199 protein-coding genes, 1 tRNA gene and 10 pseudogenes (2 of these 210 cut by a window edge) are annotated in these 226,402 nt (G+C 61.7%); 112 read left to right on the forward strand and 98 right to left on the reverse strand.

Annotated elements, in window-relative coordinates; genetic code table 11:
* A pseudogene (locus ACQ5BM_RS06005) lies at positions 1 to 12 on the reverse strand (hypothetical protein); it reaches 461 nt to the left of the window's first position.
* 150 nt (positions 13 to 162) lie between these two features.
* Here ACQ5BM_RS06005 and ACQ5BM_RS06010 point away from each other — a divergent pair.
* Positions 163 to 585, forward strand: coding sequence for a winged helix-turn-helix transcriptional regulator (locus ACQ5BM_RS06010; RefSeq protein ID WP_429809114.1), 423 nt, complete (start codon positions 163 to 165; stop codon positions 583 to 585).
* A gap of 304 nt (positions 586 to 889) precedes the next feature.
* On the opposite strand, the gene ACQ5BM_RS06015 is transcribed toward ACQ5BM_RS06010, so the two are convergent.
* Together ACQ5BM_RS06015 and ACQ5BM_RS06020 are read right to left on the reverse strand one after the other, a co-directional pair.
* Positions 890 to 1,903, reverse strand: coding sequence for a methyltransferase (locus tag ACQ5BM_RS06015; RefSeq protein WP_429809116.1), 1,014 nt, complete (start codon positions 1,901 to 1,903; stop codon positions 890 to 892).
* A 163-nt stretch (positions 1,904 to 2,066) separates the two neighbouring features.
* Positions 2,067 to 2,825, reverse strand: a complete 759-nt coding sequence (locus ACQ5BM_RS06020) for a sulfite exporter TauE/SafE family protein (protein WP_429809119.1) — start codon at positions 2,823 to 2,825, stop codon at positions 2,067 to 2,069.
* 129 nt (positions 2,826 to 2,954) lie between these two features.
* On the opposite strand from ACQ5BM_RS06020, the gene ACQ5BM_RS06025 reads away from it, so the two are divergent.
* A complete protein-coding gene (locus ACQ5BM_RS06025; protein WP_429809122.1) occupies positions 2,955 to 4,298 on the forward strand; it encodes a PLP-dependent aminotransferase family protein in 1,344 nt (447 codons plus the stop codon).
* Positions 4,299 to 4,754: 456 nt separating this feature from the next.
* Here the strand turns inward: ACQ5BM_RS06025 and ACQ5BM_RS06030 are convergent, their stop codons facing one another.
* The 5 genes and pseudogenes from ACQ5BM_RS06030 to ACQ5BM_RS06050 form a co-directional block, all read right to left on the reverse strand.
* A complete protein-coding gene (locus ACQ5BM_RS06030) occupies positions 4,755 to 6,794 on the reverse strand; it encodes an adenylate/guanylate cyclase domain-containing protein (protein ID WP_429809125.1) in 2,040 nt (679 codons plus the stop codon).
* Positions 6,795 to 7,557: 763 nt separating this feature from the next.
* Positions 7,558 to 7,920, reverse strand: a pseudogene (locus ACQ5BM_RS06035) (2Fe-2S iron-sulfur cluster-binding protein); the annotation flags it as partial.
* A 104-nt stretch (positions 7,921 to 8,024) separates the two neighbouring features.
* The gene (locus tag ACQ5BM_RS06040) at positions 8,025 to 8,594 is read right to left on the reverse strand and encodes a DUF4865 family protein (RefSeq protein WP_429809128.1); all 570 of its coding nucleotides are present in this window, start codon (positions 8,592 to 8,594) and stop codon (positions 8,025 to 8,027) included.
* Positions 8,591 to 9,025 carry a cupin domain-containing protein gene (locus tag ACQ5BM_RS06045; RefSeq protein WP_429809131.1) on the reverse strand — a complete coding sequence of 145 codons (435 nt, stop codon included), beginning with the start codon at positions 9,023 to 9,025 and terminating at the stop codon, positions 8,591 to 8,593. Before ACQ5BM_RS06045 ends, ACQ5BM_RS06040 begins: the two co-directional genes overlap by 4 nt.
* Positions 9,022 to 9,423: a tautomerase family protein gene (locus ACQ5BM_RS06050; RefSeq protein ID WP_429809134.1), complete on the reverse strand. Its 402-nt coding sequence runs from the start codon at positions 9,421 to 9,423 to the stop codon at positions 9,022 to 9,024. The genes ACQ5BM_RS06045 and ACQ5BM_RS06050 overlap by 4 nt, the downstream gene beginning before the upstream one ends.
* 103 nt (positions 9,424 to 9,526) lie before the next feature.
* Here ACQ5BM_RS06050 and ACQ5BM_RS06055 point away from each other — a divergent pair, with 103 nt between their 5' ends.
* The 3 genes from ACQ5BM_RS06055 (at position 9,527) to ACQ5BM_RS06065 (ending at position 12,607) form a co-directional block, all read left to right on the forward strand.
* A complete protein-coding gene (locus ACQ5BM_RS06055; protein WP_429809823.1) occupies positions 9,527 to 10,468 on the forward strand; it encodes a LysR substrate-binding domain-containing protein in 942 nt (313 codons plus the stop codon).
* 965 nt (positions 10,469 to 11,433) lie between these two features.
* Positions 11,434 to 11,967, forward strand: a complete 534-nt coding sequence (locus ACQ5BM_RS06060; protein ID WP_429809825.1) for a DNA-binding protein — start codon at positions 11,434 to 11,436, stop codon at positions 11,965 to 11,967.
* Complete coding sequence (locus ACQ5BM_RS06065) at positions 11,945 to 12,607, forward strand: RES family NAD+ phosphorylase (RefSeq protein WP_429809136.1); 663 nt, start codon at positions 11,945 to 11,947, stop codon at positions 12,605 to 12,607. The genes ACQ5BM_RS06060 and ACQ5BM_RS06065 overlap by 23 nt, the downstream gene beginning before the upstream one ends.
* A 64-nt stretch (positions 12,608 to 12,671) precedes the next feature.
* Here the strand turns inward: ACQ5BM_RS06065 and ACQ5BM_RS06070 are convergent, their stop codons facing one another.
* Complete coding sequence (locus ACQ5BM_RS06070; protein ID WP_429809827.1) at positions 12,672 to 12,938, reverse strand: EamA family transporter; 267 nt, start codon at positions 12,936 to 12,938, stop codon at positions 12,672 to 12,674.
* Between the two features lie 9 nt (positions 12,939 to 12,947).
* Positions 12,948 to 13,097, reverse strand: a complete 150-nt coding sequence (locus ACQ5BM_RS06075) for a hypothetical protein (protein ID WP_429809139.1) — start codon at positions 13,095 to 13,097, stop codon at positions 12,948 to 12,950.
* Between the two features lie 513 nt (positions 13,098 to 13,610).
* Here ACQ5BM_RS06075 and ACQ5BM_RS06080 point away from each other — a divergent pair.
* On the forward strand, positions 13,611 to 14,585 hold the full coding sequence (locus ACQ5BM_RS06080; protein WP_429809142.1) for a 3'-5' exonuclease: 975 nt from the start codon (positions 13,611 to 13,613) through the stop codon (positions 14,583 to 14,585).
* A 35-nt stretch (positions 14,586 to 14,620) separates the two neighbouring features.
* Here ACQ5BM_RS06080 and ACQ5BM_RS06085 read toward each other — a convergent pair whose 3' ends face one another.
* The 3 genes from ACQ5BM_RS06085 to ACQ5BM_RS06095 are packed head-to-tail and all read right to left on the reverse strand — an operon-like array spanning position 14,621 to position 16,641.
* A complete protein-coding gene (locus tag ACQ5BM_RS06085; RefSeq protein WP_429809145.1) occupies positions 14,621 to 15,172 on the reverse strand; it encodes a ProQ/FINO family protein in 552 nt (183 codons plus the stop codon).
* 54 nt (positions 15,173 to 15,226) lie between these two features.
* The gene (gene dinB, locus ACQ5BM_RS06090) at positions 15,227 to 16,309 is read right to left on the reverse strand and encodes a DNA polymerase IV (RefSeq protein WP_429809147.1); all 1,083 of its coding nucleotides are present in this window, start codon (positions 16,307 to 16,309) and stop codon (positions 15,227 to 15,229) included.
* Between the two features lie 5 nt (positions 16,310 to 16,314).
* Positions 16,315 to 16,641, reverse strand: a complete 327-nt coding sequence (locus tag ACQ5BM_RS06095) for a hypothetical protein (RefSeq protein ID WP_429809150.1) — start codon at positions 16,639 to 16,641, stop codon at positions 16,315 to 16,317.
* 351 nt (positions 16,642 to 16,992) lie between these two features.
* On the opposite strand from ACQ5BM_RS06095, the pseudogene ACQ5BM_RS06100 reads away from it, so the two are divergent.
* The 4 genes and pseudogenes from ACQ5BM_RS06100 to ACQ5BM_RS06115 form a co-directional block, all read left to right on the forward strand.
* Positions 16,993 to 17,655: pseudogene (locus ACQ5BM_RS06100) on the forward strand (OB-fold nucleic acid binding domain-containing protein); the annotation flags it as partial.
* A 185-nt stretch (positions 17,656 to 17,840) separates the two neighbouring features.
* Positions 17,841 to 18,275 carry a SyrB-like regulator gene (locus ACQ5BM_RS06105; protein WP_429809152.1) on the forward strand — a complete coding sequence of 145 codons (435 nt, stop codon included), beginning with the start codon at positions 17,841 to 17,843 and terminating at the stop codon, positions 18,273 to 18,275.
* A gap of 141 nt (positions 18,276 to 18,416) precedes the next feature.
* On the forward strand, positions 18,417 to 18,944 hold the full coding sequence (locus ACQ5BM_RS06110; RefSeq protein WP_429809155.1) for a hypothetical protein: 528 nt from the start codon (positions 18,417 to 18,419) through the stop codon (positions 18,942 to 18,944).
* A gap of 34 nt (positions 18,945 to 18,978) precedes the next feature.
* The gene (locus ACQ5BM_RS06115) at positions 18,979 to 19,518 is read left to right on the forward strand and encodes a hypothetical protein (RefSeq protein ID WP_429809158.1); all 540 of its coding nucleotides are present in this window, start codon (positions 18,979 to 18,981) and stop codon (positions 19,516 to 19,518) included.
* Positions 19,519 to 20,241: 723 nt separating this feature from the next.
* On the opposite strand, the gene ACQ5BM_RS06120 is transcribed toward ACQ5BM_RS06115, so the two are convergent.
* Complete coding sequence (locus ACQ5BM_RS06120; protein ID WP_429809161.1) at positions 20,242 to 21,171, reverse strand: TauD/TfdA dioxygenase family protein; 930 nt, start codon at positions 21,169 to 21,171, stop codon at positions 20,242 to 20,244.
* A gap of 539 nt (positions 21,172 to 21,710) precedes the next feature.
* Between ACQ5BM_RS06120 and ACQ5BM_RS06125 the strand changes: the two genes are divergently transcribed.
* Genes ACQ5BM_RS06125 through ACQ5BM_RS06140 form a run of 4 tightly spaced genes read left to right on the forward strand, consistent with a single transcriptional unit; the run spans position 21,711 to position 26,594 of the window.
* The gene (locus ACQ5BM_RS06125; RefSeq protein ID WP_429809164.1) at positions 21,711 to 22,880 is read left to right on the forward strand and encodes an HlyD family secretion protein; all 1,170 of its coding nucleotides are present in this window, start codon (positions 21,711 to 21,713) and stop codon (positions 22,878 to 22,880) included.
* The gene (locus ACQ5BM_RS06130; RefSeq protein WP_429809167.1) at positions 22,877 to 25,219 is read left to right on the forward strand and encodes an ABC transporter permease; all 2,343 of its coding nucleotides are present in this window, start codon (positions 22,877 to 22,879) and stop codon (positions 25,217 to 25,219) included. The genes ACQ5BM_RS06125 and ACQ5BM_RS06130 overlap by 4 nt, the downstream gene beginning before the upstream one ends.
* On the forward strand, positions 25,209 to 26,180 hold the full coding sequence (locus ACQ5BM_RS06135; RefSeq protein ID WP_429809170.1) for an HlyD family secretion protein: 972 nt from the start codon (positions 25,209 to 25,211) through the stop codon (positions 26,178 to 26,180). The genes ACQ5BM_RS06130 and ACQ5BM_RS06135 overlap by 11 nt, the downstream gene beginning before the upstream one ends.
* Positions 26,181 to 26,198: 18 nt before the next feature.
* Positions 26,199 to 26,594 (forward strand): GSU2403 family nucleotidyltransferase fold protein, encoded by a 396-nt coding sequence (locus ACQ5BM_RS06140; RefSeq protein ID WP_429809172.1) that lies wholly within the window; start codon positions 26,199 to 26,201, stop codon positions 26,592 to 26,594.
* A gap of 391 nt (positions 26,595 to 26,985) precedes the next feature.
* Here the strand turns inward: ACQ5BM_RS06140 and ACQ5BM_RS06145 are convergent, their stop codons facing one another.
* The gene (locus tag ACQ5BM_RS06145; RefSeq protein ID WP_429809175.1) at positions 26,986 to 27,225 is read right to left on the reverse strand and encodes a hypothetical protein; all 240 of its coding nucleotides are present in this window, start codon (positions 27,223 to 27,225) and stop codon (positions 26,986 to 26,988) included.
* A 214-nt stretch (positions 27,226 to 27,439) separates the two neighbouring features.
* On the opposite strand from ACQ5BM_RS06145, the gene ACQ5BM_RS06150 reads away from it, so the two are divergent.
* From ACQ5BM_RS06150 to ACQ5BM_RS06175, 6 genes are all read left to right on the forward strand, one after another.
* The gene (locus ACQ5BM_RS06150; RefSeq protein WP_429809177.1) at positions 27,440 to 28,393 is read left to right on the forward strand and encodes an SDR family oxidoreductase; all 954 of its coding nucleotides are present in this window, start codon (positions 27,440 to 27,442) and stop codon (positions 28,391 to 28,393) included.
* Positions 28,394 to 28,536: 143 nt separating this feature from the next.
* Positions 28,537 to 28,791 (forward strand): FitA-like ribbon-helix-helix domain-containing protein, encoded by a 255-nt coding sequence (locus ACQ5BM_RS06155; protein WP_429809180.1) that lies wholly within the window; start codon positions 28,537 to 28,539, stop codon positions 28,789 to 28,791.
* Positions 28,788 to 29,213 carry a type II toxin-antitoxin system VapC family toxin gene (locus tag ACQ5BM_RS06160; protein ID WP_429809182.1) on the forward strand — a complete coding sequence of 142 codons (426 nt, stop codon included), beginning with the start codon at positions 28,788 to 28,790 and terminating at the stop codon, positions 29,211 to 29,213. The genes ACQ5BM_RS06155 and ACQ5BM_RS06160 overlap by 4 nt, the downstream gene beginning before the upstream one ends.
* A 940-nt stretch (positions 29,214 to 30,153) precedes the next feature.
* The gene (locus tag ACQ5BM_RS06165; protein WP_429809184.1) at positions 30,154 to 31,131 is read left to right on the forward strand and encodes a sugar-binding transcriptional regulator; all 978 of its coding nucleotides are present in this window, start codon (positions 30,154 to 30,156) and stop codon (positions 31,129 to 31,131) included.
* A gap of 56 nt (positions 31,132 to 31,187) precedes the next feature.
* Positions 31,188 to 33,242, forward strand: coding sequence for a bifunctional aldolase/short-chain dehydrogenase (locus tag ACQ5BM_RS06170; RefSeq protein WP_429809186.1), 2,055 nt, complete (start codon positions 31,188 to 31,190; stop codon positions 33,240 to 33,242).
* Positions 33,243 to 33,274: 32 nt separating this feature from the next.
* Positions 33,275 to 33,637, forward strand: coding sequence for a hypothetical protein (locus tag ACQ5BM_RS06175; protein WP_429809188.1), 363 nt, complete (start codon positions 33,275 to 33,277; stop codon positions 33,635 to 33,637).
* 241 nt (positions 33,638 to 33,878) lie between these two features.
* On the opposite strand, the gene ACQ5BM_RS06180 is transcribed toward ACQ5BM_RS06175, so the two are convergent.
* From ACQ5BM_RS06180 to ACQ5BM_RS06190, 3 genes are read right to left on the reverse strand one after another with little or no spacing between them, the layout of a single operon-like run.
* Positions 33,879 to 34,922, reverse strand: coding sequence for a substrate-binding domain-containing protein (locus tag ACQ5BM_RS06180; RefSeq protein ID WP_429809190.1), 1,044 nt, complete (start codon positions 34,920 to 34,922; stop codon positions 33,879 to 33,881).
* 50 nt (positions 34,923 to 34,972) lie between these two features.
* Positions 34,973 to 36,022, reverse strand: a complete 1,050-nt coding sequence (locus ACQ5BM_RS06185; RefSeq protein ID WP_429809192.1) for an ABC transporter permease — start codon at positions 36,020 to 36,022, stop codon at positions 34,973 to 34,975.
* Complete coding sequence (locus ACQ5BM_RS06190) at positions 36,019 to 37,536, reverse strand: sugar ABC transporter ATP-binding protein (RefSeq protein ID WP_429809194.1); 1,518 nt, start codon at positions 37,534 to 37,536, stop codon at positions 36,019 to 36,021. Before ACQ5BM_RS06190 ends, ACQ5BM_RS06185 begins: the two co-directional genes overlap by 4 nt.
* Before the next feature lie 146 nt (positions 37,537 to 37,682).
* On the opposite strand from ACQ5BM_RS06190, the gene mtnK reads away from it, so the two are divergent.
* From mtnK to ACQ5BM_RS06235, 9 genes and pseudogenes are all read left to right on the forward strand, one after another.
* The gene (gene mtnK / locus ACQ5BM_RS06195) at positions 37,683 to 38,954 is read left to right on the forward strand and encodes an S-methyl-5-thioribose kinase (RefSeq protein WP_429809196.1); all 1,272 of its coding nucleotides are present in this window, start codon (positions 37,683 to 37,685) and stop codon (positions 38,952 to 38,954) included.
* Entirely contained in the window at positions 38,951 to 40,054 is a 1,104-nt protein-coding gene (mtnA, locus tag ACQ5BM_RS06200; RefSeq protein WP_429809197.1) for an S-methyl-5-thioribose-1-phosphate isomerase, read from the forward strand. Before mtnK ends, mtnA begins: the two co-directional genes overlap by 4 nt.
* Positions 40,051 to 40,986, forward strand: coding sequence for a transketolase (locus tag ACQ5BM_RS06205; protein WP_429809199.1), 936 nt, complete (start codon positions 40,051 to 40,053; stop codon positions 40,984 to 40,986). The genes mtnA and ACQ5BM_RS06205 overlap by 4 nt, the downstream gene beginning before the upstream one ends.
* Before the next feature lie 2 nt (positions 40,987 to 40,988).
* Complete coding sequence (locus ACQ5BM_RS06210) at positions 40,989 to 41,990, forward strand: transketolase family protein (protein WP_429809200.1); 1,002 nt, start codon at positions 40,989 to 40,991, stop codon at positions 41,988 to 41,990.
* A complete protein-coding gene (locus ACQ5BM_RS06215) occupies positions 41,990 to 43,117 on the forward strand; it encodes a RuBisCO large subunit C-terminal-like domain-containing protein (RefSeq protein ID WP_429809202.1) in 1,128 nt (375 codons plus the stop codon). Before ACQ5BM_RS06210 ends, ACQ5BM_RS06215 begins: the two co-directional genes overlap by 1 nt.
* Before the next feature lie 244 nt (positions 43,118 to 43,361).
* Positions 43,362 to 43,772, forward strand: a pseudogene (locus ACQ5BM_RS06220) (ISKra4 family transposase); the annotation flags it as partial.
* Positions 43,773 to 43,832: 60 nt separating this feature from the next.
* A pseudogene (locus tag ACQ5BM_RS06225) lies at positions 43,833 to 44,159 on the forward strand (MarR family winged helix-turn-helix transcriptional regulator); the annotation flags it as partial.
* A gap of 363 nt (positions 44,160 to 44,522) precedes the next feature.
* Complete coding sequence (locus ACQ5BM_RS06230; RefSeq protein WP_429809204.1) at positions 44,523 to 45,896, forward strand: FAD/NAD(P)-binding protein; 1,374 nt, start codon at positions 44,523 to 44,525, stop codon at positions 45,894 to 45,896.
* Between the two features lie 282 nt (positions 45,897 to 46,178).
* On the forward strand, positions 46,179 to 46,502 hold the full coding sequence (locus ACQ5BM_RS06235) for a hypothetical protein (protein ID WP_429809206.1): 324 nt from the start codon (positions 46,179 to 46,181) through the stop codon (positions 46,500 to 46,502).
* A gap of 60 nt (positions 46,503 to 46,562) precedes the next feature.
* On the opposite strand, the gene ACQ5BM_RS06240 is transcribed toward ACQ5BM_RS06235, so the two are convergent.
* Both ACQ5BM_RS06240 and ACQ5BM_RS06245 read right to left on the reverse strand, forming a co-directional pair.
* Positions 46,563 to 47,183, reverse strand: a complete 621-nt coding sequence (locus ACQ5BM_RS06240; protein ID WP_429809208.1) for a helix-turn-helix domain-containing protein — start codon at positions 47,181 to 47,183, stop codon at positions 46,563 to 46,565.
* A complete protein-coding gene (locus tag ACQ5BM_RS06245; protein WP_429809211.1) occupies positions 47,173 to 47,358 on the reverse strand; it encodes a hypothetical protein in 186 nt (61 codons plus the stop codon). The genes ACQ5BM_RS06240 and ACQ5BM_RS06245 overlap by 11 nt, the downstream gene beginning before the upstream one ends.
* A 282-nt stretch (positions 47,359 to 47,640) precedes the next feature.
* Here ACQ5BM_RS06245 and ACQ5BM_RS06250 point away from each other — a divergent pair, with 282 nt between their 5' ends.
* The 4 genes from ACQ5BM_RS06250 to ACQ5BM_RS06265 all read left to right on the forward strand — a co-directional run bounded on the left by ACQ5BM_RS06250 (position 47,641) and on the right by ACQ5BM_RS06265 (position 51,227).
* Entirely contained in the window at positions 47,641 to 48,468 is an 828-nt protein-coding gene (locus ACQ5BM_RS06250) for a transporter substrate-binding domain-containing protein (protein ID WP_429809214.1), read from the forward strand.
* 34 nt (positions 48,469 to 48,502) lie between these two features.
* On the forward strand, positions 48,503 to 49,315 hold the full coding sequence (locus ACQ5BM_RS06255) for an amino acid ABC transporter permease (protein ID WP_429809217.1): 813 nt from the start codon (positions 48,503 to 48,505) through the stop codon (positions 49,313 to 49,315).
* On the forward strand, positions 49,315 to 50,250 hold the full coding sequence (locus ACQ5BM_RS06260) for a homocysteine S-methyltransferase family protein (RefSeq protein ID WP_429809220.1): 936 nt from the start codon (positions 49,315 to 49,317) through the stop codon (positions 50,248 to 50,250). The genes ACQ5BM_RS06255 and ACQ5BM_RS06260 overlap by 1 nt, the downstream gene beginning before the upstream one ends.
* A 455-nt stretch (positions 50,251 to 50,705) precedes the next feature.
* Positions 50,706 to 51,227 carry an alpha/beta hydrolase gene (locus tag ACQ5BM_RS06265; RefSeq protein ID WP_429809223.1) on the forward strand — a complete coding sequence of 174 codons (522 nt, stop codon included), beginning with the start codon at positions 50,706 to 50,708 and terminating at the stop codon, positions 51,225 to 51,227.
* 165 nt (positions 51,228 to 51,392) lie between these two features.
* Here the strand turns inward: ACQ5BM_RS06265 and ACQ5BM_RS06270 are convergent, their stop codons facing one another.
* On the reverse strand, positions 51,393 to 52,559 hold the full coding sequence (locus ACQ5BM_RS06270) for an NAD(P)/FAD-dependent oxidoreductase (RefSeq protein WP_429809226.1): 1,167 nt from the start codon (positions 52,557 to 52,559) through the stop codon (positions 51,393 to 51,395).
* Between the two features lie 211 nt (positions 52,560 to 52,770).
* Here ACQ5BM_RS06270 and ACQ5BM_RS06275 point away from each other — a divergent pair.
* Both ACQ5BM_RS06275 and ACQ5BM_RS06280 read left to right on the forward strand, forming a co-directional pair.
* Positions 52,771 to 54,474 (forward strand): annotated as a pseudogene (locus ACQ5BM_RS06275) (hydantoinase/oxoprolinase family protein); the annotation flags it as partial.
* Between the two features lie 218 nt (positions 54,475 to 54,692).
* Positions 54,693 to 55,238, forward strand: a complete 546-nt coding sequence (locus tag ACQ5BM_RS06280) for a tautomerase family protein (protein ID WP_429809228.1) — start codon at positions 54,693 to 54,695, stop codon at positions 55,236 to 55,238.
* Positions 55,239 to 55,364: 126 nt separating this feature from the next.
* Here ACQ5BM_RS06280 and ACQ5BM_RS06285 read toward each other — a convergent pair whose 3' ends face one another.
* Positions 55,365 to 56,018 carry a TetR/AcrR family transcriptional regulator gene (locus ACQ5BM_RS06285; protein WP_429809231.1) on the reverse strand — a complete coding sequence of 218 codons (654 nt, stop codon included), beginning with the start codon at positions 56,016 to 56,018 and terminating at the stop codon, positions 55,365 to 55,367.
* A gap of 259 nt (positions 56,019 to 56,277) precedes the next feature.
* Between ACQ5BM_RS06285 and ACQ5BM_RS06290 the strand changes: the two are divergent.
* From ACQ5BM_RS06290 to ACQ5BM_RS06310, 5 genes and pseudogenes are all read left to right on the forward strand, one after another.
* A pseudogene (locus ACQ5BM_RS06290) lies at positions 56,278 to 56,382 on the forward strand (shikimate dehydrogenase); the annotation flags it as partial.
* 27 nt (positions 56,383 to 56,409) lie between these two features.
* On the forward strand, positions 56,410 to 58,299 hold the full coding sequence (locus ACQ5BM_RS06295) for a bifunctional sugar phosphate isomerase/epimerase/4-hydroxyphenylpyruvate dioxygenase family protein (protein ID WP_429809234.1): 1,890 nt from the start codon (positions 56,410 to 56,412) through the stop codon (positions 58,297 to 58,299).
* A gap of 391 nt (positions 58,300 to 58,690) precedes the next feature.
* Entirely contained in the window at positions 58,691 to 58,957 is a 267-nt protein-coding gene (locus ACQ5BM_RS06300; protein ID WP_429809236.1) for a hypothetical protein, read from the forward strand.
* Positions 58,958 to 59,010: 53 nt separating this feature from the next.
* A complete protein-coding gene (locus ACQ5BM_RS06305) occupies positions 59,011 to 59,172 on the forward strand; it encodes a hypothetical protein (RefSeq protein WP_429809239.1) in 162 nt (53 codons plus the stop codon).
* A gap of 106 nt (positions 59,173 to 59,278) precedes the next feature.
* A complete protein-coding gene (locus ACQ5BM_RS06310) occupies positions 59,279 to 59,572 on the forward strand; it encodes a hypothetical protein (protein WP_429809242.1) in 294 nt (97 codons plus the stop codon).
* 170 nt (positions 59,573 to 59,742) lie between these two features.
* Here the strand turns inward: ACQ5BM_RS06310 and ACQ5BM_RS06315 are convergent, their stop codons facing one another.
* Positions 59,743 to 60,240 carry a hypothetical protein gene (locus ACQ5BM_RS06315; protein ID WP_429809245.1) on the reverse strand — a complete coding sequence of 166 codons (498 nt, stop codon included), beginning with the start codon at positions 60,238 to 60,240 and terminating at the stop codon, positions 59,743 to 59,745.
* A 741-nt stretch (positions 60,241 to 60,981) separates the two neighbouring features.
* Here ACQ5BM_RS06315 and ACQ5BM_RS06320 point away from each other — a divergent pair.
* From ACQ5BM_RS06320 to ACQ5BM_RS06330, 3 genes are read left to right on the forward strand one after another with little or no spacing between them, the layout of a single operon-like run.
* Positions 60,982 to 62,196 (forward strand): diguanylate cyclase domain-containing protein, encoded by a 1,215-nt coding sequence (locus tag ACQ5BM_RS06320; protein ID WP_429809248.1) that lies wholly within the window; start codon positions 60,982 to 60,984, stop codon positions 62,194 to 62,196.
* 17 nt (positions 62,197 to 62,213) lie between these two features.
* Positions 62,214 to 62,384, forward strand: coding sequence for a hypothetical protein (locus ACQ5BM_RS06325; protein ID WP_429809251.1), 171 nt, complete (start codon positions 62,214 to 62,216; stop codon positions 62,382 to 62,384).
* A gap of 55 nt (positions 62,385 to 62,439) precedes the next feature.
* The gene (locus tag ACQ5BM_RS06330) at positions 62,440 to 62,679 is read left to right on the forward strand and encodes a tautomerase family protein (RefSeq protein ID WP_429809254.1); all 240 of its coding nucleotides are present in this window, start codon (positions 62,440 to 62,442) and stop codon (positions 62,677 to 62,679) included.
* Positions 62,680 to 63,097: 418 nt separating this feature from the next.
* Here ACQ5BM_RS06330 and ACQ5BM_RS06335 read toward each other — a convergent pair whose 3' ends face one another.
* The 8 genes from ACQ5BM_RS06335 to ACQ5BM_RS06370 form a co-directional block, all read right to left on the reverse strand.
* On the reverse strand, positions 63,098 to 63,844 hold the full coding sequence (locus ACQ5BM_RS06335; protein WP_429809257.1) for an SDR family NAD(P)-dependent oxidoreductase: 747 nt from the start codon (positions 63,842 to 63,844) through the stop codon (positions 63,098 to 63,100).
* A gap of 30 nt (positions 63,845 to 63,874) precedes the next feature.
* Complete coding sequence (locus tag ACQ5BM_RS06340; RefSeq protein ID WP_429809260.1) at positions 63,875 to 64,963, reverse strand: glycerol dehydrogenase; 1,089 nt, start codon at positions 64,961 to 64,963, stop codon at positions 63,875 to 63,877.
* Positions 64,954 to 65,727: an SDR family NAD(P)-dependent oxidoreductase gene (locus ACQ5BM_RS06345; protein ID WP_429809263.1), complete on the reverse strand. Its 774-nt coding sequence runs from the start codon at positions 65,725 to 65,727 to the stop codon at positions 64,954 to 64,956. Before ACQ5BM_RS06345 ends, ACQ5BM_RS06340 begins: the two co-directional genes overlap by 10 nt.
* 19 nt (positions 65,728 to 65,746) lie before the next feature.
* Positions 65,747 to 66,415 (reverse strand): HAD family hydrolase, encoded by a 669-nt coding sequence (locus ACQ5BM_RS06350; protein WP_429809265.1) that lies wholly within the window; start codon positions 66,413 to 66,415, stop codon positions 65,747 to 65,749.
* Positions 66,412 to 67,914 carry a xylulokinase gene (locus ACQ5BM_RS06355; protein ID WP_429809268.1) on the reverse strand — a complete coding sequence of 501 codons (1,503 nt, stop codon included), beginning with the start codon at positions 67,912 to 67,914 and terminating at the stop codon, positions 66,412 to 66,414. Before ACQ5BM_RS06355 ends, ACQ5BM_RS06350 begins: the two co-directional genes overlap by 4 nt.
* A gap of 60 nt (positions 67,915 to 67,974) precedes the next feature.
* Positions 67,975 to 68,958, reverse strand: a complete 984-nt coding sequence (locus tag ACQ5BM_RS06360; RefSeq protein WP_429809271.1) for an ABC transporter permease — start codon at positions 68,956 to 68,958, stop codon at positions 67,975 to 67,977.
* Positions 68,959 to 70,470 (reverse strand): sugar ABC transporter ATP-binding protein, encoded by a 1,512-nt coding sequence (locus ACQ5BM_RS06365; RefSeq protein WP_429809274.1) that lies wholly within the window; start codon positions 70,468 to 70,470, stop codon positions 68,959 to 68,961. It lies immediately after the preceding gene.
* Between the two features lie 112 nt (positions 70,471 to 70,582).
* Positions 70,583 to 71,539 carry a substrate-binding domain-containing protein gene (locus ACQ5BM_RS06370; protein WP_429809829.1) on the reverse strand — a complete coding sequence of 319 codons (957 nt, stop codon included), beginning with the start codon at positions 71,537 to 71,539 and terminating at the stop codon, positions 70,583 to 70,585.
* Positions 71,540 to 71,778: 239 nt separating this feature from the next.
* Here ACQ5BM_RS06370 and ACQ5BM_RS06375 point away from each other — a divergent pair, with 239 nt between their 5' ends.
* From ACQ5BM_RS06375 to ACQ5BM_RS06410, 8 genes and pseudogenes are all read left to right on the forward strand, one after another.
* Complete coding sequence (locus ACQ5BM_RS06375; protein WP_429809277.1) at positions 71,779 to 72,384, forward strand: glucose-6-phosphate isomerase; 606 nt, start codon at positions 71,779 to 71,781, stop codon at positions 72,382 to 72,384.
* A gap of 28 nt (positions 72,385 to 72,412) precedes the next feature.
* Positions 72,413 to 73,066 (forward strand): bifunctional 4-hydroxy-2-oxoglutarate aldolase/2-dehydro-3-deoxy-phosphogluconate aldolase, encoded by a 654-nt coding sequence (eda, locus tag ACQ5BM_RS06380; protein WP_429809280.1) that lies wholly within the window; start codon positions 72,413 to 72,415, stop codon positions 73,064 to 73,066.
* Positions 73,063 to 74,016: a shikimate dehydrogenase family protein gene (locus ACQ5BM_RS06385; protein WP_429809283.1), complete on the forward strand. Its 954-nt coding sequence runs from the start codon at positions 73,063 to 73,065 to the stop codon at positions 74,014 to 74,016. Before eda ends, ACQ5BM_RS06385 begins: the two co-directional genes overlap by 4 nt.
* Before the next feature lie 2 nt (positions 74,017 to 74,018).
* Positions 74,019 to 74,948, forward strand: coding sequence for a phosphoglycerate dehydrogenase (locus tag ACQ5BM_RS06390; RefSeq protein WP_429809286.1), 930 nt, complete (start codon positions 74,019 to 74,021; stop codon positions 74,946 to 74,948).
* Between the two features lie 29 nt (positions 74,949 to 74,977).
* A complete protein-coding gene (locus ACQ5BM_RS06395; protein WP_429809289.1) occupies positions 74,978 to 75,832 on the forward strand; it encodes an MBL fold metallo-hydrolase in 855 nt (284 codons plus the stop codon).
* A 142-nt stretch (positions 75,833 to 75,974) separates the two neighbouring features.
* Positions 75,975 to 76,178 (forward strand): annotated as a pseudogene (locus ACQ5BM_RS06400) (MurR/RpiR family transcriptional regulator); the annotation flags it as partial.
* Positions 76,179 to 76,265: 87 nt separating this feature from the next.
* A complete protein-coding gene (locus tag ACQ5BM_RS06405) occupies positions 76,266 to 76,862 on the forward strand; it encodes an SIS domain-containing protein (RefSeq protein WP_429809830.1) in 597 nt (198 codons plus the stop codon).
* 189 nt (positions 76,863 to 77,051) lie between these two features.
* Positions 77,052 to 77,351 carry a hypothetical protein gene (locus ACQ5BM_RS06410; protein ID WP_429809291.1) on the forward strand — a complete coding sequence of 100 codons (300 nt, stop codon included), beginning with the start codon at positions 77,052 to 77,054 and terminating at the stop codon, positions 77,349 to 77,351.
* Between the two features lie 726 nt (positions 77,352 to 78,077).
* Here ACQ5BM_RS06410 and ACQ5BM_RS06415 read toward each other — a convergent pair.
* The gene (locus ACQ5BM_RS06415; RefSeq protein ID WP_429809294.1) at positions 78,078 to 79,094 is read right to left on the reverse strand and encodes a LacI family DNA-binding transcriptional regulator; all 1,017 of its coding nucleotides are present in this window, start codon (positions 79,092 to 79,094) and stop codon (positions 78,078 to 78,080) included.
* A 137-nt stretch (positions 79,095 to 79,231) separates the two neighbouring features.
* Between ACQ5BM_RS06415 and ACQ5BM_RS06420 the strand changes: the two genes are divergently transcribed.
* From ACQ5BM_RS06420 to ACQ5BM_RS06455, 8 genes are all read left to right on the forward strand, one after another.
* Positions 79,232 to 80,266, forward strand: coding sequence for a Gfo/Idh/MocA family protein (locus ACQ5BM_RS06420; protein ID WP_429809297.1), 1,035 nt, complete (start codon positions 79,232 to 79,234; stop codon positions 80,264 to 80,266).
* A 10-nt stretch (positions 80,267 to 80,276) separates the two neighbouring features.
* Positions 80,277 to 81,179, forward strand: a complete 903-nt coding sequence (locus ACQ5BM_RS06425) for a sugar phosphate isomerase/epimerase family protein (protein ID WP_429809300.1) — start codon at positions 80,277 to 80,279, stop codon at positions 81,177 to 81,179.
* 59 nt (positions 81,180 to 81,238) lie between these two features.
* Positions 81,239 to 82,471, forward strand: coding sequence for an ABC transporter substrate-binding protein (locus ACQ5BM_RS06430; protein ID WP_429809303.1), 1,233 nt, complete (start codon positions 81,239 to 81,241; stop codon positions 82,469 to 82,471).
* Between the two features lie 198 nt (positions 82,472 to 82,669).
* Entirely contained in the window at positions 82,670 to 83,572 is a 903-nt protein-coding gene (locus tag ACQ5BM_RS06435; protein WP_429809306.1) for a carbohydrate ABC transporter permease, read from the forward strand.
* The gene (locus ACQ5BM_RS06440) at positions 83,569 to 84,396 is read left to right on the forward strand and encodes a carbohydrate ABC transporter permease (protein ID WP_429809309.1); all 828 of its coding nucleotides are present in this window, start codon (positions 83,569 to 83,571) and stop codon (positions 84,394 to 84,396) included. Before ACQ5BM_RS06435 ends, ACQ5BM_RS06440 begins: the two co-directional genes overlap by 4 nt.
* Positions 84,393 to 85,466 (forward strand): ABC transporter ATP-binding protein, encoded by a 1,074-nt coding sequence (locus ACQ5BM_RS06445; RefSeq protein WP_429809312.1) that lies wholly within the window; start codon positions 84,393 to 84,395, stop codon positions 85,464 to 85,466. The genes ACQ5BM_RS06440 and ACQ5BM_RS06445 overlap by 4 nt, the downstream gene beginning before the upstream one ends.
* Before the next feature lie 317 nt (positions 85,467 to 85,783).
* The gene (locus tag ACQ5BM_RS06450) at positions 85,784 to 85,921 is read left to right on the forward strand and encodes a hypothetical protein (RefSeq protein WP_173519127.1); all 138 of its coding nucleotides are present in this window, start codon (positions 85,784 to 85,786) and stop codon (positions 85,919 to 85,921) included.
* A 459-nt stretch (positions 85,922 to 86,380) separates the two neighbouring features.
* Positions 86,381 to 86,734 (forward strand): DUF6894 family protein, encoded by a 354-nt coding sequence (locus ACQ5BM_RS06455; RefSeq protein WP_429809315.1) that lies wholly within the window; start codon positions 86,381 to 86,383, stop codon positions 86,732 to 86,734.
* Positions 86,735 to 86,738: 4 nt separating this feature from the next.
* On the opposite strand, the gene ACQ5BM_RS06460 is transcribed toward ACQ5BM_RS06455, so the two are convergent.
* The 4 genes from ACQ5BM_RS06460 to selD all read right to left on the reverse strand — a co-directional run bounded on the left by ACQ5BM_RS06460 (position 86,739) and on the right by selD (position 93,089).
* Positions 86,739 to 87,998, reverse strand: a complete 1,260-nt coding sequence (locus ACQ5BM_RS06460) for an adenylate/guanylate cyclase domain-containing protein (protein WP_429809318.1) — start codon at positions 87,996 to 87,998, stop codon at positions 86,739 to 86,741.
* On the reverse strand, positions 87,995 to 88,384 hold the full coding sequence (locus ACQ5BM_RS06465) for a response regulator (RefSeq protein WP_429809320.1): 390 nt from the start codon (positions 88,382 to 88,384) through the stop codon (positions 87,995 to 87,997). The genes ACQ5BM_RS06460 and ACQ5BM_RS06465 overlap by 4 nt, the downstream gene beginning before the upstream one ends.
* Positions 88,381 to 91,431 (reverse strand): GAF domain-containing protein, encoded by a 3,051-nt coding sequence (locus tag ACQ5BM_RS06470; RefSeq protein ID WP_429809323.1) that lies wholly within the window; start codon positions 91,429 to 91,431, stop codon positions 88,381 to 88,383. The genes ACQ5BM_RS06465 and ACQ5BM_RS06470 overlap by 4 nt, the downstream gene beginning before the upstream one ends.
* A 599-nt stretch (positions 91,432 to 92,030) precedes the next feature.
* On the reverse strand, positions 92,031 to 93,089 hold the full coding sequence (gene selD / locus ACQ5BM_RS06475) for a selenide, water dikinase SelD (RefSeq protein WP_429809326.1): 1,059 nt from the start codon (positions 93,087 to 93,089) through the stop codon (positions 92,031 to 92,033).
* Between the two features lie 609 nt (positions 93,090 to 93,698).
* Here selD and fdnG point away from each other — a divergent pair.
* From fdnG to ACQ5BM_RS06525, 10 genes are all read left to right on the forward strand, one after another.
* On the forward strand, positions 93,699 to 96,785 hold the full coding sequence (fdnG, locus tag ACQ5BM_RS06480) for a formate dehydrogenase-N subunit alpha (protein WP_429809329.1): 3,087 nt from the start codon (positions 93,699 to 93,701) through the stop codon (positions 96,783 to 96,785).
* Positions 96,786 to 96,797: 12 nt separating this feature from the next.
* The gene (gene fdxH, locus ACQ5BM_RS06485; RefSeq protein ID WP_429809332.1) at positions 96,798 to 97,739 is read left to right on the forward strand and encodes a formate dehydrogenase subunit beta; all 942 of its coding nucleotides are present in this window, start codon (positions 96,798 to 96,800) and stop codon (positions 97,737 to 97,739) included.
* On the forward strand, positions 97,736 to 98,455 hold the full coding sequence (locus tag ACQ5BM_RS06490; RefSeq protein WP_429809335.1) for a formate dehydrogenase subunit gamma: 720 nt from the start codon (positions 97,736 to 97,738) through the stop codon (positions 98,453 to 98,455). The genes fdxH and ACQ5BM_RS06490 overlap by 4 nt, the downstream gene beginning before the upstream one ends.
* Positions 98,456 to 98,504: 49 nt before the next feature.
* Entirely contained in the window at positions 98,505 to 99,422 is a 918-nt protein-coding gene (gene fdhE / locus ACQ5BM_RS06495; RefSeq protein WP_429809337.1) for a formate dehydrogenase accessory protein FdhE, read from the forward strand.
* Between the two features lie 86 nt (positions 99,423 to 99,508).
* Positions 99,509 to 100,924, forward strand: a complete 1,416-nt coding sequence (gene selA / locus ACQ5BM_RS06500) for an L-seryl-tRNA(Sec) selenium transferase (protein WP_429809340.1) — start codon at positions 99,509 to 99,511, stop codon at positions 100,922 to 100,924.
* Positions 100,925 to 100,983: 59 nt separating this feature from the next.
* Positions 100,984 to 101,748, forward strand: coding sequence for a tetratricopeptide repeat protein (locus ACQ5BM_RS06505; RefSeq protein WP_429809832.1), 765 nt, complete (start codon positions 100,984 to 100,986; stop codon positions 101,746 to 101,748).
* Positions 101,745 to 103,784, forward strand: coding sequence for a selenocysteine-specific translation elongation factor (gene selB / locus ACQ5BM_RS06510; protein WP_429809343.1), 2,040 nt, complete (start codon positions 101,745 to 101,747; stop codon positions 103,782 to 103,784). The genes ACQ5BM_RS06505 and selB overlap by 4 nt, the downstream gene beginning before the upstream one ends.
* Before the next feature lie 395 nt (positions 103,785 to 104,179).
* The gene (locus ACQ5BM_RS06515) at positions 104,180 to 104,368 is read left to right on the forward strand and encodes a type II toxin-antitoxin system HicA family toxin (protein ID WP_429809834.1); all 189 of its coding nucleotides are present in this window, start codon (positions 104,180 to 104,182) and stop codon (positions 104,366 to 104,368) included.
* Positions 104,369 to 104,372: 4 nt separating this feature from the next.
* Positions 104,373 to 104,777 (forward strand): type II toxin-antitoxin system HicB family antitoxin, encoded by a 405-nt coding sequence (locus ACQ5BM_RS06520; RefSeq protein ID WP_429809346.1) that lies wholly within the window; start codon positions 104,373 to 104,375, stop codon positions 104,775 to 104,777.
* A 94-nt stretch (positions 104,778 to 104,871) separates the two neighbouring features.
* Positions 104,872 to 104,967: transfer RNA gene (locus ACQ5BM_RS06525), tRNA-Sec, on the forward strand.
* Positions 104,968 to 105,235: 268 nt separating this feature from the next.
* Here ACQ5BM_RS06525 and ACQ5BM_RS06530 read toward each other — a convergent pair.
* The 9 genes from ACQ5BM_RS06530 to ACQ5BM_RS06570 are packed head-to-tail and all read right to left on the reverse strand — an operon-like array spanning position 105,236 to position 114,558.
* The gene (locus ACQ5BM_RS06530; protein ID WP_429809349.1) at positions 105,236 to 106,129 is read right to left on the reverse strand and encodes an intradiol ring-cleavage dioxygenase; all 894 of its coding nucleotides are present in this window, start codon (positions 106,127 to 106,129) and stop codon (positions 105,236 to 105,238) included.
* A gap of 3 nt (positions 106,130 to 106,132) precedes the next feature.
* Complete coding sequence (locus ACQ5BM_RS06535; protein ID WP_429809352.1) at positions 106,133 to 107,887, reverse strand: FAD-dependent oxidoreductase; 1,755 nt, start codon at positions 107,885 to 107,887, stop codon at positions 106,133 to 106,135.
* Complete coding sequence (locus ACQ5BM_RS06540; protein ID WP_429809355.1) at positions 107,880 to 108,965, reverse strand: branched-chain amino acid ABC transporter permease; 1,086 nt, start codon at positions 108,963 to 108,965, stop codon at positions 107,880 to 107,882. Before ACQ5BM_RS06540 ends, ACQ5BM_RS06535 begins: the two co-directional genes overlap by 8 nt.
* A gap of 10 nt (positions 108,966 to 108,975) precedes the next feature.
* On the reverse strand, positions 108,976 to 109,839 hold the full coding sequence (locus ACQ5BM_RS06545) for a branched-chain amino acid ABC transporter permease (protein WP_429809357.1): 864 nt from the start codon (positions 109,837 to 109,839) through the stop codon (positions 108,976 to 108,978).
* On the reverse strand, positions 109,826 to 110,548 hold the full coding sequence (locus tag ACQ5BM_RS06550; protein ID WP_429809360.1) for an ABC transporter ATP-binding protein: 723 nt from the start codon (positions 110,546 to 110,548) through the stop codon (positions 109,826 to 109,828). Before ACQ5BM_RS06550 ends, ACQ5BM_RS06545 begins: the two co-directional genes overlap by 14 nt.
* Entirely contained in the window at positions 110,545 to 111,264 is a 720-nt protein-coding gene (locus ACQ5BM_RS06555; RefSeq protein ID WP_429809363.1) for an ABC transporter ATP-binding protein, read from the reverse strand. Before ACQ5BM_RS06555 ends, ACQ5BM_RS06550 begins: the two co-directional genes overlap by 4 nt.
* Positions 111,265 to 111,304: 40 nt before the next feature.
* Positions 111,305 to 112,585, reverse strand: a complete 1,281-nt coding sequence (locus tag ACQ5BM_RS06560; protein WP_429809366.1) for an ABC transporter substrate-binding protein — start codon at positions 112,583 to 112,585, stop codon at positions 111,305 to 111,307.
* Between the two features lie 39 nt (positions 112,586 to 112,624).
* Entirely contained in the window at positions 112,625 to 113,686 is a 1,062-nt protein-coding gene (locus ACQ5BM_RS06565) for a maleylacetate reductase (protein WP_429809369.1), read from the reverse strand.
* Complete coding sequence (locus tag ACQ5BM_RS06570; protein WP_429809372.1) at positions 113,683 to 114,558, reverse strand: dioxygenase; 876 nt, start codon at positions 114,556 to 114,558, stop codon at positions 113,683 to 113,685. Before ACQ5BM_RS06570 ends, ACQ5BM_RS06565 begins: the two co-directional genes overlap by 4 nt.
* A gap of 89 nt (positions 114,559 to 114,647) precedes the next feature.
* Here ACQ5BM_RS06570 and ACQ5BM_RS06575 point away from each other — a divergent pair, with 89 nt between their 5' ends.
* Positions 114,648 to 115,598, forward strand: coding sequence for a LysR family transcriptional regulator (locus tag ACQ5BM_RS06575; protein WP_429809375.1), 951 nt, complete (start codon positions 114,648 to 114,650; stop codon positions 115,596 to 115,598).
* A 162-nt stretch (positions 115,599 to 115,760) separates the two neighbouring features.
* Here the strand turns inward: ACQ5BM_RS06575 and ACQ5BM_RS06580 are convergent, their stop codons facing one another.
* The gene (locus ACQ5BM_RS06580; RefSeq protein WP_429809378.1) at positions 115,761 to 116,870 is read right to left on the reverse strand and encodes a LacI family DNA-binding transcriptional regulator; all 1,110 of its coding nucleotides are present in this window, start codon (positions 116,868 to 116,870) and stop codon (positions 115,761 to 115,763) included.
* 293 nt (positions 116,871 to 117,163) lie between these two features.
* Between ACQ5BM_RS06580 and ACQ5BM_RS06585 the strand changes: the two genes are divergently transcribed.
* From ACQ5BM_RS06585 to ACQ5BM_RS06635, 11 genes are all read left to right on the forward strand, one after another.
* On the forward strand, positions 117,164 to 118,441 hold the full coding sequence (locus tag ACQ5BM_RS06585) for an amino acid ABC transporter substrate-binding protein (RefSeq protein WP_429809381.1): 1,278 nt from the start codon (positions 117,164 to 117,166) through the stop codon (positions 118,439 to 118,441).
* Positions 118,442 to 118,518: 77 nt separating this feature from the next.
* Positions 118,519 to 119,265 carry an ABC transporter ATP-binding protein gene (locus tag ACQ5BM_RS06590; RefSeq protein ID WP_429809384.1) on the forward strand — a complete coding sequence of 249 codons (747 nt, stop codon included), beginning with the start codon at positions 118,519 to 118,521 and terminating at the stop codon, positions 119,263 to 119,265.
* Positions 119,265 to 119,993, forward strand: coding sequence for an ABC transporter ATP-binding protein (locus ACQ5BM_RS06595; protein ID WP_429809387.1), 729 nt, complete (start codon positions 119,265 to 119,267; stop codon positions 119,991 to 119,993). The genes ACQ5BM_RS06590 and ACQ5BM_RS06595 overlap by 1 nt, the downstream gene beginning before the upstream one ends.
* A 10-nt stretch (positions 119,994 to 120,003) precedes the next feature.
* Positions 120,004 to 120,882 carry a branched-chain amino acid ABC transporter permease gene (locus ACQ5BM_RS06600; RefSeq protein WP_429809390.1) on the forward strand — a complete coding sequence of 293 codons (879 nt, stop codon included), beginning with the start codon at positions 120,004 to 120,006 and terminating at the stop codon, positions 120,880 to 120,882.
* Complete coding sequence (locus ACQ5BM_RS06605; RefSeq protein WP_429809393.1) at positions 120,882 to 121,925, forward strand: branched-chain amino acid ABC transporter permease; 1,044 nt, start codon at positions 120,882 to 120,884, stop codon at positions 121,923 to 121,925. Before ACQ5BM_RS06600 ends, ACQ5BM_RS06605 begins: the two co-directional genes overlap by 1 nt.
* Positions 121,926 to 121,988: 63 nt before the next feature.
* Entirely contained in the window at positions 121,989 to 122,762 is a 774-nt protein-coding gene (locus ACQ5BM_RS06610; RefSeq protein ID WP_429809396.1) for a glutathione S-transferase family protein, read from the forward strand.
* 29 nt (positions 122,763 to 122,791) lie between these two features.
* A complete protein-coding gene (locus ACQ5BM_RS06615; RefSeq protein WP_429809398.1) occupies positions 122,792 to 123,718 on the forward strand; it encodes a dioxygenase in 927 nt (308 codons plus the stop codon).
* On the forward strand, positions 123,715 to 124,479 hold the full coding sequence (locus ACQ5BM_RS06620) for an SDR family NAD(P)-dependent oxidoreductase (protein WP_429809401.1): 765 nt from the start codon (positions 123,715 to 123,717) through the stop codon (positions 124,477 to 124,479). The genes ACQ5BM_RS06615 and ACQ5BM_RS06620 overlap by 4 nt, the downstream gene beginning before the upstream one ends.
* The gene (locus ACQ5BM_RS06625; RefSeq protein ID WP_429809404.1) at positions 124,479 to 125,357 is read left to right on the forward strand and encodes a 3-keto-5-aminohexanoate cleavage protein; all 879 of its coding nucleotides are present in this window, start codon (positions 124,479 to 124,481) and stop codon (positions 125,355 to 125,357) included. The genes ACQ5BM_RS06620 and ACQ5BM_RS06625 overlap by 1 nt, the downstream gene beginning before the upstream one ends.
* A 30-nt stretch (positions 125,358 to 125,387) precedes the next feature.
* A complete protein-coding gene (locus ACQ5BM_RS06630; RefSeq protein ID WP_429809407.1) occupies positions 125,388 to 126,392 on the forward strand; it encodes a quinone oxidoreductase family protein in 1,005 nt (334 codons plus the stop codon).
* Between the two features lie 10 nt (positions 126,393 to 126,402).
* Positions 126,403 to 126,735 (forward strand): cupin domain-containing protein, encoded by a 333-nt coding sequence (locus tag ACQ5BM_RS06635; RefSeq protein WP_429809409.1) that lies wholly within the window; start codon positions 126,403 to 126,405, stop codon positions 126,733 to 126,735.
* Between the two features lie 77 nt (positions 126,736 to 126,812).
* Here the strand turns inward: ACQ5BM_RS06635 and ACQ5BM_RS06640 are convergent, their stop codons facing one another.
* The 3 genes from ACQ5BM_RS06640 to ACQ5BM_RS06650 form a co-directional block, all read right to left on the reverse strand.
* Positions 126,813 to 127,745, reverse strand: a complete 933-nt coding sequence (locus ACQ5BM_RS06640) for a DUF6328 family protein (protein WP_429809411.1) — start codon at positions 127,743 to 127,745, stop codon at positions 126,813 to 126,815.
* A 100-nt stretch (positions 127,746 to 127,845) separates the two neighbouring features.
* A complete protein-coding gene (locus ACQ5BM_RS06645) occupies positions 127,846 to 128,202 on the reverse strand; it encodes a low affinity iron permease family protein (protein WP_429809413.1) in 357 nt (118 codons plus the stop codon).
* 70 nt (positions 128,203 to 128,272) lie between these two features.
* Positions 128,273 to 128,467 carry a hypothetical protein gene (locus ACQ5BM_RS06650; RefSeq protein WP_429809415.1) on the reverse strand — a complete coding sequence of 65 codons (195 nt, stop codon included), beginning with the start codon at positions 128,465 to 128,467 and terminating at the stop codon, positions 128,273 to 128,275.
* A gap of 297 nt (positions 128,468 to 128,764) precedes the next feature.
* On the opposite strand from ACQ5BM_RS06650, the pseudogene ACQ5BM_RS06655 reads away from it, so the two are divergent.
* Together ACQ5BM_RS06655 and dtd are read left to right on the forward strand one after the other, a co-directional pair.
* Positions 128,765 to 129,064, forward strand: a pseudogene (locus tag ACQ5BM_RS06655) (SDR family oxidoreductase); the annotation flags it as partial.
* Between the two features lie 216 nt (positions 129,065 to 129,280).
* Complete coding sequence (gene dtd / locus ACQ5BM_RS06660; protein WP_429809417.1) at positions 129,281 to 129,724, forward strand: D-aminoacyl-tRNA deacylase; 444 nt, start codon at positions 129,281 to 129,283, stop codon at positions 129,722 to 129,724.
* Positions 129,725 to 130,027: 303 nt separating this feature from the next.
* Here the strand turns inward: dtd and ACQ5BM_RS06665 are convergent, their stop codons facing one another.
* Both ACQ5BM_RS06665 and ACQ5BM_RS06670 read right to left on the reverse strand, forming a co-directional pair.
* The gene (locus tag ACQ5BM_RS06665; RefSeq protein WP_429809419.1) at positions 130,028 to 130,942 is read right to left on the reverse strand and encodes a PGN_0703 family putative restriction endonuclease; all 915 of its coding nucleotides are present in this window, start codon (positions 130,940 to 130,942) and stop codon (positions 130,028 to 130,030) included.
* A 90-nt stretch (positions 130,943 to 131,032) separates the two neighbouring features.
* Positions 131,033 to 131,758 (reverse strand): DUF2726 domain-containing protein, encoded by a 726-nt coding sequence (locus ACQ5BM_RS06670; RefSeq protein ID WP_429809421.1) that lies wholly within the window; start codon positions 131,756 to 131,758, stop codon positions 131,033 to 131,035.
* A gap of 396 nt (positions 131,759 to 132,154) precedes the next feature.
* Between ACQ5BM_RS06670 and ACQ5BM_RS06675 the strand changes: the two genes are divergently transcribed.
* The 6 genes and pseudogenes from ACQ5BM_RS06675 to ACQ5BM_RS06700 all read left to right on the forward strand — a co-directional run bounded on the left by ACQ5BM_RS06675 (position 132,155) and on the right by ACQ5BM_RS06700 (position 141,998).
* Positions 132,155 to 135,130 (forward strand): NAD(P)-dependent oxidoreductase, encoded by a 2,976-nt coding sequence (locus tag ACQ5BM_RS06675; protein WP_429809423.1) that lies wholly within the window; start codon positions 132,155 to 132,157, stop codon positions 135,128 to 135,130.
* A gap of 48 nt (positions 135,131 to 135,178) precedes the next feature.
* Positions 135,179 to 135,543 (forward strand): annotated as a pseudogene (locus ACQ5BM_RS06680) (DUF4147 domain-containing protein); the annotation flags it as partial.
* A gap of 424 nt (positions 135,544 to 135,967) precedes the next feature.
* Positions 135,968 to 137,386, forward strand: a complete 1,419-nt coding sequence (aspA, locus tag ACQ5BM_RS06685) for an aspartate ammonia-lyase (RefSeq protein ID WP_429809424.1) — start codon at positions 135,968 to 135,970, stop codon at positions 137,384 to 137,386.
* Between the two features lie 65 nt (positions 137,387 to 137,451).
* Entirely contained in the window at positions 137,452 to 138,732 is a 1,281-nt protein-coding gene (locus tag ACQ5BM_RS06690) for a dicarboxylate/amino acid:cation symporter (protein ID WP_429809426.1), read from the forward strand.
* A 141-nt stretch (positions 138,733 to 138,873) separates the two neighbouring features.
* Positions 138,874 to 140,673 (forward strand): sensor histidine kinase, encoded by a 1,800-nt coding sequence (locus tag ACQ5BM_RS06695; protein ID WP_429809428.1) that lies wholly within the window; start codon positions 138,874 to 138,876, stop codon positions 140,671 to 140,673.
* Entirely contained in the window at positions 140,670 to 141,998 is a 1,329-nt protein-coding gene (locus ACQ5BM_RS06700; RefSeq protein ID WP_429809430.1) for a sigma-54-dependent transcriptional regulator, read from the forward strand. The genes ACQ5BM_RS06695 and ACQ5BM_RS06700 overlap by 4 nt, the downstream gene beginning before the upstream one ends.
* Before the next feature lie 520 nt (positions 141,999 to 142,518).
* On the opposite strand, the gene ACQ5BM_RS06705 is transcribed toward ACQ5BM_RS06700, so the two are convergent.
* From ACQ5BM_RS06705 to ACQ5BM_RS06715, 3 genes are all read right to left on the reverse strand, one after another.
* Positions 142,519 to 143,004, reverse strand: coding sequence for an adenosine-specific kinase (locus ACQ5BM_RS06705; protein ID WP_429809432.1), 486 nt, complete (start codon positions 143,002 to 143,004; stop codon positions 142,519 to 142,521).
* A 325-nt stretch (positions 143,005 to 143,329) separates the two neighbouring features.
* Positions 143,330 to 144,976, reverse strand: coding sequence for a caspase family protein (locus ACQ5BM_RS06710; RefSeq protein WP_429809434.1), 1,647 nt, complete (start codon positions 144,974 to 144,976; stop codon positions 143,330 to 143,332).
* A 314-nt stretch (positions 144,977 to 145,290) separates the two neighbouring features.
* A complete protein-coding gene (locus tag ACQ5BM_RS06715; RefSeq protein WP_429809435.1) occupies positions 145,291 to 145,599 on the reverse strand; it encodes a DUF982 domain-containing protein in 309 nt (102 codons plus the stop codon).
* Positions 145,600 to 146,477: 878 nt separating this feature from the next.
* On the opposite strand from ACQ5BM_RS06715, the gene ACQ5BM_RS06720 reads away from it, so the two are divergent.
* The 3 genes from ACQ5BM_RS06720 to ACQ5BM_RS06730 are packed head-to-tail and all read left to right on the forward strand — an operon-like array spanning position 146,478 to position 152,598.
* Positions 146,478 to 149,507 carry a cadherin-like domain-containing protein gene (locus ACQ5BM_RS06720; protein WP_429809437.1) on the forward strand — a complete coding sequence of 1,010 codons (3,030 nt, stop codon included), beginning with the start codon at positions 146,478 to 146,480 and terminating at the stop codon, positions 149,505 to 149,507.
* Between the two features lie 8 nt (positions 149,508 to 149,515).
* Positions 149,516 to 151,249: a type I secretion system permease/ATPase gene (locus ACQ5BM_RS06725; RefSeq protein WP_429809439.1), complete on the forward strand. Its 1,734-nt coding sequence runs from the start codon at positions 149,516 to 149,518 to the stop codon at positions 151,247 to 151,249.
* Entirely contained in the window at positions 151,246 to 152,598 is a 1,353-nt protein-coding gene (locus tag ACQ5BM_RS06730) for an HlyD family type I secretion periplasmic adaptor subunit (RefSeq protein ID WP_429809441.1), read from the forward strand. Before ACQ5BM_RS06725 ends, ACQ5BM_RS06730 begins: the two co-directional genes overlap by 4 nt.
* 210 nt (positions 152,599 to 152,808) lie before the next feature.
* Here ACQ5BM_RS06730 and ACQ5BM_RS06735 read toward each other — a convergent pair whose 3' ends face one another.
* Positions 152,809 to 153,702 carry a LysR family transcriptional regulator gene (locus ACQ5BM_RS06735; protein WP_429809443.1) on the reverse strand — a complete coding sequence of 298 codons (894 nt, stop codon included), beginning with the start codon at positions 153,700 to 153,702 and terminating at the stop codon, positions 152,809 to 152,811.
* Between the two features lie 100 nt (positions 153,703 to 153,802).
* On the opposite strand from ACQ5BM_RS06735, the gene ACQ5BM_RS06740 reads away from it, so the two are divergent.
* Entirely contained in the window at positions 153,803 to 154,264 is a 462-nt protein-coding gene (locus ACQ5BM_RS06740; RefSeq protein WP_429809445.1) for a cupin domain-containing protein, read from the forward strand.
* 71 nt (positions 154,265 to 154,335) lie between these two features.
* Positions 154,336 to 155,184: an arylamine N-acetyltransferase family protein gene (locus ACQ5BM_RS06745; RefSeq protein WP_429809446.1), complete on the forward strand. Its 849-nt coding sequence runs from the start codon at positions 154,336 to 154,338 to the stop codon at positions 155,182 to 155,184.
* A gap of 232 nt (positions 155,185 to 155,416) precedes the next feature.
* Here the strand turns inward: ACQ5BM_RS06745 and ACQ5BM_RS06750 are convergent, their stop codons facing one another.
* The 5 genes from ACQ5BM_RS06750 to ACQ5BM_RS06770 form a co-directional block, all read right to left on the reverse strand.
* Complete coding sequence (locus ACQ5BM_RS06750; RefSeq protein WP_429809448.1) at positions 155,417 to 155,800, reverse strand: type II toxin-antitoxin system VapC family toxin; 384 nt, start codon at positions 155,798 to 155,800, stop codon at positions 155,417 to 155,419.
* Positions 155,797 to 155,997, reverse strand: coding sequence for a type II toxin-antitoxin system VapB family antitoxin (locus ACQ5BM_RS06755; protein ID WP_429809450.1), 201 nt, complete (start codon positions 155,995 to 155,997; stop codon positions 155,797 to 155,799). Before ACQ5BM_RS06755 ends, ACQ5BM_RS06750 begins: the two co-directional genes overlap by 4 nt.
* Before the next feature lie 289 nt (positions 155,998 to 156,286).
* Entirely contained in the window at positions 156,287 to 157,072 is a 786-nt protein-coding gene (locus tag ACQ5BM_RS06760) for a pseudouridine synthase (protein WP_429809452.1), read from the reverse strand.
* Between the two features lie 81 nt (positions 157,073 to 157,153).
* Entirely contained in the window at positions 157,154 to 158,716 is a 1,563-nt protein-coding gene (locus ACQ5BM_RS06765) for a D-aminopeptidase (RefSeq protein ID WP_429809836.1), read from the reverse strand.
* A gap of 98 nt (positions 158,717 to 158,814) precedes the next feature.
* A complete protein-coding gene (locus ACQ5BM_RS06770; protein ID WP_429809454.1) occupies positions 158,815 to 160,533 on the reverse strand; it encodes an ABC transporter ATP-binding protein in 1,719 nt (572 codons plus the stop codon).
* Between the two features lie 335 nt (positions 160,534 to 160,868).
* On the opposite strand from ACQ5BM_RS06770, the gene ACQ5BM_RS06775 reads away from it, so the two are divergent.
* A complete protein-coding gene (locus tag ACQ5BM_RS06775) occupies positions 160,869 to 161,168 on the forward strand; it encodes a DUF6074 family protein (RefSeq protein WP_429809456.1) in 300 nt (99 codons plus the stop codon).
* Positions 161,169 to 161,180: 12 nt separating this feature from the next.
* Here ACQ5BM_RS06775 and ACQ5BM_RS06780 read toward each other — a convergent pair whose 3' ends face one another.
* The 3 genes from ACQ5BM_RS06780 to ACQ5BM_RS06790 are packed head-to-tail and all read right to left on the reverse strand — an operon-like array spanning position 161,181 to position 165,189.
* Complete coding sequence (locus ACQ5BM_RS06780; protein WP_429809458.1) at positions 161,181 to 162,401, reverse strand: adenylate/guanylate cyclase domain-containing protein; 1,221 nt, start codon at positions 162,399 to 162,401, stop codon at positions 161,181 to 161,183.
* Between the two features lie 51 nt (positions 162,402 to 162,452).
* Positions 162,453 to 164,519 (reverse strand): pyridoxamine 5'-phosphate oxidase family protein, encoded by a 2,067-nt coding sequence (locus ACQ5BM_RS06785; RefSeq protein WP_429809460.1) that lies wholly within the window; start codon positions 164,517 to 164,519, stop codon positions 162,453 to 162,455.
* A gap of 58 nt (positions 164,520 to 164,577) precedes the next feature.
* Complete coding sequence (locus ACQ5BM_RS06790; protein ID WP_429809461.1) at positions 164,578 to 165,189, reverse strand: glutathione S-transferase family protein; 612 nt, start codon at positions 165,187 to 165,189, stop codon at positions 164,578 to 164,580.
* A gap of 146 nt (positions 165,190 to 165,335) precedes the next feature.
* On the opposite strand from ACQ5BM_RS06790, the gene ACQ5BM_RS06795 reads away from it, so the two are divergent.
* Positions 165,336 to 166,229, forward strand: a complete 894-nt coding sequence (locus ACQ5BM_RS06795; RefSeq protein WP_429809463.1) for a LysR family transcriptional regulator — start codon at positions 165,336 to 165,338, stop codon at positions 166,227 to 166,229.
* Positions 166,230 to 166,304: 75 nt separating this feature from the next.
* On the opposite strand, the gene ACQ5BM_RS06800 is transcribed toward ACQ5BM_RS06795, so the two are convergent.
* Both ACQ5BM_RS06800 and ACQ5BM_RS06805 read right to left on the reverse strand, forming a co-directional pair.
* On the reverse strand, positions 166,305 to 167,108 hold the full coding sequence (locus ACQ5BM_RS06800) for a LytR/AlgR family response regulator transcription factor (protein ID WP_429809465.1): 804 nt from the start codon (positions 167,106 to 167,108) through the stop codon (positions 166,305 to 166,307).
* Entirely contained in the window at positions 167,105 to 168,199 is a 1,095-nt protein-coding gene (locus ACQ5BM_RS06805) for a sensor histidine kinase (RefSeq protein ID WP_429809467.1), read from the reverse strand. Before ACQ5BM_RS06805 ends, ACQ5BM_RS06800 begins: the two co-directional genes overlap by 4 nt.
* Positions 168,200 to 168,426: 227 nt before the next feature.
* Between ACQ5BM_RS06805 and ACQ5BM_RS06810 the strand changes: the two genes are divergently transcribed.
* Both ACQ5BM_RS06810 and ACQ5BM_RS06815 read left to right on the forward strand, forming a co-directional pair.
* Positions 168,427 to 171,540, forward strand: coding sequence for an autotransporter domain-containing protein (locus tag ACQ5BM_RS06810; protein ID WP_429809469.1), 3,114 nt, complete (start codon positions 168,427 to 168,429; stop codon positions 171,538 to 171,540).
* Complete coding sequence (locus tag ACQ5BM_RS06815) at positions 171,540 to 172,079, forward strand: invasion associated locus B family protein (protein ID WP_429809471.1); 540 nt, start codon at positions 171,540 to 171,542, stop codon at positions 172,077 to 172,079. Before ACQ5BM_RS06810 ends, ACQ5BM_RS06815 begins: the two co-directional genes overlap by 1 nt.
* Before the next feature lie 78 nt (positions 172,080 to 172,157).
* Here ACQ5BM_RS06815 and ACQ5BM_RS06820 read toward each other — a convergent pair whose 3' ends face one another.
* The 3 genes from ACQ5BM_RS06820 to ACQ5BM_RS06830 form a co-directional block, all read right to left on the reverse strand.
* Complete coding sequence (locus ACQ5BM_RS06820) at positions 172,158 to 173,762, reverse strand: MDR family MFS transporter (protein ID WP_429809472.1); 1,605 nt, start codon at positions 173,760 to 173,762, stop codon at positions 172,158 to 172,160.
* A gap of 153 nt (positions 173,763 to 173,915) precedes the next feature.
* Positions 173,916 to 175,118, reverse strand: coding sequence for an HlyD family secretion protein (locus ACQ5BM_RS06825; RefSeq protein ID WP_429809474.1), 1,203 nt, complete (start codon positions 175,116 to 175,118; stop codon positions 173,916 to 173,918).
* A gap of 323 nt (positions 175,119 to 175,441) precedes the next feature.
* On the reverse strand, positions 175,442 to 176,131 hold the full coding sequence (locus ACQ5BM_RS06830; protein ID WP_429809476.1) for a hydrolase: 690 nt from the start codon (positions 176,129 to 176,131) through the stop codon (positions 175,442 to 175,444).
* A gap of 273 nt (positions 176,132 to 176,404) precedes the next feature.
* Between ACQ5BM_RS06830 and ACQ5BM_RS06835 the strand changes: the two genes are divergently transcribed.
* On the forward strand, positions 176,405 to 176,935 hold the full coding sequence (locus ACQ5BM_RS06835) for a BA14K family protein (protein ID WP_429809478.1): 531 nt from the start codon (positions 176,405 to 176,407) through the stop codon (positions 176,933 to 176,935).
* 56 nt (positions 176,936 to 176,991) lie between these two features.
* On the opposite strand, the gene ACQ5BM_RS06840 is transcribed toward ACQ5BM_RS06835, so the two are convergent.
* The 6 genes from ACQ5BM_RS06840 to ACQ5BM_RS06865 are packed head-to-tail and all read right to left on the reverse strand — an operon-like array spanning position 176,992 to position 184,183.
* A complete protein-coding gene (locus ACQ5BM_RS06840) occupies positions 176,992 to 178,677 on the reverse strand; it encodes a Na/Pi cotransporter family protein (protein ID WP_429809480.1) in 1,686 nt (561 codons plus the stop codon).
* Between the two features lie 21 nt (positions 178,678 to 178,698).
* Positions 178,699 to 179,304, reverse strand: a complete 606-nt coding sequence (locus ACQ5BM_RS06845) for a histidine phosphatase family protein (protein ID WP_429809482.1) — start codon at positions 179,302 to 179,304, stop codon at positions 178,699 to 178,701.
* Positions 179,301 to 180,401 (reverse strand): ABC transporter ATP-binding protein, encoded by a 1,101-nt coding sequence (locus ACQ5BM_RS06850; protein WP_429809484.1) that lies wholly within the window; start codon positions 180,399 to 180,401, stop codon positions 179,301 to 179,303. The genes ACQ5BM_RS06845 and ACQ5BM_RS06850 overlap by 4 nt, the downstream gene beginning before the upstream one ends.
* A complete protein-coding gene (locus ACQ5BM_RS06855; RefSeq protein WP_429809485.1) occupies positions 180,398 to 182,143 on the reverse strand; it encodes an ABC transporter permease in 1,746 nt (581 codons plus the stop codon). Before ACQ5BM_RS06855 ends, ACQ5BM_RS06850 begins: the two co-directional genes overlap by 4 nt.
* A 54-nt stretch (positions 182,144 to 182,197) precedes the next feature.
* Positions 182,198 to 183,316: an ABC transporter substrate-binding protein gene (locus ACQ5BM_RS06860; protein WP_429809837.1), complete on the reverse strand. Its 1,119-nt coding sequence runs from the start codon at positions 183,314 to 183,316 to the stop codon at positions 182,198 to 182,200.
* 30 nt (positions 183,317 to 183,346) lie between these two features.
* Complete coding sequence (locus ACQ5BM_RS06865; protein ID WP_429809487.1) at positions 183,347 to 184,183, reverse strand: MurR/RpiR family transcriptional regulator; 837 nt, start codon at positions 184,181 to 184,183, stop codon at positions 183,347 to 183,349.
* A 347-nt stretch (positions 184,184 to 184,530) separates the two neighbouring features.
* On the opposite strand from ACQ5BM_RS06865, the gene ACQ5BM_RS06870 reads away from it, so the two are divergent.
* Positions 184,531 to 185,844, forward strand: coding sequence for an MFS transporter (locus tag ACQ5BM_RS06870; RefSeq protein ID WP_429809489.1), 1,314 nt, complete (start codon positions 184,531 to 184,533; stop codon positions 185,842 to 185,844).
* 704 nt (positions 185,845 to 186,548) lie between these two features.
* Complete coding sequence (locus tag ACQ5BM_RS06875; RefSeq protein WP_429809491.1) at positions 186,549 to 188,132, forward strand: Na+/H+ antiporter; 1,584 nt, start codon at positions 186,549 to 186,551, stop codon at positions 188,130 to 188,132.
* Positions 188,133 to 188,144: 12 nt separating this feature from the next.
* Here the strand turns inward: ACQ5BM_RS06875 and ACQ5BM_RS06880 are convergent, their stop codons facing one another.
* The 6 genes from ACQ5BM_RS06880 to ACQ5BM_RS06905 form a co-directional block, all read right to left on the reverse strand.
* Positions 188,145 to 188,411 (reverse strand): DUF2277 domain-containing protein, encoded by a 267-nt coding sequence (locus ACQ5BM_RS06880; RefSeq protein ID WP_429809493.1) that lies wholly within the window; start codon positions 188,409 to 188,411, stop codon positions 188,145 to 188,147.
* A 114-nt stretch (positions 188,412 to 188,525) separates the two neighbouring features.
* Positions 188,526 to 189,692, reverse strand: a complete 1,167-nt coding sequence (locus ACQ5BM_RS06885; RefSeq protein ID WP_429809495.1) for a tlde1 domain-containing protein — start codon at positions 189,690 to 189,692, stop codon at positions 188,526 to 188,528.
* Positions 189,693 to 189,988: 296 nt separating this feature from the next.
* Positions 189,989 to 190,162, reverse strand: a complete 174-nt coding sequence (locus ACQ5BM_RS06890; RefSeq protein ID WP_429809497.1) for a hypothetical protein — start codon at positions 190,160 to 190,162, stop codon at positions 189,989 to 189,991.
* A 91-nt stretch (positions 190,163 to 190,253) separates the two neighbouring features.
* A complete protein-coding gene (locus ACQ5BM_RS06895; protein WP_429809498.1) occupies positions 190,254 to 192,086 on the reverse strand; it encodes an adenylate/guanylate cyclase domain-containing protein in 1,833 nt (610 codons plus the stop codon).
* Between the two features lie 200 nt (positions 192,087 to 192,286).
* Entirely contained in the window at positions 192,287 to 193,471 is a 1,185-nt protein-coding gene (locus ACQ5BM_RS06900) for a glycoside hydrolase family 5 protein (protein WP_429809500.1), read from the reverse strand.
* 119 nt (positions 193,472 to 193,590) lie between these two features.
* Positions 193,591 to 194,481 carry a LysR family transcriptional regulator gene (locus ACQ5BM_RS06905; RefSeq protein ID WP_429809502.1) on the reverse strand — a complete coding sequence of 297 codons (891 nt, stop codon included), beginning with the start codon at positions 194,479 to 194,481 and terminating at the stop codon, positions 193,591 to 193,593.
* Between the two features lie 107 nt (positions 194,482 to 194,588).
* Here ACQ5BM_RS06905 and ACQ5BM_RS06910 point away from each other — a divergent pair, with 107 nt between their 5' ends.
* The 3 genes from ACQ5BM_RS06910 to ACQ5BM_RS06920 all read left to right on the forward strand — a co-directional run bounded on the left by ACQ5BM_RS06910 (position 194,589) and on the right by ACQ5BM_RS06920 (position 197,137).
* Positions 194,589 to 195,203 carry a nitroreductase family protein gene (locus ACQ5BM_RS06910; RefSeq protein WP_429809503.1) on the forward strand — a complete coding sequence of 205 codons (615 nt, stop codon included), beginning with the start codon at positions 194,589 to 194,591 and terminating at the stop codon, positions 195,201 to 195,203.
* Entirely contained in the window at positions 195,200 to 196,054 is an 855-nt protein-coding gene (locus ACQ5BM_RS06915) for an EamA family transporter (RefSeq protein WP_429809505.1), read from the forward strand. The genes ACQ5BM_RS06910 and ACQ5BM_RS06915 overlap by 4 nt, the downstream gene beginning before the upstream one ends.
* Before the next feature lie 63 nt (positions 196,055 to 196,117).
* Positions 196,118 to 197,137, forward strand: a complete 1,020-nt coding sequence (locus ACQ5BM_RS06920) for a 2-dehydropantoate 2-reductase (RefSeq protein ID WP_429809507.1) — start codon at positions 196,118 to 196,120, stop codon at positions 197,135 to 197,137.
* A gap of 134 nt (positions 197,138 to 197,271) precedes the next feature.
* On the opposite strand, the gene ACQ5BM_RS06925 is transcribed toward ACQ5BM_RS06920, so the two are convergent.
* The 4 genes from ACQ5BM_RS06925 to ACQ5BM_RS06940 all read right to left on the reverse strand — a co-directional run bounded on the left by ACQ5BM_RS06925 (position 197,272) and on the right by ACQ5BM_RS06940 (position 201,800).
* The gene (locus ACQ5BM_RS06925) at positions 197,272 to 198,156 is read right to left on the reverse strand and encodes an aldose 1-epimerase (protein ID WP_429809508.1); all 885 of its coding nucleotides are present in this window, start codon (positions 198,154 to 198,156) and stop codon (positions 197,272 to 197,274) included.
* 3 nt (positions 198,157 to 198,159) lie between these two features.
* Positions 198,160 to 199,110: an L-arabinose ABC transporter permease AraH gene (araH, locus tag ACQ5BM_RS06930; protein ID WP_429809509.1), complete on the reverse strand. Its 951-nt coding sequence runs from the start codon at positions 199,108 to 199,110 to the stop codon at positions 198,160 to 198,162.
* Positions 199,107 to 200,639 carry an L-arabinose ABC transporter ATP-binding protein AraG gene (araG, locus tag ACQ5BM_RS06935; protein ID WP_429809510.1) on the reverse strand — a complete coding sequence of 511 codons (1,533 nt, stop codon included), beginning with the start codon at positions 200,637 to 200,639 and terminating at the stop codon, positions 199,107 to 199,109. The genes araH and araG overlap by 4 nt, the downstream gene beginning before the upstream one ends.
* Positions 200,640 to 200,816: 177 nt before the next feature.
* Positions 200,817 to 201,800, reverse strand: a complete 984-nt coding sequence (locus ACQ5BM_RS06940) for an arabinose ABC transporter substrate-binding protein (RefSeq protein WP_429809512.1) — start codon at positions 201,798 to 201,800, stop codon at positions 200,817 to 200,819.
* 192 nt (positions 201,801 to 201,992) lie between these two features.
* On the opposite strand from ACQ5BM_RS06940, the gene ACQ5BM_RS06945 reads away from it, so the two are divergent.
* From ACQ5BM_RS06945 to ACQ5BM_RS06955, 3 genes are read left to right on the forward strand one after another with little or no spacing between them, the layout of a single operon-like run.
* Positions 201,993 to 202,754 (forward strand): FadR/GntR family transcriptional regulator, encoded by a 762-nt coding sequence (locus ACQ5BM_RS06945; RefSeq protein ID WP_429809513.1) that lies wholly within the window; start codon positions 201,993 to 201,995, stop codon positions 202,752 to 202,754.
* Between the two features lie 53 nt (positions 202,755 to 202,807).
* Complete coding sequence (dgoD, locus tag ACQ5BM_RS06950) at positions 202,808 to 203,956, forward strand: galactonate dehydratase (protein ID WP_429809515.1); 1,149 nt, start codon at positions 202,808 to 202,810, stop codon at positions 203,954 to 203,956.
* A gap of 11 nt (positions 203,957 to 203,967) precedes the next feature.
* Positions 203,968 to 204,744 carry an SDR family oxidoreductase gene (locus tag ACQ5BM_RS06955; protein ID WP_429809517.1) on the forward strand — a complete coding sequence of 259 codons (777 nt, stop codon included), beginning with the start codon at positions 203,968 to 203,970 and terminating at the stop codon, positions 204,742 to 204,744.
* A 60-nt stretch (positions 204,745 to 204,804) separates the two neighbouring features.
* Here the strand turns inward: ACQ5BM_RS06955 and ACQ5BM_RS06960 are convergent, their stop codons facing one another.
* From ACQ5BM_RS06960 to ACQ5BM_RS07025, 14 genes are all read right to left on the reverse strand, one after another.
* Complete coding sequence (locus tag ACQ5BM_RS06960) at positions 204,805 to 206,874, reverse strand: ATP-dependent helicase (protein WP_429809518.1); 2,070 nt, start codon at positions 206,872 to 206,874, stop codon at positions 204,805 to 204,807.
* Positions 206,875 to 207,184: 310 nt separating this feature from the next.
* Entirely contained in the window at positions 207,185 to 207,310 is a 126-nt protein-coding gene (locus ACQ5BM_RS06965; protein ID WP_334197706.1) for a hypothetical protein, read from the reverse strand.
* Between the two features lie 176 nt (positions 207,311 to 207,486).
* On the reverse strand, positions 207,487 to 208,926 hold the full coding sequence (locus ACQ5BM_RS06970; protein WP_429809520.1) for an NAD-dependent succinate-semialdehyde dehydrogenase: 1,440 nt from the start codon (positions 208,924 to 208,926) through the stop codon (positions 207,487 to 207,489).
* Positions 208,927 to 209,163: 237 nt separating this feature from the next.
* Complete coding sequence (pcaF, locus tag ACQ5BM_RS06975) at positions 209,164 to 210,366, reverse strand: 3-oxoadipyl-CoA thiolase (protein WP_429809521.1); 1,203 nt, start codon at positions 210,364 to 210,366, stop codon at positions 209,164 to 209,166.
* A complete protein-coding gene (locus tag ACQ5BM_RS06980) occupies positions 210,359 to 212,341 on the reverse strand; it encodes a 3-hydroxyacyl-CoA dehydrogenase NAD-binding domain-containing protein (protein ID WP_429809522.1) in 1,983 nt (660 codons plus the stop codon). Before ACQ5BM_RS06980 ends, pcaF begins: the two co-directional genes overlap by 8 nt.
* An 11-nt stretch (positions 212,342 to 212,352) precedes the next feature.
* On the reverse strand, positions 212,353 to 212,748 hold the full coding sequence (locus tag ACQ5BM_RS06985) for a RidA family protein (protein WP_429809524.1): 396 nt from the start codon (positions 212,746 to 212,748) through the stop codon (positions 212,353 to 212,355).
* A complete protein-coding gene (locus ACQ5BM_RS06990) occupies positions 212,726 to 213,154 on the reverse strand; it encodes an acyl-CoA thioesterase (RefSeq protein ID WP_429809525.1) in 429 nt (142 codons plus the stop codon). The genes ACQ5BM_RS06985 and ACQ5BM_RS06990 overlap by 23 nt, the downstream gene beginning before the upstream one ends.
* A gap of 10 nt (positions 213,155 to 213,164) precedes the next feature.
* Positions 213,165 to 214,352: an acyl-CoA dehydrogenase gene (locus ACQ5BM_RS06995; RefSeq protein ID WP_429809527.1), complete on the reverse strand. Its 1,188-nt coding sequence runs from the start codon at positions 214,350 to 214,352 to the stop codon at positions 213,165 to 213,167.
* Between the two features lie 14 nt (positions 214,353 to 214,366).
* Positions 214,367 to 215,566 (reverse strand): acyl-CoA dehydrogenase family protein, encoded by a 1,200-nt coding sequence (locus ACQ5BM_RS07000; RefSeq protein ID WP_429809528.1) that lies wholly within the window; start codon positions 215,564 to 215,566, stop codon positions 214,367 to 214,369.
* Positions 215,567 to 215,568: 2 nt separating this feature from the next.
* Positions 215,569 to 216,411 carry an enoyl-CoA hydratase family protein gene (locus tag ACQ5BM_RS07005; protein ID WP_429809530.1) on the reverse strand — a complete coding sequence of 281 codons (843 nt, stop codon included), beginning with the start codon at positions 216,409 to 216,411 and terminating at the stop codon, positions 215,569 to 215,571.
* Between the two features lie 2 nt (positions 216,412 to 216,413).
* Positions 216,414 to 217,190: an SDR family NAD(P)-dependent oxidoreductase gene (locus ACQ5BM_RS07010; RefSeq protein ID WP_429809532.1), complete on the reverse strand. Its 777-nt coding sequence runs from the start codon at positions 217,188 to 217,190 to the stop codon at positions 216,414 to 216,416.
* Complete coding sequence (locus tag ACQ5BM_RS07015; RefSeq protein ID WP_429809534.1) at positions 217,187 to 219,508, reverse strand: bifunctional salicylyl-CoA 5-hydroxylase/oxidoreductase; 2,322 nt, start codon at positions 219,506 to 219,508, stop codon at positions 217,187 to 217,189. Before ACQ5BM_RS07015 ends, ACQ5BM_RS07010 begins: the two co-directional genes overlap by 4 nt.
* A 214-nt stretch (positions 219,509 to 219,722) precedes the next feature.
* Positions 219,723 to 220,247, reverse strand: coding sequence for a MarR family winged helix-turn-helix transcriptional regulator (locus ACQ5BM_RS07020; protein ID WP_246304504.1), 525 nt, complete (start codon positions 220,245 to 220,247; stop codon positions 219,723 to 219,725).
* A 98-nt stretch (positions 220,248 to 220,345) separates the two neighbouring features.
* Positions 220,346 to 221,119 carry a GntR family transcriptional regulator gene (locus ACQ5BM_RS07025; protein WP_429809536.1) on the reverse strand — a complete coding sequence of 258 codons (774 nt, stop codon included), beginning with the start codon at positions 221,117 to 221,119 and terminating at the stop codon, positions 220,346 to 220,348.
* 161 nt (positions 221,120 to 221,280) lie between these two features.
* On the opposite strand from ACQ5BM_RS07025, the gene ACQ5BM_RS07030 reads away from it, so the two are divergent.
* The 5 genes from ACQ5BM_RS07030 to ACQ5BM_RS07050 all read left to right on the forward strand — a co-directional run.
* A complete protein-coding gene (locus ACQ5BM_RS07030) occupies positions 221,281 to 222,264 on the forward strand; it encodes an ABC transporter substrate-binding protein (protein ID WP_429809538.1) in 984 nt (327 codons plus the stop codon).
* A gap of 64 nt (positions 222,265 to 222,328) precedes the next feature.
* Complete coding sequence (locus ACQ5BM_RS07035; RefSeq protein WP_429809540.1) at positions 222,329 to 223,108, forward strand: ABC transporter ATP-binding protein; 780 nt, start codon at positions 222,329 to 222,331, stop codon at positions 223,106 to 223,108.
* 5 nt (positions 223,109 to 223,113) lie between these two features.
* Complete coding sequence (locus ACQ5BM_RS07040) at positions 223,114 to 224,037, forward strand: ABC transporter permease (RefSeq protein ID WP_429809542.1); 924 nt, start codon at positions 223,114 to 223,116, stop codon at positions 224,035 to 224,037.
* A gap of 15 nt (positions 224,038 to 224,052) precedes the next feature.
* Positions 224,053 to 225,300: a kynureninase gene (gene kynU, locus ACQ5BM_RS07045; RefSeq protein ID WP_429809544.1), complete on the forward strand. Its 1,248-nt coding sequence runs from the start codon at positions 224,053 to 224,055 to the stop codon at positions 225,298 to 225,300.
* A gap of 135 nt (positions 225,301 to 225,435) precedes the next feature.
* A protein-coding gene (locus ACQ5BM_RS07050; protein WP_429809546.1) for a threonine ammonia-lyase crosses the window boundary here: on the forward strand, positions 225,436 to 226,402 show its 5' portion. It continues 2 nt past the right edge of the window; the window shows 967 of its 969 coding nt (coding positions 1-967); the start codon lies at positions 225,436 to 225,438; its stop codon straddles the right edge of the window (only 1 of its three bases is visible, at position 226,402).

Below are 226,402 nucleotides of genomic sequence, written 5' to 3' on the forward strand. Positions count from 1 at the left end.
ATGACCGCTCATGGCGAGCTCCTTGGATTTGCTAGGGTAGTTTGATTGGGTTGCCGTGGCCGCCCGGCGGGGAATTGCGCTGTGTCGTCGCAACCTGCTCAGGGCAAGGGCTTGCCGATCCGTTCGTTTACGATGTACTCGGTCGTCGGCGACCGTTAGACCGTGCTGGTCTTGCGCGAACTGACGATGAACAATCACCGTTTCGAGGAAATCCAAGCCCAGACCGGCGCAACGCCACAGATGATTGCGGCGCGTTTGAAGAAGCTCGAATCCGACGGGCTGGTCACGCGGCGTGTCTACAGCCAGCGCCTGCTACGGCATGAGTGTTGCCTGACAGAGAAGGGTGAGGCCTTCTATGCTGTTCTGCTGGCGCTGCGAGCCTGGGGCGAGACATGGTGCAAATCGCCTGAAGAAGGTCGCGCCATCAACTACACCCACCTAGCTTGTGGCGGGTCCGCGGGGCCTGGTCCCGTCTGCGAATCTTGCGGCAAGCCCTTGCGTCGCGAGGACCTCATTGCAGACCAAAATCCTGCATACCGGGCCGAACGTGAAGCGCGATATGAGGCGTTTAAAGCGAGCAGGTGAAGGTAACCTCGAGTGTAGGTACGCACGCAGTCTGAGGCACAAGTACGGCATGTCGATCTGGTGCCCTCGGCAGCGGATCGCGGCCGGTCCGCAGGTTTGCCTAATCGAAAGGAGTCTTCCGCAGCGTGCTCCGAGCCGCCCTCGTTGAGAACCTTGCCCAACTCACCCACGGGCCATGTGACACGCGAGCGCCTCAACTCAGCCGGAGCGTGCTCCAGCTGTTTTTGACCGTGGTGCTCCTCGATATCGGCCGAGGTGGCAAGGCCGGCGCGGAGCAAATGGCCGGTTTGGTTGCGGTTTCCGTTCAGTCCGGTTTGAAGCCGATCACCATCGAGTCCGGCCCCAGCAACGGCTCGACGCGCGTGGATACGAAACCGGCCTCGCGCATCCAGGCCTGGCAGTCGGCGCCGGTGTAGTCGAACCCTCCGCGGGTCTCTATCAGCATGTTCAGGCTCATCAGCAGGCCGAATGCGTTCAAGCGACGCTCGTCGTCGATGACGGCGTCGTAGACGATCACGGCCCCGCCTTTCGGCAGCGCTGCAAAGGCCTTTTCCAACAGCATCCTTTTCTCGGCAAGATCCCAGTCGTGGAGGATGTGCCCCATCACGATCACATCCGCATTCGGCATCGGGTCGTCGAAGAAGTTGCCGCTTTGGAAGCGGATGCGGTCAGCGAGGCCCTGCCGGGCGACGAACTCGTCGAATATCGGCTGCACGGTGGGCAGGTCGAAGCCGATGGCCTTAAGATGCGGATGGGCGCGCGCGATCGCCACCGGCACCATGCCTTGTGCTGCGCCCACATCGGCGAAGGTCTTGTATTTCGACCAGTCGAACCTGGCGGCGATTGCCTGTGCCACACCGGCGCTGATCCCGCTCATCGCCTCGAGGAACCCGCGCAGCCGTGCCGGCTCCGCATAGATCGCGGCGAAGAAGTCCTCGCTGTGCTTGGCTTCGTTCTGCGGCTCTCCGGTGAGCAGGGCTTCAGTCAGCGAGCCCCAGAAGCCGTAGAGCCGGGCATTGGCCATCTCGAGGATGCCGCCGATATAGGACGGCTTCGCCTTGTCGAGGAAGAGGTCCGTATCAGGGGCGTTGCGATAGCGGCCGTCCTCGCGTTCGAGCAGCTTCAGGGCCACCAGGGTGTCGAGAAAGTCGCGGGCCGAGCGGGGATGCAGTTTTAGCCTGGTCTGCAGATCCGGCAGGTCGGCCGGGCCGGCTGCAAGCTCGGTGAAGACGCAGAGTTCAACCGCGCTGAGCAGGGCCTTGGAGGCCCAGAACCCCATGCCGAGCTGCATGATTTTGTCCGGCGTCGTTGCGCCCATCGCTCGTCTCCTCGTGGATCGTGTCGTTGAACGGCATCTGGGGGTGGTGCGGAAATCGAAGCGGTCCGACGGCGCAGCGAAGCCGAGGACCTCTCGTCTTGTCGAGGCACCCTACAAGGGAAAATAAGGCGTTCAGGGATGGGCTGCAATTAATCAAAAATCACTAGCTCATGTAGCCGGCAACGCCGTCCCACAACAATTTCAAAGCGGTCACGACCAGCAGTCCGTAGCATGCGCGGTAGACCTGGCGCTGATCCAGGACCCCGTGCAGCCGCCAGCCCGACCACACACCAATCGGAATTGTGAGGAGGCAAAGTGCCATCAGTTTCCACGTCGCGACCGACGGCTGTGCCAGGATTAGCCAGGGCAACAACTTGGTCGCGTTGCCGACTGTAAAGAACAGGCTCGTGGTTCCCGCGTAGATCTCCTTGCTGAGGCCAAGAGGCAGCAGGTACATCGCGAGCGGCGGGCCACCTGAATGGGCCACCATCGTGGTGATCCCCGAGGTGAAGCCGGCGGCGATCGCTTTTGGGCTCGAGCGTGGGTGAGGCGTCACCCCGGCGCCTCGGATCAGCCAGAGGCCGACGAAGGCGAGCGTGACGGCTGCCATCAGGATCGCGATGGCGCGATGGTCCAGGAGACGAAACACGAGGTAGCCGATGCCGATCCCGATCACGAGCCCGGGAACGAGCAGCACGAGATCCGGTTTCGACCAGGTCGAAGGCTTCCAGTAACGCAATGCATAGAGGTCCATTGCGATAAACAGTGGTGCGAGCAGGCCACCCGCCGCAACCGGATCCATCACGATCGACAAGAGCGGAATGCCGATGATGGCGAAGCCGCCGCCGAATGCGCCGCGCATGAAGCTGATCAGAAACACGCCAGCAAAGGCGACGAGGATTGTCGCAAGGGTCAATTCCATAGCAGAGCCTCCGCGTCGACGCGCCCGCGACGCCGAAGCGTCTAGGTTTTAAGAGCAAGTGGGTTGATAGGAGAAGAATGATCGCACATACTTCTCGGTGCAATATAAACATTGTACTCGGAGCAATAAATGTCGAACTCGGAATATATCAAGCTGGCCGACGCTATCGCCGCGGAGATCGCGAACGGCACGCTGAAGCCGGGTGACCGCCTGCCGCCGCAGCGCCGTTTTGCCTATGAGCACAAGATTGCCGTTTCGACGGCGAGCCGCGTCTTCTCGGAGTTGCTGCGTCGTGGTCTTGTCGTCGGCGAAGTGGGCCGGGGCACGTTCGTGTCGGGCGAGACCAGACGCGGCGCGGAGGCGCTCAGCGAACCGCGGGGCATCCGAATAGACCTGGAATTCAACTATCCAATTCTGCCCGAACAGACCGCCCTGATTGCAAGGAGCCTTGCAGGCCTGGAAACGCCCGCGGCCCTGGACGGTGCGTTGAGGCAGGTCACCAGCACCGGTACGGCCGTGGCGCGAAGCGTGGCGGCCGAATTTCTGTCACGAGGCGGATGGTCCCCAACGGCCGAGCAGCTCGTGTTTGCGGGCAATGGACGGCAGGCCATTGCCGCGGCACTCGCTGCGCTCGTTCCGACCGGCGGCCGATGCGGTGTCGAGGCGTTGACCTATCCCTTCATCAAGGGGATCGCCGTCCGCTTGGGCATCACGCTGGTGCCGCTTGCGATGGACGCGGATGGCGTGCGGCCGGATTCGGTATTGAAGGCCCATCAAGAGGCGCGGCTGTCGGCGATCTACATTCAGCCGACGGCGCAGAATCCGCTCGGCACGACGATGTCTCCGGCGCGGCGACGCGATCTGATCCGAGTCGTCGAAGCGCTCGACCTTCCGATCATCGAGGACCGTGTCTACAGTTTTCTCGAGGACGACCTGCCGCTCGCCGCGCTTGCATCGGAATCCTGCGTCGTCATTGACAGCCTGTCGAAGCGGGTCGCGCCGGGCCTGTCGCTTGGCCTTATCGTGCCGCCACTTCGCCTGCGTGAACGCGTGATGGCGTCGGTGCGCTCGGGTGGCTGGTCCGCGTCGGGCTTTGCCTTCGCCGCGGCGCTGCGGATGATGGCCGATGGCACCGTTGCCGAATTGGTGAACCTGAAGCGGCTCGACGCGCAATCCCGGCAGCAACTCGTGGCCGACCGTTTCGCCGGCTTCGAAGTGCAGGCGAACCGGAATTGTTTTCACCTGTGGCTCACACTGCCATCCCACTGGCGCTCGCAGAGTTTCGTCGTTGCTGCAGCCAGGCGCGATATCGCCCTGACGCCCTCCACGACCTTCGCGGTCGTGCCCGGCCATGCGCCGAACGCCGTCAGGCTAGCGCTGGCGACCCCAACGATGGATCAACTCGACCTCGGCCTGCGCACTTTGGCCGGATTGTTGAATGCGAGGGAAGAGGACCTCTATTCCACAGAATGAATGGTTCCGCTGCGATCGTACTCATTGCTCGGTGTCCAAGGCGGCGAGATCTTCGTACCGCGTTTTCCTGGCCGTCAGCGCCGCGCAAGAGCCGGGCCGGCCGCGGACCTCTAAAACGGCTTTCTTCGCAAACTATCATGGGGAACCTTCGATCTCCCATTTGCCCAAGCCCCGCCTTGCCTCGGGCCGCCGCGGAGGAAGCCAGGCCGCGACAGGATCGTTTGTGCCGGAGACCGTGAGACGAACAGCCCGATATGTACAGTTGGAGGCGAATTTCAGTGTATCGAGGAACTTCCTCCGTCAGTCGTCTTCCATCTACTTTTGCTAAGTGAAATAGCACTTTGCATTAATAAACGAAGCGGCATCTTTGTTAATTAGCTAATTGAGCCGCGAGTTACGTGCGCCGCTGCGGCTGGCGGCAAAAAAGAAAAGTTGAGATGTCGACAAGAATTCGAGCTAATGAACCGAGCTCGAGGCTGCTTGCGAAAGCCCTAGCCGACGAACTGTCTCATAATCAGCCTGTTCGGAAACGAGGATTCCCTGATCCCGTTGGAACCATGCCAAAGCCTTCCGGGTCTGTCTTCCGATGTCGCCATCAATCACGCCAAGGTAGTAGCCTCGGACGGCCAACTGGATCTGGAGACGCATCGCGCTCACGACCTCTTCCGACTTGCCATCCATCAGGTGCGGAGACAGGCGCAGGAACGTGTCCATTGCCTCTCGGGCCTCTGCCGGGCGCTTCGCGCGCGCGTAGGCCGTCGACAGCAGGGTCCATTGGTACGCCGGGGCCGCAGGGTTGATGGCGATCGCCCTTCGGAAGTTCACAATCGCGTCTTCCGCCTGGCCGAGATCCGACTGGGCGCGCCCGAGATATTGCAGCCATGTCCACATCTCGGGATCGCGCGGGCTGAGCAGCATGGCCTGTTGAAGAAGCTTGACGCTCCGCTCCGGATGGCCGTCCAGTCTGACCATTGCAGCTAGAAAGCCGTAGGCCGATGCATAGTTGTGGTCGAGCGCCAGGCTCGCCTCACAGGCATCGATCGCATCCTGAAGTTGCCCTCGACCGAAAAACACATGGGCTCTGATATAGAACGCGACGGCATTCTGCGGAGCAACAGCGAAAACTTGCGCCAGCGCGGCGTCGGCCCGCTCCAGGTCCGTGTCGCGATCTTCGCTCCAGGTCAGGAAGACCATGTCCGCGTGGGTCGTCGCCAGTCCCAGCAGACCCGGGACGAATTGGGGGTCCCTTTCCAAGGCACGCTCAAACAACTGGCGTGCGTCAAGCATCCGCTGTCTGTCGGCCGGCTGGCGTAGAAGCCACCAGCCGCGCATCGTCAGATCGACCGTGTCGGGATCGTTCGGATGGGCAAGCTGCGCCCTATGTGCCTCGGTGGCGACGAGTTCCAGGCTGAGCGCGTTGACGATCCGCCCGGTCACCTCGTCCTGGAAGGCCGCAATGTCGCGCATATCGTGCTCGAACCGTTCGCTCCACAGCTGTCCGCCGGTGCTGCCGTCAATCAGCCGGGCGTTGACTCGGACCTGGTCGCCCGTGCGCCGGACGGTGCCCTCGAGGAGGTAACGGACGCTCAGAGTATTGGCGACGGTCCGTTCATCGTTGGGTGTTCCCTTGAAGGTGAAGGCTGTGTTGCGTGAGATGACGAAGCTTCCGGCAATCCGCGACAGGTCCGTCGTGATGTCGTCGGTCAGCCCATCGGCAAAGTAATCCTGGTCATGTTCATTGCTGAGGTTGCGGAAGGGCAAAACGACGATCGACAGCGGCGCGGTTGCCTTCTCGACGTCGGCTTTCACGGACCGAGGGATCGGTGCTGCGACCGTGGTCGGAGCCTTGCCACGCTCAGCGACATCGATCGCTGTCGAGAGCCAGACGACGGCGCCGCCAAGGCCGATCAGCCCTACTGTGGCCAGGGCGATAATCAGCCACCGCTTTCCGACCTTGGCCTTGGACGGCCTTGGCGCGGCCCCATCGAAGCAGGCCCGGTAGCATTGGATAGGACGAGCGATGTTCCGAACACTGTGCTCTCCCATGTCTTCGAATTCCACCGACAGGCGGTCGCGAACCTGATCACGCACGGAGCGCGACACGCAGATTCCGCCGACGTCAGCGAGGACTTGCAGCCGCGCGGCGATGTTGACGCCGTCGCCCAGGACATCGCCGTCCTCGGCGATCACATCACCCAGGTTGATGCCAATCCGGAATCGAATGCCGCGGTCCTCAGGGATCGTGACCTCGCGTTCGGCTAGGCCAACCTGGACCTCAATGGCACACCGGACGGCCTCGACAGGACTGCCGAACTCGACCAGCAAGCCGTCACCCATCGTCTTGACGATCCGCCCTTGATGCTCAGCGATTTTCGGATTGATCAGAGCGCCCTGGTGCGCCCGCAGCCGCGCAATCGTGCCCTCCTCGTCGAGCCCGATCAGGCGCGAGTATCCTGCCACGTCGGCGCAAACGATGGTGACCAGCTTGCGCTCCATCGAGCGGCCCCTGACTGGCCCGATCGGCCACAGGAAGCTTACTCTCAAGCCCACGGCATGGAAAGAAGCTCGCTCAGGTCAGGACCGGGAATCTACTGCGGGTTTGGCCGAGATACTCGCTTCTGCGCCGACGGCGTCCATGTGCCCCAATCAAGAAACGGCGGCTATCGGCCGCGTTGGTGCGCAATGTCTGCACCTTCGTCCACGCCATCATGCGCGAACGGCCGCAACGGCTCCCGAGGACAGCGGCGTCAGGTGCCGCGCCGCTTGAATCCACCCGTGCCGTCCCTATATGAGCTGTTAGGCGACGTTCGAAGCGGTTCCCTTGGATGGAACAGGGCGAGTAAGCCCCAAGCTAAACGAAGAAGCGTCGCGATCGGAGCTGCAGGGACCGACACCCTCTGCAGCTCTATTGGTGTCTGCAGGACACCTGCCGATCGCCTGGGCAATCGATCGACCCGGGCGTCACAAACCTGGATCGGCTTGATCACTGCTTGCAGGCGATGCATCCGTATCGACATCTGAAATAACGGCGTCCGGAGTGCTTACCCAGCGAGCCAAAGGGAGGAGCGGACAAATCGAAGAGCCTGCGGCACCTCGTGTTCTTGATGACGTTTGTCGAGATATCGCTCAAGCTATCTATAGCTGGTACGTGCCCGATGGGACGATGTTTCGATCAGCTGCATTGGTCGTGCTGAGCCCATTTGCCTGTTCGAAGCTGTTCGGCATCCTGTCGTTGTCGCCATCGGTCGGCGGCGACCCCCTAGTTATCACGGGGAAGGAGGCCGATGTCGTATAAATCGGGCGCATCCACCATCGGCGGCGGGCCGGCGACATAAGCTCTCCATCCGTCGAGGTCAGGCAGATCCTCGGCGACAGCCTTTGTCACAAATCCGCGTCGGTATCGTGCCGAATCCGTCTCCGATAGGACGGCGTGGAAGAAAAGATTGGCGTGCAACTTGGCGAGCGCGCGGAAATGATCGACGAGGTAAAGGTCACGCTCGGTGCGGGCGCCGAAGTAGACGTGGATCGGTTGTTTCATGCCTTGCGCAAGGGCGGTCTCGACGATCGATTTGATCGGTGCGAGACCGGAGCCGCCGGCGATGCAAAGGATCGGACCGGCGTTCCCATCTGGTGTAGAAGCCACGCCGCTTCTCTCGCCACTGTTGCGGAGGAGAAGAAGCCCGTAGAGGAAGGCTCTATGCGCGCCTCATTAACCCCCTCCGAGTTTCAGGACGGCATCTTGGGCAGCGAGATATGCCCAACTGTATAAGTCTGCACCGTATCCCTCTCTGTTGTGGGGGGCGTTTCCCAAAGGCGGAACCGCACCATCGTCCAGCCCGTCGGGTCGAATGCCGCGACCGCTGCCAGCGCTCCGCCGCGAACAGCCGCTTCGGCAAAGGCGACCGCCTCATTCCGCCGTGACGCCAGATCGGAATAAGGCGCGATCGGCGTGATCTCCCGGCTCGCGAACCGTGCCTTGCAAAAGTCAGAGCCGAGTTCGGCGTGCCAGACCATCCAAGTCCGCACCGTCGGCCACCCATAATCTCGGGTCAGCGCGGCAAAGCCGGGACTGGCCAGGAAATCGCTGAGCCCTTTCGGATTCTCCCAGAGATAGAAAGGCGCATAGAGATTTTCGGCGCTGGCGAAGCTGTCATTCTGCTTGCGGGCAGAGAGATACGCTTTGAAGCGCAGGCGCGGGAAGCCGTCGAACATCGGCCCCTTGTCGCGGATGCGCCGGTCGATGATTTCCATGTCGTAGTCGACCGGCAGGGTAAAGCTGTATTGCATTGCGATCATGGGCGTTCCCCCAGCTCCTCGACCGGCTCCATCCAGTGGACGGCGGTTCCATCCTGCACCGGTTGGACACTGATGTAGCTGAAGGGGCTGACAGGATTTGCGCCATGCCAATGGCGCTCTCCGGGAGCGAACCAGACGCTGTCTCCGGCCCGGATCTCCGTGATATGGCCGCCATCGCGCTGGACGAGGCCAACGCCGTCGAGCACCAACAGAAGCTGCCCGCGTGGATGGGTGTGCCAATGCGTGACGACACCGGGCTCGAGGAAGGCTCGCATGGCCGTCATCTCGCCGTCCGTCCGGCTCGACAGCAGCATCTGAAAGAGGAAGGGGCCGGTTGCGACGCCTTCCGGTGCGCGTCTGATGTCACTGCCGGCACGCTGAACGGTCATGACCAGCGGGCAGGCGTTCTTCATGTCGAAGGGATTGGTCATTGGTCGCCTCCCCCCGCCGGCGCGGCCGCGGAAATGCCGGATGCGAAAGACCAGTCCTCGAAGGTCGAGTTGACGATCGTCACCATCACGTCCTGCGGCCGGACACCGGGCGCGTCGGCAAGGCATTCGGCCAGCCGGCGATAAAAGCGCGCCTTGGTCTCCGGCGAGCGCTCTCTTCCCGTCGTGATATGGAAGAAGATGTAGTCTCGCGAACGCGGGCCGCCGCGATAGGTGCGGTCGAAAATCAGTTCTCCGGGCTGATGCTGATGGATAGCGACGAAGCGGTCTTTTTCCGGCACCTCGAAACATTCGACGAGGGCACGATCAAGACTGTCCGAAACGGAGGCGAGATATTCGGGGGACTTTCCCGCCAGCAGCGATATTCGGGTGAATGGCATGGCTTTCTCCGGGTGCGATTGACACGTCTACTATGGAGCGGCACAATAATCCCGAAAATCAGATTATTCAGGATAGTTGATCCTGATATTTGGGATCATTGCCGTGCGCTTCACCAACCTCGACATGGATGCCCTGCGCAGTTTCGTGATCGGCATGGAGGCGGGATCGTTCGCGCGAGCGGCCGACCGGCTGGGCCGCTCGACCTCCGCAGTGAGCGCCCAGCTCAAGAAGCTGGAGGAGCAGGCCGGCGTCGCGCTGGTGCGCAAGTCGGGGCGCGGACTGACGCTGACCGATGGCGGAGAAGCGCTCCTGTCCTATGCCCGTCGCTTGCTCGACCTGAACGACGAGGCGGTAAGCGCTGTGCGGGGCGTGGAACTGGAGGGCTGGATACGGCTTGGCCTTCAGGAGGATTTCGGGGAGACGGTATTGCCGCAGGTGCTCGGCCGCTTTGCCCGCGCCCATCCCAAGGTCAGGATCGAGGGGCGGATCGCGCGTAACGGTGAGTTGGTCGACAGGATCGCCTCAGGCCATCTCGATCTGGCCCTGGCGTGGGACGACGGCACGGCCGCCGTAACCGCAGAGCGGATCGCTGCCTTGCCGCTTTGCTGGCTCGATGCGGCGGAGGGAGGACCCGGATGGCGCGCTGATAGCGGCGAGCCGCTGCCGCTTGCCGTACTGGAGGCGCCGTGCCTGCTGCGCACCATCGCCTGTGAGCATCTTGATCGGCAGGGCCTTGCCTGGCGTGTTGCCTTTGTCAGTCCAAGCCTTGGCGGGCTCTGGGCGGCAACCGCTGCCGGACTCGGCATCGCGCTGCGCACACCCATCGGCCGGCCGCGATCGGTCCGGTTGCTCGAACCGGACTCCCACGGCTTGCCGGAACTGCCATCGCTCGGCCTCGTGCTGCACCGAGCCGACAAGGACATCGGTCCGACTGGCGCGCATCTGGCCGGGATCATCATGCAGGCGCTGCGCGAAACCTTGCCGAGCGAATGGCTGTCACGACCGGTTCCGGACGGTCTCGGCCATGCCTTTGCCTTGGCATAGAAAACACTAACTGATGTGCACCCGCAGGTGTCCGGGTTCATCCTCAATTTCTGATATTCCGATATCCCGTTCGGGAGGGGCGTCATCCCGTCGTGGTTTACGTTGCGGTTTCAGCGAGGTACGGGGGAGGGGCCATCAAAGCCCGGGTCCAACTGCACCGGAAGCGGCGGCCGATCCCGTGGTTTGGGCCGTGCTGGCACGCCCGGGTTCCAGAGTGAACGCTCCTCGACGATCGATGGTCGCAAACTGCCTAAGTTGCCGTCGATTTTAGCGCGAGTGATGGCCCCAATATGGGAGCCATCGACATTCAAATCTATAATGTCTTCCTGCATCTGGCGCTGGAGATTACCTTCGGCAACGTCGGGAGAGGAGCATCAAATTGCAAGATGACGACACCGGTCCTAGCCTTGCTCGTGGTCTTTTCAGACTCGGCGTTTTCTTTGGATGTGTCACTTTCATCCTGTTCTTCTTTTGGGAAACCTACAGTTCGAGCGCCGCCCTCAGTCGGCTATCAACGGCGGCAAGCAACTTCTCCTATACAGAAAGGTGTGATGCCAATGGGAACCCGACGACTACGGGCGAACCAAATTGCATCGACCTTGGTCGCTACCTTTTTGTTTATGGCCCGGTGATGAAGGCCTTTCGAAGAGCGTGCTCAGGGAGTGACGATGGCCCTGGCGTCATAATCCTGGAGAAAGACCAAGCGCCAAGGATTGAAATCCACCGCGTGGAAAAGGCCTTCAGGTTTCGATCTCGCAATGGCGCGAGTGTCCCTTGCCTGCCACCCAATCCGATGCCGTAAGAAAAAGTCGTCTTTTGTCTTGGTGGGAGGCTGGGCCAGGCGCATTGTTGCGGCCGGGCTATCCGATTTGAGGCAGAAAATTCCACAGTAAAAGCTCATCAATTCGACTTTGCTTGTGGCCATTGACGATGGCGGCGTCCAGGCCGCATTTCTGCGCCGTGCCATGTCGGCACTCGAACGGATTGCCGCGACAACACCGTCGAAGGCGCTGACGGCGGCTCTCGGTGCGCCGACGGGCGCAGGAACACTCGCGCAAATCCTCAGCCATCCCGAGTTTGTCGGGGAGGCGGTGAGCAATCTCGACCCGATGGTCCCGGCGCTCGCGCGCAATGTCGAGCATCGGAACCAGCTGCTCCAGCGTGCCGGCGGCCTCCTTTCCGCCGAAGAAGCTGGCAAGATTGTGGGCATAACCCGCCAGGCGATTGACAAACGGCGACGCGGCAACGCGATCCTCGGTGTCCGGGAGGGAAGCGACTGGAAATATCCAGCCTGCCAGTTCCGGGACGGAGAGGTTTTGCCAGGGATAGCCGAGGTCGTTCGCGGTCTCACAGACCAAGGCGCCTGGGCGACGCTCGATTTCCTGCTCGCGCAGGACGGCGCGCTCGGCGGCCGATCGCCGTTGGAGGCTTTGCGCCAGGGTGATCTCGGCGCGGTCGAGCGGCTAGTCCGCGCCAATGCCGGCGACGGCTTCGCCTGATGGCCCCGGCGGTGCGAGGACCGTCCGGGGCGGCGCCGCAGCCGCCGATTGGCTGAAGAACTCGAACTTGCCGATCACGACCGTTCCGGCCGGGCAGGTGCTGCACCGGATTCAGCACCGGATTCACCGATCGAACCTTGATCCGGTGTTTTACGGACCGGGAGCCGGCAACGATCCGGTCTATCGGTTCGACAGCGCGAGCGGACGCTTCGGCGTGCTCTATGTCGGCCACGCCTTCGCCGGCGTGTTCGCCGAGACGATCCTGCGCAATCCGCAACGACTGATGGTTGCAGAACGCGAAATTGTCACCCGGTCGGTAACGGAGCTCAGCAGCCGGGCGGCTCTGCGCGTGGTGACGATGCACGGCGCCGGGCTGCAGATCCTCGGCACGGATAACTCAATCTCGACTGGCCCCTACGAGCCGTGCGGTCCATGGGCAGATGCACTCTGGGACCATCCGGAGGAGCCTGACGGCATTGCCTATCTGTCTCGACACGATCCCGGCGACGTCTGCTACGCTGTCTTCGAGCGCAAGCCGATCGCCTTCGATGTGAAGGCGACGCATCCCCTGACTGCCATGCAAAGCGACGTCGCGCAACTGCTCCACCGCTATGGCAAGTCCCTTTCTGCTGACGTGTAAGCCTACACCAACAGCGGGAAGTACCAGCGGTGCGCCGAAACAGCAACGGACACAGCCCCGATTATCAGGTCGCGACGGTTTCCTTGTGCATTCCCAAACTCCATCCGAGTTGCACGCCGAGCGTGCCGACCATGATGAGGCCCATTCCAGCTGCCTGAAGCGGACCTAGTCTTAGTCTAGCGACTGCTGGTAAAACAAGCCAGTCCACGATGATGGCTACCAGAGGGAAGACGAAGGCTAGAACGCCGATGGTCGGGGTCGAGAGCTTCGGCAGCGCCCAGAACATCAGGGTGTAGGCAATGCCGGTATGGATGACGCCGAGGCAGATCAGCCACTTCCACTATGCCGCCGGTACGGACTTCGTAACCTCCGGCACGGCGAGAAGCAGCACGGCAGCGATGAGGGCCTGTATCAGCGTCGTGACCTCCGGACGCTGGTCGCCGAGCGTCTTTCCAAGGATCGTACCGATCGCATGGAGCAGTGCCGCCAACAATGGGAATGGACGTGTCTAATGATGGCCAGTTGCCAGGAAGAAGGTTGTCGTTTGCGGCGTGCAAGAGCCGAGGCGACCGAGGACCTCTTCTTGAGCAAATCCGCGGAAGTGTCTTGCTGATTGATTTAGACATCTGACGTATCCATGACTGATTTGAACGACACCAATCTTAGGTAGTCCGTTAGAACTGGCCGTTCCCAGGGGGAACTATAGTGAGGAACGATCGACGTCCCACTTGCCCAAGCCTCACCTTGTTCTTGCCAGGCCTGAAGTCCACCTTTTGCTTCCGGAGCTATAGCCATTTCAGGGGGATTGGGGCGAGTATTTGCCTTTGCTCCGTGAATTCGAGATCCAGGGAACGTTACGGTTATCATTGTGCAAAATCGCTGCGTTCGCTGCTTTCCATCGCTTCCGCAATTTCCGGGGAGTTCGTTCAGGCGTATGGCTTAGATCCGAGCTTCCGGGCATTGGATTCGGGGAACAGATTCGGGAACGATTTCGAGGAAACGAATGACGCAACAGTTCGACCTATTTGCTCCCGATAAGCCGGTCCCCTCCAAAGCTGCTCGTCCAATAAGTATGAAGCGACAGGTTTCAACCGGTCTCAGCGATGAGGAGATGGTCCGACACCTTCGCGCTACAGGTAGATTTCGGATACTCACAAAGCTTGAGCCGCGCCCCATAGGAACTGCATTGCGCGCCGAATTTCCCTTGAAAGGCGTCATCCTCGATACGGAAACGACCGGCCTCAACCATCGCAAGGACGAGATCATCGAGATTGGCGCCATCGCGTTTACGTTCGACGAGGCCGGCAACGTGGGCGATGTAAGCGGCGTTTATGCAGGGCTGCAGCAACCAAGCGTTTCGATTCCGCCTGAGGTCACGCGCCTGACCGGAATTACGGACGAGATGGTTGTTGACCGGATGATCGACATTCAGGCATTGCGCGCGATCATCGAGCCTGCGGATCTCATCGTTGCACACAACGCCGGTTTCGATCGCCCCTTCTGCGAAGGCTTTTCTCCTCTCTTCGCGGGCAAGGCCTGGGCTTGCTCTGTCTCCGAAATTGATTGGGTGTCTCGCGGCTTTGAAGGCACCAAGCTTGGTTACCTGATCGGGCAGGCGGGTTACTTCCACGATGGACATCGAGCCGTCGATGATTGCTTCGCGCTCCTGGAGGTCTTGGCAAAGGGCGAGGACGGCGCGAGCCGTACGCCGTTTGCCGAACTTTATGAGGCAAGCCAGCGATCTCGGGTTCGTGTGTTTGCGGAGAACAGTCCATTCGACATGAAAGACCATTTGAAGGCACGCGGCTATCGCTGGTCGGACGGAAGTGACGGGCGCCCGAAATCATGGTGGATCGAAGTTGGCGAGGATGCTCTCGAGGACGAGCTTCGATACCTGCGCTCGGATATCTATCGCTGGGATGAGGCTGATCCGCCTGTCAAGCACCTGACGGCTTTCGACCGCTTCAAGGCGGCGTGAAGCTGTCTTTGAACCGCGCCAATACTGGCATGGGCTTACCCGGTCTTAGGAGGCCGGCGTCTATCAAGAAGGGCCGTGCGGATCAATTCTGTCTTGGAAGGCGGTGCAGGAAGAGCGAGAGGGGGACATACGCTTGGCTTGCGTTTCCCGTCGCGTATCCTGAAGCTTTCGTACTTCTGGTGAGCATCCAATCGATCGGCGTCGGATACGAAATCGATCGGCACGCCGTTAATGTCGTGTCGGGACGAATCCTGCCGCGCAACCGCGATCTGATAGCTTCTCGAACGGATATAGGCCCCCGTCGCCTTGCGTAGCGTTGACACGCTGATCTCCGGCTTCAGAAGGCATCGAATCTCATTCCATAGGCCCAAGGCAAACGGCCGGATTGGATCGCCAACTTTTATCGGCAAGATTGCGATCGGCCGTGTGAGGAGAGCATTGATCTCTTCGGCCTTGGTTATTTCCCTCTTGCGTGCCGGAACCGGCCCGCTGCTTTCTCGCGACGATTTCGATATGGAAGGCTTCTGGCGTGTCAAAGTTCGTGCCTGCAGCAGTCTGGCAAAGTCCTCCGTGAGGATATGCCGCACAACATGTCAAAAGAGCGACATTAGGCCGGGGCGGACGGTTCCGGCCGGACAAGCTTAAAGCGCGAACGCGAGTTGATGTTTGTCTTCGATGCTTGCGCTGTCGAGCGATGATAGCGACATGCCCAAAAGCCGAATACCTTTCGCGACCGGGAAAAGCGGCGAGAGCAGGAGCATCGCGACGTCGGCGAGTTCGCCGGCGCTTGCGATCGGGGCGGTAACGGTCTTGCTCCGGGTGATCTGCGTGAAATCACCCCATTTCACCTTCAGCGTGACCGTCTTGGCCTGAATGCGGTTTACCTCGCAATAACGCCAGACCTTCTCGATCAACGGCTGCAGCCCCGAGCGTGCCGTTTCGAAATCGTGGATATCGGCCGAGAACGTGTCTTCCGCTCCGATCGACTTGCGCACACGATCGGGTTTCACCCGTCGCTCGTCGACGCCGCGGGCGATCCAGTAGAAGTACGGTCCCGATTTACCGAAGTGCTGCTGCAGGAAGGCAAGATCGCAAGCCTTGAGATCACCACCGGTTTCTATACCGAGCCTGTGCATGCGCTCGGCTGTTGCCGGTCCTACGCCATGGAACTTCTTGACGGGTAACGCCTCGACGAAGGCCGGACCATTCTTCGGCGTGATGACGAAGAGGCCGTCGGGTTTCCTCTGGTCGGATGCCATCTTGGCGAGGAACTTATTGTAGGAAACGCCGGCGGACGCAGTCAGCCCGGTCCGTGCCTTGATCTTTCCACGGATTTCCTCGGCAATTTCGGTTGCAACTCCTATTCCCTTCAGGTTCTCCGTCACGTCGAGATAGGCCTCGTCGAGCGACAACGGCTCGATCAGAGGCGTGTATTCCGCAAAGATCGCGTGGATCTGCTGAGACACCGCTTGATAGGCACCGAAGCGCGGTCTCACGAATATCAACTCGGGGCATTTGCGTTTGGCAGTCACCGATGGCATCGCCGAATGGACGCCGAACTTCCGCGCCTCATAGCTTGCCGCCGCGACGACGCCGCGCGCTTCGCCATGGCCGACGGCGATCGGGAGCCCGCGCAGCTCGGGATTGTCCCGTTGCTCGACGGACGCATAGAAGGCGTCCATGTCCACATGGATGATCTTGCGTGGTCGGCCTGGCGTTTCCATAGCCGTCACCTCGGCGAGGCCGCCATGACCTGACGGCCGGTCACCTTGCTTGCGGGATCGGGCTCCGCAAGGGAGGTGAACGGCACGACGCAGCGGCTGGTAGGAGCGAGCCAGCGTCTCCAATGCGGCGAATTGAGATTGCGGATCTTGGTGACGCCGGGGTCGTAGTTCTTTACGACTTCGGGCGGGAAGGGCATGCCCCACGTAGTGCGTGCGATCTCGCGCTGGCCGTCCGTGCCAACGCGCACGACGGGTGCTCGGTCGCCCGGATAGATGTCCAGAGACGGCTCATTCCAGCCGGCCTCGTCGCGGAAAGCTCTCGTGAATTGCATCACGGCGTCACGCGTGGTCGTGATGTTGTAGAGGGTTGCACATTTTCAGTCCTCCCCGCTTCCAATCCGCTGCAGTTCACCAACGAACACTGGCGGCCTTCGTCCGACGTCATACTCGTCTTCCCTTGGGTTGCATTCTTGAGAGCTTCTTGCCCTTGAGGTCGTTGACTCGCAATTCGAGTAGGAACATATAGAGAACATACCAATTGGAAGCACTAATGCATAGCCCCAAGGAGCTGTTCCTTGCAAAATGGCCCGTCCAGTCGACAACACAGTCGTCTCTGAACTTCGTGAGCGCATCAGCGTCTTGAAGGCAAAAGCGGCCGCGGGCGACAGGTCCTGCCATTTGGCGAAGCCGATGCCTTCAGGCCTTCGCTGAACCTTGCTCGGCGCGAGGCGCTCTGGGCGATCAAGGCGCTTCGCGACGAACCTCTGCCGCTGTTTGCCGCCGCGTCGGAGCGCGAGGGTCGGAGTGTGGCCGAGTCCAACGAACCATCGATCGCGCTGAGGCCCATGACATCAGGGGGCGAGGTCGTCGAGGACTACGGACATGTCGGCTTGACGCTGCGCAGTCATCCGCTCTCGTTCCCGCGTGCCGATCTGACGAAGCGCCGAATCGTCACCTGCCGCGATGCGATGCAGGCGCGCGACGGAAGATGGCTGGAGGCCGTCGGCCTCGTGCTCGTTCGCCAGCGGCCAGGCTCGGCCAAGGGCGTCATGTTCATCACCATCGAGGACGACACCGGGATCGCCAATCTCGTCGTCTGGGCAAAGACCGTCGAGAAGTACCGCCGCGTCGTGCTGGGCGCCGGTATGCTCGGAATCTATGGCCGGATCCGGAGGGAGGGAGAGGTGGTCCACCTGGTAGCCCCTCGGCTGACTGATCTATCCGCAGAGCTTGCGAGCGTCGGCGATCGCGACGCCAGATTCCCGCTGCCGCACGGGCGTGGCGACGAGTTTCACCATGGACCGCTGGCGCCCGATTCACGGGGGCTGCCAAAGGGCCCGCGGCCGCGCCCGACAAGCCATGCGCGATTCCGATGCCGGAGACGAGCCAAGAACTCGGGGTCGTTCATGAGACAGCCTCACGCAACACCGGCCTGGATCGCCGATGTCTCGATGTGGGTGCTACGCACGAATATTGACTCTGTTCTCCGCCCATTGGAAAAAGGCCAACAATTGGAGAGGAAAAACAACTTATGGCAGACGAGAACAATACGCAGGACAATACAGACGCTTTGGAAGCGACTCCGCCCACAGAGATAGCGCCGCCCAAGAAGCGCCGGGGGCCGCGGCCGAAGAATATAGTCTCGGAAGCATCGGCTGAAACACCGGAGGCAGCTGCTGCTCAGCCCGTGGGGGGACGCAGGAAGCGCGCAGACAAGCCGGCAGATGCGACGGTCTCAGCAAAGACGCAGGCCGGTTCGAGGGGCAAGGCAAAAAATGTCGCCAAGGGCACCCGAAAAACCCGTGTGGCAAAACAGACCATAGAAACCCCGGCTCCAGCTCCGATCCTCGACGACATCGCGGATCTTCTTCAGCTTGAAGAAGAGAATGCGCGGCTTCGCAAGGCTCTGGCTGAAAAGCTGCGGGCAGAGAACGCTGATCTGCGCAAGCGGCTTGGTCTTGCTTGATCATTTGGTGAAGGGCTGATCGGCTTGTGCGATCGGCCCTCATCATCGCATTCTTGCTCGATGTGCCTACGGACTGTGGTAATGGATGCTGGTGCGGGCTCGGGGTGACGGCGCACTATGAAATCGCCATGGAAATATTTGATGCAACTGGCGTTTCTCGGCCGAACGAAGGAGCCCGACAGCTCGCGGAAAGCCGAGGCCGCGAAACCGGACGCGCCGCCAGGTCTCACTGCAGCACTGTCCGTTCCCACCAGCAACGGTGCAGAGCCCACAATGGGTGCTTCGAACGATGCGGTTAGCAATCTCGATGCCACAACCACGCAGACCGCTATCGGCGAAGTTTCCGGCAGTGAAAGCGCCGCCGTTGCGACGGTCGATCGGTCAACTACCGACGATCACGCGGTGCTTCCGGAACGCGCACATCCAGCCCAACCATTGCCGGCGAAAAGGCGTAGGCGCAGCGGGAAAACGAATGTCAAGAATGTTGCGGTGACCTACGCCGTCGAATATGGAGTCGAAAGCTCCATCGTTGCGCAGCCGCCGATGACATTCTTCGATGAGGTTGCTGGACTGGATGCGCAAATCAGGCAATTGAGACGCCAACTGGCAGAAAAATTGCTTTTGCAGAACGCGCAACTCAAGCAAATTCTGGAGCGGTACGACGCATAGTGAGCAGTTTCGCGCTCCTGACTATTGGATACCTATGAAACCACAGCAGCGAAAATTCATCGTCGAAGTTAAATCGGCTCGCCGGCGCTCGACGATCAGGCCAGCCTCCATCTGGGGCGATACGGATCTTAAGGCACTCGTGCGTAAGGCTGAGACCGAGGCTCCACATCTGTTCGAACCGGCTGAGGGGCCGAACGAGCTTTCTCCGGCGCAAAGTGTAGAGATAGAGATCCGCGCAAATGACAGTACCAGCGCGGGCGACACCACACAATTTGCAGAATCCGCTGACCTGACAGAAACGGTCGCCGGGGTCGAAGAAGCTTCCATCTCGCCGCTGGAAACGGACAGCCCGAAGATGGCGTTGGCGACAGCGCCGAAGCGCCGTCGCAGCACCCGCAACATTCTTCGAAAAGGTCGAGTGGCGACCAAGGCTGCTACCGAAGCCGAAGCCTCTCCCGACGACCTTGTCGCGCTCGAGGAGGAGAACCGCCGGCTGAAGGGATTGCTGGCACATCGGCTTCGGCAAGAGAACATCCTGCTTCGAAAGATGCTTGAGCGGCTTGACGTAAGATAGGGCGGGGTCGCTCATGGCGTTGCCCCGCGCGGGATACCGCACGCACCGGATCGGTTCGGGGCCAGTCGACACACCTGGGACGGCATCAATCTGTTCGAGTGCTTTACCCGCAACCAATATCGATCCGGATTACGAGTTTTGGCCGAAGCAGGATTACCTCCATGATATCAGGCTGATGAAGCATCACCTCAAGTGCCACAATAAAACGATGAAGGAGCTGGCCCACTGGCGTTGATCGGAATGTAGGCGTTCTCTGTTCGTTTCGAGAGTTGACCTTTTTCCCAGCTTCGGGCCGACTGGCCTGGTTGAATGGTCGATGATTTAGGTTACCCGGTCGCCCGCATCGTTGGCATGGCAGGTGAGGAAGAGGACGTGCCATCGGGCGAATTATCGTGAACTGCGACCGCAGAAAACCGCGCTCTGCGCGACGATCAAACGCCGATGCTTTTTCGCCGAAACCGCAGCGAACGACCTGCTCTAACCAAGTCGGATTGATGTTCAAAAGGGACGTTCGAGGAAGATCGAGCTTTCGTTTGAACGCCACCCGCCGGATGACATTCCGGAATGTTGTACTGCGGATTCCGCCGCCGCCTCATCCGAGTCAACGTCTTGGAACGAGAGAGACTGCTTTGGCGCAGCAGCGCCTTGTCCGGCAGGCTGTCGAACAGCGTGAGGACGGCAAGCGCTGCGACGATATCATAATCTTTTCCTTGTCCGATGCGCTCAGGCTGCTTTCGCCGCCGGTTTCGCGGCCTTGACGTGCGTTACGCTGCGGCGGCCGTCGACACCGACGGGGACATCGCCGTCAACGGTGGCGCGGCGCACGACCCGGTGCTGGTCGCCGTAGTCGTTGACGGCATAATGCTGGGTCGCGCGGTTGTCCCAGATCGCGACATCACCGGCTTTCCAGCGCCAGCGCACGGTATTTTCCGGGGCGGTGACGTAGGATTGGAACACCTCGTAGAGTTTGGCGGAGTCGCTCTTCGACAAGCCGACCAGGCGCTGGACGAAATTACCGAGCAGCAGCGATCTTTCGCCGGTCTCGGGATGGACTCGTACGACTGGATGCTCGGTCTCATAGACGGTCGACGTGAAAACTTCCTCGAAATGCTTCTTCTCTTCAGCGGTGGCGCGAGGGCGCACGGCTGCGTAGTCATAGGCATTGCTGTGAATGGCCCACAAGCTGTCAGCCAACAACTTGAGAGGCGCCGGTAGGCTTTCGTAGGCGGCATGGGTGTTGGACCAGATCGTATCGCCGCCTGCTGCCGGGATGACGACGCCGCGAAGGACCGAGAATTTAGGATAGGCATCCACGAAGGTGACGTCGGTATGCCATTGATCCGCCCTGCCGCCGCCGCGGCTGGAATCGAGACTGAGGATGGAAGCCGTGCCTGCCACCGGCCCCTGAGTTGGATGAGGCACCAGGTCTCCCAGGCGGCGTGCGAACGATTCCTGTTCGGAGTCGTCAAGATGTCCCTGATCGCGGAAGAAGATCACCTTGTGTTTCAGGAGAAGCTGATTGATGGCTGCCACGGTTGCGTCCGAGAGGTCCCCATCGAGGCGGATACCCTTGATCTCGGCTCCCACACGGCCGGTCAGCAGCTCGACATCGGAGTCTGGAATGATCTGATTGACGAGAACTCGATTGCTCATGGAAATCTCCTGGTTAATCTGGATAAATGTCAGCAGTTCGCATTCGCCCTCGGCGCGCGCGCCGCGGGCGCTGGGAGGTTCATCGTTAGATCGGCAGGTCTATGGAACCGAATAATCTATAAATTACATAGATAAAATATTCTAAATATTCGCTGTTTTGCGAACACGTCGTCTCCGCTTTCCAGCTTCAGCACCTATCCATCGAAGAACAGGCCGTGGTTTGGGGTGTTTAGCTGGATATGCGCCCATGCGAGCCCGCAACCGCCTTCCTGATCGGTGACGGGATGGCCTTGAGTTCAGGAAAGCGATTCCGGTGAGTCCGACGCGGCGAAAACCATCGCTCTCCATTTCTGCCGTGCAAGCATATCATCGGCGCTTGACCGGTTTTTCCTGTTGACGTCTCCGACATCACGCGGGCACCATTTGCTCCTCGGGCGAAGGTCCCGGCGGCCAGTTTGTTCAAGACGCGGGCCCAGAGCGGACGAAGCAGGGCGGTGCCGTGCTTGGAGCTGCGGGTAAGCCGAATTGGAGACGGTGCAGTGGTAGATACGTCACGCAGCGCAGGCAACGGTATTTCAGAAACTGACCGCAGTTCCGATGGCGCGACGAGCGCGACGGAAAAGACGACGGAACGAAACAAGGGGGTGGACCCGAACGTCCAGCTTGGTGGGCCCGACAATCCAGAAAATGTTCCTTCCGACGCGGCCGAGTCCGGCCTGCGCGGGAAGCCGCCGATCGCCGCCGCGCTCATCGTCACGGTGTCCACGCTGGCGATCGTCGGATTGTCGCTCTGGTACCTCGTCCAGCCGCAGCCGCTCTTGGTGCAGGGAGAGGCGGACGCCACCCGCATCGATATCGCCGCCCGTGTGGACGGGCGCATCGGTGAGCGACCGGTGTCACGCGGCGAAGATGTCAAGGCTGGACAGACGCTTACCTCGATCAGCAATCCCGAGCTGCTGATGAAGCTCCAGGAGGCCGAGGCCGCTCGCGCCGTCTCGGTGGAGGACCTCAATCGGATCGAAGTCGGTACAAGGGCAGAGGTGGTGGCGGAACGCAAGGCAGCGGTCGCGGCCAGCGAGGCGAACCTGACGCTGGCGCAGCAGACCTATGATCGCACTCTGCAGTTGACGAAGGGCGAACACGCGTCGGTCCAGAACCTCGACCAGGCAACGGCAAATCTCGATGTCGCCAAACGGTCGAACGAGCAGGCGAAACTCGCCTACGACGAGGCCGTGGCCGGTTACACCCCAGAGGAGCGCGGTGTCGCGAAGGCGGCCGTGGCGAAGGCGGAGGCCGCAGTCGCGACCTTGAAAGCACAGATCGCGGAATTGACAGTGACCGCGCCTATCGCCGGGCAGGTTTACCAGATTGCCACCGAACCGGGGGAGTATGTCTCGCCTGGCGTGCCTTTGCTATCGCTCGTCGATCTTTCCGATATCTGGCTGCGCTTCGACCTGCGAGAGGACCTCGTGAAAGGCCTGAAGGTGGGTGACCATTTCCAGGTAAAAATTCCAGCGCTCGGTGACAGCCCCGTGGAAGTCGAGGTCCGCACGATTGCGACGCGCGGTGAATATGCGGGCTGGCGGGCAACTCGGGCGACCGGTGATTTCGACCTCAGAACCTTTGAAGTTCGGGCCTATCCGGTCGAAAAGATTGCCACATTGAGGCCAGGCATGAGCGCCTATGCCGACTGGGCGGACGCACGGTGACGACGGCCGCTCAGCCCCGCGGGCTCGTCGCGGTTGCCGCCCGGGAAGTCCGGTGGATCTGGCGGGACAAGGTCGCTCTGCTTCTGGTGGTGGGCATTCCGCTTCTGGCTTTCTCTCTGCTTGCCGCAACTTTTGGGAATGCGGTCATCCGCAATCTTCACGTCGACGTCGTCGATCAGGATCGGTCGAGAACCTCGATGACCGTTGTGCAGGCAGTCAGCGCCGCCCCCGGGGTCAACGTCGACAGGCGGTCCTTTGATCTTAGCGGCGCCATGCACGCGGTGCGATCGGGTGAGGCGATTGCTGCCGTCTATATTCCCAAGGATCTCGAGCGTGACATCCTGGCCGGGCGGCGGCCGCAGATCGTGTTGTTCTATAACAAGCAGTATTTCACACCCGGGAACGTGGCCGCGACCTCCCTGCAGTCGGCGGTTTCGGCGGCGATCGCTGACCTGCCACGCGGCCCGGCAAGTCCGGCCTTCAGGCCGGGCCCGCTCGTCGTCGAGCAATATGTCCTGACCAATCCGGCCCTGAACTACGCGCAGTTTCTGCTTCGCGCCATATTGCCGACAGTGCTTCATGTCGTGGTCGCGATCGCGGGCGGATATGCAGTCGGATCGGAATTCGGATCGCGCAGCATGAACGAATGGCTTGCCGCGGCCGGAGGCAGCAGCCTCACCGCTCTCGTCGGCAAGCTGCTGCCTTATCTGGCGATATTTCTGCTGATGATGGCCGTGGTGCTCGGCATCATTCACGGCCTCTACGAAATCCCGTTCCGCGGCAATCCGATCCTGGTCGCGGCGGCCGCATGCCTTCTCATCATTGCCTATCTCTCGGTCGGCGCCCTCTTTCAACTGCTCGTCAGAAACCTCGCCGCCGGCCTCAGCCTGACCGGCATCTTCTGCTCTCCCGCCTTCGGTTATGCCGGAGTCGGCTTCCCGGTCCTGGCGATGAGTACCTTCGCCCAAAGCTGGGGGATGTTGCTGCCGCTGCGCTGGTACATTCAGGTCCTGTTCGACCAGGCGGCCCGCGGCATACCTGAGCAGGATTCGATTATGCCGTTCATGGCACTTGGCGCTCTCGCAGCGCTCTATTTCCTGTTCGCATGGCTTCGGTTGCGCGCGATCGCGAATAAACCTGTCCCCACCGTGGAAGAGGCGGCCGAACCACGGCGATCAGGTAGGATCAGCGTCGCTCGCTCGCTCGCGGACGAATATGGCCGCGTCCTGCGCGACCGCGGAGCTTTCGGCCTCATCGTTCTCGGTCCGATCATCTACGGTGTGTTCTATCCCCAGCCCTATGTCGGGCAACTCATCCGGAACATTCCGATCGCTGTCGTCGACGACGACCACTCGGACGTCAGCCTCACGATCGTCCAGGCCCTGGATGGACACGAAGCGCTCGAAGTTGCAGCCCGCCCAACGACCCTTGCCGAAGCGCAGATGGCACTCGCCCGACGGCAGGTGTTCGGTATCCTGAATATTCCTGCCGGCACCGAGCGCGAGGTGATGAAGGGGGCCGCGGCGCGGTTGCCGGCCTTTGTCGATTCCACATATTTCCTGCTTTACAGCCGGACGCTTCAGGGCATTCAGGAATCTGTCGGTTCGGTTCGCTCCGACCTCGCCACGCAAAGCGCGCGCGCCGAAGGAAGCCGTTATCGGGCAGCATTGTCCGTCAGTTCGCCGGTCGAGATTCTCAACCAGCCGCTGTTCAATCCGACGGGCGGCTATGGCAGCTACATCGTGCCGGCTGCCTTCGTCTTGATCCTGCAGCAGACCTTGCTAATGGGGACGGCGACGATTGGCGGGGTTGCGTTCGAACGCGGCGGGCATGAGGCACGGCGAAGCCGCAGTGCAATAAAGTCAGTTCTCGGCCAGGCGCTTGCGCATCTTCTGCTGGCGTTGCCTGCCTACGCGTTCTTCCTCGTCGTCCTGCCGAGAGTCTATGGATTTTCCGCCACTGATCGGGTGCTGGAGCTCTTCGTGCTCGCTGTTCCCTTTATTCTCTCGGTCAGCTTCCTGGGTCAGTTTGCGGGTAGCTGGTTCAAGCGCCGAGAGACCGCCGTCTTGCTGTTCATAGCGATCAGCCTGCCGCTGTTCTTCCTTGTGGGCGTCGCCTGGCCACCGGAGGCGATCCCGCCGGCACTGCGGGCCGCGAGCTACGCCCTTCCAAGCACGTCCGGGATCGATGCGCTGGTTCGGGCAAACCAGATGGGGGCCTCCTTCGGCGATGTTTTCAAGGACTGGGCGCGGCTCTGGATGCTGGCGTTCATCTATGCCACCCTGGCCATGATTTCTGCACGGTTTGTCACTTCACGGAGGGGCGTCAATGAACGCTAGATCCATGTGCCTACCGATCGTTGCCGTGACCGCATTGACCCTCTCGGCATTTGCCGCGTCGTTTGCCGCGGGGGCGGGCAGGGAGGTTATCGCCGGGATGGTCAGACGAACGGAAATTCGCATCGCTCCCGAGACATCCGGCCGCCTCGCCAGCGTTGCTGTAAAACCCGGACAGAAGGTGCGCAAAGGCGACATAATTGCGGTGTTGGACAATCCAGATCTGTCGGCGATTGTCGGAGAGGCGAGGGCGGCGGCCGCGAGCGCGAAGGCAGAGCGCGACCGGATCTATTCCGGCGTCAGGCGCGAACAGGTTGATATTGCAGTGGAGGCCGTGCGCACGGCCGAGGCAAACCTTGTCCTTGCACGACAGGAGAACGATCGGGCAACGGCGCTTGCGGCAAGCAACTTCGCAAGTCGACAAAAGGCCGACGAAGCCGCTGCCTCACTCGCCAAGGGTGAGGCAGATTTAGAGCTAAAGCGCGCTCAGGCGGAAGCGGCGAATGCGGGCCCTACTGTTGAAGAGCGGGCGCTCGCGGATGCCAGGGTTGCACTTGCCGAGGCGACGGTGGCGAGTATTCAAGCGAAGCTCGACAAGACGCGGCTCGTTGCGCCAGCCGATGGCACGATCAACATCCGCGTCGCCGAAATTGGAGAGATCATCGGGCCGGGCAAACCTGTCGTAACGATGGATGTCGATGACCGGTCGTGGTTCGCGTTCACGGTGCGCGAGGACGATCTCCAAGGCATGACGGTCGGCACCTCCGTAACGCTTTCGACGCCGAACGGGCTGTCTATTCCCGCACATGTGACGGAACTTCGGCCGTTGGGCGAATTCGCGACATGGCGAGCGGCGCGTGCCGTCGCAGATCACGACCTCAACAGTTTCCGCGTTCGCTTGGAGGCGGATATGCCCACGAACGACCTTGAGCCCGGCATGACCGTGCTGCTCGCTCGTCCTTAACGTTGGACGATTTCGTGGATGTCGTTGGAGTGGAAAGGCTCCGTAGAACCCACGCAGAGAAGGCTTCATACGTCACCTGCCGCCGATCGGCGACCTGTTGCGATCGGTCTATCTGATTTCCGGCCGATCGGGAGCTGTGGCTTCGTGCGCCTTGTCAGCAGCTCCGGCTATCGGGTGGAGTTTCTTACTTCGAACAGAGGCAGTGACGACTTTATTGACCAGCACGCAAGGATGCCTGCCCTGGGCGGTGCAGGTGCGGATCGGCTGCGCATCCCCGATTTCCTGATCAGTTACCCCAGTCGAACGATCCTGCTCCGCAAGTCCGGTGTTCCTGTGACAGTCCCAGCCCTGGAGCGCTACGTCATCCATAAGATTATCGTCGCGTCGCCACACCGATGGCCAGAGCACAGCTGAGCGTGCCAAAGACATTCGGTAGGTCGTGCTCTTGTTCGAAGCACTCCAGCAGACACGCCGAGCTCCGACTTGGCTTGACTACAATGAGGCATAGGAACGCGGCGCGAGTTGGCAGGAAGGCTCCGCGCCGGGGCACGCATGCTCATCGACAACGAGAGGGCCTGCTTCAGAGCTGTCTCCAGAGCCACGGAGATCGGGGAAGCGTCCAATAGGCCTCGGCGGGATCCGGGCCGCGACGGCAGGTGCGATCATCAACTATGTAGCGCTACCGAGCCGGATTTCGCGTCGTTACGACTCTCGCCGACTCGGCGGTAAATCCTTTGTTGGCAAGTGGATGGTCAAGAGACAGCAGAAATGAGCGCGAAGGTATCCATCGGCTCTTCACCGGCCCTCAGCTGCTCCGCCTTGACTCATTGGCGGCGAGCTTCGCCTTGAATTCGTCTACCGCCTTGGCGGGATCATCGAAGATCGGTGGGTCCTCGTCGGCAGCGTAGGTATCAAGGTCTGCGGCCATTTCATCCGTCGGCGCCTGTTCCGCGGACGCCTGTGTCTGGGCGAAGGTAACGTCGACTGGCATGGCCGCCAACGCCAGCACCGATGCCAGGCGAAGCGGATGAAAGAGTTTTGCCACGGTCGTTCTTCTGTGATCCGGTTAAACGTCTGTCGCCGTCGCGGCCCCCGCCAAGGCTCTTGAGAGTTTTCCCGCATGCCCTGACGTCCGAAATGCGGACACAACGCTGCCGTTCGCAAACTTAAGCGAGGACGTCGAGCATGCGATCGAGCAAACCTCGTCCAAACCTTTTTGCCCGCCCAACGTTTTACCTGTTCCATCAAAGGAGGTTCCAATGAAGTCCGAAACCGGTCACAAGCAGCGCGAAATCCAGAAGCAGGTGGAAGAGGCCGACAAGAAGCAAAAGCCGAAGACCTCCGGAGCCATGCAGGCGGGTGCTCGCCGTTATCCGGAGCCGCCGTTTCCAAAGGTGCATCAGGACAAGCCAGGCTCAGAGGCCGATCTTCCTGTCGCGCCCATGTATGATGCCCCGTTTTACAAGGGCTCAGGCAAGCTGAAAGACAAGGTGGCACTGATCACGGGGGGCGACTCCGGCATTGGTCGCTCGGTAGCGGTCCTTTTTGCTCGTGAAGGGGCGGATGTCGCAATCGTGCATCTCGAGGAACGCCAGGACGCAGAGGACACCAAGGCTGCTGTCGAGAAGGAGGGACGCAAGTGCCTTGTGATCAGAGGCGACGTTAAGGATGCAAGCTTCTGCCGCAAGGCAGTGGAAAAGACCGTGATGCAGCTCGGCCGCCTCGATATCCTCGTAAACAACGCCGCGTTTCAGGTTCACACGCACGGCATCGAGGACCTTACCGACGATCACTTTGACGAAACGCTGAAAACGAACCTCTACGGCTACTTCTACATGGCAAAAGCCGCGATTCCACATTTGAAGAACGGCTCGGCAATCATCAACACAGGATCGGTCACGGGTCTCACCGGGTCGAAGGAGCTTCTCGACTACTCCATGACAAAGGGCGGCATTCATGCATTCACCCGTGCTCTTTCGGGACAGCTCGTGTCCAAAGGTATTCGCGTGAACGCCGTCGCGCCCGGCCCGGTCTGGACGCCTCTCAATCCATCGGACAAGGAGGCGGAAGATGTGGAGAAGTTCGGTTCGGATACGCCGATGAAGCGTGCCGCGCAGCCAGAGGAAATTGCTCCGGCCTACGTCTTTCTCGCCTCTTCACAGATGTCGAGCTACATCACCGGCGAGATCCTGCCGATCGTTGGCGGTTACTGATCTCTCTTTGTGCAATTCGGGGTATCTGGTTCAAGTCTACTCAAGGCGTTAGTTCGTCTTCGTCGGACTTCAACTCCCTTGAAATCTTCCATCATCATGCGTACTTTGATATCAAAGTCATCATTTTGGCATAGGTGATATCAATGCCAGCGGTCACCATTCGCAATCTTTCTGACGAAACACATCGTGCTCTGCGGGTGCGAGCCGCCCATCATGGCCGTAGCACCGAAGCTGAGATCCGTCACATCATCGAAGCCGCTGTTCGCCCATCTGAACGCTTGAAGCTGGGCTCATTACTAGTGGCTATTGGCCGCGACGCTGAGCTTTCCAATGTCGACGTCGAAGCGCTGCAGAAAAATCGTGATCAGACCCCGGCTGAACCGATCACCTTCGAATGATCTTGCTTGACACCAACGTAATTTCCGAGCCGTGGAAACCGGCTCCCGATGAGCAAGTGGTCGCCTGGCTAGATGCCCAAGCCATCGAGACGCTGTTCCTTTCCGCAATCACAGTTGCTGAACTTCGCTTCGGGATTGCCGCTATGCCTTTGGGGAAGCGACAAACAATCCTTCGCAGTCGTCTTGAGGGTGAAGTGCTGCCGCTTTTTTCCGGGCGCATCCTGTCCTTCAATCTAGCAAGTTCGCAGTTGTACTCGGAACTGATGGTGCGCGCTCGACTGCCTGGAAGGGCGATCGGCACGTCCGATGGCTACATAGCAGCAACAGCAGCAGGGAACGACTTGGCGGTCGCAACCCGCGACACAAGCCCGTTTGAGGCTGTCGGGTTGAGGGTGATTAATCCCTGGGCCCAGCGACGATAGTGTCAATCTACGTGTCGCCGGTTCGTATCCGTATCCGTCAAGGCGAAGGATAGGAAAAGTCCGGACTGAGCGGCATGTTGCCGGCTTCCAGTGGTCTCAAGCGGATGGAGAGTCCGCGTTGCTGCCTTTGATCTGAACGGAATTTCAGCGTCGGACCTAGTAATGAGTCGGAAGGCCCACGCAGCGTAGGTTACAATCGTGGCCGTTGTGTCGCCATACCAAGCGTAGCGCGAGTCCCAAAGCCACCAGAAACTTGCCTTCCTAGAAAAGCCGGCCCCAGAGTGAAATCCCCTGCGGTACCCGGAATTTCAGCTGCATCTCAACCTCGAGTTTGACCTTTGGGACCGAACGCGATGGTCGTGTGGCAAGCTCCCGGAATCCTGCGCGCAGCTGGACATAAATCGGGTTATTGCATTTGCCAAGTCAGCCTCAGGCCAATGGATCGCGACGATCAACTAGCCTGATAAGGCTCACGCGGGCTCATACGCGCGCTTGAGACTTCTTTGACGGCTTTTCTCTGGTCCCATACCGTTACGCGCCGCGTACAACAACGATGGAGGCGCCCGAGTTGAGCTCGGGGTGCTCCACGCCTGTCAGGGCGAGGCTTGGGAAGGTCTTGCGGATTGTCGCCCGCTGCGCAGTCTTCTTCGAAGATGGCGTGCATGCGTGGAAGACGGGCTTGTTTGAAGGCGTTTCGGTTTTTCTGCCAGAAGACGTTGATCCGCAGCCACGGTCGTTTTCAAGATGGAGATACCGGCCGTGCGAAGGCAACCGTTCCGGAATCTGACCCGGCGAATGTTCTCGAAGCCGAAATGCTAATTGTCATCGATCCTGACGGGAAGAGGTGATCTGGCACTGGCTCTGGGGCCTAAAGCACTATCATGTTGACTTTTGTCATCATTGATGAATTATGTCAAAATAACCTTGTGAGAGACCACTCATGCCACCCCGTGCCACCGATCAGCTCATCCACAGGGCCGCATGGCTCTATTATGCGCATGGACTGCGCCAGGACGAAGTGGCCGATAGGCTCGATATTTCCCGCGCATCCGTCACGCTCTATCTGCGCAAGGCCCGTGAGATGGGTATGGTTACGATCGCGACCTCGACGGAACTCTTTTCTCACGATGTTCTTGCACGCGAGGTCGAGGATGCAATAGGCCTCACGAGCGCCTGGCTCGTGCCTGAGGACAAGGTCATCGATCCGGCCGCCGAGATGCCGGTTGTCGCGGCTTCAATCTTCCTCGAACTCATCAACAAGGGCGACCGTGTTGGCGTTGCCTGGGGCCGTACCGTCTACAACATCGCCGACGTCATGCCCTTTGCCGATTTGCGCGGCGTCACGGTGGTACAGCTCTGCGGCAACCTCGGCGCACCCTATTCCTACCGTCCCGACCAATGCACCACTGAAATTGCCCGCCGCCTCAACGCGGAAGGCATAAACTTCTATGCGCCGCTCGTTCTTTCGTCAGAGCGGCTTGCGCAGGAGCTTCGCGGCGAACCTGTCATCAAGGAGCAGCTTGGCACTATCTCCGACTGTGGGCTCGCACTCTATTCCGTCGGTGGCATTGAGGATGACAGCCATCTCGTCAAGTGCGGTGCGCTTTCTTCAGCAGACATGCATGCGATGGGCGAAAAGGGTGCGGCCGGCGTGATCGCCGGGCAGCTCATCGATCGCGACGGTCAATGGATGGACTGCGAGCATAATCGCCGCTGCATCTCGGCCGACCTCGATTCCATTCGCGCAATCAAGAAGCGCATGCTGGTGGTGCAGGAGGACAGCAAGTTTGAACCGTTGATGGCGGCTCTGAAGGGCGGATTTGCTTCGCACCTCGTCGTCACGGAGTCGATGGCGCGGCGTGTCCTGGATCGCTGGAGCCGCGAAGGGCTTGGCAAGAGCGGCTCAGGCAAGGCCTGAGCTTCGTGTTTGGGTCCGCCGATACCGGCTGGCCGGTTTATCGGGAGGCTGAATATATGGAAAATCTCTGGCGTGACGACGAGGCGGAAAAGGTCGTTGCGGGCTACCTGGCGAAGGGTATCAACCGCGATCTGGCGCTGCGTACCTATACGACGCGCCTGCTTGGCGGCGAGCCACGCCTCGTTCTGCACGGCGGCGGCAACACTTCGGTTAAGACCGAAATTATCGACCTCGTCGGCGACACGCACACTGTTCTCTGCGTCAAGGGCAGCGGCTGGGACATGGGCACGATCGAGCCGGCAGGATTGCCTGCCGTCAAGATCCCCCCCTTGCTCAAGAGCCGCAAGCTCGAAAAGCTCTCTGACGAAGACATGGTAACGCTGTTGCGCGCCAATCTCATCGATCCCGCCTCTCCAAATCCGTCGGTGGAAGCGCTGCTGCATGCCTTCCTGCCGCACAAGTTTGTCGACCACACGCATTCGACCGCCATCCTCGCCATCGCTGACCAGGCGAAAAGCCGCGAGATGTGCGGCGAGCTCTTCGGCAAGAAGATGGGCTTCGTGCCCTACATCATGCCGGGCTTTGCGCTCGCCAAGGCGGCGGCCGAAATGTTCGATCGGGACCCGACGGTCGAAGGTCTGATCCTCGACAAGCACGGCATCTTCACCTTCGGCGAGACGGCCAAGGAAGCCTATGACCGCATGATCCACTATGTCAGCGTCGCCGAGGATCATGTTAAGGCGAACGGGCGCAACCCGTTCACGCCGGCTGCCCTACCCGCCAACCTTCCGAGTGCAATAGACATCGCGCCGATGCTGCGCGGCGCCGTTGCCGTCGACAAGGGCGAGGGCCGCTATGAGCGGATGGTGAGCGTCTTCCGTTCCTCGCCTGAAATCCTCGACTTCGTCAACGCGGCGCAGGTTCAGGAGATGGCCGCCAGGGGCGTTTCAACGCCCGACCTTTCCATCCGTATCAAGACGGGTCCGATGGTGCTTCCGGCGACGGCCAAGGACGATCTCTCCAGCTACCGAGCCGTGATCGACGAGCGCGTCGCCGCCTTTGCCGCTGACTACACCGAGTATTTCCGCAGCAACGACGCCCGCGACGGCGTCAAGCGCATCATGCTCGATCCGATGCCGCGGCTGACGCTGGTGCCGGGGCTCGGCATGTTCGGCCATGGCCGGACCTACAAGGATGCGACGATTGCGGTCGATGTCGGCGAGATGTGGATCGAGGCGGCGCGCGACGCCGAGAGCGTCGGACGGTTCGAACCGGTGAGCCGTCCGGATCTTTTTGACCTCGAATACTGGTCGCTGGAACAAGCGAAGCTCGCCGGCGCCAAGCCGAAGCCGTTTACCGGCCAGGTCGCGCTCGTCACCGGCGGTGCCGGTGCCATTGGCGCGGCAATCGTCAAGGCCTTCGTTGCGGAAGGCGCCCATGCAGTCGTGCTCGATCTCGATGGAGAGAAAGCGGCCGCGGTCGCGAAATCCGCCGGCAACAATTCGATCGGCATCGCCTGCGACATCACCGATCCTGCATCCGTTCGCGGCGCTTTCGACAAGGTGGTTGCGACCTTTGGCGGCGTCGACATCGTCGCCTCCAACGCTGGTGCTGCCTGGGAAAGCCCGATTGCCACGATGGATGATGCCCTGCTGCGCCGCAGCTTCGAATTGAACTTCTTCGCCCACCAATCGGTAGCGCAGAATGCCGTGCGTATCATGAAGGCCCAAAAGACCGGCGGCGTGCTGCTCTTCAACGCTTCCAAGCAGGCGGTCAATCCGGGCGCAAAGTTCGGCGCCTACGGATTGCCGAAGGCGGCCACGCTGTTCCTGTCGCGGCAATATGCGCTCGAACACGGCGCCGACCATATTCGCGTCAATGCAGTCAATGCCGATCGCATCCGCTCGGGCCTGCTCAACGACGAAATGATCGCCAACCGAGCAGCGGCTCGCGGCCTCTCCGTCAAGGATTACATGGGCGGCAACCTGCTCGGCCTCGAAGTAACGGCGGAGGATGTGGCTCGCGCCTTCGTACACCACGCCCTCGCGGAGCGCACCACTGCGGACGTGACGACCGTGGACGGTGGCAATATCGCGGCAGCGATGCGCTGAGCGCCTTGGTCTTGGGATCGGAGTGCATGTAAATGTGCTCCGACCCCTCGCCGACCGGCAAGGGCAACCCGAACGGGCGGAAAATGAAGATCAGACAGACCATCGCAGGGGATGCTTCCCAGCCGAAAACTCGCCTTGGCCGATCCGACCCCACCGTGATGGCAACGGCCTATGAAAAGGTCGGTTTGATCGTGGCGTTGCTTCTGACGACAAAGGCGAAACTCGACCTGCTGACCTCGAAAGCACTCTACTTGGTGGAACAGGCGGGCGACGTGCGCGGCTGCGGTGGCTGGACGTTTGGTGAGCCGGACTCCGGGCGGATAAGCGAGGGGCTGGCGCATCTAAGCCATTTCGCCATCGACCCCGGTGCGCGCGGCAGGGTGTCGGCCGCCTGATCTTCAAGAAGTGCTGTCGCGCGGCGTCGGCGCAGGGCATATCGCGTTTCCAGGCTTTGCCAGCTTCAACGTCGAATCCTTCCACGCCGGTATGGGGCTGAAGCGGCTAGCAATCGTGATGATCCCGATACCGGAGAATGTGCCCTTTCCCGTTGTGCTGATGGAGGGCCCCGTCGAAGGTGTTCCATAACAAAAAGGGCGGCACACTCGCCGCCCCTTCCTCATTCCGCCGTTCGCAAAATCAGGGCTTCGGCATCCACGCCGGCATGGCAACCTCTGCATGGGCGAACTGGGGCAGCTTCACGCCGAGTTCCTCCATGTTCTTGATGTCCTGATCATTCAGGTCCTTCTGGGTGATCAGCGTCGGCGGCACGATGACCTGGCGGCCAGGATCTTCGCCGGCGAGAAGCATGGCGAGCGAACGAACCGATACCTGACCGACGACGGCCGGATTCGTGGCAGCAGTCGCGGTCCAGGCCGAACCAGATTCACGCATGGCTGCGATATCGGACGTCGAGATGTCGGCCGAGTAGATCTTCACGCTCGAGGAAAGCCCGGCCTCGTCGACCGCAATCTTCACACCCTTGGCGAATTCGTCGTAAGGCGCGAACATCACGGTGATGTCGGGCTTCGCCGAGATGACCGCGCGGGCCTGATTGGCGACCGAATTGGCAATCGGATTGTCCATCGTTCCGAACTGGGCGGCTTCCTCGATGCCGGAGTACTTCGCCTTGAATTCCTTCCACGTCTCATCGCGGCGATCGAGCGGCGCGATGCCGGCAACATAGACGTAACCGGCCTTGAAGCTCTCGCCGTTGTCCTTGACGGCCTGCTCGAGCGCAAGACGGGCGAGGTCTCGGTCGGACTGTTCGACCTGCGGGATCTTCTCGTTCTCGACGTTGACGTCAAAGGCGACAACCTTGATGCCGGCGTCAACGGCGCGCTGCGCGGCTTCCTTCATGGATTCCGTAAGCCCATGCTGGATGATGATGCCCTGCACGCCAAGCGCGATCGCCTGGTCGACCATGTCGGCCTGCAATGCGGCATCCTGGCGGCTGTCGAAGACCTGGAGCTGCACCCCGAGCGCCTTGGCCTGGGCCTCGACACCGGCAAGGTAGGACTGGAAGAAGTCGCCGGTCGAAAGGTAGCGGACGAGCGCGATTTTCACGTCGCCCGGCTTGTCGAACGGCTTCGGCATGTCGGCGGCAAAGGACGGCACGCCGAATGCGGCCGTACCCAATAACCCGAGCGTCAACCCGCCCAGGTTTCTGCGAGTTATGTTCATGTCAGTCTCCTCCACTGGTGAACTTTTATTATCCGCCGAAGGACACTCCCTCAGCGTTTGCCTCTTTTAGAGAGCGCAAAGGTGAAGATCAGGGCGATGACGAGCACCGCGCCCTTGACGAAATCCTGCGTATAGTAGGGCGCATTCATCATCGTCAGACCCTGCAGAAGGATGCCGACGAAAAGCGCGCCGATGGCCGTACCGAAGGCGTTCGGCTTGGCGGCACCGAGGACCGCGAAGCCGATCAGCGCGGCGGCAACGGCATCGAGCAGCAGATTGTTGCCGGAGGCGATGTCGCCGCGGCCAAGACGGGCGGCAAGCAGGATACCGCCGATCGAGGCGAAGACGCCGGAGATGATGTAAGCCGAGATCTTGTAGGCATTGACCGGGGCGCCGGCGAGACCGGCAGCGCGCTCGTTGGAACCGACGGCATACATCATCCGGCCGAAACGCGTGTATTCGAGGAAGAACCAGATCAGGATCGCCAGCACGATCAGGACCACGACCGAGACCGGCACGAGATTGGGCAGGATGAAATCGAAGCGATGGCGGCCGAGTGCAAGGAAGGCCGGGCTGAAGGTGCCGTCAGCGACGGATCCGTCCGGCATCGTCATGCCGGTGGCGATCGAACGGCCTTCCGTCGGAATTCGTTGAAGACCGAGCAGCAGGAACATCATGCCAAGCGTCGCCAGGAGATCCGGCACGCGCATGTAGACGATGATGATGCCGTTGACGAGACCGACCAGTACGCCAATCGCGAGGCAGACGAGCGTTGCCGTTACCGCATCCCCGTCCATGACCACCATCACATAGGATGAGGCCATCATCGCCGTCGTCGCAACGGAGCCGATCGAAAGGTCGAAACCGCCGACCACAAGCGTCGCGGTCACGCCCAGTGCCAGAATGCCAGTGATCGACACGGACTGTAGGATGAAGACAGCGCTTTGAGGCGAAGCGAACCCGCCGGTCACGAGCGAAAAATAGAGGACCAGCCCGGCCAGGAGCACCAGGAAGCCGTATTTGATCGCCGCCTCCCGGAAGCCCGACGCATTCGAAAGGACCGCAACCGGAGCTGCGGATTTGCTCTGTTCACTGCTCATGACGCATGCACCTGTTGATAGAATTGACCGGCGATCTCCGACAGCAGCCGCTCGACGTCGATGTCGGAGTTGCGATGTTCGCCAACGATCGTCTGTTCCGACATGACGAGGATGCGGTCGGCGACCTCGAAGGCTTCATCGAGTTCCGTCAGGAACAGGATTGTGGCCCGCCCGGCAGCGGACGCGCGCAGCTTCTCACCGATGTCGCGGCGGGCGGCGATGTCCACACCCTGGAAGGGTTCGTCGAGGATAAGAAGGCGCGAAGGCTCGGAAAGCCAGCGTGCGACCATCACCTTCTGCTGGTTTCCGCCCGAAAGCGTCTGCAATTCATCACGTTCGTTGCGGCAGACCACACCAAGAGATGCGATCTGCTGGCGCGCCTTGGTTTTTTCTGCCTGCCGGCTCGAAACGCCGAACCGGGAGAGCCGGCGCAGGAACGGCAGGCTGATGTTCTCATAGATGTTGAAGTCAGGCACGATGCCGCTATCGCTCCGGTCCTTAGCAACGAGGAAGACGCCGCGGGCAATAGCCTGGCCGGTGCTCCTCGGTGCGTAGCCGGCACCGTCGAGAGCCATATCGCCGGCAAACGGTGCGCGCGCTCCAAACAAGGTTTCGGCGAGCGCCGTCTTGCCGACTCCCACGAGGCCGGTGACCGCAACAATTTCCCCATCGCCGAGGTCGAAATCAAACGGACGCGACTGTTCCGATAGCTTGAGACCGCGCACCTTGAAGATCGGCATACCGGCCTTGCGCAGGGCAACGGCGCCTGCCGAAACCTTGCGGCCGAGCATCGCGTTGACGGCGCCTTCGTAGTCAAGTTCCGGTCCCTCGAAACGGCCGCTAATGCGGCCGTCGCGGAGCGCGACGATGCTGTCAGCAAGTCGGCGGATGTCCGACATGCGGTGCGAAATATAGAGAATGGCGACGCCGCGGGCCTTCAACCGATCGACGAGATCGAAAAGGCGGTCGGCCTCGGCGCTCGACAGCGATGAGGTCGGCTCGTCGAGGATCAGCACCTTCGGCTCATGCGCCATGGCGCGGGCGATCGCCACCATCTGGCGGTCTGCGAGCGTCAGGTCGTTGATGTTGGCGCCAAGATCGATGGCAAGGCCCATTCGGGAAGCAACCGCGGCCGCTTCCCGCCGCACGCGGCGGGGGTTGAAGAAGAGCCGTGCGCCACGTCCATTTAATCGATCGAGCGTGAGATTGGTCGCGACGTCGAGGTCGGCCACGACGCCGTCATTGATGTTCTGGTGCACCGTCACGACACCGGCGCGGATCGCCTCGGCGGGCGTCGCGGGCTCGAAGGACGCACCGGCCAGCACGATCGTGCCGGCATCCCGCGTGTAGACGCCACTCAAGATGCGCACGAGCGTGGACTTTCCAGCACCATTCGCGCCCATGAGGACGGTAACCGCTCCAGCCTTGAGGTCGAGATCCACACCTCTAAGCACAGGTACTGGCCCAAAGGATTTGCGCACGCCCTCAACGCGAAACACTGCCTGTTCGCTCATTCTCTCCTCCCGATGAAGGCAGGTTAAGACGGACTTCAGTCAAATGTCAAGGCCATTGACATTTGACTGAATGCCGCATTAGTTGTGCCTATACACGGCATGGCTGCGCGCAGTGGAGGCGGCGCCATGCGTTGGAGGAGGACGACATGGACAAGCAAGTCTTCGAGGCGCTGAGCGCCGAGACGTTGCCGTTGAAGCTCGGCGGCAATGCTGTGTTTCGGGAAAAGATCGGCGCGGATTCCACGTGCTGGGAGGTCAAGGAAGTCGGCGACGGCAACCTCAATCTCGTCTTCATCGTGACAGGCGACAACGGCGCGGCAATCATCAAGCAGGCGCTTCCCTATGTGCGCCTCGTCGGTGAAAGCTGGCCTCTGCCGCTGAAACGTTCGTTCTTCGAATACCATGCGCTGGTGCGCCAAGCAGCGCGCGATCCGGGTCTCGTGCCGGAGATCTTCTTCTTCGATGAGGCGCAAGCCCTCATCGCGATGGAATACCTGACGCCGCACGTCATCCTCAGGCGTGCGCTGATCGACGGCCGGCAGCTGCCGAAGATTGGCCGCGATCTGGGCCTCTTTACCGCACGTACGCTGTTTCGCGGCTCGGATCTTTCCATGGCGACACGCGAGAAGAAGGCCGACCTCGCACTTTTTGCCGACAACGCTGAACTGTGCGACATCACGGAAAACCTCGTTTTTTCCGATCCCTATTTCGAGGCCAAGCTCAATCGGCACACGACACCGCAGCTCGATCCGATCGTTGCGGCGCTTCGCGCCGACCGTGATCTCAAGGTCGAGGCACAGAGGTTGAAGCACCTCTTCTCGGCCAAGGCCGAGACACTTTGCCATGGAGACCTCCACACCGGCTCGGTGATGGTCACCGACGACGAGACCCGCGTCATCGATCCGGAATTCGCTTTCTACGGACCGATCAGCTTTGACGTCGGCATGCTGCTCGCCAATTTCTGGATGAGCTATTTCTCGCAAGGCGGGCACGAGAACGCAGCCAGCGCCCGGGACGGCATGCGTACCTATCTGCTCGATACGATCGAAGTGATCTGGGAGACGTTCCGTGCCGAATTCGCAAATCTGTGGCGGACGGAGCGCAAGGGCATTCTCTACCAGGCAAGCCTCTTTGAGGACCGTAACGATCCCTTCGGCGCAGAACAGGCGCTTGAGATCGTCATGGACGAGATCTGGCGAGAGATGCTCGGCTTTGCCGGCGTCGAGATGCACCGCCGCATCCTGGGCCTCGCTCACAACGCCGATTTCGAAACCATCGCCGACCCCGACCGTCGTGCCGCCTGCGAAACCAAGGCGCTGAAGCTCGGGCGTCACCTCGCCGTCAACCGGCATCATATCCATGGCCTCAAGGACATCCGCGCAGTCGCGGAACGCCTTCAGAAGGAGACACTCGCGTGAAAGTCGGAGAACGCCACTACCATACGATCTGGCTCAACGAGGACGGCCGGTCCGTCGACATCATCGATCAGCGCTGGCTGCCGCACGAATTTCGCGTCGTGACCTTGGAAACCGTCGCGGATGTGGCCGTTGCCATTCACGACATGTGGGTGCGCGGCGCACCGCTGATCGGCGTCACTGCCGCCTATGGCATTGCGATCGCCATGGCGAACGATCCCTCGGACGCCCATCTCGACGCGGTCTGGGAAGAGCTCAATGAAACCCGCCCGACCGCGATCAACCTGCGCTGGGCCTTGAACGCCATGCGCGATCACCTCCGTCCACTGCCGGAAAACGAGCGCGCCAAGGCGGCCTATGAACGCGCCGCGGAGATCGCTGCGGAAGACATCGAACTCAACCGCGCCATCGGTGCAAACGGCTTGAAGATCATCCGCGAGATCGCGGCCAAAAAGGGCCCCGGCGAACCCGTCCGTATCCTCACCCATTGCAATGCCGGCTGGCTCGCGACCGTCGACTATGGCACTGCGACGGCGCCGATCTACATGGCGGTCGAAGAAGGCATTCCGGTGCATGTCTATGTCGACGAGACTCGACCGCGCAATCAGGGCGCCTACCTCACCGCCTGGGAAATGAACGGTCACGGTGTGCCACATACGCTCATCGTCGACAATGCCGGCGGGCACCTGATGCAGCACGGCGACGTCGATATGGTGATCGTCGGCACTGACCGGACAACCGCCAGTGGCGATGTTTGCAACAAGATCGGCACCTATCTGAAAGCCCTTGCCGCGCGTGACAATGACGTACCCTTCTACGTTGCCCTTCCCTCTCCCACGATCGACTGGACGGTTCATGACGGGGTCAAGGAAATCCCGATCGAGGAGCGGACCGCCGACGAGGTGAGCTTCGTCCAGGGGCGCGCCGCTGACGGAACGATTGCCAGCGTGCGCATCGCGCCGGAAGGCAGCCCCGCGGCAAACCCGGCCTTCGATGTCACGCCCGCCCGCCTCATCACCGGCCTCATCACCGAGCGCGGCATCGCGACGCCGTCGCCTGAGGGCCTGAGGGCGCTTTTCCCGGAACGGAGCGAGAGACGATGACCCTTTCGAACCGGAATTCCACCGAGGATATCGCGCTCGGCATTCGCCGGCGCGTCTTCTTCCACACCATGAAGAACAATGGCGGCTATCTCAGCCAGGCTTGTTCGGCCGCGGAGAGTCTGGCGCTGCTCTATAACGAGCTCTTGACATTGGGCGCGCCAACGCTGCCGAAGGTGCCGCTGCCTTTCCGTGGTGTGCCGTCAGCCCACAATCCCAATGCTTTCACCGGCGCCGGCTATCATGGATCGGTCGGTCCGCAATTCGACCGCTTCTTCATCTCGCCCGCCCACTATGCGCTCGTCATCTATTCGGCGCTGATCGAAATGGGGCGCATGGACGAACACGCGCTCGATCACTTCAACAAGGACGGCAGCTCGGTTGAAATGATCGGCGCCGAACACAGCCCCGGAATGGAAGTGACGACCGGCTCGCTGGCGCAGGGTCTTTCCATGGCGTCCGGTGTCGCCTTTGCGCGATTGCAAAAAAATGAGCCGGGCAAGGTCTGGGTCTACATGTCGGACGGGGAATTCCAGGAGGGGCAGACCTGGGAATGCCTTGCCGCGATGGCCCATCACCGCATCGACAACATCCGCGTCATCGTCGATGTGAACCGCCAGCAATGCGACGGCGCGATGTCTTCCGTGTTGGACCTTGGTGATCTCGCAGCTCGCATCAGCGCCTTCGGCGTCACCTGCCGATCAGTGGATGGCCACGACCTCGACGCGCTTAGAATGGCGGCCGCGAGTGCCGAACCTGGCAAGCCATTGGTCATTCTCGCCAATACGTCGCCCTATCGGGGCATGGTTTTCCTCAAGAAACGCTTCCCGCGCCTTCACTACGTCCGCTTCAAAAGTGCTGAGGAGCGGCTCGAAATGCAGGCGGCGCTGGCAGCCGAACTCGGCGTCGACATCGAAACAATGGAAGAGGCCTGAACATGGTCGAGATCGTCAATCGTCCCTACGCCAGGGCATTCGAGACCTTTGCCACCGCTCGGCCCGAGGTCATCTGCCTATCGGCCGATCTGACCTCCTCCTGCGAAGTCGACGGCTTCCGCGACCGGCATCCGATGCAGTTCCTCTCGCTTGGCATGGCCGAGCAGAACATGCTGTCCTTCGCCGGCGGGCTTGCGATGGAGGGCTACCGGCCGTTCATCCACACCTTCTCGGTCTTCCTTTACCGCCGTCCCTACGACCAGCTCATCAACTCCATCGCCTATTCCAATCGCAAGGTACGGCTAATGGGGTTCCTGCCGGGTATCACCACCCCCGGCGGCATCACCCACCAGGCGATCGAGGACGTTGCGGTTCTACGGGCCGTGCCCAACATGACGATCCTCGAGACCGGCGACGCGACCGAGGTGGAAACGGTGCTCGAAGTGGCCGACAGCATCGAGGGGCCGGTCTATGTCCGCGTGCTTCGCGGCGAGGTGCCCCGTCTCTTCTCGACACCTTTCGAGTTCAACAAGCTGCGCGTCCTGTCCGAAGGCGACGACATTCTCGTCGTATCCTCAGGGGTCTGCACGGAAGAAGCGTTGCGCGCCATCCAGCCTCTCGAAGCGCATGGGATCGGCATCTCCCACCTCCACGCTTCGACCCTGAAACCCTTCGACCGCGAGGGCCTGCTGAAAGCTGCGCGCGGCAAGAAGGGGATCGTCACGCTGGAAAATCACACCATCGTCGGTGGCCTTGGCTCGCTGGTTGCGGAAATCCTTGCTGAAGAGGGCCTGGGTGTCCGCCTGAAGCGCCTGGGCCTCCATGATACCTTCGCGCATGGCGCCTCCAAGCCTTACCTCATGAAGAAATATGGGCTCGACGCAGGGGCACTCGTCGCCGCGATCAGCGACCTCATAGGCAAGCCGCTTGTGATCACCGAGGATGAACTGGTGGAGGTCCGGATCGACCATGTTCATTCGGCGCAAAAAGCGGAGGCGCTCTAGTGGCTCCGCGTTTCACCGTCACCTATTTCATCCGCGCCCAGGACGCCGCTGAGGCCAAGGCGCGCGCGCTCGACATCGCGCTTGAGCAGACCGTCGAGATCCCGCGCAATGCGGTTCCGAAAGGCTACGTTGAAGACGAGATCCTCGGCCGGCTAGAGGCGCTTGAAAAGGATCTAAACGGCCGCGAAGGCTACCTCGCCTCCATCTCTTATTCAGAGGATGATGTCGGGGGCGACTTCCTTCAGTTTTTGAACATCGTCTTCGGCAACAGCTCCATCAAGCCCGGTCTCAGGGTCGAAGATATTCTTCCCTCACCCGGAATCCTCGAGCTCTGCAAGGGCCCTCGCCACGGCCTCGCAGGGCTGCGCGCCCGGGCAGGCATTGGCGAAAGCCCGCTGCTCATGTCGGCGATCAAGCCGGTCGGGCTTTCGACGTCGGCGCTCGCCCGCCTTGCCGGTGATTTTGCGCTCGGCGGCATGCACTTCATCAAGGACGATCACGGCCTTGTCGACCAGAAGACGGCGCCCTTTGCCGAACGGTTGAAAGCCTGCGTCGAAGTTGTCGGGGAAGCGAACTCCAGGAGCGGGGGCAAGGCGAGCTTTGTGCCGAATGTCACGGGGCCGGCGAATGCCGTGCTTGACCGGGCGAAAGAAGCCGAGGCGGCTGGCGCCGGCGCGGTGATGGTGGCGCCGGCGCTGGCCGGCTACGACGTCGTTCGCACGCTTGCAGCCGATCCGGAATTCGCGCTCCCCATCGTCACGCACCCGGCTTTCTCCGGTGCAAACGTGGTCTCACCCGATGGCGGGTTCTCTCACCGGGCCTACTTCGGCACTCTGCATCGCCTCATGGGTGCGGACGCGGTGATCTACCCGAATTTCGGCGGGCGCTTCGGCTTCACGCGCAAGGAGTGCCTATCGATTGCTAAGGCGTGTGCCGCTGACATGGGTGGGCCGAAGGCAATCGTAGCCGCGCCCGGCGGCGGCATGACGTTTGAGCGCGTACCGGAGATGCGCGAAGCCTACGGACGGGACGTGATGTATCTTGTCGGAGGTGCGCTGCTTCAGGAGTCCAACCTGGTTGACGCGTGTCGCCGTTTGGTCGCCGCGGTCGACCCTAAAGGGGACTGATTGAACGCGAGCCAGGTTGAGAATAGAACATCGCGAAGCAGGAGCTGACGCGGACGCTGGAGCGCGCCGTCCTGAAATTGGCGCCTGAACAAAGGCTTTTGTCCTACCGAGGACGTGGCCCGAGCAGGCCTGGAGTCGTATCCGGCGAGCATTGCTGTTATCTCTGGAGCTGCTCCTGGCGGCTTGGGGCGAAGATGTCTGTGCTTGTTGCCCTGCACAACTGACCTCGCGAAATCTCTGCGCTTCTATCGTGACGCTCTTTGGATCTTGCCAAGTGCGTGTGCCGTGGTGGTGCAGCTGTGCATGCGGGTCGACCGCGAGGTTGGGCACGGGAAGCGTCGAGACCCTGTTGAATGGCCGAGCTACGCCGGAGTTGGAGTGCATCCAAGCCGAACTGGGCTCCCGGTTGTCATTTCGAGAAGCAGCCCGTGTACTTGATATTTTTGTGCCGGCCACGCGGCCTCATAATCATCGAACCGTGAGCAACTGGCTGGGCAAATTTGCCGATCAGATCGAAAAGCGGGACGTCGCGGGCCCCTATCGTATCATTCGCGCCGGCAAGTCTCGCGTTTCCGTTTTCATTGATGGCGCCTATATTCGCGCGGTTCTCGGCTATCAAAGCCGGCATTTCGAGATCGCGATGGGACGCGTTGTGGGGAACCAAGTTCGGATTTCCGCGACACTTTTCGTTCGGCGGCATACTATATGCCGCCGCATGACGATGTTGGAACAAAAGCATCTAGCCCTGCTCGATGAAGCACAGCGCCGTGGACAGCCGGACATGGACAACATGCGGCTTTGTTTCGAGGTTCTGGCGCTGGCGTCTGCCATCGACCGAGCTTGCGCTGCGCGCCTCGCGCCGTATCGCCTGTCGGAAGGGAAATTCGTGCTGCTGTTCCTTCTGCGCGATCTGCCGGAAGGGCTTGCCCCGCACGAGCTGGCCGAACGCGCCGGCGTCACGCGCGCCACGATTACCGGCCTTCTCGACGGATTGGAGCGCGACGGCTTTCTTGCCCGGCATGATGACAAGGAAGACCGGCGCAGCTGGCGGCGCTGTAGGCTTCGCAAAGATCCTGCATTTTTCTACGGGATCTCTAAGTCTGAAATCATAAAAAATTCCGGTCTCTTCCGCAGGGATTACGAAGGCACTACGCTCAGAGAGCGTATGGGACTTGCCAAGCCGAAGAACCAGTTCTTTGATTAGTCGTCGTGGTGGCTCTCCAGCGTTGCCTCTCCTTTGGGTTCGGCTGGAACCGTCTTCGGATCGCTTTCGTTGCGGGGCAAACGGGTATTGATTTCCACGGGAATATTCTATTGATTTACTAGAGAATGATGTGTCGCCGCTCTCCTCGAATGAAGAGAGCCCATGGAGTCCAGCCGGCATAGAGCAGGAAGGAGCCAACCGATGACGCTTTCGCCCGCCCACTCCCCGCAGCCGCAGGGGGGCGCCGCTCTTGCCAGAATCGCGATCGTCGGACGCGGCTTTACCGGCCTCATGACCGCCATTGCCTTGCTGAGAGCGTTCAAGCGACCCTTTCATCTCGTGATGTATGATCCGTTTCCAAAGATCGACGGTGCGCAGAGTATCGGGCGGCCGTCATCGACCCTCTTGAACAGCCGAGTTCGGGACCTGTCGGTTGACCCGTCATTGCGCGACGACTTCAAACAATGGCTCGAGACAAACGATCGTTTGCCCGCCCAGTCCGAGGAGGGGGATGTCGATCACGCATTTGTGCCAGGCGAGGTTTTCAGCGCCTATGTCTATCAGCGGTTCTCCGAAGCGCTGCGAGAACGTGTCGACGTCATGGTCCAGGTCCGCGCCGACAGTGTGGCAGCGATTGGCCGTCATGCGCAGCGCGGGTTGTCGCTTCTCTCAAGTGAGGGAGAGCAGGCTCGCTTCGACGCGGTGTTCTTGGCGACCGGTTACGGTCTGCGCAATTGCGTCGGCGTCGACGATAGCCAAACTGCAGTTCGCGACGCTCTGGTGATTGGCGGCGGGATCCATGCCGTTGATCGCGCATTGCGGTTGCTCGCGGCTGGCGAGGCGTCTCACGTCACATTGATCTCGGCGTCCGGGTTTCTGCCGCAGCCCCATACGCCTTCGGCAGTAGGAATAACGTCGTCCAGCCAGCCATTCCCGAATACGCTTCGCGGCGCCTTCCGCTATTTGCGGGAGGCGGCAAGCAAGGCGGCTGCGGAAGGTTCTGGCTGGCAAGGCATCATGAATGATTTTCGCCTGCGCGCGCATGACCTTTGGCAAGCGTTGACTCCGGAGGAGCGTCGCCGGTTCAAGCGGCATGTGAAGCCGATCTACGACAGCCATCGCAACCGACTGCCAATTGGGCATTATGAACGTTTGCGTCAGGCGATCGAAAGTGGGGCAATAACCGTGCGCAAGGGCAGGGTGGAGCGCATCGCCACCAATGGTGTGCTTCTGTCCACCTCGGCGGGTTTGCAGGTTCTGCCTGCAGAGCGAACGATCGATTGTCGTATCCGTCTGATCGATGCGGATTCTCTTCTTTTGCGTTCGCTTGTCTCGGCCAATCTTGCGAAGCGAGACGAACTCGATATTGGCATCTTCGTTGACCGAAGCGGTCGGGCGCTGGCCGACCCCGAAACTTTCGAGGGCGTTTTTGCGATGGGACCGCTCGGATTGGGCAGCCTTCCCGACATTGACCTCGTTCCGGAAATCGTCAATCAGGCGCATGTAGCAACCGACGTGCTTGGAGCATGGATTGATGGCCGCCAGGAAGCGCCTGGAACGGCTACCCGGCCGTAGATTCCAAGGAACCTTGGCCGCATCGGCACCGCGCCATTTGAGTTGTCGCACGACGGCCGCTTACTCGCCCGGTCTTTGCTGATCTCTTCCTTCGCTGTGCCTCTGAGATAACGGAGGCTCGTCTGCAATATAATGCAGAATTCGGGCTCGAGCGTGCAGGATGTTCATTCTATTGGAGGAAAGAATATTGGAAGATTTTATCTCCTTGAGCTCGTTTGGAGCATTCAATACCCAACGGATCATTGAAGCGCGAAACACGGGCCGCGAGCCGAGGAGACTTTCATGAACACTGCCATGAACATGATGCCGATGATGAACATGATGGGTGGTATGGGCCAGCCGATGATGTCGCCGATGATGAATGGCATGATGCCGATGATGAACGGCATGCCCATGATGATGCCGATGCCCATGCCGATGATGATGGGCATGATGACATGCAAGATGACCGACGGCGGCATGATGTGCGAAATGAAGCCGATGGAAGGCATGGATCCGGCGATGTTCATGGAATGCTGCAAGCGCATGATGGCCATGATGAACGGCGGCATGCCGATGATGATGATGTGCGGCGGCATGATGATGTGCTGCGCCATGGCCGCCTGAGGCATCGGCCGAGCAAGTTTTAAGGCCTCCCCTTCGGTTGTAGCCAAAGGGGAGGCCTTTTCATATGTGGATCGCTTCCCGGTAGGTGGAGACGAGATAGATAATTGCAGGGCCGCCGGTCATGTTTCGGTAGACATGCGGCACGTCCGCCTCGAAGATCAGCGCGTCGCCTTCGCCGAGAATATAGGGCTGTTTGCCCACCACGACCTCGATCGTGCCCTCGGCGACGACAAGGTTCTCCACGGTTCCATGACGGTGCGCCTCGGCGCGTTCGGCGTGATGGGGCGCGATACGCAGCTCGTAGAACTCGACTGTCCTGTCGCCGTCGTAGGGAAAGAGGGCACGCGTCTCGAACCTGCCATCGCTTGAAGACAGCGTCTTGGAGGCCGAACGGTTCAGGAGAAGTGTCGTCGGTTCTTCGTCCTCGATGATCAGCGAACCACAGGAAACTTCCAACGCGGCGGCGATCTTGGCAAGCACGTTGAGCGTGGGGCTGCTTTTGCCCGTCTCGATCTGGCCCAGCATGGCGCGGCTGACCCCTGAAACCTTCGCAAGCCGATCAAGCGAGTACCCGCGGCGTGTTCTCAGCCGCCTGAGGTTGTGACCGGTCCGGATGCAGATGTTTTCCGACGGGTCGGAAATGGTCTCATGGTCCAGGCTGGCAAGGCCATCACTGCGCATGGATCCACGGGCTCGCCATGACCGGGACGAAGGCCCATACTGGAACCCACATCATCACCGGCTGAATACCGTTGAAGGGGATCGGCACCGGCGATGGCGGTGTAGGTTCTGCCATCTTGCGTCGTGTTTCGCGGTAGGCCTGCAAATCGACAATCTTCGCACTCTCGGCTGCCATGAACATCCCCTGCAATTGTCTATAATAATTATATGCTTTGTGCCTTTTTCAAAGACAGGGTCACTCAAAAGTGGCGCTTTGGTTGGAAAACTTTTCGCTTCGCAACGTCGTGCGAGAAACGCCGGCGAGGGTTTGGCTGCGGCCTTTCAGGAATGCTTTTGACGAGATGGTTGAAGATTTCGGATCGCGATGACAGAATCTATCAAAATTATAGAATTAATGCTCTATTTGCGTGGAACTCGGGAGGATAGGTTAAGCCATCGTCAAAGTTGGAGGCAACCTATGTCGAAACCGCTCAAATTTGTTCTTGCCGCGGCCCTCTCTCTGGCCGCCGTCGCGACCACCGCCTATGCAGGTGAGGTACTCGAACGCGTCAAACAGAAGGGTGAAGTCGTCAACGCTATTGTTAACGACTATCCGCCCTTCGCCTTCATCAATGACGAGAATGAACTGGACGGATTTGACGTCGATGTGGCCAGGGCTTTCGCCGACAAGCTTGGTGTGAAGCTGCGTCTCGAGACACCCGGTTGGGAAACGATCATCAGCGGTCGCTGGGCGGGGCGCTGGGACATCGCGATCACCTCCTCCACGCCGACGGAGGATCGGGCGAAAGTGGTGAGCTTCCCCGTGAATTACTACAGCGTCCCGGCGGTGCTTGTGGTGAACAAGGACGAGCAGGCAATCAAGTCGCCCGCTGATCTCACCGGCAAGCGCGTCGGGGTCGGGACGGGTTCGTCTTACGAGGCCTACATCAACCGCACGTTCTCCATTCCCGGTCAGCCGGCGATTTCCTTCCCCTTCAGCGAAGTCCAGGCGGTGCCGAACGACGAGACTGTCAACTTCCAGAACCTCGCGCTCGGGCCCGGCGTTCGTCTCGATGCGATCGTTGCTTCGCTCGGAACGGCGCAGGGTCAAATCAAAGCGACGGGGAAGCTGAAACTCGCCGGCGAGCCGCTGTTCGCCGAGCCGAACGCTGTTGTAACGGACAAGGGCGATCCGGAATGGGACGCTGAGGTCAAGCGTGTCATCACCGAACTCAAGGAAGACGGGACGCTCGCCAAGATCTCGGAAAAGTGGTTCAAGGTCGATATCACCAAATATGCATTCTGAGGTCGGCCTTTCAATCTCCAAGCGATCCACTGGCGTGCGCCCGCGGTTTACCATTGCCGGCGCCGGTGGATTTCGCCGTCGAGTCCAGGTCACCTGGCTTGTGCTTGCCACTCTGCTGTTCAGCCTCTTCTACAATCTAGGACTCGATTTCGGTCTGATTGGCGAGAAGCTTCCTTTCATGCTCGGCCTGCGCTTGTCGCCGGACGGGTTCATTCAGGGCGTCGCACTGACCATTCTGATCACCGTCGTGTCGATGGCGGTCTCTCTTGTCGTGGCGGTTCTTACCGCGCTCGGACGTTTGTCGACCAACGCACTCGCCTTCGGAGTGGCGACTTTCTACGCGTCCTTCTTTCGTGGGACGCCGCTGCTTGTGCAGGTGCTGATCATCTATCTCGCTCTGCCGCAGTTCGGTATCGTTCTGTCAGCGCTCACATCAGGCGTTCTTGCTCTGTCGTTGAACTATGGTGCCTATCTCGCAGAGACGATCCGGGCCGGTGTGTTGTCCGTGCCTCGGGGGCAGGGGGAGGCTGCGATGGCGCTTGGCCTTAGCCGCGGCGTCATCGCTTTCAGGATCATCGCGCCGCAGGCGATGCGTATCATCATACCGCCGGCCGGAAGCCACTTCATTTCGATGCTGAAAGATTCCTCCCTCGTATCGATCATGGGCTTGTGGGAACTGAATTTCCTGGCCCAATCCTACGGCCGGGCCACCTATCACTACATGGAGATGCTGCTCACCGCGGCTGCCATCTACTGGGTTCTGTCAATAGGCCTGGAGCTTGCCCAGAACCGTCTCGAGAAACGCTTTGGTCGCGGCTTTGCAGGTCGACAAGGAGGAGCAGAATAATGACACTCGAACAATCGTCCTTTGGCATTCTCGATGGCGGCATGGGGCGCCTTCTTGAAAGGCTCGGAGCGCCTTTCAAGTTGCCGGAATGGTCGGCCCTCTCGCTGATCGAAGCGCCTGATTATGTGACACAGGCCCACCAAGCCTATGTCGACAGCGGCGCGGATATCATTACCACGAATTCCTATGGTCTCGTGCCGCACATGCTCGGCGAGGAGCGCTTTGCCTCCGATGGCCTCACGCTCGCCGATCGCGCTGGCCGTCTCGCCCGGGAGGTTGCGGATCGAGCCACCAGGCTTGTGCTCGTTGCGGGTTCACTTCCACCACCCTTTGAAAGCTATCGGCCCGACCTCTTTGAAATCGGCGCCGCCCCGCCCATTATCGAAAACCTCGTTGCTGGGCTTCGACCGCACGTGGACCTTTGGCTGATCGAGACGCAGAGTTCGACGGTCGAGGCGCTGACCTCCCTTGCCGCTGTCATCGGTGATGGAAAACCGATCTATGTTTCCTATACATTGAAGGATGAGGATGGCCGGACGGGACCTGCAGAACTTCGCTCTGGCGAGCCTGTTGGCGAGGCGGTGCGCAAAACGCTAGGTGCCGGGGCCGAGGGGATTTTCTTCAATTGCAGTCAGCCAGAGGTGATGGGGGAGGCGATCCGCGCGGCCCGACGCGTTGCCAACGAAATGGGATCGTCCTTTTCGATCGGCGTCTACGCGAATGCATTTGCCCCCGAACCGCCGTCAGATGCGCCCTATGCCGGCATTTCGGACATCCGCGCCGATCTTGACCCGCAAAACTATCTGAAATGGATCGAGAGGTGGCTTGCGGACGGGGCGACGATTGTGGGCGGATGCTGTGGTATCGGGCCGGAACACATCGATGCTATCCGCAGCCTTCGCCAGAACCGCGAAGCCGCCCGAAGGCACAATTAGCTCAGTAAATCAGCGCGAGACTTCTCCATCCGACGCTATGAAGAGCAGAGAGCCTAAGGGAGTTAGGTCCGGGAAAACGACTGGTCGAGTGTGTTTTCAGGCGTCTAGTGCCGACACTCCTCGGCGCCTTTCGCAGAATCGCAAATCGTGGTGCGCGTGAGGCACTTCGGCGCTTTGGATGCACTCACTCGCATCGAAATGCACCGCCTGCTGGAGCGGACGATGAGAAGCCCGCAAAGGCGGCGCCTGGCAGATATGCAACTGAGCGGAGTTAGAAAATTCCGAACTCAGCGTTCATGGGTGTTGTCTAAGCGACTGTCGCACCGAAGGTTTCTCGCTAGCTCTCGTTCTGTGCTGCCAGGATCGCACAATGTATCGACTGGAATGGCCATCTTAGGTATCGCAAGTACTCTAGCGGTGCAAAGCTATCGCCCTGATGAGCCCAGGTTTGATCAATGTCCATGAAACGAGATTTGTTGGTGGTTGGAGACATTCGTGGTTGTCCAAAGGTGTTTGAACCGCTTGTTCGCTTCGAACACCGAAATCTGCACCTGGCTGACGTCAGTGGACGCCCGGATCTGAGCGGAGAGGAGCTTCACAACCATCTTTTTAAGGGCGATGGTTTAGAGCGGGCCGTCCAGAGCCTTCGTGAAGAGGGCCCTTCCTGCCTCGGGATAGGATTCAGCGCCGGTGGGACCGCTTTATGGCATGCCGTCAAGGCGGGTTTGAACTTGCAAGCTCTGATCTGCATTTCTTCGACGAGGCTGCGCTTCGAAGTATATCCGCTCCATATACCGACCTTGGTGATTTGGGGAGAATGCGATCCGAATAGGCCCGATGATACTTGGAACGACGCCGTGCCAAGCTGCTCGCAAACCTATGCTGCCAAGCCGCATGACTTTTACTGTGCTGACATCGCCAATCCTGGATCGGATCTGCGGAAAGATATTGCGGCCTTCATCGAACGCGCGATGTGATCAACCACTCCTGTTTGCCCTTGAATATGGCCTCGTCGCCGCTGTGGTATGCGAACGTGATTTCGATCGTGCATCGTCGAACAATTCGGCATGTCTGTCACCTGGGCGTCGGATACGGCCGAATTCGCATGTGCAGCCTTGGATGAATCCGGTTAAATGCGGCCCTTATAGACCCGCGGCATTCGTCAGATTGACGCCCTGAGGCCGGTCAGCGATCCCCGGAAAAGCCTCAAATCGATTGATCCTGAAATCGTCGAGAAAGATGTCGGTACCGCCGGTGGTCATCAACTCTGCCATTACGTCGCCGACGCCCGGGCCAAGCTGGAAACCATGGCCGCAGAAGCCGAAGGCATGGAATAGGCCCGGTGTCGTGGCGGAGGGCCCCATCACCGGAAGACCGTCGCCCACATAGCCCTCGCAACCAGACCAGGTCCGGATCACGGCGACATTGGCGAGGGCCGGCAGGATCGGCAGCAAGGCCCGCAGTTGTCCGGGCAGACGCGCCGGATCCGCCTTGGCATGTCCGCTGTCCAGCGAGACGTCGGTCCTCTCCGCCCCGCCGCCAAAGACGATGTTGCCGCGTTCGACCTGGCGCAGGTAGCCGCCGCCAAGGTCATGCGCCCACACTCCGACGACCGGCAGGATGCGATAGGGAAGCGGTTCCGTCACTCCCATCTGCGGACCCTTGGCGACGATCGGGACATTCTCGCCGAACTGGGCGGCAATGCGCGCGCCCCAGGCTCCCGCCGTGTTGAGCATCGTCTCCGCGCCGTACGCTCCCCTGGGGGTCTCGATCCTGAAGCCGGAGGCAGACCTCCTGATCGCCGTCACGGCCGCTTCCTCGACGATCTCCGCCCCCAGACGCCTCGCGGCGTCGGCGAAGGCCGGCGCGATCAGGCGGGGATTGCCGCTCCCGTCCTTTGGGGAAAAGGACGCCGCGATCGCTTCAGGGCCAAGGCCCGGAAAGCGGCTGCGGATCTCGGTCGGCCCTAGCTCCTCGAGATCGACGCCCCACGGCCTGGCTGCCTCGGCAAAGGCGCGCATCTCGGCAAGGCCGGCCTGGCTGAAGATCAGCCTCAGGTGGCCGGTGGCACGAAACTCCACGTCCCGGCCCAGCATCTTCGACGCCTCTCCCCACAGCGCCAGCGAACGGCCCGCGAGGCCGAGCTGGGGGATATGGCGGCCGCTGCGACGGATGTTTCCGAAGGATGCGACCGTCGCCCCGCTGCCGACACGGTTGCGTTCAAGTAGCGTCACCCGCACGCCGCGCCGGGCGAGAAAATATGCGGAAGCGGCCCCCATCAGGCCGCCGCCCAGAACGATCGCGTCCATCGGTTCCCCGCGTTGCTGAATTGATTTCCAGCCTGCGCGATCCGACGGGAAGAAGTCAAAGTCGAGGTTTTGCCTCGTCCATAAGTCAAGCCTATGGGATGGCCGGATCCGATCTGCATAAGTCGACCTTATGGCTGCTGCCCGTTTCGATCTTGGACCCTGCCGTGCCATTCGTGCCAGCTTTCCGGCATCACGGAGAAAGGGAACCGGAATGGTCAGTATGTCAGCGTCCGCCACGAGCGAACTCGGCCAACAGGGCTGGAAGATTGGCGTCGATATCGGCGGAACGTTCATCGATTTCTGCGCTTTGGAGACCCGTTCGGGTCGGATCGCCTCGTTGAAGGTTCTGACGACCCCGGATGATCCGGGCGCCGAACTGATGACGGGCCTCACCCTGCTCGGTGAGAGGGAGGGTCTCGACCCCACAACTGTCACCCGCTTCGTCCACGGCACCACCGTCGGCATCAACACTGTCATCCAGCGGCGCGGTGTAACGCTCGCACTGCTGACCAATGCGGGCTTTGAGGACGTGATCGAGTTGGCGCGCCTGAGAATGCCCGACGTCTACTCGCTTTTTTGCTCCCGGCCGGACCAGCTGGTCGCGCGCGACATGGTCTTCGGGATCCCAGCTCGCCTGCGGGCGGACGGCAGCGAGGTGGAGGCACCCAATCTGGAAGCGGTCGCAGCGGCCGTCGCAAAGGCGAAGGCCGGCGGCGCTGCCGGCATCGTTGTCTCGTTCCTGCACTCCTGGCGCAACGGTGCCCATGAGGCGGCGGTCAAGCGGGAAATCGCCCGGATCGCTCCCGAGCTCTTCGTCTTCACTTCCTGCGAGGTCTGGCCGGTAATCCGCGAATACGAGCGGACCACCACGGCTATTCTGAACGGTTACGTGCATCCGCGCGTTTCCGGCTATCTGGCGGCGCTCGAGGAAAAGTTGCTCTCGCGGGGCGTGACGGCGCCGGCGCTGCTCACAAAGTCGAACGGCGGCGTTATGAATGCCGACGAGGGCAAGCGGTCCTGCGTGCAGATGCTGCTCTCGGGCACTGCCTCGGGCGTGATCGGCGCGGCCTGGCTCGCCCGCCGGGCCGGCGAGAAGCATATCCTGACCCTCGACATTGGCGGCACCTCGGCCGACTTCGCGCTGATCATCGATGGCGAGCCACAGTTCGGCACCGGCGAACTGATCGGCGAATTCCCTCTGCACATTCCGTCCGTCTCCGTGAGTTCGATCGGCATCGGCGGGGGGTCGATCGCCAGCGTGGATGCGCAGGGCGTCATGAGGGTCGGACCGGAATCGGCGGGCTCAACACCGGGACCTGCCTGCTACGGGCGCGGTGGCATGGAAGCCACGGTCACCGACGCCATGGCCGTCTGCGGGTGGCTCGGCCACAGCCAGATGGCCTATGGACAGCTGCAGATCGATGTCGGCCTGGCCCGCGCGGCGGTCACGCGGCTGGCGGAAAAGATCGGCCGCACGGCAGAGGAGGCCGCCCAGGCCATCCTCGATATCGCGATCTCGGAAATGTTCGTGGAAGTCGAGAAGCTGGCCTCACGAGCCGGCGTCGATCTCAGGGAATTCACCCTGATGCCGTTCGGCGGAGGCGGACCGATGCTCGGGGGATTCCTTGCCCGCGAGTTCAAGATGGCCAGGGTGATCGGCCCGCCGCGGCCCGGCGTCGTCTCGGCGCTCGGCGGCCTCGTGGCCGACCTGCGCGGCGACTTCATCCGCACGGTGTTCACCCATCTCTCCGACGCCGCGGCACCGCAATTGCGCGAGGCGCTGGAGTCGCTTGCGGCGGAGGGGCGCGGCTGGCTCGCCAGGCAGGGCCATGCTGGCGCGGCGACGCTGAATGTCTCTGCCGACATGCGTTATGTCGGTCAGATGCGCCAGGTGAACATTCGGGGGGCTTGGCTTCGGCCCTTGGCTTCCTTTACGCCAAAATGATTGGCTGCTGTGAATACGTCGACCGGTCCGGAAACTCCGGAAGCCAAGATGCCATCATAAACCCAGATGCGTATCAACGTCGTTGGCGTGGCCGAATCTCCTCTAAGAATGGCAATCCTGCCACTTCCAGGAAAACCGTCAACCCGCAAAGATGCGGCTGATCAACAACCATTAACGAGGTGATAACGATGCCCATGATCGATGTTTTCATACCCGAAGGCGCACTTGCCGCCGGCGCCGAGGCGTCGCTGATGAACGAACTTACCGAGATTCTGATACGGCACGAAGGCCTCGATCCACAAAATGCGCGGGTACGCGATGTCAGTTGGATATTTGTGCACCGCCCGGCCGCGGTCTATCGCGCTGGCGCACCAGCCGCCGCACCGATCTATCGTGTTGTGCCTTCCGTTCCCGAAGGACAGTATACCGACGCAGCAAGGGCCAGCTTGGTGAAGGAAGTCGTCGCGGCGCTGGCGCGCGCGGAGGGAACGCCGGCAGAAGAGGTTGCAAAGCGCGCCTGGGTATTTCCTACGGAAATCGACGACGGCTGCTGGGGCGGACGAGGGGCGGTGCGCCGCCTGCCCGAAATCATGGAATCCTTTGGAGGAGAAACGTTCAGAACCCTTGGTGAGAAGCGTCTTGCGCACAAGCGGCGCAGGGATGCTGCAAAAATCCTGGAAGCAGCGGCTCAATCCATACTCGACGACCTGTCCGAACTTCCAAGCCGGCCGTGACGACGACATCCTTGCTCTCGTGGGTTAACCCCACCACAAGGCATGGCGCCCTTCTACGATATCCGGGCGCTTGAGCATCGACCATCGTCGGCTGAATATCGCACAAGTTACCGAGCACGACTGTTGTCAAATCGGTTCGTCTGTATTTTTCAGGTAACTGATAACGGCATCGGCGATCATGCTCCGATGCCTGCCGATCGTATCCGGCTCAGAGAGATCGCGGCCGAAGATCGTTCCGAATGTATAGCGGTTCGAAACCCGGAAGAAGCAGAAGGCGCTGATCAACATATGCACGTCGATGGGGTCGGCTTTTCGCTTGAACACGCCTTCGGCGATACCACGCTCCAGAATGCCAGCGATCGTCTCGATGACTGAGACATTCAAATCTCGGATGGCTTCCGAACACAGCATATGTACCGCGTGGTGGATGTTTTCGATGCTAACCAACCGCACGAAATCGGGATTGGCCTCGTCATGGTCGAAAGTACTGGAAATCAGCGTGCGCAACGCCTCTTCCGGCGCAAGGCTCGCAAGCTTCAGATCCTCTTCAAGCGTGCGGATCTTGCGATAGGCGCGCTCCAGCACGGAGAGGTAAAGTCCTTCCTTGCTCCCGAAATAGTAATAAATCATGCGCTTGGAGGTTCGGGTCCGTTCTGCGATCGCATCGACGCGTCCGCCCGCTAGCCCGTGCGTCGAGAACTCCTCCGTGGCGACGACAAGGATGTCTTCCTTCGTTCGTTCCGGATCGTTCTTCCGACTTGCCTCCGCCCGCCCTGCCATTCTCCCGTCGTCACTCCCGACACCAGCCGTTATCTTTCACCGGCCGAAATTTTCCAATGAAACCAGATTAAAATGGGCGGGCCACGGGCCTCCTCATTTCGTCTTCCTTGGAAGTCATATTGACGTTGTCGGGGTCTTTCAAGAGAGTCCACTTGACATACGTACTAGTTCGTACATTTTGTAGGCAGAGAAGACGACCGGAGGAGGCCGTGTTCGCGCCGTGCCCGGACGCCGCCCGATGAACCCATAAGATGCTTGCGGCGGAATGGCCGTATTCCAGGCGGTCGCTGCCGTTTGCCTGTTTACGGGGCTCGAGCTGGGCGCGGCGCGGATACTCAACCATTTCAAGGCGATGACCGGCTGACGCCGAGAACTCCAGCGAGGACGACCGATGAAAAACTCGATAGCAACGGTTTCGCTCAGCGGCGATCTCAAGGACAAGCTGCGTGCCATCGCCAAGGCGGGCTTTGCCGGTGTCGAAATCTTCGAGAACGATTTCCTCGCCTTCGACGAGAGTCCACGCGAAGTTGGGCGGATCGTGCGCGACTTCGGCCTCGAGATCAGTCTGTTCCAACCGTTCCGTGATTTCGAGGGCATGCCGGAGCCGCTTCGGACACGGACTTTCGATCGCGCCGAGCGCAAGTTCGATCTGATGCAGGAGCTTGGTACCGACCTCGTCCTCGTCTGCTCCAATGTGTCGCCGGCGGCACTGGGTGGACTTGACCGGGCGGCCGCTGACTTTCGCGAGCTCGGGGAACGCGCCGCGAAGCGGGACCTGCGCGTTGGCTACGAGGCGCTCGCTTGGGGTCGCCATATCAGCGATCATCGCGACGCCTGGGAGATTGTCCGGCGCGCCGATCATCCAAACATTGGCCTGATCCTCGATAGCTTCCATACGTTGTCGCGCAAGATCGAAGTCAACTCGATCCGCTCGATTCCGAAGGAGAAGATTTTCATCGTCCAGCTCGCCGACGCTCCATTGATCGACATGGACCTTCTTTATTGGAGCCGGCATTTCCGCAACATGCCGGGCGAGGGCGACTTGCCGGTGACCGACTTTACCCGCGCGGTGGCGGCAACCGGCTATGATGGTTATCTGTCGCTCGAAATCTTCAATGACCAATTTCGTGGCGGCAACGCCAATGCGATTGCCGCCGACGGATATCGCTCGCTGATCTATCTCGGGGACCAGGTCAGGCGCGCCGAAGCGGATATACGGTTGCCGGTTCCAAAGATGCCGCCGCGCGTCGATGTGAAGGGGGTAGCCTTCGTGGAGTTCAGTGCCTCCGAGGAAGAAGCAGGCGAGCTCGAAGCGCTGCTCGTTTCCATCGGCTTCAGGAAGGCGGCACAGCACCGGACGAAACAGGTGGTGGTTTACCGCCAGGAAGCAATCAATCTGGTCATCAATACCGAGCGGGAAGGCTTCGCCAGCGCCTCCTATCTGGTACACGGTACGTCCGCCTACGCCTTCGGCCTCATGGTGGACGATGCGGCCGCGACCGTGGAACGGGCGCGGGCGCTTGGCGCCGAACCGTTCGAGCAGCCGGTTGGCCCAGGTGAACTCCTGGTCCCGGCGATCCACGGTGTTGGCGGGGGACTCATCTATTTCCTGGACGAAAAATCCGAGCTCTCCAGGATCTGGGAGATCGAATTCGAGCCGGTGCGAGACGCAGACTCGGTCATCCCGGCCGGATTGTCCACCATCGATCACATCGCTCAGACGGTCAAATACGAGGAGATGCTGACCTGGCTGCTCTTCTACACATCGCTGCTGGATGCGCGTAAAACACCCATGGTCGACATCATCGACCCAGCCGGCATTGTCCGCAGTCAGGTCGTGGAAAACGATGCGGGCACGTTGCGCCTGACGCTGAATGGCGCGGAGAACCGCAATACGCTGGCGGGCCGCTTCATTGCCGAAACCTTCGGCTCCGGCGTCCAGCACCTGGCCTTTACCACCGAAGATATCTTCGCGACGGCGCAGGCGTTGCGGAAAAATGGCTTCAATGCACTGCCGATCTCGCCGAACTACTACGACGACGTCGAGGCCCGGTTCGGTCTCGATGCGGAACTTATCGAGCGGCTGAAGTCCGAGAATATTCTCTATGATCGCGATGACAGTGGCGAGTATTTCCAGCTCTACAGCCCGACCTTTGGCGAAGGTTTCTTTTTCGAGATTGTCGAAAGGCGCGGCTATCGCGGCTACGGAGCCGCCAACGCCATCTTTCGCATTGCCGCGCTGAGAAAGCTCCTGAGACCCGAGGGATTGCCGAAAAGCTAGTCGTCAAGCGCTAGGCTCTGGACCGTGATTGCCGCAGTTGCAACGGTGGTCGGGCCGGTCAGGCGACATTGTCCGCCGCCGAGAATGGCGTCACGCCTGGTGCGACCTTCCGCTGTTCCGCTATAGGAGACGTTGCACTGGCTATGCTTGGAGGCGCTCGCGCCGCGGAGCGTGGCGAAAACTCAGATCGAGGACAAGGATTTGCGACTTCGCCGTCGCTGCCTGTTCCTCACTGGAAATGGCGGCGTCAAAGTCGCGCGTGGTTGATGCGCGTGCTGTGCTTTTTTCAGAGTGCTCTGAACTGAAGGAGGATACCTCCATGGCAGGTAGACAGGCGAACCGGTTGTTGAAAGGCGGGACGACGGTGCGCAGCTTGGGGCACGACTAAGAGTTGGCTGATCTGGCTGCTTTTGAGGCCGAGCGCCGCCACGGCCTCGATCTGGCCCATCCGAATGGCCTCGATGCCGCCGCTCAGCTCCTCGGCGATCTGCTCCTCGTGATAGAGACCGAGCGCGATGGCTACCCTCCAGTGGGTTCGACTCCCATGCTCTTCCGCCATTGCGGAATCTTCCCGTTGGTGGGACGTCATCCGATGACGACCAACCGCAACCCGCTGGAATCGGCGGCAACTGCAGTCATAGCCCAATTTGATTATTGAGCAGGTCGGAACAAGCAACGTTATCCAGAGTTGGCGCCGGCGAGGAGAAGACCATGGGGCCAATCACGCGCTGCGAAGCGGCCTTGCGGATGCTGATGTGCTGGTCGCAGTATCCCTTAGACGCACGCTCGGCGGAGTCGAACCCCATCGAAGATGACACGGCAGTCGAACATTGGTCGCGCCGGCCGATCCTGGCAGCCCATAAGCGGCTGTAAGCAGAAGCGCTTTCGGCTCGGGTCGAAAGGCGGCGGCACCCGCTGCCCGTCTGATCGAGTTGTACCAAAACGCAGCCGATAGGTGCTCCTTTGCGGGAGGCGTCAAATGCATTATCTCATCGAAAAGACGGGGTGCGACTTAAGCCCGTCAGATATCGACCTGCTGCAACGGGTTTTCGAAAAGACCTGTTTTCTAGCACAGCTATCGAAGCACTCTGCTGGCGGCGACCAGGTCGCCAGGTTCCTTGTCGATGAGTTCCGTCTCGGTCATACGGACGAAGCTTGTCTTCTGGAATGCGCCCTCTGGTTTGCCAAACGGCGTCCGCCAAAATCAGAGCACCTGGAACGTGGGCCGGATTGGATCGCCAGAACACGGCATGGGCGTCTGGACAGCGGATAGCTAGCAGCCGTCGAAATCGGCACGATCACGGACAGGAGCGCTTCATCGATGGGGTGGGTGCCCCCCGGTATCCGCTGCGCGTCGCGGCGTGCGGCCCAACGATGAGTTGGCGCCACGGGTCGGCATAAAGGCCGGTTTCGGCGGGCAGAGGGCGAGAGGTGCGGGGAGGTCTATTCGGCTTTGTCTCTGACTTCTGAGACGTATGCCTCGTAGCCAAACATAGGATCCTTGCTTAAGTCCTTGCCATCGAACCGCGTTATGAAGTCCTCAAGATCGGCCTGGCGCGAGAAGCCCATCGCTAGGGCTGACATGCTCTCGACGTCGCCGTCTTCATCCTCGTATGCCGCGCTCATTTCAAGGGCACCCAGCCGTTCAAAGTTCGCTTGCATGTGGAACGAGAGCCAAACCAGATATTCCAGTGGGTAACCGGGGTTTCCTGCGTATGTGGCGGTGAATGGGTAAGCCGAACGGAACCGATCGATGAGAGCTTCTCCATCGGTGGCAAACACGATGAGATCGCCGTCCTCATCAAGGTCGTGGAGTTCGATCGTCAAATCATGCTTGCGAAGCGCCACGTAGCCGCCAAGTCGGTCCCACGGCAAGGACGTCAGGATGATGTCGCGCCATCGTTTGACGGCGTCATCTAGGTCGATCCGGTTCAAAAACATGAAAAATCCCCCCAATCACCATGCAAACTCAGGATTTCGCGCAGTCTCTGAGACGTCGAGAGCGCTTGGTTGAAAGCATCCAATGGGCTGGACCTCATCCTATAGACTTTCACCGATCGTCTTTAAGTTCGTCGCAATCGAGAGCTTCAGCATTGCGCAATGCACGTTACAGTCAGTAGATATTAGTGGGGCCTAAATTGGAAGTCCCGATTGCAGTCATTGAAGTTTTGACAAGAAAGCCCGACAGATGGCGCAAGGGAGATGCCATCCGTTTGGCTGGCCAGACGCTGGAATAGCGTATTTTCCCGCGCTGCGCTTTCTCCCAACGAGCCGAAACAGGCGGAGGTTATGAACGTCCGCATGCTGCTGAATGGCCTTGACGAGGGGCAGAAAGAACGGGTTGGCGATATCGTGCGAGAGCAGCCCGATATTGCCGGTCCGGACTGTGGAAGCGCCCAGGCGATATTGTTCGGCCGATAGCCGATCTCTTCTGCAATCGAGAGGATTTGCCCGACCGTTCTCAGATTGAGCAGGTCCGGGCGACTGAAGGCGGGCGATACAGTCGAGCGGGAGGGCTGGGCCAACTTCAGCCAGCCAGCGATTGGCTTAAATTTAGCGATTTTCTTGAACTTGATCTAAGTGGAGCATGCTACTGCGAGGCTCCACCACGGATCGTGGTGGGTATGCGGTCGCAATGAGGGGTGTACAGCGCGAATTGAATACACGTTTCATGGAACTCGGATGAGCCTGGATTTCCAAACGCTTTACCTCATCATCCTGTTAAATTCGGTCGTGCTCTGCATCGTGTGGTCGGGTTTCGTCGGGGTGCATCGTAATATCGATGGTGCCGGATGCTGGCTCGCTGCGTGCCTATTGACGACACTAGGCGGCGTTCTCTTCGCACTCGGGACAACGTACGGACATGTGTGCATCGTTGCTGCTAACGCTTGCACGGTCCTGGGCTTCTGTTTGGGGTGGACCGGTATCAGACGGTTTCAAGGAGAGCCTGCCGCGTGGCGCGCCGTCGCACTTATTGTTTTTGCGGGTGCATGTGTCTTGGCATTGACCGGCGACAGCCGCCCCGTCATCAATGTCGCTATTGCTGTGTTCCAACTCATCCCGATGGCTTTGGCGATCGCCTCACTGAAGGCATATCAACGTCCGAGTCTCGGAGCGATCGCCGCAACATTCGGCTTTGTTGTCGCCTTCGCCGGACAAGGTACGGAAGTGCTGCTGAACGTTATGCGGTTGGCCGGAAGTTTGTCGACGGAGCGCTATTATGACCTAGCCGCCTTCCTGCTTGTCGCGGCTATCTTCGGCGCAACCGCTTGGAACCTTGGCTTTGTACTGATGGCTGTAGATCGCCTGGCATCCGATCTCACCAGAATCGCCTCCTTCGACGAGCTTACCGGGCTGCCTAATCGTCGCAACTTCATGGAAACCTCGCGCACGATGAAGTCAGACGCGGAGCGCCGCGGTGCTAGCTTCGGCGTCATGATCATCGATGTCGATCGGTTCAAGACCATCAACGACACATATGGACATGCGGCAGGCGATGCCTGCTTGCAGCATTTCTCCACGGTTGCCAAACGGATAGTGGGGCTGTCAGGACAGTTCCTCGGACGTCTGGCGGGTGACGAATTTGGGATCGCTCTTGTTGTCAGCGAACCGGCCGTCGCACGGGCACTCGCCGATCAACTTGCAAGAGCTGTCGTTGCGAGTCGGTTCGATTGGCAAGATGAGATCATCCCGCTGTCGATCAGTGTCGGTGTCTCGCTCCGGCCAGCCGGCGATGTCGCCTCTCTCGAAGATATCATCGAGGAGGCAGACATGGCCCTCTACGAGACCAAGCGGCATGGTCGCAATGGCTTTACCATTGCCTCCGGGCGCCACAGCCGGAATGGGGCCGCACCTTCGGCGGCGTCGCTTCTGCCAATCGCCGCCAATGAGGCCTGAAGGGTGGCAAGGCAGGGATGAACGACGAGAAGACCGACACCAAGGCGGACAGCGTCAGCGTCGAACATTGGTGCCGCAAGCTTTGGCTGGGGGGGATCATGCTCGCCGCTTCTAAGCATTTTGACCGCCATAACGGGCTATCGCACGGCGAGCAGGTGAGATATCGATTCGGGACCCGATCCGCGTAATACTTGGGGTGCGTTTCCCCCATCAGTGCACGCGCTACCAACAAATGGAATGGAAATGCCGCACATAGCCGTAAAGATGTTCCCTGGCCGCACCGAGGAACAGAAGCAGGAATTCGCCGCGAAAGTAGTCGAAGCCGCGAAAACCATCTTAGGTTCAAGCGATGCTTCCCTTTCCGTTTCCATCTCCGAAGTGGAACCGGCGGAGTGGGATGCAAAAGTTTACGATCCTGAAATCGCGGCCAACGAGAGCACGCTCTATAAGCGGCCGGGTTACGGCGCTCTCTCACAGTCGTAGGGGTAGATCGTGCGAACGCGATTGCGTCCGCTTGATTAACAATCGAGCAAGTGGTTTCGACGCCGGGAGTTGGAGGCGCTGCATCTGGCTGCCCGTTGCCACGACCAGGCGGCCATACTACGGGATATCGGCAAGACCGCTGCCGGCGCCGAATGAGAGGCGCATACGAGGAGCTTTGGCTCGTTTTGCCGATATCGTTTTCCTGATCGCGAATAGCCTGTCTTGCGCGCAGCCCTGACCCGGCGTTCATTTGGATAAGAGCCGCCGCGCGTGTGAAGGGTACAGCGGTACCCGGTCATCGCGGCTCAGAACCAACTGATGGGCGATGATCAGCGCGCGCGGTATGCCCGCGTCGTGCACGAGGAGCTGGTTGCTCTATCTCACTGCGAGAGAACTTGAACCATCATCGAGACGCGTGTCAGCCAATGTGATACCCCCCGTCCACCGGCAGCGTAACGCCTGTAACGAACGCCGCGGCCGGTGAGGCGAGGAACAGCACCGGGCCAACAAGATCGTCTGTCGTGCCCCAGCGCTTCAAGGCGGACCGTTCACTGATCTTGCTCTCGCTTTCGGCGACCGACCAGAGTGGCTTGGTCATCTCCGTGCGGTGATATCCTGGCGCAACCGCATTTACCCGCACGCCATCGCGGCCGTATTTATGCGAAAGCGCGCGGGTCAATCCGACAATGCCGGTCTTGCTTGCGGTGTAGGCAGGAACTGTCTCGTCGGCCAGATAGCTCAGCATCGAAGCGACGTTGACAACGCTGCCCCTGTTCGCCTTCAGCAAGGGATAGGCGGCCCGGGTCAGGCGCATGGCACTCGATAGATTGACGTCCATTACATCGAGAAAGGTCTCTTCCTCCCACTCGGCATCCGGGCGGGCTACACCCTGGCAATTGACCAGAACATCGAGCGTGCTCTGTGATCCGAAGAAAGCTTCGACGGCCTTCACATCGCGGACGTCGAGGCGCTCAAACGACAGCTTCGTGGTAGATACCTGCTGTGCGGCTACCAATCTCTCCTGCGAACTGCCTGTCGCAATGACCGACGCGCCGGCGTCCGCAAAGCCCTTCGCCAATGCCAGGCCGATGCCGCTGGTGCCACCCGACACCACAACGGATTTTCCGGCAAAAACGCCCGGAGCATACACTTCGACAATATTCATCTTGGTTCCTTCCTCGGGATGATCAGCTGCCTAGATCAGTGCCGCCAAAGCACGAACGACCATCTTTTCATCGATCGCAATCGGTTCGTTGTGGATGATTTCGCCGGCGCGGCAAGCGCGCCGGGCCACGATCTCCAGCTTCTCCTCCGTCGCTTCCGCGATACCAATATCGGCCAGACGCGTCGGCAAACGGACGGATTTGCAGAATCTTCGGATCTTCTCGAACTCTTCATCACGGCCATGGAGTTTCAGGCCGGCGAGTACGCCGATAGCGACTTTTTCTCCGTGCAAGTGATGATGGACATCGTCGAGTTCGCACAGGCCGTGATGGATCGCGTGGGCGGCGGCTACGCCGCCAGATTCAAAGCCTATGCCGGACAGAAGAATATTCGCTTCAATCACACGCTCGAATGCCTCGCCCGGCTTACGGGCATCGCACTCATCAAGCGCGGCAACGCCGTTTTCGAAGATCGTATCCCTGCAGAAGCGTGCGACCTCGTGGGCAAGGCTGACACCCGGCATCGCCATGCAGTTAGACGCGCCGCTTTGGCGGCACGAGTCCGCCTCGTAGAAGGTTGCAAGCGCATCGCCGATACCGGCGGCGAGAAACCGAGCGGGCGCGGCGGCGATTAGCGCCGTATCGACGAGAACGAGATTCGGATTGCTTGGCAGGAAGAGATCGTAGGCAACGGTGCCATCATCGTTATAGACCACGGCGAGTGCGCTGCAGGGCGCATCGGATGCAGCGATCGTCGGCACAACAATTATCGGCAGGCTGAGCGAATGGGCCGCCGCCTTGGCCGTATCGAGCGCCTTGCCACCGCCGGCTCCGACGATGACCTCTGCGCCAAACGCTCGCGCCGATGCCACAAGTGCTGCGATCGACTTCTCCGAGCATTCGCCCGCATGACGCACGATTTCGGGCTCTGCAGATCCGGCGAATGCCGCATCGACCTGTTCTCGCAGTAGGTCGAAGACACCATTGTCGAGCAGAACTGTGGCACGTCGACCGTACTGCCCGGCTTCATTACCAAGTCTGGCGATCGCGCCTTGGCCCTGGATGTAGCGACCTGGAAACCGGGCACCGCGCACTGGCGGTTGTGGGGTGCTTACCAGCATACGTAGCCCCCATCGGCAAGAACGATGGATCCGGTCATGAGGCTCGACGCTTCACTCGCCAGGAAGAGAATGACCGATGCGACCTCATCCGTGCGCCCGAGACGGTTCATCGGCGTTCCGCCAACCCAGTGGCGATACATTTCTGCATCCTGGTAGACATAGGCGTTCATCTCCGTTTCGATATAAGTCGGGGCGACAGCGTTGACACGAATGCCGCGTGCGCCCCATTCGGCCGCGAGCGAACGTGTCAGATGGTGGACCGCAGCCTTGGAGGCATTGTAGTTGGCCTGCTCTTGCGGCCGGTTGACGATGAAACCGGACATGGAACCGACATTGACGATGCTGCCTTGGCCCCGTTCCAACATCGATTTGCCGAAGGCGCGGCAGCACCAGAAGACACCGTTGAGATTGACGTCGATGACCCTGTTCCAGACCTCATCCGACATCGTCTCGGCGGGGTGGTTGCTGATTGCAATGCCGGCGTTATTGACGAGAACATCGATGCGCCCGTGACGCGACAGGATTGCGTCGTGGGCGGCCTGCACGCCTGCCGGGTCGGTCACGTCGAGCTGCTCGCTGTCGACGGAGTAGCCTTTGGCGCGCAAGCCGCCGGTTGCGGCCTCTAAGAGCTGCGGGTTCATGTCGGTCAGCACGACTGTCGCTCCGGCTTCCGCCAGAGCTTCGGCGGCTGACAGACCAATACCGCGGGCAGCACCGGTGACGACCGCGACCTTGTCGGCCAGTTTGAATTTTTCGAGATACATCAGCTAATCCTTGGCATGTTCAAGCTGTTGCTGCGGCCTCACCCATGAGGCAGCGACTAAGAACGGGAAGGAGATCGTCCGGCGACGCGAGGATCGCACCGAGCGGAAAGGCAATGTCGGTGCGGTGCGGCTCCGGCCAACCAATCACGGTCATCCCGGCTGCAAGACCGGCTGCGGCGCCGGGTATGCTATCTTCAACGACGATACAGTCGGCTGGCGCGACATTGAGTAGATAGGCTGCTCTGAGATAGGGCTCGGGATGCGGTTTGCCCTGTCGGACGTCGTTACGCGTGACGCTGATCAGGTCGGGCCGCAGAAGCCCGGTTGCGCGAAGATTGGCATCGGCGATCATCCGGTCGGAGTTCGAGACAATGGCCATGGGTTGCCCGGAGCGCGCGACGACATCGAGCACCAGCGCCGCGCCGTCCCTGAGCTTCAACTGATGCGCCGCCTGCAGGTAGGCCGCGTTTTTCGCAGCGACGAAATCCGGCAGCGTCATTGCGAGCCCGGTGGCTGCGACAAGAGCCGCATGGCACTCAGCCGCACTCTTGCCGGTGATCGCTTCACCAAAACCGGATGGAATACTGTGACCCTTGGCTGTCACAGCCTCCAGCATAGACGCAAAATGCAGAGGCTCGCTGTCGACCAGCGTTCCGTCCATATCAAACAGAACTGGTCGCTTCCTCATGATGCAAGCCTGTCAAGGTCGTCGTATAGGGCCTGGCTGTGTGTGTAGAGCTTGTCGAAGAACGACTGCATGGGGCGGTAAATCTCTGCCCAGGCCGGGTCTGGTGCAATCTCCTCGGTATAACGTACCAGAGCGCTCGCCGCGTCTTCCAGCGTCCTGTACTGACCCATGGCGGTCGCGGCCATTGCCGCACAGCCGACGATGCCACATTCAGGTTCGGATGGGACGACGATGGGGATGTCGTAGACGCTCGCTTTTATCTTCATCCAGAGTTTTGTCTTGGCGCCGCCGCCGGATGCGACAACCCGTTCGATCCGGTGACCGGAGATTTTCTCGAGGATGCCGATGTGTCGCTTGACGCCGAAGGCGACGCCTTCAAGCACTGCGCGGTGCAAGTGGGCAAGGCCGTGCGATGCAGCCAGCCCGAAAAATTGCGCGCGCGCATTGCGGTGCTCGCCAAAGCGTTCGCCTGCGAGATAGGGCATGAAGAACAGCCGATCGGAACCGGCAGGCGCCTCGGACGCCTTTTCGACGATATCGCTGTAGCTGATCTGTTTTTCATGAAAGGCGCGTCGAGCCCAGCGCATCGCATCGCCGCCGGATTCAAGGAGCATGAAGGCGCCCCAATTACCCTCGACCGTGCCGACATTGGAAATCTCGGGATCGAGCAACGGTTTGGGTGCGATCGCCGTAATGATCGCCGAAGTGCCCATGACCTCCGATCCAAGGCCGGGGCGGCAGACGCCGGAACCATAAAGGGCGGCGGGATAGTCACCTGCGCCAACGAGGACGGGGGTGCCTTCGCGCAAACCCGTCTCCCGAGCTGCCTGCCTCGTGATACGGCCAAGAATTTCGACTGGGTTACGCAAGGGCGCCAGCTTGGATGCATCAAGCCCGAGCATGTCGACCATGGCCTGCGACCAGGTATCGGTGCGCGGGTTCATCAGCATGCTCGCGCCACCGTCGGTGCGGTCCATGGCGAATTCGCCGGTCAGCTTGAGATTGATATAGTCCTTGGGCATGAGGACGGCTTGGGCGCGCCCGTAAGCGTCCCTATCATTATCGCGCAGCCATTGCAGCTTGAAGCCCGGCCACGCCGGCGTCGGTGGATTTGCACTTTCGGCAAGATAGCTCTCGGGCCGGTGCTTCTTTTCGAAGGTGCGAACATAGTCGACGGTTCGCTTGTCGTTCCACAGGGGCACCGTATCGCGCGTCAATGCACCTCGGTCATCGACCAGAACCGTGCCATGCATTTGTCCGCAGCCGGCAACGGCAGCGATGTGCGAGCGCGCCTCCGGGCGAAGGTTCAGAACCTCACGGATCGTTGCGACGATACCCTCCCACCAATCTGCAGGACGTTGTTCCGACCAGCCGAAGGACGGCACGATCTGCTCGTGCTCGCGCGTCGCCATTTCCAGGATCCGACCTTGAGCATCGACGAGGGCGGCACGAACGCTGCCCGTCCCGATATCAAATGCCAGGGTGATCTCCTCCGTCATATTCGAACCTTCTGAACTTGATGTTGTTCTGGCCTTCGTCGATCGCTGCGCGCGGTTCCTTTATCGACGGATCCAGTTGGACGCGTATTGCAACAGCATCGCGCCGATGATGATGCAGCCCATGAACACCTGCTGGTGATAGCCGGGCACACGGGCAAGATTCATCATGTTGGCGATGATGCCAAGGACGACGACACCGATGAAAGTGTTGAACGCTCCACCGCGTCCGCCCATAAGGCTGGCGCCACCGATGACGACGGCCGCGATCGCGTCGAGCTCGGCGCCGACACCGATGGTCGCTGATCCGACGCCGGTGCGGCTCGAGGAGATAATGCCGGCGGCGGCGGCAAGAACCCCGGAAATCACGTAGACGGACATCGTGTACCAGGCGACACGGATACCGGAGAGACGCACGGCTTCCACGTTCGAGCCGATCGCTTTTACCAACCTGCCGAAGCGAGTGAACATCAACACGGTGCCAGCAAGCAGGAAAACGGCGGCCATGAGCAGCACGGAATAGGGAATGCCGGCAAAGGAGCCGGCGCCAAAAGCGGTTATGATACCGCCACGCTCGCCCATGACGATCGGCTGACCAGCGGAAATGATGAGCGAAAGACCCCGCGCGACGGTCATCATTGCGAGCGTTGTGACAAAGGGCGGCAGTTTAAGGAACGAGACGAGACCGCCCGACACCAGACCACAGACGCCGCCCGCGATCAGCGTGGCAACGATTGCCGTGCCGGGTGCAAAGGTCTGGATGAGGATGGCCGACAACACGCTGCCGAGTGCCGCGATCGAGCCTACCGACAAATCGATGCCGCGTGTCAGGATGACGAACAGCATGCCTATGGCCATCAGGCTGCTGCCGGATATCTGCCGCAAGACGTTGAGGATGTTGCGCTCGGTCAGGAATACATTCGACATCGAGGTCGCGACGATGAGCAGCGCAATCAGGATGACCACAGTTCCGTAGCGCTGCAGCAATGCGCTGATATTGAAGGAGCGGGGAGAGGTTTCGGTCAATTCGGTCACGGTGCTATCCAATCAATGCTTGGAGACGAGTTCAGGCCTGGAAGGCGTCGCCACCATCGCCAGCTTGAGAAGCTTCTCTTCGGTGTAGTCGGCAGGATCGAGCGTGCCCGTCACTTCACCTTCGCGCATGACAAGAATGCGATCGCAAAGGCCGAACAGCTCAAGATGCTCGGAAGAAATGACGAGGACGGCCCGTCCCTCGGCGGCGAGAGACTTGATCAGCGAGTAGATTTCGGTTTTCGCGCCGACATCGACACCGCGCGTCGGCTCGTCGAAGATCAGCACCTCACCATCGGCGTGAAACCATTTGGCAAGCACGACCTTTTGCTGGTTGCCGCCTGAAAGGCTGGAGGCCGGATCGTGAATGCTGCCTGCCTTCAGCCGCAGGCGCTTGGCCAGCGCATCTACCGTTGATCTTTCCTTGGCCCGGCGAATGAAGCCGAAAGAGTTGGTAAGGGGGCGGAGCTTAGCCATGGTCGCATTGACGCGGATCGGGAAGTCAAGGACGAGCCCCTGCTCCTTACGGCTCTCGGGCACAAGCCCGATGCCGGCTTTGACGCCGTCCCGTGGCGATTTCGGCGTCACCTCCACGCCGTTGACGAGGACCTTTCCGGAGCGGGCGTGTTCTGCGCCGAAGATCAGCCGGACAAGTTCGGTGCGACCCGCACCGACAAGGCCGCCCAGGCCGACAATCTCGCCAGCGCGAACGTTAAGTGAAACGCCCTTGACCCGCGCCCCGTCCGATAGATCCTCGACGCGCAAGACTTCCTTGCCCAGGGTCCGCGCTACGTCTTCGCCAAAGAGCGCTTTCAGCGATCGACCGACCATCATTCGAATGACATCCTCGATTTCGACATCCTTGCGCTCAACCGTCGCGACGGAGGCACCGTCCTTCATCACCGTAATGCGATCGGCAATTCGGAAGACCTCGTCCAGCCTGTGAGAGATGTAGATCACGCCGACCCCCCGCGCGCGCAGCTTTCGGATGATGCCCAATAGTCTCTCGGCGTCCTGAACGGACAGAACAGCTGTCGGTTCGTCGAAGACCATGATGCGGGCATTGCGCGATAGCGCCTTGGCAATCTCGACCACCTGTTGGTGCGCGACCGATAGATCCGATACGACAGCTCCCGGGTGAATGGAAAAACCGAGGCTAGCAATCAGTTCCGCCGCTTTGCGGTTGAGTTCGCGCCACGAGATGATCGAAGGTATCTCGGAGAGGTAGATGTTCTCCGCGACGGTAAGATCCTCCGCCAATGCCATCTCCTGATGAATGATGGCGATACCTTTCGAGAGGGCGTCAGATGGTGTTCGGAATTTTTGCTCTTCGCCGGCGACGGTGACGGAGCCGGTTTCGGGAACATACTCGCCGCCAAGTACGCGCATCAGCGTTGACTTGCCTGCACCGTTTTCGCCGAGGAGGGCATGGACTTCGCCGGCGCTGAGCGCGAAGTCCACCCCTTGAAGAGCGTGAACGCCTCCAAAGGACTTTCGGATGCCGGTCAGTTCTACGAGGTGATCCATGGGGTTGCTTTTCATGCTGTTTGGCACGCGCCAAGCACGCGCCTGATCGCGAATAGGCAGGCGAACGGGCCAGGCTGTCAGACGCCCGTTCGCCGTCGAGAGGATCAAGTCATCAGAAGACAGCGTCCGCCTTGATGTATTGGTCGACGTTGTCCTTGGTGATTGCAGCTGGCTTGGTGTAGGTCACCTTGCCGGTGTTTGCCGGAAGCGAGCCATCGATTGCCTGCTTGGCCATTTCGACGGCCGTGGCGGCAACAAGGGCCGGATCGTTGAGGCCGGTGGCGCCGTACTGACCTTCCTTGATCATCTGCAGCGCTTCCTTTTGTCCGTCCGCTGCTGCAACCAGCAGCACGCCATCGGTTCGGCCGGCCTGCTCAAGGGCTTTCTTGGCGCCGAGCACCATGGAGTCGTTTTCGCCGAGCACGACATTGATGTCGGGGTTAGCAACCAGGATATCTTCCATTGCCTTCAGCCCGCCTTCGTGGCCCCAAAGGCCCCAACCCTGGCCGACGATCTCGAAGTTGGCGTGACCTTCGTTGCGCAACTGGCCTTCAAGCAGGCCGGCGAGAACACCAAGGCGGCGCTCCTGGCCGACTTCATTGCCCTTGTCGCCCGACAGGAGTGCAATCTTCAACTGCTTGCCTTTGGTCTGGTCTGCGAGCCATTGGCCGACAAGAAGGCCGTTGGCGCTGTTGGAAGACTGAACCAGGGTCACGAAATCCGCCTGCGGATCGAGTGTCGAGTCGATCACGAAGACCTTTACACCGGCTGCCGAAGCGGCGTTGACTGCGGGGATCAGACCTTTGCTGTCACGCGGGTTGATGATCAGCGCGCCGATGCCTTGCGCAACCATATCCTCGACGTCGGCAATCTGCTTGTTGAGATCGTTTTGTCCATCGACGGAAATGACCTCACATCCGAGTTCCTCTGCCTTCTTCTTTGCCGAGACCTCCTGCGCGGCAAAGTAGGGCGCGTCGAGCGTCTTCATGGAAATGCCGATCTTGCAATCGGCTGCGTGAGCGACGGAAAGCGTGCCGAGCGAGACCGTTGCGGCCAAGGCAAGCTTCATTGCGGTGGTTTTCAGAATGGACATCAGACATCTCCTCCACGGATGGCATTGGGCGGCCACCATTCAGCGGCTAATTTGTAGCGTAATTACAAGATTTGTGATCGTCAATACGACATCTGACGTTTTTGGCGGCAAAATTACGCAATTACGCCTCTGAATTTTACGCTTGATTGAATGTCTGTGTTTATTTATGTAATTTGACTACCAAAACGGAGGTTAGAATGCTGCGTGAACCGAGAATGAGCGTTGTTGATGTCAGCGCGGGCGGAATGAGCGGCCATACCGGCCGCTATGAAAAGCGTCTTGCGGACCTGACGGGGCTTTATGAAGACGGCGAAGAGCATGCCCGTCTTGTCGGCGCACTTGGCAATCCGATTGTCTATGACGTTGAGGACTTTCGCCCAGGCGACAAGTCCGGCGACCTCATCTACGGCGTTACCCGGATGAGCCCGGGCAGGGTCGGGCGCGAATTTTTCCTGACGCGAGGTCACATCCATGCCAAGGCCGACCGTCCGGAAATCTACTACGGCCAGAAGGGCCGCGGGCTGATGCAACTCGAGTCGCCCGAAGGCGAGACGCGCATCATTGAAATTGCTCCCCAGACCATTTGCTACGTGCCGCCGTTCTGGATCCATCGCTCGATCAACGTCGGCAGCGAAGATCTGGTGATGGTCTTCGCCTACCCGTCCGACAGCGGCCAGGATTACGGGATCATCGAGGCGTCGAACGGCATGCGACATCGCATTGTGGCGCGGGCGGATGGCGGCTGGGAACTCACCGAAAATCCTGCCTATGCACCGCGCTCGACCAAGACGGTCAATTCATTGATGAAGCAGCATGCCTGACCGCGCAGCAATTCTTGAGGAGACCGACATGGAAAACCCGATTGACCTCATCGCCCGGCTTGGCGTCGTGCCCGTCATTGCCATCGAAAATGCCAGGGATGCTGTCCCCTTGGCCGACGCTCTGCTGGAGGGCGGGTTAGCGGTGGCCGAGATCACGTTCAGGACCGAGGCGGCAGCCGATGTGCTGGCTGCAATCCGAGATGCCCGCCCGGAACTCTGCATCGGTGCCGGCACGATCCTCGACAGGCCGAACCTGGAGTGCGCCATCGCGTCGGGCGCTCGTTTTGCCCTTGCGCCGGGGCATGATCCGCAGGTCGTGGCTGCGGCGGCAGACGCCAAGCTTCCTTTCTGCCCCGGCATCATGACTCCGACCGATCTGACCCTTGCCGCGGCGCAAGGCATTCGCCTTGCTAAGTTCTTTCCTGCAGGCGTTGCCGGTGGCCCCAAGGCGCTCTCCGGCATTGCCGCGCCCTTTGCCCATCTGGGTATGCGCTTCATCCCAACCGGCGGCGTGACCGAGGCGACCATTGGCGAATGGCTTTCGATACCGCAGGTGGTTGCGGTTGGCGGCACGTGGATTGCGAAGACTGAGGATATCCGGGAAGGCCGCTTCAAGGCGATCGCCGAGAACGCGGCATCTGCCGTCAGAGTGGCCCGTCAGGCACTGGAGAAGCGCGCATGACCCTATACCAAGCCGCAACGATGCCCACGCTCTATTTCATCGGCGTGACCACGACAAAAAGCTCGATCATGAAGGTCTTTCCGGCCTGGGCCGCGCATCTTGGTCTAGAAGGTGCCCAGATCAAAGGGATCGATTTCAAACTGCACGACGATCCGGCCGCCTATCGCGAGGCCGTCGAATTCATCCGTGACGATCCACTTTCGATGGGCGCATTGGTGACCACGCATAAGATCGATCTCTTCAATGCTTGCAAGGGTCTGTTCGACGTCGTCGATCCGCATGCGAGGCTGATGGACGAAACGAGCTGCATATCGAAACGCGACGGCAAGCTTGTGTGTCATGCGAAGGACCCGATTTCCTCGGGGCTTGCGATCGATGGCTTTCTCGGCGCCGGCTATTTTGCGAGAACTGGAGCAGATCTCTTCTCGATGGGGGCTGGCGGCTCGACCATTGCAATCACCTGGCACCTCATGCGCCGATCCCGCGGCAAGGATGTACCGGGCCGCATCGTTGTCTCCAACCGCAGCCAGCACCGGCTTGACGAGATCAGGCGGATCCATACCGAGATCGCAAGCGATGTTCCCGTGGAATACGTGCTTGCGCCCAGACCTGAGGACAACGACGCGGTGCTTGCAAATCTCAAGCCCGGCTCACTCGTGATCAACGCGACTGGACTTGGGAAGGATGCACCGGGATCGCCCCTATCGAATGCGGCTGTGTTTCCCGAACGCGCTGTTGTGTGGGATCTCAACTACCGCGGCGAACTCGTGTTTCTCGACCAGGCGCGAGCGCAGGAGCGGACTCGTTCGCTGCAGGTCGAAGATGGCTGGACGTACTTCCTGCATGGTTGGACACAGGTGATCGCAGAGGTGTTCGACATCGATATCGCCACCTCGGGCCCGGAATTCGAACAGATCTCCCAGATCGCCCTGAAAGCGGCCGGGAGGTGATGATGGTTCGGCGTATTCTTGTCACACCGCGATCGCTCACCGCCGACCCACACCCGGAAGTCGAGCGTCTGCGCGACGTCGGATTCGATATCGTCTATTCCACGCCCGGCGCGATGCCGACGGAGGATGAACTGGTCGCGCTGGTGCCTGGCTGCATCGGTTGGCTTGCCGGCGTCGAGCCTGTCACGCCGCGCATTATCGAGGCGGCAACCGAGCTGAAGGTCATCAGTCGCAATGGTGTGGGCGTCGACAATCTGCCGATGGAGGCGCTTGCCCGCAAGGGTGTGGCGGTCCGTATTGCCGAGGGCGCCAATGCGCGTGGGGTGGCCGAGCTCGCCATCGGATTGCTGTTCAGTGCACTGAGGTCGATCCCGCTGACGGATGCCGGCGTCAAGGCCGGCGGCTGGCCGAGGGCGCGCGGCAGCGAGATCCAGGGCCGTACGGTCGGCATTATCGGTTGTGGTGCGATCGGCCGCGAAGTGGCCCGAATGGTCATCGGTCTCGGGGCCCAGGTCATGGCGTTCGATCCTGCCCGACCGAACCTTGATCTGCCTTCGTCGTCGTTTTCTTATGCCGATGTCGACGATATTCTGGCATCGTCCGATGTCGTTTCGTTGCACGCACCGCCGCCACGTGACGGATCGGCGTTGATTTCGCGGGAAAGGATCAAGTTGGTTAAACCCGGATTGGTTCTTATCAATACCGCTCGGGCACGGCTGGTAGACGAAGAGGCATTGCTGGAAGCGCTCGAGAATGGTCAGCTCGGCGCCTATGCCACGGATGTCTTCGAGGTGGAGCCACCGCCATCTCTCACGCTCGTCTCTCATCCAAGGGTGATTGCCACCAGCCACATCGGCGGGTTTACCGGCGAGAGCGTCGACCGTGCGACGCGCATCGCCGCTGAAAATCTGCTTGCCAGTCTCGATCCCTAGGAGGGCTGGATGGTTATGGGGAGGGCATGATGGGAGAGCTGATTGCAACAGAGTTTTCCGGCGACCTGGCTGAATATTTGCAGACGCCCGCCAGCACGGGCGAGCTGTTTTGGCTTGGGCAGGCCGGCTTTCTCCTGCGGGTAAGAGGATTGCGGTTGCTTATCGATCCCTATCTGTCGGACTCTCTCGCCGAGAAATACAAAGGAACGGTGCGACCCCATATCCGCATGATGCCGCCGCCAATCACAGTCAATGATCTCGGCGAAGTCGATCTCGTGCTATCGACGCACGCCCATACGGATCATATGGATCCCGGGACGCTGCGCCCATTGTTTGCTGTCTGCCCCCGAGCCCGTTTTGTTGCCCCGCGGGCCGTCAGGGCTCAGGCACTGGAACGCTCGGGCCTGGGGGCAGACAGGCTGATCGCGATGGACGCCGGTGAGATCATCGAGCCGCTGCCCGGCGTGCGCGTGACGGCGAGCCGTGCGGCGCATGAGGGGTTGGATTTGGACGCGGAGGGGCATCACAATTTCCTCGGCTATGTCATCGACATTGGCGTGCTTCGCTTGTGGCATTCGGGGGACTGCATACCGTTTGACGGTCTTGTGCCAGAGGTGAGAGCGCTTGCACCACAGATTGCGTTGCTGCCGGTCAATGGCCGACGGCCGGACCTTTCAAACAATGGTGTGCCCGGCAACTTCACCCTCGACGAAGCGACCGAGATCGCCGCGGATATCGGTGTCAGCACCATGATTGCCCATCACTATGGGCTGTTCGATTTTAATACCGAGGACCCAGCGGCGATTGACGCTGCGATACCGCGCGTCAAGCCGCTTAAACTTTTGCGGGCATGCACCGGAGTCTGCTATCGCTGGCAAGCGTGAGACGTCGCCGAAAGCCTCTCATCAATGAAATCGATACTCGGGCTTCGGTGATTTCACCTGCCGGCGACTTGCGTTAGCATGGGAATGACGCGGGGGCGAGGATTGCATACCGGCGCGACGAATGTGGAGACACCTCTTAGACATGGACATTGATGCACGCGCAGACATCCGGAACCCCAACCGGAACATCATAGAGGTGATCCGTACGTTGCGGTCGGAGTTGCGCAAGTCAGACCGGAAGGTCGCCGATGTCGTATTGCAGGATCCGCGCCGGATTCTCAACGCCACGGTGGGTGAGACGGCCGCACTTGCGCAGGTGAGCCAACCGACGGTCGTTCGCTTCGCGACTGCGATCGGTTGCGGAGGGTTTCAGGATTTCAAGATCCGGCTTGCCCAGAGCCTTGCGCTTGGAACGCCCGCAACTCATTCGGTCTTGCTCGACACGGACGAGCCTGAAATCGTAGCCGAGAAGATCTTCGACTACACCATGACGAGCCTGGATTGGGCGCGCTCGCGTCTCGACAAGGCCGCTTTGCACAAGGCGATCGATATTCTGGCGGCTGCCCGCTCGATCGAGTTCTTCGGTTTTGGCGCTTCGGGCATAGTTGCCCGTGATGCGCAGCAGAAGTTCCCACTTTTCGGTGTTCCGTGTGGCGCTCAGCTCGATTCCCACCAGCAGGTGATGGTGGCTTCGATGATGAAGCCCGGCGACGTGGCCTTCGTAATTTCCAACACCGGCATGACGCGTTCCATCATCGAAATTGCCCGGATCGCGCGGGAGAATGGCGCGCAGGTAATTGGCCTGACCGGCTCCGATTCACCGCTAGCAAGCTATTGCGACGTGGCGCTCATTGTTGAGACGCTCGAAAATACGAACATGTATACACCGACGATCTCTCGGATCGCGGCGCTTGTCGTCGTTGATATTCTCTCTACAAGCGTTGCCATGCGCCGCTCTCCGGAGGAACAGGCACGTTTTCAGCAGATGAAGCGGCAGCTGAGCGATTTGCGAAAAATGCAGCCCCTGTAAAGCCATATGCTCCTCGCATAAAAGGTCTCGCGTCTTACATGTTGGATCGCGTGCGCAAGCGCATTACTCGGGTGAACTCGCGATGAAGCTTAATGGGGCGCACTCAGAAACGATGGATCATTTTACGTCGATCGTGGTTCCGTTTCGCAGCCTTCGAATTCGAAGGCTTGACGAAAAGAGGAACCCAGGATGCGGATTTCCATTATTCTCGGCCTCTGCTTGCTATCGTCGCCCGTTTCGGCCCACGACGCACTGAGTGGATGGACTTATCCATCGTCTTGCTGCTCGAACTTCGATTGTCGGGAAGTGCCGGCTGCCGACATCGGCGAGCGTCCGGAAGGCTTCATCGTAAAAGCGACCGGTGAGACTATTCCCTACAAGGACGCAAGGATCCGGGATTCGCCCGATGGCGAGTACCATTGGTGTTCAGTGAACGGCTCCAACAGCGGGCGGACCGTTTGCCTGTTCGTGCCGCCACGCGGATTCTAAACCATGTCGATGGCGTGGGGAACCGCGTGCACGGAAGGATCTGTCCGCAGCGCCTCTGCCGGCCCGTGCCGGCCTTGCTGACATGCCGAGGTTACCAGAGAATCGTTGGCACTCTCGTCAAGAGTTCACCAAGCGCCCCGAAGAGGATTTCTGCCGCGGCTCCGACCTCGGCATACGCGGTGACAACAACCAACCCTAAGATGGAGATCGCGGATCCAAATCGGATGACGGGGCTGCCGTCGCCACCAGGAGACACCGTGGGAATGGACGTATCGAACGATGACCAGTTGCCATGAAGAAGGTTGTCGTTTGCCGCGCGCAAAAGCCGAGCCGGTCGAGGACCTCTGAGGTGGCGTTTATCGCATATCCCGGGAAAAGTCTCGCAGATTGAGTTAGACATCTGACGTATCCATGACCGATTTGAACGACACCAATGTTAGGCAGGCCAATTAGAAGCGGCGGTTCCCAGGGAAACTGAGTTTCCCCCATTTGGTCCTATGGGGAGCTATACCCATTTCAGGGGATGACGAGTATTCGCAGGCGTTATCCGGACGATCGCCTGCGCCAGTCGGGCCAAATGCCTGTTCGTCATCGCTGCGTTGCGCGAGGATATCGCTGAGATGAGGTTGATCTGCCTCGAGCACTTTGACGGTCTTCGACCGCTTCAAGACGTCGTGATGCGCGGCTGCATAGAGCCCGTTTCTGCTGACCGGACATATCTGTCGCTTAATCGCTTTCGCCCGGGACGAGTGCCATGGGCCAGAGCAGTCGTGCGGGTTTCGCCGGGTAGACGTGGGCGAAAGCTGGCATCGTGCCAAGCAGGGATTCGGCAAGTGCAATGCCGAGGTCACGTAGCGACAGGCTGAATGATGTCAGGCGGGGCGACAGGAATTGCGAATGCGGGCTCTGACGACCGATGATCGCAAGATCTCGTCCAGGTTTTATTCCCGCTTCCACCAGCCCGCGATAAAGGCCGACAGTAATTGCTTCGTTGATCAGCACGATCGCCGTCGGACGGTTCTGAAGCGCGCTCAATTCACGGGCGATCTGGTAGCCTCCGGCCTCGTTCGGAGTCGAACGAAAGACGTGACGCTCGTCGAGGCGAAGCCCGTGGCGGGCAAGGGTTGCCCGGCACTGATCCTCGAACACATAGCCGAGGTTCATGTCGTCATGCGGTCGTGTGACGGCAATGTTCTTGTGACCACGGGCGACGAGCCGGTCGATGGACGCCTCGGCCATGCCCTCGAAATCCAGGTCGAGCCACGGCTGACCGACATCTGTCAGGCTCCGTCCGAGCGTAATGAACGGGATCTTGCGCTTGGCCAGCAGTTCGAAGCGGGCATCGTGCCGCCGGGTCGCCGAGAGGATGATGCCATCGGCGAAACCGCGGGCAACGACGCGCTTCAAATAGTCGTTCGGATCCTCCTCAGAGGAGCAGAGCAGGGCGACCAGATCGAGCTTGTGACGCGCAAAAACGGTCTGAACACCGTCGAAGACGCTCATGAAGAAGGTATCGCCCTGACCGGTGATTTCAGTGCCGGTCTGCATCATGAAGCCGATGACGCCAGTTGCTCCCTTCCGCAGGGCGCGACCCGATTGGTTGGCGACGTAACCAAGGGCTTCCGCTGCTTCCAGCACCCTTTTTCTCGTCTCCTCGTTGACGTCGGGCTTGCCGTTCAGCGCACGGGACACCGTGCCGATTGAAATATCGAGGTGTTCAGCAAGCTCGCGAATCCCCTTCATTTTTCCGCGTTCCTCCTCAGACCCGCGACCGGCCATTTTCTCACCTCTTGACATAAAAACCCGTTGCCGCATAGTATCGTAAACGTTTACGGAAGCCAATTGAGGAGTTGCCGCTTCCGTTTCTTGGAGGAAATCACGTGAGACATCGGGCCGTTTTGTGCGGGTGCGGAGCTATGGCCAAAGGCTGGCTGAGGGCTCTGACAGAGAGCAACTCTCTTCGAGAGAAGGTGGAGATTGTCGGCCTTGTCGATCTCAATCGGGCGACCGCTGAAGCGCTCGCCGCCGAGTTCCACCTTGGCGACATCCTGATCGGTACGGCCCTGCCGGAGGTTCTTCGCGAAAGCCGGGCTGATTTGCTCTTCGACATCGTCGTTCCGGCGGCACGGCGTGCGGTGGTGGCCGCCGGTCTCGCCCATGGTTGCCATGTGCTGAGCGAGAAGCCGATGGCCGCCACGCTCGAAGAGGCGCGCGAGTTGCGCCGACTTGCGACCGAAGCCTCGCGCGTCCATGCAATCGTGCAAAACCGACGTTTCATCGACGGCGTCCGCCGTATACGCCGCCTCATCCAGTCCGGTAGCCTCGGCGAACTGACGGCGCTGCATTGCGATTTCTTCCTCGGTCCGCATTTCGGGGGCTTCCGCGAACAGATGGACAATGTCCTTTTGCTCGACATGGCGATCCACACCTTCGATGCGGCCCGCTTCATGTCCGGCAAGGAGCCGCTTGCTGTCTATTGCCACGAATACAATCCGCAGGGCTCCTGGTATCGCCACGGCGCGGCCGCCAATGCGATCTTCGAATTTTCCGACAATGTCGCCTTCAGCTATCGCGGTTCCTGGTGCGCCGAGGGCGCCAACACGAGTTGGGAAAGCGCGTGGCGAATTGTCGGCTCCAAGGGAACTTTGCTCTGGGATGGCGGCGAGCGCTTCGAGGCCAATGTGGTCACCGGCAGCGAGGGTTTCCTGCGTGCCGTCGAGCCGATCGCAGTGCCCGAGGCCGAAGACCGTGCTGACACGCACGGGCATGCGAGCGTCATCGAGCGTTTCGTCCAAGCCATCGACGCTGGAACCGTGCCGGAAACGGATGGCAGCGACAACATCAAGAGCCTTGCCATGGTCTTCGGCGCGATCGACAGCGCGCGGGATGGCAAGCGCGTCACCATCGCAGCCTAGGGAGCCAATTTTGAAAAACCCCAGAAACTCCATTCGCATCGGAACGATGATTTCGGCCACCAAGGGCGGCGCAGACAGGCGCATCAGCCAGATCGCCGACCTGGGCTTCGAGAGTTTCGAGCCCTTCTTCTGGCAGACGACCAATGGGCAGGATCTCGCCGAACTTGGCAAGCGTTGCATCGAGGCGATCGGCGATCGCGACATCACCATCTCCACCCTCGGCATGTTCGGAAATCCGTTGGAGACGACCGCGATCGATGAGGAAACCTTGCAGGGCTGGCGGGACTGCATCGACAACGCCCACCACTTCGGCGCCACATGCGTCGCCGGTTTCACCGGCCGCCTTCGCGGCAAACCGCTGACCGACAGTCTGCCGCGCTACCGGACAATCTGGTCGGAGCTGTCAAGGCGCGCAGCCGACAGAGGCGTGAGGATCGCCTTCGAAAATTGCGCCATGGACGGCAACTGGCATACCGGGGACTGGAACATCGCGCATAATCCGGACGCTTGGGAACTCATCTTCAACGAGACGCCGGACGACCATATCGGCCTCGAATGGGAACCATGCCATCAGATGGTCTACCTGATCGATCCGCTGCCGCAGATCCGCAAATGGGCGAAGAAGATCTTCCACGTGCACGGCAAGGACGCGACCATCCGCTGGGATGTCATCCGCGAACACGGAATTTTCGGCAAGGAAAAGTTCGTCTTCATGCGCACGCCCGGCTTTGGCGACACGAACTGGACCGACGTGATTTCCGAGCTTCGGCTGGCCGGCTGGTCCGGCTCAATCGATATCGAAGGCTGGCACGATCCGGTCTACCGCGACGATCTGGAGATGACCGGCCAGGTCCATGGATTGAAATACCTCAAGACGTGCCGGGGCGGCGACTTTGTCGTCGACCCGGTCTGAGACGTGCATGCCGGCCGGCACGGAGGATGCCGGCATTGGGATAACCAAAGGAGGAGAAAATGGCTATCCGCGGATCCGCAATCCTGGGCGCTCTCGCCCTTGCAGGTGTCTCTTTGTTCGGTCTCTCTGCCAAGGCGGACGATATCACGATCAGCGTCTGGTCGCTCGATCGCGATATCCAGCCCGCGCCGAACCTGATAGCGGACTTCAACAAGCTGAACACCGGCATCAAGGTTGAGTATCGCCAGATCCAGTTCGACGATGTCGTCAGCGAGGCGATGCGTGCCTATTCGACCGGGCAAGCGCCCGACATCATCGCTATCGACAATCCGGAACATGCGCTGTTTTCGTCACGCGGCGCATTCCTCGATCTCACCGACATGATCGCCAAGTCGACCGTGGTGAAAACGGCGAACTATTTTCCGGGACCTCTCGCCTCCACAATGTGGGACGGCAAGAACTACGGCCTGCCCAAGGCCACCAATACGATCGCGCTTTACTACAACAAGGACATGTTCAAGGCGAAGGGCCTCGATCCCGACAAGCCGCCGCAGACCTGGGCCGAACTGATCGACGCGGCCCGCAAGCTGACGGACCCCGCGGCCAACGTCTACGGACTCGCCTTTTCGGCCAAGGCGAGCGAGGAAGGGACGTTCCAGTTCTTGCCTTGGGCCCAAATGGCCGGCGGTGGCTACGAGCACATCAATTCGGATGGCGCCGTCAAGGCGCTCGACATCTGGAAGACGATCATAACCGAAAAACTGGCCTCGCCGGATACGCTGACCCGCGGTCAGTGGGACTCGACCGGCACGTTTAATTCCGGCAACGCCGCCATGGCCATCTCCGGTCCGTGGGAGCTCGACCGCATGGTGAACGAAGCGAAGTTCGACTGGGGCGTTGCGCTACTGCCGGTGCCGGAGGTCGGTGCGGAGCGTTCGTCGGCCATGGGCGATTTCAACTGGGCGATTTTCTCGAACACGCAGCATCCTGCCGAAGCGTTCAAGGTGCTTGAATACTTCGCCTCCCAGGACGACCGCATGTTCAAGGACTTCGGCCAGCTTCCGGCCCGTTCCGATATCGCTATCCCCGAGACCGGCGTGCCGCTGAAGGACGCGGCTCTCAAAGTCTTCATCGAGCAGCTCAAGTTTGCAAAGCCGCGCGGGCCTCATCCGGAATGGCCGAAGATCTCGAAAGCCATCCAGGATGCGATCCAGGCGGCCCTGACCGGACAGATGACATCAAAGGATGCGCTCGACCAGGCGGCTGAAAAGATAAAGGCGGTGCTTGGCTAAAAGCTTCGGGCAAGGCGGCCCGCACGCTTCCGGACTGACCGGAGGAGCCGGCCGCCTTTCACACGCGCTCAAACGCAACGAGGCGCTCGGGCGGAAACCGCAAAAACACGCTGCCTGTGTCGGCGTGTTCCCACACGTTCTAATTTGCAGGCCGAGCTGCGTAAGCCATGTGCTGGCGCCTTGGCGGCGGAGGAGCCCATGAAACGCTTTCTATCCAGCATGATCGACGGCCGCGGCTTCGATATCGGACTTGTCAGCCTGCCGCTCGCCTTCCTGCTCACTCTGTCCGGTCTGCCGCTGCTCTACAATATCGTCATGAGCTTCCAGGAGGTTGATATGTTCAGCCTCGGCAGTTTCTGGCGCCCCTTCGTTGGTCTCAAGAATTACCGCGATCTGTTCGCTCAGCCGGAAACATGGCCGATCCTTGCCAATACCGCGACCTTTGTCGTCGCCTCGATCGCCGGTCAATTCCTCGTCGGTTTCGGCCTGGCATTGTTCTTCTGGACGAATTTTCCAGGTGCTTCGTGGCTGCGGGGTCTGTTCCTGGTGTCCTGGGTGATGCCCGGGCTTGTGGTCGGTGCAATCTGGAACTGGATCCTCTCGGGCGACTTTGGAGTACTGAACTTTATCCTGCGCGAAACAGGTCTTATCGGTGGCAACATCTTCTGGCGCTCCGATCCCGATTTCTCGCTGTGGGCGGTCATTATCGCCAACATTTGGCTCGGCACATCCTTCAACATGATCCTGCTGTCTGTGGGACTGTCGGCCATCCCCCGCGATCTCTACGAGGCATCCGAGTTGGACGGCGCCAATGTTTGGCAGCGCTTCTGGACGATCACGCTGCCAATGATGCGCGCCTCGATCGGTGCCATCATCGCGCTCGGGCTTATCTTCACGCTGCAGCAATTCGATCTGTTCGCAGCCATCACCTCGGGAGGGCCGAACAATGCGTCAAACGTCACGCAATACTGGGCCTGGGATTTGTCGTTTCGGCAGTATGACTTTGCCAAGGGCGCGACGATCTCGGTGATCATGATCGTCTTCGTGATGATTGCCTCGGTCGTCTATGTACGCTCGACACGACATGAGGTGCGCGGATGAATAACGTCTCCCGTGATCGTCTGCTTTTCGCAGCCGCCATCATTCTCGCCGGCATCTATCTGTTCCCGCTCTATTGGATGTACATCACCACGATCAAGTCCGGGTCGGAGATGTTCGCCACGCCGCCGACCTTCTGGCCGACCGATCCTCAGTGGCAAATCTTCGGCAATGTCTGGCAAAGCCGGAATATGGGCCGGTATATCTGGAATTCGCTGGTTATCGCCTGCGGGGCGGTCAGTGTCATCGCGGTGCTTGGTGTCGGCTGCGCCTACGTGCTGGCGCGCTACCGCAACATCTGGGTCGATATCGGGCTCTTCCTCATCCTCATGCTGCAGGTGCTCCCGGCATCGCTGATGGTCACGCCGATCTTCGTGGGCTTTTCGCAAGTTGGACTGCTCAATTATCCGCGGCTTGCGGTCATCCTTGCGATTGCGGCGAAAAGCATGCCCTTCTTCGTCGTTCTGGTTCGCGCGACCTTCATGAGTGTGCCGCAGGAATTGGAGGAAGCAGCGCTCGTAGACGGCAACTCCAGGGTCGGCGCGTTCTTCAACATCGTCCTGCCGCTGGCACGAAACGGCATCCTCGTCAGCGCCATCCTGATCTTCATGCAGGCCTTCGGAGAGTTCGTCTATTCGAAATCGATGATCCAGGCTGTCGAGCTTCAACCAGCCAGCGTCGGTTTGAATTCCTTTATGGGGCCGAACACCAATGAATGGAACAACATCATGGCGTATGCGGCGATCTACGTGACGCCGATCCTCGCTATCTTCGTCCTCCTGCAACGCCGCATCGTCTCTGGCCTCACCTCGGGAGCGCTCAAATGACCGCCCAGATCGAACTGACCAATGTCAACAAGTACTATGGCGCCTATCATGCGCTGAAGGATATCGAGCTTTCGATCAGAAAGGGCAGTTTCACCGCGCTTGTCGGTCCTTCGGGTTGCGGCAAGTCGACACTGCTGCGGTCCCTGGCCGGATTGGAGAGCATATCGTCCGGCACCCTGAAGATCGACGGCCAGGTTATGAACGCTGTGCCTCCGCGCAAGCGGGATGTGGCGATGGTGTTCCAGTCATACGCGCTCTACCCGCACATGACGGTCGAGGAAAACCTGACCTACAGCCTGCGCATCAAGGGCGTTGCCAAGGCCGAGCGCAAGAGGGCGGCAAATGAAGTCGCCGCCGTGACAGGGCTTACGCATCTGCTCGGGCGCTATCCGCGTGAACTCTCCGGAGGCCAACGACAGCGCGTCGCGATGAGCCGAGCGATTATCCGTCATCCGAAGGCGTTCCTCTTCGACGAGCCGCTCTCCAATCTCGATGCGGCACTTCGCGTACATATGCGAAAGGAAATTCGCGCGCTGCACGACCGGCTCGGCGCCACGTCGGTCTATGTCACTCACGACCAGGTGGAAGCGATGACGATGGCCGACCATGTCGTCATCATGCGCGATGGAGTCATCGAGCAACAGGGCAGCCCGCTTGAGCTTTATGACCGGCCGGCGAACAAGTTTGTGGCCGGGTTCATCGGATCTCCGGCCATGAATTTTTTGCCCGCGATCGGCGGCCAGGATGGGCAGTCGATCATCCTGGATCTCGGCGTCAAACAAACAATCGCCATCAACCGGGCGGTGCGGCCGGGGCAGGCCCTGAGCATCGGTTTGCGTCCAGAGCATATCGAGCTTGCTGCGCCGGATCAGGGCGTTCTCTCGGCGCCAGTGGCCCTGGTCGAATCGACCGGGGCGACCTGCTTTTTGACGATGGCAACGACGCCCGAGCTTTCGGTGGTCTACAATGGCCGATCGGAGACGCGAGCCGGCGACAGGGTCGGGCTGAACTTCGCCCCCGGCAGCATTCATCTTTTCGACGCCGAAACCGAACGGCGCGTGCTGGGCTGAGGGCAAATGGCTATCGGCGGGTTTGCCGACGTTCCGCCGAGGCCCTTGCGACCACGGCGGCAAAGATCACACAATGTATCGATCGAGCGCCGGGTCAACATTTGGCCGAGAGGCTAATCGGATTCGGCTGTGCGGATGATCACGACCATCCCGCGAGGAGCCAGATGGATCGGAGTGGCGCGATCGTCACGGTTGTGCGTCTTCGTTTCGACGTATTCGTTCGAATGCAGGGTTTGGTTGAAAATCGTGCTGTCGCCTGGTTGTCCGAGCCTTTGCCGATGACTATGTGTGCGGCAGCCAAGAAGGGATCAAACTCAATGCGTATTGTCACATTGTTGCTCGTACTCTCCGCGCTTGCCGGATGCGCCCAGACCGCCGGCGGTGCGAGCAGTGTCAGAGAGGATTACTACGGCGGTGACGGCGGTTTCTATGCGGGCGCCGTTGCCCCGCGCTGAAGCGGCGCCGGCGGCGTTGCAAGTGCGCTGCTGATGACCCTGAAAACCCCGACAGCGACTGGGATCCGACAAGCCGAATCGGCTCGGATGACGGGGGCATCGCCTTCGACGAGCTTGACATTATGGTCCCAGGGCAATTGTGCAACAGGTTGTTGCACGATTTGCCGGTTGGGAACGCCTCAGCAAAGGCGCGCGAATACTTGGGGTTTCGTCGCGCCGAAGATCTGCGGCGAGCCGATCGATGACGCGGCTGCCTCGTCCCTTAGCATTTTGGCGTGCCAAGATCTCGCAGCCGATGCTCCAAAAGAGCAGAGCGAGTTCTCGGTTACGACAAATGAAACTACTGGTCGCGCCCGACAAAGCAATCAGGCGGCGAGGGGTGTCACGCAACTGTCACGCGCAAATTACTTTAGAAACTGCTAAGAAGTGGAAAAGCCATGCCGGTGTTCGAGTACGAAGATGCGCCGATATCTCTTCCACATTCATCTTCTTGGGACGGTCAATCGCGACCACACCGGAACGTTTCATGCCAGCGACAGCCAGGCGGTGGCGCGCGGGCGATCGGTTGCGGACAGGATCGCAGAAAACGACAGGCACCGGAGCGTAATCGTGACTGTTGAAAGGGCAGGTGGCCCTGTTTTGGCGCGCGTCACTGCGACGAAGGCCATGCCGCCCTGGCAGTCTGCAAGCTCGAAGTTCGAACACGCCTGGCGGGAACTGCCGGCGTGGATACCAGCCAACTCCCGAGGGATTGCGCCCGCGCGTTCAGGGAGGAATGAAGGTTTGGACGATGAGCTGGTCCTGAAAGGCTAGCCGATCAGTGGAAATTCTTGAGGTTGATGGTTGCGCTGAATTCGCCGTTCATGAGTCGCTTCAGGTGAAAGCCAGCGAGCGGGTCCTCCGGATTGCGACCGACCAGCGCAGCGAATGAAGCTACAGCACGAGGATCGCCGGCCTCCAGCTCTTCGAATGCAGCCATGTACGCCTGCGTTGCGCCACTGGCATAGATTTCGGGCTCAAGCGGCTCGAACGCGCGGATCGGCTCCACCCTACCTCTCAGCAGGAGGTCGCCAACAGGGCGACCGCAAAACCCCTGCATGTTCGCCGCGAGGCTGCCACTCACGCAAATACGCGTGCCAAGCGACTTGTTGGCCGCTTCCAGACGCGCGGCAACGTTGATGGTGTCGCCGTAGGCGCTATAGTCGAAGAACTTTCCTCCGCCGAAGTTGCCGACTACGGCCGTGCCGGCATGTGCACCAATCCGGGTGTGGCCGAGGGCTATTCCCTTTCTGCGCCAGTGTTCTCGAAAAGACCGTGCGAAAGCGTCAAGGGCGAATGAACAGGCGATCGCGCGACTGGCATGGTCCGACTGATCGACCGGCGCACCGAAAAGGACATGCAGTGCGTCGCCAATGACCTTGGCGACAGTTCCGTCGTGGGTAAACACGATGTCCGTCATGCCGACGATGTAATCATTGAGGAGTTGCCCAAGCACGTTCGGCTCGATCGTTTCCGCCAGTGTGGTGAACCCGGTCAGATCAGTAAACAACGACGCAACGTCCCGGCGCTTTCCACCAAGATCGAGGGCGTCGGCGCCGTTGGCCAGGCGTTCGGCAAGGTTTGGCGAAAAGTAGCGGGAAAGCGACGCGCGCGCCTGCTCGGCCGCAGACTGCCTGCGTTGCGCCTCACGCAACGTCTCCACATGGTGGATCGTCTTGACGATCGTCGCCTCCAGATCGGGAAAGTCGATCGGCTTCGTTACGAAATCATAGGCGCCGCGGTTCATCGCGATGCGGATGTTGGCCATGTCGCTGTAGGCGGAGACGATTATCGTGGATAGGTCCTCGTCCATCTGCTGAAGCTTCGCCAGCAGCGACAGGCCATCCATACGCGGCATGTTGATGTCGCTCAGCACAATATCCACGTCACGATTGGCCGCAAGCATGGCCAAGGCGTCAACTCCGTCGCGGGCGAACAGGAAATGCAATGATCCGTCACGGACCTGCTTCCGGAATTTCTGGAGAAGAAGCATCTCCAGGTCCGGCTCGTCGTCTACAACGAGTATCTTTGTGTTCATGCGGCGGGCCCAACTCGACTGTCGATTTCTTCTCGCAACGCGCTGAAGTCGATCGGCTTGGTGAGCAACGCTTCTGCGCCACTTTCCATGGCTCTTCGCTTCGTATCCGGATCGCCATAGGCAGTGATCATGATCACCGGCACATCAGGCCGTACGCTCTTCGCCTTCGACAGCAATTCGAGCCCGCTCATGCCTGGCATGTTAACGTCGGACAGGATGAGGATGAGCGTGACGTCGCTTGCATCGGCGATCCTTACGAGTGCCGATGACGCTGATTGCGCGAACTCCATGACAAACCGGCCGGCGCGCAGGTCGTGCCGGAACTGCTGTCTGAAAAGCAACTCGACGTCAGGCTCGTCATCGACCACCAGGATGAGGAGGCTCATGATCTGCCCTCCGGCGCTGACATCGCCGGGGTAATCCGCGGCAGTCGAATGCGAAACTCGGTGTAATGACCAAGCTCAGTGTCCACCTCGATGGAACCGGCATGCTGCTTGACGATGATGTCGTGGCTGAGCGACAGGCCGAGACCCGTCCCCTCGCCAGCAGGCTTGGTTGTGAAGAAAGGATTGAACATCTTCTCTCTCACCTCTGGCGGGATTCCGACACCATTATCACGGATGATGATCTCAACGCTGTCTCCGAGGTCCCTGGTCGCCGCCGCGAGCGTCGGCTCATAACTGTCGCCGGCCTCGGATGGTGCGCGTTTGCTCGTTGCGTAGAAGCCGTTGGAGATGAGGTTGAGCAGCACGCGCGTGATCTCCTGCGGGTACAGGTCGACTTCCCCGGCCGCCGGATCGAGTGATTTCTCGAGCGTGATCGTGAACCCCTGCTTTTCCGCTCGAGCGCCATGATAGGCGAGATTGAGGCTCTCCTCGACGATGGCGTTGATATTGGTCGGCCTGCGCGCGCCCGCTCCCTGACGCGAATGCAGGAGCATGTTCTTGACGATTGAATCGGCGCGCTTGCCGTGCTGGACGATCTTTTCAAGATTACCCTTTATCGTCTCGGCGAGCGTGTCGATCTCGGCGCGCGGCGCGCCGTCGGATACAGCGCCGTCGAGCGCCTGCTGAAGCTCTTCGAGCAACTCCACCGACAGCGCCGAGAAATTGTTCACGAAGTTCAACGGGTTCTTGATCTCGTGCGCAATTCCGGCGGTCAGTTGCCCGAGCGAGGCGAGCTTTTCCGTCTGGATCAACCGGTCCTGAGTGGCTTTGAGTTCCTCAAGGGAGCGCGACAGTTCCTCGGTTCTCGTCTGCACTTCCTGAAAAAGACGCACGTTCTCGATGGCAATCACGGCCTGGTCGGCAAAGGTCGATGCTAACTCGACCTGCTTGTCGGTGAAGGGTCGCACGGTGGAGCGGGTCAATGCAAGCACCCCGATCGGGCTTCCCTCACGAAGGAGTGGTACGCCAAGCACGGTACGAAACCCCCCAAGTCTTTGCGCTTCCGGCATGGCGTAGTCGGGATCGTCGAGGACGTCGGCCACCTGAACCGGCCGCACTTCGAGCAATGTTCGCCCGACTATGCTGCCGCGCCCCGGCTCCAGCGGCAGTGCTCGAAAATATTGGTCGAATTCCTGCGAGAAGCCGTAGCTGGCGACTGGATAATGCGCGTCGCCCATCGGCCGGGTCATCGTCGCCATGTCCGCCTCGCAGAGGCGGGCAGCGGACGCTACAAGGGTATCCAGAACCGATTGCAGGTCGAATGCGGAACGGCTGATAACCTTCAACACCTCGGCCGTCGCCGTCTGCTGTTCCAGCGCTTCGGCCAGTTCGGCGGTCCGCGACTTCACTTCATCGAACAGCCGCACGTTCTCAATTGCTATGACCGCCTGGTCGGCAAATGTCTGGAGAAGGTCGATCTGCTTCTCGGCAAATGGCTTGACTTCAGTTCGTCGTATGACGAGGCCACCGATGGCCTCCTGTTGCCGCAGCAGGGGCGCGGCCAAGATCGTGCGATGCCCCATCCGCACGGCCATGCTCTGGCCGTCCGGGTATTCGTCGGCAGCGGCCGTCAGGTCGGGCACATGAACCGGTTTTCTGTCAACGACGGCCCGCCCGGTCACCCAGCCCCGCGACACTGGCCAGCCGACGAAATCGATCGGTATTGGCCCGTGATGCGCCCTCAAGTAGAGCGTGTCTCCATCCTTTAGGAAAATGGCTGCATCATAGGCCTCGCATAGCCGCACCGCCGATTCGACAAGCGTAACGAGCACCGTCTGGAGATCGAAGGTCGACCGACTGATGACCTTGAGGACATCCGCTGTCGCAGTTTGCTGCTGCAGTGCCTCCTTGAGGTCGAGATTGCGCTTCTCCAGATCCGAAAACAGTCGAACATTCTCGATCGCTATCCCCGCCTGGTCGGCAAAGGTCTTGAGGAGATCGACCTGCCGATCGGGAAACAATCCTGGTTCGGTTCGGGCCACGACAATGGTGCCGATAGGAACACCACCGCGCATGATCGGGGCGGCCAGCAGGCTTCGGTGGTTCAACGCTTGAGACCTGATGGCGGGATGCATAACGTATTCTGGATCGACGAGCCGGTCCGGTATCTGTTCCACCGATCGGCTGAGGATCGAGCGCCCGGCCGCAGTGCCTCGACCGGGTGGGGCTGGAAGCACCGCGCTCTCGGGTTCCAGCCGGTGATGCGCCACGAAATGCAACAGCTCGCCATCATAGCGAAACACGTGACAGAATTGCGCGCCGCACAGCCGGGCGGCGCGCTGGGCGATCGTGTCGAACACGGGCTGCGCATCGGTCGGTGAGGTCGAGATGACGCGAAGTATTTCGCTGGTCGCCGTCTGCTGTTCGAGCGCCTCGCCAATCTCTCGGTTGCGCGCTTGCGCCTCCTCGAAAAGACGGACGTTCTCGATCGCGATCACGGCTTGATCGGCGAAGGTTCGCAGGAGTTTGATCTGCCGTTCTGGAAAGTATCCGACCGCACGTCGACTAACGCCAATCGCTCCGATCGGACGCCCGTTCAGCATCAGCGGCACGCCGATCGAGCTGCGATAGGACACGATTTTCGCCAGGGGCAGCAACTGGTATTCAGGATCGGCAAATACGTCAGGAATCTGCTCTATGGCACCGCTGAGAACGGCTCGTCCCGTTACATAGCCCCTGTAGGGTTTCCGCGGGAAACTTGCGTGGGCCGCTTCAATGCCTTCACGGGATATGCCGTGATAGGCGACGGAATGCAGGAGCGCACCGTCGAACCGAAACACAAAGCAGAATTCTGCCGCGCACAGCCTTGCTGCGCTTTTCGCGATCGCATCGAAGACGGGCTGTGCGGAGCTGGTCGAGGTCGGAATGACCCGCAATATTTCGCTCGTCGCCGTCTGTTGCTCGAGGGCCTCGTCAAGCTCCCGCTTCAGCAGCTCGACCTGTTGTCTGAGACTGACGCTTGATTCATCCGCCTCGCGCCCCTCCACTGCAGTATCCCCCCATGCAATCAGCTTGCGTCGAGCGCGAGGTCACCACCACGGGGTGCGCCATGGCCGGCGCCAGAGTGGGTAGAATACTCCAACTGATAAGGTGTGACGAGGTTACTTCAGTGCCATGCTCGTCTGAGACGGCGTCTGGACCAGGCGGCAACTACACTCGACGACGAGACTACTGGCTCGAGCGGAACCTTAGTTTCGTCAGTTAGTATTTGCAGCGCGAGTATTAGATTATGTCAGCGAACGTTCCTGTGCCGCCGAGGAAGGGCATCCGAAACCACGGCCAGAGCGCAGTCGCGATCCCTACAACGTCATCCGCCGCGCGACACGACAGACGCGCCAGCGACAAACCCAAATAGCAAGGCCGCCTCTGAATCGTGAGGCCGATTACGGTCCGCCAGCCCTGGAGCCAATAGCGACCGGAGCCACGGCAACGACGTCTATTTCGCTCTGAAAATCAAGCATCGCCCCTTCGCAAATGCGGTCCATTCAACACGGCTGCCACGAGCAGGTGAGCGTCAAGCGCCACCGAACCGGCAGATTTATTCCGTTGCTAGAGCAAACCAATACTCCGGAAGATCGACCGGCCCTCAGGCAACGATGCGAACTCCAGGCTCGCCTTCCTCGACCTCACCAATGATCCTGGCGGCGGGATAGCCTGCCGCAACGATGTGCTGAAGCAGATCCTGCGCTCGGCGGGCGCTGCATGATACAAGAAGACCGCCGGAGGTTTGGGGATCGGTCAAGACCTGGCGTTGCCACATCGGGAGAGCATCGGGCAAAGAGACGTCCGTGCCATAACTGGCCCAGTTTCGATCGGATGCGCCGGTCACGAATCCTTGCTCGGCGAGCTCGGCGCAGCGGGAAAAGAGGGCAAGGTTGCCCGCCTTCAGCGATAACAGCTTCTTTGATCCGCGTGCCATCTCCAAAGCGTGACCGAGCACACCGAAGCCGGTGACGTCGGTGACGGCGTGCACATCAGGGTCCGTAGCCAGTTCCGTGCCGATACTGTTAAGACGCGTCGTCGACGCGATGAGCTCTGCGTAGGCATCCGATGGCAGCGCCCCCTTCTTGAAGGCCGCTGAATAGATCCCGACACCGAGTGCCTTTGTCAGGATCAGCGCGTCGCCGGTTCGGGCGCTGCTGTTGCGCCGAATGCTGTCTGCCGGACATGTTCCGATCACTGCCAGGCCATAGATGGGCTCGGGAGAATCGATCGAGTGGCCACCCGCCACCGGAATGCCTGCCTCTGCGCAAATTGCGGCGCCGCCTTTCAAGATCTCCCGCACCATTTCAGCCGCCATCTTGGCGATCGGCATGCCGACAATGGCGAGCGCCATAATGGGCCTGCCGCCCATGGCATAGACGTCGGAGATGGCGTTGGTCGCCGCGATGCGACCGAAATCGAACGGATCGTCGACCATCGGCATGAAGAAATCAGTGGTCGCGACCACGCAGGTTTCATCGTCAAGCTGCCAGACCGCGGCGTCGTCGCCCGTCTCCGTACCAACGAGAAGGCGGGCGAAGTCGCCCGCGGGTTGATGGACAAGCAATTGCTGCAGAACCGAGGGCGCCAGCTTGCAGCCGCAGCCGCCGCCGTGGGCAAGTGCGGTCAGCCGGAGGGGCGTCGTTGCGGTCGAGGTATCCATGATTGCCTCCCATGCGTCGCAAGGATGATCTTCAGCCCGCTCCCAGTCCGTTCACAAATTTGACGTGAGCGGATCACGCATTCAATCGCATCCGGCTCGAGAGTGCCTGTGCTTCCAATCACATCCGCACAGGTCGCCGTAGCACTTTGAAGTTACTGTAGTCGCGCCTTGTTGAACCGACTTCCGCCGGTGGATACTTGCGGGATTCGAATGCCGGTCCGTCTGCTCAAATGTTGCAGAATATGAGCGGGCACAATTCGAAGCGATCGCCGACTGCGGCGGCGAAATGTCAGTTCGATGTGGAGCGCCCCGAAACTCGGGAGCGGCGAGCAAGCTCATGAATTGAATATGGTCGATCGCGAATAGGGCGTCAATTCGGGTTTCGTTAATGTCCCGCAACGGGGGCGACGGCCGCCAGTCCAAATATATGGCTTTGGACTTAACTAGAGAATGGCCTTCGCGTTTATCTTTCTTATTAAATTGACAATAGAAAGCGGACAGCTAAGATTTTAATTTCAAAGGCCGAGTTATGCCTGAGTATGCGAAGGCATACCAAGGTTTCCGGCGCGCCCCTGTTGGCAAAGCCGGTATTCAGGGAGGTATCATGGCATGAACATGGAACTCTCGCGGCGCCAATTTTTGGGTGCGGCCGGTGCTGGGGTTGCGGCCACGGCGCTTGGCTCCCTGGGTTTTGGTGAAATCGAGGCGGCGCATGCCGAAGCGATCCGCGCCTTCAAGCTGGTAAACACCACCGAAACCCGCAACACGTGCCCCTATTGTTCCGTCGCATGCGGCGTCATCATGTATTCGAAGGGCGACCGGAAGAAGGGCGAGCAGGCGGAGATCATCCATATCGAGGGTGACACCGACCACCCGACCAACCGCGGCACGCTCTGTCCCAAGGGGGCGGCACTGCTCGATTTCGTGAAGTCGGAAACGCGGCTGAAATATCCGATGATCCGCAAGCCGGGGTCGGACACGTTCGAACGAATAAGCTGGGATGACGCCCTTGACCGGATCGTCCGGCTGATGAAGGACGACCGCGACGCCAATTTCATCGAGAGGAACGAGGCAGGCGTGCCGGTGAACCGGTGGATAACGACCGGCTTCCTCGCTGCCTCGGCGACAACGAACGAAACGGCATGGGAGACCTACAAGGTCGTCCGCAGCGCCGGGATGCTGGTCTTCGACAACCAAGCGCGTGTCTGACACGGCCCCACGGTAGCCAGTTTGGCTCCAACATTCGGCCGCGGCGCAATGACCAACTCCTGGACGGACATCAAGAACACCGACCTCGTGATCATCATGGGCGGCAATGCCGCCGAGGCGCATCCGTGCGGTTTCAAATGGGTGACCGAGGCGAAGGCCAATCGTGGCGCGAAGCTCATCGTCGTCGATCCGCGTTTCACCCGCTCCGCATCGGTCGCCGATTTCTACGCGCCGATCCGCCAGGGCACAGACATTGCCTTCCTGCTCGGCGTGATCAACTACTGCATCCAGAACGACAAGGTGCAGTGGGACTATGTCAAGGCGTTCACCAATGCCAGCTACATCGTCAAGGACGGCTTCGCTTATAAGGACGGGCTGTTCACCGGCTATGACGAAGCCAAGCGCGACTACGACAAGTCGACCTGGGACTATGTGATCGGCCCCGACGGCTATGCTGTCGTGGACGACACGCTGACCAATCCGCGCTGCGTTTGGAACCTGCTAAAAGAGCATGTCTCCGTCTACACCCCCGAACTGGTTGAGCGCATCTGCGGCACACCGAAGGACAAGTTCCTGAAGGTGGCGGAAATGGTCTCGGAATGCTCGTCGCCGACCAAGGTAATGACCTCGATGTATGCGCTCGGCTGGACGCAGCATTCGAAGGGCTCGCAGAACATCCGCTCCATGGCGATGCTGCAGTTGATCCTCGGCAATATCGGCATGCGCGGCGGCGGCATGAATGCGCTGCGCGGCCATTCGAACATCCAGGGCCTCACCGATGTCGGGCTTATGTCGAACCTCCTGCCCGGCTACCTGACGATACCGACCGACAAAGAGATTGATCTCGAGACCTACATGTCGACGCGCGGCTACAAGCCGCTTCGGCCGAACCAGATGAGCTACTGGCAGAACTACCGGAAGTTCTTCATCAGCTTCCAGAAGGCGATGTGGGGCACGGCGGCGACGCCGGAGAACAATTTCGCCTATGACTGGCTGCCGAAGCTCGACGTTGCAGGCTACGACCTCCTGCGCGCGTTCGAGCTGATGAACCAGGGCAAGATGACGGGATATCTCTGCCAGGGCTTCAACCCGCTGCTGGCCGCCCCGAACCGCAAGAAGCTGACGGATTCCCTGTCGAAACTAAAATTCCTCGTCACCATGGATCCGCTCGATACCGAGACATCGCGTTTCTGGGAGAACCACGGCGAGTACAACGATGTCGACCCCTCGCAGATCCAGACGGAGGTCATCCAGTTACCCTCCACCTGTTTTGCCGAAGACGAGGGGTCGCTGACCAATTCCAGCCGCTGGCTGCAGTGGCATTGGCCCGGCGGCACGCCTCCAGGCGAGGCGAAGACAGACAACTGGATCATGGCGCAGATCCATGTGCGGCTGAAGGAGCTCTACCGCAAGGAAGGAGGAAAGTTTCCGGATCCGATCGTCAATCTCGACTGGGCCTATGCCGATCCAAATGAGCCGACCGCCGAAGAACTTGCCAAGGAGATCAACGGCAAGGCGCTTGCCACCGTCTACGATACAGCCGACCCGACAAAGGTCGTAGCGGAGGCCGGTAAGCTCTTGCCCGGCTTTGCGGCGCTGCGCGATGACGGCTCGACCGCGTGCGGCTGCTGGGTCTATTCCGGCTGCTTCAATGAGAACGGCAACAACATGGCCCGGCGCGACACGTCGGATCCGGACGAGACCGGCGCCTATTCCAAGTGGACGTTCTCGTGGCCTGCCAACCGCCGCATCCTCTACAACAGGGCCTCGGCGGACATAAATGGCAAGCCATGGGATCCGAGCCGCAAGATAATTGAATGGGACGGCACGAAATGGTCGGGCTACGACGTGCCCGATATCATGCCGACGGCAAAGCCTGGCGATGTCGGGCCGTTCATCATGAATCCGGAAGGGGTCTCTCGCCTCTTCACAAGGGGAATGATGCGCGACGGGCCGTTCCCGGCGCATTACGAGCCGTTCGAATCGCCGCTCGACAATCTCGTCGCCCCGAAAGTGCGTGGCAATCCGGCGGCGCGGGTGTTCAAGGGCGACTTCGAGCAGTTTGCCGAGACCGCCTCGAAGGAGTTCCCCTATGCCGCGACCTCCTACCGATTGACCGAGCACTTCCATTACTGGACCAAGCATGTCCGGGTGAACGCCGTGCTGCAGCCGGAATTCTTCGTCGAGATTTCGGAGGAACTCGCGGCCGAAAAGGGCATCACCAAGGGTGGCTGGGTGCGCGTCTGGTCAAAGCGCGGATCGATCCAGGCCAAGGCGGTCGTCACCAAGCGGATCAAGCCGCTGATCTGCGACGGCAAGCCCGTCCACGTCGTCGGCATCCCCTTGCACTGGGGCTTCACCGGCGCAGCCAGGAAGGGCTTCGGACCGAACTCGCTGACGCCCTTCGTCGGCGATGCCAACATAGAGACGCCGGAATACAAGGCGTTCCTGGTCAATATCGAGCCCATTGCCGGGCCGGTGGCGTAGGAGGCATGAACCATGTTCCCGCCCGTCCCAAACCCCACCACCGTACCTCAACAACCGAAGTTCGGCGAAAAGGACCTGATGCGGCGATCGGCGTCGACCGTGACGCCGCCGGCCCAGCGACAGACCGAGGTGGCGAAACTCATCGACGTCTCGAAATGCATCGGCTGCAAGGCCTGCCAATCGGCCTGCATCGAATGGAACGACACTCATCCGCAACTCGAGAGCAATACGGGCGTCTACGAAAATCCACATGACCTGACCCCCGACATGTTCACGCTGATGCGGTTCACCGAGTGGGAGAATCCGGAGACGAACAATCTGGAATGGCTGATCCGGAAGGACGGCTGCATGCATTGCGAGGACCCAGGCTGCCTCAAGGCGTGCCCGGCACCCGGTGCTATCGTTCAATATTCGAACGGCATCGTCGATTTCGTCCACGAGAACTGCATCGGTTGCGGCTATTGCGTCAAAGGATGCCCATTCAACATTCCGCGGATTTCCGAGGTCGATCACACCGCCTACAAATGCACGCTTTGCTCTGATCGCATCGCCGTCGGCCAGGGACCGGCCTGCGCCAAGGCCTGCCCGACTCAGGCGATCGTCTTCGGCACCAAGGAGGAGATGAAGAAACATGCGGAGGGGCGGGTCACCGACCTGAAGTCTCGCGGGTTTGCGAATGCGGGCCTTTACGATCCGCCGGGGGTTGGCGGTACACATGTCATGTATGTGCTGCACCATGCCGACAAGCCGGAGATTTATGCCGGCCTGCCCAACAATCCGACGATCAGCCCGATCGTCGAGGCCTGGAAGGGCGTGACGAAATATGCCGGCCTCGCCGTCATGGGCGTCGCGGCGGTCACCGGCTTCCTGCATTACATGGTCAACGGCCCGAACCGCGTTTCCGAAGAAGACGAGGAGGCCGCTGAGCGGCTCACGGGAGATCGGCCCTCATGAGTACGGATACTGGATATGACGTCGGGAAAGGCGACAGCGTTCACCCCGGCAAACCCGTCACGGTCGATCGCTATACCGGCGGCGCGCGGATCAACCATTGGATCACCGCCACGAGCCTCGTCCTGCTCGCGCTTTCCGGCCTATCCCTGTTCCATCCGCGGCTGTTCTTCCTGTCGGCGCTCTTCGGCGGCGGTCAATGGGTGCGGACCATTCACCCCTGGATCGGTGTCGTCCTTTTCTTCAGCTTCCTTGGTCTTTTCCTGCGCTTCTGGAAGCTCAATCTCTGGAAACGGGAAGATGGCACCTGGCTTGCACGCGTGCGCGACGTACTCGCTGCCCATGATGAGCGCCTGCCTGAAGTCGGCAAGTACAATGCCGGGCAGAAGCTGGTCTTCTGGTCCATGTCGATCCTGATCATCGTGCTGATAGGGTCCGGTATCGTCATATGGAATCAGTATTTCGCGGCTTACACCACGATCGAGCAGCAGCGATGGGCCCTTCTTGTGCACTCGATCGCCGCCATCCTCGCGATCAGCGTCTGGATCACGCATGTCTATGCAGCGATCTGGGTAAAGGGTACGATACGGGCAATGGTACGTGGTTCCGTAACGGGCGGGTGGGCGTGGCGGCATCACCGGAAGTGGTTGCGCGAACTGGTCACTAGACCGCCGACGAAAGAGCCGACAGCAGACAGAAAAAAGACCGTAGCCGAGTAGTTTTTCTGGGTTCGCATCACGTGACCCGTCGGGTTCGTGAGGGAGTGTGATGACACGCAAAGACGCCGCAGCGCCCGATCCGACCGCTATTGGAGACGTCTCCTCGCCACCCTTTGCGCGCCTGCCAAACACGGCGTCCCTCTTTGCCACGCGAGCCACGCGTTTCAGTCATCTGGCCGAGGCGAGCGGACTTGCGCCCTATCTCAACTTCCTTGCGGGACTGACGACCGCGCAGCATCTCATCCAAGCCGACCTCCCGCCCGCCGAGAGCCCCGACGCCGCGACGCTCCTGCGCGCCCGCGAGTTCGAAATGCCGCCACTCCACTGCAACAGGATCGGGGACGGCGAAGCAATCCACGCCATATTCGACCGTCTGTTCGCCGCCGCTGACGCGATCGAGAAGCCGGCCGCAGCCGCCGGGGCTCTCGCTCGGGTGATCGGTGCCGATCGTGACGCACGTCTCGCCATGGCCGGAACCGTCCTCTCCGGCTCATTGCCTGGAGACGCGGTTGCCGAGCACATCTTCGTCTGGGCCGCGCTTCAGGTGCAGTTCGCCCGGCTGGCATCCGTGCTTGACCCCGCCACGCTAAGGCCGGTCGCCGACGGCATTTGCCCGGCCTGCGGTGGCAGGCCCGCATCGTCCATGGTCGTCGGCTGGCCGGGCTCTCACGGCGCACGCTTCTGCTGCTGCTCGCTTTGCTCGACGCTCTGGCACTATGTCCGCATTAAGTGCGTGCTTTGCGGCTCCACCAAGGGGATCGCCTATCGCGAGATCGAGAACCACGGCGGCACCGTCAAGGCCGAAACCTGCGACGAATGCCATGGCTGGACGAAGATCTTCTATCAGAACAGAGCACCGGCGACCGAGCCGATCGCCGACGATGTTGCGAGCCTCAGCCTCGATCTCCTGATGCGTGAAGGCCCCTATCGCCGGGGCGGGTTTGCACCGCTTCTGGCCGGAATCTAGAGCGAGATGAGGAAAGGTTTTTCCGCCGGCATCCCGTTCTAATTTGTTAGGGTCGGATCGAGGCGCGCGCGCCAGGGAGAGCCGGAATGGACGCCAATGCCAGGTTGCGTGACATCCCCTCGGTGGACGAGCTTCTGAGATCGGCGCCCCTTGTCGAAGCGATCGAATGTTTCGGGCGGCGAGCTGTGACCGAAGCCTTGCGGAATGTCCTGGTCATGACCCGGGAGGACGTGCGTAAAGGCGAAGAGGTTCCCTCTCCGGACGCCATTGCCACGGCTGCCGTTGCGGCGCTCGAGGCAAATGATCGATCGACGCTGCGCCCGCTGTTCAACCTGACAGGAACAGTGCTCCACACAAATCTCGGCCGCGCTTTACTCGCGGAAGCGGCGATCGATGCCGCGATGGCGGCGATGCGCGAAGCTGTCGCGCTCGAATTCGACCTGGAGAGCGGTACACGCGGCGAGAGGGACGACCACCTGCGCGCGATCATCTGCGAGTTGACCGGTGCGGCGGATGCGACGGTCGTCAACAACAATGCCGCCGCCGTGCTGCTGACGCTGAACAGTCTGGCCGCCGGCCGGGAAGCGATCGTCTCGCGCGGAGAGCTTATCGAAATCGGTGGGGCGTTTCGCATGCCGGACATCATGCGGTGCTCCGGGGTCCGCCTCGTGGAGGTCGGCACCACCAACCGTACCCATGCCCGGGACTACAGGGATGCCATCGGTCCCGAAACGGGCCTGATATTGAAGGTCCACACCTCCAATTACCGCATCGAGGGCTTCACCAAGGAGGTCGGGGCGCGCGAGCTGGCGACAATCGCCCGCGAGCACGGGCTGCCGCTGATCAACGATCTCGGCTCCGGCACGCTGGCCGATCTCGACCGCTTCGGGCTCGCGCATGAGCCGACCGTCGCCGAAGCGGTCGCCGACGGCGCCGATATCGTCACTTTTTCCGGCGACAAGCTGCTCGGCGGACCGCAGGCCGGTGTCATCGTCGGGCGCGTCGACCTCCTCGAAAGGATCAACAGGAATCCGATGAAGCGGGCGCTGCGCCTAGACAAGATCCGCTTGGCGGCACTGGTGGCGACGCTCCGGCTCTATCGCGACCCGGACCGCTTGAGCGAGCGCCTTCCGACCATGCGCCTGCTCGCGCGTCCGCAGGCTGAAGTCCGCCAGCAGGCCGAGCGGTTATCCTCCCCGGTGGAGCGGGCGGTAAAGGGCGCATTCAAAGTCGCAGTCATCGATTGCGGCAGCCAGATCGGTTCCGGAGCCTTGCCGCTCGTCACCGTGCCGAGCGCGGGCCTGGCGCTTGCGTCATCGTCCGGCAGCGGCCGCATGCTTGCCGAACTGGCCGCGGCCCTGAGGCGCCTGCCGATGCCGGTCATCGGCCGCATCGAACGCGGGTCGCTCATCCTGGACTTGCGCTGCCTCGAGGACGAGCAGGGCTTCATCGCCAATCTCGCGCGTCTCGAGCCGTTGGCAGAAGAGGGAGCTTCATCGTGAACCTTCTCAACCGTCTCTTTGGAAGGCCGCCCAAGGGTGATGAGTACTCGGAACCACTCATGGCAACGGCGCTTGCCGCAGCGCGCAACGGTGACTACGAAACCGCTCTCGCCCTGTGGGGACCTCTTGCACAGGCGGGGAATGCCCGGGCCCAGAACAATATCGGCGCATGCTTTGCCGGCGGCTTGGGAGTCGCCCGGGATGCTGGCCTTGCGTATCGCTGGCTCAGTCTTGCTGCCGAGGCCGGCGATCCTGTCGGTCAGCGCAACCTCGCGTCGCTGCTCTTCAAGGGCGAGGGGACCACGCCGGACTACGAGCGCGCAGCAAGCCTGTACCGCCAGGCTGCCGAACAGAATGACGCGGAAGCGCAGGACATGCTGAGCTGGATGGCGCTCGAAGGGGATCTCATCGAGCCCGATATTGCCGAAGCCCGTCGCTGGGCGCTGGCTGCCGCGCAGAACGGTTCCGCGGCGTCAATGACGCGGCTCGGCATGCTCTATCACAATGCCATCGGGGTGGCGCGCGATCCGGTCGAGGCGACCTACTGGTGGCGGCGCGGCGCGTGCGCTGGCGATGCCGACGGGCAGGCGATGCTTGGCGCGGCCTATCATCTTGGAAGCGGCACAGTCCACGACCCTATCGAGGCCTTTGCCTGGTTGATAAGGGCGCGCGACGGAGGCAGTGCGCTGGCGGCGCCGTTCTTCGACGTCGTGCGCGCAGCGCTCAATGCCGAGGAATTGCAGGAGGCCGAGCGCCGAGCCTCGCTGCCGCTCTCGGAAGCGGTAGTGCCGCCTCAAGCCACGAATGAGAGGGATCAAAGGTGATCGTAGGCACGGCCGGCCACATCGATCATGGCAAGACGTCGCTCGTGCGGGCGCTGACCGGTATCGACACGGATCGGCTGAAGGAGGAGAAGGACCGCGGCATATCGATCGAGCTCGGTTTTGCCTACATGCCGGTCGAGGGTGTGGAGACGATCGGCTTCGTCGACGTGCCCGGCCACGAGAAATTCATCCACACCATGCTTGCCGGTGCCGGCGGCATCGATTTCGTGCTGCTCGTGGTCGCGGCCGACGACGGCGTCATGCCGCAGACGCGCGAGCATCTCGCTATCGTCGATCTGCTTGGCATCAAGCACGGCGTCGTCGCCATCGCCAAGGCTGATCTCGTGACGGACGCTCGCGTTGCGGCTGTCGAGCAGGCGATGCGCAACCACCTCAGGGGAACGGCGCTTGTCGATGCGCCCATGATCCCGGTTTCGTCGATATCGGGCAAAGGTGTGGCGACGGTTCGCGACGAAATCCTCGCCGCGGCGCGCCGTTTCGCGCGGCGGCAGGCAGGCGGATCCTTCCGCATGGCCATTGATCGCTCCTTTACCATCCAGGGCGTAGGGACGGTCGTCACCGGAACCGTTCTTTCGGGTCAGGTGTCGATCGAAGATCATGTCGTCGTCAGCCCTTCGGGCCTCAAGGCGCGAGTGCGCTCAATCCACGCACAGAACAGACAAAGCGAAACCGGTTGCGCTGGTGATCGCTGCGCGCTCAACCTTGTTGGTCCCGCCATCACGAAGGCGGCAGTCGGCCGCGGCGACGTGGTCTGCGACCCCGGCCTACATGCGCCGACCGACCGCATCGACGCAACTTTGCGCGTGCTTGACTCCGAACCGAAGCCGATCGGGCATTGGTTTCCGGTGCGGCTTCATCACGCCTCCGTGGAAGTCGGAGCCCGCATCGTCCTCTTGGCCGAACAGGCCGTGTCACCAGGAACGCGCGCGCGCGTCCAACTCGTGTTGGACCGGCCGATCGCGGCGGCCGCCGGCGACCGCTATGTTGTTCGCGATACGTCAGCCCGGCGCACGGTCGGCGGCGGTCGGTTTCTGGATTTGCGGGCCCCCGCAAGGAAGCGCCGCACGCCGGAACGGATGGCGCAACTCGATGCCCTCTGCTTGAGCGAAGTACGACAGACGATCGAGGCGTTGCTCGCCATTCCACCCTTTTTCATCGACATCGGCGCCTTCGGCCGCGATCGGGCGATTGCTGCCGCAGAAGCGCAAGCTCTGGCGCGATCCTTAGGCGCGATTGAACTGCCATCGGAGGCCGTCAGGCTCGTCATGTCCTTGCAGAGCTGGGAGAAACTCCGAAGCGACATCCTCGCCCGGCTCGCGGTCTTCCATGCGGAAAATCCGGATTTGCTGGGCATGGGTGTAGAGCGGCTGCGGACAGCGCTTCCACTGCGTCTTCCGGTCCCTGCGTTTCGTGCGGCCCTGCAGGCGCTCGTCACGCCAGGAGAGATTGTGGTGGATGGCGCCTGGGTACGGCTTGTCGAACATCAGGTGACCATGAGCCTGGCCGACGAGCGGCTCTGGCGTCAGATCGAGCCCCTGCTCGGCGGATCCGAACGGTTCCGCCCGCCACGCGTGCGCGATATTGCCGTATTGCTGGCGATCCCGGAGGTGCAGGCGCGTCGTCTCCTGAAACTCGGCAGCCGCATGGGCCGCGTGCACGAAGTGGCGCATGATCATTTCTTTCTGCGCCAGGTGGTTGCCGAGATGATCGCTGTCACGGCAGAGATCGGTGCGGCCGCCGACCAGGGCTGGTTCACTGCGATGCAATTTCGCGATCGCCTCGAAAACGGCCGCAAGGTTGCTATCCAGATCCTTGACTTCTTCGATCGTCACAGCGTCACCTTCAGACGCGGGGACCTCCGCCGCCTCAACCGAAGCCGTCTGGATTTCTTCGGCAAATTGCCGAATGCTGTTCCTACAGCGCCGCGCGTCTTATCAGACGCGCGAGGAGGAGATGCGTCCCCGGTGGGGCGTCCGGACTTCAAATTGGATCGCCATCGTCCTTCCTCGTCCTGACCCATCCTTCAAAGTGCTGGAAACTCCAGTGTTATCGTTGGCCCGATGTTAATTTGTGTTACTGGATCGCCAGTTTTTAGGCAGGTAAGCGGACGCCTTACGATCGGACCGTCAACGATTTGCGCGAGGCGATGGAGGCTGTCGGCGTTATCTTCCAAGCTGGAGGCGAGATGGTCGACGGCGGGGCAGGTGTCCGGCTATCGAAGGGCTAGTCTTAATCACGCCACCTTCTCTGAAGTCGCCGTGTAGGGAGCCTATTTTCGCCGATCAACCGTTTCGCAGATATTGAGCACCGGAAATAGCTTGCCAAAACATTCCTCGCTGCAGCGAGGCTTTGTCACGCGCGGATTGACAAATTTGTTGAGTAATACACACGAGTGTGTATATATATGCACATGAAGAGCGGCGACATCATTGCGGTACTGCAGGAAGATGGCTGGTACGAGGTCGCTAGAAAAGGCAGCCACGTTCAGTTCAAACATCCCGAGAAGCTTGGCCGGGTCACCGTTCCTCACCCAAAGAGGGATTTGCCGATCGGCACCCTCAAGAGCATAGAAAAACAATCCGGCCTGAAACTGAGGTAAGACCATGCGCAATTATATCGGATTGATCCACAAGGACGCCGAAAGCGACTACGGTGTTTTCTTTCCCGATTTTCCTGGCGTCGTAACTGCCGGTACCGATCTCGATGACGCGCGAGCCATGGCAGAGGAAGCCTTGGCGCTGCACATCGAAGGCCTTGTAGAAGATGGAGAAGCAATTCCGGAGCCATCCACTCTTGAGGATGTTATGGCTGCCCCTGAGAATAAGGATGGTGTCGCGATTTTGGTTGCGCTCAAGACAGAGGCCAAAAAGGCTGTTCGTGTGAATGTCACACTTCCGGAAGATGTGCTTCGGCAAATTGATGAATATGCCGAGTCACAGGGGCTCACCCGTTCCGGCTTCCTCGCAAGGGCGGCTAAGCACGAGATCAACCGCGCGATAGCGGCATAGACCGTATGTTCACGAGGTGAGCGCGGCCGGCCCGCGGTAAGCTGAATTCGAGGGTTGCTCTGGATTGGCCGGAGCCGAGCCCCAAGCTTAGCTTGGAAGAGCTTCATGCCCGGTGGCATGTCCGGACTTCAAATCCGGGAGGGGCTGACAGACGGTCCCTGGTGGGTTCGACTCCCACTCTCTTCCGCCATTGCGGAACCTCACCCTCGCGTCGGCGCATCCGAAGACGACCCGCTTCTTCGTCCAGGGCACTTCGCGCCACCACAGCGCCGCGCGTCTTTTCAGACGCGCAAAGGTCGCTGTAGTATTTGAATTGCTGCATGTTTTTGTCCTTTAATCGGGTACGATTAAAGGAACATGCAGTAGTGTTGGGCGTCGTTGTGCCGCGGATGGGCTCGCGGCCTCAGCGAAGATACTTTTCCGCATCACCTCAGCGCGGAAATGGTCTCCGGATCGGGTCAGCGAGTGCCACCCTTTGACCGCGCCAGCACGAAGTCGTGGTTCACTTCCCAGAAGCGATCGGAGAATCCGTATTCCTTGGCGCGAGCCGGGTCCTCGACGTGCCGGAAAGTCGCGAGCAGGCTCTGCTTCACACCGAAGACCGCATCCGAATGGATATACGGATCATCTGGATCGAAGATGTGGGTAATAAGCGTCTCGTACCCGTCGGCCTTGATGATGTAGTGGAGATGGGCCGGGCGGTTGGGGTGGCGGCCCAGATGCTCCAGCATCCGGCCGACCGGACCGTCATTCGGGATCGGGTAGTATTTCGGCTTTACCGCTCGGAACCAATATTCGCCGTTTGACCCCGTGCGAAAGACGCCGCGCAAATTGAATTCCGGCTGGATGCCCTTCTGCTGCACGTCATAGAAGCCTTCGTCATTGGCCTGCCAGACGTCGATCACCGCATTGGCAATTGGCCTGCCCTCGGTGTCGAGGATGCGTCCGCCGACGACCATCTCCTCGCCCTTCTGGTCGAGGCAGATGTTGGCTCCCATCTCGAGCTCCGGCGCATCCTGCACGTGAAACGGACCGAGCACGGTGCTTTCCGAGGCACCCGACGGTTTGCGGTTGTTGATGGCATCGACAAGCATCGAGACGCCGAGCGTGTCGGACAGCAGGATGAACTCCTGCCGCCATTCGTTGCACATCTGCCCCGTGCGCGTGAGGAAGAGGATCGCCTCCATCCACTCGTCCTGCGTCGGCTCGATTTCCCGCACCGCCTCGTGCAGCTTGCGCGTGACCACTTCCATGATCTGCTTCAGCCGCTCGTCCTTGGCGTTCTTGTTGCGGCCGGTGACGACCTCGATCGAGTTTTCTTCGGTGAAGAAGCCTTTCTCATGCGCTTCCATGGATCACCTCCCAAGGATTGATGTCATGACCCGGCGAAGGTCTGCGACGGGATCTGCCGGCAGCACTTTCGAGCGCCAGCAGACATGATGGTCAGGACGCACGAGAACGATGCCGCTGTCGCGCACTTCGCTGAGTGCGGCCCAGTCGCCGGTGAAATCATCCCAATGCTGCCGCGCGCCGATGGCGTGGGCCGCAATATCGACACCAAGCTCGTGGCTGACGATCTTCGCCGCTTCGATCCAGCCCTGTCCGCCGATCCCGGTGAGCACGGTGAACCGCCCGTGGCCGGTGAGATCGAGCGTCGAGGCTTTCTTGCCGTCATTCGAGAAGACCCAGGCATGCGGCAGTCGGGCCCCCGGCCAGGTGGTCTGCTGGAAATGTAGTTCCGGGTCCTTGGTAAAGGCAGGCTCGGGCTGACCATCGGTAACGATCGCATCCGAACGATAGCGCTGGTTCATCTCGACGCCGTGGGCGTCGAACTCGTAGACCTTGGCGGCGATTGCCTTGCGGATGCCGGCGCGCTGTTCTTCCGCCGCTGGCGTATCGCGGCAGCGCCCGTCCATGTTCTGCTGCATCTTCACGGGATCGATGGAATCGAGCAGGCCGAGTGCCTTGAAGATCGGGCCGAACTCTTCAATCGACTTGTTGGCGCGCGTGACGATCTGCTTGGCGACCGGCGCCCGCTCCGCGGTGTAGGTATCGAGCAGCGTTTCGCCAGCCTGGCCCTTCAGCACGAAGGCGAGTTTCCAGGCAAGGTTGAAGGCATCCTGGATCGAGGTGTTCGAGCCGAGCCCGTTCGATGGCGGATGGCGGTGCGTGGCATCTCCCATGCAGAAGACGCGTCCGTTCGACATCGTCGTCGCGTACATATTGTTGACCGTCCAGGTTGAGACCTGCTTGATCGTGACATCGAGATCCTGCACGCCGACCAGGTCGCGCACCACCTTCTTCGCGTGGGCTTCGTCTACGGCCGGTGCCGGCTGGTTGATGTCGTATCCCCAGACGATCAGCCACTCGTTCCAGGGGCGGACCATGCGCACGAGGCCCATGCCGATACCGCCGACGTCGGCCCCCGGTTGCAGCACCCAGTAGAGCACTGAAGGGCGATGCGCGACATAGCGCGACAGGTCCGCCTCGAAGAGGATGTTCATCGATCCGGCAACACCCATCCGGCCCTCGAAGCTGAGCCCGGCATGCTCCGCGACCTTCGAATTGCCGCCATCCGCGCCGATCAGATATTTCGAGCGAACGGTGAATTCCTTGCCGGTCAATCGGTCGAGACAGGTCGTGGTAACCCCGTCGTCATCCTGCACATGGCTGAGATACTCCGTCGACATCCGCGCCTGGGTACCGCGTGCACAAGCCGTCTTGAACAGCAGCGGCTCCATGAAAGTCTGCGGCAGGTCGTTCATCTGGCTCGGCGAGGAAAGCTGATGTTCGGCGCGTGAGACCGGATGTTTGCCCCAGCTTTTCATGCGGCCGATCTCTTCGCCGGCAAGCGAGGTGCAGAAGACGTTCTCGCCCATCAGGTCCTGTTCGGCCGCGAACATATAGGCTTCGTCCTCCACGTCTCGGCCGAGATCGCGCAGCACCTCCATCGTGCGCTGGTTGGTGATGTGGGCGCGTGGCGTGTTCGCCAGCCAGCGGTAGCGGTTGATCACGATGTTTTCGATGCCGTAGCTCGAAAGCAACGCGGCGGTGGCAGACCCGGCCGGCCCCGTGCCGATGATGAGTACGTCGGTTGTGATGTCAGCCATTTGGTCCTCCCTTAGGCGTGTGTGCAGATGGTCCGCCGATCAACGTGCGGCGGACCGGAAAGAGCTGGATGCCGGTGCGATCGGAGAACAGGCCCCAGAGACCGCGCGGCGAAAAGAGCATGATGAGAATGCCGATGAGACCAAGGACCAGCAGGTACCAGGAGCCATAATCCGCGAAGAGCTTCTGCAGCAGGAAGAAGAGAACGACGCCGACGATCGGCCCTTCGATGGTGCCGATCCCGCCGATCACGACGATGAAGATGACATAGGCCGTCCAGTCGGTGACGGAAAAGGCCGCGTCGGGTGAGATGCGCGCCTTCTGCACATAGATCAGTGCACCGGCCACACCGGTGACGAATGCCGTCGCAATATAGACCAGCGCCTTCATGCGCCGGGCGTCGACGCCGACGGCCCGGGCAGCCTGCTCGTTGTCGCGCACGGCTGCGAGCCCGAGCCCCTGCTTGCTGCGCAGCAGGCGGTAGATGAAGCCGATGGTCGCGAGCGCCAACAGGAGTGCGATCCAATAGGTGAGGGCGTCGCTGGCCGCGGCCGCCTTCATGCCGAAGAGGTCGCCGATGACGTCAACGCCGGCCATATCGTGCGTGGCATCGCGCGGTAGCGACGTGCCGGTGCCGCCTCCGAGCGCCTTCCATTGGGCAAGCAGCAGCCGCACCACCTCGGCCACCACCCAGGTACCGATGGCGAGATAGGGACCCTGCAGGCGGAAGGTAAAAAAGGCCGTCGGGACGGCGAGAAGTGCTGAAAGAGCGCCGGCAATCAGGATGGCGGCGATCGGATCGAGGCCCGCGAGAATGACCGCACCGAACATCGCATAGGCGCCGAAACCGACGAAAACCTGCTGGCCGACGGAGATCAGCCCGGCATAGCCGGCAAGCAGGTTCCAGTTCTGCGCGAGGACAAGCATGGTCAGAATAAAGAAGAGATCCTGCACGACGCCGCGGGAGACGATGAGGGGAGCTGCAATCGCGAGCGCGAGGCCGGCGAATGCCGCCAAGGCTGCAAGCAATGAGGTTCCGCTGCGCGTTTCGACCTTGAAGGACGGAATGGCTATGGACATCGGCTTGACCTCAATCGACGGCGCGGGGAAATAGCCCGCGCGGCTTGATGACGAGAACGGCGAGGAAGGCGAGGTGCCCGGCAAGGATCTGCCATTCCGGATTGACGGCCGCCCCAAGCGTCTGTGCAACGCCGAGGATGACTCCGCCGGCAAGTGTTCCCCAGAGCGAGCCGAGGCCGCCGATAATCACCGCTTCGAAGGCGTAGATCAGCCGCGACGGACCCGACGTCGGATCGAAATTGGCGCGCGTGCCAAGATAAAGCGCGGCGATCGTCACCACGACCATGGCAAGCCCGGTCGCGGCCGCGAAGATGCGTTGCGGGCGAATGCCCATCAGCCCAGCTGTCACGATATCGTCGGAGGTTGCCCGGAAGGCGCGTCCCAGCGCCGTCCGATAGATCAACTGGTTCAGCGCGAAGATGACGGCGAGCGCCGAGAGAAAAGTCATCAACGGCATCAGGCCGATGTTGAGCGGGCCGAGACCGGTCGACGCACTCTCCAGCGCACCGACGGAGACACGACGGCTATCGGCGGAAAACGCTTCGAGCAGGCCATTCTGGAGGACGATGGAGATACCGAAAGTCACGAGCAGCGGTGGCAAGACGTCCTTGCCGAGGGTGCGATTGAGCACAAGATACTGCAGTGCCCAACCGACAACGAACATCAGCGGCGCGGCAATGAGTGCCGCGAAAAATGGATTGAGGCCGAGCGCCGAGGTCAGCAGAAGGATCAGGAAGGCGGCAAGCACGATCAGGTCGCCATGGGCGAGATTGACGAGCCGCATGATGCCGAAAACCAGGCTGAGGCCGGCGGCAAACAGAGCGTAGAGCCCGCCAAGCAGAACGCCCTGCACGATCGTGTCAATGAAGCTCATGGCGCGGCGCTCCGAAATAGGCCTGATGGATCTGCTCGCGGGTCAGAGCCTGCGGACTCCCGGACAACGTCACCCGCCCTTCCATCAGGCAATAGACCTGGGTTGCGACCTTCAGCGCCTGGGCGATGTCCTGCTCGACGATGACGATCGAAGCACCGGTTTCGCGGATGCGCGGGAAAGCGGCATAGATGTCGCGAACGACGACTGGCGCCAAGCCGAGACTGATCTCGTCGCAGAGCAGCACGTCCGGGTTGGACATCAGCGCCCGGCCGATTGCCACCATCTGCTGCTGGCCGCCGGAAAGGGCTGTCGCTGGGTTGTTTCGACGCTCGCGCAGGATCGGGAAGAGCTCATAGACACTCTCGAGCGTCCAAGGTCCCTCTCCCTTGCGGCCATAGGCGCCGATCAGCAGGTTTTCCTCGACGCTCAGCGACGGGAACAGCCGGCGTCCCTCGGGCACCATGGCGATGCCGCGGGCAAGAACGTCGGGTGCTGCCAGCGCACCGATCGGTTCATCGCGATAGACGACCATGCCCGGCTCGCTCGCGAGAACGCCGGAGATGGCGCGCATCAGGCTGGTCTTGCCCGCGCCATTGGCCCCGATGATCGCGACGGTTTCCCCCTTGGCAACGGCGATATCAACGCCGAAAAGTGCCTGGAAGTCGCCGTAGAAGGCCTTGAGGCCTCTGGTTTCGAGCATCGCCGTCATAGCTCGATCCCCAGATAGATCTCCTGGACCGCACGCGATGCCATGAGCTCGTCGGGTTTTCCGATGCCGATCACCTTGCCGAAGTTCAGAACCAGCAGCCGCTCCACCACCGAGGTCAGCGCATGCAGCACATGTTCGATCCAGATGACGGCCACGCCCTTCTGCTGGATGGCACTGATGGTCGAGACAAGCTGGTGGCATTCGGCTTCCGTCAAGCCGCCGGCGATCTCGTCCAGCAGCAACAGCCTGGGCTCGGTGGCGAGCGCCCTTGCCAGTTCCAGCCGCTTGCGCTGCAGCAGGGTAAGGCCGCCGGCCAGAACATTCGCCTTGTCGAACAGGCCCGTGTCCACCAGGATCTCGGCGCAGCGGTCACAGGCCTCCGCCTCGCGCCGCCGCGCGCCGAAACTGCCGGCGACGAGCAGGTTCTCAAAGACGGTCAGTTTTTCGAAGGGCTGGGGGATCTGGAAGGTCCGCCCCATGCCCGACAGACAGCGGCCCATCGGCGGTGTTCGGGTGACATCCACGCCGCCGAAGCGGACGGTGCCGCTGTCGGGGGCGATGTTGCCGGTAATCAGGTTGAACAACGTCGATTTGCCGGCACCGTTCGGCCCGATGATGCCCAGCGCCTCGCCCTCGCCGACCGAGAGGCTGATCTCGTCGGCAACCGTCAGCGCGCCGAAGCGCTTCGAGACCCGCTCGACTTCTAACAGAGACATGCCTGACCCTCCTCGGTCACCGTCCCACGCCTAGAGGCGCTCAAACGATCGCTTCCATTTTCCCGCCGGCGGGAATGTTCGGCGCCGTCTTGTTGTCGGTGATGACGAGGTCATAACCGCCGCTGTCCTTGAGCCGCCATTGACCGCCGACGAGCGGCGTCTTGGCCACGTTTCGTGCGGCAAAGGGCGGCAAGCCTTTGCCGTCCCAGGCGACGGGACCGACGAGCGTATCGAGCCTGGTGGCGGCAATCGCCTGAGCCAGCGCATCGCCGTCGGTCGGATCGTCGGCCCGCGTAACTGCGTCGACGGCCAGTTCGAAGAGGGCGTGGGCAAAACCGATCGGCTGGGTCCAGGGCCGGCCGGTCGCCTTGGTGAAGGCTTCGGCCACTTGAGCGGATGTCTCGCCAGTCAGCGATGAGGCGAAAGGATGGCTCGGCGACCACCAGACTTCCGACGAGAGATTATGCCCGGCCTTGCCCAGCGCTTCGACTGCCTGCGGAAAGAGCAGGGCCTTGCCGATCGAGGCGACCTTCGGCACGAAACCCTGCTGTTTGGCCTGGTTCCAGAAGGTCGTGAAATCAGGGGGGATGACCACACCGGTGACGATCTCGCATCCGCCCGATTTGAACGCATTGATCTGCGCCGAGAAGTCGTCGGTCATGTTCTGGTAGCGGCCAGGATCGGTGAGCCCGTAACCCAGCTTTTCGAGGACCGGAGGGAAACCCACGGTCCCGTCGCCCCAGGCATTGCCGTCGCCATCGTTGGGAAAGAGCCCGCCGACCTTGTGGTTCGTCTCCACCTGAGCCCACATGTTGGTGAAGACGGCGATCACATCCTCGAGACCCCAGAAGAAGTGATAGGCATAGTCGAACGGTTTCCAAGAAGCTGGATCGCCGGGATTGCCTTGCTGGCCAATGAACCAGGGCTGCCATGGCGCAACCGTCGAGATGCAGGGTATCTGCTCGGCTTCGCAGGTGGTTGCGACCGGGTTCGTCGTCTCCGGCGTTGAGGCGACAAGGACGAGATTGACCTCGTCATCGACGATCAACTGCTTGGCGACTTCCGCCGCCCGGTTGGGGTTCGACTGGCTGTCCTTGACCACAATCTCGAAGTTCTGGCCCTTGGCCTTGGTTGTCGCCAGGAAGGCGTCGATCACGAATTTGTCGGCTTCGCCGAAGGCGGCGAGCGGCCCGGTCTGCGGGCTCACATAGCCAAGCTTGATTGCCGTGTCCTTGGCGATCGCCGGCATCGAAAGTGCCGATGAAAAGGCGACAGCGCCACCTGCGGCTGTCGTCTTCAGAAAATCGCGTCTCGTCAGCATGGTTCCTCCTCCCAATGCCCTTCCTCTCGAAGGGTGTCGTCAGTTCGTCGGCCGGTTGCCCTCCCAGGCATCCTGCAGCAGCGCCCGAATGGACTGGCGGTCGATCGGCCGCGGGTTCCAATAGGGGTTTTCGGTCGCAATCGCGGCTGCGCGATCGAGGTCGGCTTCGGAAAGCCCGAGATCTTTCAGGGCGAGCGGCGCGCCGAGCGACTTTGCGAAATCCCACAAGCCGCCGCCAACCGATCCGCCGAAGGTCCCGGCCACCGGGTCAAGCAGGTCAGGCACGACCACGGCGTTGTAGCCGGCCGTATGTGGCAGCATGATTGCGTGCGTTTCCGCGTGCGGCGTGTCGAAGGTGCCGCCGAGCGTGTGGCAAATCTTGTGATGCAGCGCCATGCCGACGGTGCCGAGCACAGTACCCGAGAGCCAGGCTCCGTAAAGCGCCTCGGCTCGCGCCTCGCGATCTCCCGGCGCCTCGACGATCCTCGGCAAGCTCGTCTTGAAGGCTAACAGGCCTTCGGCTGCCATCAGCGAAGAGATCGGGTTACGATCCTGCGCATAAAGGGCTTCGACCGCATGGGCCATGGCGTTGAGCGCGCTCGTCACGCTCATGCCGACCGGAAGGCCGAGCGTCAGCTCCGGATCGTAGATCACCACTTCCGGCAGGATCGAAGGGTGCCGAACGGTCGTCTTTCGGCCGCCTTCCGTCTGTCCGAGGATCGGCGTCACTTCCGAGCCGGCGTAGGTCGTCGGGATAACGACTTGGGGCAGGTCGGTGCGATAGGCTATCGCCTTGCCGAGTCCGGTGGTGGAGCCCCCGCCAAGCGAGATGACGCAGTCGGCGCCGCTTTGCTTGACCGCCTCCATCGCTTTTGCCGTGACGTCGACCGGCGTATGCATCATAGCCCCGGCAAAGACACCGACGGCAAGTGGCCCGAGCCGCTCCGCCAATGCTTCCGCTTCTGCCCTTTGATGTGGTGTTGAAAGCACCAACGCCTGCCTGCACCCAAGCTTTTCGACCCAGGCTCCTGCTTCGTCGCTCTTGCCTTCGCCAAAGACGATGTGCGCTGCGCTGCCCTGATAGGTGAACTTGTTCCTCACGATGCAGATCCTTCCCTTGCCCTCGCCATCAGGAACTTGAAGTCCAGCCGCCAGCCGGACTTGCCGCCGATGTCGAAGCATTTGAATTCGTGCACCAGTTCCGGCTTGACGCCAAAGATCGCGTCCTCGTCGATATGCGGATCGCTGCCGTCGTAGATATGCGTCGTAATCGTCTGGAATCCTGGGGCGGTGACGATGAAATGTAGATGGGCTGGGCGCCGGAGCGAGCAACCCGCTTGACCAAGGAGCTTGCCCACCGGCCCGTCTTCCGGGACGCCGTAGCCGGCCGGGCGCACCGTCAGGTAGTCGAATCGTCCCTGCCGGTCCGTTTTGAAGACGCCGCGCAGATTGAACTCCGGCTGGAGGTCCGGCTGCTGGTTCTCGTAGAAACCGGCGGCGTTCGCCTGCCAGGTCATGACCTCTGCGCTCTCGATCGGGTGCCCGTCGAGATCGAGCAATTGTCCGAAAACCGCCAGCCGCTCGCCGACACCATCGAGCGAGATATTGCTGCCGGACGCGCGCTGTGGCGTGTCGGCGCGAAAGAAAGGACCACGGACCGTGTTGGGTGTCGCCTGTTTCGGCCGACGCGAATTGATCTCATCGACCAGCGCCGAGGCACCAAGCAGATCGAACAGCAATCCCCATTCCTGCCGCCGCTCGTCGGTCGTGTGACCGACCTCGGTCAAAAACTCGATCATCTTGCGCCAGTCGGCGGCGCTGGGCCGCAATTCCCTGATGAGCCCGTGGAGGTGGTTCACGACCGTGCGCAGCACCTGTGGTAGCGAGCCGTCGTCGGCTTTCGAAATTCGCTGTGCGAAAGCCTCGGTGAAGGCTGCTTCGTTGGGATTCGAAACCATCGCGCCCCGCATCACACTCCTCCAGACACTTGGCTGAAATGAAAGCTAGCATGGGGCCTAGGAGCGATTGATGATTTTACTCTCAGTTAATATAATCAATTGTTATGAAGATAGACGAACGCCATCTTGTCCAGCTCGCTGCGGTCGTGAAAGCGGGCGGCGTCACCGAAGGCGCAGCGCTGCTCGGGCTGTCGCAGCCGGCGATCTCGCGCACCATTGCCATGCTGGAAAAGCGCCTGGGCGAACCGCTTTTCGTCAAAGGGCGCCGGCCGCTGCAACCGACGCCGCTCGGGCGCGCGCTCGCTGATCATGGTCAGGTCATGCTGTCGGCCTCACGCAAGGCGTCCGATACGATCGAGAGCTTTCGCCTCGGCAAAAGCGGCCTCGTGCGCGTCGGCGGCACGCCGTTTTTCATGGACGCCTTGATTGCGCCGATGATCGCAGACTTCCAGGCACAAAACCCTGATGTCCGGATCGACCAGAGCTACGGCTACATGGCCGATCTGCGCGCTGCCCTGAAGGGCGATCAGATCGACCTTGCCATCTGCCCGATCGACATTCTTGAGGAGGGATCGGGCTTGGCGTTCCAGAAGGTGCTTCCCGGTCGAAACGTCGTCGCTTGCCGGGTGACGCATCCGCTTCTGCTGAAGAGACGGCCGCAGCCGTCGCAGCTTCTCGAATATCCCTGGGTGGCGCCGCCGCCGGGAAGCCCGCTGCTTGCGGATCTTCATAGCCTGCTGCTCTCCTTCGGGGCGACCGAGATCAAGATACGCTACACGGGCGGCTCGCTGATGAGCCTCGTCAACTACCTCAAGGGTATCGACGCCTTGACCGTGCTTCCGCACAGCGTCGTCTTTGCGCTACGCAACGAAAAATCGGTCACGGCACTTCCGGTTTCGGTCCCGCACCCGGAACGCGCCCTCGGGCTTTTGAGACGCGCGACCTCGGCGCATACCCCGGCCATCGAGAAATTCTCGCAACACATCCGCCACAGCTTTGACCGGCTTCAGCACCTGATCCATCGACATGAACAGGCCGTGGTATGGGGTGTCTAGCTGAAAAGGTGCCCACGCCAACCCGGTGACCGCAAGGCCGCTGTGTTTGGCCGAGCTTACGAATGTGCTCGGCGAGCGGGTATCGCCGCAGCAGGTGCAGGCGAATTCAAGAATCTGAAACTTCGTAACTTGCAGAATGACTGCACGGCAACGATTTTGCAGTCAATGAGCGCTTAGTGGCCCGCTCGAACCGTTCGACGATCGTGTGTTGCCCGGTCCCGGCTGCCCAGAACGCGGACCGCCGGCGGCCACGGGGGCCGTGCTCTCCCTGGCGACCAGTTCCACGGGCAGAACGGTTTCGAGCGGTATCGGGTCGTCCTCGGCGGAATTAACCAGCCGCATCAGCAGTTTTGCTGCCGTGCGACCTGCCTCGTATTGTTGAATGCGAACGGTCGTGAGTTTCGGTCGGATAAGGTCGAGCAGCGGCATGTCGTTGAAGCCGGTCACGGAGATCTGCCGGGGACAGTCGATGCCGCGGTGGCGCAGGGCTTCGATGGCGCCGAGCGCCAGGCGGTCGTTGGCACAGAGGACGGCAGTGAAGACGTTACCGCCATCGAGCAGTTCAAGAAGACAGCGGGCTCCATCCTCCTCGTTGAACCGGGTCGCCACCCGGATAAGCGCCTCGTCGACCTCTATCGCCTGGTCATCGGCCGCCTTGCGGAAGGCGGAGAGGCGGAGCTGACCGGTGGAGAGTTCCTGCGGCCCTGCGATATGGGCGATGCGGGTGTGGCCGAGCTCTTTCAAATGCCGCAGCATCTCGCAGATACCGGCGTCTTCGTCATTGATCACGCTGGGGATCGTCGATTGCTCCACCTTTCTATTAAGCGTGACGACGGGCAGGCCGTCCTGGGCAGCCCGCGCGATCGAAGGGTCGCTTCGCAGCACGGCAGCGTGGATGATGCCGTCGACGCCTCGGTCGCGAAGCACATCAAGCAGGCGAACCTCGCGGTCGCGCTCGCTGTCGGTGTTGACGATGATCGCGGCATAGCCAAGCGGTTCGAGCACACTTTCGATGCCGCGCAGGATCGGCGGGAAGACCAGGTTGGTGATGTCGGGAATCATGACGCCCACGGTCATCGTCCGGTTGGTGCGCAAACCGGCGGCGATGCGGTTCGGACGATAGCCGAGCCGTTCGGCCGCAGCCTGAATGCGATTGGCGACGTCGTCGGTAATCGACTTGCGTTCAACCGGGTCGAGCGCCCGCGAGACGGTTGAGACGTGGACGCCGGTTTCGCGGGCTATGTCTTTGAGCGTAATTCTCTTTTTCTTCATTTGGTTACTCCGTCCGTGTCCCATTCTACCGCATTCGAGCGTCGAGGCAATCGATTGCACAATCTTCTTGACGGGACATATTAGCCGTGTTAGATACGTCACGCAATCGATTGCATAAGGCGCAGTGTCGATTACGGCGCTGTGCCAGGCGGGTGCCTAATGGCGATGGAGGAGATCGTCAGGGCGCGCGTCACGTGTTGATCGACTTGTTTTGCGCCGCTGCGTGCAATCGATTGCACGATGTAAAGGCGCAATGAATACAACCGGTAGCCGATTTGATGGGAGGAGCATCGATGACTCTGGCAAGAATTCTGGCAGCAACGACCGCAATGGTGTTCACAGCAACCGCCGCTTACGCGGAGAACATCCGCATCGGCGCGTCGCTGCCGATCACAGGCGGCCTGTCCGTCAGCGGCGAAAAGCACAAGCGGGGCTACGAGCTCTGCACCAAGCTGATCAATGAAGCGGGCGGCATCCTTGGCCGGCAGGTCGACCTGATCGTCAGCGACAATCGTTCCGATCCGGCGACCGCCATCAACCAATACGAACGCTTCATCAATGTCGACAAGGTCGACGCCGTCTACGGCACGTTCTCAAGCCGCCTGACGTTCCCCGTCGCCGCGATTTTGTCGAAGTACAACATGGTGCACGCGGTTCCCTCCGGCGGCGCATTGCGCATCTACGAGCAGGGCTACCGCAACCTCTTCTATTTCCAGGTGAGTGCGGCCGAATATACCGGAAAGGACGTGACTGCTGTCATCCACGACCTGATCCCGGCAGGCGAGGGGCCCAAGAGTGCTGCAATCGTGTCTGCGGACGACTTCTTTGCCAATGCGATTGCCGCCGGCCTGCTCGGCGAAAAGGTCAAGGATCCGGCGACCGACAAAGAGATCGCCGATCTCGCTCCGGGTTACCTCGCCAATGCCGGCATCAAGGTCGTGATGCAGGAGAAGTGGCCGGAGGAAGGCTTCAACGACTGGCTGAACCTCGCCAACTCGATCAAGCGCTCCGGCGCCGAAATGGTCGTCGGCCTCACGGCCTCGGCGGAGGAAGCCGTGCAGTTGACCCGCGCGCTGAAGACCGTTGGTGCCACGCCGAAACTCGTTTACCTGAGCCAGGGCGCGCAGAACGAATTCATCGAAGGCGTCGGCAAGGACGCGGCCGACGGCGTCATGATCCATACCACCTGGCACAAGGACGTGCCCTTCGAGAGCACGCTCGCCGGCAAGCCGTTCAGCAATGGCGATTTCGTCAAGGCTTTCACCGCGGCCTACGGCGTCGAGCCGGACGAGGACAGCGCCATCCCGTTCGCTGTCTGCCAGGGTATCGAGCAGGCAATCACTGGCGCCGGTTCCACCGACAATGCCAAGATGGCGGAATGGCTGCACGCGCGCACGCAGGATGCACCCGTGCAAACCGTGCTCGGCCGCTTCAATTGGGATGAGCGCGGCCTCGCCCAGAACAAATCCCACATCATGACCCAGTGGCAGGGTGGCAACCTCAAGTTCGTCTATCCGAAGGGGGAGTTCGAAGGCGTCGTGCCCTTCAGCTACCCCAAGGCCGGCTTCTGACCGGTGAAGCCGACGCGAGGCGGCAACTGTCCGCCTCGCGACATTCCTGTGAACTGAAGGAACGGGAGGTCGAGCGCATGCTCGAAGTCAGGAATCTTTGCAAGCACTATGGCGGCATCAGGGCCGTCGACGGTGCGAGCTTTACCGTCGAGAAGGGATCGATCACCGCATTGATCGGCCCGAACGGCGCCGGAAAAACCACGGCGTTCAACTGCATCAGCCGCACGGTCACGCCGACATCGGGCGAGATCCGGCTCGACGGCGATCGGATCGATCATCTGAGGCCACATAAGGTGACAGCGCGCGGCTTGAGCCGGACCTTCCAGATCTCGCGCAATCTCGCGGACATGACGGTTATCGAGAACGTCATCGTGCAATCGCGGGTCGATGGCTGGTCCGGCCTGTTCCGTCCCGCCATGAGCGCGGAGGAAAAGGACAAGGCAATGTCGATCCTGGAGTTCCTGGGCATCACCCGCATCGCCTACGAGGACGGCCACAATCTCTCCTACGGCCAGAAGAAGCTGATGGATCTCGCGGCTCTGCTGATGTCCGATCCCAAGATCATCCTGCTCGACGAACCGGCAGGCGGCGTCAACCCGTCGCTGCTCGAAGAGATTATCGGCCACATCCGCGCCTTGAACGAGAAAGGCCTGACCGTGCTCATCGTCGAGCACAATATGGATCTGATCATGCGTCTTTCGCACAAGGTCGTGGTGATGGCGCAGGGGCGCGTCATCTGTTCCGGCACGCCGGATGTCGTCCGCCGGGATCCGCAGGTGCTCGAAGCCTATCTTGGTGGCGTCCTGGAAGCGGAGGCGGCGTGATGAGTGAGCTTCTTCAGGTCACCAACATCACCGCCGGCTATGGCGATGGTCCGGCGATCCTCGACGGCGCGCATCTCACCGTCGAACCCGGCAAGGTCCATTGCATCATCGGCCCGAACGGCGCCGGCAAGTCGACGCTGATGAAAGCCATCTGCGGCATGCTCACCATCCGCAAGGGCGACGTCGTGTTCAGGGGCAAGCGCCTGAACGGCATGCGCCCGGACCAGATCCTGCGCGAGGGCATCTGCTTCGTGCCGCAGGAGCGGGCGCTTTTCCCGAAAATGACCGTGCGCGAAAACCTGCGCATGGGCGGCTTCATCCTCAACGACCAGCGGGAGCTCGAGCGGCGGATCGACGGCATCCTGGAGCGGTTCCCGATCCTGCGCGAGCGCGCCGACCAGCACGCCGGCACCATGTCCGGCGGCCAGCAACAGACGCTTGCGATGGCCCGCACGCTGATCATCAAGCCCGCCATCGTCATGCTCGACGAACCGTCACTCGGACTCGCTCCGAAGGTCATCCAGGAAATGTTCGACATCATGAAGATGATGTCGGCGGAGGGCGTCACGGTGTTGCTCGTCGAGCAGAACGCCTTGATGGGGCTCAAGAATTCCGATTGGGGCGTGGTGCTCGACCTCGGCCGCACGCTTTTCGAGGGCCCGGCCGAGATGATCCTGTCCGATCCGCGCATCCAAGAACTCTATCTCGGCGGCAAGAAAGCCGCCTGAAGGAGCTATGATGGCAGAAATACTTCAAATTCTGATCCTGGGTCTGGCTCTTGGCGGCGTCATCGCGCTGATGGGCTCCGGTCTGTCGCTGGTGTTCGGCGTGATGCGCATCGTCAATCTCGCGCACCCGTCGCTCATCATCGCCGGTGCCTACATCACCTATTGGGCCTTCAAGCTCCTTGGCGTCGATCCGATCGTCATGCTGCCCGTCGCCTCCGTCATCATGGCGGCAATCGGCGTGCTGCTCTATCGCCTGATGCTCGAGAGGCAGACGAAAAGCGCCAGATATTCCGAGATGACCGTGCTTCTGACTTTTGCGCTCGCAATGGTCGTCGAAGGCGCGCTCGGTGGGCTCTTCACCAACACGCAGCGCATCGTCTCGCCTGACTATGCGACCGATGCCTTCTTCATCGGTGACCTTTTCATTCCGAAGGGCCAGCTTTACGCCGGTATCGTCTCCTTGGTGATCATCGCCGGACTGACGCTGTTTCTCAAATATTCGCGCCTCGGCTATGCGATTCGGGCAACGACGCAAAACCGGGAGGCGGCAGAGCTTCTCGGTGTCAACGTCAACTTCATCAGCGTGCTTGCCTTCGCAATCGGCATCGGCCTTGCCGGTGCGGCGGGTTCGCTGGTCAGCTTCGTCTTCAGCTTCTTCCCGGCGAAACATGGAGAGTGGATTGCGATGCTGATGTCCGTCGTCGTGCTCGGCGGCATGGGCAGTATTCTCGGCACGGTCGTAGCCGCGCTGTTCCTGTCGGTCATTGCCGCCTTCGTCGGCGCCTGGGTCGGCGCGACCTGGTCAACGCTGACCTTCTTCGTCGCCCTTTTCCTCATCCTGCTCGTCCGGCCCCAGGGGCTGTTCGGCGAAAAACCGGAGATGGCATGATGACCGTCACGCTTCAGCAATCCACCACCAGCGGCGTCCTCGAAGCGCGCCGCCTGCACAACGAGAAGCTCGCTCGCAAGGCCGACCAGACGCGGGCGACCTGGTTCCCGCTCGCCTTGATGGCGGTTCTTGTCGCGTTGCCGCTGCTGCAGCTTACCGGCAACTATAACTACCTACTGCACATGGTGCTCTTCACCGCGAGCTATGTGGCGATGGCCTCGGGCTGGAACATCCTCGGCGGCTTTACCGGTTACATCTCGCTCGGCCACGCCGTGTTCTTCGCGATCGGCGGATATTTCTCCGGCATGATCCTGGCCCGTTTCGGCGTCTCGACGATCATCACCGCGCCGCTTGCCGGCCTCGTCGCCGCCGTGATCGGCTATCTGATCGGCATGGTCACGCTCAAGGTTCGCGGTCCGAGCTTCATCATCTCCTCGATCGCGTTGTTGATGATCGCCCGGATCCTGTTCGACAACTGGGAATTCGTCGGCGGTGCCAATGGCGTGACGCTGCCCGTCACCAGTCTTCCGGTGCTCTGGGCAAAGGTTCCCTACTACTACGCCATGCTGGCGATCGCCGCCTTTAGCGTCTGGGCGAGCTATCGCATCAAGCACTCCAAGTTCGGCCTCGGCCTCAGGGCGATTTCCAAGGACGAGATCAAGGCGGAAAGCGCAGGCATCGACACGCGCTTCTACAAGGTCATGGCCTTCGCGCTCTCGGCTTTCTTCGTCGGCATGGCTGGCGCCGTCTGGGGCGAGTACATCACCTATCTCCGCCCCAATATCTTTCTGATCATGCCGATCGCGGTGAACCTCGTGCTGATGTCGATCCTCGGCGGCAAGGGCACCGTTGCCGGTCCTGTCATCGGCGCCGTGCTGATCGTAGCGCTCAACGAGCTCTTCGTCGCCATGATGGGCGCTTCGGAACTCAACATCCTTGGCACCGGCCTGGTGATGGCGCTCGGGCTGATGTTCTTCCCGCTCGGCCTGGTCGGGACGCTCGCCCGACGCGGCAAGCTGCCCCGCGTGCTCAACTGGGACTGAGCTCCAGTCCCGACACATCGAACTGCAACAGGACTGACCTGCAGGACGCAGGAGGAGGAAGGCATGTCCGAGTACGAACTTTATAACGCACCGCAATCGACCTGTAGCCAGCGCGTTCGCTACACGCTGCACACGAAGGGGGTTCCCTTCGTCGAGCACAAGCTCGACCTCTTCCGGGGCGACCAGTTGAAGCCTGACTATCTGGCGATCAATCCCAACGGATTGGTGCCGGCGCTCGTCCACAACGGGACCTCAGTGCTCGATTCCTCCGTCATCATGGAATACCTCGAGGACATCCATCCCGAGGTGGCGCCGCTTCGCCCGTCCGACCCGCTCAAGGTTGCCGAAATGCGGGCCAAGATGCGCTACATCGACGAGGTGCCGACACCGGCCGTGCGCGTACCTTCCTACAATCTCGCCTTCCTGCCGCATTATCAGGCGATGAGCGAGGAGGAATTTCTGGCCGTCTGCGAAAGCAAGCCGCTGCGCCGCGAGTTCCTCCTGAAGATGGGCCGCACCGGCTTCCCCAAGGCCGAGATGGACGAAGCGCTCGGCCGCCTGCAGCGCGGCGTCGACCGGTTCACGCGCTGGATCGACGAGAGCGGTGGCCCCTTTGTCCTCGGCCGCACACTATCGCTCGCCGACATCGCCATCATGCCGGTCATCGTGCGCATGGACGACATCAATCTTGGTCACTTGTGGGCATCGTCACCGGCTGTCGGCCGCTGGCTGGACCTGATCCGCGAAACCGACCCCTTCGCCGCGACCTACTACCACGGGTCGCTGCTGACCGAGAAATACCCGCACCTGCAATCCCTGAAGACGACGGCGGCCTGAGGCCGGTTGCGACAGCCAGGAGACATGTCATGCAACACGTAAAAGTCGAACCGAAACTGATATCGACCCTCGAGGATGTGACGCCGACGGTCGTCACGGCGATGGCGGCTACACCGGACGCGCGCCTGCGCACGCTGATGGAGTCCGCGACGCGCCACCTTCATGCGTTCATCATCGAGACCCTTCCGACCGAGGCGGAATTCGAAAAGGCGCTGCAATGGATCGCCGCCCTCGGTCACCACACCAATGAGACCAACAATGAGGTCGTGCTCGCCGCCGATGTCCTCGGCGCATCGACCTTGATCGACCTCATCAACAATGACGGCATGCAGGGCGAAACCATGTCCGCGCTGCTCGGCCCGTTCTATCGCGGCAAGGCTCCCGCCTGCGCCTGCGGCGATTGCATCGCGCGTTCCGACACGCCCGGGCCGAAGCTCTTCTTCCAGGGCAAGGTGACCGGGGTCGGCGGCATGCCGATTGCCGGCGCCAAGCTCGATGTCTGGCAGGCCTCTCCCGTCGGGCTCTACGAGAACCAGGATCCGGACCAGGAGGACTTCAACCTGCGCGGCGTCTTCCATACGGACGCGGACGGCTCGTTCCATTTCGTCTCGGTGAAACCGGCCGGCTATCCGGTCCCGACGGACGGACCGGTGGGGGAATTGCTGCATGCCCAGAGGCGGCGTCCGATGCGTCCGGCCCACATCCACTTCATCGTCTCGGCGCCCGGATACAAGACCCTGATCACGCAAATCTTTTCCGATACGCCGGAGGCGCTCGCAGATGATGTCGTGTTCGGCGCCAAGCAGCAGATTGTCGGCGATTTTGTCGAGCATCGCGCGCCGCATCCCGATCACCCGGATACGCCGTCGCCCTTCTATACCTGCGAGTACCAGTTCCGCCTGACGCAGGGCGAGTCGACCTATCCCGTCCCGCCGATCTCGGGGACCAAGTCATGATGGCAGCGCATGAACATCGACTGCCGCTCGCCGGCAAGGTGGCCGTTGTCACCGGCGGCTCCGGCGGCATCGGGCGCGAGGCCTGCCGGCTTCTCGCCGAAGCGGGCGCCCGGGTGGCGATCGGATACCGGTCGTCCGCCGAAGAGGCCCGGACGCTGAAGGAGAGCCTGGCGGGGGAGGGCCACATGACCGAGGCCGTCTCGATCGAAGACAGCCGCAGCATTGACGCCTTTCGCGACCGTGTGCTCGTCGAAATGGGCGGCGCCGACATTCTCGTCAACAGCGCCGGCATCACCAAGCCCATCCCGCACGGCGACCTCGATGCGCTGACGGACGACCTCATCGATGAGATCTTCGTCAACAACTGGCGCGGAGTCTTCGCGACCATCCGCGCATTCGCGCCCGCACTGCAGGAGCGCGGCGACGGGCTCGTCGTCAACGTCTCGTCGATCGCCGCCTTTACGGGCGTCGGCTCCAATGTCGCCTATTGCGGCGCCAAGGCCGGGCTCGACATCATGACGAAATCGCTCGCTCGCGCACTGGCACCAGCTATCCGCGTGCTCTCGGTGTCGCCCGGTGCGGTTGACACCCAGTTCGTCCCCGGCCGCGGCAAGGAGTTCAACGACAAAGTTGCTGCGACGACGCCGCTGAAGCGCATCACCTCGCCGGTCGATGTGGCCGAGGCGATCGTCGCCTGCGCGACACATCTCAAGTTCTCGACCGGCGACCGGATCGTCGTCGATGGTGGGAGGCACCTCTGATGCAGCAAAACGCCATTATCACCTGTGCCGTGACAGGCAATCTCACCACGCGCGAAAACCACCCCAGTCTACCCGTCACGCCCGAGGAGATCGCCAACTCCTGCCTGGAAGCGGCAGAAGCGGGCGCCGCTATCGCCCACATCCACGTCCGCGATCCTGAGACCGGCAAGCCGTCGATGGAGCTCAAATATTATCGGGAGGTGGTCGAGCGGATTCGGGCGAGGAACAATGCCCTGATCCTCAATATCACCACCGGTCCCGGCGGCAGGTATCATCCGAGCGAGGACAATCCCGCCGTTGCCGGGCCGCGCACCACGCTGACGCGGCCGGAACGGCGCGTCGAGCACATCGTGGCACTCAAGCCCGACATTGCGACGCTCGACCTGAACACGATGACCTTCGGCTCGGAGGTGGTGATCAACACGCCTGAGAACGTGAAGATCATGGCGGAAATCATCAACGACGCGGGATCCAAGCCCGAGCTTGAAGTGTTCGACACGGGTCACATCCAGCTCGCGCAGGACCTCTTGAAAGCGGGCGTCCTGAAGTCGCCCGCGATGTTTACGATCGTCACCGGCGTCAAATACGGCTTTCCGTCGACGACCGATATCATGGCGACCGCCGCGCGCATGCTGCCTGGTGATGCCGTGTGGACCGGGTTTGGCGTCGGCCGGATGTCGTTCCCGATGGCGGTGCAGTCCTATCTGCTCGGCGGCCATGTGCGGGTGGGCCTCGAAGACAATTCCTACATCGCCAAGGGCGTACTCGCCAAAGGCAACGGCGAACTCGTCGAGCGTGCGCGCGACCTGATCGAGAAACTCGGCGGGAAGATCGCCGAGCCCTCACAGGCGCGCGAGATGCTCGGCCTTCCGGCATGATTTTGACAACCAATTCAGGGGAGATGAGACATGAATATCCAGGTCGACGCGAAGATCGCCAAAGCGTTGAGGGTCAGCGAGAAATCGCCTGATCTCGACAATCTCAAGATTGATCTGGTCGATGTGACCATTCCGCGGCCAGGCCCTGGCCAGGTGCTGGTCGAGATCGTTGCAGCCGGCGTCAATCCTAGCGACGTCAAGGCGTCGCTCGGACATATGCCGCATGCGATCTGGCCACGCACGCCGGGACGCGACTTCGGCGGCGTCGTGCGCGAGGGACCGGCTTCGATGGTCGGTATGGAAATTTGGGGCGGCGGCGGTGAGCTCGGCATTACCCAGGATGGCAGCCACGCCAAGTGGATGGTTCTTGATCAGAAGGCTGTGCGCGCCAAACCTTCGAACTTCACGATGGAAGAGGCGGGGTCGATTGGCGTTCCTTTCATCACGGCCTATGAGGGTTTGCGTGAGGCCGGCGGCGTGCAGCCGACAGACGTCGTGCTCGTCTGTGGCGGCAACGGCAAGGTTGGCCAGGCGGCGATCCAGCTTGCCACACTTGCAGGCGCACGGGTCTTCGCCGTCGAATATAACGAGCAGCCGCTGCTCGCCCACACGAACGCTCCGGTGGACATGCTGAACAGCGCCAAGGACGACGTTGCCGCGATCGTCAAGGAAAAGACCGGCGGTCATGGCGCCGACATCGTCTTCAATACAGTCGGCAGCCCCTATTTCGAAATCGCCAACAATGCCATGGCAAAGCAGGCGCGGCAGATCTTCATCTCCACCTTCGATCGCGCCGTGCCCTTCGATATCTTCAATTTCTTCCGCGGCCGCCACAAATATATCGGCATCGACACGCTGGCTCTCTCCTCCGTCGAGGGCGCACGCATCTTCGACAAGCTCAAGCCGATGTTCGAAGAAGGCAAACTGAAGCCGTTCCCAATCAACCCGGCGACCGTCTATGGCCTTGCGGAAGCGGCCAAGGCCTATGCCTCGGTGCTGCGCGGCACGGCCGACCGCGTGCTGCTGAAGCCGTAAGGAGAGCCGGATGCAGGTCACGCGTTACGCCGCGGCCAAGGCTTACGAGGCAGCGGAGCATTACGACATGCGCTGCCTCCGGCTGCAGGGCAAGGAGGCGACGGAAACCGATACGATCTGGATCGGCCTGTCGCATCTCCTTCCCGCTGGCCGGACATCTCTCAAGGCGGCCGAAGTCGAGAAGATTTACATCGTCGTTGCGGGCGAGGTGACAATCGAAACGCCAACCGAGAGCGTCACGCTCGGCTTGCTCGACAGTTGCAGGCTGGCACCGGGTGAGGCGCGGGCGCTGGTCAACCGGACGAACGCGCCGGCATCGATCCTGCTGGCAATGCCGACTTGAGCTTCAAGTCAAACGTGATGCATTCGGACTTCGTCTCGACGTGGCTGCCTTGAGTACCCGCTCTTCATTTCGACACCTCACGGTTTGCGTGCCCGAATGCGCAACCAATAGGGCCAGATATGCCACAGTCCCAACAGGACCATCGCAGTCGCGATTGCCGTAATGTTGGCGAATACTTCGCTTCCAGTGATCTTTGCCGTAACAACCTGAATGTCGGCGCTGAGACCGAGTGCCAGAAAAATGGTCGCCAGCAACAGAAAGCGCCCTGCTATGCGATAAAACTCGGGAACGTCCGCGCCTTCATAAACGATACGATGATAGGCAGCCGGCGCTATCAAAAGCATGATTGCCAAGGCCACGAAACCCAGGGCCATGCCATGAATGGCTTTTGCTCCGGCAGACAGATCGGCAAAGCTGGTTGTCAGAACGATTACAAGTTGGAAGCCAAGCAACGCTTGGACGCCGGGTAATACGACACGCGCTTCGGTCAACACGTAGTTGATCTTTGCGGCGTGCGACGTTTTCTCGTTCGAAGTTGACACGGCTGGACCTCCCTCCGAGTTCCTAAGCACGCATGGCCCGTACCAGAGGCCAATAGCCGCGAGACCTCCAATAAGACCCATTACCGCCCCGATAGGCGATCCAAGACTGAGGTTCCCGGCAACATAAAGGTCAAGGCTGAGTGCAAGGGCAAGCGGCGCAAGTGTGATCATAGCAATTTGAGTGACAAAACGGTTGAAGGCCGGCGCGTCCTCTCCTCGCTCCACTATCCGATGGCGGGCGCTCGGCGTGATCAGCAGGGCGATGACGATTACAATCGTGTGAAGGACAATAATCTCTGTCGCCTTTTCAGGCGGACTTAGTCGCGAAAACCCGTCCTGGAATGGTGCATGGAACTGAAAACCGAGCAAAATCTGGGCACCCAGCATTAACATCCGGGATTCATCGAGAGCTATTTTCGTCTTTTCGGCAAGAGACATGGTGACGGCCGACGACATCAAATTTGCCATCCCCTCCCAGATTCTAAATTCGCCACGGCCACACGGGGAGCCATTGTCTGCGGGGCGGCCCGTGCCACCTGAGGTGTCGCTGTTGAGCTACGCAAATTCCCTAGATGGTGGTCGCCTGAGTAGCTCCGGCTTGTGCGCCAGCTTCCGCTTCGCGCTGCTCGACTGCTGCCGCGATGTGCTCCGGATGCTCGTGTTCGAGGCCGACGACCTCGTTCCGGGTTGCATGCATTGACATGATGATTTCGTCGAGCTTGGCGTGGATTGCTGCGGTGTCGCGATAGCCTTGGATCAAAACAACGCTGGTGATCACGATCGCTGCGACCGACAGAGCATAGGTGACGACGTTTGTTAAGCCGAAGGGCACCAGGGCGGTGCTGCCGGCCATCGCCAGGATCACGAAATAAAAGCCGGGAGGACGGGATAGAAAATCAGCCATCCGAAAAAGAAAGTGATCCACTACGAGTTCTCCGTAAATCGGTGCTCTCACTCAACAAGGTCGACAAACGCGGTTCATCAATAGGGCAACCTCAATCACCCTTGGTCTTGCCTGCATCCGAGGCTTTGCCGCGATGGGTGTCCTTCAGGTTCTCGCCAACGGCATCCCGATCCTCTTCCGGATTATCGGTCGGAGGCAGGTAGCCGCGGGGTCGCGTTTCCCTGGGCCCTTCCCACCGTGGCGACTGACTCGTTGTCCCGGGCTTACCGGTTCGAGGCTCTCTCATCGCAGTTCTCCATTTTTAATGCCGGGCAGAACCTCCAGACGTAATTTTTGTTCCGGACCGCGCCTTTTCGCGAGACCCGAAATGCCCGTTACTAGCCAATGCTCGACTTCATTCCCGTTGGCCCAGGCACCCAGCCCGATAGCCTGCGCCGCCAGGCGTGGTCTGGAGCATTGAGGGCGAGATTGCCAGCGATGTTGCGCCCCATCCTAAAAGGTGTGAATTGTCATTGAGTGAAACGGATTCTTGGAAGCCCGTGGGTGCCCGGTTGCAGTGCAAAGACCGCGCCTCGTGCGGATTGTGGGCCCCTATGCGGCGTCAAAGCATGGGGTGCTGGACATCACCCGCATCCTTGTCAACGAGTGGGCAAGTCAGGGTATCAACGTTAACGCTATCGCGCCCGGCTACATCGTCTCCAACAACACCAAGGCGCTGCGGGCAGACGACGATCCCAGCGCTGCCATCCTCGAGCGCATCCCTGCCGACCGGTGGGGCACGCCTGATGATATCGGCGATGCTGCGGTCTTCCTGCTGGCGCCGGCATCGCGTTACATGCATGGCGCGGCAATACCGGTCGATGGCGGCTGGTTGGCACGATGAAACTGAGGCGCGAAATAACGGACCGGTGCCAATTGGTGCGAGCACGAAGCGCACGGCGTCTTCGCTTCGTTCGCGACACTGCTGCTCTCGGCTGCGCTAGGGCTGCTAATCGATTTCAACGACGATCTCCTGACCATCGGTGCGCGATTCTGGGTAGAGCTTGATTGCGCCTGCCGCGGAGCCGATAAAAGCGCGAATATAGGGAGAATCGTCGTCATGAGAGCACTTATTCAGCGCGTGTCATCCGCGCGCGTCACTGTCAACGAGGCAGTGACGGGGGAGATCGGCAATGGCCTGGTGGTCTTCGTGTGTGCGATGAAGAGCGACACCGAAAAGGAAAGCGAGTGGCTGGCGCGCAAGATCGTCAACCTGCGCATCTTCAGGGACGATGCGGATCGGATGAATCGTTCGCTTGTCGACGTCGGCGGCTCAGCTCTCATCGTCAGCCAGTTCACGTTGGCCGCCGAGACGAAAGGCAACCGCCCGGGCTTTTCTACGGCGGCGCCACCGGAGGAGGGAAGACGCCTGTATGAGAATTTCTCCGCCAATGTCTCGGCCCTTGGCGTTGCCGTTGCGAATGGCGTCTTCGGCGCGGACATGCGGGTGGAATTGGCCAATGACGGTCCCGTAACGATCTGGCTGGACACGACGTCCAGCTAGTCGGCTTCTCGGACTAGACAGCCCGACTTCTTTCAAAAGCCAACTTAGCCACTATCAGCCCTTTGCGGACGTAACCGCAAGACAGTCGTGTTTTCGTTGACCACGACCAAGCAGTTGTGGGCGATTGACGGTGGCTTGGGACTGCATCACCAATTGCCTGGTCGCTGGCGAGGCGAGGCACGGGAGAAGGCGCTATCGCCAGCCCTATGACCGGGATGTCGCGGAATTTCAGTCTTCCCGTCACATGGTAGTCGCAGCGACGGCCTACACCGAGCCGCATCGCAGGTGCATGGACATCACCCTCTATATCTTGTTCTCGGTAGTAATTCCTGAACAGCTGCTACCTGCCCCGGTCCCCCTAAACTTGCCGAAGGAGCGCGACGCCGCTCCTGCGATCTTTTGATCTACCCAAACAGAAAGGCGGCTCCAAAGGTCCTGATCCAGGCCGACGTGGCGAGCCATCTCAATGATCCGCTGATAGGAGATCGGTGTGATGGCTGCTTGTCCGCTGAGACCAATCAGACCCAGCTTTGCCTTCCGTGCCGTCGGAAAGCTTGGGTGATCGGCAAAGGCGCCGAGTGCTGAGCATTGAAGATTGCGGTGCTTGCCTATTGCGGCCGCCAGCACGGCATTGCGCATCCACTGATAGGCGTCTCCTGCAAAGGGGCAAGGCGACTGGTCAACATCCGGATCAAGCGCGAATATCTGTGGGATGTACTGCCAGTACCGAATGCCCTTGCCTGCAAGAGTGCACCGGGCGCGCACGCCGCTGACCGGGTTGATTTGGTCGACGTAGCTTCCACTGCACTGACGCTGGCCAGATGCCGACGCAGCTGTTTGGCCGCATTTCCCTCCAGGTTCGGTAAACTTGCATTCGATAACGAGCGCTGCCCTTGCGCCGACAGCAAGAACATCGACTTGCGTGGGTCGGGGTTCGGCCAAAAGCCGATCGGTATCCTTCCACTCGAGCGTTATCGACCATGGACCACCCTGTGGCAATCCCACGCTTTCAGCGATGGTGTCGAGGATGCGGTCGCGATCTGCGCTCATCTTGAGTGTGCCGAAGATGTCAATGGCGATGGCTTGCGATGAGTGCGCTTTGTGTGCCTGAATTCGGTTCGCTCGGTCACGATGCCAGGGGAATGCATTCCAGTCCTCGATCGCTCCATGACTGGCTGGAAACAAGTTCCGCCGAACTGCCTCGAAATCGGAGATCATCTCGGGGCGGCCTCATTTCCATCAAGCCAAGGCGATGTTTTCCTCCAATGGAACTGGTTCGGCCGTGAAGGCATTCGTGACGAGGGCGCGTTAGATGACACTCGGCTTGTCCACCAGCTTTTCGACCAAGCGCCTGAGTTCCGACGGTGTCGTTTGGCCAGCCACCACCTCGTAATAGCCGATCCCGGCGCGGCGCAACGCTTCCTTCTTTACCGCATCACGCGCGGCTGCGGTGCCTTGATGATGCGCTCCGCCTTGATATTCGACGACGTGCCGCGGCTGGCAGTTGCCGTCGACCAGCAGTAGGTCGACGCGCTTCGAGTTGATGCAACGATACGCGTCAGCATCCTTGCTCTTGAGGATCTCGCCCAATGAGACCTGCGCCATCACCTGCCAAGAGGGGTTGCAACCAATGACAATGCGGTCAAGTTCCCTAAACACCCGCGCTTCGCTCTTGTTGAGCAGCGGCTGAATGCTGAAATGCGAGCCCATGACAATGCGCAGCTGATCAGCCGCGTCGACTTGTCTCGGCGGTTCGGCAACGGGCGCGGGGGGCCAAGGCCCCAATACGATGTGTCCGCTACTGCGCTTTTCCTCCCAGCGTGATTTGTCTCTCGCCCGCCACGCCTCCCTTCGCATCGTGGTTAGGAACTGCTCGACGGCCATGCCGATGACAAGTCCGACAAACAGGGCGGCGATCAGCAGTTCCGGCTTCTCTAAATCCGCAACGGTCATGCCGCCGGAAGCGCTGACTGCGATCGCTCCGATGATCAGCCCGGGCGCTGCGAACAGCACCGATCTTTGGCGATAGTGCATGCCCCTCTCCGCATTTCACGCCAAGATAGTAGAACGTGCGGACGATGCGCGAAAAGTTACCCAAACGAATTAGTCCGGCGCCTTTGGCAGGGGCGACTGATCGTCATGCAGCCTTTGTCGCTGGGTCGTCGTTACGCCGACCGTACTCGGCGGCCTGTCGGTTCCGGTACTTGCCTCGGCGCTTGGTTTGCTACCGCCGCGGCGCGAAAGGTGATTCCGTCAATATCGTCCGTTGGACTGACCTGGGCGCGGATGCCGGCGCGAGCGTGATCGGGATGCTTCGGAGCGCGCCGATGGCGCATTTCGCCTGCTGTTCGCCGCAGATGAAGTCTTCTTTCCAATGGGTTCGATCCACTATTCGAGCATCCTCATGCCTCGAAAACAGATAGGCTGATCATGATGAATATCGCGCAGATGCAGGAACAGCGACTGACGGCAATCGAACTGACCAAATCGGGCGCGCCGGCGTTGCCGTCCAACCCATTCTTCGGTGTCGGCCCGATCACCGATGCAACCACCGACGAAGTGGACAGCCGCCTGCGGCGGATCGCGTTCGATTCCTGGATCGAGAAGACCTATCGCAAGTTCGACGACAGGGGCAACGACATTGGCGGCTTCACAACCGCCGAGATTTCCCGCAGCATGCACCGCGGCTATCCGGCCGATAAGATTCTGACCGACATGATGCGGGCGATCCATCGCTATTTCGGCTTTCCGAAGACGAACCGCATGGCAGTCGGGCTCGGTGGTGGTCACAGTGGTTTCACCGTTTGCGTCCAGCATCTGATGAACGCCAACGACACTTCCCAACGCATCTATGTCGATACGCCGCGGCCAGAGAGCGATCCGTCCAAAGCTGCGGGCTTCTTCCGCCAGTCCTGGGCAACACAACTGATCGAAATGCAGCGCTTCGCCGAAAAGGGTTGCGAGAGCCGCATCCATTTCGCCGCCTCCGAAGGTGTCATTCCAACGGCGGCAGAGCTCTCCTCCCTTGGCGTTTCGATCTTCGTCGGTGTCGGCCACGAGACGACCGGTGCCAATGCCTATACCGGCGGCGAGATCCGCGAGTTGTTGAACTGGATCGACGGCGATCCGGCAAACCGCCATGCGGTATTCGACGCAACCTCGATGCTCGGTGCGATGCCGTGGGAGCCCGAACTGGTCTCTGCCGTTATGGCGAAGTGCTGCCTGTTCATGCCTTTCCAGAAGGCGATCGGCGGTATCTCGGGCTATTTTGTCGCCTCCTTCACGCCGCACGCCCTGGCACTGATCGAGAAGAACCAGCAATCTCCCGCCTGGGCGATCCCCCGGCAACTGAAGATCGCGCCGCCGATCGATCCCAGGCAGCCGTTTTCGGCCAAGCGCTCCGTCGACGCAGGGCCGTTCTACGACGCGGCCGAAGATCGCATGCTCGGCGGTGTCATCAACACCTATAGTGCGCTCGCCTTTGCCGAGACCACCTTCGGCCTGTTGCAGTCGGAGGCTCGGGTTGGCTCTGTCGTCGACCTCAACCGTCGGTCCGCCGCCAATCGCAAAGTGGTCGACGAGTGGGTCAAGGCGCATCCGCTTTTGTCGCTGACGGTCACCGATGCCGAGCGGCGCGGCGCGGCGGTGACGCTGCTGAAGGTGGAGGACGGCGGCATCAGCGATCCTGCCATCCACGCCCGCATCATCGCCCGTTCGAAGCAATTGCTCGGCTATGAGGGCATTACCCACCCGAACGGCGAATACGAGGCCGGCCTCGACGCGGCCCGCTACGTCAATGCCTTCCCGGGCACGCCCGGCGACTACCGCGCCTGGGTCGGCGGCATCCGCGAGCCGGAAGACGTCGTCGCGCTTCTGGAGAACCTGCAATACGCCTATCTGCGTGCCAAGATCGTGGTTCTCGAAGAGGAACTGGCGAAGAACGGCGTCACATTCGAGGCTCCGGCCAAAGTCGATGGACCCGTCCGCAAGGACGATCCGACGCGCGCCTATACCGTGCTGATCGCCGATATGATCGGCCTGCGCTTCGGCGCCGACGGTCAGCCGGATCACAGCGAGGTGAAGGCCTATATCGAGGAAAAGGGCGGTGTGTTCCATCTCGGGCCGCTCGGCGACCGGTCGGCGCTCGAGAAGGGCCGCATCCATTTCTTTTACCAGCCAGATCTCAGCACCGAGGCGGAGATCCTGTCGCATACCGACAAGGGCCAGTACGACGCGCTGATTGCAGCGGCGACATTCATTCCGAAGGCCTCCATCTTCCCGCTCGGCGGGGTACGTATCGGCGCGGGAACCGGCAACATGGGCTCGGCCTCCTGGGGCGGCGGCAATGGCGAGGGCGGCGAGGCGCCGCTCATGAACACGCCGGGGATCAACAGCCGGGCGACCGCCCAGATGGCGATGAAGGCGGTCTTGAAGGTCGTTCCCGATTTGCCGGTCGACAGGCTGCACCGGATGGTCGCCGAGGGCGACTTCGACACCGGCCGTCAGCTCAAGGATTTTCCCACTGCCAAGCTCGAAGGCCGGAAGATCGCCGTTCTCGGCTACGGCAATATCGGTCGTGAAGTCGCCAAGCTCGCCAAGGCCTTCGGCATGAAGGTGGCGATCCATGCCCGCGAGCATCACAAGCGCTGGATCGAGGCGGAAGGCTTTGACTATGCGGCTAGTCCGCTCGCGGCGGCGACCGGTGCCGACGTGCTTTCCGTCCATATCGGTCTCGGCCGCCTCGACGCGGCGACGGGCGTCTATTCCAACGCCGGAACTGTCGACGCGAAGGTGCTCGGCGCGATGAATGACGGGTCCGTGCTGGTCAATTACGACCGCGGCGAGGTCGTCGATGCGGTCGCGCTCGACGAGGCGCTGTCATCCGGCAAGATCGCGCACGCCGCGATCGACGCCGACCTCTTCAAGGATGCCGCGACCGGCAAGCTCAGCGGACCGATGCTGCCTTACCTGCCGCTCGAGGAGCGCCATAAGGGCAAGCTCGAACTGCTGCCGCATGCTGCCGCGGATACCGACCATCCCTCGCGGGTAACCGGTGCGAAGCAGGCAGTCGACCAGATCTTCGATGCCATCCGATTCAAGTCGGTCACCAACCTCAAGGGCGACCTGCCGGTTGGCTATGTGCCGGCAGGCAGTCGCACTCCCGCCGGCATCGGCCGGGTGTCGAAGAGAGCGGTCACCGACCTCGGCGGCAAGACCGAGCTTCTTGGGGACCTGCGGCAAACGTCTGAAAGGGTCGCTGCGATCCTCGGTGCCCTCTCTGCCGTCTGCGATCCGGACCATCGCGACCGGATCGTCGATCGCTACACCGGCTTACTCGTTGAAAATGTCGATCGTCAGCGGGCGCTGCTCGAAAAGCTCGGCCTCTACGGGCCAGCGGAGGAGTGATACTTGTAACTACCCGATGAGCGTCGTCCGTTCTTGACCTCGCTCTTTATGCCGCGGTCGCTGCTGACCCGGCATAAGGATGCCGTCAATCTGCCGCCGCGCCCGAAGGGCCGCACCGTTGTTACCGGTGCGGGCAAGGGTTCGGCGCAGATGGCGAAAGCGCTGGAGCGCCATTGGGATGGTCCGTGGGGTCGTCGGTACGCGATAGCGGTTCGGCGTCGCCTGCGGCAGGATCCAAGTTATCGCAGCATCGCATCCGGTAGCTGACGAGGCGGGGCTTCGCCTCGAGGCGGCTCTTGAAAGCGGTCTCAAGTCTGTCTGCGGACGACCTGCTCATCGCGCTCCTAGGTGGCGGCGGCTCGGCGCTGCTGCCGATGCCGTCCGGGAGCATGACGCTCGTGGACGAGATAGCTCAGACTTACCCTTAGTCGAATTCGCAGGTCGGCTCGCCTTGCTCATTGCGCGCGCATTCGTCCGTTCGCGGGCGCAAGTGGGACAGCGGCGTGGAGCCAGCAAAACCCAACGTTCCCTGCCAATGCCGGATCATGTTCAAGCGAAATGGCTAAGCAAAAGCCCCGCATCCGGACGAGCCTTGTTTGGGCCGCGACGACAGGAAGTGGGTTGGCTCCGGAACGGGGGTATATCATTCGGGTTTCCGAACGCGCTGGCCACGCATCATCCGGAAATCCGAACGCGATCGAGCGGGCCAGCAATCAGGATAGATTGATTTCAATGGTTTAGCGGCGCTGCTCGCATCCGCTCGAATTGGCACGCGTGTTGCTCTCTCCAGGTAACCCCCCGCTCGGCCGCGGGTGGATGGAGAGGAGAAAACATTCAATGACTGTTGCCTTGAACCGTGTAGAGCATGACCTGCTCGGGGATCGGGAGGTCCCCATGGACGCCTACTATGGTGTTCACACCCTGCGCGCCGTCGAAAACTTCGCGGTGACCGGAATTCCGATCTCCCACTATCCGGACCTGATCCGCGCGCTCGCGCAGATCAAGATGGCGGCCGCACGGGCCAATCTGGAGCTGGGGCAGCTCGATGCTCAAAGGGCGGAGGCGATCGTTGCAGCCTGCCGGGAAATCGAAGCCGGCGCGCTCAACGATCAATTCGTCGTGGATGTGATCCAAGGCGGCGCGGGCACCTCCACCAACATGAACGCCAATGAGGTGATCGCCAATCGGGCGCTCGAGGTCCTGGGGCGCGTGCGCGGTGACTACAGGCATCTGCATCCGAACGAACACGTCAACCTTGGCCAGTCCACCAACGACGTCTATCCGACGGCGCTGAAGCTTGCGACCTATAGCGGCATCTTCCGTTTGATCGATGCCATGGCGCATCTCCGGGCGGCTTTCGAGCGCAAGGCGGACGAATTCCACGACATCCTCAAGATGGGCCGTACCCAGTTGCAGGACGCAGTGCCGATGACGCTGGGGCAGGAGTTCTCCACCTATGCGGTGATGCTGTCCGAAGACGAGCAGCGGTTGCGCGAAGCTGCGCTACTGATCCGCGAGATCAACCTCGGCGCCACCGCCATCGGCACGGGCATCACCGCCCATCCCGACTACGCGTCCCTGGTTTGTCGGTTGCTTGCTGAGATCAGTGGTGTGCCGGTGATCACCGCGCCCAATCTCATCGAAGCCACACAGGATTGCGGTAGCTTCGTCCAGCTTTCGGGTGTCTTGAAGCGCGTCGCGGTGAAGCTCTCCAAGGTGTGCAACGATCTGCGGCTGCTTTCCAGCGGCCCGCGGGCGGGCTTCGGCGAGATCAACCTGCCGCCGCGCCAGGCCGGCTCCTCGATCATGCCCGGCAAGGTCAATCCGGTGATCCCGGAAGTCGTCAACCAGATCGCCTTCGAGGTGATCGGCAACGACCTGACGGTGACCTTCGCCGCCGAGGCGGGCCAACTGCAGCTCAACGCTTTCGAACCGATCATCGCCCACAGCCTGTTCAAGAGCATCGGCCACCTCCGTCAGGGATGCCTGATCCTCGCCGACAAATGCGTCGACGGCATCACCGCGAACCGCGAACACCTGGAAGCAAGCGTGCTGGGCTCGATCGGCATCGTCACCGCGCTCAACCCGATCATCGGCTATGCCAATGCGACCGAGATCGCAGCCGAGGCGCACCGGACCGGCAAAGGCGTCGCCGAACTCGTGGAGGCGCGCGGCCTGATGACGGCCGAAACCCTTGCCGAAGCCTTGCGCCCCGAGGCTCTGACCAAACCGCGCCCGATCATGGCTCGCAACTGAACCACCCCAACTGTTGACTGAAAATCCGCCCGGATGAGCCGGGCGGAGGGAGGAAGGAGATTATCATGAAGATAAACAAGCAGACGACCTGGATCGTCATCGCGATGATCCTGGGGGTCATCGTCGGCTATGGCTGCAACGTCCTGTCGGGGAGCCCGGCTGCAGCAAAGGACATCGCCGGCTATTTCGCAATGGTGACGGACATTTTTCTGCGGCTGATCAAGATGATCATCGCGCCGCTGATCTTCACCACTCTCGTCGCCGGCATGGCCGGCATGGGCGACGCCCGCACGGTTGGGCGCATCGGCGGCAAGGCGCTCGGCTGGTTCCTGATGGCGTCGCTCGCGTCGCTGGCGATCGGCCTCGTCTTCGCCAACCTTTTCCAACCCGGCGCCAATGTCGGCGTGCCGCTGCCCGACATTTCGGCCACCGCCGACTTGAAGACGTCGTCGCTCAATCTGAAGGATTTCATTACCCACGTCTTCCCGCGCAACATCTTCGAAGCGATGGCGAACAACGAGATCCTCCAGATCCTCGTCTTCTCGGTGTTCTTCGGTCTTGCGCTCGGCAGCCTGAAGGACACGAAGGCCCGCGCCCTGATCGAAGTCATCGAAGGTGCCGTCCCGGTAATGCTGAAGGTGACCGACTATGTGATGCGCTTCGCCCCGCTCGGCGTCTTTGCCGCGGTCGCCAACGTCGTCACCGTCCAGGGCCTCGGCATCCTGATAGTCTACGGCAAGTTCGTCGGCAGCTTCTACACGACGCTTGTCGTGCTCTGGGCCGTGCTGGTCGGTGCCGGTTTCCTGGTGCTGGGCTCGAACGTGTTCCGCCTGGTCAAGGAAGTGCGCCAGCCGATGCTCGTTGGCTTCTCCACCGCCTCCAGCGAAGCGGCCTATCCGCGCGTCATGGAGAAGCTGGAAGACTTCGGCGTGAAGGAGCGCGTCATCGGCTTCGTCCTGCCGCTCGGCTACTCCTTCAACCTCGACGGCTCGATGATCTATACGGCCTTCGCTGCGTTGTTCATCTCCCAGGCCTATGGCCTGCCGCTCACCATTGAACAGCAGATCGTCATGCTGCTGGTCCTCATGGTTTCGAGCAAGGGCATCGCCGGCGTGCCGCGCTCTGCGCTGGTCGTCGTTGCCGCGGTACTGCCAATGTTCAACCTGCCTGAGGCCGGCGTGCTCCTGATCATGGGCATCGACCACTTCCTCGACATGGGGCGTACCGCCACCAACGTGCTGGGCAATGCGATCGCCACGACGGTCGTCGCCAAGTGGGAAAACGCACTCGACATTCCTGACGAAGCGGAACAGCGCACACGCGAAAGACTGGTCGCAGCCGAATAGGCCGCCGCCCAATGACGGTCTGCCCGCTTTCTCTTGAGAAGGCGGGCAGACCACCGCATGCTCGCTCGGCCTCATCGGATGTGGTAGGGAGCCGGATCAACAATAGTGTTGCGGCGTGCGCATCCGCTCCCAATCGTGCCAATGTCGATCGCCTCTTTTGTCCGCAAATACGGTTTGTTGCTCCCCGGCCTCGCCGCCGTGGCGCTCGTTGTCGGCCTTGCGGGCTTTCGCATCAGCGAGACGCTGGGCCTGGCGGAGTTACAGAGAACGGGAACGCAACGCCTCGAGCTCTATGCCACCAGCCTGAACAGGCAGATCGACAAATACGCCTATTTCCCGGCGACGCTCGGCCTGGAGCGGGACGTGATCGACCTGATCGCGCACGGTAAGCCGCTCACCGACACCGTCAACCGCTACCTCGAGCAGCTCAACCTGCGGGCAGGCACGCTGTCGATCTACCTGCTCGATCGCGGGGGACACGTGGTCGCCGCCAGCAACTGGAACCGCCCTGACAGCTTCATCGGCGAGGACCTGTCTTATCGCTCCTATTTCAACGATTCCATCAAGGGGCGCCCCGGCCGGCTTTTCGGCATCGGTACCACCCGCGGCGAGCCCGGCTACTATCTCTCTTCGCCTTTGCTCGCGAACGGCGCTGTCGTCGGCGTGGCTGCGGTCAAAGTCAGCCTTGAACAGTTGGAACAGTCCTGGGCGACCGTCGAAGTGCCGGTCATCGTCACGGACCAGAACGGCGTCGTTATCCTTGCGTCCGTACCCTCCTGGAAATTTACTACGCTGCGCCCGCTGCCGGACCAAGAGCGGCGACGTCTGGAGCGCAGTCTGCAGTACAACGCCCGCCCGCTTCCCTCGCTCGGACTGCGGCGCGAGGAGGCTTTCAGCGAAAATGCCACCCTCGTGCGGCTCGCGCCATCGGCGGACGTCGACGGTGGTTTCAAGCTGTCGGGCAACTTTCTGGCGCAGACCGCCCCGATGGGCGACACTGGCTGGTCGCTGACGGTGCTCTCCCCCGCCGGCGAAATCGGTGCGATCGCTTGGACTCGTGCGGCGCTGGCCGCAATCGCCAGCGCCTTCGTCGGCATCGTGCTTGTGCTGCTTGACCAACGGCGGCGGCATCTGCACGACCAACTGCGAGCTCGCGAAGCGCTGCAGCGCGCCCATGACGAGCTGGAGCGCAAGGTCGAGGAACGGACACGGACGTTGCGGGCCGCGCAGGACGAGCTCGTCCATGCCGCTAAACTGGCAACGATCGGGCAGATTTCCGCCGGCCTTGCCCATGAGATAAACCAGCCCCTGGCGGCGCTGCGGACCCTTTCCGGCAATGCGGTCAAATTCCTCCGGCGCGGCGATGTCGCGACCGCCGAAAGCAATCTCTACCGCATCGGCGGCATCGTCGACGGGCTGGGCGCGCTTACCAACCAGCTCAAGTCCTTCGCCCGCAAATCCTCGGGTACGCCGGGTCCGGTCGATGTCCGACGCGCCGTCGACAACGCGCTGTTCTTGCTCGACCAGCGCCTGCGCCGCGCGAACGTGGCTGTGTCCACCGAGATCGGGACGGGCGAGATTACGGCGCTCTGCGATGCCAACCGTTTGGAGCAGGTCATGGTCAACCTGATTGCCAATGCGCTGGACGCCATCGAAAACGCAGCCTCGCCTGCTCTGCGCCTTCGCGGTTGGCGCGAAGATGGACGCGCGGTCATCGAGGTCCATGACAACGGACCGGGCCTGCCGGAACACGTGCGCGAGCACCTCTTCGAGCCCTTCTTCACGACGAAGGAAAGCAACAGGGGCTTGGGGCTCGGCTTGGCCATTTCGTCGGAAATCGTGCACCATTTCGGTGGAACGCTGACCGGGGCGAACCACCCTCAGGGCGGCGCGATTTTCACCGTCGTCCTGCCCGCACCCGGTATCGGAGAAACGCCATGAGCGACAACCTCAAGGTCTTGATCGTCGAGGACGAGCCGAACGTCCGCCTTGGATGCCAGCAGACGCTCGAGCTTGAAGGCATGGATGTCGAAGCGGTGGAGAGCGCCGAGAAGGCGCGACGGCTCGTTCCTGTCGACTTTTCGGGAATCGTCGTTACCGACATCCGCCTGCCGGGCGACGACGGCATGGCGCTCATGCATGATCTTCTGCGGCAGGACCGCGACCTGCCGGTCGTCTTGATGACCGGGCATGGCGACGTTTCTCTGGCAGTTCAAGCGATGAAGGACGGAGCCCACGACTTCATCGAGAAGCCGTTCTCGCCCGACTATTTCGTCGAGGTCGTGCGGAGAGCGCTTGAAAAGCGCAGGCTGACGCTGGAGGTGCGCGAACTGCGCGCGCGGCTTGAGAACAGGCAAATGACCGCCGCTCGCATTATCGGAGGCTCTGACGCCATCGAGAGGGTGCGTCACCTCATCGGCGAGCTCGGCAACAGCGCTGCGGATGTGCTGATCCAGGGCGAGACCGGAACCGGCAAGGAACTCGTGGCACGCTGCCTGCACGATGCCAGCCCGAGGCGGAGCGGCAATTTCGTCGCCATCAATTGCGGCGGGTTCCCCGAAAACCTGTTCGACAGCGAAATTTTCGGTCACGAGCCGGGCGCCTTCACCGGTGCCGCAAAGCGCCGGATCGGCAAGATCGAGCACGCCAGTGGCGGCACGCTGTTTCTCGACGAGATCGAGAGCATGCCGATCGCCATGCAGGTCAAGCTGCTCCGGGTGCTGCAGGAGCGAACGCTCGAGCGCCTGGGATCGAACACGCCGATCTCCATCGACTGCCGCGTCGTCGCTGCGACCAAGGTCGATCTGGCGGCGCTTGCGGAACGAGGAGAGTTTCGTGCCGATCTCTATTATCGGCTGAATGTCGCAACGCTACCCTTGCCACCCTTGCGCCAGCGCCGCGAGGACATCGGCCTGCTGTTCGAGCATTTTGCCCTGCAGGCGGCGTCACGCCACGAGCGGGCCGTGCTCGATCCCGATGCTGAGCGGACAAGGCGGCTGCTTGCCTATCATTGGCCGGGTAATGTGCGCGAGCTGCGCAATGTCGCTGAGCGCTGCGTGCTGGGCATCGAGACCGGCTTTCCGCCTTTCGGCGGAGTGGCGGACGCGACCTCTCGCCCTCTGGCACAAACCGTGGAAGCTTTCGAGCGCGCGCTGATCGCCGAAGCCCTCAGCCGCAACGGCAATAGCCTCGCCCGCACCAGCGAGGAATTACTGACGCCAAAGGCGACCCTGCACGATAAAATCCGCAAGTACGGCTTGACGTGATGCCGATCTGTCGCTTGGCACTTGGCACTTGAATAGCGTCTTCCTCACTTCGTGGGAGGATGAGCTTGTTGAGCGGCAGCATGCGTGCTCTGAGGAGTTCCGAGCGTGCTTTGCCTACGGCATGTCTCCTTAAGTCAATCCGATTTGAGGAGACATGCAGCAAATCAAAGTGCTGCAGCGACCTTTGCGCGTCTGATGAGACGCGCGGCGCTGTAGAGAGCCGGTGCAGGTCCGCTGTTGCCTCGCACAATGTATCATCTGGAAACGACGTATCATCTGGAAACGACGGCGTACGAATTTCGTTAGCCGTCACGAACGGTGAGGAGGTTCCGTTCTCCGGAATACCCTTCGCCGCTACGAACATGCGACGGTTTGCATTGATGACGCCCCTTTCCCGCGCAAGTGCGTTGACGAGCTGATCGAGGGGAATGAACAGGTGAGCTTCGCCGAGATCGAGTAAAACGAGGGGTCGTACGGAAGCGGGCAAGCCCCGCAGCGATTTCATAGCCTAATCCAGGCACTAAAGCTTGTAGCCGATCTGCCGCAGCAGGTCTTTCCGCCACGCAATGTCTGAGTCCGTTTCGACACCCAGCGGTGAGGCGCCATCCACCACGCCGAGCACGCCGCGACCCAACTCCGTTTGCGCGACGATCACCTGTGTCGGGTTGGCCGTCGCACAGTAAATGCGGCAAACCTCCGGCACGACACGCACGGCGGCCAGCACATTCACGGGAAAGAATCCGTCACCCAAGAAGATCAGGAAGGTGTGGCCGGCGCCAATCGCCAATGCGTTGTCGCGTGCAAGGGCGAGCATGGGCTCGTCATTACCCGACCAGCGCACGAGCCGTTTACCGGAGGCCTCGCAGAAGGCCAGCCCAAAGCGGATGCCAGGAACCGCGCCCACCATCGCCTCGTGGAGGTCTTCCACAGTCTTGATGAAATGGGACTGGCCGAAAATGAAGTTGGCGGCGTCCGGCTTGACGATGGGCACCACGGTGAGTTCCATGGCTGCGCTCCTTCAAGGTAGGCAATGCAATGGTAGCTAGGCGCGCGCAAGGCGATTTCAAGCGGCCATGTTGCGCTGGGACCTAAAGCGACGGAGCCGCGGAACACCGCTTGCGGGCCGTTGCTACCTGAGCAAACGCTTTCTCCATTGGACTTACAATCGCGCAGGAACCGCGCGAAGATCCAGTCGGCTCGACGCGGACGGCCCCGAATCCGCCTTTGACGTTGAAGTGGATGGCGCCGCAGGCTTCAAGCATGTCGCCGCGGGATGAAAGTTCGGTAGCAGGTCGCACGCACGTCGAAGTCTACCTGACACGACCTTCACGCTACATCTTGCCCATAGTAATGATTCCGGAGCAACCACTGCCTGCTCCGGTTCCCCTGAACTTGCCGGTTCCTTTATCTCCTTTTATCGTCCCCGTCAGGATATTGCCTCCTTTCCTTCCCTTATGGACAAATGTGAGGGTAATAGTGACGGCTCCGTTGCTGGAGATTTTTCCCGAGAACCCAAAGCTGGACGACACTGTGCCGTGACTTACGAAAACGGTTGACGAGAGTTCGCGCCAAGCGCCGCAGTCCGTCTTTGCATGCCTTGTTATCCGCCATGTGCCGTCGAAGGCACTCAGGCCGGGCTCCACGCAACGATTGTCGCGGACTTCCGTCCCGTTACCGCAGACGAGCGGACAGACACGATTGCCAATCGCTTTCAGCCCATTCAAAAGCTCCTCGGTCGGAGCGAGTGATGCAAGCTTCAGTCCCTTGCGCCCGGCATATGCCTGCAGGGCCTTCCGGCTGCTGTCACCCCACTTGCCGTCGACTCGGCTGAGGCATCCGATGCGCGCCAGTTCCCTTTGGGTGGCGAACGCGAGTTCGCCGGCAGTCATGTTGGCGGCTGGCGAACCGGACACCTGTGCCTCTGAGTTGGTCTGTTCAAGCGCAGCGACGTCGGTTGGCCTGGCGTTGTCTTCCAGGTTTACGGCGCGTTTGGAATCGGCCGTTTCCTGCTCCGCCGCCTGCCTTTCCTTTTCGTGCGCTCCGATCGCCGCGATCTTCAACTTAGCAAGCGTTCCGAACGCGCCATCGGGGTATTCCCGGAGGTATGCTTCGAAGAAACTGCTTTCGGTCGAATCCTTAATGGAATTCCAGTAGGCAAGCTCCACGGTTCTGTCGGTATCGGCTGTCGCCGCGGGGCTCGTTGCCGGGTCCGGGACCGGCGATGGATTTAGAACAACGGGGCCTGTCAGGGATGAGCTGTCCCAAGGGATCTGCTTGCCGTCCGTGACCTGTAATACGGTGCGACGCACTGCAATAAGATCATCCGTTATGCTCTGCCCGGGTGTGCCGAGGTGTTTCAGCAAGGCCGTCGTGAACGGGGAGTTCCTGCCAGCCCCATCAAGGGCAACGTTTCCCGGCTGAGTTGCGAACGCAATCAGCGAGCCCACGCCGGTATCGAGTTTCGCCAATCCCCGCCCCACGACCATGGACCGCGTTCCCAGGGAGCGGGCCAATGTCACGGCAAGTGGATTGTCACGGCACGCGTCGAGGAACACCAAGTTGACCTTGGCGTTACGCTCCATGGCGGAGAGCACGAGCTCGATCGGCAACGCCTCGAAATCCAGATCGTTGTTTGAGCGAAGCTGCGCGTCGACTGGGATCATGTAGTTGACCCCGTTTACCTGCAGCCCGTGACCGGCATAGAAAAAGAGCGACACGTCAGCGCCTTCGACTTTGCCCACAAACTCTCGGATCGACCGACGCATTCCCGCCAGGTCGAGATCGCGGCCGGTCACCACCACGAATCCCAGTCCTGTCAACTTCGACGCCATGTCGCTGGCGTCATTCTGAGGGTTCGTAAGCTGTGGCGCGTGCTGATAGGCCGAGTTTCCTATGACCAGCGCGACGCGCTTTTCGGCCCAAGCGTAGGAGCTTAGAAAAAAGAACGAGAGCACAACGGCCGCACGAAGAAAATACATAGGAGCCAGCCCCGCCGACCATGCTCCCAAGTCGAAATCGACGTTTGGCAGGCACCCCCGATTGTCGTTGTCAGCGCATCGGACCAGCCTAAGGGATTGCAGTCGGGATGAATTGAGAATGATCCCAGACGCGGATGTCGTCAACCAAGGCCCGAACGCTGTCGAAGCTTAGGTGGCGTCGTCGGGTGTCGTCACATAATCGGTACGCAGTCGCTCGTCTCATCTTGGCTGGATCGGTCGGATCCCCCATCACCACATTTTGGAAGAGCCGCTCAGTGAAGATCGGAGTTCGATAGGCACGCGAGGGGCAGGGTTCAGCTCAATGGCTTGTTGCCGTGAGATCCCGGGCCGCCATGATGATAGTGGTTGGCAACCGCCGACGTCGCCATACCAGCCTCCAAGCACGCACCGATGAAGGCATCCCGGGCGACCGTTGCTGGAACAGAGCGGTTCAGCGCACAGCGGCACGTTATGACGGCTCGTTCATAGCCTTGTCCGTGCCGTATCGGCCATTCATGTTCTAGAAAGTCCAGCGCGTCGTAGACCGATGCAAAAATGCGGTTCGATCCTGACTGCAAACGAACAGATAGCGGGACCGCCCAAGGTATCTCGGGAAGGCGCATATTGTCCTCCTTCCGCAGGCTAACAGGATGAAAAAGAACACCAAAATGATACAGCGACGGCGCCCGCGGTTCAACGTCAACACGGCGGGTACCAAGGGGGCGGGGCTCGTCTGTTCGTCGTACGGATTTATGCGAATGACGTAGAAGTTGGCATCAAGGCCGCTTCGGTTTCGTCGATTGTTGCCGGTAGCATTCTTGGATCTCAAAGCCTTTTCGGCCTTCTTCCGGGGGCGGAAAGTCCATCGCGTCGCGACTGAGCCCGCCAGCATCACCTCTTCCCCGCAAGCATTCGTGGTTGCAGGATTAGGTGTGCCATTTTCGCTCATTCTTTCGGGCGCGAAGGATTTTAACTATGTTTACATTCTTTAAATTAGCAAATTGAAATATCTTGCTTGCTAATCCGCCAAATGTGTTATTAATTTATTAAGGATATAGGTTGCCGAAGCCCGGTGGGACAAAGAGCGGCTGAGGAAACCAACATAAATTTCAGGAAGTTAGTTTGGGAGCGGCTGTTTTTTCTGGCTGCCCCGATAGGAGTAGTCGTGCGCGAATTTTTCTCGCCCCGAGAGGGCGTGCCGACGGCAAGGACACCGGCTCAGACTGGCCAGTATTCTTGCCTCTGCTTGGCCAAGAATAGCAGGGTTGCTTCTTCTTCCAATGTTCGACCAATCGGGCGATCGCGAGCAGGTCGTCGCGGGCTCACACTCGGTCGCTCCACACACGACATCGATGCTTTGGCGCTCTCTGCGCCCTGCATGAAGGATTTCAATCAACGGTGGGATGAGATCGCCGACGGCGCAAAGGCACGCCATCGGACGGGCATCGCATAAAACCACAGTGCCTCGATAAGGGGTACGCATGGCGGGAGGGGTAATATCATGGCTACGCAGACCACGGGTGGTGGAAGCACTACATCTTTCAGCAACGCACCGCAGGCGCAGGGCGACGCCTATGCGTGGACCGAGGATCAGCTGAAGGCATCTAGCCTCTACAATTCCAGTACCAACACCATCACCCTGGACGTGATGGCCAACGATCTTGGCGGTAAAGCGAAGACTCTCTGGTCGATCGACGACGGCGGCTCGAATTTCATGACGGAGCTGTTGCAGAGCAATATCACAACCAGTTGGGAGAGGACCGCAGAAGGAAACTGGATGCGAATCTCCAACGGAAAGATCGAATATAGAATTGCTGACGGCTCCAACTCGCCCGACAATGCCCGGAGCGTCGACTCCCTGGCAGGCGGCGAACACATACAGGACTCGTTCTACTATTCGATCCGGCTCGGCAACGGCACGCTGAGCTACGCCAAGGTGACGCTGGACATAACGGGCCAGAACGACGGGCCGACGTTCGGCGGCAGTTACGAAGGGAGCGTCGTCGAAGCGGGAGGCACGAACAACAGCGATCCCGGTTCGCCGACAGCCACCGGTACGCTGCACGTTTATGATGCCGATTCCAACCAGAACCATTTCCAGGCACCGCTGGAGGCCGCGCTCGAGGGTACGTACGGCAAGTTCAGCTTCGACGCGTCCACAGGGGCTTGGACCTACGCACTCGACAATGCTCGCTTGGCGACCCAGGCGCTTCCCGCCGGACAGCATGTCACGGACAAGCTGACCGTGTGGTCCGCGGACGGGACCGCCAGCCAAGACATCGTAGTGACCGTTACCGGCACCAATGATGCGCCGACGACGTCGGCGGTGACGCTGACGGCGATTGCCGAGGACAGCGGTGCGCGGCTGATCACCCAGGCCGAGCTGCTCGCCCATGCCGCCGACGTCGACGGCGACAGCCTGACGGCGACGAACCTGCAGATTTCGGCGGGCGGGGGCTCGCTCACCAACAATGGCGACGGCACCTGGAGCTACACGCCGGCCGTCAACGACGACACCGGCGTGTCGTTCAGCTACACGGTCAGCGACGGCCAGGGCGGCAGCGTCGCCGGTTCGGCCAGCCTCGACATTACCCCGGTCAACGACGCGCCGACGACGTCGGCGGTGACGCTGACGGCGATTGCCGAGGACAGCGGTGCGCGGCTGATCACCCAGGCCGAGCTGCTCGCCCACGCCGCCGACGTCGACGGCGACAGCCTGACGGCGACGAACCTGCAGATTTCGGCGGGCGGGGGCTCGCTCACCAACAATGGCGACGGCACCTGGAGCTACACGCCGGCCGTCAACGACGACACCGGCGTGTCGTTCAGCTACACGGTCAGCGACGGCCAGGGCGGCAGCGTCGCCGGTTCGGCCAGCCTCGACATTACCCCGGTCAACGACGCGCCGACGACGTCGGCGGTGACGCTGACGGCGATTGCCGAGGATAGCGGTGCGCGGCTGATCACCCAGGCCGAGCTGCTCGCCCATGCCGCCGACGTCGACAGCCCGACGCTGACGGCGACGGGGCTGACGATCGACGGCGGCGGCAACGGCACGCTCGTCGACAATCTCAACGGCACCTGGAGCTACACGCCGGCCGCCAATGACGACACCGGGGTGTCGTTCAGCTACACGATCAGCGACGGCCAGGGCGGCAGCGTTGCCGGTTCGGCCAGCCTCGACATCACCGCGGTCAACGACGCGCCCGTCAATACAGTGCCAGGTACACAGACGGTCAATTCGAATACTGCAACCGTGATCGGCAGTGTTGCCGTGGTCGACGTAGACAGCGCCAATGTCACCACGACTGTCTCTGTCTCCCATGGCAAGCTGACAGCCGGAACGGGCGGTGGTGTGATCGTCGGCAACAACGGTTCCAACACCGTAACGATCAGTGGCACACTGGTCCAGGTCAATGCCGCACTGGCTGCGCTGAGCTATCTCAGCGACATTAATTACAGCGGCGCCGACACGCTGACGGTTGCAACATCGGACGGCTTCCTGAGCGACACCGATACGGTGGGGCTGACGGTCAATCCGCCGCCCAATCAAGCTCCGGCAGCGCCCACTTTCGCCTTCAATGCCGGCGCGGTGAGCGGAGACGACGGTAACAAGCTGCTGTCGGGCACACTCGTCGGTACATTCGCAGCGGTCGATCCGAATGGCGATTCCGTCACGTACAGTTTTGCCAGTGGGACGACCACCGGTTTGAGCCTGAATCCCACTACGGGCGCACTCACTCTTTCTGCCGACCTCAACAATGTGGACCAAACGTTCAGCGTGGTTGCGACTGACTCGGTCAGCAATCAGTCAACCTCGACAACGGTGAGGCTCTGGATTGGAACGTCCGGTGCGAACTCCCCTCCTACATTCACGAATAATAGCGAAACGATCGTTGCCTTCGGCCTGAACCAGAACGATACATTGATCATCACGGGGGGGTCTGGAAATGACATCCTCGTCGGCGGCGCTGGTAACGACACTCTCAGTGGCGGCGGCGGCAACGACTGGCTGATCGGCGGCGCGGGTGATGATGTCCTGAACGGCGGTACCGGAAGCAATACGCTCACCGGCGGGATCGGCAACGACACATTTGTCTTCGGGAAGTTCGCAAGCACGACCAATCATGTCACCGACTTCGACGCGGGCAGCAATTCGACGACCGTCGACACCTTGCGCTTCGACGTGGGGACAGGGGCAAGCGAGTTCTCGCTCGGCAACAACAACCTGACTGTGGAGAACTTCAAGTCTGGCAACAACGCAGCGATCAATTTCGCCGGCACGGAGGTTGCCGTCAAAACGGATGCCAGCGTCACCAATGCTTCCGTCCAGGGAACGATCAACGGCTACGGCAACATCACCACGGGTGCGTTCTTCGTCTTCCACAATACGGATCTAGGTCATGCCGCGGTCTACTACGACCCCAATCCGGCGGTGGCGGGCGGCGCGGTACTTGTCGCGGAACTCGACAATGTCACGCTCCTTGGCAATCTCGGCACCTTGAATGCCGGTGATTTCCAGTTCTCTTAGGAGCGACGATGAGCCGGGCACCCAACCAGTCCTCCCTCCAGGCGGTGATGGCCGAACTTCGGCGTGCCGCCTGGCCACTCGTAGCCTTCAGCGCGGCGATCAACATCCTGATGCTGACGGCGGCCCTCTACATGCTGCAGGTCTATAATCGAGTGCTATCGAGCCACAGCCTCGAAACGCTGACGGCGCTCACCGTCATGGCCGTCGTGGCGCTCCTGGCCCTGGCAATATTGGAAACCGTGCGATCGCAGCTGCTTATCGCAACCGGGATCTGGCTGAACGGTCGCCTGTCGCCGGTTCTTCTTGCCGCGTCGATCGAACAGGCGGCCGGAAAGAAGGGTAATGGCGGCGCTCGCACGCTGCGCGACCTCGAGCAATTCGGGAACTTCGTCACCGGCTCGGCAATTTTTCCGATCCTCGACGCGCCCTGGGCGCCGATCTTCTTCGCGGCGATTTTCCTCCTGCACCCGTGGCTCGGCTGGCTGGCATTGGGAGGCGGTATTGCGCTTTTCCTTCTGGCGGTGCTTACGGAGCTTGTCACGCGGCAGCCGGTTGCCCAGGCGAGCGGCGCTCAAAGCAAAGCCTATGCGCAAGCGGAGGCAGCGATCCGAAACGCCGAGGCCATACAGGCGATGGGGATGCTGCAGGCGATGATGTCCAGCTGGAAGGCGGTGCAGAAGGCTGCGGCGGAGGGGCAGGCTACCGCAAGCCTTCGTTCGGCCGCCCTTGCCGCGGCGGCGCGCTTTCTGCGGCTCGGCTTGCAGATCGGCGTTCTCGGGCTCGGAGCCTATCTCGTCGTGCACGCTGAAGCGTCTCCCGGCGCAATGGTGGCTGCCTCCATTCTGATGGGGCGGGCGCTTGCACCCGTCGAGCAGGCGATCGGTACGTGGAAGGCAATCTTAAGCGCGCGATCTGCCTATCACCGACTATCGGTCGTGGCCGGCGCTCGGCGCGACGAGGTTCCCATTCTGCCATTGCCGCGTCCCGAGGGGCGGCTTGTCGTCGAGAATGTCATCGTTGCACGCGAAGGCGGCGGCGAACCGATCCTGAAGGGCGTGAGCTTCCAGCTCGAGCCCGGCGAAGTGCTCGCCGTCATTGGTCCGTCCGCTGCGGGCAAGACGAGTCTGGCAAGGCTCATCGTGGGCGCTTCCACGGCCGGCCATGGCCGGGTGCTCCTTGGGGGCATGGATGTCGCGCAATGGGCAGCGGCCGATCGCGGCCAACATGTCGGCTACCTGCCACAGGACATCGAACTCTTCTCCGGGACCGTCGCCGAGAACATCGCTCGATTTCAGGAGCTCAACGAGCAGTCCTTCAGCGATGTCGTACGCGCTGCGTGCGAGGCCGGGGTACACGAACTCATCAAAGGGCTCCCGAAAGGCTACCACACTGAGATTGGCGAGGCGGGCGCGGTGCTCTCGGGCGGCCAGCGTCAGCGGATCGCGCTTGCCCGCGCGCTCTACCGGGATCCTGCGTTCTTGCTCCTGGACGAACCCAACTCCAACCTTGACGGAGACGGTGAGCAGGCGCTGAACAGTGCGCTTCAAAGGCTCAAGGCCGCCGGAAGAACGATAGTTCTGATCACCCATCGCTCAAATATGATGGAGAGCGTCGACAAGGTTCTCGTGCTTCAGCGCGGTCAGATCGATCTCTTCGGCCCGCGTAACGATGTGTTCCGTGCGATGGAAGAGCGAGCGCGAGCCGCGGCCACTGCCCCTCGATTGGGAGTCGTGAGCGCATGATTGCCAAGCTGCTAACCCCTCTTGGTGGCGATCCCACTGCATACATAGCCACCGACGACGCCCGGCTTCTGCCGCGATTAAGACCTGCTGTGACAACCGGGCTTGTGGTGATCCTCGCTTTTTTTGGCATCTTCGGTGGCTGGGCCGCTCTGGCGCCGCTCGACAGCGCGGCAGTCGCCCAGGGCGTCGTCAAGGTCGAGGGCGAGCGCAAGGTGATCCAGCATCTCGAAGGCGGCATCGTTTCGCAGCTCAAGGTTGCCGATGGCGAACACGTCAAAAGCGGCCAGGTTCTGATCAAGCTGGATGACACGCAGGCAGCCGCGCATCTGGAGCTCCTCAGGAACCGTGTCATATCTCGCAAGGCGTCGGCCGCCCGCCTACGGGCCGAGCGGGACGGAAAAGACGAGATTGCCTTCGAACAAGAGCTTCTGACGTTGTCGTCGTCCTCGGCCGCCGAAGCGGTCGCCGTACAGAACGAAGTTTTCCGGGCGCGGCGCCTGGCGCTCAGCAACGAAACCGGCATTCTGCATCAGCGCATCCTGCAAAGCGAAAATGAGATCAAAGGTCTCGAAGACATGGTCGCTGCCCAGGATCAAGTGATGGTGTCCATCGAAGCAGAAGCGGCTGATCTGGAAAAACTGTCAAAGAAGGGCCTCGCCACGCGCGAGCGGCACCTTCAGCTGCGCCGGCGCCAGGGGGAACTCAAAGGGGAGCGCGCGACGAACATCGCCGCAATCGCCCGCATTCGGGAATCGATGGCGGAGATCGAGCAGCAGATCATGAACCTGTCCACGACCCGTCTGAACGAGGCGGTGGCCGAGCTCAGCAAGGTCGAAGCCGAACTTTTCGATCTCCAGCAGCAGTTGCGCGCGGCCGAGGACGTGCTTGCGCGCGCCGACATCAGGGCGCCCGTCGACGGGGTTGTCATGGGATTGCAGGTCCACACAGCCGGTGGTGTCGTGCGCCCCGGCGAGCCGCTGATGTCGATCGTGCCCGTCGGCCAGAAGCTGGTGGTAGAGGCGATGGTCCGTCCGGAAGACGTTGACACCATCGCCGTCGGGCAGACCGCACATGTCCGGATATCGGCCTTTGCACGGTATGATATGCCGCCGCTCGATGGTCGCGTTGAGCTCGTATCGGCCGATCGCCTGACCGATGACAGAACCGGCGCCGGCTATTTCACGGCTATCATCGTGGTCGATGAGCAAGAGCTCGGCAAACTTGCCGGCCGCAAGCTGCTTCCCGGGATGACCAGCGAAGTGATGATCCGCACCGGCAGTCGAACGATGCTCGCCTATATCGGCGAGCCGCTGGCACGAACGTTTCGCAGGGCCATGCGGGAGAATTGAGGTCGCGATCGGCTGCCGGCCAACCACGCGCTTGTCGCGTGCACGTTCCGGCGGAGTGAGGTCGTCGTTTCGGACGTCGCATTTGTTGTGAGGAGCGGGTCGATCCGCGCCAGCATCCGCCTGGTGCAAGCGGCCAGCGGACGTTCATCGGAGCTTCCTGGCGCTGCCTGCTCATTCTCACCTTCATCCGGAGTGCGGGTTTCGCCTCGTCTACGGTCGCAGTTTGCCTGCGAGGAACGAGACGAAGCGTCGGACCTTTACCGCGATGTGGCGATTGGCCGGATAGACCGCTTGCAGCTGTATCGTGCTGACGTGCCAATCGGAGAGAAGACGTACCAACCGACCCTGCCTGAGATCTTCGCCAACGATAAAGTCGGGCAGGAGGACGATACCGACCCCCAGCAAGGCGGCGTCACGCAGGCCAAGGCTGTGATTGAGTTCCAGCCGGGGCACGATTGGAATCCGGAACTCCTCATCGTTCTTTCTGAACGGCCAGACCCGCCCCCATCTTAATTCGGCGAAGTGGAGGCACGAGTGGTGCGCGAGGTCGTGTGGCGTTTCCGGCGCACCGTATTCGGCTATGTAGGCGGGTGACGCGGAAATCACGAGTGACGATGTCGCCAGTTGCCGGGTGATGAGATTGATGTCGACTTCGAGGCGACCCCGAATGGCCAGGTCGAAGCCATCCTCGACCAGGTTTACCGCCCGATGCGACAGGTCCAGTTCGAGAGACACAGCCGGGTTGAGCTTGAGGAACTCCGAAACGGCCGGCACGATCACCAGATGCCCGAGATCGGGCGGAGCGGACACCCGCAAGCGCCCGACGGCTTCCTTCTGGAACGAGGTGGCCGCCCGTTCCGCCTCCTTTATCTGCGGCAGGATACCCGAAAGAGCTTCCCGATACGCCGCGCCCGCTTCGGTAAGGGCGATCTTGCGCGTCGACCTCTGAAAGAGGCGGATGCCGAGGCGATCCTCGAGCTGCCTGACCTGGGTTCCCACCGTCGCACGCGACATGCCCAGTTCGTCCGCCGCCTTGGTGAAGCTGAGATGCGCGGAAACCGTTAGAAATGCGGCAATCCCGTCAAGCGGATCCAGTGTTTTCATGAGGGCGATTATCCGTTCAATGATGTTAATTTATCGCTCTTATCATGAGACGGAGCACAAAGTAATCGATGGGTGTCCTCAAAGCAGAAGGAGACCCGAGATGAAGACATTCACCTATGCGGCGGTATCACTGCCAGGCCATGGAACGCTCGCAGCGGCGTTCGGAAAACACGTCATACGCATGATGGCCGCCAACACGGGCGGCGCGCTGGGCATGCTCGAGGCCATCGTGCCACCCGGAGAAGGTCCGCCGCTTCATGTGCATGAGCGCGAGGACGAGTTCTTTCGCGTCCTGTCCGGTTGCTTCGGCTTCTGGTGTGCCGGCGACTACGTCGAATTGACCGCAGGGGGCTGCATCGCGCTGCCGCGCGGCGTGCCGCATCGCTTCCGCAACATCGGAGATACCGAAGGCCATCTGATGGTCGTCGTGACGCCGGGCGGGTTCGAGAACTTCTTTCCGATCATCGAGCTCTGCAAGCCCGAAACGCCCGAGCAGATCGCCTCCGTCGCAAAGGATTTCGGCCTGACTTTCCTGCCCGACGACGAACGCAAGATCGCCTGACCCGGCGACGAACTGCCCTCAACTCCGGCACCGAGAACCTCAGCAACGGTCCATCGAAAGGAGACCGAAGGATGACACTCACGCCTTCAAACGAAAACGGAATGACCCTGACAGCCGGCCAGCTGGACGCCTATCTCGCAAAGACCGGTGTCGACCGGCCAGCTTCTCTCGATCTTCCCAGCCTGTCGAGGCTTCACCGCGCGCACCTCATGACCTTCACGTGGGAGGCGCTGGATGCCTTCATGGGATGGCCGTCCTCAATTACCCCGGCTTCCGCCTTCGCCAAGATGGTGGGGGGCAGGCGCGGCGGCTGGTGCTACGAGATGAACGGTCTCTTCGGCGCAGCTCTCGATGCGCTCGGTTTCCGGGTAACCCGTCTTTGCGGCGGCGTCGATCGCGAAAAACTGGGCGACGTTGCCATTGGCAATCACCTGACCCTGCGTGTCGATCTCGACCATCGCTCCTATCTCGCCGAGGTCGGCGTGGCCGATGCCATTATCGAACCCGTGCCGCTTGCCGTTGGACCGATCAGCCAGCGCGGTTTCGATTTTTCGATCGTACCGACGCAGGACGACTGGCTGCGCTTCAACAATCATGCGCATGGCATTGCGCGCAGCTTCGATTTCCGGGCCGACCACAGCGATGAGGCCGCCATGGCTGACACGCATGGCTGGCTGATGCGGGATCCCGGATCGCCGTTCACCAACGCGCTGGCGGTCCTGCGTCATACCGCGAACGGCTATGTCGCACTGCAGAACGACCGCTTGCGCACGGTCACGCCCATCAGCGTTAGCGAACACCGCATTACAAGCGCGGACCATCTCGCGGATACGTTTGAGACCATCTTCGACCTTGAGATTCCCCGGCCCGAACGCGTCTGGGACAAGATCCAGGCGATTGGCCGCGACGAGGCGGCCTGAACGGCGACACCCTTCAACAACGTGGAACTCGAGGAAACACCGATGCTTCACATAGCCGCATGGCTATATCAGGTTCGCACTGAGCAGGGCTCTCACGATTGCCCTAGGTTCGATGAGCAGGCTCCCGCCGGGGCTTCCGTCGAAGAATGCCCGCATTAAAGCTTCATAGCAGTCAATGAAGTCGCGTCCGCCACTCAGACCAGCACGAGTAACGGTCGTCTGGATTCAGCATTTAGTTTCGCTGATTGGCAGGGGGGTGTAGTGAAGCCCCCGCCTTTTCGGCCGCTGCCCGCAAACGCTTGTCTCTGGTCCACAAGGCCGCCCGCTGATCGAGGAGTACCGAGGCCACCAGGTGGGCATCTGTGTAGCCAATGCCCATGCTAAAAATGGCGTGGCGATCAATCATCGTCATGACTTCGTCATGCGTTGCGACGAACGCTTCCCGTTGAGCCGCCAGGAAGGCTATCACGCTACTACGATCCCGAAGGCTGCCCAGCGAGAGTTCTCCAATCACGGCCGGATGGCAGAGAAGACGATCGTCCTCAATAATCCTACGCAGCTCTGCATCGGCATGTCGGAAATGATCAATCCAGATGGAAGTGTCAGCAAGTATCACTTGGCAGCTGCGCTCCGGCGGCGTGGGGCTGCCTCCGCATCCGGCATAGTTCCCCCGAGCGCGATGAGGCGTTTTCCCGATTCCACACGAACAAGCGTCTCCAACGCTTGGCGAACCAGAGCGGAAGTTTCTTTCGTTCCGGTGAGGGACCTGGCCCTTTCCATGAGGGTGTCGTCAAGATTGATAGTCGAGCGCATCGTTTGGTTCCTGATTCCGGTGTTGAAAATAGCACCATTTGGTGACGAAATCTACGCCTGGCCTGCTCTCTTCGGGAAGCTGGCACCGCGTGAGCACTCGTCTTTGTCCGCGCATTGACGGTCGGTTCGATGCTTCGATCACGCCTACAGCATCCTTGCACAATCACACCTGGTCGCGCGCCGCGGATGACTTAGTCGCCCCCTTCCCCCGAAGTCCGCTGGCAAGTTTAAGGCCAGCTTGTGTCGCGACGCTCTTTAATGTTCCGATTGGGGATGTCCGAATGTCCCTTCAAAGACCCGTGCGTTGTCTCAGATAGGTGATTTCTTCCGCCGTGAGGGCACGGGTGGCGCCCTTGGGTAAGTCGCCAAGCGCGACCGTACCGATCGAAACCCGCAACAGACGCAACACCTCGAAGCCGAGCTTATCGAGCATGCGGCGGATCTGGCGGTTGCGTCCCTCTTCGAGCTCCACTTCGATCCATGTGTTCTTGTCGCCGCCTCTGAGATGGACGGCACGTGCGGCGCGCAGCACCTCGCCGCCTTCCTCGATGCCGGCAACCATCTGCCTGAGATGCCCGTCACCGATCTGCCCGGCGATCTGCACGTGGTAGACCTTGCCGAGATGGGTTTCAGGGTCGAGCAGGCGTTGGGCAAGCACCGTGTCGTTGGTGAAGAGCAGAAGGCCCTCGCTCGCCTTGTCGAGGCGGCCGACCGGAGACAGGAACGACGAGTCGGTTTCTGTCAGGCAATCGAACACCGTCGGCCGGCCCTCGGGGTCGTGCCGAGTGGTGACCAGTCCGCGCGGCTTGTTCAGCATCAGATAGATCTTTTCTTCGGCAAACACCGGCCTGCCATCGACCGTGATGCGATCCTTGTCGATGTCAACCCAGTGTGAAAGGTCCGTGATCTTGCGCCCGCCGACGCTCAGGCGTCCTTCCAGCACGAGCTTTTCGGCCTGCGTGCGCGAACAGTAGCCGAGCTTGGAAAGTGCGCGGGCAACGGTCACGCGCTTGCCTGCATCGGCTGCGGGGCGGCGGCCGTTGTCTCGCGCAGCTGTTGGTCGCTTCTGTTTCACACCGTGGTCTTCCGGTTCCTGGTCATGTCGCGGTCCGTTGCCGCGCCTCTGCTTAACATATCCGGCGCCTCGATCACGGCCTCAGCCGATCTTCGTGTAGTCGATCCGCCGGGCGAGCCAGCAGCCGACGGTGAGGCCTGCCACCTTGCCTTGCGCGTCGCGTCGCACAAGCACGGTCCAGTCTCCCGGTGCCGGTGCATCCATCGAGCGCTTGCAGCGAAGGAGCCAGACGTCTTCGGCCAGCGGTCGCATGGCATGCATTGCTCCGGTGCCGAGCGCGCCGTCGAAGCCGCCGTAGAAGACACCATTGGTGGAGACGATGTCGAGATGGGCGTCGAGTTCAGCCGAATGATAGCGGCCGGCGATATCGGTGATCGCCGTACCGAAAATGCGTTCGGCATTCACCGTCAAATTTTCGCGGGGCCGTTCCATCCGAAGCGCGGCGCCTTGCGATGTCAGGGTCACCGCCGCCGAGCGGGCGCTGCCGTCGGCACTGACGGAAAGCGTTTCGGGCGAGGTCGCGAACCGCAGTTCGATGCGGGACGATGCCGTCGGCCTGGCGACAAGGGCGAGGCCCGTTTCCGGATCCAAGTAGCTTCCGGTGCTCCGCGCGTCCCAGCTCCCGGACGTGGTCTCGGTATCCTCGTGGCCGAGAGCGATCTTCATCAGCGTCGTTGCAGCCGCATGGGCATCGCCTTCGTGATTGAACATCACCACGACCGAGAGACGCTCGGCGGGCGCGTAGAGCCTGCGGCAGCGGAAACCGCGGAGCGCGCCACCGTGGCCGCTGATCGCGACATCGCCGATCATTTCCTGTGCAAGGCCGAAGCCGTATGGTGCCGGGCGGCCATCCGCATAGGTCTGCGGTGCAGAAAGGCGGCGATAGAGCCCGTCCGCATCGTTACGCGTCCTGTCGATGAAGCACTCCCAGGCGAGCATGTCGTCGAGCGAGGCGGAAACACCGGCGTCGCCCGCCCAGTAGATGCGATTGAGCGCCTCGAAATAGCCGATCGCCTCGTTGCCCTCGTAGCCGACGATACCATCCGGCGGCAGGCTGGTATCCGGGGTCAGGGCGGCGGTCTGCATGGCCGCGGGACCAAAGACGGAGCGCTGATAGAGTTCCGCCATCGAGCGGCCGGTGTGCTCTTCGATCAGGTCGGCGAGAATGCGGAAATTGCCATTGGAGTAGGAATAGCGGGTGCCGGGCTCGAAGTGCGTCGAGCGTGCCTTGGACAGCAGCGGGCGTGCATCCTCACGGCGGAAGACACCATCGTGGCTGGCGCCCTCAAGCACCGTCAATGCCCAGTAGTCGCGAAGTCCGGACTGGTTGTGACAGAGATGGGCAGCGGTCGGGCGCTTGCCTTCGAGCAAGGGGAGGTAGGCGTCGAGCGCAGGGTCGAGCTTCTCCGGACGACCAACCGCATCGAGCAGCACCGCGCAGGTCAGCTGCTTGGTGATCGAGCAGATCGGAATCCGCGTCGCCATCGTCATCGGTTTGCGGGCTGTCAGGTCGGCATAGCCCCAGGTGTGGCGAAAGAGGACCTCGCCATCTCTCACCACACCGGCAACGCCGCCCGGTCCGGGATAGTGCTGCGGCAAGGCTGCTATGGCGCGTTCAAGGACGGAAAGATCGGGAGTGTTCATGGCGCTTAGGATCTGGCGGACGGAGGGGAGGGACATTTATGTTCCGTTCGTATCGCCCCCTCCATCCGCATGCAATGCCTACGCTGCCGCGGCCATCGTCAGACGGCAGCTGCCTGGGCGTGATAGAGGCGGCTATAGGCGCCTTTGGCAGCGAGCAGTGTCTCGTGGGGGCCCTGTTCGCGAATGCCGCTGCCGTCGACCACAACGATACGATCGGCATCGCGGATCGTTGCCAGCCGGTGCGCGATGATCAGTGTCGTCCTGCCCTTGGAAAGCTCGGCCAGCGACTGCTGGATCGCCCTTTCCGTTTCGGTGTCGAGCGCCGAGGTCGCCTCGTCGAGGATGAGGATTGCCGGGTTCTTCAGAAACATGCGGGCGATCGCCAGCCTCTGCTTCTGCCCGCCGGAAAGCTTGACGCCACGCTCGCCGATCACCGTGTCCATGCCGTCCGGCAAAGCCTGGATCGTGCCGTCGAGCTTGGCCCGCCGAGCGGCATCCAGGATATCGGCTTCACTGGCGCCGAGCCGGCCATAGGCGATGTTGTCGCGAATGGTGCCGGCGAAGAGGAAGACGTCCTGCTGGACGATACCGATCTGGCCGCGCAGCGAGGAAAGCGTGATGTCGCGGATATCCGTGCCGTCGATGGTGATCGAGCCTTCGCTGACCTCGTAGAAGCGTGGTAGCAGCGAGCAGATCGTCGTCTTGCCGGCGCCCGAGGGACCGACGAACGCGATCGTCTCGCCGGCATGGATCATCAGGTCGATGTTCTGGATGATCGGCTTCTCGGCGCTGTAGCCGAACGAGACGCCGCTATAGGTGATGTCACCCTTGAGGCCGGCGACGTCGGCAGCACCCGGCCGGTCCTCGATATCCGGTTCGGTCTCCATGAGTTCGAGGAAGCGTTTGAAGCCGGCAATACCCTTCGGATAGGTTTCGATGACTGAGTTGATCTTCTCGACGGGGCGGAAGAACACGCCGACCAGAAGCAGGAAGCTGACGAAGCCGCCATTCGTCAGCTCGCCGGTCAGCACGAAGTAGCAGCCGGTGATCATGACGATCAGCTGCGTCAGCCGCATGCTCATGTAGCTGAGCGACGTGCTGGCGGCCATGATGCGATAGGCTTCGAGCTTGGTGCGGCGATAGTTCTGGTTGTCGGTCTCGAAGAGGCTGCGCTCATGCTCTTCGTTGGCGAAGGCCTGCACCACCCGTATCCCTCCGACATTCTCCTCGATGCGGGCGTTGAAATCGCCCACCCGGCCGTAAAGGCTGCGGAAGTTCCGGGTCATCCGCCCGCCGTAGCGGCTGGTAACCCAGGCCGTCATCGGCACGACGGCAGCCGTGATCAGTGCGAGCTGCCAATGCACCATCAGCATCAGCAAGAGTGCGCCGATGAAGGTCATGATCGCAATGAACAGGTCTTCAGGCCCGTGGTGGGCGACTTCGCCGATCTCCTCGAGGTCCTTCGTCAGGCGCCCGACCAGATGTCCGGTCTTCTGGTTGTCAAAGAACGAGAAGGAGAGCTTCTGCAAATGGTCGAAGGCCATCCGTCGCATGTCCGTCTCGATGTTGATGCCGAGCATGTGGCCCCAATAGGTGACCGTCGCCATCAGGCCGGTGTTGAGCAGATAGACGAGCAGCAGTCCGGCCGAGGACAACAGGATCAGGGTCCATTCCTGGCTTGGCAAAAGCTGGTCGACGAACAGCTTCACTGCGATCGGGAAGCCGAGCTCGAGCAGGCCGGAAAGCACGGCACAGGAAAAGTCGAGCATGAACAAGCCGCGATAGGGGCGATAAAACGCGAAGAAACGCTTCAACATGCAGGTGCACTCACTGGGGGCAGCGACCGAGGGTGGTCGACAGAAATATGAATTCCAATGTCATGTTTAATGTCGGAAACCAACCCAGAAAAGCGGAAGACAGTGTCGCGGGTTTGACGAGGCCGACATCTTCGGTCTCGCAAACGGTCAATCCGCATCTGGCGGCGGCGGCGGGAAGGAAACGTTAACCATAAGTTTCGTAGAACAGGAATCACCAGAGTGCTTCGCCTGCGGTTGGGGACATCGCCGGCGCGTGAGGTGCTCGATATCGACAAGCGTAGGGCGTCTTCATGCGTTCGCGTTAACGCAGGAAGCTCCAGGGGGCAAATGAGAAGATGGCAGGCAAGCAATCAGTGAAAGCCACGGAATCCGATGCGAGCACGATCGTTCCGTTTCCGGTGGCAAGGAGATTGACCGCCATCCGCACCGCTGCCGTCGAACTTGAAGATCTGCATGGCGCCGAAGCTTTGCAATTCTGGCGCCGCCGGTGCCGCGCCCTTGCCGACGAACTTCTTGCCTGCGGCTGCTCGGAAGACGAAGCGCGCCGGCAGGTGATGGACTTCCAGGGTGAGGTTCAAGCCGAGCTGCAGTTCCGCCACCTATCGCGCGTCTCTCAGGGCGTGATGAGCCAGTAACGGCGCGCTTTTTCAGTTCGCCGGCAGTTCCGGATCCCAGGTGAACAGCTCCTTTGCCCGGGCGATGCCGCGCAGCGCGAAACGCCCCAGCGACACCGCATGGACCCGATGTTCCGGCGGGCAGGCCTCAACGAAATCAGAAGACATGATCATGTGCCGCTCGACCGAACGGCACATGGATGAAATGCGGCTCACTTCGTTGACGGCCGGACCGACGACGGTGAAATCGAGCCGGGTCTGGCTGCCGATATTGCCGTAGAACACCTCGCCGATATGGAGGCCGAGATAGACGTCGGTCGTCGGCTTGCCCTCCGCCTGCCGGCTCGTGTTGAGCTCGGCGAGCATGCGGCGGAGCTGCCGCTCGGCGGCGATTGCGTTGGCGCAGGCGGTTGCCGGATCGTCGGCATTGAAGATCGCAAGCACACCATCACCGATGAGCTTCAGCACGCAGCCGCCATGGTCGTGAATGGCCGTGATCACCGTCCCCGAATAATCGTTGAGCAGTGGGATGATCTGGTCGGGCGAGGAGGTGTCCGAGATGCGGGTGTAGCTCCTGAGGTCCGAAAACCACATGACCGTTTCGATGCGCACGGCCGAGCCTCGGGCGATGCTTCCCTCGACCACGCGTTTGCCGGCGTCGGCACCGAGATAGACGTCGGCAAGCGTGCTGATGATGCGCATGCAGGAGCCGGCCTTTACCGCGAGCGCCAGGGTCGGCAGCAGCACCCGGAGCGCGGCGAGCTCTTCCTCTGTGAAACCGGATGGCTTGCGGGTCGTCCAATAGGAATAGAAGCAGTCCATTCCGCCGACACGGCCCTGGTCGGTGAAATGGTGGATCATGCTGACGCAGTCGGTATGCCCCTGCTCCTTGAGGTCTCTCAGCATCGTGAAGCTGACGGTTTTTTCGGCCACGAGGCGGATACGCCGTTCGGACTCATGATCGTTGAGCATGTGGTAGAAGATGGAATTCTGCCAGTTCGTGAGAGCGTCGCCGCTGCTGGTCGAGCCGTACTGGATGACCTCCGGCGTCACGTCGCTTTCATCGTTCCATTGGAAGGCGCGGCCCTCGAACTCCGGATGTAGCGTATCGATCAGCCCGAGCGCGCGGGAAAGATCGACGCCGGCTGCGCGGCACTGTTCGCAGAAGCCGGCGAACAGCTCCGACTCATCCAGCCCTTTGAGGCCCTGCTCGGAAAGCCAGAGGACGATATCGCGGATCTGTTGATCGTTCATGCTGCATCCCGCTTGGCTGCTGATGAGACTCATCAATAGCCGATGCATGGCTTAGAGCGAAAGATGCAGCTTGCGTTCCTCGTCTTCCGCCGGAACGGCGCAGCAGATCAGCGCTTCGTCCTCTGCCACCGGGAAGGAGGGCTCGGACGGATATGTCACTTTCCCTTCAAGCACCGGCGTCCTGCAGGATCCGCAACTGCCGTTGCGGCAGCCGAATTCGGGCGTCAGCCCGCGCGCTTCGGCGAGATCGAGCAGGTTGCCGTCGCCCGGTTGCCAGCGGGCCTCCTTGGCGGATTTCGCAAAGACGACGTGGACGGGAACGCTTGCCGGCGGTGCGATGGTCGGCGCAGCACCGCCATCCGGCCGCCGTGTCAGCGACGACAGCCCAAAGGCTTCCGCATGGATGCGGGCGTCGGCCACATTGAGCGCGCGCAGACCATCATAGAGGGACTGCGTGAAGGCCGCCGGGCCGCAAAGATAGAAGTCGTAGTCGTCGAAGGGCAGGGTGGCTTTCAAATGAGTGAGATCGATCCGGCCACTAACGTCATAGTCCTGGCCTTCAGTCGCACCCGCCGGTTGGCTGAGGGCGCGCACGAGGCGAATGTTGCCTTGGCCTTCCTCGACGAGAGCGGCGATTTCCCGGTCGAAGGCACGTTCCTCCAAGGAGCGGGCGGCCTGGAAAAGCCAGGTCGGACGTGTGCGGCGCTTGCGGCGACCCTCGTGGACGATGTGCTGGAGCATAGCCACCATCGGCGTGATGCCGACGCCGGCGCCTATCAGCACCGCCGGCCGCCGCTCCGTGCCATCGATCGTGAAACTGCCGGCTGGCGCACGCGCTTCGATCCGGTCGCCGGGTTTCAGCCCATGCAGCTGCTGTGAAACGGTGCCGTCCTTCTTGACGCTGATGCGATAGAGCGCATCGGTCGGGGCGGAGGAGAGCGTGTAGCTTCGCACTAGAGCCTTGTCGTTCGCGCCTGTCCGCACCCGGATCGGCAGGTGCTGGCCGGCCTGGTGGGCCATGAGGCCGACGCCATCGTCCGGTGCGAGGTAGAGCGAGCGGATCGTCGTGCTTTCCTCTTCGACGCGCGCCACGCGGAACGGCCGCCACTTTTCGGCCAGGGCTGCGGCCTGCAGGCGTGCCTTCGCTTGTTCCCAGTCGCCTGTCGTCAACAGGCTGGGCGACCAACCACCATCCTCGAAAGCCCAGCGAAGCGGCAGGCCATCCTGGCGATAGACGACCTGTTCGGGCCGGAACCGCCACAGGCGTTCGGCACCCTGGAAGGCGGCGACCTCGGGCGAGGACAGGATGACCTCGGCGCTGCCGCTCAGCTGCAGCATGTCGCCGGTCGCAAAGTCGACGAACAGCAGACCGGCGCGCGGATTGACCATGAAGTTGCCGAGCGTGTTGAAGAACAGATTGCCGGAGAAGTCGGGGATCGTCAGAACGTCATCGTTGCCGATCTCAACGAAACCGGCCTTTCCGCCGCGATGGGAGACATCGACCTGCCGCTCGCCGGTATCGCGGTCGACATAAGAGGCGACGAAAAAGGTATCGGCATTGGCGATGATCGCCCGGGCGCGCTCGTCGAGTGCCGTGTAGCTGACCGGCCGCTTCGATGCCGGTTCGTGCGGGGCACGGGAAAAGGAGAACTGCCGGAGCTGGATATATTGCGGGCAGTTGCCGAAACTCTGGCGCACACGAATGGTGAACCCGTCGTCGCCCTCACGCAGGATCGCGCCGTTCAGCCGGTTGCGGCGCCGGGTTTCGAGCTGGATGCCGAGCATGCCGATCGAATGGGCGTCATCCATGCCGGCGTCGGCAGGATCATCGGGTTCGCGCGGCAACCGCACATCGAGGTTCCAGGCGTCGGGAGCCTGCATGAAGCCGGGGGCTGCGGCGCGCATCGTCGCCCAGACGTCACCTTTTGCGTCGACCGCGCCGAAGACGGCGAATGGCAGCATGGAGAAGAACTGCTGGTGCTGCGCGGGCATGAAGCTGCGCACGAAGTTCCGCCCCGTTGCGTCCATGCGCTCAACGACGCCAAGGCTGCGCTGGATGGCAAGTTCGCCTTCGTGCCAGGGAGAGTCCGGCCGCTTCTGTTGTGCATTGTCCGGCATGATCTGAAACCTCGTTGGGGTGAGGCCCGGGGCAAGGTGGCTGCCCCGGCCCGGTTCGTCAGGCGGCGAGGCCGACAGCCGTCTTCTGGAAGCCGACGAAGCCGGGCAGACGCTCGATGCGGGCAAGCCAGGCCCGGACCTGGGCGTAGTCGGAGAGGTCGACATTGCCCTCGGGCGCGGCGGAAACGTAGCTATAGAGCGAGACGTCGGCGATGGTCGGCCGGGCGCCGAGCAGAAAGTCGCGGCCGGTCAGTTCAGCATCAATCTGTGCCAGCACGCGATGCGCCCGGGCAATCGCCTCTTCCGCCCGCAGATTGGCGCCGAACACGGTGACGAGCCGGGCTGCCGCCGGACCGAAGGCGATATCGCCTGCGGCAACCGAAAGCCACTTCTGCACCTTGGCGGCCAAAGCTGGATCTTCCGGGAGCCAGTCGATGCGGCCGAGCTTCTTGGCGAGATAGACGAGGATGGCGTTGGAGTCCGCAACGACGGTGCCGTCGTCATCGAGGACCGGAACCTGTCCGAACGGGTTGAGCTTCAGGAACTCCGGCTCCTTGTGCGCCCGGGCCTTGAGATCGACGTCGATCAGTTCGTGCGGTACGCCGAGCAGCGACAGAAAGAGCTGCGCACGGTGAGAATGGCCGGACAGCGGATGGCGGTAGAGTTTCATGGGAGATGTCCTCGAAGAGCGTGAGAACCGTCGCGGCCCTCCGGCGGTTCGGGATGAACCGCCTTCGACAGCAATCTATGACTTTCCAATTTTTGGCAGTAGAATGGATACTCGGTAGTCCGATTCTCATTTTTTGGAAGGAAAGAATGGACCGTCTCGACGCCATGGGCGTTCTGCTTGCCGTCATCGAGAACGGCAGCTTGTCGGCCGCCTCGCGGCAGCTCAAGGTGCCGCTTGCCACCGTCAGCCGGAAAGTTTCGGAACTCGAGGCGCATCTTGGCGCCCAGCTCATCACCCGGACGAACCGCAAAGTCCTTCTGACGGAAACCGGCCGCTCCTATGTGGAAGCGGCCAAGGAGATCCTGGCGCGCGTCGAAGAGGCGGAAAGAGTGGCCGCCGGCGAATACAGCGCGGTCAAGGGCGACCTGACGATCTCTGCTCCGATCGTCTTCGGCCGCCTGCACGTCCTTCCGGTCGTCGTGGACTTCCTGAAGGCTCATCCCCAGATCGACACGCGGCTGGCGCTGAGTGATCGGTTTGCCAATCTCGTTGACGACCACATCGACGTGGCGCTTCGGATCGGCAATCTTCCCGACAGCAACCTGGTTGCGACCAAGCTCGGTACAGTCCGCCGCGTGGTCTATGCGAGCCCCGACTATGTCGCGCGGCTCGGCGCGCCCGGGCATCCGAACGAACTCGCCGAGCATGACTGCATCACCTTCGAAAACGTCACCGCCGCCCATGTCTGGCGCTTTCTCGACGATGGGCGCGAACTGGCGGCGCCGATCCGGTCGCGGTTGATCGTCAACACGGCGGAATCGGCCGTCGATGCCGCCATCGCCGGCCTCGGCCTGACGCGGGTGCTTTCCTATCAGGTGGCGCGTCCCGTCGCTGAGGGGTTGCTTGTTCCCTTGCTGGAGGTGTTCGAACATCCGCCGCTTCCGGTCCAGCTGGTCTATCTGCCGCAGGGCCTGGTGCCGATGAAGCTCAGGGCCTTCGTGGATTTTGCGGTGCCACGGCTGCGCGGTGTCTTGCGCTAAGCGCGTCGCGATCCTTCCGCTCGCGGCGCTTCAAGCGGTTGGTATTTCGTATGTCCAGCGCCCTGGCCTCGGCCGTCAGCCCGCTTGTGGGCGCTCGGCGGTGGTCGGCCGGATGTGGCGCGCATAGGTTCGCCCGACGCGGATTTCGCTGCCATCGGAGAGCAGGGCGATAAGGGCGGCAAAGGGGGCCTGCTTGAGCCCCACGATGCAGTCGCGGCGCACGATCGAACTGCGGTGCAGCCTCAGAAACTCGGCCGGGTCGAGCCGGCGCTCGAGCGATGCGAGGCTTTCGTGATGCAGATACGACCGGCCTTCGATATGAATGCGGACATAGTCGCGCTCCGCCTGGAAACGCACGACCCGGTCAAGCGCGATACGAACGAATTCTCCGCGGGACTTGATCCAGAGATCGGACGACTGGGTTTCGTGTTTGCGCAGGGCTTGGCGCAGCGCCTGCACGGTTTCGTTGAGTTCCAACATACGTTCGGTGCTCGTTCGTGCCGCAATCGCGACGCGCGCCCGCTCGATTGCGGTGCGCAGGCGGTTCGCCTCGATCGGCTTGGTGACATAGTCGACGGCGGCCGCCTCGAAGGCGCGAAGCGCATAGTGATCGAAGGCGGTCACGAAGACGACTGCGGGCGCATTGCTGCCCAGCTTCTCCAGGATGTCGAAGCCGGTGCCGCCAGGCATCTGGATATCAAGCAAGATCACGTCCGGCTGCAGCTCGGCGATGAGGTCACAGGCCTGCTGAACATTGCCGGCCATTCCCAACACGTCGACGCCAGGCATCGCGCCGAGCAGGCGCAGCAGGCGGCGTCTGGCGAGCGGCTCATCGTCGACGATGAGGATCGAAAGGGAGACTGTGTGGATTTCGTTCATGCAAGCCTCAGGGGCATTGTAATTGCGGCTCTGAAACGCCTGGGCGTCACGAACCCGGATACACAGGCGCCGACACCCGGAAAACGCGCCTGGACCCGGTCGGCGACATTCTTGAGGCCGATCCCGGTGCCGGTGGTCTGGCGCCGCCCGTTGTCGGTCTCTGCGGCAATGTCGTTTTCGACGGTGATTTCGAGCGCCTGGCCGACCTTGACCGCACTGATGACGATCTCGACCTGTTCTGGCGAGCGGCCGACGCCGTGTTTGACCGCGTTCTCGATCAGGGGCTGCAGGATCAGGCTCGGCACCAGCGCCTCTTCCAGGCCGCTGGCAATGTCCATCCTGAGTTTCATCCGGTCGGAATAACGCTCGCCTTCGATGTGGAGATAACCGGTCTGCAGGGCCAATTCATCCGCCAGCCGCACGTCGTGCAGGGGATCGAGCTCCAGGGTCGTGCGCAGAAAGTTTGAAAGCGACATCACCATGCGCGTCGCGGCAACGGTCTGCCCTTCCTCGATCAGGCCGGTGATGGAGTTCAGCGTGTTGAACAGGAAGTGCGGATTGACCTGGTAGCGGAGCGCCCGCATTTGCGCCGCGAGCGCCTCCTCGCGCGTGATCGCGAGGCGCCGCTCGCGTTCGCGCAGCTCGAAGCTGTAGAGCAGCGCGACGAAGAAGAACGACCAGCCGACGAAGGTCGCCATGCTGTAGACGAGCGTATATCCGATGCTGGTCCAGTCGGGCGTGATCGGATCGGGACGCACGATGACAAGGTAGAGCATGAAGTCGACGCCGGTATTGGCAAAGGCGGCCACGAGCGAGGTGGCGAAGCCGACGACGATCTTGATTGCGATGTGGTGATGCCGCACGCCGAACATCGCCGCAGCGATGCCATAGGAAAAGGTCATGCCGCAGATCATCAGGAGCAGCTTTCCCGGCGCCGACATGATCGGATCAATGCCGAGTATGCCCCACAGGATGCTGCTGATGATGAATTCAACAAACCAGTAGAGAAACCCGAGCCAGAGCGTCGCGCGCCGCACGCTTTCGATATAGGCGCCGTTGTCCACTGATTTGGTCTCATCCTCTGGTTTCATGCCATTTTTATGGTTCAAGCGGGCGCCGATGTCGATTGCCGTTCGTCGGCGAATTCAAGCCGTTTGCAGAAAGCCACAGCCCTTCAGCGTTGCAATTTGCCGTTTGCAGAAAGCCGAATTCTCCTCCTTCGCGGCCTTGCTATAGCCGCCCATGACCCGCGCTTTCCCGGCGAGCCCGCTCGCCTGGGAGTTGTGCGCTACCTATGCAAATGAAAAAGGGGCAGACATTGAATACCTGTGCGAAGGCGGACGTTTCGAGGATCAACCTTCTGAGTTCGACAGCGCTTGGCCGCGCCGGTCTTGTCTCGATGATGTTGGCGGCGATGCCGCTCGTGCCGTCGCCGGCAAAGGCGGCCGGACTGCTTGTGCCAAACGATGAGACCTGGTCCAGCGACCATACGATCAACGGCAATCTCGTGATCCGCGGCGGTACGGGCGGCGCCACCCTGACGATCAAGGACGGCGCCAAGGTTGAAAGCACCAACGGCTACATCGCCGACAGCCGCGGTTCCGTCGGAACGGTCGTTGTCTCCGGTCCCGGCTCGGCCTGGGACATTGTCGATGCCAATCCGAACGGCTATCGCGCGCTCTTCGTCGGCGGCTTCGAGAACGGCATCTACGGTGGCAAGGGTACGCTGATCGTCGAGAACGGCGGCAAGGTCTCTGCCAAGGAGACCTATGTCGGTTCCCTGCAGGAGGGCGACGGAACGCTCGTGGTGCGCGGTGCCGGCTCCATGCTTTCCACCGATTACCTGGGTGTCGCCGATGGTGCGCTGACGCTCAACACCGCCGCGGTCAGGATCGAGAACGGCGGTCTCGTCAACTCCAGGACGGCATACTTCGAGAACGGCACGGTTCTGGTGACCGGCGAGAATGCGCGTTGGGTCAATACGGGCGAACTCACGATCGGCGACAGCCTCACGATCGAAAAGGGCGCCGTCGTCTCGACCAACACCGCGGTGCTCGAGGAGAATGAGAGCACGGACACGATCCAGGCTGTTATCGATGGCGCCGGCAGCGAGCTCAAGGTCGCCGACAAGCTGACGATCGGCGATAGCGGCAGGGTCAACCTTTCCGTCGCAAACGGCGGCAAGCTTTCGGCGGGCGGCGGCATCGTGCTGTCCGGCATTGGTGGCACCAACAACGAAGGCATGGGCAGCCTGACGATCGGTGGCAAGGTCGACCTCAACAATATCGCCGAACCCGTTGCTCGGCAGGCACAGGCGGCGGGCACGGTCGATCCGGCGGCGAAGATCGATTTCGGCCCACGAAGGGGTTACGTCAATTTCAACCACACGAACGCCGGCTACGAGTTTGCCAACACAATCGGCGGCAAGGGCACGATCACCAATTTCTCCGGCGAAACCATCGTCGGCGGCGATCTCAGCAAATTCCACGGCAAGGTGAACGTCTCCGGCGGCAAGCTGGTGCTGAAGAGCAATCTTGACACGGTCGACAACGACCCGCGCACTGCTCCCTTCTACTACAGCGAGACCCGCTTCGAAGTGAGCGATGGCACGCTCATCGTCGATGGCACGACAGGACGGGTCGAGGGCGATCGTTTCTATACCAATGAGGTGAACGTATTCGGCGAGATGAACCGCGTCCGCAATCCGAACTCGACCGCCTTTGGACGCCTCGGCGGTTCCGGCACAGTCGGCAACACCTATATCGACTCGAAGGCGGTCATCTCGCCCGGCAACAATTCCACCGGCACGCTGACCATCATGGGCCGGCTGGATATGGCGACCGGTTCGGTCTACGAGGCCGATATTGCCGGTGACGGCCGCTCCGACCGGATCGTCGTCAAGAGCATCGGCACCAACGAAAACACCGGTATCGCCAAGATCGGCAGCGGTACGAATGTGCAGGTCACTGCACTCGACGCCAACACGAGCTACAAGACCGGGCAGACCTATACGATCCTGACTGCGGACCGGGCGATCGATGGGCAATTCGCCGAAGCGATCTCCAAATCCGCCTTCCTCGAAGTGTCGCTCGACCAGAAGGAAAAGCAGGTCGACCTGAAGATCAAGGTGAAGAACGGGAGCACGGAACCCAAGCCAGGCGAACCGAAGCCCGGGGAACCAAAGCCGGGGGAACCAAAGCCTGGTGAACCCAAGCCTGGTGAGCCGAAACCGGGCGAGCCCAAGCCCGGCGAACCCGAGCCCGGTGTCTTTGAAGGCGAAGCTGCCACGGGCAACCAGCGACGGACGGCGCTCGCCCTCAACACGCTCGGCCAGAGCGGCCCTTCGCTCGGGCTCTACAATGCCCTGATCCTGCTGGACGGCGATGCAGCACGTCGCGCCTTCGACCTTTTGTCGGGCGAAGTCCATGCTTCCGCGCAGACGGCGCTGATCAACGACAGCAGTCTGTTGCGCAACGCTGCGAACGACCGCATTCGCGCAGCCTTCGACGACGTGGCAGCGGCGAATGTCCCGGTTCTGGCCTATGGTCCGGAAGACAAGATCACGACCGGCGCCGTCGGGGCGATCAACGCGGCGTCCGTTGCACCGCCTGCGATGGTCGGCTGGGGCCAGGTGTTCGGCTCCTGGACCAACACCGACGGCAACGGCAACGCTGGCGCGCTTGACCAGTCGACGGGCGGTTTCGTCACTGGCTTTGATGCCGCGGTCTCGGACAACGCGTTGATCGGCATCATGGCCGGCTACAGCCGGACGAACTTCGATGTCGACAGCCGGGCCTCCAGCGGCGACAGCGACAACTACCACCTCGGTGTCTATGGTGGCGGCCGCTGGGGCGATGTCGCGCTGCGATCGGGCCTTGCCTACACCTGGCATTCGATCAATACGGCGCGCTCCGTTGCCTTCCCCGGTTTCACCGATCAGTTGAAGGCCGATTACGATGCCGGAACGTTCCAGGCGTTCGGTGAAGTCGGCTACCGCATCGATCTGCCGAGCGTCGCGCTCGAGCCCTTTGCGAACCTCGCTTATGTCAGCCTGCACACCGACGGATTCACCGAGCGCGGAGCCGCGGCGGCGCTTTCGAGCAGGAGCAACACGACCGACACGACCTTCACGACGCTTGGTCTGCGTGCTTCTGCGCCGCTCAGCCTTGGCGCGACCGATGCGAAGGTTCGCGGCATGCTCGGCTGGCAGCACGCCTTCGGCGACACGACGCCATTTTCAACCATGGCCTTTGGCACGGGCAGTGCCTTCTCGGTGGCCGGTACGCCGATCGCCGAAGATGCGGCGATTATCGAGGCCGGCATCGATTTCGCACTGACGGGCAATGCCAGCCTCGGCATCACCTACACCGGCCAGTTCGGTTCCGGCACGACGCAGAATGCGGTCGATGCCAAGCTTGACGTGCGCTTCTGATGCGCCGGTTCGTCTGGCTCTCGACAATGCTGGTGGCGACTTTTGTCGCCACCACGCCGCTCCTTGGCGAGGACGCGGCGGCTGGCAGAGCCTCCGCGCCCTCGAAGCTTGCCGAAACCTACGAGGACTGGAGCGTGGCCTGCGCCGAGGTCGCGGGTAAGAGGCGCTGCATCCTGTCACAGCGGCAGTTTCACAAGAGTGGCCAGCATGTGCTGACACTCGAGCTTCGGCCGGCCGAAAAGGACGGTCTGGAGGGGAGCCTCGCGCTTCCTTTCGGCCTCTATCTGGAAAAGGGCGTCACGCTTGGCGTCGATGAGGCGACCGGCAGCAAGCCGACGCCATTCCGGACCTGCCTGCCCATCGGCTGCATCGTATCGTTGACCTTTACCGAGGGCACGGTCGCCTTGCTGCGCAGTGGAACGACGCTGAAAATCGGTGCCTTTGCGAGCGATACGGAAAAGGACGTCGCGTTCTCGGTGTCGCTCAAAGGCTTTGCGGCGGCGTTGGACCGCGTGCTTGCGCTCTCCGGCAAGGCGTAGGCCGGTTCCGGCCCGCATCGGCGGAACACACCCGGCCCGAGGCGTGGTCGCTGGCTTGCGCAATCCTGCGGGCAGCTCTCAATGGGCGCCACCCGCACCCGCGCCGCCGAGCCGGATCTTCCGGGTGAAAAGCAGGGTGATGGCGGCGAGCGCCAGCACGGTGCCGATCACCGCGAACGTGTCGCTGAACCCCAGGATAAGCGCCTGCCGGCGAACCGTCGCGCCAATCACGGCGATCGCCTTGTGTTGCGCAACCGCGGCGTCGGATACGCCATGCGTCATGAAGTGATGGGTCAGATCGCTGATCCGGTCACGGACCTCATCGCGCGACAGCGTGACGGACTGGCCGATGATGTTGGAATGGAACTGCTCCCGTTTGGTCAACACGGTCGCTAGCGTGGCCGTTCCAACCGCACCGCCGAGATTGCGCAGCATGTTCGACAGACCGGAGGCGGCGGCGGCCTCGCCGGGCGCTATGCCGGCGGTCGTGATTACCGTGATCGGCGTCAGCACCAGGGCCTGGCCGATGGCACGCACGATGTTGGGCACGAAGAACTGGTCGCCGGCGCTGTCGAGCGAGAGCGTCGTGTTCATGAAACAACTGGCTGCAAAAATGCTGATGCCAACGAAGCCGACATAGCGCGCGTCGAACCGCTTCATCAGCGCCGGCACGAGCGGAATGATGAGGAGCTGCGGCAAGCCGGTCCAGGCGAGCACGAAGCCGATCTGTTCGGCATTGTAGCGCTGCACCTGACCCAGATACTGCGGCAGGATATAGACGGTGCCGAACAGCGCGACGCCGACCAGCACGTTGACGAGGACGCCGACACCAAAATTGCGCTGCCGGAGCAGGCGAAGCTGGACCAGCGGCTTGCCGACCCTGAACTCGATGATGACGAAGGCGGTCAGAAACACAGCCGCGGTGAGGGCGAGCTTGACGATGAAGGGCGACTGGAACCAGTCGTCCTTGTTGCCCTCCTCGAGCACGGTCTGCAGCGCCGAGAGCCCGATCGCCATGGTGACGATGCCGGCCCAGTCGCCCTCCTTGAGCAGTGACAATTGCATCGGCTTCTTCTCGAGCGTGAAATAGAGCGCAACCACCATGACGATGCTTGGGGGCGTGTTGACGAAGAAGATCGACTGCCAGCCGTAGTTCTCGGTGAGGTAGCCGCCGATCGTCGGGCCGATCGCCGGCGCAAAGGTGACGGACAGGGCGAAGAGCGCCAGCCCGAACGGCTGCTGCGCCTTGGGCAAACGGGTCAGGATCATGGTGAAAGCCATGGGGATGAGCACGCCGCCGGCAAAGCCCTGCAGACCGCGCAGAACGATCATCGAGCCGAGGTCATGGGCGAAGGCGCAAGCCGCGGAAAAGATCGGGAATAGGATGGCATTTGCCAGGATATAGCGCCGGAACGAGAAGACGCGGCTCAAGTAGTCGGTAAGCGGGATCACCACGATCTCGCCGATCAGGTAGGACGTCGATATCCAGGCGCCGTTATCGACGCCCGTGCCGATGCCGCCCTCGATATCGAGCAAGGAGGCATTGGTGATCTGGATGTTCAGGATCGCCATGAAGGCGCCGATCAGGCCGGCGAGCACCGCGATCCATGCCCTCGTGCTCGCTTTTTCCGATGCAGCGGCTGGCAGCGCGCCGGGCGCAACCGTTTCAGCAATGGTGGACATAACAGCCTCCTGCCTTCTGCCTTGTCTGGCTGGTGAGATGGGCGCCTAATCGCCCCTCGAGCATCCCGCTTTCAAGTGCGAGCACTTGAAAGCGAAAAGAGATTCAAAATGTTAGAGTAACCTGAGCGCGTTCGCGCTGAACGCACGGGCGCTTTAGTGAACCGTTGCCGACGTTGACGCGATTTCCCTCGCCGCGGGGTTGGTGTCGATGGTCGGGTAAACCGACATGCCCGGTCGCAGCGTCACCGATAGTGGGCTCCCGTGATCCAGTACGATCTTCACCGGGATGCGCTGCACCACTTTCGTGAAGTTGCCGGTCGCATTGTCCGGCGGCAGCAGTGCAAATTCCTGACCACTCGCCGGCGAGATGCTGTCGACGTGACCATCGAAGACCTTTCCCGGAAAAGTGTCCACTTCCACCGTCACCTTCTGGCCCGGATAAACGTCGGTGAGTTGGGTTTCCTTGTAGTTGGCGACGATATAGGCCGCGTCCGTCGGCACCACCGCCATGAGCTGCGTGCCTGCCTGCACGTATTGTCCGACCCGCAGGGTGCGGTTCCCGATCACGCCGTCGATGGGAGCGGTTAGCGCGGTATAGGAAAGGTTCAGACGGGCTTGGTCCTCGGCGGCCTTGGCGCTGTCGAGTGCGGCCTTCGCCTGCTGAACCTCAGCCTTGATCACGTCAAGCTGCTTGGTCGCACTGGCAAGCGTCGCCGTGTCGCGCGTTACGGCGGCCCGGGCGGCTGTGATGCGCGAAGCGGCCTGCTGGGCATTCTGGATGGTGCCGAAGCCTTGGCGGGCAAGCTCGGAGTATCGCTTGTCGTCCTGCTCGGCGAAGGTCTGGTCGGCCTTGTCCGCTTCGACGGTCGCCCTTGCCGCGTCGATGGCGGACTGCTGAGCCACCAGGGCCGACTGCTTGTTGGCAATGTTCGCTTCGGCAGCCTCGACCTGAGCCCTGGCCTGTTCGAGGCTGACCTTGAAATCGCGATCATCGATCCGGGCGAGGATCTGTCCCGCCTTTACCGGCTCATTGTCGGCCACGAGCACGTCGGCGATGTGGCCGGAAACCTTAGGCGCAATCGTCGTGCTGTCGGCCTTCACATAGGCGTCGTCGGTCGACACCTGGAAGCGGCCAGTCGTCCAGTACCCCCACCCGTAATCGGCGGCGGTGGCGAGGGCGGCAACGGCCACGGAGGCAAGGAGCAGCCCACGCAACAACCGCTTTCCGCGCATGCTCGCTGCCGGCGTCACCGCAGGCGGGTTCGCAGGCAGTTCCTGCGGGAGCCGGATGGTCGGCATCGCTTCCGCGGTCGGCGAGGGGCTGTCGATAATGGCAAGTGGCGTATGCTGGTTCATGGCCGGTTCCTTTCCCCGGTGTGGCGGGGCGAAACGCGTCCTGCCAAATTAGGAAAACTATTGCTTTCTAAAATGCGCGCGAAAAATCGGACTGTCAACAGAATTTGGAAAGCAGGCGTATTCCTTAATTATTCTTGCTGAAGTCGCACATGGGAGTCCCGATAATGCCGGCGACAGGGCTGGCTCCAAAGCTGGATCGGCGCCGGGTTTTGAGGACGCGTGAATGCGCACTGAACGGAAAGGCCGACCCCTGAGGACCGGCCTTGTCTTCTTCTGCGACGATTGCGGGTATGTGCCGGCGTTCACCCAGGCACGCTTGGGGATCACTTCGCCGGGTTCGGGCCGATCGTCTTGCCATGCGCGACGCGTTCGGCTGCCTTGTGGACCATGGTATAGGCATAGTCGATGCCCATGCCGTAGGCGCCGGAATGCTCCTTCACGATTGCAATGACCGCGTCGTAGGTTTCCCGGTGCGCCCAGTCACGCTGCCATTCCAGGAGGACCTGCTGCCAGGTGACCGGAACGACGCCGGCCTGAACCATCCGGTCCATGGCGTATTTGTGCGCATCGGCCGACGTGCCGCCGGATGCATCGGCAACCATGTAGATCTCATAGTCGGTGTCATGCATGCAGGACAGCGCGAAGGTGGTGTTGCAGACCTCCGTCCAGAGCCCGGAAACAATCACTTTCTTTCGGCCGTTCGCGGCATTCTTTGCCAGCGCGTCGCGGACGTTCTGATCGTCCCATGAATTCATCGAGGTGCGCTCAAGGATGTCGTTTTCCGGGAAGACGCTCAGAAGCTCAGGGTAGGTGTGGCCGGAGAAGGAACCGGTTTCGACAGTCGTGATCGTCGTCGGGATGTTGAAGACCTTGGCTGCCTTGGCCAGGCCGACGACGTTGTTCTTCAGAACCTGCCGATCGATCGACTGAACGCCGAAAGCCATTTGCGGTTGCTGGTCGATGAAGATCAACTGGCTGTTGGCGGGGGTCAGGACTTCGAGCTTGCTGGACATGTCTTCTCTCCTCAGTGGTGGCCGCCGGCGGGCGGGGGCTGGAATTCATTGGCTATTCTGGCCCGTCGGTTGCTGCCGATGAAGAGAGATTAGCGCAGCTGATTGCACCGAAGAATAGAAATAATATATATAATTTAATTGCGGAAAATGAAATAATTGAATGGCTTTGGCTTTCCACTGACCACCACCACCAGACGCGGCGGCCAAACGCAGTGCTTTGGCGCCATTTCCGATGTATAATTGGATCACACAGGGGAAAATGGAGGTGAGCCGATGAACAGGCTAACGATCATTGCCTTGTCCATGGCGTCGGCGCTGACGAGCGTTCCGCCGGCCATGGCATTTCCCACAGCAGCGGACGTCCCGAAGGTCGAGACGACGCAAGCGCAACTGGTACAGTACCGGCGATACGGTGGCGGCTACTATCACGGTGGCGGCTACCACGATGGCGGCTACCACGGGGGCTACTATCACGGGCACCACCACCATGGCGGCGACGATTGGGCCTGGGCGCTCGGCGGACTGGCCGTCGGCACGATCCTCGGTGGAGCGCTGGCGCAGCCCTACTATGGCCCGGGTTACTACGACCAGGGCTATTATGACCAAGGCTACTACGGCCCGACCTACTATCGTCCGCGCTACTATGCGCCACGCTACTATGCGCCGCACTATTACCGGCAGACCTATTATAGCGGCAATGCGCATACGCGCTGGTGCTATGCCCGTTACCGATCCTACAGGGCTTACGATGACACCTTCCAGCCCTATTACGGTGCGCGGCAGGTGTGCGTCTCGCCCTACTGACGGGTCGTAGATTTCGTGAGAATGTCACCGCTCGACGAGTGACCACCGCCTTGCGATCAGCCGGCAGCACCTGCCGGCGAGGCGCTTTTGATCCGGCTGCTGCTCAACAGTCCGGCTGCCTGAACCAATGGGTAGCCGGCGGCGGCGATGTCGGAATTGATCCTGTGCAGATCGCGAACGAGGTCGATGAAGAGCGCGTTGCCTTTCGCGTCAGTTGTCGCTTCGATGCGTTCAAGGCCGAGATGCCGGCTGACGACATCGTCCTCCAACGCGCGAAAGCAATCCTTCTGGGCGGCAAGGCGGGCTGAGGCGGAAACGTCGCGCGACAATAGCGCCGCGGGAAGCAACCTCAGCGAAGCGGCGATCACCTCCGAGAGGGCGTCGAGCGCCTCGCGCTGGCTCGCACCAAGGGAAATGTTCTGCTTGACCTTGGCTCGGATGCGGTCTGCGAGGCTGAGCTTGATGACGTCGCCGGCATGTTCGAGGTTACTCGCGAACAGCATGATCTCGTGGGCTCTTACGGTGTCCCCCGCCGAAAGTTCGTCCTGCGTCAGCTGTCCGAGATAGGCGTGGACCGAGACCATGTAGTTTCCAAGCCTCGCATCGATCGAAGGCAGTTCCTTCAGGCTTTCCATCCGGCCGGATTGCAGCGCCGCCAGCGATATCAGGAACATGCGTTCCAGCAATTCGCTCATGCGTATCGTTTCCGTCGTCGCATTGCTGAGCGCGATTGCCGGTGTCTCCAGCGACCTTCGATCGAGGTAGCGCGGGGATGCCAGCGGGTCGTCGGCGGCGGGGCGCGCCGGGACAAGTCGCTCCACCAGGCGGATGACGTTGGGTGACAGCGGCAGGAACACGGCTGCGACCAGCAGGTTGAAGGCAGCGTGGAGGCCGACGGCCACATGGAGCGGTTCGGCGGGCAGGCGCCCGGCGACCTCCACGATCTCTCGCGTGAAGGGCAGCAGCGCGAGTGCCAGCAGGCCGCGGCAAAAGAGGTTGGCGAGCGGCAGTTTGCGGGCCACGGGTGGCTGGTCGAGCGTCGCGCTGACGGCCGGAAGGCCGCCGCCGAAATTGACGCCAAGGATCACGGGTACGGCTCCGGCAATTTCGAGACTGCCATTCATCAGAAGCGAAGCCACAAGCAGGATGACCGCAAGCGTTGAGTGACAGAGCCAGGCCAGCAGCGCGCCAACGAGGAAGCCGAGCGCCGGCTCGCCGGCCACTGCCCCGAGCACATCGTGGAAGAGCGTCGCCTGACGCAGGGGCGCGGTTGCCGAAACGATCACCTTCAACGCCATCAGCATCAGGCCGAGGCCCATTAGGATGCGACCGGCGTTTCGCGGTCGAAACTCGCTGGATGCGCTGAATGCGACATAGCCGGCGAACAGGAACAGCGGAGCGAGCGTTGCCGCCAGGGAGGAGCCGGAGGCAAAGAGGCCCGAGACGAGCGCCGAGCCGATATCCGCCCCGAGCAGGACGGCAAGGCCGGTCGGTGCCGAGATCGCCCCGGCGCCCGCAAGCCCGGCAATGATCAGCGCCATGGCGGTGGCGCTGCCGAGCACGGCGGTTGCGAGGACGCCGCCGCCGAAGGCGGTGAGCCGGTTCGACAGGCGTTCCTCGACGAAGCGCTGCAGCCGGTCGCCCCAGCCACGCATGACGCCGGTGCGCACCATGCGCACGCCCCACAGAAGCAGCGCCACGCCGCCAAGGAGTTCCAGGATAACCAAAGTACCAGAGTTCATCTCACGGCCTCGTCGCAAGCATCAGTCGGCGACGGATTCGTCGGGGGCGACAGAGCCGATATTGTAGCCTTCGAGCTGCGCGGCCATGCTGCCGCGTCGCGGGAAATGCAGGATGGTCGCCGTCCCGGGCGTCACCGGAACGACACGCGACGGTGGAAGGTCGAGGAATTCGTGGCAGGCGGCACGAACGACGCCGCCATGGGCGACGATCAGCAGGTCCCCCTCGGTGCGCGACATCCAGTCGTGCACGCCTTCGGCCACGCGCCCGCGAAAGGCGCCCCAGGTCTCGCCCTTGGCCGGCGTGAAGGTTCCGGCGCGCCAGGCGGCATAGTCCTCCGGACGCTCGGCGATCAGATCCGGCTTGCGCCGCCCGGTCCACTCGCCCATGTCCAGCTCGCGAAAACGCTCGTCGGTCGGTGCGTCCGGGTGACCGATGAGCGCGACCGTCTGGCGGGTGCGGCCGAGATCGGAGGCGATGATGCGAACCGGCTTCAGCGCCTTGGCATAGGGGCGAAACCGCCTCACTTGCGCGACCCCGCGCTCGGACAGGAGCGAATTGTCCTGGCCCTGCAGGCGTTGTTCGGCGTTCCACTCGGTCTCGCCGTGACGCATGAGGATGAGCCTCATTGATGGATCCTTTCTCCGGTGGCGGCAAAGACCGCATCGGGGGTGCGAATGAAGGAAAGAGGGATCATCTCCCCCGGTGTCGCGGTGAAATAGCCGTCGGCCATGGCGGTGACACGCAGGTCGCCGACCATCGCCGTCACCATGGTGCGTCCGGCAATCGGCGCCGCTTCGGCAAAGCGGGCGGCAAGCGATGGCGCACCGGCGACCGAGCCGACGCTGACATCCTCGGCGCGGTAAAGGAGCTGCACAGTGTCACGACCGGCCGAAAGCGCTGCCGGCGCAAGTGCCGTTTCGCCGAAGAGCAGCCGTTCATCCACGCGATGAACCGGGATCAGGTTTGCCGGCGGCGTGCCGAGGAAGGTCGCGACGAAAGTGGTTTGCGGGTTGCGCAGAAGATCGATCGGTTTGCCGAACTGCTCGATGCGGCCATGGTTGAGCACGGCCACGTGGGTCGCCATGGTCATGGCCTCGACCTGATCATGCGTGACATAGACCGAGGTTGCGCCGGTCGCCCGATGGATGCGCATCAGTTCGCTGCGCATCTCGATGCGCAGCTTGGCATCGAGGTTCGACAGCGGCTCGTCGAACAAGAGGATGCTCGGCTCCGGCGCGATGGTTCGGGCGATCGCCACGCGCTGCTGCTGGCCGCCGGAGATTTCTGCCGGATAGCGTTCGGCAAGCGCATCGATGCCGAGAAGCGCAAGCACTTCCCTGACACGCTTTTCACGTTTTTCCCGAGGCCATCTGGCGACCTTCAGCGGCCAGGCGATGTTGCCGGCGACGGTCATGTGCGGCCAGAGCGCGTAGCTCTGGAAGACGAGGCCGGCATTGCGCCGGCCGGCGTCGGCAATGACGCCGCCGGCGCCGCTGGAGACGGTCTGCCCGACGAAGGCGATTTCCCCTTCGCTCGGGCTTTCAAGCCCGGCCAGCATGCGAAGAAGGGTCGACTTGCCGCAGCCGGAGGGGCCGACGAGAACCAGGAAGGAGCCAGCAGGCACGGAGATATTGACGTCCTTGACGGCGGTGAAGGCACCGAACCGCTTGACGAGGTTGCGGATCTTGATGGCGTCCGCGGCGCCGGTTGCAATCGCATTCATGGCTGTTTCCATTTCTGGACACGGTTCTGCAGGGCATGAGCCAGGAACGAGGCTGCCAGGCAGACGACGAGGATGACGAGGGTGATGGCGTTGGCGAACTGCATGAAGCCTTCGGCCGCATAGCGGTAGGCGACCATACTGAGCACTGGCGAGGTCGCGGTGAACAGCAGCACGACCAGCGAGAGGTCGCGTACCATTTTCACGAAGACGAGGATCGCCCCGGCAAAGAGGCCGCGGATGGCGAGCGGGAAGATGATCGCGAACAGACGACGGATCAGCCCCGCACCCGTCAGCCGGGCGCTTTCCTCGATGTCGGCGGAGATCTGGCCGAGCACGGAGCGGCCGGACTGCACGGCAAAGGGCAGGTTATGGGCCGACGCCGCGATGACCAGCAGAGCGAAGGTGCCGTAGAGCGAGGGCAACGGGCCGATCGGTGCGCCAAAGAGCGCAATATAGGCCGCGGCGAAGGCGATGCTCGGCATCAGCAACGGCAGGAAGGCGAGCTGGCTGAGCACGCTGGCAAGCAGGCTGCCCTTGCGCTGGACAATGGTGTAGGCGAGCGCAAGGCCGAGCAGCATCGTCGTGAAGGCAACGACGAGGCCGAGGCGGATCGTATTCCAGATCGCATCGATCAGAACCGGATTGCGGAAGATGCCGGCCTGTCCCTGCGCCATCTCGCCGCCGCCCTCGCCGATCCAGAAATGCAGCGTCCAGTTGGAAAAGAGTGCCCCGCTTTGCGGCGCAAGGCTCGATGCGGCAAGCACGAGCACCGGCAGCGCCGTGGTCAGAAGCCCGATCACCACGGCGATGGCGAAGAGTGGCCAGCGCCAGGCGCCAAGCGGGAAGCGCTTGGTTCGTCCGCCCTTGCCCGTCACGGTGATGAAGGCCTTGCGGCCTGAGACGATGCGATCGGACAGCCAGAGAAAGAGCGCCGACACGGCGATCAGCAGCAGCGCGAGCACGAAACCACGTTCGTTCTGCCCCGTCTCGATCATGCCGAAGAGGCGGGTGGAAAGCGTCTGCATGCGCACCGGTAGGCCGAGCAAGGCTGGTGCGGCGAAATTGGCGACGGCGCCGGCGAAGGTCAGCGACGTGGCGGCGATGAGCGCCGGCGTCACGACCGGCAGGATGATGCCGAAGAAGATGCGCGGACGTTTCGCGCCAGCCATCTGTCCGGCCTCGACCAGATCGGCACCCACCGAGCTCAGCGCAGCAGCGATGATCGTGTAGGCAAGCGAATAGTAGTGTGCAATCAGCACGATCGCCGTCGGGATCAGGCCCCAGGCCAGCCAGTCGGGAATGGCAAGGCCACTGGTTTCGAAGAAACCGGCCGAGCCGCCGAGACGGGAATTGCGAAACAGCGTTCCCCAGGCAAGTGCGGCGGCAAAGCTCGGGATCATGTAGGGCAGCGATGCCATCAGCCCGAGAAAGCGGCGCCCCGGCACGTCGGTGAGCACGACCAGCCAGGCGAGGAAACCGCCGATCAGCAGGCAGCCGCCGCCGACACTGAAGCCGAGGATCATGGTGTTGAGGAGCGGCCGCCACCAGAGATTGGCGGAGAGCGGGCTGGCGAGCACGGCCTTCCAGGCCGCAATGCCTTCTGGCGTCAGCGTGGTGACGAGGATGCGCAGTAGCGGTGCGACGACCAGGATCGCGACGATGGCAACGAGAAGGGCCGGCAGGAGGAAACCCGATCGGAGCAGCCGGCTGCCCGATGGTGCTGATATCAATAGGGATGTCATGTGCGAGCCTCGGCGTCTGTCGGCACGCATGCCGTGCCGACAGACGGTTTTCTGTTACTGGAGCGTGATGATCAGATCGGCGATGCGTCCGCGCGCGGCGGCCGTCTTTGCCGGATCGATTGTCCAGGCTTTCAGTTCGCTGAGTTTGACCGAGTCTGGATGGTCGGCGATGGTCTTGCGGGTTGCGTAGTCGCCGGGAACGTTGAACGGTTCGAAACCGGCTCCGCCCGTCGGCGTGTCGTCGCCGAACATGAAGTCGATCAGCAACCGGGCGGCAGCCGGATGGGGTGCCTTGTCCGCAACCGTCAGCACCGCCGGGAATAAGATGCCATTGGCGGGCTCGACATTGTTGGCGACCTGCAGTGCCCAGCCTTCCTTCTCGTTGTCGCGCCGGTCGGAATAAGTGCCGAAACCGACGGGCGGGTTCTTGGCATTGACGTCGCCGACCGACTTGTTGAGCACGTCGCTGTTCGGAACGAGGATCAGGTCATTGGCGAAGAGGTTCTTGATGAACTGTTCGCCCGCGCCCTGAAGATCGGGCTCCACTTCGATGTCCTTGCCGAAATGCGCCTGGTAGGCGGCCGCCATCTCGTCCGGATGAAGCGCGATCTCGGTCAAGAGATCGAGCAGTTCTCCGCGTTGGCTCGGGTCGACCATCAGCACCCGGCCCTGCCATTCCGGCTCCGTGAGCTGCCAAAGGTTGGTGATGGGCGAACCGTCAGGAAACGCCTTTTCGTTGTACATCAGCACCTTGGTCGAAAGACGTTGGGTCAGCAGTGGTGCCTTGTAGCGGTCCTCCAGTTCATTCGATACGCGCGGCGGCACGTAGTTGACGATCCGCTTGCCCTCCAGAAGCTTGGTGAACACAACAGGCGTATCGGCGATGTAAAGCACGTCGACGGCATAAACGCCGGCCTGCTGCTCCGCCTCGACGCGCGCGATCTGCTTGGTTGAGCTCATGTCGAGGCCGATCAGGTCGATACCCGGGTAAGCTTCCTCAAAGGCCTTCTCGATCTTGGCGATGCGGCTCGACAGCGAGAAGACGGTGACGCTTCCCTCCTTCTGTGCGAGTGGCAGCAATTGCTGCGGCGTCAATCCGTCGAGATCGGACGCCATCGCGATCGACGGCATCACGAAACATGCGGCAAGTGCGGCATTGCTCAGTCTTTTCAACATTTCCTGCTCCTCCCTTTCAATTCCCCATCAGTCGAAGTCGTTGAACAACTCCGACAGCTTCTCCAGCCTGCCGATGACCTGCCCCTGGTGGCGCCCGGCGATCGTCAGGACAATGGCGTTGACGATCGCGAACGGGATCGTCGGTGTCTGGAATTCGCTTCGCGAGCGGCCCCGGGGTGCTGCGAGCATCAGATCGGCGGCGGGCTCCATCAGCGGCCCGGCCAGATCCGAAACGAGGATCGATCGCGCGCCGACGCGAGCTGCATGGCGAACCAGCGGGCCATAGCTTCGCGGCTGCTTGCGGAAGGCAAGCGCCACGACCAGGTCGCCGGCCTCCATGCTGACCAGGCGCTCGGCAATGTCCCGGCCGCGGCCCGTCAGTTGGATCGTGGTCATGCCGAAGCGGTCGAGTCGGCGCTGCAGGAAGCCGGCGACCGATTGCGCGTGGCCCTGCCCGAAGATGAAGACCCGGCGCGCGGAAAAGATCAGATCGGCAGCCCTGTCGATATCCGCCTGTTCCACCGATCGGGCGAGCGTTTCGAGCGCGGTGATCTCGGCTGCGATCAGATCGGTGAGATAATCCCCATGCTCGACCTTCGAGACCGAGCGTCGCATGCGGTTGGCGGCGTCCTGGTCGTCCAGCACCTCGCGCTGCAATTGCGCGCGAAGGTCCGGAAAGCCCTTGTAGCCCAGCTTCTGAGCAAGCCGCGTGGCGGTGGCTTCATGCACAGAAGCGCGCTGGGAAAGCTGCGGGCCGGACAGGAATGCAGCTTCCGCCCGGTTCTCGAGCATGGTCGTGATCAATTTCTGATCTGCATCGGTCAGACGCTTGGAATGGGTCTTGATGCGATCGAGTATCGTCATGACGTCCCCGCAAGTTCATTTGCAGGTTCTATGGTTTCTGCAATTTTTCGTGCCGTCAACAAGATGAGTGCAAGAATCTTTGCAAAGTCCTGCAAGGCAATCCAGGCGCGCAAGTTCGGCTGTTCTCGATCGAGATGCCCGGAGTGTAAAAACCGATCCCTGACGACTACCTTTACGTTTGTCTTGCGCGCGCAAACGCAACTTCGGATTTCGTCCGGAAAAATCTCTGCAAGGCGGCGCAAACCGTCTTTGTCGCGCTATAGCCGGTCTTCCGCCGCTTCGAGGGCGCTATTCAAGCTCGATTTGCCGACGTAGTGTCCGCGCATTGATTTGCAGGGCAGGACGCAATGACGACGATCACGATGAACGAAGCGCTCGAGCGTGCCGGTACGGGATCCTATCAATATCGCTTGATCGGCATCTTCGGGTTGGTCTGGGCCGCCGATGCCATGCAGGTTCTTGCCGTGGGCTTCACCGCGGCCTCCATCGCCGCAACGTTCGGATTGGCGGTTCCGCAGGCGCTCCAGACCGGTACGCTGTTTTTCCTCGGCATGCTGATCGGCGCCGTCGGCTTCGGCCGGCTGGCCGATCGGATCGGCCGCCGGCGGGTGCTGATTGTCACCGTTGCCTGCGATGCGGTCTTCGGCATGCTGTCGATTTTTGCGCCCAGCTTCGGCGTCCTGCTGCTGCTGCGGTTCCTCACGGGCGCTGCAGTCGGCGGTACCCTGCCGGTCGACTATGCCATGATGTCGGAGTTCCTGCCTGCCCGTAGCCGTGGACGATGGCTCGTCATGCTCGAGGGGTTCTGGGCGGTCGGAACGCTGGTCGTCGCCGTGGCGGCATGGCTCGTTACGCGCGCGGAACTCACGGACGCATGGCGCTACATTTTCGCGGTCACCGCCATCCCCGCGGTGTTCGGCCTCGGGCTTCGTTTTCTCGTTCCGGAGTCTCCGCTCTATCTGCTTCGTGCGGGCAAGGCCGCCGAAGCAAAAGCCATCGTCAACCGGATGCTCGTCGCCAACCGCCACGCTCAACTTGAAACAGCGGTGTCGATCACGCTTCCTGCGGCCTCACCGGATGCCGGCATCTTCTCGGGGGATCTGCGCCGCCGCAGTCTTCTGATCTTGGCCGTGTGGTTCCTGGTCTCGGTCTCCTACTATGGCGTCTTCACCTGGTTGCCGCCGCGGCTCGCGGGTGAAGGCTTCGGCTTCGTCCGCGGTTATGGTTTTCTCGTTCTCATCGCATTGGCGCAAATTCCAGGCTATGCGCTCGCCGCCTACGGCGTCGAGGCATGGGGGCGCCGGCCGACGTTGATCGGCTTTTGTCTTCTCTCCGCCTTGAGTTGCCTGCTTTTTGTCGTGGCAAATGGCGCCACAATCATCGCAGCGTCGCTGCTCATCATGAGTTTTGCGCTGCTCGGCACCTGGGGCGCGCTCTATGCCTATACGCCGGAACTCTATCCGACAGCGGCGCGGGCAACCGGAATGGGCGCGGCGGGCGGCATGGCGCGGCTCGGCGGTCTGTTCGCCCCGTCCTTGATCGGCCTTCTGGTGGCCCAGAGTTTCGGGCTTGCGATCGGCACCTTTGCGGGCCTGTTGCTCGTGGCTGCGATAGCCGCCTGCCTGATCGATGCGGAAACCCGCCAGACGTCGCTGGCGTGAGGTTCGCAGACGAATCCGCCCAGCGCTCCCGCTGAAGAAAGCGCAGATCACAGAGCCGAAAATATGGGAGCTCTGCCAAGATGTTGCGGCAAGATCGGCCTGTGCACAACCGGTGGATAGAATGCTGACAACTCGGGCAGTTCTGGAGCCGGGCTTTCGGATCGAGCAGAGCGCCCTAGCATGCAGATGCGGCCGATCCCACGGTCGCTAGTGTAGCAGCTATATCATCGGGACCGGTGTTCGCGCCGGTCCCGATCCTCTTCCAGATCTTTCTTCGGCCGTAGATGCCGTTCCGCCATCGTTCTGCAACCGCCGCATTGGCCAGGCGTGGGCGCGAGGTGGATCGCGTGGGTCTGCTCCTGTGCGGCACGCGCATAGCTGCATTGCACAATAATTGTTTTCCATATGGTCAAAAATCAGGCATAAAGCACATAGCTGATGCACATGGCGGTTCTCCTCCCAATGCCGCCGCAGCAGCTGTTCCCCTCTGGAGGTTAATTGACCTTCACACCTTATGGGCCGCGGTTTTCCGTCGGCCCTTTTTTCTTTCTGGCCGTGCATCCTTTCTCCGCTCCGCGATCGGCCTTGCCGCCAACCCAGCCTCACAAACGATAGCCGCAGGCGCTGTTGATGGGCCGCGCCAATTGCGTTTCGGCAAAACGCGTTCTGTAATGCCGTCGTCCTGGAGGGTGGAGGCCAAGAGCGTGGAACCGACACATCTGTTCGAGCTGGTGATCGGCATGTTTGTGGCCATCATCGCCCTGCACTATGTCGCGGGCAGGTTCGGTCTACCGCCTTCCGTGGCGCTTCTGGCCGGCGGCGCGCTGCTCGCCTTCGTGCCGGGCCTGCCGACGATCGAGGTGGATCCCGATCTGGTGCTCGTCATCTTCCTGCCGCCGCTGCTTCTCGACGGCGCATGGACCATCGCCGTCGGCCGCCTGCGCCGTCATTTGATCGGCATCGCCTCGCTGGCGATCGGCGCGGTATTCTTCACCTGTGCCGTCGTCGCCGTGGTTACGCATCTGCTTTTCCCCTCGCTTCCCTGGGCCGCCTGCGCGGCGCTTGGGGCGATCGCGTCGCCGCCTGACGCGGTCTCGGCTCGCGCTGTGCTCCAGCGCGTGCGGCTGCCCCGGCGGCTGCAGATACTGCTCGAAGGGGAAAGTCTGCTCAACGACGCGAGTGGCCTCGTACTTTTCCGCTTCGCGATTGCCGTCGGTGTCACCGGGGCCTTCAGCGCGAGTGAGGCGGTCGGCAGCTTTTTCGTGCTGTCGATCGGCGGCGCCCTCGTCGGTACCGCCATCGGCACGGCCTGGGTTCTGCTCGCGCGCCGCCTTGGCGACGAATATCTGATCATCGCTGCCACGGCCCTGCTTTCCTGGACGTCTTACCTGCTCGGCGAGTTCCTGCATGTTTCAGGCGTCATCGCCACGGTCACGACCGGCCTGATCGCAAGCTGGCACCAGCACACCGTGCTCTCGGCGGCAACACGCATGCGCGGTTCGTCGTTCTGGACCGTCATCGTCTTCCTGATGGAGGCTGCCGTCTTCATTCTGATCGGCCTGTCGCTGCGTGGTGTGGTCGAGCGCGGAGGCGGCTTCGATGTCGTTGCCGCAACCATGTGGTGGCCAATCCTTGCAATTCTCGTCGCGCTCGCCGTCGCACGGTTTGCCTGGGTGTTCGGGTCGGATGTCGTCATCCGCCTCGGCAATGTCTTGGGGATGGAGGGCTATCGGCCACTTGGAGCGCGCGGCGCAACGGTGGTCTCCTGGGCGGGCGTGCGCGGCGTCGTCACGCTCGCCCTGGCCCTCAGTATACCGGAGGGTTTTCCCGGTCGCGATTTCATCCTCGTGACGTCCTTTGCCGTGATCCTCGGGACGGTACTCGTCCAGGGCACGACGCTCGGGCGGGTGATCGCGTGGGCGGGGCTCGTTGAACCACCGTCGGAAAAGGCGCGCCTCAGCATGAGTCAGGCCGAAGCGGCCATGGCGCAAGCACAGCTCGTAACCATTCAGAGCCGGGCCTATGACGACGAAGGCAAGCTCATTCATCCGCAACTGCTCGACAGGTATCAGCGCCGTGCGGTGTCGATCGTCGACTATGCCCAGCGCACGGAGCACTACATGCCCATTCTTCATGCCCATTTCGACGTCGTGCTCGAAGCGGTCGCCACGGGACGGCGCGAACTCATCCGGCTTCATCGCGCGGGTGACATCGACGACGAGACATTGCACGAATTGGAACGGGACCTCGACCTTGAAGAATTGAGTGCGCTTGCCGCCAAGGCATGAGGCTGCGTTGTCTCAGGCGAAGCGGATCGCGTTCCTGGCGCGGGCCCTGGCGGCTTCTTCGTCGCGGTTGCGCGGCGGCTGCGACGTTTCGAGTGAATCGAGCAATTCCCGGGCGCAGGCCGCGATCGAATTGACCGCGTGCTCGAACGCCGCCTCGTTGCGCTTGGACGGTTTGGTCGTTCCGCTCAGTTTGCGAACGAATTGCAGCGCGGCGTCATGGATTTCCGCGTCCGTCGCCGGCGGTTCGAAATTGAACAGGGGTTTTATGTTTCGGCACATGACGGCTCCCGGTCCTTTCGTTCTCGCTCAAGGCCCGGATCTTAATGCCCGTTCCTCCTTGGCGGAAGACCTTTACCGTCCTTCTCCTGCAATCCGACTGTCGGGCGGCTCCTGTCAGGAGCTCCTGCCGTTCTGTGCCAGGCGCATGCCGGCCGCGCGTCCGCCGCTCGGCACCACGACGATCTGCTTGACCTTGCCTTGCTTGAAGGCGGTCAGGAAACGCGGATAGTCGGCGAAGGCGACGCAGCCATGCGATTCCGCGCGCTTGCCGCGCAGCAGGTAGCTGTGGGTCAGGAAGCCGTCGCGGCCGTGCTTGTTCTTTCCGTCGATCGGCAGCATGCGGATCGCCTCTACCCCATGGAAGCGTGTCTCGCGCATCTTGAGATTGTAGGTGTGCGGTGGGGTCGGGCCGGTCATCTTGACATCCACGTAGCGCGGATTGTCGGCCATCTTGCCGATGCCGGAATGGGCCTCGAGCACGCTGCCGTCGGGCATGTAGACCTTGGCGGCGGTTATGTCGTAGACGGCGACGCCATTTCCGGCCTTGGCTCCACCGCCGAACATGTTGCGCAGCGCCTGGCCGAAGCCGGTGCCGGAGCTATTTTCCGTCGGATCTTCCGGCCGCGCATAAGCGACCTTCGGCTTTACTGGCATTTCGCGGTCGGCCGGCTTCCCCGTCTCTTCGGCCTTTATCGCCGCCTCGACTTCGGCCTGTTTCGTCGCAGGTCTCTCGGGTTCGCCAGCGGGCTTCTCAGCTTGTTCGCTGCGCGGCCGAAATTGCGGCATGGGACCGACGGACGGCGTGTCTTCATGGCTCGGCAGCGCGGCCGTATCATCCGTCGTGTCCGGATCCGGCTGTTCGGAGAGATCGTCCTCGGGAGGCGCGGTCAGCACGGCGGAGAACGCACTGCCTTCCGCGTGGCTCTGAGACGGAGTGGCATAGGCGAGCTGGATCGCCGGCTTGTCGGCGAAACCGGTCGTCGCCGGAGCGAAGCGGGCCGGCGCGGCTACGCCGGCCATCGCGGTCACGTGGCGAGATTGGGCGGAAACCGCGGGAGCGGAGGTGCTGGCGAGCTGTTCGGACGCCAATACGGCTTTCTTCACGGCCGTTGCGAGACGCGCGCTCTTGCCGAGCAATTCGGCATCTCTCGGGAATTCGAGATCGCTCGCAAATCGCGTTGCGGAGACGAATGGCTGCGCCGCGGCGGCCGCGACGAGCCGCGTCGCCTGGTTGACCCTGGCGTGCTTGTCCCAGGCGCGCTCTTTCGTTTTTTCAGCCAAGTGGAGCTGCGGTTTGGGCAGCAGGCGGCCCGAACCATGCGCAAAGGAACCGCCCACCGCGACCATGCCGACGAGTGACCACGCAGCCGCGCCGACAAGAGCGGTGCCGCAGCAAGTGATCAGCAATGGACGCAACAGACGATTCAAAGACTGTGGGCGAATGATCTTACTCAACAACGCAAATCAAGCCAGAAATTCACGCAAAAGGCCCTCAGGCCGGCGAGCGACCATCGCTACGCGACTTTCCGGATTGTCCCCTTCTTGACGACTGATGGACAAAAGATGGAGAAGTATGGTTAAATTTTGCTTTCCAGCCGGCGAAAAGCAGCATTTTTATCAGCGACCATCCGAAATTCTGAAAGGGTCTGCTCGCGGCGCGCGCTGTCGGCCGACGAATGCGCTTCAGGATTGTCCATCGCCTGCGATAGGACCGAAAAGGCTGCGCGCAGGCGGCGTCCATTGTCCGTCACTGCGGAGGCATATCGACAGCCGGCGCACGGCCCATTTCTCCCGAAGGTGAATGGCAGCGATCTGAGCGGCTCGGCGGTATCGGCGGGCCGCTTATCCCGCTTTGGTCGGCAGCCGGAAAATCTCCGTCTGTTCCGTCCGACCGGAAAGGCAGTGTTTGCCAAGTGATGTGAGGTCGGAGCGGTCTTCGGTCAGGAAACCGACTGTTTCACCGCTCAGGAGCACGACGATCTCCTCATTCGGCGCCACCGACTTGCCGAACTGCTCCAGGCGATTGCACACGTTCACCGCATCGCCGACGATCGTATAGGCGGACCGCCCGCTCATGCCGATATTGCCCGAAATGACCGGACCGGAATGGACGCCGACGCGCACGCGGAGGGCAGACAACCCCTGCCGGCGCCGGTCCGCATTGTCCTCCGCGACCGCGAGGGCAATGGCGCGGGCCGCGCGCATGGCGCGATCGGCGTGATCCGGCTGGTCATCCGGGGCGCCCCAAAATGCCATCACGCAATCGCCGATGAACTTGTCGATCGTGCCGCCTTCATCCTCGATGCAACGGCCGAGCAAGTCGAAATGTCTGTTCAGGAGCGTGGCGACTTCGGCAGCGGTGGTCTTTTCGGCCGTGGCGGTGAAATCGACCACGTCGGTAAACATGATCGTCACCGTTCGCTGCGTCGAGACGAGATCGCCGCTTCCAAGGAGGTGGCGCACCAGTTTCTTCGGCACGTAAGTTTCGAGCCAACGCAGCCCGGTCAACATCGTGTTGTAGGCCCGCGCCTGCTCGTTCAACTCCGTGAACAGGCTGCCGGGCAGGGGGTGAAGAGCCGCAAAGTCGAGCATGCCGACGGCACGGACCTCATGCGCCATGCTGGCGACCGGGCGAACGATCAGGCGGCTGACGACCCAGGCAATGACGATTGCTGCGAGCAGGACCACGAGCCCGGCTATGCCGGCGCGCAGCAGGTCCCATATCGGTTTTTCCAGGGATTCGATTGGTATCTCTACGCCGACGATAAGAGGGGCCGGTGCATAGCCGCTGATCTCGCGGGTGAGAATGACACGGTCGTCCTGGCCCGCTTCCACAAAGCGCGCCTCCAGTGCGGAATCGTGGAAGGTCTGAGGTTCCCCCTCCCACAGTGCGGCAAGGAACGGATCGCCAAGTTCGTTAAGCTTCGGCAACCGGTGCGCCGCGGATAACAATGGATGGCCCGACGCCATCAGGGGATGGGCGAGTACCTGATCGCGGCCATAAAGGACAAAGGGTGTCGTCCCGGGATTCGAGACGGCGATCTGGCGCAGGAAGTCCGAAATGGCATCGACCGTGATCGTTGCCCTGAAGACGCCGGCAAACTGGCCTCCTGTGCTTGTCGGTTGCTGTCGGTTTGTGACCGATGTGCGTATCGCCGGGTCCGGCACGAAGTAAACCGGTCCCCATTGGGCTTTGCCGCTGCGGCGCGCCTGGTCGATCTCCGTGCGCTCGTTGTCGGTCTTGATGGTGTCGGCGAAGGAAAAGACGCCCTTGGGGCCCTGGGTCACACCGAAGATTTCGCCATTTGGCCTGACGAAGGAGAGCACGCGAACCTGCGGGGTCGCCGCCAGGGCACCAGTCATTACACGCTCCAGGGCCAACGTGTCTTTCGGATCGAGGCGGCCGGCCCCGACTTCCTTCGCGAGGAACGCCAGCTGGTCCTCAACCGGGGCGAACCGGCTTCCGATTTTCGTCTGGACGGCATCGAGGCCGAGATGGGCCGACTGGGCGAGCAATTCGCGGGTTGCACCGGCCGACATATACCAGACGACGGAGAGGATGACGGCGGCGGTCAGCGCCACCAACGCCGCCATCACGATCGCCAGCGTGCGTGACAGGGAAATGGTTCGCTTACGTGTGTCGGCGTCGGCCGCCCCGGTCGTCTCCACAGACATGCCTCAAGTTTCAAACGGCACCACGGACGTCGCGGCGCTTGCAAGGTTAAAAGTTGTTCTAACGATTCTTGCCCTTTTTCCAAGCGGATCGGGTCCGGTTGGTCGGGCGAAGGCCGAGACGCGATGGGCATCGCAATGGAGCGCTTTGTGACGGTTCGACCACCGGTACAGCCCGATTCCAAGCGCTCCGGCAATACTGATCACGGATCATTGGCAAGGCGCCTGCTGATGGGCGCAAACTCCGGCGTCGACTTGCGCGGCGTCATGTCGCGCTCGCTGGCTTCCATCTGCTGCCAATATTTCCAGCCCACGGTCTTCGAGCCGAGCTCGTAGTCCATGCCATCCCAGGCATCTTCGCGGAAGCTGTAGAAGGCCCAGTGCAGATCGTCCTTGTCGAGCGCGGTCAACACGTCCTCGAGATAGGTCTTGCAGCCGGACCAGCGCCGCATGCAGCCAAATTCACCGGCAACGAGACGATTGAGCGGGATGCCGCTGTCCTTGGCCCATTGCACCGGCTTTGCCAGATAGCCGGCCATTCGCGCCTTGTCCCAGGTCTCTTCGCCTTCGCCAAAGGGCACCTTGCCCGGATAGGCATAGGGCTTGTCGCGCTTGATGTTGGGCGCGCTCGTCGCCGCATAGGGCTCATACATGTGAAAGCTGTAGAGCACCTTCTGGTCCGTGAGTCCCGATGGCCAGTAGGAAAACGCGTCAGCTGCACCATACCAGCCGGCATCTGCCATGATGGGTGTTGTCGGATCGACCGCGCGGATGGCCGTGATGATGGTCTCGTAGAAGGCTCTCAGATCCGCAGCGCTGCCTTTTTTGCTGGCGTACCAGGCCCGCATCGCCTGCGGATCGGCGTGCTCGGCAAGGCCGTTGTTCTTTTCCGGCGCCGGTTCGTTGATGATGTTGTAGGCGGCGAGCGCCGGATGGTCCTTCAATTCGCGCGCCAGATCCCGCCAGAAATTCGCCGCCTGGTCCCACCAGGCCTTGTCCCGCCAAAGCCGACCGTCGAATGTGTTGCCGTTGTTCTGGGCCCAGCGCATGCCTGGCAGCGATAGTGGAGCGATCACGACCTTGAGGCCGGCCTTGTCGGCGCGGTCGAGCGTCGCCTTCAACGTTTCGAGATCGGCGGCCGGAATGCCCGCATATCTGTCGGCGTCGCCGATCAGGTAGTCGCGTTTTGCCGGCTTCCACTTGTCGTAGGAAAGGCGGACCCAGGTGGCGCCATAGCCCGCCAACGCCTTGAAGTAGGCCTCGTCCGGCGGCAGCCGATTGAAGCTGTTGCCGCCATGCTGCGGCTTGTCCCAGAACGCCATGAGATCAGCCGCATTGGCCGGGCCGGCAAGGCTGAAAGCGAAGAGGGTGGCGGCAAGCAAGCGCATGAGGTCATCCTTGGAGCACTGGTTCGAGTGCCGGTAACCTGGCGCATCGCATCGCCGATGTTCCCCAGGGAACAGGGGCAGACTTTGTCGCGGCCTGATCGCTGCAAGCGGGCGCGCAATTACGGGCGGCTGAATGTTTCGGCGAGAAAATCGAGAAACGCCCGGATCTTTGGGGCGACGTGCTGTCGCGAGGGGTAGATGGCGTAGAGCGTGGTTTCGACCGTATCCCAGTCGGAGAGTACGCGTTGCAGTCGACCGTTCCTCAGGTCGTCTTCCACATAAGGACGGGGTATCAGGCTGATTCCGAAGCCGGCGCGCAGTGCGTCGCGAACGGCAAGGCTTGACGTCACGGAATAGCGGGGTTTCACGGTCACTTTCTCCGTTCGACCGCCCTTGCGAAACTCCCATAAGTCCGCATGGCCCGAAAGACTGAAGCGGATACAATTGTGCGATTTCAGGTCCGCGGGATCGGTAGGTTCGCCATGCGCCTCGAAATAGGCGGGTGCCGCACAGACGACATGCGGCATGACTGCGAGTTTTCTCGCAATCAGGCTCGAATCCTCCAGTTTGTCGCTGCCGCGAATGGCGAGATCGAACCCCTCTCGCACGATATCGACACGCCTGTCGTCGAGATGCAGATCGAGCTTGAGGTCCGGGTAGCGGGAGAGGAACGCGGGGATGACGGAGGAAAGCCGCATCAGCGTCACCGTCATCGGGGCGGCGACGCGCAACGTCCCGCCCGGCGTCCGCCGGACGGGCGAGAGCGCCGCGTCGGCATCCTTCAATGCATCCAGTCCGCGCACGACGTGCTCGAGATAGAGTGTGCCCTCGTCCGTCAGCGCCATGCGTCGCGTGGTCCGGTTGATGAGCCGCGCGCCGACGCTGGCTTCGAGCTCGGCAACATTCTTGCTGATCGCAGCAGGAGACAGGCCGAGCTTGCGCCCGGCTTCGGCAAAGCTGCCGAGTTCGGCCACATGGCGGAAGACCTGGAGGGCAGTATAACGGTCCATGATAATTTCCCAATGGTCAATAATATCTTATAAGATGGCGATATTATCAATCTCTGGTAATTTCAATACGGTCGATCCGAATGACCTTCCATCATCGGACCGAAAGAATGACACATCCCATGATCGCCCTCATCGAACAGCGCGCGTCCGCCAATCGGTTCGACGCGACCCATGCGTTGGCGGACGCGGAAATCGAGGAACTGGTGCGCCTCGCGACCCGCGCGCCAACGGCCTACAATCTTCAGAACTGGCGGTTCATTGCCGTGCGCACGCCGGGAGGCAAAGCCAGGCTGCGTGATGTGGCGCACGGGCAATCCAAGATCTCGGAAGCCGCCGTGACCTTCATCATCTGCGGCCTGTTGCCCGATCACGCGGCGCTCGCTGCCAGGCTGCGCCCCTTCGTCGAGACCGGACACATGCAAACCGAGATGGTCTCCGGCTGGCAGGAAGCCGTGCGCGCGCAATATGCCGATGCAAAGGTTGCCCGCGACGAAGCGGTGCGTTCGGCGACGCTCGGTGCCGCGACCCTGATCTACGCCGCCGAAGCGTTGGGACTGTCGTCCGGCGCAATGGGGGGATTCGATGCTGAAGGCGTGGCGCAGGAATTCAATCTGGGGCCGAATGAACTGCCGGCAATGCTTGTCGCGGTTGGCCGCGCGGCACCCGGAAACTGGCCGCAAAAACCACGCCGGCCGCTTGACGAGGTTCTTCACTTCTCATGAAAGCCGACCTTTCCGATATCACCATCACGGCAATCGCCCCCGTCATTTGGGGCAGCACCTATATCGTCGCCACCGAGTTCCTGCAGGGGTTCTCCCCGCTGACGGTCGCGCTGTTGCGCGCGTTGCCAGCCGGATTGCTCCTGCTGCTGATCGTCCGGCGACTGCCGACCGGCATCTGGTGGTTCCGCGCCTTTGCGCTCGGCGCGCTCAACATTTCGATCTTTCTGAGCATGCTGTTCGTCGCCGCCTATCGGCTTCCAGGCGGCGTCGCAGCAACCGTTGCGGCAGTCCAGCCCTTGATCGTCGTCTTCATTGCGGCGCTTCTCCTGAAGGCGCCGATCCGTCCCTTATCAGTTGTCGCGGCCATGGTCGGAATTGTCGGTGTGGCTCTTTTGGTGCTGACACCGCAGGCCGCACTCGACGAGGTCGGGATCGCAGCCGGTCTTGCCGGGGCAGTTTCCATGGCCTTCGGCAACGTCCTGGCCCGAAGATGGAAGTCGCCGGAATCGCTGCTCACGTCCACGGCCTGGCAGCTTACGGCCGGTGGTTTGCTCCTCGTTCCCGTCGCTCTTGCCTTCGAGCCGGCGGTGCCGTTCCCGACCGTTCCCAATCTGCTTGCGCTCGCCTGGCTGAGCCTGATCGGCGCGGCGCTGACCTATGTTCTCTGGTTTCGCGGCATCGGCCGGCTGGAATCGGCGGCGGTCTCGGCACTTCTCTTCCTGAGCCCGCTAACAGCCGTCCTGCTCGGATGGGTATTCCTCGGCCAGTCCTTGAGTGCCTTTCAGATTGTCGGCGTCCTGTCGGTCGTCGGCAGCATCTGGCTCAGTCAACGCGTTTCCGCTCGATCGTGAACGACGAGTTGGAAAGCGATGATGCCGGCCTATACTCCCAGGCATGCGGGGAGGACGGGTGTCGTGAAGATCGGAGTGTTCGGCGCCGGCGCGGTCGGCGGTTTTGTCGGCGGGTGCCTTTTGGCTGGTGGTGCGGAGGTCATTTTCGTCGGCCGCTCGGCCCGCGGTGCGGCCTGGCAGAAAAACGGATTGCGCCTTACCGATCTGGACGGACGTGACGATTTCGTCGCGCCCGAACGGGTCGTCTACTTCGAGTCTGTTTCTTGCCTGGCGGCTTGCGATCTCATCCTCCTGACGGTCAAATCCGGGCAGACCGCGATTGCTGCGAAAGAGCTCTGCGCGATGCTACGCTCCGGCATTCCCGTCCTCAGCCTCCAGAATGGGGTGAGCAACACAGCGATCCTGCAGCAACTGCTGCCGTCTGCCAAAATCCTGCGCGGCATGGTTCCGTTCAACGTGACCGCACCCGACCCGGCTCATCTGCATCGTGCAACGGAAGGGAGCATTGCTGTCGAGGACGACCCGGTGACGGCCGCGGCCGCACCGCTCTTCAGGGCCGCGGGACTGGCACTCGACCTGCGCGGGGACATGGAAGCGGTGCAATGGGCGAAGCTGCTGATGAACCTCAACAACGCAATCAACGCGCTTTCCGGCTTGCCGTTGCGTGAAGAGCTCCAGATGCGGGGGTTTCGCCTTTGCCTGGCGCTTGCCCAGCGGGAAGCACTTTCGCTTCTGGCCGCTGAGGAACGCCTTCAGCCGGCACGTCTGACACCGCTGCCACCAGATTGGCTGCCGCCCGTCCTGAGCCTGCCGGATGCCCTGTTCCGGATCATTGCCGGCCGCATGCTGAAGATCGACGCCACGGCGCGTTCGTCGATGGCCGACGACCTTGCCGCCGGCCGCTTCCCCGAAGTGGATTGGATCAATGGCGCAGTCGTCGCGCTTGCGGCAAGGCTTGGTCGTCGGGCACCGGTCAACGCGCGGCTGTGCACGCTGGTCAAGGAAGCAGCCGCCTCCAGGCCGAAGGCGTGGGAGGCCGATGCGTTGCTTGCCGATCTCAGGCAGAGTGCGCGCCCAGGATAGAAAGAGGGGTCCTGTTTTCGCAGACAGGCGCTCGGCACCGCAGACAGTCCTGCATAATGCCCGACGCTCGAAGCCAGGATGGCGCACCCGTGTCGCTACTTCGGCGATCCCGCCAGTCGCAGCCGCTGGGTCGTTCAGAGCTCGAGTTGATCGACCCGCAACGTGACGGTGCCTTTCAGGGCTTCTCCCGGTGCCAGCCTGACGAGACCACCGCGTTCTGCCTGGTGGTGGGCGTTCGGTCGGTGGCTCATCGGCTCGAAGCAGAAGAAGTCGGCATCGATGGAGGGCGAATAGAGGACGAAGAAGCGAAAGGCCTCGTCCGCATCAAGCGAAAGCGCAAGGCCGGTTTCCGGCCACTCGATGCGCATCTTGCCATCCCAGCCCTCGAAGGCATTGTTCAGCCAGCCCGGTGGCAGAGCCGCACCGGCCGTGAAGTCCAAATCTTGCGGAACTGGCTGCATTGCATCCGGCAGGTGGTTCTCCCGTTCCGTCCAGTAACGATCGGCGTGGGCAAAGAGGCGCATTCCCCGCGTGCGCGGAAAATAGGGATGGAGGCCCAGTCCATAGGGCAGCGCCTGTGCGGCGCGGTTGGTGACGGCGAGCGAAAGCGTCAGGTTCGAACCATCAATCGTCACCGTTTGCACCACCTCATAGGCGAAGGGCGTGGCGGCGCTCACCTCCTGTAGGTAGGCAAGCGCAAGCGAATGTCCGTCCCGGCGAAGGATCGACCAGCGCCCAAGCCAGGCATCGCCGTGCAGAACGAGGAGGTCTGCCGTGTTGGGCGCCAGCGTGTAATCGCGACCTTCGAAGTGGAAGCGATTGTCCTTAATGCGGTTGCCGAAGGGCATGAGTGGGAAGCAGGCTTCGGCGCCGAAGATCTGCGAGGCGAGCCCCGGAGCCGGCGTCGGCGCGAGCACGGGAGTGCCGCGCCAGCGGACGGAGAGGAGGGCACCGCCGAACGGGCTCACTTCGACGGTGAGCCCGGCGTCATTCTCGAGAAGGACGGTGTCTTCCGCCATGCGTTAGCTGCGACGGCCGGCGGCGGCCGAGCGCAGATTGTCGAGCAGCACGGCCAGCAGAAGGATCAGTCCGCGTACGACATATTGGTAGAAGGCCTGAATGTTAAGCAGGTTCATGACGTTCTCGGCGATGCCCATGATCAGGACGCCGACGATCACGCCGGTCATTGCCGCGCGGCCGCCGGCGAGCGAGACGCCGCCGAGCACGCAGGCCGAAATGACCGAGAGTTCGAGGCCCGTCGCCGCATTCGGCTGGCCCGAGGTGATGCGTGAGGCAAGGAGAACGCCGGCAACGGCGCAGACGAGGCCCTGCAGTGCAAAGACCCAGATGCGCATGTTGGAGACGTTAACGCCGGCGAGGCGCGAGGCTTCGGGATTGCCGCCGATCGCCAGCGTGTTCTTGCCGAAGACGGTGCGGTTGAGCACGAAGCCGAAGACGACGAAAAAGATGCCCATAACCCAGATCGGCGTCGGGACGCCGAGAAACTTCGACAGCGCAAGCTGGTAGAACGCCGGATCATTGATGCCAACGGCGCGACCGTCGGAGGCAATCAGTGCGAAGCCGCGCACGATCTGCATCGTGGCAAGCGTCGTGATCAGCGCGTTGATGCGGAAGTGCGCAATGACCACGCCGTTGACGAGGCCGACGATGCCGCCGCAGATCAGCGCCGCGATGAGGCCGACGAGAATCGAGCCCGAGGCGTTCGAGGCCATGACGGCGGCCATGCCGGAAAAGGCAACGGTGGAGCCGACGGAGAGATCGAAGTCACGCGAGGCGAGGCAGAACATCATCGTACAGGCGACGATGCCGATGGTGACGACCGACTGCAGGAGGCCGAGCATGTTGCGCTCGGTCAGGAAGTTCGGAACCGTCAAAGCCACGATGGCGAAGGCGACGGCAAAGATGACGACGAGACCCTGTTCGCCGAGAAGAAGTTTTTTCAGTGAAGTCATGACGGCTGAACCTGCTCGGTTGGACGTTCGCTGGCGTTTGCCAGATCGGGAAGGGCGGCGGCGAGGATGCGGCGTTCGTCGAAATCGGCGCGCGCGATTTCGGCTGCGATCCGGCCCTGGCACATGACGAGAATGCGGTCCGTGATACCCATCACCTCCGGCAGCTCGCTGGAGATGACGACGATCGCCATGCCCTCGGAGGCGAGCTCGTAAAGGATTTCATAGATCTCCGACTTAGCGCCCACGTCGATGCCGCGCGTCGGCTCGTCGATCACGAGCACCTTCACGCCCTGTTCGGAAAGCCAGCGACCGAGGATGACCTTCTGCTGGTTGCCACCGGACAGGTTGATGATGTCCTGCTTGCGCGAGGGCGTGCGCACCCGAAGCTTGGTGATGAAGCGGTCGGCAAGCTCCGCTTCCTTCTTGAGATCGAGAATGCCGAAGGGCGAAAAGTGCCGGCGCGACGAAATCGCCATGTTCTCCTCGATGCTGCGCCCCTGAACGATGCCGTCGAACTTGCGGTCCTCCGGGCACAGCACCATGCCGGCGCGGATCGATTGCGGCGGGCTGTCGGCCGGTACCTTCTCACCGTCGATCTCGACCGTTCCCTGGTAGCGCGTGTCCGCGCCATAGACGAGCCGCGCCATCTCGCTGCGGCCTGCACCGATCAGGCCGAAGAAGCCGAGGATTTCGCCGCGCCGGACGGAGAAGCTTAAAGGCGTATTCAGTTTCGGCCCGGCGATCGCCTCGACGCGCAGACGCTCGGGCCCGAGATCGCGATCCCGCCAGCCCCAGATGTCGGAGATCTCGCGCCCGACCATCTCGGCGATGATCTGGTCGCGCGTCACCTTGGAAATGTCAGGATGGTGGGCGGCAAGCTTGCCGTCGCGCAACACCGTCAGGCTGTCGCAGAGGCGGAAAATCTCGTCGAGGCGGTGGGATACGTAGAGGATCACGGTGCCGTTCGAACGCAGGCGCTCGATGAGTGCAAACAGGATCTCGCTTTCGCGTGAAGACAGCGACGACGTCGGCTCGTCGAGCGCGATGACACGTGCATCGAGCATGACGGCCTTGGCGATCTCGACCATCTGGCGCTCGCCGATCGAGAGCGAAGCGATCTTGGCGGACGGATCGACGTCGATGCCGATTTCCGCGAGTTTCTCGCCGACGACACGGATCAACTGCCGGCGATCAATGACTCCACCTTTGCCAGGGAAGTGGCCGAGCCAGAGATTTTCGGCCACCGTCAGTTCCGGAACGAGTTGCAGTTCCTGATGGATGACGATGACGCCGGCCCGAAAGGCATCGCGCACGGAGCGATAGCCTTGCGCCTCGCCTTCAATACGGATCTCACCCTCGTCGGCTGCCTGGTCACCGGACAGCAGGCGGATCAGCGTCGACTTGCCCGCGCCGTTCTCGCCCATGAGGCCGTGAACGGCACCCTTGCGCACGGCAAACGAGACGTCCGACAGCGCCTGGACGCCGGGATAGCCTTTGGAGATGGACCGGAATTCGAGGAAATCTTGCATGCGCGGCTCCGAGGCGGATTGCCCGGCGGACGGGCCGCCGGGTCGATAGAGCGGGATGAGGAAACGTGTGCGCGGCTTTCCGCCTGCATCCCGCTCTAGATTACGAGAATCGAACACCTTTATTGTTTTGGGTCGGTCTGGCCCAAAACAATCGTGATCTCGTGTCGCAAACTGCGATCACTCGATGCCGAGGTCCTTGCGTACGGCTTCGTAGTTGTCGCGTAGCGCAAGCTGGCCGGCGGTCAATGTCAGCTTTTCCGGCTCCTTGCCGTTGGCGATCCACTCATACATGTTGAGTGCGGTTTCGTAGCCGTGACGCTTCGGCGAGATGATGACTGTGCCGAAGAAGCCGGTAGCCGTAGGCTTCTTGAACTCGTTGATCGCCGAATCCGCGCCGCCGATGCCGACGCCGATCATGCTGTCGGCGGGAATGCCAACCGTCTCGGTCGCGCGCACGGCGCCGAGCACCGCTTCGTCATTGAGTCCGATAGCAACCCACTTCTTGATGCCAGCATTCTTGTTGAGCACGATCGTCGAGGCGTTGAGCGCTGCCTCCGTATCGGTCTTGGCCTGGGGCGCATCGAAGATGTTGGCTTCCGGGAAGCCGTTGGCCTTGAGCACCGAGAGCGCGCCTTCGACACGGTCGACCGCCGTCGGGAGCTGGTCGTAGGAAACGCGGATGGCGCCGACGTCCTTCATGTCCCAGCCGCGCTTCTTGACCTCGTCGACGATCGCCTGGCCGACGGCCTCGCCGATCTTCGTCGCGGATATGCCCATATGCGGAACGTCTTCGATCGGGCTGCCATCGGCGTTGACTAGCCGGTCGTCGACAGTCATCAGCTTGAGTTCGTTGGCGGCGGCCTTGGCGACGATGCCGGGGCCGAGCTTGACATCTGGTGTGCAGACGATGAAGCCCTGCGCGCCCTGGGCGCCGAGGTTGTCGATCGCCGATTGCACCTTCTCGCCGTCTTCGGCGCCAATCTTGACGAGGGTGAAGCCCTTTTCCTTGGCGGCGACGTCGGCGAACTTCCATTCGTCCTGGAACCACGGCTCTTCCGGCTGCTTGACGATGAAGCCGATCTTGACGTCGGCAGCAAAGGCCGAGGTAGCCGTAAGCACGGCGACGGTACCAGCCAGAATGGCTGCCTTGATAAAGCGCATGATGTCTCTCCCTGGTGAACTGCCTCCTGCAGTGAGCATTTGTGTATGATGAATCATCATATTCGTCAATTGCCTTTGTATGATGAATAAGCTAGGGGTGTATAACGATAGCAGCGTGCTCCGGCGCGTTGTCGCGTTCCGGCGTCTGCGCTATTCAGCGACGAGGAGATGCGAGGGAGAGGAAAAGTGGCGGTGGAAGAGCAGCAGGACCAGAGTGCCATTGAGGAGCGCGGCCAGCGCCGCCCACGCGTTCAAAAGACTGTGACGCGCGCCATCGCTTCGGACATTTGCGCCGATATCTTCCCGGTCGGCTCGTTCCTTCCACGCGAAAACGATCTATGCGATCGCTACGGCGTCAGCCGGACCGTGATCCGCGAGACCCTGAAGGTGCTGGAATCGAAGGGAATGGTGCGCGGCCGTTCCCGGGTCGGCACGATCGTCTGCAACAAGGACGAATGGAACATCCTCGATTCCCAGGTGCTCGAATGGATCGGGGAGCGCATCTTCGAGTTCGATCTGTTGAACTGCATTTTGGAGGCGCGCCGGGCGATCGAGCCGGCAGCGGCGGAATTTGCAGCCGAGCGCGCGACCGTGCAGGAGATCGCCGATCTCGAGCGCGCCTGGCAGGGGATGCGTGACGGCGAGCGCGATCTGATCGGTTTCACCGACGCCGACGTCGCCTTTCATACCTGCCTGCTCAAAGCCAGCCACAACCAGGTTTTTCTGCAACTGGTCGGCATCATCCAGGCAGCGTTGAAGTTCTCGCTGCATGCTTCCAACGAAGTAGCCGATCGCCGTGACGAAGCCGTCGATATTCACGGAGAGCTGGTCGAGGCGCTGCGCCTGCGCGACAAGGCCCGGGCGCGCGACTGTTCGATGCGCATGCTCGACCTTGCAGCCCGCGACCTCAAGCTTGCCGTCGAACGTCACCGGCCCGCCCCTTCGGCGCGCTGAACCCTTTCCCTGGCGGCCGTCGCCGCCTCGTTGCACCCAGCGGATATCGCACCATGAAAATCACCAAGCTCACGACCTACATCGTCCCGCCGCGCTGGCTGTTCCTGAAGATCGAGACCGACGAGGGCATCGTCGGCTGGGGCGAGCCGGTCGTCGAAGGGCGCGCGCTGACCGTGGAAGCGGCGGTCAACGAGCTCTCGGACTACCTGATTGGCAAGGATCCGCTGCTGATCGAAGATCATTGGCAGGTCATGTATCGCGGCGGCTTCTACCGTGGCGGCGCGGTACATATGTCCGCGCTTGCCGGCATCGACCAGGCGCTTTGGGACATCAAGGGCAAGGCCTATGGCCAGCCGATCCATGCGTTGCTTGGTGGTCAGGTGCGTGACCGTATCAAGGTCTATTCCTGGATCGGCGGCGACCGTCCGTCCGACGTTGCCAACAATGCCCGCGACGTCGTCGCGCGCGGCTTCAAGGCGATCAAGCTCAATGGCTGCGAGGAAATGCAAATCGTCGACACCTGGGAGAAGGTGGAAAAGGCGGTCGAAACCGTCGCGACGATCCGCGAGGCGATCGGCCCGCATATCGGCATTGGCGTCGATTTCCACGGTCGCGTGCACCGGCCGATGGCCAAGGTGCTGGCGAAGGAACTGCAGCCCTTCAACCTGATGTTCATCGAGGAGCCGGTGCTTTCGGAAAACCGCGAGGCGCTGAAGGAAATCGCCAACCATTGCTCGACCCCGATCGCGCTTGGCGAGAGGCTTTATTCGCGCTGGGACTTCAAGTCGGTGCTGTCAGACGGTTATGTCGACATCCTGCAGCCTGACCTTTCGCATGCCGGCGGGATCACCGAGTGCCGCAAGATCGCGGCGATGGCGGAAGCCTATGACGTGGCGCTGGCGCCGCATTGCCCGCTCGGCCCGATCGCGCTGGCTGCCTGCCTTCAGGTCGACGCCGTCAGCTACAACGCCTTCATCCAGGAGCAGAGCCTCGGCATCCACTACAACGAGGCCAACGATATCCTCGACTACGTCTCGAATAAGGAAGTGTTCCACTACGCGGATGGTTTCGTGTCGATCCCGCAAGGCCCCGGTCTCGGCATCGAGGTGGATGAACAATATGTCATCGAGCGGGCGAAGGAAGGCCATCGCTGGCGTAATCCGATCTGGCGTCATGCCGACGGCAGCGTCGCCGAGTGGTGAGGAACGCGGACATGGCGGGTCGTCTTGAGGGCAAGTGCGTCGTCATCACCGGTGCGGCACAGGGCATCGGCCTCGCCATCGCCGAGACCTTCCTTGCGGAAGGCGCGAGCCTCTTTCTCATTGACCGCGACGGCGATCTGCTGGCGAACGAGGCCGCGCGGCTTCGCGCGACGGGCGAAAAGGTCGGCTACACCGCGGCCGATATCACCGATGCGCATGCTATCGAGCAGGCGATTGCTGCCGCTGCCCGTGAGATCGGCCAGCCGAATGCACTCGTCAACAATGCCGGCGTCAACGTGTTCTTCGAGCCGCTGAAGCTCTCCGATGCCGATTGGCAGCGTTGCTTCGACATCAACGTCAAGGGCGCGTGGACCTGCAGCAAGGCCGTGCTGCCGGGCATGATCGCGGCCGGCGGCGGTGTCATCCTCAACATCGCCTCCACCCACGCCTTCACCATCATTCCGCACACCTTTCCCTATCCGGTCGCCAAGCATGCGCTTCTCGGCATGACCAAGGCGCTGGGGCTGGAATATGCCGGCCAGGGCGTGCGGGTGAATGCACTGGCGCCGGGATATGTCAGGACCCAGAAGGTCGTGGATTACTGGAACAGCTTTCCGGACCCGGTCGCGGCAGAGGCGGAAACGATGAAGCTCCATCCCGGCGGCCGCATCGCCACGCCGGAGGAAATCGCCAAGGCGGCGCTCTTCATGATTTCGGACGAGTGCCCGTTCATGAACGCCACCTGCCTCACGGTCGATGGCGGAATGAGCGTGCTGCATCATCAGTGAGACGCCGAACACACTGAAATACGTGCCGCATTTCTGCGTATTGCGGTCGCGAGCCCAGCCTCACTTCCACATGGAGCGCATCCGGGCTCCGACATCGATGCGGATCTGCTTGGCGCTGCGTTCGCCGGCGGCGGCCGAGATCTTCGGCCAGTTCGTCGTCTCGAAGAACTGCAGCAGCGTTGCGGGAATGAAGCGGGTCCGCGACGCGTAGACATGCCGGTCGCCCTGGCTGTTCTGGCCGTATGTGAAAAATCTCTGCGGTGTGACCAGCGCGAGGTGGTCGCGCGCCCGCGTCATGCCGACATAAAGCAGCCGCCGCTCCTCTTCGAGTTCGGCCGTCGTGCCGACGCCCAAGTCGGATGGGATGCAGCCGTCGACGACATTGAGCATGAAGACCGAGCGCCATTCCTGCCCTTTGGCCGAATGAATGGTCGAAAGGATCAGGTAGTCCTCGTCGAGCAGGGGCACGCCCGCCTGGTCGCTGGTGGCGTCCGGCGGATCGAGCGTCAATTCGGTCAGGAATCGTTCCCGGTTCTGGTAGCCGCCGGCAATCTGCTCAAGTTGCAGGAGATCGGCCTTGCGCGTTTCGGCGTCTTCGTGGATGCGGTCGAGGTGGGGTTCGTACCAGGTCCGTGCCGTCGCGATTTCTCCCGGCCATCCGGTGTCGGCTTTGCGTAGGGCGGAAACGAGATCGACGAAGCTCACCCAATCTTCTCCGGTCTTCGGTGGCGCCGGGATTTCCGCAAGTGCTGCGAGCGGCTCCGGATCGGTGGCGATCGCGTCGAGGATCTTGCCCGCGGTCTGCGGGCCGATCCCGGGCAGCATCTGCAACAGCCGGAAGCCGGCGACCCGGTCACGCGGGTTCTGCGCGAACCGCAAAGTTGCCAGCAGATCCTTGACATGGGCGCTGTCGAGGAACTTGAGGCCGCCGAACTTCACGAAGGGAATGTTGCGGCGGGTGAGCTCGACTTCGAGCGTGCCGCTGTGGTTGGCGGAGCGAAACAGCACCGCCTGCTGCTTCAGCGCCATACCGACCTCACGATTGGCGAGAACCTGCTCGACGATATAGGCGGCCTGATCCGCCTCATCCTTGACGGTGACAAGCAGCGGGCGTTGCTCTGACTCTCTGTCCGTCCAGAGGTTCTTGGTGAACCGCTCCCGCGCAAGCCCGATGACGCCATTGGCGGCCGCAAGAATCGGTTGGGTCGAGCGATAATTGCGATCGAGCGTAATGACGTCTGCCGGCTGCGGCGAAAACGCGCTCGGGAAGTCAAGAATGTTGCGGACCGTCGCGGCCCGGAAGGAATAGATCGACTGGGCGTCGTCGCCGACGACCGTCAGGCCATGGCCTTCGGGCTTGAGCGACAGCAGGATCGAGGCCTGAAGGCGGTTCGTATCCTGATATTCGTCGACCAGGATATGATCGAAACGGCTGCTGATGTCCTGCGCCAGTTCCGCATCGGAAACCATCTGCGCCCAGTAGAGAAGCAGATCGTCGTAATCCAGCACGTTCTGCGCCTGCTTGGCCTCCACGTAGCCGGCGAACAATTCTTTCAGTTGCTGTTCCCAGCTCATCACCCAGGGATAAGCCGTCTTCAACACGTCGATGATCGAGCTTTCCGAGTTCACGACGCGCGAATAAATCGCAAGGCACGTGCCCTTCGTCGGAAAGCGGCTTTCCATCTTGGAGAAGCCGAGCTCGTGGCGGACGAGGTTCATGAGATCGGCGCTGTCTTCGCGATCATGGATGGTGAAATCCTGACCGAGGCCGATCTGTTCGGCATAGATCCTGAGGAGCCGCGCTCCAATCCCGTGGAACGTGCCGGCCCAGGAAAGCGCATCGGTCATGACGGCGGCATTGTCGCCAAGTACCTGGCGGCAGATGCGCCCGACCCGGCGCGTCATTTCCGCCGCAGCGCGGCGGGAAAAGGTCATCAGCAGGATGCGGCGCGGGTCCGCGCCATTGACGATCAGATGTCCCACTCGGTGGGCGAGCGTGTTCGTCTTGCCCGAACCGGCGCCGGCGATGATCAGCAGAGGGCCGCCGACCTCGCCTTGCGGCAATCCCACACCATGCACCACCGCCTCGCGCTGGCGGTCGTTCAGTTTTTCGAGATAGGCGGCGCTCATTCGTGTCCAGGCGTTGTCAGCAAGAATCCCCAATTCCTCGCGCCGTTTCATCCCTTTGAAAGACTAAACGGATTCCGCTTCGTAGCCGCAGACTCGCCGCGCGAAGCAGATCACTCGGAACAAAAATGGAACGTATCAGCTTCGTTCGCCGCTGCAAACCCAGTGCGCCGGGCTTTCACCAGGTTGCGATGCAGGAGCCGAGCCGTGGACGGCCGGAATTTCGTTCTCAAGAACGAGACCCGAGATTGTTGGTATCGGCGTTCGGAACGTTCTGCCCTTCGGTGCGCCGAGCAAGCCTATCTGTTGCCACTCAGATCGCCCGGGTCACGACCTGTGCCGCGACCGATACCAAAAGGGCAGCCAAAGCGAAGGCCGTGCCAAATCGTGCGATCTTCATGCGGCGCCCGCGTGCGCCATCCCAATCATAGCCCATCATTGCTCTCCCCTCGGCATCATGCCTGTCAGGATGGTGGCTGGATTTGGTAACGAGGGCGTAAACTTATGGTCGCTACTTCTACGGGGCGAGCACGCGGCTCTATGCGAGGCGCCGGCCGTGGAGCGTATCTCCCGCCCGCGCAATCAGGCGCGAACGGGAGGCAGCGAATGCGGCTGTCACACGCTCTTGCGTGTGACGAAGCGGGTTTCCAGATAGGCTTCGATCGCCTCGGAGCCGCCTTCGGTGCCGTAGCCCGAATCCTTGATGCCGCCGAAGGGCACCTCGGGGAGCGCCAGGCCGAGATGGTTGATTGAGATCATTCCGCTCTCGACTTCGCTGGCGAGACGATGGGCGCTTCGCTCGGAGCCGGTGAAGGCATAGGCCGCAAGCCCGAACGGCAGGCGGTTCGCCTCGTTGATCGCCTCATCCAGTTCGTTGAAGCGATTGATGATCGAGACGGGACCGAAGGGTTCGTCGTTCATGATGCGGGCGCTGAGCGGCACGTCGGCAAGCACCGTCGGCTCGAAGAAATAGCCGCGGTTGCCGATGCGATGGCCGCCGGTTGCCAATCGCGCGCCGTGCTCCACGGCGTCGGCGACCAGGTTTTCGATCGCCGGGATGCGGCGCTCATTGGCCAGCGGCCCCATGTCGATACCGGTTTCCAGGCCGTTTCCGACCTTGATCTTGCGCGATGCCGCGACGAAACCTTCAAGAAACTGGTCCGCCACCCGTTCCTGCACCAGGAAGCGGGTCGGCGACACGCAGACCTGCCCGGCGTTACGATACTTGCTGCCGGACATGATCGCGACGGCCTGATCGATGTCGGCGTCGTCGGTGACGATGACCGGGGCGTGGCCGCCGAGTTCCATCGTCGCGCGCTTCATGTGCTGGCCGGCAAGTGCAGCCAGCATCTTGCCGACCGGGGTCGAGCCTGTGAACGACATCTTGCGGATCACCGGATGCGAGATCAGATACTCCGAGATCACCGCCGGAACGCCATAGACGAGATTGACGACGCCGGCGGGAATGCCCGCATCGACGAAGCAGCGGATCAGTTCGGCGGGCGAAGCCGGCGTCTCCTCCGGTGCCTTGACGATGATCGAGCAGCCGGTCGTCAGCGCCGCCGACAGCTTGCGCACCACCTGATTGATCGGGAAATTCCACGGCGTGAAAGCCGCGACCGGCCCGACAGGCAGCTTGACGGTCATCTGGGTGACATCAGGCGCGCGCGGTGGAATGATCTGGCCATAGGCCCGCTTTCCTTCCTCGGCAAACCATTCGATGATCTCGGCAGCGCTGAGGATTTCACCCTTGGACTGGGCAATCGGCTTGCCCTGCTCCCGCGTCATCAGCCAGGCAATGTCGCCGGCGCGCTCGCGAAGGAGACCTGCTGCCGTCCGCATGAGCTTCGCCCGCTCGAAGGCTGATGTCGCCCGCCAGGTCTGGAAGCCTTTCTGGGCGGCGCTCAGTGCTTCGTCGAGATCCGCGACTTCCGCCCAGGCCACCTGGCCAATCGTTTCCTCCGTGGCCGGGTCGACGACGGGAATGGTCTTGCCCGCTCGAGCCGGCCGCCAGGTGCCGTCGATATGAAGGAGGATGTCCGGATACTGGGTCATGGGGGAACCTTTGGAGATTGACGTCGGTTGCTTCAAGCGCAGGACGCGTCGCTGAGGAAATTGAAAAGGAGCGATACGGATCAGTTGGGCGCTTCCCCCGACAATATCAAGACGTGATTTGTCAGAGACTCGCGCGCCGGCCGAATGCCTGATGCCGTCAGCTATTCGGCCGATCGAGGACCAGGCCGCCCGGCGGTCGGGTCGGTCGTTGGACGTCGATGTTCCGGGCAGCGGGCGTCACGGCCGCGTCAACAGCATCGAGATGCCCTGTCCGACGCCGATGCACATGGTGGCGATCGCACGCTTCGCATCTTGTACCTCGAGCTCCAATGCCGCCGTCAGCGCCAGGCGCGCGCCTGACATGCCCAGCGGATGACCGAGCGCGATGGCGCCGCCATTCGGATTGACGTGGGGCGCATCGTCGGCAAGCCCCAGTTGACGCATGCAGGCAAGAGCCTGCGCCGCGAAGGCCTCGTTCACTTCGACGATATCGATGTCGCCGATGCCAAGGCCAAAGCGCTCCAGGAGCTTGCGCGTGGACAGCACCGGGCCGATGCCCATGATGCGCGGCGCAACACCCGCGGTTGCCATCCCGTCGACCCGTGCGAGCGGCTCAAGCCCGTAGCGTTGAGCCGCGCGGGCGGAAGCAACGATGAGCGCGGCCGCACCATCGTTGACGCCAGAGGCGTTGCCGGCGGTCACCGAGCCATTGACGCGGAACGGCGTCGGCAGGCCGGCAAGCTTTTCGATCGTCGTCTCGCGCGGATGCTCGTCTCCTTCGACGAGTGTCGTCTCACCCTTGCGTCCCTTGATGGCGTAGGGAGCGATTTCGCGGCCGAACCGGCCGCTCTTTTGCGCGGCCGCGGCGCGCGCCTGGCTGCGCAGCGCAAAGCCATCCTGGTCGGCCCGCGAGATTGAAAACTCGGCGGCGACGTTCTCCGCCGTCTCCGGCATGGAGTCGATGCCGTAGAGGTCCTTCATGACGGGATTGACGAAGCGCCAGCCGATGGTCGTATCGTGGATCTCGGTGCTGCGCTGGAACGGGCCTTCGGCCTTCGGCATGACGAAGGGTGCTCGCGACATGCTCTCGACGCCGCCGGCGACAACGATCTCCGCCTCGCCAAGCCGGATCGCGCGGGCGGCATAACCGACGGCATCCAGCCCCGAGCCGCAGAGCCTATTGATCGTCGTTCCGGCAACCGTATCCGGCAATCCGGCAAGCAAGGCGGCCATGCGCGCGACGTTGCGGTTGTCTTCCCCCGCCTGGTTGGCACAGCCGAGCACGACCTCGTCGACCGCTTCGGCCGGAACGGACGCAACACGCACCAGCGCCTCGCGGATCACGTGGGCCGCAAGATCGTCCGGGCGCGCGCTCGCGAGCGCGCCGCCATAACGGCCGATGGGCGTGCGGACGCCGCCGACGATATAGGGTTCACCCATGGGATTTGTCCTTGCTTTGCTCTGCGGCGAACATCGGTCCGCCCTTGTGCGCGGGAAAGCCGTAGCCGTTGATCAGCACCAGATCGATGTCACCGGGACGCGCGGCAATGCCTTCTGCCAGCAGGGCCGTTCCCTCGTCGGCCATCGCCTTCAAAAGTCGGCTCATGATCTCGTCCGCGGTGAAGTCGCGTGGCGTGATGTTCTTCACCGCTCGCGCCGCTTCGATCACCGCCGTAACCTCGGGATCGACGGTGCGCTCGCCATCGGGATAGGCGTACCAGCCGCGCCCGCTCTTGCGGCCAAGACGTCCCGCCTCGCAGATCCTGTCAGCGATCTCGACATAACGCGCGGCGGGGTTGCGTGTCGCCGCCTGGCGCTTGCGGCGCGCCCAGGCGATCTCCAGCCCGGCCATATCGTTGACGGCGAAGATCCCCATCGGAAAACCATAGGCCTCGAGCGCGGCATCGATCTCCTGCGGGAGCGCCCCATCCTCCAGCATGAACTCCGCCTCGCGGCGATAGGCGGAGAAGATGCGATTGCCGATGAAACCTTCGGTCACACCGCAAACGATCGGCACCTTGCCGAGGCGTTTGACGAAGGCAAGGGCCGTCGCCAGCACGTCGGGCGCCGTCTTGGCGCAATCGACGACTTCGACGAGCCGCATGACGTTGGCGGGAGAGAAGAAGTGCAGCCCGACAACGCGCGAGGGATCGACTGTCGCCGCGGCAATCGCATCAGGGTCGAGGTAGCTTGTGTTGGTTGCGAGAATGGCGCTAGGGGCGACGATGCCGTCGAGCTTCTGAAACAGCTCCGTCTTGACCTTGATATCGTCGAACACCGCTTCGATGACGAGGTCGGCATTGCCGAGGTCTCTCGCTTCTGTGGTTGTCTTCAGCCGCGCGAGGCAGTCGTCGCGGCCAACCGCCGTCAGCCGTCCGGAGCGCACGGTCCTGTCGAGGGTCTCGGAAACGCGTGCCCACCCGCTGGCGGCGGCCTCTTCCGTCTGCTCGAGTGCCACCACGCGATAGCCGAACACCAGGGCGGAGACGGCGATGCCGGATCCCATCAGTCCCGAGCCAACCACGCCGACCGTCTCGATCGGCCGAGGCGATACCTTGTCGAGCCCCTCGACTTTGCCGGCGGCGCGCTCGGCAAAGAACACGTGCCGGAGCGCCGCGGACTCGCTGGAATCGCGCAGACGCAGGAAGGTGGAACGTTCTTCCGCTAGTCCCTGCTTCAGGTCGAGTTCGGCTGCCGCCTTGATGAGGCGAACCGCCTCGGCGGGAGCCGCTTGGCCCCGGGCTTTTGCCAGGATCTTTGCCTGCGCTGCGCTGATCGCGGCGGCGTCCGCCGAGGGAACGGCGGCCATGCCGGTCCGACGGAGCAGCTTGCCGACAAGTTCCTGCGCAAAAGCCAGGGCAGCATCTACCGGATCGGCGGCAATGCTGTCGGCAAGGCCAAGCGCCACGGCTTCGGCGGCCTTGACGGCCCGTCCGGTACCAATGAGATCGATCGCCGCGATCATGCCGATCAGACGCGGCAGGCGCTGCGTGCCGCCGGCGCCCGGAACAAGGCCGAGTTTGACTTCGGGCAGACCGAACGATGCCTTCCCGCCGGCAACGCGGCCATGGCAGGCGAGCGCCACCTCGCAGCCGCCGCCAAGGGCCGCACCATTGACGGCCGAGACGACCGACTTGTCGAATGTCTCGATACGCTCGATCACCTCCGGAAGCGTTGGCTCGATCGGTGGTTTGCCGAACTCCCTGATATCGGCGCCACCGATGAAGGTGTTGCCGGCGCCCGTGATCACGATGCCTGCGACCGCTGAAAGTTCGGCCGCATGATCGAGCGCCGCCATCAGGCCGGAGCGGACATGCGATGAGAGCGCATTGACGGGCGGGTTGTCGATGGCGACGACGAGGACACCCTCTTCAAGGCGGGCGGAAACGCTCTCTGAAAATCGGATCTCGGCCATGTCGGCAAGCCTCAATCAGGAACGACGGCGGTGGCCTGGATCTCGATCTTGGCGCGATCTTCGACGAGCGCGACCACCTGCATCGCGGCCATGGCCGGGAAATGCCGGCCGATGATCTCCCGATAGGCCTGGCCGATGCCGCGAAGGTTGCCGAGATATTCCTGCTTGTCGGTGAAGTACCAGGTCATCGTGGTGATGTGATGCGGCTCGGCGCCGCCGGCGGCGAGCACCGCGACGACGTTCTTCAGCGTTTGGCGCACCTGCTCGACGAAATCGTCGGTCTCGAACTCGGACTGCGCGTTCCAGCCAATCTGGCCGCCGACGAAAACGGTGCGGCCCGTTGCAGCCACGCCGTTGGCATAGCCGATGGGCTTTGCCCAGCCTTCAGGTTGCAGGATGGTGTGCATCGGTCGTCTCCAGATGTTGTGTCAGCGCAGCGCGGATGTCGTCCGGCCATGCAAAAGAAGCGTGATTGTCGAGCGAGGTGGCAACGACCCGCTGTTTCGCCGTCCAAAGCACCGTGTCTCTCGCCGAGACCCTATGCTCCATATCGAGCGACGATCGGCCGATACCGCGGACCGCCAGCGCAAAATCGAGCTCGTCGCCCTGGAAGCCAGGGCGAACGAAAGTAAGATCGAGGCGCACCGTCGGCACGCCGATCCGCCGCTCGTCATTCATCGCCTTCCAGGGAAAGCCGAGCGACGCGAAGAAGTCCTCCGTCACCCCGACAAGGATGTCGAGGTAGGAGGGGAAATAGGCGATCCCCGAAGGATCGCAGTCTCCGAAACGCAGCGGTCTCTTGGTCCTGAACATGGATCCGACCTCAGTTCGCGAAAGCGGCGATGCCGGTGATGGCGCGACCGAGGATCAGTGCGTGGATGTCGTGCGTGCCCTCATAGGTGTTGACCACTTCGAGATTGACGAGATGGCGGGCCACCGGAAACTCGTCCGAAATGCCGTTGCCCCCGAGCATGTCGCGCGCGGTCCTGGCGATCTCCAGCGCTTTGCCGCAGGAGTTCCGCTTGAGGATCGACGTCAGCTCGACCGGCGGATTTCCCTCGTCCTTCATCCGTCCGAGGCGCAAACACCCCTGGAGACCAAGAGCAATCTCCGTCGCCATGTCGGCGAGCTTCTTCTGGATGAGTTGATTGGCGGCAAGCGGCCGGCCGAACTGCTTGCGATCTATGACATATTGGCGTGCCGTCTCGTAGCAGGACTCCGCTGCACCAAGGGCACCCCAGGCGATGCCGAAACGGGCGGAGTTGAGACAGGTGAAGGGGCCCTTCAAACCGGTTACGCCAAGCAGCATGTTTTCGTCCGGAACGAAGACCTCGTCCATGACGATCTGGCCGGTGATCGATGCCCGCAGACCCACCTTGCCGTGGATCGCTGGTGCGCTCAGACCCTTCCATCCCCTTTCGAGGATGAAGCCACGGATCGCGCCATCGGCGGTTTTTGCCCAGACGACGAAGACGTCGGCGATCGGGGCGTTGGAGATCCAGGTCTTGGAGCCGGAGAGCAGATAACCGCCGTCGACCTTGGCCGCTTTGGTGATCATCGATCCGGGATCGGAGCCATGGTCGGGTTCGGTCAGGCCGAAGCAGCCGATTTTGGTGCCGGCAATCAGCCCTGGCAGATAGTTGCGCTTCTGGTCTTCGCTGCCGAAGGTGTAGATCGGCACGATCACCAGGGAGGACTGCACGCTCATCATCGAGCGGTAGCCGCTGTCGATGCGCTCGATTTCGCGGGCGATCAGGCCGTAGGAGACATAGTTGAGGCCGGCCCCGCCATACTCCTCTGACACCATCGGCCCCAGCAGGCCGAGTTCGCCCATCTCGGCGAAGATCGACGGGTCGGTCTTTTCGTGGCGGAAGGCCTCCTGCACGCGCGGCGCCAGCCGATCTTCGGCATAGCTTTTCGCGGTGCGCTGCACCATGCGTTCTTCTTCGGTCAACTGTGCATCCAGGTTGAATGGATCCTGCCAGTCGAATGACGCCTTCGAACCATGCATGTTCGACATCCCCTTCATGATCGTCCCGTGCCCTTCATCAGCTCGCGGCCGATGATGAGCTTTTGAACCTCGGTCGCGCCCTCGTAGATCCTGAGCGCGCGGATCTCGCGATAGAGCCGTTCGGTGATCTCGCCGACGCGCACGCCGCGGCCGCCGAAGAGCTGCAGCGCCTGGTCGATGACCCACTGCGCGTTCTCGGTCGCGGTCATCTTCGCCATCGCTGCCTCGCGCGTCGTCGGCCGCTTCCGCACGTCGCGTTGCCACGCTGTGCGGCAGGTGAGAAGTGCCGCAGCATCGATTGCGGTCGCCATCTCGCCGAGCGTGCTCTGCGCTGTCGGCAGATCAGCAAGGGTCGCGCCAAACATCTTGCGCTTCTTTGCATGCGCCACCGCCTCATCGAGCGCGCGGCGGGCAAAACCGATCGCCGCCGCCGCGACGGACGGGCGGAAGATGTCGAGCGTGCGCATGGCGATCTTGAAGCCTTCACCGGGGGACCCGAGAAGCTGTGAGGCCGGGATGCGGCAGTTGTCGAAGCGGAGTCGGGCGAGCGGATGCGGCGCGATCGTCTCGATGCGTTCAGCGATCGTGAGGCCGGGCGTGTCGGCGAAAACCACGAAGGCGGAAATGCCGCGCGTGCCTGGCGCTTCGCCGGTGCGGGCAAAGACGGTGTAGACGTCGGCAATGCCGCCGTTGGAGATCCAGGTTTTCTCGCCATCGAGCACGAAGTGATCACCGTCGCGGCGCGCTGCACAGGCCATGGCCGCCACATCCGATCCCGCCTCGGGTTCGGAAAGCGCGAAGGCGGAAATCCACTCGCCGCGGGCAACTTTGGGCAGAACCGTCCGCTTCAGCGCCTCGGAGCCGGAAAGGCTGATCGCACCGGTGCCGAGCCCCTGCATGGCGAAGGCGAAGTCGGCAAGGCCGTCGGCATAGGCAAGGGTCTCGCGGATGAGGCAGAGCACGCGGCTGTCGATCTCTTCGCTCACGCCGCCGAAGGCTTTCGGCACGCAATGGCGAAGCACGCCTGCGCTGCCCAGCGCTGTGACCAGATGTTTGCAGGCGGCATCGGCATCTGCATGATCGACTTCGCCGAGGCCGCCACCGGCTATGAAGTCATCCAGCTCGGCGGCAAGCGCGCGATGGTTTTCATCGTAGAAGGGCCAGTCGAGGTGATCGCGGGTTGGTGGGTGCAAAGCCGTGTCATGGGAACGCATGCTCAATTCCCTTTGAATTCCGGCTTCGCCTTGGCGGCAAAGGCCTCGAAGGCGCGGCGGAAGTCGCCGGTCGCCATGCAGATCGCCTGAGCCTGGGCTTCCGATTCAATCAGTTGGTCGATGCCCATCGCCCATTCCTGGTCGAGCATCTTTTTCGTCATCGCATGGGCGAACCAGGGGCCATCGGCGATGCTGCGCGCGAACTTCTGCGCCTCGCCAAGCAACGACGGGCGATCGTGCAGTACGTTGTAGAAGCCCCACGCATGTCCCTCTGTCGCGGTCATCACCCGCCCGGTGAAAAGCAGTTCTGCCGCACGGCCCTGGCCGATGATGCGGGGAAGAATGCCGCAGGCGCCCATGTCGGCACCCGCCAGCCCGACACGGGTGAAGAGAAAGGCCGTCTTCGCCTCCGGCGTCGCCACGCGGAAATCGGAAGCCATCGCCAAGATCGCCCCGGCGCCGGCGCAGATTCCGTCGACCGCTGCGATGACCGGCTGCGGGCAGGCGCGGATCTGGCGGACCAATTCGCCGGTCATGCGGGTGAAATCCAGGAGATCGGGCATCGACATGCGCGTCAGCGGCTCGATGATCTCGAAGACATCACCGCCCGAAGAGAAGTTGTCTTTGGCGCCGGTCAGCACCACGGCGCGTACGTCGCTGGCGCGGGCGAGTGACCGGAAGAGATCGCAAAGCTCCTCGTAGCTCTCGAAGGTCAGCGGGTTCTTCTTTTCCGGGCGGTTGAGCGTGATCGTCGCAACCCGGCCGTCCGTATCCGTTTCGAACAGGAAGTGCCTGGCCTTGTGGTCCTTGAAGGCGCGCTTCTTGGCCTGCATCGGGTTCGTCATCTCTATCCTCCGAGAACTTCGCCGCCGGCGACGGCGATCGCCTGGCCGGTAATCGCGGTTGCCTTTTCCGATACGAGCCAGGAGACGGTGTCGGCCACTTCATCCGGCGTCACCAGGCGCCCTTGCGGGTTGGAACGGGCAAGGCTGGCGCGCGCTTCCTCGCGCGAACGACCGGTCTTTTCGCTGATCGTATCGAGCGCGCCGTCGATCAGCGGCGTGTCGGTAAACCCGGGGCAAACGGCATTGACGGTCACGTCGGTGCGGGCAAGCTCGAGCGCGAGTGCGCGCGTCAGGCCGATTACGCCATGCTTCGATGCGCAATAGGCGGAAACATAGGCGTAGCCGGTGAGGCCCGCGGTGCTTGCGACATTGACGATCCGGCCGTTGCCGGCGCGGCGAACCGAGGCAAGGGCTGCCTGCGTCACGAGAAAGACCCCCGTCAGGTTGATCGAGAGCACCTGCTGCCAGAGTGCGAGATCGGTCTTCTCGAACGGCGCCGAGGGTGCCTCGCCAGCGCAGTTGACGAGAACGGCGATGTCCCCGGTTTCCGCGATCGCGGCTGCAACGCCTTGCTCGACGGCCTCCGGGTTGGTCACATCGAAGCCGTCGCGGACAAAGGCTTGTCCGCCCGCAGCAACGATTTCGTCCCGTACGGCTTTGAGCGGCATGGTGCGGCGTCCGGCGAGGCTGACGACATGGCCTTCGGCGGCGAGCGCCAGCGCGATCGCCTTGCCGATACCGCTTCCCGCACCTGTGACGAAGGCGTGCCTTTTGCTCATGGCTTGCCCGCCGACGTCGCCGCACGTGCCAGATTGTTCACATATTGCGCCCGGGCGGAGTGGTACTGCTTCGGCCAGGGCTGGCCGTCATAGCCGATCCTTGCCGCCTCATGCATGACGAAGGAGGGGTCAGCCAGATGCGGCCGCGCAATCGCGCAGAGATCGGCGCGCCCGGCCGCGATGATCGAATTGGCGTGGTCGGCTTCGGAGATCGCCCCGACGGCGATGGTCGGGACCTGGATCTCGTTGCGGATCTTGTCGGAAAACGGCGTCTGGAACAGCCGGCCATAAACCGGCTTTTCTTCCTTCACCACTTGACCGGACGAGCAGTCGATCATGTCGGCGCCGGCCTCCTTGAACAGACGGGCGAAGATCGCCGCGTCCTCCGGTGTGTTGCCGCCCTCGTGCCAGTCGTGGGTCGAGAGGCGCACCGACATCGGCCTGTCGTCTGGCCACGCTTTGCGAACCGCGCGGAAGACTTCGAGCGGGAAGCGGGCGCGCGCCGCGTGATCGCCGCCATATTCGTCGGTGCGCATATTGGTGAGCGGTGACAGGAAACTCGACAGCAGGTAACCGTGCGCCACGTGCAGTTCGAGGATGTCGAAACCGAGATCGCGAGCACGCTCGGTGGCCTGCACGAAGTCGGCGACGACGCGATCCATATCGGCACGGGTCATTTCGCGCGGCGTGTCGGAATGCTTGAGATAGGGCAGGGCGGACGCGGAAATGAGCGGCCAGCCGCCCTCGCTCAAGGGCTGGTCGATCCCCTCCCATGGCACCCTGGTAGCGCCCTTGCGCCCGGCGTGGCCGAGCTGGATGCCGATCTTGCCGGGTGTCTGCTGGTGCACGAAGTCGACGATGCGCTTGAAGGCTTGCGCCTGCTCGTCGTTCCAGAGCCCCAGGCATCCGGGCGTGATGCGGGCATCGGCCGAGACGCAGGTCATTTCCGGGAAGACGAGGGCAGCCCCTCCCATGGCGCGCGCGCCGAGATGCACCAGGTGGAAATCGTTCGGCACGCCGTCGGTCGCCGAATACATCGCCATTGGCGAAACCACGATGCGGTTCTTGAGCGTCAGGCCGCGGAGACGGAATGGCGTGAACATCGGGGGCGGGACCGCCCCGTTTGCGGCCGGCTCGACGCCGGCGCGTTCGGCGAACCAGCGCTCGAAGCTTTCGAGCCAGTGCTTGTCGCGCAGACGAAGATTCTCGTGGCTGATGCGCTGCGAGCGGGTCAGCATCGAATACATGAACTGTTCGGGCTCCAGCGTGTCGGCGTAGCGCGTGCCGACCACCTCGAACCATTCCATCGCGTTGCGGGCCGCATTCTGGATGCGGGCGACATCGACGCGGCGCACCTCCTCGTAAGCAGCAAGCACCGCGGGGATATTGGCCTTGTCGTGGCCGAGGATGTCGAACTGGCGGGTAAGCTCGATCGCGTCGTCGATGGCAAGCTTGGTGCCCGAGCCGATGGCGAAGTGGGCGGTGTGGGCGCTGTCGCCCATCAAAACGACGTGGCTGCGGCCGTTGAAATGGCTCCACTTCTCGCAGATCAGCCGGCCAAAGTTTAACCAGGCGGAACCGCGAAGGTGCCGCGCATTGGTCATCAGCTTGTGGCCGTCGAGGGTTTCGGCAAAGAGCTTCTCGCAGAACGCGATCGACTGCTCCTGGTCCATCCGGTCGAGGCCGTGGGCCCGGAAGACGTCGTCGGTCGTTTCGACGATAAAGGTCGAGGTGTTCTCGTCGAAGCGATAGATATGCGCCTGGAACCAGCCATGTTCGGTGCGCTGGAAGTCGAAGGTGAAGGCGTCGAACTTTTTGTTCGTGCCGAGCCAGACATAGCGGTTCGGCCGAACGACCATGTCTGGTCGGAAGACGTCTGCATACTTGTTGCGAATCCGCGAGTTGACACCATCGGAAGCAATGATCAGGTCCGCATCGGAAAACTGCTCGTCGCTTTCGACGTCCTGCTCGAACAGAAGCTCGACGCCGAGTTCGAGGCAGCGGTCCTGGAGGATGTTGAGCATCTTCTTGCGGCCGATCCCGACAAAGCCGTGGCCGGTCGTCCTGATCTTGCGGCCCTTGAAGACCAGCTCGATATCGTCCCAGTGGTTGAACGAGACCTCGATCGCCTCGGCCGTCTCCGGATCCCATTGCCGCATCGACTGCATGGTCGCATCGGAGAAGACGACGCCCCAGCCGAAGGTGTCGAAGGCGCGGTTCCGCTCGACGACTGTGACGTGATGCTCCGGGTGCTGGCGCTTCATCAGTAGCGCAAAATACAGGCCCGCGGGCCCGCCACCGATACAGACGATCCGCATATGGTTCTCCTCCCGAGCTCCGGCTGCGCGTGTCGCCGTCGAGATGCCCTCGACCGTCATCCCGGACTGCTTGGAACAGGTTGGACTCGTTCGGGAGAAATTTCAAGCTTAAAATTGTTTTGGGCAAATGCGACGCCAGCGCACGCGTCGAAAGACGACGCGGAGACGTTGTGCCGTTTCGCAAGTTCTCGAGAGAGAAGGAAAAGCGAGCGCCTCAGCTATTGCGCGCCAGTGCGGCGATAATGGACCGCTTGAGCTTGGCAAGCTCGTCCATCAGCACGCTGCTGTCCTGCGGTGAAACACCCGCAAACAGTTCGGAGATCCAATCGGCATGCGTTGCTGCCATCTTCTCGAATTCGGCACGGCCGAAGGGTGTCAGCGCGATGACTTGCACGCGCCGATCCGTCGGAAGCGTCGTGCGGCTGATATGGCCGCTCTCGGTCAAGCGCTCGACCAGAACCGTGATGTTGCCGGGCGAAACCATCATGCGCTTCGAGACTTCGCCAAGCACCATGCCGTCGGGCGCGCGTTCGAGCTGGGCCATCAGGTCGAAGCGTGGCAGGGTCGAGTCGAATTCTTCCCGGAGCCTGCGACGGATCTCGCTCTCGACCAGCGTCGAGCAGGTCAGCAGGCGCAGCCAGAGTCTCAGCTCGGCGCGGTGATCGCCCGGAGCCTCGAGCGCCTTGGTCTCGCCATCCACCCATTCCGGCGAAGTGTCGAACTTGTCTTCACCCATCATTCCCAATGTCCGCTTCTAACTCTGCGCAAATCGGCAGGCTCTTCCTGCTTTCGCTTTTTAAAGGCGTTTGCGGCTCTTGGACAGGCTGTCATTGGTCGTCATTTGGACGCAAGCCCCGGCGCCGTCTGTCGCGTGGAAGCCGAGGCGCTCCCGCCATCTTCGGATTGAACATAGACATTGACGGTAAAGCCAATGTGGTCGGCCATCAGCGCCTTGGCGCGCTCGATGTCGCGATCGAGTGCCGCCTCCATGAGCTCGGTGTGATGCGTGATCGCCATGGCGTCCTGCAAGGCTGCGACGGCCTCCTCATAGCCTTCGCTCATGCCGGCGGCAGCCCTCATCGTCGGGGCAAGGCTTAAGAAACGATGGTGGCGCCGAAGCTGGTCGGAGATCGTCGCCTGAAAGCGCGCGAGCCAGTTCGATCGCGCCGCGCTGATCAGCGCCGCATGGAAACCGGCGTGCTTTTCGTCCCACTCGTCGACCTCCCTTTCGGAGAAGTGCTCGACGGAGACCTTGCAGCGGGACAGCCGATAGTGCGCCGTGACGACGGCGGATTCCCATGCGCTGTCACCGTTCTCGATCGACTCGATCAACAGCGGCATTTCCACCGCGAGGCGCGCGCGGGTGAGATCATCCAGTTCCTCGCGTGACACCGGTGCGACGGCGAAGCCGCGATTGCTGATCGCCGTGACAAGGCCCTCTGCCTCCAAACGCGACAGCGCCTCGCGCAGAGGCGTCCAGCCGATCCCATAGCTCTCGCGCAGCGCGCTCAACTTCATCGGCGCACCGGGCTTCAGCCGTGTCGCCAGAATGTCGCGGCGTAGCAACCGGTAGGCCGATTCGGTTTTGGTCGACTGTTCGTGCTCCTGCATCCCGTTCCCTTAGCGCCCGCATCGGATCGACACAAATATATATAGTTCTGCTTCGATCGTGAAAATATATATATTTGTTTGACAAGACCTCCGACCCTCGCCATCATCCACGCACGCCGCCCAGGAGGGCGGTAACGCTCGTCAAATTCTGGGAGGGATGTATGAGCAAGAGCACTTGGCTTTCGGGGTTGGTCGTCGCCGGCGCAATGGCATGGGGAATGGGCGTCGCCGCCGCCGATCCGATCCGCATCGGTATCGCCAATTTCGGTGAACATCCGCAATTGAACGCGTCGATCGCCGGCTTCAAGAAGGCGCTGGCCGAGAACGGCTTCGTCGAAGGCAAGGATGTGGTCTATACCGAGAGCCACACCAACTTCGACGCTTCGCTCGTGCCGCAAATGATTGCCAAGCTGCAGGCCGAACAACCGAAGCTGGTCTATACGATCACCACGCCCGTCTCGCAGATCGCCAAGAAGGCGCTTGCCGGCTCCGGTATTCCGGTCGTCTTTTCGGCCGTTACCGATCCGGTTGCCGCGAAGCTCGTTCCATCCTGGGAGGCGGGTGACGAAGGCATGACCGGCGCGACGGACCTTCAGGACGTGGCCGCCGTGATGGCCTTTACCCGTAAGCTCCTGCCGGACGCCAAGCGCTTCGGCGTGCCATACAACCCGGGTGAAGCGAACGACACCGCGCTGCTCGACAAGATCAAGGAAGCAGCCCCTGCCGCCGGCTTCGAGGTCGTGGAGGTCGGCGTCGACAACGTCAATGACATCCAGCAGCGCATCGCCTCCTTCGCCGGCAAGGCTGATGTGATCTACACGCCTGCATCGAACCTGCTGCAACCGGCGATCGGCGCCGTCTCGGCGGCCGCACGCCAGGCGCAGATCCCGATCGTCAATTCCGATGACGGCGCCGTCCGCGATGGCGTCGTGCCGGCAAGCTTTGCGGTCAATTACGAGCAGGTCGGCGTCAACGCCGGCAAGATTGCCGCCCAGATCCTCAAGGGCACGGACCCGAAGACGATCGCGCCGTCGCGTCCGGCCTATGAAGATCACGCACCGCTGATCTCGAAGAAGGCGGCGGCGGCCTTCGGCATCGAGGTGCCGGCGGCGCTCGCCACCGAGTGCAACTGCGTCGTCGACTGATTTCCGGTTGGTCTCAACAGTGACGGCGCCAAGGGCGCCGTCGCGCGATCATTAGGGGGAGCCAATGCTGGAAATCAGATCGGCCCGCAAGGTTTTCTACAAGGGGCAGGCGGACGAAAAGGTCGCGCTGGACGGCCTGGACCTGCGTCTCAAGACAGGCGAATTCGGTGTCGTCATCGGCTCGAACGGCGCCGGCAAGAGCAGCATGCTCAATGCCATCTCGGGCGCTCTTGTGCTCGATTCGGGCAAGGTCGTCATCAACGGGGACGACGTGACGGCCATGCCCGTCCACAAGCGTGCCATGCGGCTTGCCCGCGTCTTCCAGGATCCGATGCGCGGCACCGCCGCCAGCATGACGGTCGCGGAAAACATGCTGCTTGCCGAACTGCGCAGCAACAAGCGGACCCTGCGCCGCGGGCTGAATCCCACGCGGCTTGCGACTTACAAGGAGCGCCTGTCGCTGCTCGGGCTCGGCCTCGAAAGCCGTCTCGACACGCGGGTGGAGTTGCTCTCCGGCGGCCAGCGGCAATCGCTGTCGCTGATCATGGCGGTCGGCGGTGAGCCAGAGTTGCTGCTGCTCGACGAGCACACCGCGGCCCTTGATCCGCGCACCGCCGATATCGTCATGCAGGCGACGATCCGTGCGGTCGAGGCCTTGAAGCTGACGACGCTGATGGTGACGCACAACATGCAGCACGCGGTGGACTTTGGCCACAAGGTCATCATGCTCGATGCCGGGCGCGTGCGTCTCGAAATCGACGGCAAGGACAAGGCCCAGACGACGGTGCCGGACCTGATCGGCCATTTCTCCGTCAAAACCGACCGCATGTTCCTGGCGAGCTGACGATCATGGATATTCTTCAAAACACCCTCGCGAGCTTCATCTCGCTCGTTCCCGTGACGCTGGCGCAGAGCCTGATCCTCGCTTTCGTCGTGCTCGGGATCATGATCCCGTTCCGCATGCTGAGCTTTCCTGATCTCACCAGCGAAGGCGCGTTCCCGCTCGGCGGCTGCGTCTGCGGCGTGCTGATGGCGGCCGGCATGTCGCCGCTTGCCGCAATCGCCATCGCGCTCGTCGCCGGCTTCGTCGCCGGCTGCTGCACGGCCTTCATTCATCTCCGGTTCCGGATCCATACGCTGCTTGCCGGCATCTTGATGATGACGATGCTCTATTCGATCAATCTCAGGATCATGGGCCGATCGAACCTTTCGGTCTTCGGCGCGTCGACGGTGTTCGACTGGGCGCCGGGGCTGCAGCCGGGCTTCCCGGCAAGCAAGATCGTCGTCGCCGGGCTGATCGCGCTCATCGTCTTGTTCCTGCTTTATCACTTCTTCCGGACGGAGAAGGGCACGGCCGTTCGCGCCGTCGGCGCCAATCCCGACATGGCGGAAGCGCAAGGCATCAATGTCTGGCTGGCGACGATCGGCGGTGTCGGCCTTGCAGGCGCGTTTTCGGCGGGCAGTGGCGCGCTGATGGTGCAGTCGCAGGGCTTTGCCGACGTCAACATGGGGCTCGGCATTCTGATCAACGGCCTTGCGGCGCTCATGATCGGCGAGGCGATCGTCGGCAAGCAAAATGTGCTGCGCCAGCTCGCAGCCCCCTTTGTCGGCGCGATCGTCTACTATCAGCTCGTCTCCTTCTGCCTGGCGGCCGGCATGCCGCCGCCAGATCTGAAACTGGCGACCGGCCTCTTCGTTCTGGCCATGCTGGCTCTTCCGAGTCTCAAGCGAAGCCGCGGGCCAGCACCCGCCCGCGAAACCGTTCGCGAATAAACAAGGACTACCTTCATGAATGCAGTTCCTGATCTTGCAACGATCGAAGCCATGGATGCAGCCGATGTGCTGCATCCGATGCGAGACCGTTTCGTCCTGCCTGCAGGCCTCATCTATCTCGACGGCAACTCGCTCGGGGTGGCCTCGACCGCTGCCTTCGCCGAACTGCACAAGGCCGCGAGCGAGGAATGGGGGCAGGATCTCATCCGTAGCTGGAATACGGCCGGCTGGTTCGACATGCCGCTTGCGCTCGGCGATCGGGTCGGGCGGCTGATCGGGGCGGCCGCCGGCCAGACTGTCGTTTGCGACACCACGTCGATCAACATCTACAAGGCCTTGCATGCCGCCATGGCCCTGCGACCCGACCGTACGGTCATCGTCAGCGAGGGTGGCAGTTTCCCGACCGACCTTTACATGGCCGAGGGTGTGGTCTCGACGCGTCCCGGCGCGTCGCTGCGTCTCGAAGGGGTCGATGCGCCCGAGATCGAGGACCTGATCGACGGCAGCGTCGCCGTGGTTCTGGTCAACCACGTGAACTACAAGTCCGGTGAATTGCGTGACATGGCGGCGTTGACCCGCAAGGCGCACGAACACGGCGCGCTGGTCATCTGGGATCTCTGCCATACGGCCGGCGCCCTGCCGGTCGATCTCGATGGTGCCAATGTCGATTTCGCCGTCGGCTGCACCTACAAGTATCTGAACGGCGGCCCCGGCGCCCCTGCGTTCATCTACGCCGCCACCCGGCATCACGGCGATATCCGCCAGCCGCTCAGCGGCTGGTGGGGCCACGCCCGACCCTTCGCCTTCGAAAAGCACTATGCCGCTGGCGAGGGCATTCGACGTTTCCTCTGCGGCACGCAGCCGATCCTGTCGCTGCGGGCGCTGAAGGGCGCGCTCGACGTCTGGGACGAGGTCGACATGAAGGCGCTGCGCGAGAAGAGCATGCGGCTCACGGACCTCTTCATCGCGTTGGTCGAGGCGAAATGCGGTGCTTATGGGCTGGAGCTCGAAAGCCCACGCGACGGCGTCAAGCGCGGCAGCCAGGTGTCGTTCAGCCACCCGCACGCTTACGAGATCATGCAGGCGCTGATTGCCTGTGGCGTCATCGGCGATTTCCGCGCGCCCACCACGATGCGCTTCGGCTTCACGCCGCTCTATGTGAGCTATGCCGACGTTTGGCGGGCGGTTGAGATTCTGGAAGAGATCCTCAGCACCGGTGCATGGCAGGATACGCGTTTCGCGGTCCGTGCAGCCGTGACCTGATTGATGGCGCTGACGAACTGGGGGCGGCATTTCGCCCGCAGCTTCTGTTCAGACGCAGACTAAGGTCGTCGCCAGCGGACTGGTTCAGGACCACTGTGCAGAAGGTGAGAGGACGGCTAACGGGGGACTTAAGCAATGATCGCGCCATACCGTCCGACCCCGAATGAAATCGCAGAAGCCCGCAAGCGAATTGCGCCGCACTTTGAGCGCACGCCGCTGGTCAGGCTCGACCTCGGATTTCCCGACCGACAGATCTTCTTGAAACTGGAGACGCTGTCTCCGATTGGCGCCTTCAAGCTTCGCCCGGCGCTGAATGCAGTCTTGTCGCGCGATCCGGTCGATCTGCGGCAGGGCGTGGCGGTCACCAGTTCCGGCAACATGGCTTATGGCATGGCTTGGGCGGCACGGCTCGTCGGCGTGCCCATGGTTGCCTACATGTATCGCGGCGCGCCGCAGACCAAGGTCGATGGTGTGCGCGAGCTTGGCGGCGAGGTGCGCTTCGTCACCCAAGAAACGTGGTGGGACTATATCACCGCCGCCGATCGTCCGGATGCACCGGAACTGCTGATCAATCCAGTGACTGATCAGGCCGTGCTTGCCGGCAACGCTTCCATCGGCATGGAAATCGCCGAGGATCTGCCCGATGTTGACGTGGTGCTCACCCCCTTTGGCGGTGGCAGCATGACCACGGGGATTGCAAGCGCCGTCAAGACCGCTTCTGACGGTTGCCGGGTCTTTGCGGTTGAGGATGACAGCGCCGCCCCGGTTTCGGCGGCCCTTGCCGCTGGCCAAATCGTGACGATCGAAACCCGACCGTCCTTCATCAAGAGCATCGGCGCGCCGTCGCTGGTGCCGCAGCTTTGGCCGGTGGCGCGCGACTTGATCGACGGTGCGATTGCCGTCAGCCCGGGGCATGTGTGCGACGCGATGCGGCTGTTGTTCAAGAAGGCTAAGATCGTCGCCGAGGGCGCGGGTGCTGCCTCGCTTGCCGCAGCCATCGGCAGGCCGGATCTCAAGGGAAACATCGTCTGCGTTATCTCGGGCGGCAACATCGATGCTATCGCCTATTCCACCGTGCTCGGCGGGGGCATCCCCGCAGCCT

It is taken from the genome of Ensifer sp. B1-9 (assembly GCF_050474445.1).
GTDB lineage: Bacteria > Pseudomonadota > Alphaproteobacteria > Rhizobiales > Rhizobiaceae > Ensifer.

What these genes read in the sequence shown, in the direction of transcription:
- ACQ5BM_RS06015 (WP_429809116.1), bottom strand. Translation starts at nt 1,903, where the DNA reads ATGGGCGCAACGACGCCGGACAAAATCATGCAGCTCGGCATGGGGTTC.
- ACQ5BM_RS06020 (WP_429809119.1), bottom strand. Translation starts at nt 2,825, where the DNA reads ATGGAATTGACCCTTGCGACAATCCTCGTCGCCTTTGCTGGCGTGTTT.
- ACQ5BM_RS06025 (WP_429809122.1), top strand. Translation starts at nt 2,955, where the DNA reads ATGTCGAACTCGGAATATATCAAGCTGGCCGACGCTATCGCCGCGGAG.
- ACQ5BM_RS06030 (WP_429809125.1), bottom strand. Translation starts at nt 6,794, where the DNA reads ATGGAGCGCAAGCTGGTCACCATCGTTTGCGCCGACGTGGCAGGATAC.
- ACQ5BM_RS06040 (WP_429809128.1), bottom strand. Translation starts at nt 8,594, where the DNA reads ATGATCGCAATGCAATACAGCTTTACCCTGCCGGTCGACTACGACATG.
- ACQ5BM_RS06045 (WP_429809131.1), bottom strand. Translation starts at nt 9,025, where the DNA reads ATGACCAATCCCTTCGACATGAAGAACGCCTGCCCGCTGGTCATGACC.
- ACQ5BM_RS06050 (WP_429809134.1), bottom strand. Translation starts at nt 9,423, where the DNA reads ATGCCATTCACCCGAATATCGCTGCTGGCGGGAAAGTCCCCCGAATAT.
- ACQ5BM_RS06060 (WP_429809825.1), top strand. Translation starts at nt 11,434, where the DNA reads ATGTCGGCACTCGAACGGATTGCCGCGACAACACCGTCGAAGGCGCTG.
- ACQ5BM_RS06065 (WP_429809136.1), top strand. Translation starts at nt 11,945, where the DNA reads ATGCCGGCGACGGCTTCGCCTGATGGCCCCGGCGGTGCGAGGACCGTC.
- ACQ5BM_RS06080 (WP_429809142.1), top strand. Translation starts at nt 13,611, where the DNA reads ATGACGCAACAGTTCGACCTATTTGCTCCCGATAAGCCGGTCCCCTCC.
- dinB (WP_429809147.1), bottom strand. Translation starts at nt 16,309, where the DNA reads ATGGAAACGCCAGGCCGACCACGCAAGATCATCCATGTGGACATGGAC.
- ACQ5BM_RS06095 (WP_429809150.1), bottom strand. Translation starts at nt 16,641, where the DNA reads ATGCAATTCACGAGAGCTTTCCGCGACGAGGCCGGCTGGAATGAGCCG.
- ACQ5BM_RS06105 (WP_429809152.1), top strand. Translation starts at nt 17,841, where the DNA reads ATGGCAGACGAGAACAATACGCAGGACAATACAGACGCTTTGGAAGCG.
- ACQ5BM_RS06110 (WP_429809155.1), top strand. Translation starts at nt 18,417, where the DNA reads ATGCAACTGGCGTTTCTCGGCCGAACGAAGGAGCCCGACAGCTCGCGG.
- ACQ5BM_RS06115 (WP_429809158.1), top strand. Translation starts at nt 18,979, where the DNA reads ATGAAACCACAGCAGCGAAAATTCATCGTCGAAGTTAAATCGGCTCGC.
- ACQ5BM_RS06120 (WP_429809161.1), bottom strand. Translation starts at nt 21,171, where the DNA reads ATGAGCAATCGAGTTCTCGTCAATCAGATCATTCCAGACTCCGATGTC.
- ACQ5BM_RS06135 (WP_429809170.1), top strand. Translation starts at nt 25,209, where the DNA reads ATGAACGCTAGATCCATGTGCCTACCGATCGTTGCCGTGACCGCATTG.
- ACQ5BM_RS06140 (WP_429809172.1), top strand. Translation starts at nt 26,199, where the DNA reads ATGTCGTTGGAGTGGAAAGGCTCCGTAGAACCCACGCAGAGAAGGCTT.
- ACQ5BM_RS06150 (WP_429809177.1), top strand. Translation starts at nt 27,440, where the DNA reads ATGAAGTCCGAAACCGGTCACAAGCAGCGCGAAATCCAGAAGCAGGTG.
- ACQ5BM_RS06155 (WP_429809180.1), top strand. Translation starts at nt 28,537, where the DNA reads ATGCCAGCGGTCACCATTCGCAATCTTTCTGACGAAACACATCGTGCT.
- ACQ5BM_RS06160 (WP_429809182.1), top strand. Translation starts at nt 28,788, where the DNA reads ATGATCTTGCTTGACACCAACGTAATTTCCGAGCCGTGGAAACCGGCT.
- ACQ5BM_RS06165 (WP_429809184.1), top strand. Translation starts at nt 30,154, where the DNA reads ATGCCACCCCGTGCCACCGATCAGCTCATCCACAGGGCCGCATGGCTC.
- ACQ5BM_RS06170 (WP_429809186.1), top strand. Translation starts at nt 31,188, where the DNA reads ATGGAAAATCTCTGGCGTGACGACGAGGCGGAAAAGGTCGTTGCGGGC.
- ACQ5BM_RS06175 (WP_429809188.1), top strand. Translation starts at nt 33,275, where the DNA reads ATGTGCTCCGACCCCTCGCCGACCGGCAAGGGCAACCCGAACGGGCGG.
- ACQ5BM_RS06180 (WP_429809190.1), bottom strand. Translation starts at nt 34,922, where the DNA reads ATGAACATAACTCGCAGAAACCTGGGCGGGTTGACGCTCGGGTTATTG.
- ACQ5BM_RS06185 (WP_429809192.1), bottom strand. Translation starts at nt 36,022, where the DNA reads ATGAGCAGTGAACAGAGCAAATCCGCAGCTCCGGTTGCGGTCCTTTCG.
- ACQ5BM_RS06190 (WP_429809194.1), bottom strand. Translation starts at nt 37,536, where the DNA reads ATGAGCGAACAGGCAGTGTTTCGCGTTGAGGGCGTGCGCAAATCCTTT.
- mtnK (WP_429809196.1), top strand. Translation starts at nt 37,683, where the DNA reads ATGGACAAGCAAGTCTTCGAGGCGCTGAGCGCCGAGACGTTGCCGTTG.
- ACQ5BM_RS06205 (WP_429809199.1), top strand. Translation starts at nt 40,051, where the DNA reads ATGACCCTTTCGAACCGGAATTCCACCGAGGATATCGCGCTCGGCATT.
- ACQ5BM_RS06210 (WP_429809200.1), top strand. Translation starts at nt 40,989, where the DNA reads ATGGTCGAGATCGTCAATCGTCCCTACGCCAGGGCATTCGAGACCTTT.
- ACQ5BM_RS06230 (WP_429809204.1), top strand. Translation starts at nt 44,523, where the DNA reads ATGACGCTTTCGCCCGCCCACTCCCCGCAGCCGCAGGGGGGCGCCGCT.
- ACQ5BM_RS06235 (WP_429809206.1), top strand. Translation starts at nt 46,179, where the DNA reads ATGAACACTGCCATGAACATGATGCCGATGATGAACATGATGGGTGGT.
- ACQ5BM_RS06240 (WP_429809208.1), bottom strand. Translation starts at nt 47,183, where the DNA reads ATGCGCAGTGATGGCCTTGCCAGCCTGGACCATGAGACCATTTCCGAC.
- ACQ5BM_RS06245 (WP_429809211.1), bottom strand. Translation starts at nt 47,358, where the DNA reads ATGGCAGCCGAGAGTGCGAAGATTGTCGATTTGCAGGCCTACCGCGAA.
- ACQ5BM_RS06250 (WP_429809214.1), top strand. Translation starts at nt 47,641, where the DNA reads ATGTCGAAACCGCTCAAATTTGTTCTTGCCGCGGCCCTCTCTCTGGCC.
- ACQ5BM_RS06260 (WP_429809220.1), top strand. Translation starts at nt 49,315, where the DNA reads ATGACACTCGAACAATCGTCCTTTGGCATTCTCGATGGCGGCATGGGG.
- ACQ5BM_RS06265 (WP_429809223.1), top strand. Translation starts at nt 50,706, where the DNA reads ATGTCCATGAAACGAGATTTGTTGGTGGTTGGAGACATTCGTGGTTGT.
- ACQ5BM_RS06270 (WP_429809226.1), bottom strand. Translation starts at nt 52,559, where the DNA reads ATGGACGCGATCGTTCTGGGCGGCGGCCTGATGGGGGCCGCTTCCGCA.
- ACQ5BM_RS06280 (WP_429809228.1), top strand. Translation starts at nt 54,693, where the DNA reads ATGCCCATGATCGATGTTTTCATACCCGAAGGCGCACTTGCCGCCGGC.
- ACQ5BM_RS06285 (WP_429809231.1), bottom strand. Translation starts at nt 56,018, where the DNA reads ATGGCAGGGCGGGCGGAGGCAAGTCGGAAGAACGATCCGGAACGAACG.
- ACQ5BM_RS06295 (WP_429809234.1), top strand. Translation starts at nt 56,410, where the DNA reads ATGAAAAACTCGATAGCAACGGTTTCGCTCAGCGGCGATCTCAAGGAC.
- ACQ5BM_RS06305 (WP_429809239.1), top strand. Translation starts at nt 59,011, where the DNA reads ATGGGGCCAATCACGCGCTGCGAAGCGGCCTTGCGGATGCTGATGTGC.
- ACQ5BM_RS06310 (WP_429809242.1), top strand. Translation starts at nt 59,279, where the DNA reads ATGCATTATCTCATCGAAAAGACGGGGTGCGACTTAAGCCCGTCAGAT.
- ACQ5BM_RS06315 (WP_429809245.1), bottom strand. Translation starts at nt 60,240, where the DNA reads ATGTTTTTGAACCGGATCGACCTAGATGACGCCGTCAAACGATGGCGC.
- ACQ5BM_RS06320 (WP_429809248.1), top strand. Translation starts at nt 60,982, where the DNA reads ATGAGCCTGGATTTCCAAACGCTTTACCTCATCATCCTGTTAAATTCG.
- ACQ5BM_RS06325 (WP_429809251.1), top strand. Translation starts at nt 62,214, where the DNA reads ATGAACGACGAGAAGACCGACACCAAGGCGGACAGCGTCAGCGTCGAA.
- ACQ5BM_RS06330 (WP_429809254.1), top strand. Translation starts at nt 62,440, where the DNA reads ATGCCGCACATAGCCGTAAAGATGTTCCCTGGCCGCACCGAGGAACAG.
- ACQ5BM_RS06335 (WP_429809257.1), bottom strand. Translation starts at nt 63,844, where the DNA reads ATGAATATTGTCGAAGTGTATGCTCCGGGCGTTTTTGCCGGAAAATCC.
- ACQ5BM_RS06340 (WP_429809260.1), bottom strand. Translation starts at nt 64,963, where the DNA reads ATGCTGGTAAGCACCCCACAACCGCCAGTGCGCGGTGCCCGGTTTCCA.
- ACQ5BM_RS06345 (WP_429809263.1), bottom strand. Translation starts at nt 65,727, where the DNA reads ATGTATCTCGAAAAATTCAAACTGGCCGACAAGGTCGCGGTCGTCACC.
- ACQ5BM_RS06350 (WP_429809265.1), bottom strand. Translation starts at nt 66,415, where the DNA reads ATGAGGAAGCGACCAGTTCTGTTTGATATGGACGGAACGCTGGTCGAC.
- ACQ5BM_RS06355 (WP_429809268.1), bottom strand. Translation starts at nt 67,914, where the DNA reads ATGACGGAGGAGATCACCCTGGCATTTGATATCGGGACGGGCAGCGTT.
- ACQ5BM_RS06365 (WP_429809274.1), bottom strand. Translation starts at nt 70,470, where the DNA reads ATGGATCACCTCGTAGAACTGACCGGCATCCGAAAGTCCTTTGGAGGC.
- ACQ5BM_RS06370 (WP_429809829.1), bottom strand. Translation starts at nt 71,539, where the DNA reads ATGAAGCTTGCCTTGGCCGCAACGGTCTCGCTCGGCACGCTTTCCGTC.
- ACQ5BM_RS06375 (WP_429809277.1), top strand. Translation starts at nt 71,779, where the DNA reads ATGAGCGTTGTTGATGTCAGCGCGGGCGGAATGAGCGGCCATACCGGC.
- eda (WP_429809280.1), top strand. Translation starts at nt 72,413, where the DNA reads ATGGAAAACCCGATTGACCTCATCGCCCGGCTTGGCGTCGTGCCCGTC.
- ACQ5BM_RS06385 (WP_429809283.1), top strand. Translation starts at nt 73,063, where the DNA reads ATGACCCTATACCAAGCCGCAACGATGCCCACGCTCTATTTCATCGGC.
- ACQ5BM_RS06390 (WP_429809286.1), top strand. Translation starts at nt 74,019, where the DNA reads ATGGTTCGGCGTATTCTTGTCACACCGCGATCGCTCACCGCCGACCCA.
- ACQ5BM_RS06395 (WP_429809289.1), top strand. Translation starts at nt 74,978, where the DNA reads ATGGGAGAGCTGATTGCAACAGAGTTTTCCGGCGACCTGGCTGAATAT.
- ACQ5BM_RS06410 (WP_429809291.1), top strand. Translation starts at nt 77,052, where the DNA reads ATGCGGATTTCCATTATTCTCGGCCTCTGCTTGCTATCGTCGCCCGTT.
- ACQ5BM_RS06415 (WP_429809294.1), bottom strand. Translation starts at nt 79,094, where the DNA reads ATGAAGGGGATTCGCGAGCTTGCTGAACACCTCGATATTTCAATCGGC.
- ACQ5BM_RS06430 (WP_429809303.1), top strand. Translation starts at nt 81,239, where the DNA reads ATGGCTATCCGCGGATCCGCAATCCTGGGCGCTCTCGCCCTTGCAGGT.
- ACQ5BM_RS06435 (WP_429809306.1), top strand. Translation starts at nt 82,670, where the DNA reads ATGAAACGCTTTCTATCCAGCATGATCGACGGCCGCGGCTTCGATATC.
- ACQ5BM_RS06440 (WP_429809309.1), top strand. Translation starts at nt 83,569, where the DNA reads ATGAATAACGTCTCCCGTGATCGTCTGCTTTTCGCAGCCGCCATCATT.
- ACQ5BM_RS06445 (WP_429809312.1), top strand. Translation starts at nt 84,393, where the DNA reads ATGACCGCCCAGATCGAACTGACCAATGTCAACAAGTACTATGGCGCC.
- ACQ5BM_RS06450 (WP_173519127.1), top strand. Translation starts at nt 85,784, where the DNA reads ATGCGTATTGTCACATTGTTGCTCGTACTCTCCGCGCTTGCCGGATGC.
- ACQ5BM_RS06455 (WP_429809315.1), top strand. Translation starts at nt 86,381, where the DNA reads ATGCGCCGATATCTCTTCCACATTCATCTTCTTGGGACGGTCAATCGC.
- ACQ5BM_RS06460 (WP_429809318.1), bottom strand. Translation starts at nt 87,998, where the DNA reads ATGAACACAAAGATACTCGTTGTAGACGACGAGCCGGACCTGGAGATG.
- ACQ5BM_RS06465 (WP_429809320.1), bottom strand. Translation starts at nt 88,384, where the DNA reads ATGAGCCTCCTCATCCTGGTGGTCGATGACGAGCCTGACGTCGAGTTG.
- selD (WP_429809326.1), bottom strand. Translation starts at nt 93,089, where the DNA reads ATGGATACCTCGACCGCAACGACGCCCCTCCGGCTGACCGCACTTGCC.
- fdxH (WP_429809332.1), top strand. Translation starts at nt 96,798, where the DNA reads ATGTTCCCGCCCGTCCCAAACCCCACCACCGTACCTCAACAACCGAAG.
- ACQ5BM_RS06490 (WP_429809335.1), top strand. Translation starts at nt 97,736, where the DNA reads ATGAGTACGGATACTGGATATGACGTCGGGAAAGGCGACAGCGTTCAC.
- fdhE (WP_429809337.1), top strand. Translation starts at nt 98,505, where the DNA reads ATGACACGCAAAGACGCCGCAGCGCCCGATCCGACCGCTATTGGAGAC.
- selA (WP_429809340.1), top strand. Translation starts at nt 99,509, where the DNA reads ATGGACGCCAATGCCAGGTTGCGTGACATCCCCTCGGTGGACGAGCTT.
- ACQ5BM_RS06505 (WP_429809832.1), top strand. Translation starts at nt 100,984, where the DNA reads ATGGCAACGGCGCTTGCCGCAGCGCGCAACGGTGACTACGAAACCGCT.
- ACQ5BM_RS06515 (WP_429809834.1), top strand. Translation starts at nt 104,180, where the DNA reads ATGAAGAGCGGCGACATCATTGCGGTACTGCAGGAAGATGGCTGGTAC.
- ACQ5BM_RS06520 (WP_429809346.1), top strand. Translation starts at nt 104,373, where the DNA reads ATGCGCAATTATATCGGATTGATCCACAAGGACGCCGAAAGCGACTAC.
- ACQ5BM_RS06530 (WP_429809349.1), bottom strand. Translation starts at nt 106,129, where the DNA reads ATGGAAGCGCATGAGAAAGGCTTCTTCACCGAAGAAAACTCGATCGAG.
- ACQ5BM_RS06535 (WP_429809352.1), bottom strand. Translation starts at nt 107,887, where the DNA reads ATGGCTGACATCACAACCGACGTACTCATCATCGGCACGGGGCCGGCC.
- ACQ5BM_RS06540 (WP_429809355.1), bottom strand. Translation starts at nt 108,965, where the DNA reads ATGTCCATAGCCATTCCGTCCTTCAAGGTCGAAACGCGCAGCGGAACC.
- ACQ5BM_RS06545 (WP_429809357.1), bottom strand. Translation starts at nt 109,839, where the DNA reads ATGAGCTTCATTGACACGATCGTGCAGGGCGTTCTGCTTGGCGGGCTC.
- ACQ5BM_RS06550 (WP_429809360.1), bottom strand. Translation starts at nt 110,548, where the DNA reads ATGACGGCGATGCTCGAAACCAGAGGCCTCAAGGCCTTCTACGGCGAC.
- ACQ5BM_RS06555 (WP_429809363.1), bottom strand. Translation starts at nt 111,264, where the DNA reads ATGTCTCTGTTAGAAGTCGAGCGGGTCTCGAAGCGCTTCGGCGCGCTG.
- ACQ5BM_RS06560 (WP_429809366.1), bottom strand. Translation starts at nt 112,585, where the DNA reads ATGCTGACGAGACGCGATTTTCTGAAGACGACAGCCGCAGGTGGCGCT.
- ACQ5BM_RS06575 (WP_429809375.1), top strand. Translation starts at nt 114,648, where the DNA reads ATGAAGATAGACGAACGCCATCTTGTCCAGCTCGCTGCGGTCGTGAAA.
- ACQ5BM_RS06580 (WP_429809378.1), bottom strand. Translation starts at nt 116,870, where the DNA reads ATGAAGAAAAAGAGAATTACGCTCAAAGACATAGCCCGCGAAACCGGC.
- ACQ5BM_RS06585 (WP_429809381.1), top strand. Translation starts at nt 117,164, where the DNA reads ATGACTCTGGCAAGAATTCTGGCAGCAACGACCGCAATGGTGTTCACA.
- ACQ5BM_RS06590 (WP_429809384.1), top strand. Translation starts at nt 118,519, where the DNA reads ATGCTCGAAGTCAGGAATCTTTGCAAGCACTATGGCGGCATCAGGGCC.
- ACQ5BM_RS06595 (WP_429809387.1), top strand. Translation starts at nt 119,265, where the DNA reads ATGAGTGAGCTTCTTCAGGTCACCAACATCACCGCCGGCTATGGCGAT.
- ACQ5BM_RS06600 (WP_429809390.1), top strand. Translation starts at nt 120,004, where the DNA reads ATGGCAGAAATACTTCAAATTCTGATCCTGGGTCTGGCTCTTGGCGGC.
- ACQ5BM_RS06605 (WP_429809393.1), top strand. Translation starts at nt 120,882, where the DNA reads ATGACCGTCACGCTTCAGCAATCCACCACCAGCGGCGTCCTCGAAGCG.
- ACQ5BM_RS06610 (WP_429809396.1), top strand. Translation starts at nt 121,989, where the DNA reads ATGTCCGAGTACGAACTTTATAACGCACCGCAATCGACCTGTAGCCAG.
- ACQ5BM_RS06615 (WP_429809398.1), top strand. Translation starts at nt 122,792, where the DNA reads ATGCAACACGTAAAAGTCGAACCGAAACTGATATCGACCCTCGAGGAT.
- ACQ5BM_RS06620 (WP_429809401.1), top strand. Translation starts at nt 123,715, where the DNA reads ATGATGGCAGCGCATGAACATCGACTGCCGCTCGCCGGCAAGGTGGCC.
- ACQ5BM_RS06625 (WP_429809404.1), top strand. Translation starts at nt 124,479, where the DNA reads ATGCAGCAAAACGCCATTATCACCTGTGCCGTGACAGGCAATCTCACC.
- ACQ5BM_RS06630 (WP_429809407.1), top strand. Translation starts at nt 125,388, where the DNA reads ATGAATATCCAGGTCGACGCGAAGATCGCCAAAGCGTTGAGGGTCAGC.
- ACQ5BM_RS06635 (WP_429809409.1), top strand. Translation starts at nt 126,403, where the DNA reads ATGCAGGTCACGCGTTACGCCGCGGCCAAGGCTTACGAGGCAGCGGAG.
- ACQ5BM_RS06640 (WP_429809411.1), bottom strand. Translation starts at nt 127,745, where the DNA reads ATGGCAAATTTGATGTCGTCGGCCGTCACCATGTCTCTTGCCGAAAAG.
- ACQ5BM_RS06650 (WP_429809415.1), bottom strand. Translation starts at nt 128,467, where the DNA reads ATGAGAGAGCCTCGAACCGGTAAGCCCGGGACAACGAGTCAGTCGCCA.
- dtd (WP_429809417.1), top strand. Translation starts at nt 129,281, where the DNA reads ATGAGAGCACTTATTCAGCGCGTGTCATCCGCGCGCGTCACTGTCAAC.
- ACQ5BM_RS06665 (WP_429809419.1), bottom strand. Translation starts at nt 130,942, where the DNA reads ATGATCTCCGATTTCGAGGCAGTTCGGCGGAACTTGTTTCCAGCCAGT.
- ACQ5BM_RS06670 (WP_429809421.1), bottom strand. Translation starts at nt 131,758, where the DNA reads ATGCACTATCGCCAAAGATCGGTGCTGTTCGCAGCGCCCGGGCTGATC.
- ACQ5BM_RS06675 (WP_429809423.1), top strand. Translation starts at nt 132,155, where the DNA reads ATGATGAATATCGCGCAGATGCAGGAACAGCGACTGACGGCAATCGAA.
- aspA (WP_429809424.1), top strand. Translation starts at nt 135,968, where the DNA reads ATGACTGTTGCCTTGAACCGTGTAGAGCATGACCTGCTCGGGGATCGG.
- ACQ5BM_RS06690 (WP_429809426.1), top strand. Translation starts at nt 137,452, where the DNA reads ATGAAGATAAACAAGCAGACGACCTGGATCGTCATCGCGATGATCCTG.
- ACQ5BM_RS06695 (WP_429809428.1), top strand. Translation starts at nt 138,874, where the DNA reads ATGTCGATCGCCTCTTTTGTCCGCAAATACGGTTTGTTGCTCCCCGGC.
- ACQ5BM_RS06700 (WP_429809430.1), top strand. Translation starts at nt 140,670, where the DNA reads ATGAGCGACAACCTCAAGGTCTTGATCGTCGAGGACGAGCCGAACGTC.
- ACQ5BM_RS06705 (WP_429809432.1), bottom strand. Translation starts at nt 143,004, where the DNA reads ATGGAACTCACCGTGGTGCCCATCGTCAAGCCGGACGCCGCCAACTTC.
- ACQ5BM_RS06710 (WP_429809434.1), bottom strand. Translation starts at nt 144,976, where the DNA reads ATGTATTTTCTTCGTGCGGCCGTTGTGCTCTCGTTCTTTTTTCTAAGC.
- ACQ5BM_RS06715 (WP_429809435.1), bottom strand. Translation starts at nt 145,599, where the DNA reads ATGCGCCTTCCCGAGATACCTTGGGCGGTCCCGCTATCTGTTCGTTTG.
- ACQ5BM_RS06720 (WP_429809437.1), top strand. Translation starts at nt 146,478, where the DNA reads ATGGCTACGCAGACCACGGGTGGTGGAAGCACTACATCTTTCAGCAAC.
- ACQ5BM_RS06725 (WP_429809439.1), top strand. Translation starts at nt 149,516, where the DNA reads ATGAGCCGGGCACCCAACCAGTCCTCCCTCCAGGCGGTGATGGCCGAA.
- ACQ5BM_RS06730 (WP_429809441.1), top strand. Translation starts at nt 151,246, where the DNA reads ATGATTGCCAAGCTGCTAACCCCTCTTGGTGGCGATCCCACTGCATAC.
- ACQ5BM_RS06735 (WP_429809443.1), bottom strand. Translation starts at nt 153,702, where the DNA reads ATGAAAACACTGGATCCGCTTGACGGGATTGCCGCATTTCTAACGGTT.
- ACQ5BM_RS06740 (WP_429809445.1), top strand. Translation starts at nt 153,803, where the DNA reads ATGAAGACATTCACCTATGCGGCGGTATCACTGCCAGGCCATGGAACG.
- ACQ5BM_RS06745 (WP_429809446.1), top strand. Translation starts at nt 154,336, where the DNA reads ATGACACTCACGCCTTCAAACGAAAACGGAATGACCCTGACAGCCGGC.
- ACQ5BM_RS06755 (WP_429809450.1), bottom strand. Translation starts at nt 155,997, where the DNA reads ATGCGCTCGACTATCAATCTTGACGACACCCTCATGGAAAGGGCCAGG.
- ACQ5BM_RS06765 (WP_429809836.1), bottom strand. Translation starts at nt 158,716, where the DNA reads ATGAACACTCCCGATCTTTCCGTCCTTGAACGCGCCATAGCAGCCTTG.
- ACQ5BM_RS06770 (WP_429809454.1), bottom strand. Translation starts at nt 160,533, where the DNA reads ATGTTGAAGCGTTTCTTCGCGTTTTATCGCCCCTATCGCGGCTTGTTC.
- ACQ5BM_RS06775 (WP_429809456.1), top strand. Translation starts at nt 160,869, where the DNA reads ATGGCAGGCAAGCAATCAGTGAAAGCCACGGAATCCGATGCGAGCACG.
- ACQ5BM_RS06780 (WP_429809458.1), bottom strand. Translation starts at nt 162,401, where the DNA reads ATGAACGATCAACAGATCCGCGATATCGTCCTCTGGCTTTCCGAGCAG.
- ACQ5BM_RS06785 (WP_429809460.1), bottom strand. Translation starts at nt 164,519, where the DNA reads ATGCCGGACAATGCACAACAGAAGCGGCCGGACTCTCCCTGGCACGAA.
- ACQ5BM_RS06790 (WP_429809461.1), bottom strand. Translation starts at nt 165,189, where the DNA reads ATGAAACTCTACCGCCATCCGCTGTCCGGCCATTCTCACCGTGCGCAG.
- ACQ5BM_RS06795 (WP_429809463.1), top strand. Translation starts at nt 165,336, where the DNA reads ATGGACCGTCTCGACGCCATGGGCGTTCTGCTTGCCGTCATCGAGAAC.
- ACQ5BM_RS06800 (WP_429809465.1), bottom strand. Translation starts at nt 167,108, where the DNA reads ATGAACGAAATCCACACAGTCTCCCTTTCGATCCTCATCGTCGACGAT.
- ACQ5BM_RS06805 (WP_429809467.1), bottom strand. Translation starts at nt 168,199, where the DNA reads ATGAAACCAGAGGATGAGACCAAATCAGTGGACAACGGCGCCTATATC.
- ACQ5BM_RS06815 (WP_429809471.1), top strand. Translation starts at nt 171,540, where the DNA reads ATGCGCCGGTTCGTCTGGCTCTCGACAATGCTGGTGGCGACTTTTGTC.
- ACQ5BM_RS06820 (WP_429809472.1), bottom strand. Translation starts at nt 173,762, where the DNA reads ATGTCCACCATTGCTGAAACGGTTGCGCCCGGCGCGCTGCCAGCCGCT.
- ACQ5BM_RS06825 (WP_429809474.1), bottom strand. Translation starts at nt 175,118, where the DNA reads ATGAACCAGCATACGCCACTTGCCATTATCGACAGCCCCTCGCCGACC.
- ACQ5BM_RS06830 (WP_429809476.1), bottom strand. Translation starts at nt 176,131, where the DNA reads ATGTCCAGCAAGCTCGAAGTCCTGACCCCCGCCAACAGCCAGTTGATC.
- ACQ5BM_RS06835 (WP_429809478.1), top strand. Translation starts at nt 176,405, where the DNA reads ATGAACAGGCTAACGATCATTGCCTTGTCCATGGCGTCGGCGCTGACG.
- ACQ5BM_RS06840 (WP_429809480.1), bottom strand. Translation starts at nt 178,677, where the DNA reads ATGAACTCTGGTACTTTGGTTATCCTGGAACTCCTTGGCGGCGTGGCG.
- ACQ5BM_RS06845 (WP_429809482.1), bottom strand. Translation starts at nt 179,304, where the DNA reads ATGAGGCTCATCCTCATGCGTCACGGCGAGACCGAGTGGAACGCCGAA.
- ACQ5BM_RS06850 (WP_429809484.1), bottom strand. Translation starts at nt 180,401, where the DNA reads ATGAATGCGATTGCAACCGGCGCCGCGGACGCCATCAAGATCCGCAAC.
- ACQ5BM_RS06855 (WP_429809485.1), bottom strand. Translation starts at nt 182,143, where the DNA reads ATGACATCCCTATTGATATCAGCACCATCGGGCAGCCGGCTGCTCCGA.
- ACQ5BM_RS06865 (WP_429809487.1), bottom strand. Translation starts at nt 184,183, where the DNA reads ATGACGATACTCGATCGCATCAAGACCCATTCCAAGCGTCTGACCGAT.
- ACQ5BM_RS06870 (WP_429809489.1), top strand. Translation starts at nt 184,531, where the DNA reads ATGACGACGATCACGATGAACGAAGCGCTCGAGCGTGCCGGTACGGGA.
- ACQ5BM_RS06880 (WP_429809493.1), bottom strand. Translation starts at nt 188,411, where the DNA reads ATGTGCCGAAACATAAAACCCCTGTTCAATTTCGAACCGCCGGCGACG.
- ACQ5BM_RS06895 (WP_429809498.1), bottom strand. Translation starts at nt 192,086, where the DNA reads ATGTCTGTGGAGACGACCGGGGCGGCCGACGCCGACACACGTAAGCGA.
- ACQ5BM_RS06900 (WP_429809500.1), bottom strand. Translation starts at nt 193,471, where the DNA reads ATGCGCTTGCTTGCCGCCACCCTCTTCGCTTTCAGCCTTGCCGGCCCG.
- ACQ5BM_RS06905 (WP_429809502.1), bottom strand. Translation starts at nt 194,481, where the DNA reads ATGGACCGTTATACTGCCCTCCAGGTCTTCCGCCATGTGGCCGAACTC.
- ACQ5BM_RS06910 (WP_429809503.1), top strand. Translation starts at nt 194,589, where the DNA reads ATGACACATCCCATGATCGCCCTCATCGAACAGCGCGCGTCCGCCAAT.
- ACQ5BM_RS06915 (WP_429809505.1), top strand. Translation starts at nt 195,200, where the DNA reads ATGAAAGCCGACCTTTCCGATATCACCATCACGGCAATCGCCCCCGTC.
- ACQ5BM_RS06925 (WP_429809508.1), bottom strand. Translation starts at nt 198,156, where the DNA reads ATGGCGGAAGACACCGTCCTTCTCGAGAATGACGCCGGGCTCACCGTC.
- araH (WP_429809509.1), bottom strand. Translation starts at nt 199,110, where the DNA reads ATGACTTCACTGAAAAAACTTCTTCTCGGCGAACAGGGTCTCGTCGTC.
- araG (WP_429809510.1), bottom strand. Translation starts at nt 200,639, where the DNA reads ATGCAAGATTTCCTCGAATTCCGGTCCATCTCCAAAGGCTATCCCGGC.
- ACQ5BM_RS06940 (WP_429809512.1), bottom strand. Translation starts at nt 201,800, where the DNA reads ATGCGCTTTATCAAGGCAGCCATTCTGGCTGGTACCGTCGCCGTGCTT.
- dgoD (WP_429809515.1), top strand. Translation starts at nt 202,808, where the DNA reads ATGAAAATCACCAAGCTCACGACCTACATCGTCCCGCCGCGCTGGCTG.
- ACQ5BM_RS06955 (WP_429809517.1), top strand. Translation starts at nt 203,968, where the DNA reads ATGGCGGGTCGTCTTGAGGGCAAGTGCGTCGTCATCACCGGTGCGGCA.
- ACQ5BM_RS06960 (WP_429809518.1), bottom strand. Translation starts at nt 206,874, where the DNA reads ATGAGCGCCGCCTATCTCGAAAAACTGAACGACCGCCAGCGCGAGGCG.
- ACQ5BM_RS06965 (WP_334197706.1), bottom strand. Translation starts at nt 207,310, where the DNA reads ATGATGGGCTATGATTGGGATGGCGCACGCGGGCGCCGCATGAAGATC.
- ACQ5BM_RS06970 (WP_429809520.1), bottom strand. Translation starts at nt 208,926, where the DNA reads ATGACCCAGTATCCGGACATCCTCCTTCATATCGACGGCACCTGGCGG.
- pcaF (WP_429809521.1), bottom strand. Translation starts at nt 210,366, where the DNA reads ATGGGTGAACCCTATATCGTCGGCGGCGTCCGCACGCCCATCGGCCGT.
- ACQ5BM_RS06980 (WP_429809522.1), bottom strand. Translation starts at nt 212,341, where the DNA reads ATGGCCGAGATCCGATTTTCAGAGAGCGTTTCCGCCCGCCTTGAAGAG.
- ACQ5BM_RS06985 (WP_429809524.1), bottom strand. Translation starts at nt 212,748, where the DNA reads ATGCACACCATCCTGCAACCTGAAGGCTGGGCAAAGCCCATCGGCTAT.
- ACQ5BM_RS06990 (WP_429809525.1), bottom strand. Translation starts at nt 213,154, where the DNA reads ATGTTCAGGACCAAGAGACCGCTGCGTTTCGGAGACTGCGATCCTTCG.
- ACQ5BM_RS06995 (WP_429809527.1), bottom strand. Translation starts at nt 214,352, where the DNA reads ATGCATGGTTCGAAGGCGTCATTCGACTGGCAGGATCCATTCAACCTG.
- ACQ5BM_RS07000 (WP_429809528.1), bottom strand. Translation starts at nt 215,566, where the DNA reads ATGCGTTCCCATGACACGGCTTTGCACCCACCAACCCGCGATCACCTC.
- ACQ5BM_RS07005 (WP_429809530.1), bottom strand. Translation starts at nt 216,411, where the DNA reads ATGACGAACCCGATGCAGGCCAAGAAGCGCGCCTTCAAGGACCACAAG.
- ACQ5BM_RS07010 (WP_429809532.1), bottom strand. Translation starts at nt 217,190, where the DNA reads ATGAGCAAAAGGCACGCCTTCGTCACAGGTGCGGGAAGCGGTATCGGC.
- ACQ5BM_RS07015 (WP_429809534.1), bottom strand. Translation starts at nt 219,508, where the DNA reads ATGCGGATCGTCTGTATCGGTGGCGGGCCCGCGGGCCTGTATTTTGCG.
- ACQ5BM_RS07020 (WP_246304504.1), bottom strand. Translation starts at nt 220,247, where the DNA reads ATGATGGGTGAAGACAAGTTCGACACTTCGCCGGAATGGGTGGATGGC.
- ACQ5BM_RS07025 (WP_429809536.1), bottom strand. Translation starts at nt 221,119, where the DNA reads ATGCAGGAGCACGAACAGTCGACCAAAACCGAATCGGCCTACCGGTTG.
- ACQ5BM_RS07030 (WP_429809538.1), top strand. Translation starts at nt 221,281, where the DNA reads ATGAGCAAGAGCACTTGGCTTTCGGGGTTGGTCGTCGCCGGCGCAATG.
- ACQ5BM_RS07035 (WP_429809540.1), top strand. Translation starts at nt 222,329, where the DNA reads ATGCTGGAAATCAGATCGGCCCGCAAGGTTTTCTACAAGGGGCAGGCG.
- ACQ5BM_RS07040 (WP_429809542.1), top strand. Translation starts at nt 223,114, where the DNA reads ATGGATATTCTTCAAAACACCCTCGCGAGCTTCATCTCGCTCGTTCCC.
- kynU (WP_429809544.1), top strand. Translation starts at nt 224,053, where the DNA reads ATGAATGCAGTTCCTGATCTTGCAACGATCGAAGCCATGGATGCAGCC.